Here is a 230,686-nt window from a genome sequence, read left to right as displayed (position 1 = left end):
GGTGGCGGCGCTCGGGAGCTGGCTGCGCGACCCGCCCCGGGTCGGGCACACCTACCTGCCCGGTGACGTGTGGCGGAACATCGAGGGCGCCCCGGACTTCGTACGGCTGTGGGCCCGTTGGCGGCAGGCCGAACCCGACCGGCTCCTCGTCCTCAACGTGCCGATGCTGGAAGGCACCGAGGCACACGTCCCCGACGCCGAGGTGCGCCGCCGGCTGCGGCTCGGGGCGGGCGGTGCGTACGACGTCCACTTCCGTGCGCTGGCCCGCCGGCTGGTCTCGGTGGGCGCGCCGGACACCGTCGTCGTGCTCGGCTGGGAGATGAACGGGGACACCTACACCCACCGCTGCGGCCCGGACCCCGCCGCCTGGCGGGCGTACTGGCGGCGGATCGTGACGGCCATGCGGTCGGTGCCGGGCGCCCGGTTCCGGTTCGATTTCGCGCCCAACCGGGGCCGGGACGCCGTCCCCTGGACCAGGTGCTACCCGGGGGACGGGTACGTGGACGTGCTGGGGATGGACGCGTACGACGCCCCGCGCGGGATGTCGTTCCAGGAGCAGGTCGCCGAGCCGTACGGGCTGCGGGCCCAGGCCGACTTCGCCCGGACCCACGGCAAACCGGTCTCCTACCCCGAGTGGGGGCTGTACGAGAACGGCGACGATCCGGCGTACCTGCGCGGCATGCTGGACTGGTTCGCCACCAACCGCCCGCTCTACCAGACGATCACCGACTACTGCCCGCACGGTGTCTGGGGCTGCCGGAGCAACCCCAGGTCCTCGGCCGTGTACCGGTCCCTGCTGCGGAGCTGAGCGCTCCGCCGGAACTGCCGTGTCATGTCGTCGAGCGTCCGCGGCGCTTCGGGGCGCTGCCGAACCGCAGCGGACTTCGCCGGGCCCGCTCAGGAGTTCGCGCTCGACGGGCCGAAGAACTCGATCTCGGCGATGGCGACCTGGGTACGGGTCGACGTCTGGTACGACGAGTCGATCGTGAAGCGGACGGAGACGACGTCCGCGGCCCGCAGGTCGCGGGTCTGGCCGCCGGCCGCCTGGTCGAGGGTCAGTTCGCGGGTCTCGGTCTTGCCGTCGGAGGTCTTGATGGTCGCCGTCAGGCGGTGCGGCAGGGCCGACTTGTTCAGCTGCTCGTTGTGGGTCGACTCGCCGGAGGTGATGACGACGTTCAGGAGCCGGACCGGTTCGTCGAAGTGCGCCTCGACCCACTCGCCCTCGCCGGCCCCGGCGATGCCCGGACCCCACCACGTGTTGTTCAGCTTGTCGAAGAGCAGTTCCGGCTTGTGGCCGGCGTAGGCGCGGGAGGCGCGGTAGCTGTCCGGGGAGACCGGGGCGCGCTTGGCGAAGTGGTCGCGGGTGGCGCTCACCGCCTTCGGCGTGTTGATCGCCAGGACCGTGACGCCGGTGAGGACGACGGCGGCGACGATCCAGGTGAGGACGCGGTCGAAGGTGCGGCGGAGGCGGGGGCGGTCGCCTGCCCACGGGGTCTCTCTGTGGCGGAAGTCGAAGATGCGGCGCCACCAGGGGCGGCGGGCCGCGGGGCCGGTGTCGGGGTGGCCGGCCATGGGCATGGCGCAGCGGGTGCAGAAGTGGCGGTCGGGGCGGTTGGGGGTGGCGCACCAGGGGCAGGGGGTGCCGCCGTGGGCGCCGAGGTCCTCGCCGGGGGCGCGGACGGCGGCGGGGCGTTGGGGGGTGGGGCGGCCGGGGAGGACCGGGGCGATGGGTTGGGGGGCCGGGGTGGGGGTGGGTTCACTCACCGGGATGAGGAGGCGGCGGGCACGCTCCTGCTCGGGGGTGGGTGCGGGGCCGCCGGCTTCGGGCTGCGGGTGGGGGGTGGGGAGGGAGGTGGGGAGGGGGGTAGTTTCGGCTGTGGGGGACGTGGCGGTGGGTGGGGGCTGGTCGCGCAGTTCCCCGCGCCCCTGAAGGGGCGCTGTCGTGGGCGGTGCTGACGGGTCGCCGTGGCCCTGAAGGGGCGCTGCGGTGGGCGGTGTTGACGGGTCGCCGTGGCCCTGAAGGGGTGCTGGGGCGGGCGGTGTTGACGGGTCGCCGTGGCCCTGAAGGGGCGCTGGGGCGGGCGGTTCTGCCGGGGCGGTGGCTGTCGTTGTCCGGGCGTCTCGTTGGGGGAGGCCGGTGCCGCCGTCTCTGCGGGTGAAGGCGTCCCAGGCGGGGGCTGCGGAACCGGCGTCGGCGGGGGGCTGCTGTGCGGGTTGCTCGTTGGTGCCGGTCCAGCTGAGGACCGCGCCGCAGGCGTCGCAGAAGGACTGGCCCGGTTCGGCGACCGTGCCGCACTCCGTGCAGTTCCGGTTGGTCGTCATGGCTGCGGGGTCCTTTCGGCGGACGCGGTCACCTGGACCGTGTAGGGCATGTGAGCGGGGCGGGCGGCGGCCACGAGGTGTTCCAGGCGGACCTCGTCGGCCGGGGTGGGGGAGGGCAGCGTGAGGTGGACGTGGAGACCGGGACGGGGAGTGCCGGGGAAGGCGCCCAGCGGGCGGGCGTTCCAGTCGGCACCGCCGCTCTCCGTGATCTCCGGTGCCACGCCGAAGGCCAGCCGGACCGTCTCGGACAGGCCCCAGCGGGTGCCCCGGATGCGGTGCAGGTAGGCGGCGGCGGCCACGGCCGCGCGCAGCAGGGGCTCCGACTCCGTGCCGTCGGTCTCGGCGCCGACCCAGGTGCCGAGCCACTCCGCGAAGTCCAGCGGGGCCAGCGCCGGGTCGAAGTAGCTGGGCAGGCAGTCGAGGGCGTTCGGGATCGGGGCGATCACGTCGTCCAGGCCCGCGACGAAGCGCAGCGCGAGGTCGTCGTCGGCGAAGACCGCGGGGAGCATCGCGCTGATCGGGACGGAGGAGCCGAGCCCGTCGATGGACCCTCTCAACGGAGGCCTCCGGTCGGGTTGTTGCCGGTCATTCGCCGATCACCCTCACCCGGTGGTCGTAGGAGAAGACCAGGGACGGGGCGTCCAGGTCGATGCGGTCCGTCGGGTCGCCGCGCTTGCCGGTGAGCGGGTCGGCGGGGTGCAGGACGACGTCGTCGACGAGTTCGATGCCGGGGACGCGCTGCAGCACCGCGAAGATCTCGCCGGACTGCACCGGCCGCCCGAACGGCCAGCCCTTGCCGTCCGCGCCGCCGGTCAGCGGGTCCAGGTGGCGGTAGAGGGCGTCGTGGGCCTGGCGGCGGACCCGGTCGACGTCCACGCCGCGGAAGGCGTGCACGGTGGCGACGACCGTGACGCCCTGGTAGAACGGCGGGCCGACCGCGAGCCGGGTGCCGATCAGCCGGCGTTCGTCCAGGTAGCGGGTGATGCGGTCCAGCAGGGCGTCACCGGGCACGAGTTGCTCGAAGCGGAGCCGGCCGCCCGGGTCGGAGACCGCCTGGGGTACCACCAGGACCCGTACCGCGTACGAGCCGTGCTCGCTCTCCTCGCCCTCCAGGCAGGTGATCCGGGCCGTCTCGGGTGCGGCGCGGCGGGCCAGCTCCTCGTAGTCGCGCAGGGTCACCGCCCGCTCCTGGGCGCGCAGCGTGATCGGCGCGCGGACCTTCGCCTCGGCGACCGTCTCGCCGTCCACTCCGCCGCGCGCGGCCTCCCGGTTGACGACCTCCGCGACGTACGGGATGGAGGAGCGCAGGATCTGGACGGCCCCCCGGGCCACGTTGCCCTCCCGGCCGCCGCCGGTGCGGTAGCGGCGGGCCCGGATGACCGCGCCCTTCGGGGCCACCGCGCCGTACTGGCGCAGCGAGCCGTCCGGTTCGCGGACCGCGGGGCCGAAGGCGATCTCGCCGGTGGTCGCGTCGAGGGTGAGGTGCCGGTCGTCCGGTCCCGAGGCCGCGAAGTGCGGGACGACCTGCCAGTCCACCCAGCCGCCCTCGCCGTCGTGCTCGGCGGTCTGCAGGAGGAGCGGCGGGTTGTCGCCGACGACGGGGGCATGGGCGAGCCGGAGGCGCTGGCCGGGCAGGCCGGTGGACTCGCCGAGCGCCTCGTCCTCGACGGTCTCCGCGTGCACGGCGGCCGTGGTGCCGCCCACCGTGCAGGCCTCGACGAACCGGACCGTCGGGGAGGTGGTGTAGAACGGCTGGTCGGCGTGCGGTTCGGTGACCCGGCAGCGCAGCCAGCTGGCCTCCAGGCCGCCGTTGCGGGAGAGGACGTGGCCGCCGGGGACGTGCAGGACGACCTCGCCGGGCCGGTTCAGGCCGCCGGTGCCGTCCCGGTCGACCTCGCACTCCCGCCAGCCGTCCTCCGTCCACGCCTCCCACACCAGCGGGGGCTGCCGCGGGTCCACGCCGACACCGTCGACCCGGCTGTCCAGGTCGAGGGCGACCGCGCAGTGCGGGACGGCCGCGGACAGGCCGAGCAGCATGCAGTCACCGGGGTTCGGGGACTCGGTGAAGCACAGCAGGTCCTTGCCCTCGGCGAGCTCGTGGGTGAGGTCGACGACGGCCGCGCCGTTCTGCTGGCGCAGCAGGTGCCGCAACTCGCTCGGCACGATGGTCAGTTCGCGCTCGGTCGCGAAGACCACCGCCTCCTGCGTCTCGGTGCGCCGGGTCGCCACCTCGGTGCCGACCGGCACCGGGACCGTCTCCTCCTGGGCCGCCGACAGCCAGAACGTCATGTCCGTACGGGCGGCGGACGGCGGGAACAGGGTGATGCCGACCAGGTCCAGGAAGGCGAGGTGGTTCTTCTCCGGGACCCGGTTGAGGCGGTACACGATCTGGTCGGCCATGTGCGCGACCGTCTCCACCAGCGTGATGCCGGGGTCGGAGACGTTGTGGTCGGTCCACTCCGGGGCGCGCTGCTGGATATAGCGCTTGGCGTCGTCGACGAACTGCTGGAAGCGGCGGTCGTCGAGGTTCGGGGAGGGCAGGGCCATCGGGATCAGCGGTCGCTTTCGGAGGAGTCCGGGGAGGCGGGAGGCAGGTCCGGCTCGTCGTGGGAGGGGATGACGTAGAAGGGGAAGACCAGGCTGCGCGGGTTGTTGGTGCCGCGGATCGAGTAGCGGACGTCGATCATCAGCACGCTCGGGTCGGCGCCGGTGCTGACCTCGACGTCCTCGACCTCGATCCGCGGCTCCCAGCGGTCGAGGCTGGCGTGCACCTCGTGCTGGATACGGCCGGCGGTCTGCTCGTTGACGGGGGCGAAGACCAGGTCGTGGATGGCGCAGCCGAACTCCGGCCGCATCGGGCGTTCGCCCGGGGCCGTGGAGAGGATGAGCCGGATGGCCTCCTCCACCTCCTTCTCGCCGCTGACCAGGGCGATGCCTCCGGTGGGCCCGATCCGCAGCGGGAACGACCAGCCGGAGCCGACGAACTGCTCTGCCATCAGCCCCGCACCCGCCCCTCCGGGAAGCCCTGCCGGCCGCTCGCGTCGGGATCGCCGTGCCTGCTCGCGCCGGGATCGCCGTGCCCGCTCGCGCCGGAACCACCGTGCCCGCTCATGCCGGAACCACCGTGCCCGCTCGCGCCGGGATCGCCGTGCCCGCTCGCGCCGGGATCGCCGTGCCCGCTCATGCCGGAACCACCGTGCCCGCTCATGCCGGGATCACCATCACCGTCAGGCCGCCCATCATCAGGTTGCCGAGGACCGGCACCTCGGGGGCCTGGATCGCCACCGTGGCCAGGGAGCTGATCGCGACGGCGGCGTTGCCGCGCAGCGACAGGGCCGCGTTCGCCATCAGGCTCACCGCGGCGGCGTTCACGGACACCGCGCCCGCGGGCGCCTTGATGTCGACGAGTTCCGCGCTCTGCAGGGACAGCGGTCCCCCGCTCCTGATGCTGAGCGCGCCGCCCGCCTTCAGGGACAGGTTGGCGCCGGCCTCGACCGACACCGACCTGCTGCCCTTGATGGAGACGCTGCCCTTGCTGTCCACGGTGATCTCGGTCTGCTGCCGGTCCAGGAAGACGGTGAGTTTGTCGTCGCCGCTGGCCAGCCGGACGCCCTGTTTGCGGCCCCGCTGGTCGAGCAGGTCCATGCGGTTGCCGACCCGGTCGGAGATCGTGTGCCGGGTGGCCCGGCCGCGCATGCCGTCGTGCAGCGGCACGTCCTTGACCCGGGTCGGCTTGTCCTTGCCGTTGTAGAGGCCGCCGATGACGTACGCGTGGTCGAGGGCGCCCCGGTCGAAGGCGACCAGCACCTCGTCGCCGACGTCCATCGGGAAGACCCCGCCGCCGCGGACACCGCCCCACTGCATGGTCCGGGTCCAGTCGCTGACGTAGGTGTCGTCCAGCCACGGGAACTTGAGCTTCACCCGCCCCTGCTGGAGCGGGTCCTGCACGTCGGTGACGAGGGCCTGGGCCACGCTGGGCTGCCGGTCGCCGCCGGCGTCCCCGCCGCCGCCGGAGGCGACGCCGTAGAGCGAGCGCCACTGGCGGCCGCTGACGGTCACCCAGGTCTCGTAGTGCTTGGCGTCGCCGAAGACGTGCCGGACCGAGGTGACCGTGTACTTCCCCTCGAAGGGGTCCCCGACGTCCGCGAGCGCCACCGGGACCCCCGGCCGCAGCTTCGGGTTGCCCCGCACGACCACCTCGACCTCGGCGAACGTCGACGTGACGTCGTCGGCGAGGGCGTCGGCCGCGTACTTCACCTCGGTCTGCTTGTCGTACGGCGTGCGCGTCTCGACCAGCTTCGACGTCTTGAACTCGCCGGCCGCCGCGGCCGGGGTGGTGCCGATGCTGTAGCCGGTGTTGGAGGCGGGGGTCGCGGTCGCCGTGAGCGTCTTCTTCGTCCGTACGTCCCAGCCGCGCGACTCGACCTTGTTCACCTGGTCGGAGGCGGTGACGGCGGTGCGCAGCCGCAGGATGTCGTGCCGGGCCTCCAGCACGAACGGGCTCTTGTCGCCGTCGGTCTGCGGCGAGGGCGCCCCGGAGGCGCTCTTCTGCTTCACGAACTGGAACTTGCCGTCGGCGTCCACCGACATGACCATCTCGTTCTCGTCGGCGAGCCGGGCCAGGAAGTCCCAGTCGGTGACGTTCGACTGGCTGATGAACTCGTAGACGGTCTTGGTGGCCTGGATCCGCCCGATCGGCACGCCGTCCTGCGCGGCCAGCTTGCGGGCGATGTCGGAGGCGGTCTGGTTGCGGTAGGCGACGACGCGGCGCTGCCGCATCAGGCGGAACCCGTAGTCGTAGCCGCGGACCACGGCATAGCTGCCGGTGCCGTCGTACTCGGCCTCCATGCCGGTGACCTCGCCGGTGAGCAGCGGGTCGCCGGTGCCCTGCCCGTCGGAGACCGGTGTGATCACCACCGGGGTGCCGAACTGCACACCCAGCTTGCCCAGCAGTCTGCGGGACGGGTCGCGGAAGGTCAGCTGGAAGGCGGCCGGCACCCCGACGCCCTGGTCCACATGGGCGTCGACGAGATACCGCCCGTACTCCGAGGTCGCGGTCAGCTCCTTGCCGCCGATGACGACCTTGATGACGTTCGAGAAGGCATGCTTCACCATCAGGACCGCACCTCCTCGGCGGCGGGCAGCACCAGTTCCGTCCCCGCGGGCAGCCACCCCGGGTCGTCGATGTCGTTCGCGTCCGCGATCGCCCGCCAGGCGGCCGCGTTGCCGTACTCCCGCCAGGCCAGCGACTGCAGCGAGTCGCCGGCGACCACCCGGTGCACGCGCTGCGCGGTGAGCGCGCCGGACGTCGGGTTCTGTCCCGCGGTCTTGCTCGGGATCTCGTGCAGCTGGAGCCGGCAGCTGGCCCGGATCGGCATCCCGCTCGTCCCGAACAGGGAGTAGGAGACGTCGGCGGAGGCCACGTACGCCGTGAAGTTCGCCGTCGAGAACGAACCCCACTGGAAGACCACCCACGGCGGCGACGGCTGCTTGGCGGCGATGCTCTTGCTGGTGACCTCGCAGCAGGCCAGCAGCGACTCCACCTTCTTCATCACGTCGTTGCTGTCCGGGTCGTCGGAGCGGTCCAGGAAGATCTCCACGCTCATCTCACGCGGGTGGGTGCCGAGGAACTCCGGCAGCGCACCGTCCCGTTCGATCGGCGCCGCCGAGGACTTCCAGTCCGCCCGGCGGGCGATCGACAGCTGCGCCGGGTTGAACTCGAACCCGAACGTCTTGATGATGCCGCCCGGACTGGTGCTGGTGCCCACGGGCGGCTCGTGAATCGCGAGGGTGGCCCGCACGAGGCTCTTGCCGGCGCCCCGGCTGCTCCTGGCCATGATCTTCTCTGCCTCTCAGTCCGTGAATCCGTGGTGGGCGATCTCCAGGACCTCCGTGGCCACGGACGGGCTGCCCGCGTCCAGGGAAGGCCCCTGCCAGCTCACCGGCAGCACGTCGAGGAGTCCCCACCGGGCCACCTCCGAGCCGTCCGCGCGCAGCGCCGTGATCTGACCGGTGGGCCGCTCGATCCCCGTCTGCACGGACGAGATCCACTTCGCGACCTTCGAGGTGTCCGGGGTGAGCGGGCGGGTCAGCCGGATGTGGGAGAAGGTGACCCGGGTCGGCAGCTGCCACACGAACCCGTTGTTCCCGCCCTCCTGCCGCTGCTCGATCTCCACCTGCGACGACAGTCCCTCGCACCCGTTGAAGTAACCGAGGTCCTCGCCGTCGATGGAGAGGCTGAACCAGACTGTGGTTCCCGGGTCCTGGCGATCCATCGGGAGGCCTTTCTGTGGGGTCGTGCGCGGTCGGTCGTGATCAGGGGCGGTCAGGGCCGGTGGGCCGGTCTGGGGTCGTCAGTGCCGGTCAGTGGTCGTCAGTGCCGGAAGTCGCGGAGCTTGCCCACGCGTTCGCGGTCGCGGCGGAGTTCGGTGCGGACGTGCCGGGTGATCCGGTCGATGATCCGGTGCACGAGGGCGTCCACCTGGAACTCGGTGAGGGCCCGCGGGTCGAACCCGCCGGCCTCGACCTCCGTGTAACCGGGCGGCGGATCGTCGGCGCCCGAGGCGGTGGCGGAGTACCCGGGCGGCGGGTCGTCGGGGGGCGGGGGCTGCCTGGACGTCTGGGTCCGGGGCGCCACGGCGTGCGTGGTGTGGGTGGCCGGCGCCTTTTTCAGCGAGGTCGCGGGGTGGTGGCCGGTGCCGAGAGCTTCCCGCTGGACGGTGACGCGGCCGAGGGGGGCGACGGGGAGGGGGGCGGTGCCGGAGATCGGCGCGGTCGGGCGCAGCGGGACCGGTTGCGCGGGCGTGGCCGGGGTGGTGGTGGCCGGCTTGACCGGCAGCGCGGCGGCCGGAGTCGCGGCCCGCTGCACGAAGAGGGGCAGGGGGGCCGCCGGTGCGGCGGGGGGCTGGGTGGTCATGGGGAACGGCGACCGGGCCTGACGCTGCACGGCCGCCGGGCGGCCTCCGGGGCCCGGCGCGATGGGCGGGGCGGAAGAGGCGGGGCCGACGGTCCGCTGGACGAAGGGGGGAAAGGGAGAAGGGAGGGGAGAGTGGGGAGGGGCAGAAGTCGGTGCGGCTGTGGCGGCGGAGCCCGGAAGAGTTGATGGGGGCGGCGTCGCGGAGCCGGAGGAGACGGGCCCGGCAGGCTGGGCACGCCCGCCCGCCGTCGTGGGCAGGCCCGGTGCCGAGGCTCGCTGTACCGGCCGCGGAGCTGCCGTCACCGGACCGGAAAAGGCGGCCGACTGGTCAACCGGAGAACCACTCGCGGACGCGCTCGAAGAACCGGACGAGAAACCGGACGAGGAACCGGGCAAGGAACCAGCCGCGGGACCAGTCGAAGAGCCAGTCGGCGAACCGCTCGACGAACCGCTCGACGCCGGTTGCCGCTGCACGGACGGCACCGACGGCACCGACGGCACAGCCGAGCGGCGACCGACGGCCCTCGCAGCAGCCGCGCTCACGACCGGGCCCGCGACGGGGGCGCCGAGGCCGAGGCGAGGCGCGCGGGGAGGCGTCGTACCGGCAGCACGCTGCACGGAGGCGGAAGCGGAAGCAGAGGCGGCAGGGGAAGGGGAGGCGGGAGCCGCTGCCGGAGCGGGCCGGGACGCCGGGGTCGGGCCGCCGGACGGCGGGGCGGATCCCTGTGCGGGCGGACCGGGCGGGGTCTGCGCATCCGGCACGGCGGCGGAGAAGGAAGAAGCCTGCGGACTCTCCGTCGCCCGTCGCTGTACGGGCAGCTCACGGCCGCCGCTCCCGGCCGCGGTCGGAAGCGGAGCGCCGAGGCCGGGGCGCGGGGCGTCCGCGGTCGTCGCCGTGCGCTGCACGGGAGTTGGTGCGGCAGCGGGCGCTGGAGTCGGCGTGGCCGCCGCAGTCGAGGTACCGGCCGTGGTGTCTTGCGCGGGCGAGTCCGATGACATCGGCACGGCAGCCGGTGCGGCTCCCCTCCCGGCCGGACGGGGCGTTTCCCGTACGGCATCGGCTGCGCCCGCGCCCTCCCTCGCCCTTCGCTGCACGGACGCCTCGCGGCCACCGCTCGCGGCCGGGGACGCCGGGGGCCGCGCGCTCGGCGGGACGGCCGAGGCACGTGGGGCGGGTGGCGTTGCCGCCGCCGTGGGTGAGGCAGCCGTGGCGGATTCGGTGCCGGTGGCCGCCGGGCCGGTCCCGGAGGTCGGTGCCGAACGCGCCGCCGGAGCACCAGCGCCGCTGTCCGGCGACGGCGGCGTGGGGCGGACGGCCGGGCCCGTGAGGCTCTTGCGCTGTACGGCGGGCACACCGGGGCCGCGGGGCGAGGGCTCCGGGACCGCCGCCGACTCGCCGGGCACGGTCGGAGGGACCGGGGTACGGCCGCCGCTCACCGCCTGCCGTTGCACCGGGGTCGGGGTCGGCGCCCCGGCGCCGGACACGCCGGAAGGCCCCCCGTTACCCGGGGGTGTTGCGGATGCCGCGGGTGACGCAGGGGTGGCAGCAGGGACGGAAGGGGGTGTCGGTGTGGCCGACGTGGGGGCCGTACGAGCCGTGACCCCAGGCGGCACGGGTGACGATGCGGCCGTACCACCGCCACCGCCACCGTTACCGCCGGAGGACGCCCTGGCCGGACCAGGAGCCGATGCCGGAGCCGTCGTGCTCGGCCGGGCGGTCACCGGTCCGGCGCCGGACGCGGACCGCTGTACGGGGGCCGGTGCCGGTGCCCGTCCGGGGGCAGCGGCCCGAGGCGCGCGCGGGGCGCTGCCGGAGGAGGCACGGCCGTCACCGCGCGGGCGCGACCAGCCCCCGCTCACCCGCACCGGATCCCCGCCGCCGCCCTCGGCCGCCCGCTGTACGGAGACCCCGTCCGCCGCCGTTCCACCGGCGGCTCGGTCACCCTCACCCGGCGTCGGCACCGCGCCCTCGGCGGCCGTCACCCGCGGCGCCGACGGCAGCGTGCGCCGCTGCACAGCCGTCACCGACGGGCTCGCCTGCGCCGTCGTCAGCGCGCTGCGGCGCGGCGGGACGGGAGGGGCCGGGGCGACGCGCGGACCGGTGGCCGGAGCCGGTGCGACCGGAGCCGACTGCGGCGCCCACGCCACCGGCACCGCCGCCGAAGCGGCAGCAGAAGCCGTGGAGGGCATGCCAGCCGAGGCGGCGCCCGCCGACGTGACCGACCGATGGACGGCAGGCGTGGCCCGCTGCCCCGCCCCCGCCGCCGAGGGCGCCGAAGCCGCCGGGCCCGGCGCGCTGTTGCCGTTCCGTACGGGTCCCGGTGTCGCCCCGGTCCGCTGCACGGCCGCACCACCACCGCGCGGCCCCGCCAACGGCACCCGCTGCACCGCCGGCGCCGCCGAACCGGCGGAACCGGCCGAGCCGGAAGCCCTGGCCGAACCAGCAGACCCCGAAGCCCCCGCGGCCCCCGCCGAACCGCCGCCCACCGCCCGCAACGGCACCACCGGAACCGACGTCCTCCGGCCGGCCGCCGTGGGCCCCGGCTGTCCCGCCGCTGCCGTCGGCCCCGCCAACGGCAGTGACTGCACCGGACGTTCGAGGCCGGAGACGGCCCCCGCGCCCGAGGTTCCGGTGCGGCCGCCACCGGCGAGACCCGCGCTCTGCGCACCGTCCAGGACCGCGTGCGAGCGCGTGCCCATGAACGACGGGTTCTGCCAGGTCGGCAGCCGGCCGCCGAACCCGGCGTCCGCGACCGGCCCGCCCGGCCCCAGCGCACGCTGGATCGGCGGCAGCCCGGACCAGGCCGCCGCCACCACGGGACGAGGCGGCGCCTCCGCGGACACGTCAGGCAGGTTCCCGGACTCGCCGGACTCGCCTGTTGCGGACCCGCGTCCGCGCCCCCGTACCCGATCCCACAGCCCCACCTGTCAGCCCTCCGCGCCTGCGGAGGCCGTCGCCCTGGTCACCAGAGACGCGATCTCCGCCGTGTAGCGGCGGCGGTCGGCGTGCTCCAGGTCCAGGATGTCCTCCAGGTTCCAGTGGAAGTGGTAGGCGACGTACGCGATCTCCTCGTGCAGCCGGTCGGTCGCGTACGTCACGATTCCCCCAGGCGGCTCCCGCCGAGTTCCACTTCGAAGGGCTCCGAGCAGTGCGGGCAGTTGACCGCGGCCCGGGTGTGCCCCTCGGCGTTGATCTGGCGGTAGAAGTCCTGGAGGAACGCCAGGTCGGAGGCGAACATGTTCTCCACGATCCCGTCGTGGACGAGCGGGAGCGTGCCGAGGCGGGTGATGACCCGGCCCAGCAGCACCACCGACAGGAACGCGGGGTTCTCCTGGACGCGGACGTCGCGCAGCGGGATCAGCTCGTCGCGCGCCGTCGACAGGCGCATCACGCCGTCGCGGTGGACGGTGCCCTGCTCGTCGACGTACCCGCGCGGGAGCTGGAACGGGAACTCCGTGCGCAGCACCTCGACGGGCGTCTCCGGTTGCGCGGGCGCCTGGGGGGCCTGGGGCGCCGCCGCCTCCGGTGCGAGCGGCGCCCCCACACCCCCGGCCCTGACAGCCGAACGCCTCATTACTCGATGACCAGTTCTTCGAACGTGATGGTCACCGTCTCGGTCAGCGCGGCCGCCTCGCCGGCCTTCACCGTGCTGGTGTCGATCTTGCTGCACCAGGCGTTGCGCAGGTTGTAGCGCTTCACCGGGTTGTTCTCGAAGTCCATCATGATGATGGAGGCGTTCTTGCGGGCCGTGGCCATCTGGCCGTTGATCGACTCGTTGATCCACTGGGTGAACGACGAGGACTGGGTCATACCGCGGACGACCGTGCAGGTGCCGTTCTTCTTCACGCCCGGCAGGTTGCGGACGTGGTTCTTCCCGTCCGGCGTGTTCTGCTGGTAGGTGATGACGTCCTGCTCCATCGTCATGCCGCTGACCTCGGCGAGGTACTCGACCATCACGCCGTCGATCTGCAGGCCGAAATTGTGCGATGTGAGGGCGTCACCCGGCTGGAGACTCATGTGTTACTGCCCGTTCTTCTCAAGATGCCTGTAAGACAAGGGGGTTGGGACCCGAGGGTCCGCTACTCCTGGAGCTCGCCGCTGCCGCTGGAGAACTGGGCCAGCCGGAAGATCACGAACTCGGCGGGCTTGACCGGGGCGATGCCGATCTCGCAGATCACGCGGCCGACGTCGACCGACTCCGGCGGGTTGGTCTCCTCGTCGCACTTGACGTAGTACGCCTCCTCGGGCCGCTGCCCGAACAGGGCGCCGCTGCGCCACTCGTTGACCAGGAACGCGGAGATGTTGCGCCGGATGCGGGCCCAGAGGTTGTGGTCGTTGGGCTCGAAGACCACCCACTGGGTGCCGATCAGGATCGACTCCTCCAGGTAGTTGAAGTACCGGCGGATGTTCAGGTAGCGCCAGGCCGGGTCGGAGGAGAGGGTGCGCGCGCCCCAGATGCGGATGCCGCGGCCGGGGAAGGCGCGGATGCAGTTCACGCCGATCGGGTTGAGCAGGTCCTGCTCGCCGCGGGTGATCTGGAGCTCCAGGTCGACCGCGCCGCGGATGACCTCGTTGGCCGGGGCCTTGTGGACGCCGCGCTCGGCGTCGTTGCGGGCCCAGACGCCGGACACGTGGCCGGACGGCGGGATCAGCCGGGACTGGCCCGAGGACGGGTCGAAGGTCTTGATCCAGGGGTAGTACAGGGCCGCGTACTTGGAGTCGTAGCCGGCCGTCTCCTGGCGCCAGACCCGGATCTGGCGGGCGTTGAGGCCCGGCGGCGGGTCGATGACGGCGACCCGGTCGCCCATCAGCTCGCAGTGCGCGATCAGGCCGAGCTGGACGGCCTTCACGGCCTCCAGGTCGATCGCGCCGCGCTGGTAGGCGGCCATCAGGTCGGGGACGGCGACCATGGACACCTCGTCGACGGCCTCCAGGCCGCCGAAGCCGGTGCGGTCGGCCGAGTCGCCGAGGTAGTCGGCGGGGCCGGGGTGGGAGCCGGCGCCCGCGACGGGGGACGCGGACGCCGGCGTCTGGGTCGGGGCCACGAGGGCCACCGTCTGGTTCTCCGGACGGGCCAGCTGCGCGGCGGGCGCGGCCTCGGTCACGGTGATGAGCTTGGAGCGCTCCTTGACCTGGGTGACCACGTAGTTGCGGCCGCCCTTCTTCGCGGTCACGTCGAAGGTCTCGGCGGCCTTGCCGCCGTCCTTGACGACCAGCTTGAAGCGTTCGGCGGGGCCCTCGCCCTCCGGGTCGGCGACCTCGACGCTCAGGTCGCCGGAGGCGATGGCGCTGACGGTGAAGGTGCCGAGCTGCTTGGCCTCGCCGGGCGGCAGGGCGGCCGGGGCGGCCGAACTCCCGACGGCGGCGGGCGCGTTGGCGGCGCCGCCTTCGGCGTCTTCCCTGCTGCCGCCGACACGGACCACGTAGGCCGCCGTGCCGCCGTTGTTGAAGAAGCCGTAGACGGAGTGCGCGAGGTAGTACCCGTCGGTGAACTCACCGAAGGACGCGACGTACTGCGTCCAGTTGGTCACCAGCGTCGGCTCGTTCAGCGGACCGGTCGGGGCCAGGCCCACGAAGGCCGCCACCGACGTGCCCACCCCCTCGATGGGGCGCGAGCCGCTGGCCACCTCCTCGACGTAGACGCCGGGCGACAGGTAGGACGGCATGCTCTGCTCTCCTCGGGGTACGAGACAGGAACGCTTCCCACCCTCACGCGCGAAGCGCGCTTCGGAAACGTCCGTGAGGCTCAGAGCGGGGGCACCGATATTGCCCCGGACAGTGCCCGTTGGGGCATCCTGGGCCGGAAGGCGGCCGGGCGGCCGCCGCGGCACTCCCGGTACGCCGGGTGTCGCGGGCACCAACGGTGCGGCACGGGTCGTCGACGTTTACCACACCCGGCGGCGGACACGCCCGCCGATCGGCACAAGATCCACGGCCGGCGGGGGCAGCAGGGGCCGCTGCCCTCAAGACTGCCCCGACGGACCTTGTCCGCCCGGCGCCACTGCCGTAGGGATGGATCGAGTTGCCGTCGCCGGAGGGTGGTCCTGGTCCATGTACACGCAGGAGGAGCCCGGCAAGGCCGAGCGGTCCGGGGCGGTCCGCGCCCCGAAGGCTCCGGGCGTACCGACGGGCGCGGGCCCGGCGCCCGTGCCCACCACCGCCGCCGGACTGCCGGTCCTGCAGCGGCTGGCGGGCAACGCGGCGGTGTCGGCGACGATCGCCGCGCAGCGCCACCGGCACGACGCGGGCTGCGGCCATCTGCCGGTACAGCGGGAGGCCGCCCAGGACCGGCACGAGCACGACCCGGGCTGCGGCCACCTGCCGGTGCAGCGCCGGGCGCTGGTCCACGACGTGGTCAAGACACCCGGCGAGGGCATGGAACCCGGGCTGCGCACCGAGATGGAGGGCCGCTTCGGCGGCGCGGACTTCAGCGGCGTACGGGTCCACAAGGGCCCGGCGGCCAGGGCGGCGGCGCAGGAGCTGGGCGCCAGGGCGCTCACCACCGGCCGGAACATCGTCGTCGGCGAGTCCATGACGAAGAAGGACTGGGCGCACGAACTCACCCACGTCGAGGACCAGATGGCGGGCCCGGTACCCGGTACCGCCATCGGCGGCGACGTGAGCCTGTCCAGCAAGGGCGACTCCGGCGAGCGGCACGCCGAGCAGAAGGCCGACCGGGTGATGAGCGGGCCCGCGCCGTCCCCGGTCCAGCGGACGCAGGACGGCACCCGGCCCGGTCCGGCTCCGGAACCGGCCGCCGACGGGTCCGCCCCGATCCAGCGGCTGGTCGGCTTCGAGGCGGAACTGAGCGTGCCCAGCTACGAGGTGAAGCAGTCCACTGCCGGCCTCAGGCAGATCGACGGACGCCAGCCGCACGCCGCCCTGGCGTCGTTCTTCTACGGCGGCGCCGGGTACGCCAGTGACATCGCGTCCGGCAAGCGCATGAACGTCGTCACGGACCACAACGTCCTCCAGCACCGCGGACGGGACATCCACGAGGCGCTGAGCGATCTCACGATGCCCGACGGACGTTCTCCGGTGCCCGACGACGCCGACTACGACCCCATCGGCAACCTCGAGTACGTCACCGAGGCAGTGGACGAGCTGGCGCCGGGCTCCGACCGCACGGTCCTGGAGATGGCGCAGGAGATCGACGACCACGTGGCCGGCATGTTCGCCCACGACCCGCGGTCCTTCGCCTCGTTCATCCCCGGCTCGGGCGGCGAGTTCGCCACCGGCTTCCCGCTGGCGGAACTCGAGACGTGGCTGGGTCCCGAGCTGTTCAAGGACCCCGAGCTGCAGAAGGCGATCGCCGCCTACCAGAAGGAGGCCAAGCACAGCCTGTACCTCCAGGCCACCGCGGGCATCCTGCCGTCCGGGCTGCCGCACCTCTACGAGGCCCAGCAGAAGGTCGAGTACCCGCCGGCCCCCAAGGGCAAGGAGCACACGCGCGCGGCCCAGCTGCACGCGACCGGGGCCGTGGTACAGGCCTCGCACAAGGTGCGGTCGTTCCTCGCCGCGAAGATGCCGCAGCTGGGCGAGCTGGACCGGGAGGCGCTGACCGGTGTGCTGACCCTGACCGCGTCCTACGCGATCGGCAGCGCGATGGTGATGACGGACGCGATCGGCGAGACCTCCACGGAGAAGAACGCCGTCTCGCACCTGGCCAAGCTCGGGGACCTGGCGCAGGTCAAGACACGGGCGACCACGGACACGATCCGGAACCTCAACTTCGACCGCGAGGACCTGATGCTCCTCACCAAGTGGCTGCACGAGGAGGTCGCGGAGACCAACGTCGGGTTCTGGCTGGCCTTCCTCAAGCCGTTCGGCAGGGGTGCCAACGCCCAGCGGACCCCGGCCTACGGTCCGCCCGAGGAAGCGGGCGGCCCGGCCTCCCCGGACCAGAACCCGCTGGAGGCCACCTACATGCTGTTGAACAAGGTCCTCAACGGCGACAACGCGGAGCTGTACGTCCTGTCGTCCGGGAAGCCGTTCAAGAAGCCCGACCCCGCGTCGCCGCACCTGTCCCGGGAGCACACGGGCGGGCAGCAGGGCGTCCAGATGGAGTTCCGCTGGCTGCCGAAGCGGATCACCGAGGCGGGGCATCTCGCGGGCGCGTTCGCGTCGGTGGTCGAGGAGGTGCGCACGGCCAACCTCAAGGGTGCGCCCAGGGAGGTCGCCGACCGGATCCGGCAGGCCGCCGCCTCGGGACAGGCCGCCCCTGTCACCTCCTCCGGCGCCGCCGACCGGATGGATGTGGACTGACCAGGCCGGGCCGGCGGCGCCGGAGGCAGGTCACCCTGTCCGTACGGTCCCGCCGGCCCGTCCCCGAGGGCAGCGGCACCGCCCTCGGCACCGTCAACTCTGCCCCGGAGTCCGGTGATATGCCGGTCCCCGGCCCACTAGCGTCTTGACGTGAGCCTCTGGACTTCCCTCGAACCCGCCTCCGCGACCGTGGACCCGGGCGCTTCGACCCGTGTACGCCTGCGGCTTCGCAACACCGGTGACGTCGTCGACGAGTACCGCTTCGAACCGGTAGGCCCCGTCGCGCCCTGGACGACCGTCGAGCCCGCCACACTCCGGCTGTACCCGGGGACCACGGGCACGGTGGAGCTGACCTTCGCCCCGCCCCGTACCCCCGACGCGACGGCCGGCCCGAACCCCTACGCGGTCCGCATCACACCCACCGAGCACCCCGAGGCCGTCACCGTCCCCGAGGGCAACCTCACCATCACGCCCTTCACCGAGTTGCGCGCGGAACTGGTCCCGCCGACGGTCAAGGGCCGGTTCCGGGGCCGTCCGAAGCTGGCGATCGACAACCTCGGCAACACCAAGCTGACCGCCTCCGTCAGCGGCAACGACAACGGCGACCAGCTCGTCTACGACCTGCACCCCAGCAACGTCCAGATCGAGCCGGGCCGCGCCGCCTTCGTGAACGCCACGCTGAAGCCCCGGCGGATCATCTGGTTCGGGCCCAAGGAGCAGCGGCCCTACCGGCTCACCGTGCAGCGGTCGGGGGTGCAGCCGGAGCCCGTCGACGGGACGTACATCCAGCGCGGCTTCCTGCCCCGCTGGCTCGCCACCCTCTTCGGCACCCTGCTCGCCCTCGCCGTCACGTTCGCGCTGATCTGGTTCAACTACAAACCCCACGTGCAGAGCCTGGCCCAGGAACAGCCCGTGGAAGCCGCGGTGAGCAGCATCGCCCCGAGCCCGTCCGTCACCCCGACCCCGCCCCCGGCCCCCACCGAGACGCCGTCGTCGGCGCCCGCGGCGGACACCGGCAACGGCGACGGCGGCGGGAGCGGAGGAGGGGGCGGGGGCGGCGGGGGCGCGACGGCCACCGTGACCGCCAAGCCCAAGCAGGACACCGCGGCGACCGCCGTCAACCGCCTCGCCGCCGACGACCCGGCCGGGCGGCACATCTGCTACCGCTCCTACGTCCAGGGCACCGGCTGGCAGAAGCCGGTCTGCGACGGCACCATGTCCGGCACCGTCGGCAAGAACCTGCCGATCAAGGCCATCAACCTCGCGGTGTACGGCGTCCAGGGCTCCGCCGCCAACTGGTTCCACTACGACCCCCAGTCCACCAGCGGCCAGGGCACGTGGAACCCGAACTGGACGGCGATCATCGCCGACGGCAAGGACAACTACATCGGCAGCACCAAGGCGGCCGACCCCTACATCGAGGGCTTCGCCTTCAACGTCGGCAGCGGCAAGGGCTGCAACTACGCGAAGGTCCGGGACCACGACTGGGGCGACCAGTGGTGCCAGGGCTCCCGCAGCGACAACAACGCACTCGATTTCGTCGGCACCCTCGACAACACGCTCTGGCTCGAAGCCTTCAAGCTGACGGTGACCCCATGACGCTGTGGACCTCCCTCGAACCCGCCTCCGCGACCGTGGACCCGGGCGCTTCGACCCGGGTACGCCTGCGGCTTCGCAACACCGGTGACGTCGTCGACGAGTACCGCTTCGAACCGGTCGGCCCCGTCGCGCCCTGGACGACCGTCGAGCCCGCCACACTCCGGCTCTACCCGGGGACCACGGGCACGGTCGAGCTGACCTTCGCCCCGCCCCGCACCCCCGACGCGACCGCGGGACCCAACCCGTACGCGGTCCGCATCACACCCACCGAGCACCCCGAGGCCGTCACCGTCCCCGAGGGCAACCTCACCATCACCCCCTTCACCGAGGTCCGGGCCGAACTCGTGCCACCCACGGTCAAGGGCCGGTTCCGGGGCCGCCCCCAGCTCGCCATCGACAACCTCGGCAACACCAAGCTCACCGCCTCCGTCAGCGGCAGCGACAACGGCGACCAGCTCGTCTACGACCTGCACCCCAGCAACGTGCAGATCGAGCCGGGCCGCGCCGCCTTCGTCAAGGCCACCCTCAAGCCCCGGCGGATCATCTGGTTCGGGCCGAAGGAACAGCGGCCGTACGCCCTCACCGTCCAGCGGTCGGGCGTCAGTCCACAGCCTGTGGACGGCACCTACATCCAGCGCGGCTTCCTGCCCCGCTGGCTCGCCACCCTCTTCGGCACCCTGCTCGCCCTCGCCCTCGCCTTCGCCATGATCTGGTTCAACTACAAGCCGAAGGTCGGCACCCTCGCCCAGGAAAAGGTCCAGGAGGCCGGGGTGAGCAGCATCGCCCCCAGCCCCACGGCCAGCGCACCCCTGGCGGCCGCGCCGGCGCCCTCGCCGACCCCGGTGGAACAGCAGCCGGCGAACGGCGGCGACGGCTCGTCCGACACCCAGGCGGGCGGCGGCCAGTCCCAGCCGGCCCCGCAGGCCACGAAGAAGAAGACCCCGAAGCCGGTCGTCCCGGCGACGAACATCCTGCTCCGCAACACGACCACCAAGAAGTGCGCCGACATCCCCGGCTACGGCAACGGCACCAGCAACGGCCCGGTACGCGAGTACACCTGCGACGAGACCACCAACGACAACCAGCTCTGGAACCTTGAGGTGCGGTACGCGAAGGACGGCCCCGGCTCGTCCGCGCTCTTCCAGATCCGCAACGCCAAGGACCAGTTGTGCATGGACCTGCCCGACTACGGCTCGGCCAGGCTGTCCGCGCCGATCACCGAGTACAAGTGCGACGGGACCAAGGCCGACAACCAGCTGTGGTGGATCGACAAACAGCCCAGCGGCGCCTACTGGATCCGCAACTTCGCCAGCAACAACCTCTGCCTGGACGTCGCGGGCTACAGCACCGGCGTCAACGACACCAACCTGACCCTGTACTACTGCTCGAACACGGACGACCAGGAGTGGCAGATCGTGCACCCGTCCGGGGACTGATCCGGCACCGGTGACAGGCTAGGGGCTGTCCGGCCCCGGCTGCCCGGCCTCCGGCTCCGGCTCCGCGGGAATGCTGACGACCGCCTGAAGGCCGCCGGCGGGGCCGCGTCCGAGGCGGAGTGTGCCGTGGTGCAGCCGGGCCTGCTGCTCGACTAGGGCGAGCCCGAGGCCGGAGCCGGGGGCGCGGGTGCGAGCCGGTAGGTGACGGAGGGGTGCCGCCGCGCGGCGGGCCGGACGGCTTCGGCGAGCAGCGCGGTCAGGTCGAACGGACGGCCGGAACCGGTCACCAGGTCCCCGGCACCAGCCGGCCCGCCTTGCGGTACTCGCGGCGGGCGCCCTCCAGGAGGTCGGCCGCGGTGAGGGGCCGGTCGGCGGCGGCGGCGAGGTAGGCGGCGGTGACGACCGCGCTGCGGATCGCGCCGCCGGCCAGCTCGAAGTCCCGGGCCAGCGCGCCCAGTTCGATGTCCGCCTCGCTGGGCACGTGCACCAGGCCGTGCCGCCACAGCGCCAGCCGCTGCTCCTCGTCCGGGAACGGGAAGTCGATCACCAGGTCCAGGCGGCGGGTGAAGGCCTCGTCGATGTTGGCGCGCAGGTTGGTGGTGAGCAGCGCGATGCCGTCGAAGGCCTCCAGGCGCTGCAGGAGGTAGGCCGACTCCAGGTTGGCGTACCGGTCGTGGGCGTCCTTGACCTCGGAGCGCTTGCCGAAGACGGCGTCGGCCTCGTCGAAGAGCAGCACGGCGTCGGTGCGGTCGGCCTCGGTGAAGATCCGTTCGAGGTTCTTCTCGGTCTCGCCGACGTACTTGTCGACGACGGACGACAACTGGACCACGTACAGGTCCAGTCCCAGCTCGGCAGCGACCACCTCCGCCGACAGGGTCTTGCCGGTGCCGGACTCGCCCGCGAAGAGGCCGAGCACGCCGCGTCCCCGGCCGCCGCCCGCGCTCAGCCGCCAGTCGCCGAGGACCCGGTCGCGGTGGCGGGCGCGCAGGGCGAGTTCCCGCAGTTCGGTGAGCGGCCGGTCGGGCAGCACCAGGTCGCGCCAGTCGACGGCGGGCCGGATCCGACGGGCGTGCTGCTCCAGGCCGGAGGCGGACTGCTGGCGGGCGCCGAGCCGCAGGTGGGCGGCGGTCAGCGGGGTGCCGTCGAAGGCGGCGAGGTCCTGCGCGGCGCGGGCCGCCCTGGTGAGGCGCTCGCCGCCGAGGTGGTACGGGGCGACGGTGGCGGCGAGGTCGAAGCCGGGGTCGCCGGGCAGTACGGCCGCCCAGGCGTCCAGGGCGGCGGCGCGCCGGGAGGGCACGTCGAGGACGAGCGGGTCGCGGTGGTCGCACCACTGGGGGTCGTAGGGGCGGGCGGTCGTGACCAGCACGGTGACGTCCGTGGCGGCGCCGACGCTCGACGCCCGCAGGAAGGTGCCCGGCTGGTCGGTGTCGACCAGGATCGCCCGGCCGCTCAGGCGGGCCTCCCGCAGCAGCTCCGGGATCCGCTCCTCGGGCCCGGTGTAGTGCAGCGCGGGCCGGCCGGCGAGCCGCAGCGCGGCCGTCGCACAGCCGAGGCCCTCGCCCTCCCGGCGTTCCCGCAGGAAGGCGAAGAGCGGTCCGGCGGCGATCCGCGCGGCCACCCGGCGGACGAACTCCGCGTCGGCGGGCTCGCTGCCGGACGACGGCTCCCGCAGGTGTCCGGTCAGTGCCGCGTCCGGGGTGTCGTCGCCGAGGAGGTGCGCCAGGACCCGGTCGGGGACGCGCAACGAGCGGCTGAGGAAGGGCCGTTCGGGTTCCTCGACGGTGAGCAGGCCGAGCGCGGCGAGCGGGGCGGTGGGATGGAAGCGGGCGCGGGCCGCCGCGAGGTGTGCGGGGGCGCCGTACAGGTCGAGGGCGAGGCCGACGGTGGCGCGGCGGCGGCCGACGTCGTCGTTGAGGTAGCCGTACAGCTGCTCGAAGGTGCGGTCGAGGTCGGGGGCGAGGGCGATGAGGAGGAGGGTGGTGTCGAGGGGGGCGAGGCGCAGCCGGGCCGCGAGGGCGGCGAGCGGGTCGGCGAAACCGTCGGCCAGGGAGGGCAGTTCGGCCGGTTCCGGCTCGGGGCGCAGCAGGTGCCGTACCGCTTCCTCGGAGAGATAGAGGCCGCGCAGCGGGTCGTCGGCCGTCGGGTCGTCGGCCGAGCGGTGGGCGACGAGGGCGGCGACCCGGTCGCGCAGCGCGGACAGCCGGGTCAGCAGTGCGGCGGCCGGCTCCAGGGAGACGTCCAGGGTCACGCCCGGCCCCTCCGGGCGGCCGCGGCCTCGGCGACCTGGCCGGGCCGGTGGGCCCGCTCCTCCAGGACCGGCGCGGTGTCGTCGACCCCGGCGCGCACGCGCACGGCGGCACCCTCGGTGACCGGCGGTCCGGCGTCGTACTCGGGGTAGGCCGGGAAGGGGGCCGTGATCACGACGTCCAGGGACGGCTTGAGCTCGCCGCCGAGCGCCGACCAGATCTCGGCGAGGGAGCGCGCCTCGGTCTGGATACCGGCGCAGGACAACGGGATCGTCAGGCCCAGCGCGCCCAGCGAGCCGGGCAGTTCGGACGGGTGGATCAGCTCCCGCGGGATCAGTGTCGCGAGCACCGCGCTGATCAGCCGGTGCTCGTCCTCGGGCCGCTTCGTCCACGCCGTCACCAGGTACGACAGCCGGAACCAGCGGGGCGGCTGGCGGCGCTTGACCACGACGTCCCGGTCGTCACGGACGTCGACGTGGCCGCGCTGACGCCGGTGCACGTCCTCCCGGATGTCGTACAGGTAGCTGTTGATCACGGGGCCGTTGCGGCGGGCCGACCAGTCGCGGGTCGGCGCGTCGAAGGAGACCTCGATGCCGGAACCCTCCAGCGCTCCGCCGGTCAGCAGGTTCCGCAGCACCTGGTCCACCTCGTGGATCACGCCGTACTCACCACCCCATGGACCCGCGCGGCCCGCTCGGCATACACGCCCATCCTGCCCTCCGTCCCGGCCGCGCCCGCAGGCGCGCCGGGGCAGACCGGCCTGCCCCGGAACCGGTGTCCGCTGCCCGATCGGTCAGATGTAGCCTTCCCGGAGGGCATGGGCGACGGCGTGGGCCCGGTTGCGCAGGTGCAGCCGGGTGGTCAGCCCGTGCATCACGTTCTTGACGGTGCGCTCGGAGTAGGACAGCTTGCTGGCGATCTCACCGGTGTCGAGGCCCTCGGCGACCAGCCGCAGGACGTCCACCTCGCGGGCGGACAGCCCGGCTGCCGGGGCACCCGGACGGCCGGCGGCGCTGCGGTGCAGGGTACCGACCTGGTTGATGAGCCGGCCCAGCAGGTCGGCGGGCAGGTCCCCGTCACCCCGGGCGGCCGCGAGCACGGCCTGCACGAGCCGGAGTTCGGTGGCCTCGTGGCGCCATACGATGGCCCCGACCCCGCACTCGATCACATCGAGCAGCTCGGTCTCGCGCAGCGCCCCGACCACGAGTACGGCCCGCGCGCCCTCGCTGCGCACCACCCGGCGCAGCCGGGTCAGTTCGGGTTCGTCGAGGCCGTCGCTGATGAGCAGCGCCACCGTGCCGGGCCCGGTCTCGGACTCCTCGCGTATCTCGACCTCCGGGTGGCGCCGCAGCTGGCTGAGCGCGCCCTCGCGGGAGATCGGGTCCGGCGCGTACACCGCCACGGGCGTGCGGCCGACCGACGCGAATGAGCTGTTGCTGACCAACCGCTTCCCCTATGTCCACGTGCCCGTCGTCTCCGAGGGAACAGTGACGGGCGGTAATACCCAGCCTGCTGTGGCCAAAGGGGCAACGACAATCGTGGAGGACCACGAGAAGGACCACGAGATGTTCGGGGTGACTGAGGTTGTGGGCGGCTGCCGGCCGGTGGGGGTTGTTCGCGCAGTTCCCCGCGCCCCTTTGAGGTGGGACCAGTCGACCCACCATCTTGGGGGCGCGGGGCTGCATTGCACATGCGGCTACCGCCGCGCGGGCGCGACCAGCCCCCACGTACCCGCACCCGGGAACGGACCGGCGCCCGACCAGATCCACAGCCCCGTCTCAAATGTGACGCCCCTGCAACAAACCCACCGACCACCCCCCGCACCCCACAACCTCTCCCGCTCCCACCACCTCTAACCCCCCGAACCCACCCACCAGCGCACCGCGAGGAGCCAGGCATGACCCAGCCGTCCCCTGAACTCGCCGCCGCCATGCACCTGCTGGCCGAGGAAGCCGAGCGCACGCTGGCCGGCAGCGGCCGCCTCGTGCTTCTCCGGGGCGCCACCGGAACCGGACGCACCACCGTCCTGGAGGCCGCCGCCGAGCAGGCGAGCGCCCTCGGCCTGAAGGTGCTCCGCGCCCGCTGCTCACCCGGCGACACCCCCATCTCCTTTGCGACCGTCCTCCAACTGCTCGGCCCGGTACCGGAGTTCGCCGAACTCGCGGTGGACGGGGACGAGCGGTCCACCGCCGCCGGCCTGTGGCGGGTGCTGCGCGCCTACGCCGACGACTCGCCGCTCCTCGTCGCCGTGGACGACGTCCACCTCGCCGACGCCCCCTCGCACCGCTGGCTCGTGGAGTCGGCACGGCACATAGACCGCTTACCGATCCTCCTCGTCGTCAGCGAACGCAGCCAGTACGACCTCGATCCGCCCGCCCCCGGCTTCACCCACACCCTGCCGCCGGCACTGGTCCGCACCCACACCCTCGCGCCCCTCGCCCCGGCGGCCGCCGCCGCCCGGGTGCGCGCCAAGTACCCGGACGCGTCCCGGTTCTGGGTCGACGCCTGTGTCCGGGCCGCGGCCGGCAGCCCCCTGCTGCTGGGCGCCCTCCTCGACGACCTGGACGAGAGCCGGCACCGGGACGTGCCCGAGACGACGGCCGCCCTCTACCCGGGCGCGTACCCGGCCGCCGTCCAATGGTGGCTGGACAGTGCGGGACCGGCCACCACCGAGGTCGCCCGCGCCCTCGCCGTCCTGGAGGAGGACCCCGGCACCGGCCTGCCGGAGAGCGAGATCACCCCACTCCTCGCCGAACTGGCCGACGCCGACCCGGTCCGGGTGGCCGGCTGGCTCACCGCCATGACCAACCTCGGCCTGCTCACCCTGGGCGCCGACGGCCGCCCGCACTTCCCGCATCCCCTGCTGCGCGACGCGGTCCTCGCCGGTGTCCCCGCCGCCCGCCGCCGCACCGCCCACCGGGCGATCGCCGAGGCGATGCTGCACCAGGACGCGCCCGCCGAGGCGGTGGCCCGCCAACTGCTCGCCACCGGACCGGTGGACGCCCCCTGGGCACCGGCCCTGCTCCGGGACGCGGCCGCCGTCGCCCTCTACGAGGACCGCGCCGAGGACGCCGTCGCCTACCTGCGCCGCGCCCTGGAGGAACCCCTCCCCGACGACCGCCGGCAGCGGCTGCTGACCGAGCTGGGCTCACTGGAGTACGCGGCGCCCCGCTCCTCCGCCGCGATACCCCGGCTGGCCGAGGCGGTCCGGCTGCCCGCGGCCCCGCAGGACCGGGTGCGCGCGGCCGTCGCCCTCGGCACCGCGCTGACCGGCCGGGGCCGTACCCGCAAGGCCGTCGAGCTGCTGCGGTCCGTGAACGGCGAACTGGACGGCCACCCCGACCTGGTCCGCACCCTGCACACCGCCTCCGTCGCCCTGTCCGACCAGGACCAGGAGGTACGGCAGGAGGTCTACCGGCGGCTGTCCGAGACCGCCGGCCACTCCCCGGAGCTGGTCGGCACGGCCGGCCAGGCCCTGCTGGTGCGGCACGCGGCCTCCGCGGGCCTCACCTCGGCCCGGGACGCCATGCGGCAGCTGCGCACCCTGCTCGCCGAACCCGCCGACCCGCTCACCGAGCCGTTCCTGGTCGGCACCGCGGCCACCGTCGCCCAGTGGGCCGACGAACTCGACGAGGCCGACCGGCTGGTGGACCGCGGTCTGGCCGGGCAGCGCCCCGACCTGCTGCACCCCATGCACCATGCGCTGCTCAACAGCCGTACGGACATCGCTGCGGCCCGCGCCGACCACACCGGCCCGGCCGCCGTCCCCGACGCGGTCACACCGTCCAACGCCCACGCGCACGCGCTGATCGCGCTCGTGGAGACCGGCCGCGGCGCACAGGCCGCGCGGCTGGTCGCCGGGATCGACCTCAGGGAGGCGCCGGACTCCTGGGAGCTGAACCGGTTCCTGTACGCGCGGGGTGTGGTGCGGGCGGCCGCCGGTGATGCGGCCGCCGCGCTGCACGACTTCCTGGAGTGCGGGCGCCGCCAGACGGCCCGGGACGTGATCAGCCCGGTGGTCACCCCGTGGCGTACCGCCGCCGCCGAGTGCCGGCTGGCCCTGGACCGCCCGCTGGAGGCCATCGCGCTGGCCGAGGAGGAGCTGCGGCTGGCCCGGGTCTGGGGCACCCCGCGCACGGTCGGCCGGGCGCTGCGCGTCCTCGGTACGGCGACCGGGGGCCGCCGTGGTCTGGAGCTCACCGAGGAAGCGGTGCGGCTGCTGCGGGACGGCGGCCCGGCCGGTACCGAGCCGGCGCTCGCCCTGATCGCGCTGGGCCGCCAGCTCATGGCCGCCGGGGAGGGGGCCCGTGCCCGCGACTGCCTGCGGGAGGCCGCCGAGCACGCCGAACGGCAGGGCGCGGTACGGCTGTCGGAGCTGACCGAGGAGATCCTGCGCAAGGGCGGCGCCCGCTCCCCGAGACGCCGTACCGGCGCCGCCTCCCTCACCGGCAGCGAGCGGCGGATCGCCGAACTCGCCGCCGAGGGACGCACGAACGGGGAGATCGCGGCCGCCCTCCATCTGGCCCGCCGCACCGTGGAGACCCATCTCACGCACACCTACCGCAAGCTGGGCATCCGCCGCCGGGCGGACCTGCGCCCGGCCCTGGACCAGGCCGCTCCCCGTCCCTAGCGGACCGGACCGGGCGTCAGGGGGCGAGCCAGTGGGCCGCCGCCGCGAGGAGCGCGCGGACACCCGTCCCGATCGTCGGGTCGGGGACGGGCGCGAAGTGCGGGGAGTGGTTGGAGGGGATCTGCGGGGGGATCCCGTCGCGGATCAGGGCCTCCAGGTCGACGCCCTCGTAGAGCTTGTGGTCGGCGCCGCCGACGAACCAGAAGACCGAGGGCACCCCCAGGGTGGTGCCGAAGGCCCCGAAGTCCTCGCTGTTGGGCACCGGTGAGGTCAGCTCGAAGGTGAGGCCCGGGAACTCCCCGGCCAGCGCGGCCTGCACGGCCTCGGTCGCGGCCGGGTCGTTGTGGGTGACCGGGAAGGAGTCGATGGGGACGATCTCCGGCTCCCTGGACACGTCGGAGGCGGCGGCCTCGGCCCGTATGACCCGCTCGACCGCGGCGAGCACCCGCTCCCGGACGGCCGCCGTCGCGGTCCGTACGTTGATCTTCAGCTCGACGCTGTCCGGGATGATGTTCTCCTTGGTCCCGCCGTGGATCGAGCCGACCGTGACGACGGCCTGCTGGTTCGCACCGACCTCCCGGGACACGACGGTCTGCAGCCGCATCACGACCGCGGCGGCCAGCACCACCGGGTCGACGGTGGCCTCCGGCGTGGACCCGTGCCCGCCCCGCCCGAACAGCGTGACCCGCATGCTGTCCGCGCCCGCCATCAGCGCCCCGGCCCGGGTCCCGACCAGCCCGGCGGGCGCCGCGGCCACGTGCTGGGCCAGGCACACGTCCGGCCGCGGGAACCGCTCGGCGAACCCGTCCGCGAGCATCTTCGGCGCCCCGCCGACCTCCTCGGCCGGCTGGAAGACGGCGACCACCGTCCCGTGCCAGCCGCCCCGTCCGGCGGCCAGCTGCCCGGTGGCCCCCAGCAGACAGGCGACGTGCAGGTCGTGCCCGCACGCGTGCATCACCCCGTCGGTCTTCGAGGCGTACGGCAGCCCGGTCTCCTCCTGCACCGGCAGCGCGTCCATGTCGGCCCGCAGCAGCACCACCGGCCCGTCCCCGTTGGCCAGCACCCCGACCACCCCGGTGCCGCCGACCCCCTCGGTGACCTCCCAGCCCTGCTCCCGCAGCCGGCCCGCGACGACGGCCGCGGTCCGCTCCTCGGCGAACGACAGTTCCGGGTGCGCGTGCAGGTCCTCGTAGAGCGCCCTCAGCTCGGGGAGCCGGTCGCTCAGGCCGGTCAGGAGGGGGCTGGTGCTCATGTCGTCGTCTCCCGGGGTGTGTGCGTCGGATGCCTGCCGAGTCAAGGATCAGCATCAGCCTCGGGACCGGACTTCGCGCGGAAACGCAGGAAAACGACGTGAACGGCGTGGGTCTGCCGGATTCCGGCACCGCCGCCGGCCGCCGTTCGGCTGCAGCACCGTCGTGGCCGCTCGCGCAGTTCCCCGCGCCCCTGCGGGGGCGCGCTGTGCATCGGTCGTACACGGCGCCGTCGTGGCCGCTCGCGCAGTTCCCCGCGCCCCTGCGGGGGCGCGCTGTGCATCGGTCGTCCGCGGCGCCGTCGTGGCCGCTCGCGCAGTTCCCCGCGCCCCTGCGGGGGCGCGCTGTGCATCGGTCGTCCGCGGCAGCGTCCTGGCTGGTCGCGCAGTTCCTCCCCCGGTCTTCGGCTGGGGGTACCCCCAGCGCCCCTTTCGGGGCGCGTTGCGCCGTCGGATGCCTCGGGCGCCGTCTTGTGGCCGGTCGCTGACGCCGGGACGATTTCCTCATGTTCGAGGGAATCGGCGGGATCGACGGGCTCAAGAACCTGGCGGACAAGGCGAAGGACGTCGCCGAGGAACACGGTGACGCGATCGGGGCCGGACTGGAGAAGGCGGGTGACCTGGTCGACGAACGGACCGACGGCAAGTACACCGAGCAGATCGACACCGGGGTCTCCAAGGCGCAGCAGCTGGTGGAGCGCCTGGGCGAGCAGGGCTCCGGGAAGTAGCCCCTACCCGTCGCTGGTCGGGCGGGTCCGGCCCGGCTCCGGCAACTCGCCCAGTTTCAGCCGGGCGTGCAGGACGTCGCCGATGAACAGGTCGTAGACCAGGACCCCGATCACGCCGCCGACCAGCGGACCGACGATCGGGATCCACCAGTACCCGCTGAACGTCGCCCCGTTCCCCGGGAACGCGTAACTCTTCCACCCGGCCAGCCAGGTGAGCACCCGGGGACCGAAGTCACGGGCCGGGTTGATGGCGTAGCCGGCGTTCGCGCCGTAGGACATGCCGATGGCGGCGACGGCCAGGCCGATGACGAACGGGCCGAGGTTGGACCCGACGGCCGTGTTGCGCAGGTCGACGACGGCGACGACGAACATGACGAGGAAGGCCGTACCGACGATCTGGTCGATCAGCGGCCCCCAGATCCCGCCGTGGAAGTAAGGCGCCGGGAAGGTGGCGAAGATGGAGAAGGTGGCCTCGGTGTGCCCGCCCACCTTCGGCGGCTTCGACACGGCGTCGAACGCGTTGATCGCGTCGTGGTACACGAGGAAGACCAGCGCGGCCCCGGCGAAGGCACCCAGTACCTGCGACGCCCAGTACGGCACCACCTTCGCCCACGGGAACTTGCGGCGCACGGCGAACGCGAGCGTGACCGCCGGGTTCAGATGGGCCCCGCTGACCCCGCCGGCCACGTAGATGGCGAAGGTCACGGCCAGGCCCCAGCCCCAGGAGATCAGGAGCCAGTCACCGGCGGCGAGGAAGATCGTCGTGGGGCTCTCCGCCCGCCCCGACCCGGGCAGTGCGGCCACCGCCATCGCCACCACGCCGGCGCCGAACGCGAGGATGACGAAGGTCCCGAGAAACTCTGCCAGGCACTCGCCGAACAGGCCGCCGCGGCTTCTGAGCCGGGAGGGCTTGAGGAGCGGGGGGATTTCCACAGCCATCGCTGACTCCCTGAGAGGATCAATCGGGCCGAACACCATATTGACCCATAAATGATGTTCGCGCAGATCGGTCCCCGCCGCCCGACCGGACCTCCCCTCCCCGGACCCGGAGCTATCCGTCGAGGTCGTCGGCGTAGTGCCGGAACCCGTGCCGGTCGCGGTGCATCCCCCACAGGGTGTCGGCGAGGACGGCGGGATCCTTGCGGGCGTGCCCGACCACGATGGCCCCCGGGATGACCAGCTGGGCCACGTGGACGCCCTCCCCGGCGAGCCGGTCGTGCAGCAGATGCCCGTACGCGCTCTCGGCGGCGAAGGCGATGGACGTCCCGGCCCGGTCGGGGTGCGGGATGACGGCCGTACCGCCGTTGACGAGCAGGATCGTCCCGCGGCCCAGCTCCCGCATCCCCGGCAGCACCTGCTGGACGGCGGCGACGGGCCCGTACACCGAGAACTCGACGGGTCCCACCAGGTCGGCGTGGGTGGTCTCCAGGACGGGCCGCATGAAGTCCCGCTGCGGTACCGGGCTGTACTGCAGGACCTCGATCGTCCCGAGTTCCCCGGCGGCCCGCGCCAGCGCCTCCGCGAGGGCGAGCGGATCCCGGACGTCGACGGCGAACCCGCGGGCCCGGACGCCCTCCCGGGCCAGCTCCCCGGCCAGCGCCCCGAGGCGGTCCCCGTCCCGCGCCAGCAGCGCCACCGCGAACCCCTCCCGCCCGAACCGCCGGGCGACGGCGGCCCCGAGGCCGGGTCCGGCCCCCACGATGGCAACACTGCTCACGACGACTCCCGACGACCGACACGGCTGACACGGCTGACACGGCACGCTTGCACCTACGTCCGTACCGCGCGCCCCACGACTTCACACGTGCGAGCCGTCTCCGTCCTTGGCAGGATGGCGGCATGGAACGTGTGCTTGGAATCGGCGGGTACTTCCTGCGGTCCGCCGACCCGGCGGCCCAGAAGGCGTGGTACCGCGACTGCCTGGGCCTGGACCTCGACGACCACGGCCTGTGGCAGCAGCCGGCCGGGCCGACGGTGTTCGCGGCCTTCGAGTCCGGGACCGACTACTTCGGCTCCCCCGCCCAGCAGACCATGCTCAACTTCCGGGTCCGCGACCTGGACGCGATGCTCGCCCAGCTGCGGGCCAAGGGCGCGGACGTCGACGCGGAGACCCAGGACATGGACGGCGTGGGCCGCTTCGGCTGGGTCACCGACCCGGAGGGCAACCGCATCGAACTGTGGCAGCCGGCCTGACGGCGCGCTACGGCACACTGTGGGCATGCGAACAGCGGTCGGGTTGCTGGTGCTGGTCTCCGTGCTCGGGCTGGTCTCCGCCGTCGTGCAGGCGCGCAGGGGCCGGTGGCTGAAGGCCGCGGAGGCGTTTCTTCCCATACTCGGCGTGGACCTGCTGCTGCTCGGCGGCGTGGCGGGGAAGGTCACGGCCTTCTTCTGGCTGGGCGGCCTGCTGATCCTGGCCGGCTTCGCCGCGGAGGGCCTGTCCTGCTGGCGGACCCGGGCGGCGGAACGGCGGCAGCAGCAGCCGGCCGGCTGACCCCACCGCCCGTCACTCCTCCGGCGGCCGCCCCTCGATCAGCCGTTCCGCGATGTCGTCGGCCCAGGTCTGGGCCCAGTGGCGGAGGGCGGCGATCTCCTCGGCGTCGGCGCCGTGTTCCGCGAACTCCCGGTCGTCGATCCAGTCCGTGCCGGTCAGCCGGGACTGGAGGTCGGCGAGGTCGAAGGTGTCACGGGCGTGCTTGCGGCCCAGGTCCTCCAGATCCGGGAGGGTCCAGCGGTCGGCGGCGGCACGTACGACCAGCAGGTCGCGGGGCAGGCCGCGGTCGGCCAGCGCCCAGACCCGCATGCCGACCACGTCCTCGATGGCGAGGGTCAGGCCGAGTTCCGTCCGGACCGGCGGATGCCAGAGGGCCTCCTTGAGGAGGTCGACCTCACCCTCCTCCTCCGCGACCGCTTCGGTGACGACGAGCTGTGCGGAGAGCGGGTCCGTCTCACGGACGTCGACACGCCAGCCGCGCTCGCGGAGGCCGCCGGCGACCGTCCCGGCGATCGTCCGCATGGGCTCCGGGCTCTGCGTGGCCGCGTCCACCGTCCGGCCGGGACGGTCGAACAGGCCATGCGCCTGGGCCGCGTAGTCACCGGTCAGCGCCAGGGGGTACCCGGCACCGACCGCCAGCAGATCGGGCAGCAGGCGGCGGTGCAGGTGGGTGACGTTCACGCGGCGGCCGGTGCCCCATGACGGAGTTCGGCGAATGCCTCTTCCCGGACCTCGCGAAGATCCCTGCTCGTCAGCGAGCGAAGCGCCGGCCACATGCTGATGAGCAGCTGCCGGTTGAGATACCGGGTCAGGTCCTCGCGCTGTCCCTCAGCCAGGACGATGCGATAGCAACTCATGCGCAGGCGAGGCCGATCCAGGTCGAACTCCGTCAGACCGGACCAGGCCACGTGCAGCGGCAACCGCACCGTGCCGTGCGAGGGGCCGCCGAGCTCTGCCGGCTCCCCCGGCAGCCGGCGGGCGAATTTCGCGCGGCGGACTTCGGAGACCGAGTCTGGTGCCATGGCTCGATTATGGCCGGTCGGCCCCGGCCGTGGCGGCTGTCCGCGCCGGGCGAACCATGCCTGGATCCCCCGCCCCCGGCGGTCCCGCGGCCCCGCGCCCCGGCGTCACAGGTGCCTGCGGCACACTCCGCTCATGGAGTCCACCCAGCCGCCGCCGTCCGCCTGCTGCGCGCCCGCGGCCCCCGCGCAGCTGCCGGCACGGCCGCTGCCCGCCCCAGGCGGCACCGCGTCCGGGCACACCGGCATGGTCGCGCTGCCCGGCGGTGAGTTCCTGATGGGTGCCGAGGACACCGACGGGTTCCCGGCGGACGGCGAGGGGCCGGTGCGGGCCGTACGGGTGGCGCCGTTCCTCGTCGACGCGTGTGCCGTGAGCAACGACGAGTACGCCTCGTTCGTCGCCGACACCGGCTACGTCACCGACGCCGAACGGCTCGGCTGGTCCTACGTCTTCGCCGGGTTCCTGCCCGCGGCGCTGCGCCGGGGTGCGCCCCGGCCGCCGGAGACGCCCTGGTGGTGTGCGGTCGCGGGGGCCGCCTGGCACGAGCCGGCCGGGCCGGGCAGCGGTCTCGAGGGCCTCGGCCGCCATCCCGTCGTGCACGTCTCCTGGTACGACGCCGCCGCCTACGCCTCCTGGGCCGGCAAGCGGCTGCCCACCGAGGCGGAGTGGGAGTACGCGGCCCGGGGCGGTCTGGAACAGGCCCGTTACCCGTGGGGGGACGAGCTGGACCCGGACGGGGAGTACCGGTGCAACATCTGGCGCGGCACCTTCCCGGCCCAAAACACCGCCGCCGACGGGTACCGCGGGACCGCGCCCGTCGACGCCTTCGCACCCAACGGGTACGGCCTGCACAACACCTCGGGCAACGTGTGGGAGTGGTGTGCCGACTGGTGGACGACCGAGCACGGCCGCCCCGCGGAGACCGGCACCGCCCGTGTCATCCGCGGCGGCTCCCACCTCTGCCACGCCTCCTACTGCAACCGCTACCGGGTCGCGGCCCGCACCGCCAACACCCCCGACAGCTCCACCGGCCACACCGGCTTCCGCTGCGCCCGCGACGCGGGGTGAACCAGAGGGCCCCTGGTCACTCGCCGACGGGACCGATGAACGAGCCCGGGTGGGTGGCGCCGTCCTGCAGCACCACGGCACCGCCGTGCCAGGGCAGGTCGAACGACGTGCGCTGGTTCGGCGCCGTGACGACGACCGTGGTCGGCGTGAAGTCACTGGAGTCGCCCTGTCCCGGCACCAGGAAGGTGATCGCGAAGTTGGTGGCGGCACCGTTCGCCAGGGTGACCCGCTTCGGGGTGGTGTTCGTGCGCGGGAGCGACCACTTCTGACCGCTGTTGACGAGGTCGACGCCCGCGAAGCCGTACATCGTGCAGGAGTGGCCGCTCTTGTTGGTGAGCGCCACGACCGCGTGCTTCTGCTGGCCGGTGCCGCTGCCCGGGTCGGCCCAGGAGTAGCCGAGCTGGGAGGCCTGGCAGGCGGGCACCGAGCCGGTGGCCGAGGAACCGCCGGAGGACGACGTACCGCCACCGGACGTCGACGAGCCCGAGGTGCTGCCGCTGCTGCCCGTACCGGAGGAACCGCTGCTGGAGGAACCGTTGCCCGAGGAGCCGCTGCCGGAGCCGCCCGTCGAGCCGGTGGCCGTCGAGGAGTCGCCGGCCGCCGGGGCCGCCGAACCGCCGTCGGCGCTGACGGAACCGCTCGCGGTGCCGTTGCACGCGGTCAGCAGGGCCAGCAGCGCGGCGGCACCGGTCATGGCGACGGCGGTCCTGCGGGCGTTGGTGCGGCGGGCGTCGGTGCGGCGGTTGCGAAGCTTCGACATGGGATCCCCCAGCGGCGGTGTCCTTCCCGGCTCTCTGCCGGACACCTCTTTCGATGCGGGCCCTGGAGAGGAAGTTCGGAGATCGCCGTCACGGGCCCGTCGTGGTCGTGTCACGCCGGCTGTTACAGACGCGCCCGCTCACGCCATCCAGAAGAACACCGCCGTCATCCGCTTCTCCTCCAGCGTCTTCCCGGCGTAACCGGTCGCGCTGTGCACGAGGTTGGCGTTGTAGAGGAGCAGCCGGTTGTACCTGTGCGGGACGCGGACGTCCTCCTCGAAGTGGTCGCCGGGCACGAACCGGGTGCCGAGCGCCTCGACGAGGTTGTTGTGCGGGGCCTGCACGATGTTGCCGCCGAGCCGGCCGCCGGGCAGCGACTGGCGGTAGAACGCGGTGCCGCAGTCCTTGGCCACCCCGGGGTTGAGGTACAGCACCGCCGCGTACCGGCACAGCGCCCGTGAGTCGGTGTGCGGGCGCGGCTCGCTCTCGCCCTCGCCGACCACCTGGACGCAGTTGTGGTTGAGGGTGCCGCCGCCGGGCGCCTGCTGCACCCACAGCTTCCCGGCGCCGGTCGCCTTGCGCACCAGCCCTTCCACGACCGCGAGTTCGGCGGGCTCCAGGCCCGGCATGGTGCGCAGGCCGGGCCAGGTCTCCGAGGTGTACGGGTATCCCTGGACCCAGTCGTCCTTGGCCAGGCACCGCTCCCGTACGGCGTCCACGTCGGGGAGGACGTCGTCGAAGACCCAGTAGTCGCGGCCCCTGGTGGGCTTGCGGTAGGGCAGGACGGGCAGGGCGGGGCGTGCGGCGGGGCCCCGGCCTGCCGATCCGTTGGGCAGGCGGGGGATGCGGGGGGATGACTGTGGGGGCATGCGGCGAAGCCTGCCCGCGACTTTGTCATGACCACTCCCACCTGGGGAAAGCATCACCTTCCCATGGCCAGGACATGGCAAGACGACACCCCAGGCGGGGCCGGTCCTCACAACTTCTTTGCCAAACCAAAAGGTTTCCGGCGCTCGGGCATCCGTATTCATCGACGACCGACCCCCGCCCCTGCGCGGGAACCCTCACCGGCAGGAGGCACCAGTGCGCTTTTCGCGAAACGCGACGGGAACGCTCTTCGTGGGCGGAGCCCTCAGCTTGACCCTCGCCGCACTCGCCTACCCGAGCATGCTGGGCCTGAACACCGTGTCCAGCGACACGACCCGGGTGATCGCCAACACCCAGTGGGGACCGCTGACGGAGGGCGACCGGGACTTCGTGGTGAAGGTGCGTGCGGCCGGGCTGTGGGAGTACCCCGTGGGCCAGCTGGGCCTGAAGAAGGGCCAGTCCCAGGCGGTCCTCACCGCGAGCAAGCACCTGATCGACGGCCACGCGGCGCTCGACGCCAGCTGCCGAAAGATCGCACCCATGCTCAACATCACCATCCCGAACCTCCCCTCTCCCCAGCAGCAGGGGTTCATCAACACCCTGACCGCCGACACCGGCAAGAAGTTCGACACGGACTTCGCCAACATCCTTCGCGTGACGCACGGTTCGATCTTCAACACGATCGCGAAGATCCGGTCCACGACCCAGAACACCCTCGTGCGGACGCTGGCCGACCAGGCCAACGACACGGTCCTCGACCACATCACGGTGATGGAGCAGACCGGCCTGGTCGACTTCCCGTCGGTGCTCTTCCAAGAGACCACCGCGCCGAAACTGCCCGCGGTCGACCTGACCCCGCCGCCGCCCGTCGCGGGCCAGCCGGAGGTCGTCCTCACCCCGCCGGTCAACAGCACGACCAGCCCGCCGGCCCTCCCGGGCGAGAGCGGCTTCACCGGCAGCGGTGCCGGTGTCGGCACCGGCAACGCCGACGGCAACGCGGTGAACGTGACCCCGGGGGCCACGCCCACCGCCGGCTGACTCACCTCAGGCGCCCAGCCACACCGTGGTGTCGGGCGGCAGCGTGCCGTCATGCGGCAACGGCACGCTCGCCAGCAGTACTTCGCCCGGCGGCAGCGGCACCGGCGCGTCCGACACGTTCGTGACGCACCGCCAGCCCTCCGTCCGGGCGAAGTGCAGCACGCCCGCGGGCGCCTCGGCCCAGCTCAGCGTCTCGCCGTCGAGCAGCTTGCGGCGCAGCCTGAGCGCGGTGCGGTAGAGCTCCAGGGTGGAGCCCGCCGTACCGGCCTGCGCCTCGACGGCGTACGACCCGAACCACGCCGGCTGCGGCAGCCAGGCACCGCCGGACCCGAAGCCGTACGAGGGGCCGTCGGCCGTCCACGGCAGCGGCACCCGGCAGCCGTCGCGGCCCTTGCGGGTGTGGCCGGTCTGCTCCCAGATCGGGTCCTGGAGGACGGTGAGGGGCAGGTCGGCGACCTCGGGCAGGCCCAGTTCCTCGCCCTGGTAGACGTACGACGAGCCGGGCAGCGCGAGCATGAGAAGGGTGGCGGCGCGGGCGCGCCGGAGGCCGTGGGAGACATCGACGTGCGGTGTACGGCCGCCGGACAGCAGCCAGGCGTTCTCGTCCGTGCCCGGCGGCAGCGCCAGCCGGGAGGCGTGCCGTACCACGTCGTGGTTGGAGAGCACCCAGGTGGCCGAGGCGCCGGCCGCGCGGGCGGTGGCGAGCGAGCCGGTGATGACCTCACGGAGCGCCTCGGCGTCCCACGGGGTCTGCAGGTACTCGAAGTTGAAGGCCTGGCCGAGTTCGTCCGGGCGGGCGTACAGCGCCCGGCGCGCGTCCGGCACCCAGGCCTCGGCGACGGCCGTGCGGGGCGGACTGTAGGTGTCGAAGATCTTGCGCCAGTCGCGGTAGATCTCGTGCACCTCGTCGCGGTCCCAGTACGGGTGGGTGCCGGGCGGGACCCGCTCCAGCGCCTCCTCGCCGGTCGGGCCGAACTCGGCGACGTCCCGCAGCGGTTCGGCGAGGTCCTTCACCAGGGCGTGGGCCACGTCGACGCGGAAGCCGTCCACCCCCCGGTCGGACCAGAAACGCAGGGTGGTGCGGAAGTCGGCGCGTACCTCGTCGTGCGCCCAGTTCAGGTCGGGCTGCTCGGGGGCGAACAGGTGCAGGTACCACTCGCCGTCCGGGACCCGGCGCCAGGCGCTGCCGCCGAACACCGACTGCCAGTCGGAGGGCGGGAGTTCGCCGTGCGCGCCGCGGCCGGGCCGGAAGACGTAGCGTTCCCGGGCCGCGGAGCCGGGGCCGGACAGCAGGGCCTCGCGGAACCAGGGGTGCAGGTGCGAGGTGTGGTTCGGGACCAGGTCGACGATCACCTTCAGGCCCAGCCGGTGCGCCTCGGCGGTCATCGCGTCGAAGTCGTCGAGGGTGCCGAGGCGCGGGTCGACGTCCCGGTGGTCGGCCACGTCGTAGCCGCCGTCGGCGAGTTCGGACGGGTAGAACGGGCTGAGCCACAGGGCGTCCACGCCGAGCGCGCCCAGATGGGAGAGCCGCTCGGTGACGCCCCTGAGGTCACCGAGCCCGTCGCCGTCCGCGTCGGCGAAGCTGCGCGGATACACCTGGTAGATCACGGCCTGACGCCACCAGTCGGGGTTCCTGGAGGAGAGGTCGACCACGCGCGTTCCTTTCGGGCGGAGGGAGCACCGGCGGGGGGAGCACCGACAGGAAGTCTGTCCAGATTGCCGAGAAAGCGAAACTTCACACCGGCCGGAGCGGATCGTTCCCTGTGTGAGGGACTTGTGATGGTGCCCGAACAGCCCTTGATTCAAGGCAGGTTGACAGGGTTCGGCAGGGCCAACCACCATGGGCCGCACACTGTGGCGCATGTGACCAATGGGCCCGGTGTTTCTTCGCTTCCCGCTGCCCCTCCGCCGCCCGTCCGTTTGCCCGCCCGCTCCGCGCGACGGGCTGCGCCGGGCCGGCGAGAGATGAGCACCCCACGGATGGGATTTCCATGTCCATAGCCAGACATGTCACCGCGCGCCGCCTGCTGGGGACGGGCGTCGCCTCTTTCGCCCTGTGTGCCGCCTCCGTCGCCGGCGCGTCCGGCGCCTGGGCGCACGGCACCCCCGGCGGTGACGGCTGGAAGTCCGGCGGCCACTACAGCCCCGGCACCGGCGCCGGCACGGAGACCGGTACCGACAAGTGCCAGTTCTCGATCGACGGCTCGAACTTCTTCGACTCGGTGAAGGTCGACGACCAGAACCTGAAGGTCACCGACGACGGCAAGGTCCACCTCAAGGTGCGCGCCGCCGCCGACGCCGCCTCCTGCACCGCCTCGCTCGCCTCCTACATCGCCCACGGCCCCTCCTTCGCCACCTCGGGCCGGCAGATCTTCGTCGACTTCGACTCGGTCACGGTCAAGCAGGGCCAGACCGACTCCCTCGACATCGCGGTCCCGGACGCCGGCTGCTTCGCGCAGATCGACCTCTACCGGGGCGCGACGAAGTTCGACGGCAACAAGGACGCCAACGACGGCTTCGAGCACGGCGACCTGCCGGCCGGCCCGGACCACGCGGTCATCAAGGACAAGCTGATCGCGTCCTGGAACGGCGGTACGAAGGACTGCTCGACGACCCAGTCGTCCTCGCCGTCCCCGTCCGCCCCCGCGTCCTCGACGCCCTCCGCCTCGGCCCCGGAGTCCACCCCGCCGGCCGCGCAGACCCCCGTGCCGACCCCCTCGGAGACCTCGGCGACCGGCACCGCCTCCGCGTCCCCCTCCCCGTCCGAGTCGGCGACCACCCCGGCACCGGCCCCGAGCACGAACTCCGGCGGTGGCGGCGACCTGGCCCACACCGGCGCCAGCTCCAGCACCGGTTACATCGCCGGCGGCGCGGCCCTGCTGCTGGCCGGCGGCGGCGCGATCGTCGTCGCGACCCGGCGCCGCAGGGCGACCCGCGCCTGATCCTTCGGTACTGATCCCATCGGGTACGTCCGTACGCCCCGGCCGTCGGTGACGGCCGGGGCGTACGCGTCCGTGCCCCGGGCCGGGGCCCGGCTCACTTGCCGAAGTACGCGTCGTACACGGTGACCGCCGACGCGTTGCCCTTCTTGTCGGTGATCCGGTACCTGAAGGACACCGCCTTGTCCTTGGCCGGGTTCCGGCAGGTGACGTGGCCGTGGGTGACGGTGAGCCTCGTCCAGTGCCCGCCGCCGTCGAAGGAGGCCCACACGGCGAGGGACTTGAGGTTCCGGCCCGCCGCCGAACCCTGGACGGTCACCGGCACGGTGACCCTGCGGCCGGCCGGGGCGTGACCGCTGAGGTCGGTCTGCGCGGCGATCCGCAGGACGGAGGCCGGCAGGGCGGTCGGCCCGGAGGTTTTCTTCGAGGTGAACGTCCAGGTGGCGTCGATGCGCGAGGAGGTCCGCGCCACCGCCGCGGAGCGCCGCACGGAGGTGGAGAGCCGGTAGGACGCCTGACCGGACGGCACCTTGAACACGTCGAGGCCGAACAGCGGGTCGCTGTTGCTGCCGACCTCGGTGCCGTTCCGGAAGAGAGTCGTGCGTACCGACGAGAAGTCGGAGGAACCGGCGTGCCCGGCGCCGTCGGAGAACAGCGGGATCTCGCCGGAGATCTCGTTGCCGTTGCGGTCCAGACCGTAGTCGGCGGTGAGCAGCGGGGCGATCACGGCGGTGTTGAACGTGCTGGTGTAGGTCCGGCCGCCCTGGTAGGTCCGGCCGGTGCCGGAGGTGTAGTGGGCCGTGCTGACCGGATAGCCGTACTCGTCGGGTTCGGCCGCGTACTGGTCGAAGCTCGCCGTCCAGAAGACGCCGCCGCCCGCGGACAGGTGCAGGGTGTGGGTGCCCGGCAGCCGCTGGGTGACCGGCCGGGTGAGGCCGGTGCCGCCCGCGGTCTCCGCGAACAGGGTGAGCGCGCCGGTGCGGCCCGGCACGGAGCTGCCGAGGCGGGCCTTGACGGTGGCCAGCCCGCTCGCCGGGTAGTGCTTGGTGAGCGCCTTGAACGTGGTCGGTTCGCCGGTGGTGAAGATGTCGTACTCGCTGCTCGCGCCCCGCGTCCACTGTCCGGTCCAGCGCTCGGTGAGGTTCCGGACGGCCGGGCCGAGGTGCGCGACGCGCAGGCCGGCGAAGGAGGTGGTGTGCACGGAGAAGTCGGCGACCGCGTCGGCGTACTGGTAGCCGATGCCCGCGTCCGACGGCCTGGCGGCGGCGTCCGGGACGGTGATGTCCGAGGCCCTGGTCCGGTTCAGGTCCAGGGTGACGCGGGTGTCCCCGGTGACGTTCAGCACGGGCCGCGACAGCCAGTCGATCCCGCCCGCGTCCGAGGTGAGGCTCTTCATGCTGACGGAGTCGAGGACGTACCTGCCCTTGGGCACCCGCAGGGTCACGGTGTCGTCCGTGCTCTGCGAGCTGTAGTCCAGTCCCTCGCCGATCCCGGAGTAGCCGGTCAGGGTGGTGAGGTGGACCGGGGACCGACCGGGCCGGTTCACGAACCTCAGCGTCACGTCGTACGACTGCACCTCGCGCTGCACGCCCACGGTGGTCCGGACGGTCCGGCCGCCGCCGGTCGCGACCACGTACCCCGAATAGGCGCCGTCGGCCGTGCCCGCCCTGGTGTTCACGGTGACGCCGACCGAGGCGGTGCCGCCCGCCGGGACGGTCACCGAGGTGGCGCCGAGCGTCAGGAAGCCGGCCGGTGCCCGGCCGCCGTCGGGGCCGAGGGCCGTCGGGGTGAGCTTCAGGGTGACGGCCGCGGTGCCGGTGTTGCGGTAGGCCAGCCGCTTGGTGACCGGGGTGTCGTCGGTGTGCGGCCACCGCTGGATGCCGTAGGACAGCGAAGGCTGCTCGGCGAACACGGTCTGCGTGATGGCCTTGTCGACCTGGATCCGCCCGGTGCCCTGCTGGTACGGCGTGTAGGCACCCGCCTTGGCCGAGCCCATCAGCACCGCCTTGAGCTGCGCGTACCCCCAGTCCGGGTGCTCCTGCTTGAGGATGGCGGCGGCGCCCGCGACGTGCGGGGTCGCCATCGACGTGCCCGAGATGGTCAGGTAGCCGGGCGGGTTCTCCCCCTCCTCCTTGTCGATGGCGCTGCCCGGGGCCGCGGCGCCGGTGATGTCGACGCCGGGCGCGGTGACGTCCGGCTTCACGGAGCCGTCGGGGACCGGTCCGGTGGAGGAGAAGCCGGCGAGCTTGTCCTTGCCGTCGACGGCCCCGACGGAGAGCGCGTCGGCGGCGCTGGACGGCGAGTCGACGGTGCCCGCGCCCAGCTCCCCCTCGTTGCCGGCGGCTATGGCGAACAGGATGCCCTTCTCCTCGGACAGCTTGTTCACCTCGGCCTCCAGCGGGTCGGTGCCGGGGGTGTCGGTGCCGCCCAGGCTCATGTTGACGATGTCGGCGCCCTGGTCGGCGGCCCACTCCATGCCGGCGATGATCGCGGAGTCGTCGCCGCTGCCGTCGTCGTTCATCACCTTGCCGGCGAGCAGCTTCGCGCCCGGCGCGACCCCGGTGTACCTGCCCCCTGATCCGGCGCCGGTGCCGGCCGCGATGGACGCGACGTGGGTGCCGTGGCCCTGGTGGTCGTCGGTGTCGGGGGAGAGGGAGAAGTTCTTCGCCGCGACCACCTGGCCCTTGAGGTCGGGGTGGTCGGCGTCGATACCGGTGTCCAGCACCGCGATCTTCACGCCCTTGCCGGTGTAGCCGGCCTTCCAGGCGGTGGGCGCGCCGATCTGCGGCCCCGACCTGTCGTCGCTGACCTCGCGGACGGCGTCCAGCCAGATGTGGGCGACCCCCGGCGCGGCCTCGGCGCCGTTCGTCACCGCGTCCCAGAGCCGGCCCGGGTCCTGCTTCGGGGCCCGGACCGCCTGCGCGTCCAGGGACGTGAGGGTACGGCGCACGGTGGCCGCGTCCCCGACCTCGGCGCGGGCGGCCGTCGCCGTGCCCCGGTAGCCGACGATGACCTTGAGGCCGTTCCGCTGGTCCGCCCGCTCGCTCCCCTTGTTCAACTCGGTGATGTCGAACAGGCGTCGGTCCAGTTTCCCGGCGGCGATCAGGGCCGCCGCGTCGGTGGGCACGACCAGGGTGTGGCCGCCGACGGTACGGGTCCGGACGGGCACGTGCTCCCGTCCCTCGGCGTGCTGCACGCCGAGGACCCGGCCCCTGGCGTCGACGGTGACCCGGTCACCGGTGATGAGGGTGAGGGTGTGGGCCCCGGCCGCGAAGGAGCCGGGGGGTGCGGTGGGCGCGGTGTCTGCGGTGTCTGCGGTGGCGGTCTGGGCGAGGGCCAGACCCGTCATGGCCGTCGTGGTCGTCAGCGCCAGGCAGGCGCGTATCGCGTTCCGCGTTCGCTTTCTCGTGCTCGTGCTCGTGCTCGTGCTCGGCATGGTTCCCCCCGGGGCGTGGCGCCGGTCCGTCTCTCGCCCACGATGAGGTGCACCGTCCCGCCCGGGTTCCCCAACTCCTCCTCGGTTACGAACAGTTGACGTTCGGGATCAGCCCGCGACAAAGCCGGTGCCGGCGACGGTCTCCAGGTACAGCTTCACGTACCGGTCCACGTCGACGTCCAACGCCACGTCCACCAGGGCCTGTTCGCGGGCGCCGCCGTGGATCTCGGCCTCGCCGGGGCGGGGGCGGCGGTCGACGACGGTCTGGCCCCGGGTCGGTCCGGGGGCGAGGGAGACCTCGACCGGGAGGAGCCGGGTGGTCAGACCGGCCGGGTCGGCCACGGCACAGACCGCGCCGGCGTCCCCGAGGCCGCCGGCCGGGTCGTCGCCGTCGGGGGCGTCACCGACCGGGTCGGGGGCGGCCGGCCGGTGCGCGAGCAGGTCCCCGGCGAGCCGGGCCCCCGGTTCGGTGCTCGCGCGCAGCCGTCGTACCTCCGTGCCCGGCACCACGACCCGCTGGAAGACGTCCAGGCCGTACATGGTGATCGGCACCCCGGCGGTGAGCAGGACGGCGGCCGCCTCGGGGTCGTGCCAGACGTTGAACTCGGCCACCGGAGTGGCGTTCCCGGTGGCGACCGCGCCGCCCATGAACACGATCCGCTCGATGTTCCGGGTCACCTCCGGGTGGGTGCGCAGCAGCAGCGCGATGTTGGTGAGCGGCGCGGTGGGGATCAGGGTGACCGGGCGGGGCGAGCCGAGGATCTCGCGGCGCAGCAGGGTGACGGCGTCGACGTCGGCGGGGCGCCGGGTGGGCGCGGGCAGCCCGAGATCGCCCATCCCGTCCGCCCCGTGCACGTGCCGAGCCGACCGCGCCGCCTCGATCAGCGGCCGCTCGGCACCCCGGGCGACCGGAACGTCCCCGGCCCCGGCCCGCTCCAGCACGGTCAGGGTGTTGCGGACCACCCCGTCCACGTCCGTGTTCCCTGCGACACAGCTCACCGCCCGCAGCTCAAGCCCCGGGTGGCGCACGGCGAACAGCAGGGCGAGGGCGTCGTCGACACCGGTGTCGCAGTCGATGATCACGGGGATGGGCTGACCGGTCACAGGGGGGCTCCTTTCGCCGGGCCCGACTCTAGGCCCCCTGATCCCGTCTACTCCCCTTCGAAGTAGTGCCCCTGGTCGAGGTCCGCCACCACTCCCGGCTCCGCCGGCTGCCACCCCAGCAGCTCGCGGGTCCGCCCGCTCCGCACGGGCACGTCCAGCGACACGAACGCCCCGAAGAACCCGAAGTGCTCGGCGCGCCGGTCCTCCGGAACGCTCTCCACCGGGATCCCCAGCCGCCGCCCGATCGCCTCGGCGATGTCCCGTACCGCGACCCCCTCCTCGGCCGCCGCGTGCAGCTCGGCGCCCGCCGGGGCCTTCTCCAGCGCCAGCCGGTAGAGCCGGGCGAGGTCCAGCGTGTGCACGGCGGACCACCGGTTGGAACCGTCCCCGGCGTAGCCGGAGACGCCCGTGGCCCGCGCGATCCGGATCAGCGTCGGCAGGAACCCGCCTCGGTCCCGCGTGCTGTGCACGACCGGCGGAATCCCGACGAGCACGGCACGCACCCCCTGTCCGACGAACTCGCCGAAGAGCCGCCCGGTGGGGATCCGCGGATTGGCGCTGTACGCCGCGGCGAGGTGCTCGTTGCCGTCGCCGTGGCCCATGCCGATGCCCAGGAGGGCCTTGCCGGTGCCGGCGAGCGCCTCGCCGAACGCCTCGACCACGGTCCGGTCGGCGGCCGCGGCCCCGGCCATGTCCCCGGCGGCCATCGCCGCGTGGTCGAAGGCGAGATGGACGACGGCGTCGGCGTCGGCCGCGGCCGCCCGCAGGCCGTCCAGGTCCGCCAGGTCACCGCGGCGCACCTCGGCACCCAGGGCCTTCACGGCCGCCGCGGACTCCTCGGACCGGGCGAGGCCGACGACCTCGTGCCCGGCGCCGAGCAGTTCGGGAATGACGGCGGAGGCGATATGACCGCTCGCGCCGGTGACGAAAACACGCATGACAGCACTCTCCCCAGAACGGAGGACAAGGTGATGTGACTCGGTACCGTCACCATACTCCCGTGACGGTACCGAGTCACATCACTTAGGCTGTCCCCATGGCCCGATGGGAACCGAACGCACGACTGCGCCTCGTGCAAGCCGCGATCGACCTGTTCGGCGAGCAGGGGTACGACAGCACCACCGTCGCCCAGATCGCCGAACGGGCCGGGCTGACCAAGACGACGTTCTTCCGGCACTTCCCGGACAAGCGCGAGGTGCTGTTCGCGGGGCAGGAGGAGCACGGGCGCCTGCTGGCCGAGGGAGCCGCGGCCGCGCCGGACACGGCGACCCCGCTGGAGGTGGTGGCCACCGCCCTGGACGCCCTGGCCGGCTCCTTCACCCCGGAGCAGCGCGCGTTCGGCCCACAGCTGATGCGGGTCATCGGCAGCCACAGCGAGCTGCGCGAACGCGCCGCGTTCAAGAGCCTCACCCTCGCCACGACCCTGGCCACGGCCCTCCACGACCGCGGCGTACCCGACCCCACCGCCTCCCTCGCCGCCCACCTGGGCGCCCAGGCCTTCTCCACCGCCTTCGCCCACTGGATCACCCCGGCGAACGAACGCCCCCTCCCCGACCTGGCCCGCACCACCCTGACCGAACTCCGCGAGGCGAGCGCGGCTCTCACGTAGCGGAGCACTCGCGTGGCGGAGGGCTCGCGTGCGGGGGCGGACCACTTCTCCCGGCGAACCGGTCTCCCGGCGGTCCGCGCACCAGCGGTCCCGGGGCACTCCGCCGGGAGTCACCCGGACGGACCGGAGCGGTGGTGGGCCGGGGCGGGAAATGGTGGCGTGGGAACACGCGCTGCGCTGCGCCCGTGCTCCGCCGCGTCTGAATCCCGGTCCCGGTCCTGGAGAGGCCCCCGCATGAAAGCCATCGCCTCCGGTCTCGCCGTCGTCGGCCTCCTGGCCGGCTCCGCCGTCTCCGCCTGCACCGCCGCCGCGCCGCCGGAGGCATCCGCCCCGGTCTCCGCCCCGTCCGCCAACGCGACCGCGGCCGAGCGGGCCGCCCCGACCAGTCCGGCCGCCTCGTCCGGCACCCCGGCGCTCACCATCGAGCAGGCGCAGGCCGCGCTGATCGACGAGAGCGACCTGGGCGTGCCGTGGACGGCGACCGACGGCACCGCCACCTGGCACGACGGCCTGCTCAAGGCGGCCACCGGCCAGGCCGACTGCCAGCGCCTCCTGGAGGCCCTGTACACCGACGAACTGCTCGGCGCCCCGGCCGGTCCGCAGGCCGCCACCGCCCTCGACGACGGCGACGACGCGGCACAGCTCCGCTACCAGGTCGACGCGAGCCGCTCCGCCGACGTCGAGCGCACCCTGGCCTGGCTGCGGACCCTGCCCCGCACCTGCGGGCAGTTCACCGCGCAGACGACCGCGGCCGGGACCGCGGCGGTCCAGATCACCGACGCCGGGCTGCCGCACGACCTCGGCGACGCGCGCCAGGGACTCCGGATGACCCTCACCGCGCAGCCCTCCGCCGCCGACGATCCCACCACCCTCACCCTCGACATCGCCGTCGTCCGCGTCGGCGACGACGCGATCGTCCTCACCGCCGGCGCCCTCGGCACCCTCCCCGACGACACCACCCAGCAGGCCCTCGACATCGGCGTCCAGCGCCTCGCCCAGGTACGGGAGAAGGGGCGGGCGCAGGCCTGACCGGCTAGCTCCGGGTCTCGTAGGGGTCCGACGGCTGCCTCACCGTCCGCGCCGACGTCGCGTCCAGCGCGGGCGGCCACGCCGCGTCCGAGCCCAGCCTGCCCCTGGGGTGCCAGGTGCCGGTGACGGTGACCCAGGTGTCGGTGGGCGGCGCGTCCGCGCCCCGGATCTCGACCTTGCTGGTGGTCGCGTCGGCGGCGCAGCACGTGACCATCAGGCGGGTCAGGTACCAGGTGCCGCCGGAGCCCCGCGTCACGAAGCCCGTCATCCGGACGGTACGGCCGGTCAGCGAGCGCCCGCTGTCGTAGATCGCCCGCGAGCTGAACCCGGCGAGGGTCAGCTCCACCGGGTTCCCGGCCGGCAGCGCCGGGAACCTCCCCACCCCCTGCGCCGCCCGCTGCGCCGCCTCCCGCCCCGCGCTGTACGAACCGAGGGCCGGGGGAGGGAAGAGGAGCAGGGCGAGCGCCGGGAGGGTGAGCAGCCAGGCGATGCGGGGGCCGACGGCACCGTGATGGCCGTGGCCGTGGCTGTGGCCGTGGTCGAGACCGTCGTCGTCGATGACCTGCTCCTCGACGTCCTGCTCGTCGACGTCCTGCTCGTCGACGTCCTGCTCGTCGATGACCTGCTCGTCATCGTCCGGTGTACGGCCTCCCTGGCTTCGCAGGAGCGCCGTCGTCACGCCCAGCAGGATCAGGGCGATGCCGGAGGCGATCAGGTAGGGGCGCAGCGCCGCCTGCACGTACCTGAGATACAGGTCGCTGAGCAGGGTGATCCGCAGGACCGCCGCGCCGACCAGGCAGAGCAGGACGGGTCCGCCGTAGCGCCTCACAGCAGCCACCACCCCACCAGGGCACTGGACGACAACGCCACCAGCCAGGTCGCCGAGGAGAACCGGAGCGCGAAGCCCCGGCCGAAGGTGCCCGCCTGGAGGGCGACCAGCTTCAGGTCGACCATCGGGCCCACCACCATGAAGGCCAACCGGGCCGTCGCCGGGAACGCGCTGAGCGAGGCGGCGACGAAGGCGTCGGCCTCGCTGCACACGCACAGCACGACGGCGAGCACCGCGAGGAGGGGTACGGCGGTCCACGCGGAGCCGGTGAAGACGTCGAGGACCGATCTGGGCACCGCGATGTTGAAGGTCGCCGCGGCCGCCGCGCCCAGCACGAGGAAGCCGCCGGCGTGCAGGAAGTCGTGCTGGAGGCCGGTGACGAAGGCGCGGGGGCCGGAGGTCCGGGGGCCGTGGGCGGGGCGGGGCGGGCGCAGCCACTCGTCGCGGCCGAACCGCGCCCACAGCCAGCCCATCACCACCGCCGTGCCGAGGGAGGCGAGCAGCCGGGCCAGCACCATCGTCGGCTGACCGGGGAACGCGATCGACGTCGCCACCAGCACGACCGGGTTGATCGCGGGGGCCGAGAGGAGGAAGGCGAGGGCGGCGGCCGGGGCCACCCCGCGCCGCATCAGGCTGTCGGCCACGGGCACGGACGCGCACTCGCAGCCGGGGAGGACGACGCCCGCGGCCCCCGCCACGGGCACGGCGAGGGCCTGGTTGCGGGGGAGGAGGCGGGTGAACACCCGTTCCGGGACGAAGGCGGCGATCGCCGCGGAGACGACGGTGCCGAGGAGCAGGAAGGGGACGCCCTGGACGGCGACCGCCGTGAACACGGTCCACCAGGCGGCGACGGGTGGGGTGTAGAGGTCGAGGGCGAGGGTCGGGCCCAGGAAGGAGACGACGGTCGCTGTCGCGAGGAGGGCGGTGCCACCGAGGACCACGTGGACGACGGCCCTTGTCAGGAGACGCAGGCCGTCGGCTACTGTCCGTTGGTTGTGCACGCGGGGGACGCTAGTGAACGGGACTGTTACCCGGCACAGAGACTGCTGTGTGCCGGGTACGGGCCGATGGGGGGCCGCGCCCACGCGGCGGAGCCGCACATCGGACACAGCCCCGCGCCCCCGAAGGGGCGCTGCGCCTCACGGGGTGACGCAGGAACCGCCGATGACCGTCTGCGTCGGCTTCAGGTCCCGCAGCTCCTCGCCGGAGGCGTTCGCCGGGTCGCGGTCCCAGAGCGTGAAGTCCGCCCAGCGGCCCGGGGTCAGGGTGCCGCGGAGGTGGGACTCGCCGGTGAGTCGGGCCGCCTGGGTGGTGTGGAGGGTCAGGGCCTCGTCGTACGAGATCGCGTGTTCGGGGCCCTTCACGCCGATGACCGTCTGCCGCGTCGTCATGCCCCACACCGAGCGCATCGCGCCGAATTGGCCGACCGGGAAGTCGGAACCCGCGCTGACCTGGGCGCCCAGGTCGATCCAGCCGCGGGCCGGGAAGAGGCGGGCGACCCGTTCCGGGCCCCAGAAGCCCTCCTCGACCTCGGCGGTGTCGTGCAGCAGCGGCTGCTGGATGGTGACGGGGATGCCGAGGGAGACGGCGCGGGCGCGCTGCTCGGCGCCGGCCAGGCCCCCGTGCTCCATGACCAGGGTGCCGGCGGGCAGCCCGGGGTTGCGGTCCAGGACATGCTCGTAGACGTCGAGGAGGGTGCGGACCGCGCGGTCGCCGTAGGCGTGGGTGCCGACCCGCCAGCCGCGCCGGACCACCGCCTCGACCGCCTCGGCCAGCGCGTCCGGCTCCCAGATCAGCATCCCGGAGAAGGAGTGGTCGCAGGCGTACGGCTCCTCGGTGGCGCCGGCCTCCAGGCCGCCGTCGAGGCCGAACTTCACGCCCCACACCGACAGGTGCGGGTCGGAGGTGCCGCGCCACTGCTCCATGGTGTCGAGCAGGTCCTCCACCTGGGCCGCGCTCGTCATGCCGAGTGCCGAGATCAGCGCGCGCACCCTGGTGTGCAGGGCGCCGGCCTCGCGGGCGGCCCGGAACACCCGGTAGTCCTCGGGGGTCACCGCGCAGTCCCGGACGGTGCCGATGCCGGTGGCGGCGTAGTCGCGGGAGGCGATGCGCAGGCCCTCGATGCGCTCGGCGCGGTCGGGGGCCGGGACCAGGCGCTCGACCAGGTGCAGGGCGTTGTCGACGAGCCGGCCGTCCAGCCTGCCGTCGGCGTCGCGGCCGATGCTGCCGCCGGGCGGCACGGGGGTGTCCTCGGTGATGCCCGCGAGGCGCAGCGCACGGCTGTTGACGACGTCGTTGTGGCCGCCGCGCTTGACCAGGACCGGGTGCCGGTCGGTGGCCGTGTCGAGTTCGGCCGCGGTGGGCATGCGGCGCTCGGCCAGGTTCAGCTCCTGCCAGTTGGTGGTGGTGCGGATCCACTCGCCCTCGGGGGTGACCGCGGCCCGCTGCCGGATCAGGTCGAGGAACTCGGGGATGGTGCGGGCCTGGTGGACGGGGACGTCCTGGGCGCCGAGCGCGGCGAAGACCAGGTGGGTGTGGGTGTCGTCGAAGGCGGGCAGCACGGTGGCGCCGGGCAGGTCACGGACCTCGGTCCCGGCGGTCACCAGGTGGTCGAGGCCGTGCGGGTCGGCGGACACGGCCGCGATCCGGTCGCCGCGCACCGCCAGGGCCCGCTGCGGGGCCTGGCCGGGCACCAGGGTGTGCACCGCGCCGGCGCGGATCAGCAGGTCGGCTCCGTGGTCGGTCGTCGTCATCGTCTTCTTCTCCCTCAGCCCGCAGCTTTTCGAAGGTGTCGCGTGTCGCTGACGAGACTGTTCTAGAAGCCGGTCGCCGGTTCACCGCCATGTCGAGGGGCTGGGTGTAGGAAGCACGCCACTGCTGCCGCCCGTCGCGCAGATCATGCGACAGGCGGCGCAGCGGAAAAGGGGCCGACGCGGGACCCCGGCCCCTCTACAGCGGGGGCTGTGCCGGTGCCGGTCCCAGGGTCGTGGTGCCCGGGGCCGTACGGTGGCCGAGGCCGGTGCGGTAGGCGTCCAGGGCCGCCTCCACCCGGCCGGTGCGGCGCAGCAGGTCGCCGAGCAGGCGGCACAGGTCCGCCAGGTCACCGGCCGCGCCCGCCCGCTCCAGCAGGCTCAGCGCCCGTACGTAGTGCTCCTCGGCCGCCTCCGTGTCCCGGGCGTCCTCGGCGATGATGCCGAGGAGGCGGTGCGCGGCGGCCGAGTGGACCGCGCCGCGCTCGGAGGAGAAGTCGCCGAGCACGTCGTGGAGGAGTTCGGCGGCCTCGTCCGACTTGCCCCGGCGGTGCAGGACGTCGGCCAGCTCGACCGCCGCCTGGCTGCGGTAGAGGGCCGCCCGGGTCTCCGAGAGCATCGCGAGGGCCTCGCGCAACTCGCCCTCCGCACGCTCCAGTTCGCCGTTCTGGGCGTAGACGTAGCCGCGCATCCAGTGGCAGTTGGCGAGTTCGGTGCGGAGCTGGAGCTGGCGGTACAGCTCGGCGGCCTTGGCCAGGGAGGCGTCGGCTTCGGCGACCCGGCCCTCGGCGAGCAGGGTGCGGGCGACGGAGCGGTGCATCCGGGCGATCAGCGCGGGGTCGCCGGCCTGCGGGGCGAGGGCGAGGGCGAGTTCGGCGGCCTGGGCGGCGCGGGCGTGGGCGCCCATGTCCATGTACGGGCCGATGGCGGAGGCGTAGAGGAGCAGCAGCGCGTCGGGGTCGTGCAGGCCGCTGCGGTTGAGCTCGTCGAGGGTGGTCTCCAGGAGGTAGACGGCGTAGCGGAGTTCACCGGCGAGGTAGTGGCTGACGGCCCGGCCGCGGATCGCCGGGACGCGCACCGGCAGCGGCTCGTCGGCCGTCCACAGCTCGGCCCGCTCGAAGAACTCCCGGGCCTGCCCCAGTTCGCCGGTGTCCAGGGCGCACTCGCCGAGACCGAGCAGCGCGGTGGCCTGCTCCACGGCGAGCCCGTGCGCCTCGGCCTCCTCGAACAGCGCCGTGTACTGGGCGGCGGCCTCCTCTGCGGCGCCGGTCGCGAGGGTGCGCTGGGCCTCGGTGAGCCGTAGCCTCAGGTCGGTGGCGAGGTGGGCGGGGCGCCCGCTGGCCAGCTCCTCGTAGCCGACGCCGAGCCGCCCGGCGATGTGCCGCAGCGCCTCGTCGGAGGCCCGCACCCGGCCCGCCTCCAGCGTGGAGATGTAGGCGGGTGTGTAGGCCGGTTCGGCCAGCTGCCGCTGGGTCAGTCCCCGTTCGGTGCGCAGCTGCTGCACGCGCCGCCCTATGGTCTCCGGGTCGTCCCTTTCCTGCATTTCGCCACTCCCCCCAACTCCCCCTGTACCTCTTGCCGTTGAGCTCTGACTACCCCTAGGTTAAACCGCGAATTAAACGTGCTTAACCCGCCCCTGTCGTTGCGAGGTCGCCGTGCTCGGACGCACATCCGCACGCCCCACCGCACGTTACTTCCGCAGCGTCGCCGCCGCCGTCGCCGCCGTGGCCGCGCTCATCACCGCGGCGAACGCCGGCCCGGCCAGAGCGACGGACGGCTCCCCAGGCTCCCCCGCTCCGGCCACGGCTCAGCGCACTGTCGACCGCTAGGGCCTGGCAGGCGGATCAGGCCCTGGCCGTTCGGGGGCGAGCACCAGGTGACAGCCGGTTCACTTGCCGGCAGGCAGTTTCGCGGTGATGGACCGGGCCGTCCGGACCACCTTGTCGTCCGACGCGGTGGCCGGCGTGGTCGGGGTGTCCGCCGTCGCCGCGAAGGTCAGCACCCAGGTGCGGGCTCCGGAGTCCCACACGACGAAGGTGAGCTGCTGCCCCGCCTGTGTCTGATAGGCGGTTTCCCGGAACGCCGTCCGGCCCAGGCCGCTCACCGTCTCGACCCGCACGTCGCGCATCCCGGCCGAGGCCGGGTTCGTGCGCAGGGCGTGGGCGGCGGACAGTTCGCCGGCGTAGGTGCGGGTGGCCGGGGTGAGGGACACCGTCGCCTTTCCGTCGGCGGCGGCGTAGTCGCAGACGTCGAGGGCGTCACCCTTGTCGGGGCCGACCTGGGCCGTGAACCGGGCGTCGGCGACGAGCCGTTCGGCGACGTCCTTGGTGAGTACGGTGCACAGGCGGGACGCGGGCAGCGTCTTCATTTTCACCGCACCGGGGACGGCCGTGCCGGCAGCCGAGGGCGTCGAGTCGGCTGTGGCGCCGCAGGCGCTCAGCACGGCACAGGCGATCACCGCGACCGAACCGGCGGCGGCACGGGAGAAGCGGCGCACCATCATGGGATCAAATCCTGTTCGCCAGATCACTGAGGATCACTTCGGGTCGATGAGGGAGCTGTTGCGCGAGGCACCCCGTCGGCGGTCGGGGTGCCTCAGCGGACCGGTCAGGACCGGACGCGGTCAGGGCCCGGCAGGGTCACCAGACGTGGTACGTCCCGTAGTCGCTGACAGCCACGTTGGTGGTCCAGCTGCCCCAGCGCTCGTTGGGGTACCAGACGTACTCGTGCGGCCTGGCGTTGATGTCGCTCGTGGTCGGCAGGCAGGACTTGCCGGTGGAGTGGTAGATGCCCTGGTAGACGCCCTGCGTCCAGCGGCGCTCCACGACCTGGATCGGCGCGGCCTTCTGCCCCGGCTTCATGGTGATCTGCCAGGTGAACGCGGTGGTGGTGGAGCCGTTGCGCTCGTACGACGGAGTGAGCGCGGCAAGCTCGCTGACCGCCTTGCCGAGGACACTCGGGACCTTGACGTTGAGACCGACCGACCACTTCCAGCCCGTCGTCTTCGACTGCGACCAGGCGTAGGTGCAGCTGGGAACGTTCCAGGGGCACTGGTACGTGAGGTGGTTCAGGTCACCCCGCCAGACCCAGTCCTGCCAGGTGTTGCGGGCCTGCTGCACGGTCACCGACCGCGTCTGGTGCTGGGTCGACCAGTTGCCCGCGATGTCCGCGTTCGCCGGGGTGGACGAGTTCCCCAGGCATTCCTGGCTGCTCGCCGAGGCGACGCCGGGGGAGGCCAGCACCACCAGCGGAGCCAGCGCGAACGTCAGCAGCCCGGCCCACCTCTTCCCGGCGGAACCCTTCTTGCGGCCGGTCGCGGAACCCCCGCTACGGCGCGCGCCGCGGTTGATCTTCACCTTTGTCTCCTCTGCGTCTTCGGCGCCGTGTGAGCCCGGCGTCCGACAGCGAGACTCGCCGCCGAGGAGTTGTTCGGGCACCCGTCCCCGGGAGCCGATCAATTACCCGACCCCCACCTGGGGCCCCGTTCACCCGCCCGACACCGCGGCGTCGCACACCCGCCGGTACGGCGCGTCCGGCACGTACGTCCGCCACTGCGCCCGGGTCAGGCCCACGCCGCCGGCCCGGGCGCAGACCAGCGCCTGAGCCCGCGCCGGATCGACGACGTACCGCTGGAGCGGCACGTGCGCGCTGCTCGCGTACACCGTCGTGCCGTCGGAGCTGAAGGCGAGCGAGTCGATCTCCTCGCCGGGGGTGGTGAGCGGACCGCCGAGGGGCTGCTGGGTGGCCACGTCCCACATCTGGAGGCTGCCCGCGTCACCGGCCACGGCGAGGGTGCGGCCGTCGGAGCTGAGGGCGAGGGCGCTCACCCCCTCGGGGGTCGTGCCGAGCGGGACGGTGAAGACGCTGCGCAGGAGGCCCTCGCGGCGGCGCAGGTCCCCGTCCCACAGGGCCACCCGGCCCGTCTGGTCGCCGGCCGCCAGCAGGGAGCCGTCGGCGGCGAAGGACAGCGCGCCGATCTGCTCGCCCTGGACGAGGTCGGGGGCGCTGGTCGGGCCCGAGGGCAGGCGGGCCGCCCTGCCGTCGCCGACCAGCAGACCGCCGTCGGGGCGGACGCCGAGGTGGCTTGCGGTCACGCCGGTCAGGACCGAGGTGCGGCGTCCGCGGGCGACGCTCCACACCTCGTCGGCGATGGCGCCGGCGGACGTGTCGCGGGCCGCGAACAGGGTGCGTCCGGCCGGGCCGAGGGCGATCTCCAGCACCGGGTCGCCGGGCAGGTCCACCGAGGTCACGGGCCGTCCGCGGGGCACGTCCCAGATCGTGACCGGCTGTGCCACCGCCTCCCGGCCGGGCGCCGAGACGCCGTACGCGAGTCGGGTGCCGTCGGCGCTGAACGCGAGCAGGGCGAGGGTGTCCTGGGGGACGACGGGCAGGGTGGGGTCGGCCGAGACGGGGACCCGCACCGCCGGGAGGGTGCGCAGGACGCGGCCGTCGGCGGTGGCGTTGAGGCGGAAGGTGTACTGGCCGCCGGTGCGCTCGGCGGTGGCGTAGGTGGTGCCGTCGGGGCTCAGGCGTACGCCGTCCAGCGCGGTCGGACGCCAGGCGGGGGTGACGGCCGGGCCGAGGTCGAGGGTGTGGACGGTGCCGCCCTCCAGGTAGCGCAGGGTGCGGCCGCCGGCGTCCCAGAACAGGCCGCCGTAGAGGTACTGGTTGTCGAGGGAGTGCCGGAAGACGGGGGCCCCGGTGTCGGTGAGCCGCCAGACGCGGACCTCCCCGGAGTCGGCCGTGGCCAGGAAGCCGCCGTCGGGGCTGAAGGAGGCGTACCGCACCCCGGCGTCGTCGACGTCGGCGATCCGTCTGCCCGTGCCGGTGTCCCAGACACCGAATCCGGTGTCGGTGGCGGCGGCCAGGCGGTCGCCGGCGAGCGTGAGGAACGCGGTGTCCCCGTCGCAGACGCGGTCCTGCTGCCAGGCGCCGGGCAGAGCACGGCCGGTGACGGTGTCCCAGAGCTGCGGGGTGCCTCCCGAAGAGCAGACGGCCACGAGCCGGCCGTCGGCGTCCAGTGCGGTGAGCGCCGTGTCCGAGGCCCCGGTGCCGAACAGCACGCGGCCGTCCGCGACCGAGCGCAGCCGCACCTGGTCGCCCTCGACGGCCAGCAGGGCACGGCCGTCGCCGGTGAAGCGGAGGTCGGTGGCGTCGGGCAGCGCGGTGGGGCCCCCGGTCCAGTGGCCGGTGGCCGTGTCCCACAGCCGTACCGTCTGGTCGGCCATCGTGACGCCGAGCACCCGCCCACCCGGGCCGATGGCGGTCACCGTGCCCGACGGCACCCGGCCCGAGCCGAGGGCGCGGTGCGTGGTCACGTCCCAGGTGTGCCAGGAGCGGCCGTCGGCGCCGAACAGGGTGCGGCCGCCGTCGGTGAGAGCACGCCGGGGGCCGTCGCCCGGGGCGGGGTCGGTGAAGGTGTCCGTCTCGGTCTGACCGAGGGAGCCGAGCAGGGCGCGGCGGGTCTCGGGGAGTTCGGCGACGCGCCAGGCGGCGGCGCCGAGGAGCAGGGCGGTGCGGGGGTCGGTGGTGCGCAGGGCGTCGGCGACGTCGGCGGCGCGGCGGGCGGCGTTCTGGGTCCGCTGGACCTGGTTGTCGTCGTACTCGCGCCAGACCCCGAAGCCCGTCAGCAGCGCGACGGCCAGGACCGCCGACAGGGACACGGTGAGGATGCGGTGGCGGCGGCTGATCCGGGCGGCGGCCCGGCGCTCGGCCTCGCGGGCGTCCAGCGCGGCGGTGAGGAAGGAGCGCTCCGGCACGGTGAGGGCGGGGTCCTCCGGGTGGTCCGGGAACAGTTCCTCGGCGCGGGCCAGCCGGGTGCCCCGGTACAGGGTGCCGGGGTCACGGTCGTGCTCAAGCCAGGCGCGGGCCGCGTCGGCGAGCATCCGGTGGTGGCGCAGGCGTTCGCGGTCCTCCTCGATCCAGTCGTGCAGGCGGGGCCAGGAGGTGATGAGGGACTCGTGGGCGAGGTGGACGCCGTCCTCGTCTGCGGTGAGCAGGCGGGCGCGGGTCAGCTGTTCGACCACGGCCGGCACGTCCGGGTCGGCCCACTGGGCCAGTTCGGCGCGGGTGAGGGGCCGGCGGGTGTCGGGGGTGCCCTGGCCGGGGACGACCATGCGCTGCAGGAGATGGCGGGCGGCGCGGGCCTGCGGCGGGGTCAGGGCGCCGTACGCCTCCTCGGCCGTGGCCGCGATCGCGCCGCGCACCGCGCCGGCGGCCTCGTACCCGGCGAGGGTGAGCATCCGACCCCGGCGGCGGCGCCAGGTCTCCAGCAGGACGTGCGAGAGCATCGGCAGCCCGCCGGGCTCGTCGAGGACCTCCTCCACCAGCCGGGCGGTCAGCGTCCGCTCGACGATGAGGCCCGCCTCCTGAGCCGGTCCGACCACCGCCTCCCGCAGCTCCTGCGCCGTCATCGGGCCGAGCAGCAGCCCGGCGCCGCGCAGGGCGTCCGCCAGATCGCGGTGCTCGGCGCAGCGGGCGTAGAAGTCGGCGCGCACCGCGACCAGCACGCGCAGCCTGCTGCCCGGGGCGCGGGAGGCGAGCAGCAGGTCGAGGAAGCGGTGCCGCTCCCGGGCGTCGCGGCAGAGGGTGAAGACCTCCTCGAACTGGTCCACGACCACCCAGCTCTCCGGCTCCCCCTCCGCCGGAACGAGGAGGTGACCGAAGGTCTCGGCGGGCGTCGGGCCCGGCGTGAGGATGCTCAGCCTCGCCGAGCCGCCGCGCGCCGCGATCTCCTCCTTGATGCGCGGGATCAGCCCGGCTCGCAGCAGCGAGGACTTGCCGCTGCCGGAGGGCCCGAACAGCACCGCGAACCGGTGTTCGCACACCAGCTCGTTCACGTCCGCGACCACCCGGTCCCGGCCGAAGAAGAGGTGCCGGTCGCCCGGCTCGAACCGGGCCAGCCCGCGGTACGGCGCCGCGGCGTCCTCCGCCTCCTCGGCGGGCGCCCTGCCCGCCTCCGCGTCGGCCTCCTTCCACCTGCGCTCCCACTCCGCCGGGTCGCCGCCGCATGCGCGCGCGTACCCCTGCACCACGGCGAGGGACGGCAACCGCTCACCGGCCGCGGCCTGCGACAGCGTTGTCGCGGAGAACCCGGCCACCTTCGACATGGTCCGGTACGCCGGCCCGCCGGCCGCCTGCCGCAGCTCGCGCAGCCCGTGCGCGAGCCGCTGGACGGGACCCGCCGCCGGATCCACCGGTCTCTCGGGACGCCCCATGCGCGTACCTCCGTACCTGGCGAAAGCGACATCGGGAGCGACGACCATACGGTGCGCGCGGAAACGGGCGAATGGAATCCGGGTGACAGACGGGTGACGTGGCGCGTGTCACCTGCCCGTGGCGGTGGGGGTCGCCCGCGCGCCCGCCACGGAATTGATTGCCCCGGCGAGACGGGCCTGCCAATCAACTTCCCGGTTGCGAACGTCGGTCGTGACATCGCCGGCACCCGGCGACCCGACGCACCGGAGAAGAGTCCATGTCTCACTCAGCAACCCCCACGAGAATCCTTCGCCGAGCCGGTCTGACGGGGGCCTGCGCGGCCCTGGTCGCGGGCGCCGTTCTCGTCACGGGCCTGACCGACGGCACAGCCCCGGCCACCCACGCCGCAGGCGTCCGCCTCGACCGGAACAGCGTGACGACGGTCGCCAACCAGACCCCGGTCTTCTGGTGGAACGGCAGCCGCTTCGACTACTTCGGGTTCCTCAACACGATCCGCAGCCAGATCAACGCGCACAGCAACGCCGTCGCCGGCTCCTCCAACGTCGTGAGCCACACCGACCCCTGGGACCCGGCCGCCATCGACGTCGTGATCGGCGACCGCAACAACCACCAGGTCCGGCTCCGGCTGCGTCGCGCCGACCTGTACCTGGTCGGCTGGTTCGACTCGAACGACACCTACAACTACGTCGGACCGGCGAACCAGGCCGAGATCCCGCCCTCGCACACCCAGGCGGCGCGCAACGGGGTGCGGGGCGGCAACCGGCAGCTGCTCCCGTCGGCGTCCTACGACCAGATCGAGCGGCTGGCGAACCGCGGCAACCCCGGGTCCTCGATCACCCGTACCTCCCTCCACTTCAGCGAGGACGCGGTCAGCGCGGCCGCCGGCAACCTCTGGCACGCCGACCAGGCACACCAGGAGCTCCTGGGCCAGAGCGTCCTCTTCTTCACCCAGTTCATCTCCGAGGCGGCGCGCTTCCGCGGTATCTCGGACACGATCGGCTGGCAGGGCTTCGCCGGCACCTCCCGGGACAACTGGCAGTTCCGCACCACCCTCAACCCGACCCTGGTCGGCCAGGAGACCCAGTGGGGCACCCTGAGCGCACGCTTCAACACCCTGCAGGCCGAGAACCGCCAGGACGACAACGGCAACCAGCTCGAGGGCTGGTGGCGGACGAGCAGCGGCGCCATCAACGGACAGCGGCTGCGGAACCTGGCCGAGTTCGCGCTGGTCCTCAACACGGTCAAGGGCTTCGCCAGCCGCCTCAAATGACCCCCTCCCACCCGAGCCGCCCCCGGCGGGGCTTCCCCCCTGCCCCGCCGGGGGCTTCCCGTGTCCCGCCGGGGGCTCAGGCCGTTCCGGCCGGAGCTCCAACCTGTGAACGCCCGCACTTCGGTTCGACGAAAAGCCGTCCCCCGTTTTACGGAAAGCCCTTTCCCGCGCACGGCCCGATCCGCCAGTCTCTCCCCCGACCGGATGTCATGTCCGGAACCAATCGCGTGGACCGTCGACTGGAGCCCCCCGATGTCCCGACCCAGGACCCGTCACCTCGGCCGAGCCGCCGCCGTCATGGGCAGCGCCGCCGCCCTGACCGTCGCCCTGCCGTTCAGCGCCTTCGCCGGCGTGCTGCAGAACCTGCCGGAGAACGCGACCACGTACGAGAAGAACTTCGAGCCGCTGTACGACTACGACACGGACAGCTGCTACCCGGCCGCCGCCATCGACCCGGACGGCAACCTCAACGGCGGTCTCAAGCCGACCGGTTCGGTCACCGGCAGCTGCCGCTCCGGCCACCTCGACCACGCCAACACCTACTCGCGGACCAAGTGCAACAACGGCTGGTGCGGGACCATCTACGCCAGCTACTTCGAGAAGGACGAGGCCTCCCCCGGCATCGGCCACCGCCACGACTGGGAGTGCATCGTCGTCTGGGTCAAGCAGGGCGACTCCACCCCGTCGTACCTGTCCGCCTCCCAGCACGGCGACTTCGAGACCGAGGCCGTCGCCGACGTGCCGATGAGCAGCCAGCGCGTGCAGGTCGTGTACCACAAGGACGGCCTGAGCACCCACGACTTCCGGTTCGCCAAGTGGGGCGAGACCCCGGAGAACGACGACGGCGCCTGGCACCAGGAGAACCTGCTCACCTGGGAGAACATGGCGTCCAACCTGCGCGACATCCTGAACGCCTCCGACTGGGGCGACGCCAACTTCCCGCTCCAGGACGCCAAGTTCGACGACCACCTCAACAAGGCCAAGCCGAGCGCGATCACGTTCGACCCGTACGCCTGACGAGATCCCGCCCCCGCCCCCGAATCCCGGATGCCTGTTGTCAGTGGCATGACCTAGTCTTCAGCACATCCGCCACACGCGGCCCACAGCAAACGTACACACTTGTGGGCCGCGTTCCGTGGCGTCCATTTCATTCGATCCGGGGGGTTCGAATCAGCGTGCGTATCCGCACCGTCACGGCCGCCACCACCCTGGCGGTCCTCTTCAGCTCCGCGGCCCTGGCCGCCGCTCCGGCCTACGCCGACACCACCGCCCTGCTGCCGATCAAGTCGTCCGGTGACATCGTCGTCGACGGCGCCCACCAGCAGGTCTTCATCAGCGACCCGACCAACGGCAAGATCGTCGTCACCGACTACGCGGGCAACGTGCTCAAGCAGCTGACGACCGACCTGTCCGGGGTCACCGGCCTCGAACTGTCCGCCGACTCGGGCACGCTCTACGCGGCCGTGCGGGACCTGGACGCCGTCGCCGTCATCGACACCGCGACCGACACCGAGACCACCCGGTACCCGGTCGGCGACAAGCCGCGGAGCATCGCCCTCGCGGGCGGGAAGCTCTGGTTCGGCTACGGCGGTGCCGCCGAGGGCAACATCGGCTCCGTCGACCTGGCCGGCGACCAGCACACGGTCACCCTCAACCAGGACAACAGCTGGTACTCCGCGCCGATCCTGGACGCGGCACCGGGCACCGGCATCCTCGTCGCGGGCGACCAGGACATCAGCCCCGCCTCGCTGACCTCCTACGACGTCTCCACGGGCAGCGCGGCCCAGCTGGCCCACATCCGCACCGACGGCAGCGACGTCAGCGACCTCCAGGTCACGCCCGACGGCAAGGACGTCGTGGTGGCGAGCGGAGCGCCGTACTACCACCAGGTCTACAAGACGTCCGACCTCAACGAGGACGGCAAGTACACCACCACCGCCTACCCGAACTCCGTCGCCATCGCACCCGACGGCACGGTCGCGGCCGGCAGCTTCGCCTGGTACGACCCGGACCTCTACATCTTCCACCCGGGCAGCAGCGAGGCCGTCCGCTCGTACGACTTCCCCAACACCGGCCACTCCAGCGGCGCCGACACCCTCGCCCCCGGCGGGCTGGCCTGGGCGCCGGACGGCTCCCGGCTGTTCGCCGTGACGGCCAACGACGCGGACGTGTACTCCCTGCGCGAGTACGACACCCCGGGCCGGGCGGCCACCACCCTCACGGTGGACGCCCCGGCCTCGGCGACCCGCGCCAAGCAGCTCACCGTCCGCGGCACGCTCTCCTCGACGGCCGCGCTGCCCGCCGGCACCCAGGTCACCGTCGTCCGCACCGACCTGGACTCCCCGGCCGGGAAGGCGCTGCCCGCCGTCACGGTCAAGGCCGACGGCACCTACTCCTTCACCGACACCCCGCCGGCCGGCGGCAAGGTGACGTACCAGGTCTCCTACGCGGGCGACGGCGAGCACACGGCCGCCTCCGCCAAGGACACCGTGGACGTCTCCCGTACCAAGCCGGCGCTGACGCTGAACAACAACGGCAAGGTGTACGCGTACGGGAAGGACGTGAAGTTCACGGCCCATCTCGGCACGACGTACAAGAACCGCACGGTGGAGCTCTGGGCGGACCCCGCCGGCTCGGACAAGCCCAACAAGCTGGTGAAGTCCGGGAAGGTCGACTCGCACGGCAACCTGTCCGTGGTCGTCGACCTGAAGCGGGACACCAGGGTCACCGCCAAGTTCGCGGGCGACGCCCGCTGGCAGCCGCGGTCGGTGTCCAGCTGGGCGGGCGCGAAGGTCAGCATCTCCATGGCCGTCAGCCGCCAGTACAAGTCGAAGAAGGCCTGGGGCCAGACCTACTACTACTTCCACAAGGCCAAGAACCCGCTGTTCACGACCAGGATGCCGTACTACGGCGGCCGTGCCCAGCGGTTCGACTTCCAGGTCTACTACCAGGGCAGGTGGTACGCGGACACCTCGAAGTACTTCGCGCTGGCCACCAGCGGGGTCTCGCAGGTCGAGTTCGCCGGCAGCCACAAGGGGGACGTCGGCTGGCGCTTCCGCGTCCGCTCCGACTACATCGACGGGGGGTCCGGCGACACGGTCAACTCCACGACGTACGGCGCCTGGAAGTACTTCACGTTCACGAGCTGACCCCTGTCACTGGGTCTGCAACTGCCGCAGGTGCTGCTGTACGTGGTCCAGGGCACCCTCCCGGCGGCCCGGCACCCTGAGTCTCAACTCCGCGAGCGCGGGCCCGAGTTCACGGGCCCGCGCCGTGTCCTTGATGGCGCCCCACTGGTGGTGGGCCCGGTCCACGGCCGCCTCGACGGCCGGTGCGTCGGCCGGCTGCCCGGCGCCCAGGCGGGCGCCGGCGACGGCCAGCCAGGTGCGGCAGCTCCGCGCCGCGTCCCCCGCGAACATCGCGAGGTCGGCCCGTACCTCGGACCAGTGCAGGGCGTCCTCGGAGGCCGGCCCGTGCGCCCGCGCGGCCGCCTGCTGCCAGCGGGCGGCGAGCTCGTCCGCCTCGGCGTACCGCCCGTCCCGTACGGCCGCGCTGATGGCGTCGTGCGGATCCCCGCTGTCCGGGGTGTGCGTGCTGAACAGGAGGCCGGCGGCGACCTCCGCCCCGAGCCGGGCGAGCACCTGCCGGTGCAGCTCCGCCAACGGCGGCCGGTACCCGCTCCGCAGCACGGTCGCCACGGCCTTCATGTACGACGGTGCGGCGACCTCCCGCCGGGCCGGCGGCGGCGCGATCCGCCCGTGCACGGCGTTGTTGCGCCCGCAGTCGAACGGCACCGTGTGCAACTGCTCCCAGACCTCGTGATCCGCGTGCAGATCGAGCACCAGCGTCGTCGCTCCGGACGGCCGCAGCCGCAGTTCCTCGCGGACCCAGTGCCAGGGCAGGCCGGTGTAGCGGACGGTGGCGGGCGTGGTGCGGGCCAGCGCGAGATGCGGCAGCCGCTGCTTGCGGTCCAGGTGGAGCTGGCCCGTGACGAACACGGTGAGCGGGCCGGGGGCGGCCGCGGCGGCCCGCAGCCTGGTCAGCACGGCCTGCGGCTCCACGGGGTCGGCGAGTTCGACGACGTTCGCGGTCTCGGTGCCGGAGAGTATCGCCGGGGGCACGGCCGCGAGCACGGGGAGCACGGAGGCCGCGTCCACCATGCGCGCCTTGCCTGTCGGCGAGGCCGCGATCAGCAGCACCGTTCCGGGCATCGGGCCCTCCCCCTTTGTTCCCCTGTACCACTTACGTCAGCACGGTAACCGCTGCGCTTGCAAAGCGGGGGCCACGGGAGAGCTTTGGGCCGGGTAACGCCCGGTACGCCGGTCCCGGGGACCCCCGGGACCGGCCTTCGGCCCGGGGTACCCCGGCGCCCCTGGCGGGGCGCTGCAGGCGTGCGTGTCTACGGGGGTGGGGTGCGGCGTACCGCGAAGACGGTGGTGTCGTCGGCGAGGTGGCCGTGGCTGTGGCGCAGGACGCCGTCGCGGATGTGGGCGACGAGGGGGATCGGGTCGGGGGCCGGTGTCAGGCCCAGGGCCTCGGCGAGGTCGAAGAACGTGCCGTCCGGGCCGCGCGCCTCCGTGACGCCGTCCGTGGTGATGAGGAGGGTCTCGTCGGGGGCGAGGGTGACGGTGAGGGTGGGGGGCGGGCCGGTCGATGTCGTGAGGTCGGCCATGCCCAGCGGGAGTCCGTTGCCCGCCGGCAGGGGCCGCACCCCCGTCGGTCCCACCGCCAGCGGCGGCTCGTGGCCGAAGTTGACGAGTTCCACGACGTCCGGGGCGTCCGGCGGGAAGCCCAGCAGGACCGCCGTGGCGAAGCGGTCGCCGTCGTCCCGGCCCAGTGCCGCCGCATGGCGCCGGTGCCGGACCATCCGGGTCTCCAGCCGGTCGGCCACCGTCGCCAGGTCCGGTTCGTGGTACCCCGCCTCACGGAACGTCCCCAGCAGCGCCGCCGCCGTCTCCACCGCCCCCAGCCCCTTGCCCTGCACGTCCCCGACCAGCACCCGGGTGCCGTACCGCCCCGGCTGGATGTCGTAGAAGTCGCCGCCCACCCGGGCCTGGCTGTCCGCGGCGAGATACACCGCCGCGTGCTCCAGCCCGGCCCACCCCTGCGGCAGCGGCCGCAGCACGGTACGCAGGGTGGTCTCGGCGATGTCCCGCATGTGCAGCATCCGCCGTTCGCCGTTCCTGCGGACCGCACAGGCGAGGATGGCCAGCAGCCCCGCGAAGGCGACCAGGATGAAGTCGGGCAGCCCGGCCTGGTACTGGTGGGGCCAGGCGCTGTCCACGGCGACGTAGTCGAGGACCGACAGCACCGCGAAGACCCCCGTCGTCCACACCCCGCAGATCGCCGCCGCGATACCGGGGACCAGGACGATCCAGGAGACGATCCGGAACCGCTCGGTGGTGTTGAGGTCGACCGCCGTGATCCCGGCGAGCAGCAGGAGCGGCGCCGCCCAGGCGACGCTCCGGCCCCTGGCCCACAGCAGCTCCTTGCGCCGCCGCAGGGCCTGGTGGTCGGTCACGAGAGTCAGGGAAACACGGGCGGGGAGGCGCCGCACGTCGTGGGCGGCGGCACGGGAAACGTCGTACGGGGTGTGCCGACCGACTTGCCAGGGGGTACTCGCAGGTGTGCTCTGGAAGGTGGGGGCGAGGAGAGAGGAGCACGCTCATGGCTCAAGCGGCACCCACGTCCGGCCGGATGCCCCGGAGCGGCCGGACGCCCGACGTGTTCAGCACCCGGATGCACGCCAGGGCCCGGGTGGCCATACCGGTCGTGACCGGGCTGATCTACGGCTACTGGGCCGCGGCGAACCGGCGCATGGGCGGGCCCATCACGGGCTGGAACCTGCTGTTCGGCTTCCTGACCGCGCTCGTCTTCGCGGTGGTGCTGTTCGGCGTGCTGACCGTCGCCCCACGGCTGCGGCGGGAGGTGCACGCCGTCCTGTGGACCGCGTTCATGGGCATCGCCTTCGGCTTCCTGTACAGCCAGAGCGGCGACTCGATCCTCCGGTCCGTCGCGATGTCGCTCGCGGTCGCCGCGGTGACGTTCATCGTGATGTTCTACCGGTTCTACACGCACGAGGACGCGGCCGGACACCGCATCCGGTAGCCGCGCGCCCGGCGGCGCCGTGAGGTGTGCGCGCGGGCCCCGGCCGTGGACCCCGGCCCCCACGGCCGGGGTCCACGTGTTTCCCCTGTTTCCCCTCACCAGTCGCCGAGGCGGTGCAGGCGCTCGGCGACGTTCCCAAACCAGGAAACACCCGTTCGGGTCAACCCTCCACCGGAGCGCGGCGCCCCAAGGGTTTCCGGGGCGGCCGCGGGGGCAGCGGGGGGCGGCACCGCCGTACCTCCCCCCCGTTCGGCTCGACCTGCGCCCCGCGATGCCCCCGAATGCAGTCGCCCCGCTCGCCTGACCGGTCCTCAGGGGCTTGCCTTGAAGCGTGCCCTCAGTGCCCTCAGTGCCCCCGGGGTCCCTCCGGCCCGCGCCGCCCTCAGGTCTCCGGCGCGCCCTGTCGGCCCTGCTGATCGCGCTGGGCTGCCTGCTGCTGCCGTTCGGCGCGCTCGCGGCCTGGGCGGCGTACGGGCTGGCGGACACCGGACAGTACGTCAGCACGATGGCACCGCTGGCCGACGACCCGGACGTCCGGGACGCGGTCGCGGACACCGTCGGCGACGGCATCATGCGCGAGGTGGACGTCGGCCGGCCGATGCGGGGCACGGTGGCGCCGTTCGTGCGCGAGGCGGTCCGGTCCTTCACCCAGACGGAGGCGTTCCGGCTGGCCTGGGACGCCGGCAACCGGGCCACCCACGACGCCGTGCTGCGCGCGCTCCAGGGCGAGCGCGAGGAGCCCGTCACCGTCGACCTCGCGCCGGTCACCGCCCAGGTCAAGGACCGGCTCACCCAGGACCATGTGCCGCTCGCGGCCCGTATCCCCGTCCAGCACACGGCCGTCGCGGTACTCCCGGCGGCGGAACTGGACCGGCTCCGGAAGGGGTTCCACGTGCTCGAGGTCGCCGGTTTCTGGCTGCCCGTCGCGGCCGTCGTCTTCGCGGTCGGCGGCATCGCCCTCGCCGTCCACCGCCGCCGTGCCGTCACGGCGACCGCGCTGGGCACCGCCCTGGGCGGCGCCCTGCTCGGCCTCGCCCTCGTCATCGGGCGCCGGCTCACCCTGGCCGACCTGCCGCCGGACGTCCCGCACCCGGCCGCGGCCGCCGTCTACGACGCCCTGACGTCCACCCTGCGCACGGTCTCCTGGCTGCTCCTGGCCCTCGGCCTGACCGTCGCCGCGCTGGCCTGGATCGGCGGACGCCTGCGCCGGTCGGGGCCCGAGGAGACGCGGCAGCCGGCCGCCGGCACAGCCGACTCCCCGTCCCTCAGGGCCGATTCACAGTCTCCTGACCAGAACATGCCAGTCATGTAACCGGCTGCTTCGCCGGGAGTCACCCGCCGGGCGCCCCGGTCGACCAACGTGACGAGGCGACGGCCACCGGTACGGAACACCGGCAGCCGACGCCGACGTGACCCGAGGAGCCCCCACCCGATGAACCGTCGCACCGCGCGCCGTGCCGCCGTCACCGTGACAGCCGGCCTCGCCCTGTCGTTCGCCGCCGCCCTGCCCGCGCAGGCCGCCGACTCGACCGTCACCGAGGCCCAGTGGCTGTCCGACGTCGCCGCCGTCACCGGCCCCGCACAGACCTACATCGACGGCCGCGCCGCCGCCGACACCTCCGGCGCCCGGCAGGCGATCGTCCTCGACATCGACAACACCTCGCTGGAGACCTACTTCGAGGGCGGCATCACCATCCCCGCCACCCCGCCGGTGCTCGCCCTCGCCCAGGACGCGCACGCCAAGGGCATCAGCGTGTTCTTCGTCAGCGCCCGCAGCGACCTGTACAACGTGGTGACCAAGGCCAACCTGAAGTCGGTCGGCTACCCGGTCGACGGCCTCTACGCGCGGACCGTCGCCCAGCTGCTCACCGAGTCCGTCGCGGACTTCAAGACCTCACAGCGCAAGGCCATCGAGGCGAACGGCTACGACATCATCGCCAACATCGGCAACAACACGACGGACCTGACCGGCGGGTACGCCGACACCACCTACAAGCTGCCGGACTACGACGGCCTGCTGGACTGACCGTCCGCCGGGGGGTGCCGCCGGCCGCCCGCCGCGAGGGCGGCCAGCGTCCGCAGCGCCCCCGCCAGCTCGGGCTCCGCGGCCGACGCGAGCCCGAGCCGTACCGCGTCCGGCGTCCGCTTCGGGTCGACGCGGAAGGCGGTGCCGGGCGTGACCGCGATCCCGAGCGCGGCCGCGGCCGCCGTGAAACCGTCCGCCCGCCACGGCTCGGGCAGCTCCCACCAGGCGAAGTACCCGTGCGGGTCGGCCCGTACGGCGAACCCGGCCAGCGCCTCGCGGACCAGCCGCTGCCGACGTGCGGCCTGCTCCCGCTTGGCCGCCACCAGCCGCGCCACGGTCCCGTCCCCGATCCACCGCACCGCCGCCTCCAGCGCGAACGCCCCCGCGCTCCACCCCCCGGACCGCACGGCCGCCGCCACCGCGTCCACCCGGTCCTCCGGTACCACGGCGAACCCCGCGGTGAGGCCCGGTGCGACCCGCTTGGAGAGTCCGTCGACGACATGGACGAGCCGCGGCGCGAGGGCGGCGAGCGGCGGGGGCTCCGGGTCGCGGCGCAGGAACGACCAGATCCGGTCCTCCACGACCGGCAGCCCCAGGTCCTCCACCAGCCGCGCCAGCCGGAGTCGGCGCTCGGCCGGGACGGTCACCGACGTCGGGTTGTGCAGGGTCGGCTGGAGATAGAGCGCGGAGAGCGGCGCGGACCGGTGCACGGCGAGCACGGACTCGGCGACGGGCCCGTCCTGGTCCGCCCGGACCGGGACGAGCGTGATGCCGAGCCGCCCGGCGATCTCCTTGACCAGCGGATACGTCAACGGTTCCACGCCGACCCGGCCGCCCGGCCGTACCAGGGACCCCAGGGTCGCGGCGATCGCCTGCCGGGCGTTGCCGGTGAAGAGGACGCGGCCGGGGTCGGGCCGCCAGTCCCCGGTGGCGAGCAGCGCGGCGGCGGCCTCCCTGGCGTGCGGTGTGCCGTCGGCAGCGGCCGGCCGCAGGGCGTCGGTGAGCGCGTCGGGCCGCAGCAACGGGGCGAGAGCCGGGGCCAGCAGCTCCGACTGCCCGGGAACGGAGGGGTAGTTGAGTTCCAGGTTGACGCGGGCGGCACCGTTCTCGACCAGCGCCCGCCCCTGCGGAGCGGCCTGCGCGGCCCGCACGAACGTCCCCCGCCCGACCTCGCCCACCACCAGCCCGCGCCGCACGAGTTCGGCGTACACCCGCCCGGCGGTCGAGGCGGCGATCCCGTGCCGCCGCGCGAACGCCCGCTGCGGAGGCAGCCGTTGACCGGCCCGCAGCCGCCCCCGCGCGATGTCCAGCGCGATCCGGTCGGCGATCCCCCGGAAGTCGTCCATGGTCCCCCCACTCCCATTGCACCGAGAGCAAAGATTTTATTGCACCGAGGAGTTACGGGTCCCTAGGGTCGTCCACATGCCCCCCTTCCTCGCATACGACGACAATGACCCGCATACCGCACGAACCCCTCTCCTCCTCGTCCACGGCCACCCCTTCGACCGCACGATGTGGCACCCCCAGCGGACCGCCTTCGCCGCCACCCGCCGGGTCGTCGCCCCCGACCTGCGCGGCTACGGCACCTCCCCGGTCACCCCCGGCCGCACCCCGCTCTCCCGCTTCGCGGCGGACCTCGGGGAACTCCTCGACGCACTGGGCGTACCGACCTGCGTGGTCGCCGGCCTGTCGATGGGCGGCCAGATCGCGATGGAGTGCTACGACCGCCTCGGTCCCGAACGCGTCCGCGGCCTGGTCCTGGCCGACACCTTCCCCGACCCGGAGACCCCGGAGGGCAGACGGGCGAGGAACACCATGGCCGACCGGCTCCTGCGCGAGGGCATGCGCGGCTACGCCGACGAGGTCCTGGAGAAGATGGTCGCCCCGGACGCCCGCCCCGACGTGAAGGCCCACGTCCACCGCATGATGACCGCCACCCACCCCGAGGGCGCCGCGGCAGCCCTGCGCGGCCGCGCCGAACGCCCCGACTACCGCCCGCTGCTGGCCGGTGCGACGGTCCCGACCCTGATCCTGGTGGGCGCGGACGACACCTACACCCCCGTCTCCGACGCCGAGGCGATGCACGCCCTCCTCCCCCACTCCACACTCCGGATCATCGACGGCGCGGCCCACCTGCCCAACCTGGAACGCCCGGAGGACTTCAACCGGGCGTTGGGGGAGTTCCTGGCACAACTCGACGAAGAACCGTGACCCCGAAAGCCGAACAGCACCCCGCCCCGCCCGCCCGAAACCCGAGCCCGGCAGCCGGACAGCACCCGATCCCGGCCCGCCCGAAACCCAAGCCGGGAAGCCGGACAGCACCCCGCCCCGCCCGCCCGAAACCCGAGCCCGGCAGCCGGACAGCACCCGATCCCGGCCCGCCCGAAAATCGGCACAGCACCCCATCCCAGCCCGCCCGAAACCCAAGCCGGGAAGCCGGACAGCGCCCCGCCCCAGCCCGCCCGAAGACCGGACAGCACCCCATCACAGCCCGTCCGGCGTTTGAGGACGAGGCCGTTCAGGCCGATGCGGGGGTCCGGGGGCGGCAGCCCCCGAAGCGGTGCCTGCACACGCACTGCCGCCGCCGACACCGGCCAGCGGCCACCGGCCACCGGCCACCGGCCACCGGACCTTCGCCGTGGGCAGCACAATCCACCGGCACAAGCGCTGATAATGGGCACATGTCCCGCGAGTTCCCCATCGGCCTCACCCCTCCCGACTGGCTGGTAAGGAACCTCCGGCCCCAGCAGGCCGCCCCCCTCAACTGGGCCGCCCTCGCCCGCGCCGCGCTCGCCATGAGCCTCCCGCTCGCCGTCGGGCTGGCGGCCGGGCAGCCCGCGTACGGGGCGCTGGCCTCGATGGGTGCCCTGTCCGGGGTGATCGGCGACACCGCCGACGCCTACCGGATGCGGATCCTCAACATCGCGGTCCCGCAGCTCTTCGGCGCCGTCGGCGTCACCGCCGGCTCGCTGGTCTACGGCCAGGGCTGGCTCACGGTCGCCGTGATCACCGGCATCGCGCTGCTCTCCGGGATGATCTCGACGATCGGCGCGGTGTCCTCCGTCTCCGGCCTGCTGCTCCTGCTCAACTCCGTGATCGGCGCGGGCCTCCCGCTGCCCGGCGCCTGGTGGCTCACGCCGGTGCTGATGACCGGCGGCGGCCTGCTCGTCCTGCTCCTCGCCCTGCTGGCCTGGCCGCTGCGCTCCGGCGTACCGGAACGCGCGGCGGTCGCCGCCAGTTACCGCACGGTCGCCGACCTGCTCGCCGTGAGCGACTCGGGCGACGGCGAGGAGTACGACCGCGCCCGGCACACCGTGACCCAGTCGCTGAACCAGTCGTACGACCTGATCCTGGCCCGGCGCGCCCGCTACCGGGGCCAGAGCCGCGAACTCACCCGCATGCTCGCCCAGTTGAACGCGATCACCCCGGTGGTGGAGGCCGCCCCCGCCGTCCGGCTCGCCGGGAAGCCGATGCCGCCCGAGATCCCGGCGGCGGTACTGCACATCGCCGACGCCATCGAGACCGGCTACACCGGTCCGATAGGGCTGGACCTGCCCGAGCCGAACAGCGAGACCGGGCGGGCCGTCGACCACGCCCTGCGGCACGTCGCCGAGGTCGCCACCTCTCCGGACGTCGACCCGCGGGGCATCGACGACCGCCTCGGCCGCCCCGCCGCCCTGGGTATCCGCACCGCCCGCGCCGCCCGCAACGTCGTCCTGTCCGCCAACTCCTGGCGCTACGGCATCCGCCTCGCCCTGTGCATCGGCATCGCGCAGGCCCTGGTCTCCCTGGTGCCCGTCCCGCGTTCCTACTGGGTCGCCCTCACCATCACCTTCGTCCTCAAGCCGGACTTCGGCTCGGTCTTCTCCCGCGCCCTGCTGCGCGCGCTGGGCACGGTGGCCGGCCTGGTGCTGGCGGCGACGGTCCTCACCCTCGTCCCGCGCGGCTGGTGGGACGTACCGGTGATGACGGTCCTGGCGCCCCTGGTACCGGCCCTGACCCCCCGGGGCTACGGCTTCCAGACCGCCGCCGTCACCCCGGTCATCCTGCTCCTCTCCGACAACCTGAACCACCAGGGCACCGGCCTGCTCCTGCCCCGCCTCCTCGACTCCCTGATGGGCTGCGGGATCGCGCTGGTCGCCGGGTACCTGCTGTGGCCGGAGAGCTGGCGCACCCGGGTCGGCGACCGGCTGGCCGACGCGGTGGCGGACACGGCGGCCTACGTCGAGCTGGCCTTCCGGGCGGGGGCGGAACCCGCCGCCCGCGCCCGGCTGCGCCGCCGCCTCTACCGCGACCTGTCCGTGGTCCGCACCGAGTTCCAGCGCGCCCTGACCGAGCCGCCGCCCACCGGCCGCCGGGCGGCGGCCTGGTGGCCCCTGGTCGTCGCCGTGGAACGCATCGTCGACGCGACGACGGCGGCCCGGGTCCGGGTCCGGCACGGAGCGCCGCCCCCGGCGCGGGCCGAGGTCGACCAGGTGACCCGGCAACTGCGCGAACTGGCGGAGGGCGTCCGCCGGTCGGAGACCCTGGTCGCGGTCCGCACGGATCTCACCGGCCCGCCGGACAGCGTCCTGGAACCGCTGCGCCAGGAGGTGGCGGCGGCCAGAGCCATCGCCTCCCCCCACTGACCGCTTCTGTCTCACACGCCGATGTCGCAGCCGTCCTTGCGCCAGACGGCGACGACGGCGGGCCGCACGATCTTCCCGGGCCCGTCGGGCCAGCTGCTCGCGGGGCTCTCCACGCTCGCGCCGGTGATCTCGCCGGGGTGCTGCACGGCGACCAGCACCCGCCGGTCCTGAACCAGCGGACCGCAGGTCTCGGCACCGGTCGGCACGGTCAGGAACTGCTTGAGCTCACCGCGCCGGGCGCCCTTCGTGGCCACGCCGAACAGGCCGTCGTGCGAGCCGAGCTGGTTGCCGTCGGTGGAGATCCACAGGTTGCCGTGCGGGTCGAAGGCCACGTTGTCCGGGCAGGAGATCGGGCTGACCTCGTCCTTCGGGAATCCGGCGAAGTAGGTCGCGGGGTCGTCCGGGTCACCGGCGACCAGGAACAGCGTCCAGGCGAACGACGTGCTCTCGGCGCGGTTCCAGCGCTCGGTCAGCTCCAGGACGTGCCCGTGCTTGTTGGCGTTGCGCGGGTTGGCCTCGTCGGCGGGGGCGTTCGCACCGACACCCCGGTTGGTGTTGTTGGTGAGCGCGACGTACACCTTGCCGGTGGCGGGGCTGGGCTCGATGTCCTCGGGCCGGTCCATCTTGGTCGCGCCGACCTTGTCACCGGCGAGCCGGGTGAAGACGTAGACCTCCTCGGCGGTCATCCCCTCGACATGCGAGACGGCGCCCTTCGCGGTGGCGGTGGCCAGCGGGATCCACTCCCCGCTGCCGTCGAACTCGCCGTCGGCCGGGAGCCTGCCCGTGCCGTCGATCTCCGTCGTCGGGGAGTCCCCGGTGAGCCGGGCGACGTACAGCGTCCCCTCGTCGAGCAGCGTGCCGTTGTGCTCCCGCACGGCCCGCCCGCCACCCCGCTTCATGCGCTTGCTGCCGACGAACTTGTAGAAGTAGTCGAACCGCTCGTCGTCCCCGGAGTACACGACCGGCCGCCCGTCGTCCGTCAGCCGGACGGTGGCCCCTTCGTGCTTGAACCGCCCGAGCGCGGTCCGCTTGCGCGGGGTCGAGTCGGGGTCGTACGGGTCCAGCTCCACCACGTACCCGAACCGGTGCGACTCGTTGGGCTCCTGGGCGACGTCGAACCGCGGGTCGAACCGCTCCCACTTCCGCTCCGTGGCCCCGGTCCCCAGCCCGTACCGCTTGTCGGTCGCCCGGGTCCCGTTCGCGAAGTACTGGTTGAAGTTCTCCTCGCCGTGCAGCGTGGTGCCCCACGGGGTGGTGCCGCCGGAGCAGTTGTTGAGCGTGCCGAGGACCTTGCGCCCGCTCGGGTCGGCGGAGGTCCTGAGCAGCGCGGACCCGGCGGCGGGGCCGGTCAGCCGGAACTCGGTCGTGGCGGTGACCCGCCGGTTGAGCGGGTGCCGGGGCACGGCGGTCAGTGCCCCCGTCCGCCGGTCCTCCTCGACCACGACGACACCGAGCCCGTGCGCGGCCCAGGCCACCTCCACCTGCTGCCGGGTGGGGTTGGCCGCGTCGTACCCGCGGAACATCAGCACTTCATCGGTGTACTCGTGGTTGGCGACGAGGATCTGCCGGCGGTGCTCGCCGGGCAGCGGCAGCAGCGCCAGGAAGTCGTTGTTGTAGCCGAACTGCCCGGCCTGCGCGGCGGCGGTCTGGTTCTCCGGGTCGAAGGCCGGCGCGCCCCGCAGGATGGGCTCGCCCCACCGGACCACGACGTTCTGGCCGTAGCCGTCGGGGACGGTCACGGCGTCGGCGGTGTTGGGCGCGACGGAGGCGAACCGCAGCCCACGGGCACCGCCGCCGGGTTTCGCCGTCCCCGTGGCCTGTGCGGCGGCCGCGGGCCGCGCCGCACCGACACTCACCCCACCCGCGACCACGGCCACCACAGCCGCTGCCCGCACCACGCTACGACGGCTCACGGCATCGGCGATGACATCACCGACGTAGGCGTTGGAGCTGGTGTTGGGCACCTCGTGGAAGCAGGCGTCACCGCATCGGAACCGACAGGTGAGGGAGGACCGCCCACCCGGATGCGACTGGGCGGGTGTCGTGACGATCGGCAGCAGTTTCCGCACTTTACTCTCCCCTTGCGATCTCTTGGTGTGAGCGTGACGTTAGGGGTGTGGTTGCGCACAAGAGGAGCCGCCGAATGAACGAATGATGAACTGAAGGGAACCGAGGGGGAGTTGGGAGCGGGCCGGAACTCGACCGCCGTACGCCCGACAGGAGTCATCGACCCTCCCCAAGATCGCAACCTGGGGCCGCTAACCTTACGTGTCCGTCCTGGCCAGCGGTTGACGGGTATCAACTCACGCGAAGGGTTGCGCACATGGGCATTCTCACTCTCCTGCGGAACGCATTCGGCCGGTCGCGAAAGCCGCGCCCCGCCGAGGCAGAGGGTGCAGACCAGCTCCCCTCGCAGCCGCAGCAGGAAGCGCCGGCTCCGACCCCGGAGACCCCCACAGTGGTCCCGGAACCCCGCCCGGCGACAAGCGAAGAGAACGACGAGAACGAGCACGAACTCGTCTCGGCCGCCTTCGACAACGTCACCGTGCCGAAGCAGGCCACCCGCACCATCGAACCCGACCTCGAGGTCAGGCCGGAGCCGACGACTCCGCCGACCGAGGCCGAGACTGAGCCGGCGGCTGAGATCGAGGCCCAAGCTGAGGTCGTCGAGGTCGAGGTTGAGGTCGAGCCGGTGGCCGAGGTCGAGGTGACGGCTGAAGCCGATGAAGCCAAGACCGAGACCGAGGTCGTGGCCGAGGCGGAAGTCGAGGCTGAGGCCGTGGCCCAGGCCGAGCCGGAAGCCGAGGCTGAGGCTGAGGCCGTGGCCCAAGCCGAGCCGGAAGCCGAAGCGGCCGCCGAGCCGGAAGCCGAGGCCGAGGCTGAGGCCGAGGCGGTCGTCGAGTCGGAAGCCGAGGCCGAGGTTGAGGCCGAGGCGGTCGTCGAGCCGGCGGCCGAGCCGGAGACCAAGGCCGAGGCGGAGCAGGAGGCCGTGGCCGAGGCGACTACGGAGCCCGAGGCCGAGCAGGAGGCCGAGCCCGAGCCGGCTGCGGAGGCTGTTGCAGAGCTGACCGTCGAAACCGAAGCCGAGACCGAAACCGAGGCCGAGGCCGAGCCGGAGCCGGAGGCCGACCCCGAGCCGGTCGTGGTGGCGGAGTCCACCCCCGCTGTCGAGCCGGAGGCCGACACCGCACCGGAACCGACGGCCGAAGCCGAGCCGACGGCCGAAGCCGAAACCGAAGCCGAGCCGGCGTCCGAGACCACTCCCGAGCCGGTCGAGGCGGCAGCCGAGACCGACGCCCCGGAGCTGGAGCCTGTTGCCGCGGCCGCCGACGGCGAGTCCGCCCCGCAGGGGCCACCCGCACCCGACAACGAAACCGTCACGGGTGGTGCGGGTGGGAACGACCCGGCCGAAGGCGAAGCCGAGGCCGCGGTCGGCAACGACGCCGCCGCCACCGCCCTCGCCAAGGCCGGCCTCGCCTCCGCCCGCGCCACCACCTACCTCGTCCTCGACCGCTCCGCGAGCATGCGCCCGTACTACAAGGACGGCTCCGCGCAGGCCCTCGCCGACCAGACCCTCGCCCTCGCCACCCACCTCACCCCGGCCGGCGAGACCCCCTCCGTGCACGTCGTCTTCTTCTCCACCGAGATGGACGGCACCACCGACCTCACCCCCGCCTCCGCCGAGAACGCGATCGACGAGGCACACGCCGGCCTCGGCCGCATGGGCCGTACCAGCTACCACGCCGCCGTCGAGGCCGTACTCGCCCACTACGACAAGCACCACGACAAGGACGCGACCCCGGCCGCCCCCGCCCTGGTCGTCTTCCAGACCGACGGCGCCCCGGACGCGAAGACCCCCGCCACCCAGTCCCTCACGGACGCCGCGAAGTCCCACCCCTCGGTCTTCTTCTCCTTCGTCGCGTTCGGCGAGCACGAGAACAAGGCCTTCGACTACCTCCGCAAGCTGAAGACCGACAACGCGGCCTTCTTCCACGCGGGCCCGACCCCCCTGGAGCTCACGGACGCGGAGCTCTACGACGGCCTCCTGATCGACTGGCGCCCGTAAGCCCCACCGGCCCACCGGCCCACCCCATGCCGCCCGCTTCTCACCCAATAAAACGGGAAGCGGGCGGCATACACATGTCGGCTACGATTTCAAGGTTCGCAATAACAGCAACAGACCGACCTGGGAGCAGCCCCCGATGGCTCGACACCTCATCACCAGCGCCCTTCCGTACATCAACGGGATCAAGCACCTGGGCAACATGGTGGGGTCCATGCTCCCGGCGGACGTGTACTCCCGGTACCTCCGCCAGCGCGGCCACGACGTCCTGTACATCTGCGCGACCGACGAGCACGGCACCCCCGCCGAGCTCGCCGCGAAGGAGCAGGGCATCCCCGTAGCGGACTTCTGCGCGCAGGCGCACGACGCGCAGAAGGCGGTCTACGACGGCTTCGCACTCGCGTTCGACTACTTCGGCCGGAGCTCCTCCCCCGAGAACCGCGAGATCACCCAGCACTTCGCCCGCCGCCTGAACGAGAACGGCTTCATCGAGGAGCGGTCGATCCGCCAGGTGTACTCCCCGGTCGACGGCCGCTTCCTCCCGGACCGCTACGTGGAGGGCACCTGCCCGCACTGCGGCTACGACAAGGCCCGCGGCGACCAGTGCGAGAACTGCACCCGCGTCCTGGACCCGACCGACCTGATCAACCCGCGCTCGGCGATCTCCGGCTCCACCGACCTGGAGATCCGCGAGACCAAGCACCTCTTCCTGCTCCAGTCCAAGCTGGAGAACGAGGTCCGCGAGTGGGTCGCGAAGCACGACAAGGACTGGCCGCAGCTGGCCTCCTCGATCGCCCACAAGTGGCTGACCGAGGGCCTGCACGACCGCGCCATCACCCGCGACCTGGACTGGGGCGTGCCCGTCCCGGCCGACACCTGGCCGGAGCTGGCGGCCGAGGGCAAGGTCTTCTACGTCTGGTTCGACGCCCCGATCGAGTACATCGGCGCGACGAAGGAGTGGGCCGACCAGGACCCGGCGAACCGGGACTGGAAGTCCTGGTGGTACGACGTCGACACCGACGTCCGCTACACGGAGTTCATGGCGAAGGACAACGTCCCCTTCCACACGGTGATGTTCCCGGCCACCGAGCTCGGCGTCCGCGAGCCGTGGAAGAAGGTCGACTTCGTCAAGGCCTTCAACTGGCTGACGTACTACGGCGGCAAGTTCTCCACCTCGCAGAAGCGCGGCGTCTTCACCGACCAGGCCCTCGACATCCTTCCCGCCGACTACTGGCGCTACTTCCTCATCGCCAACGCCCCCGAGTCGGACGACTCGTCCTTCACCTGGGAGCACTTCACGGCGACGGTGAACAAGGACCTGGCCGACACCCTCGGCAACTTCGTCAACCGCGTCCTGTCCTTCTCGAAGAAGCGCTTCGGCGACGACGTCCCGGCCGGCGGCACCCCGGGCGCGGCGGAGGCGAAGCTCGGCGAGGAGATCGCCGCGCTCCTCGCCGAGTACGAGTCCCACATGGAGTCCCTCCAGTTCCGCAAGGCCGCCGCGGCCCTGCGTGCCCTGTGGTCGGCCGGCAACTCCTACCTGGAGGAGAAGGCCCCCTGGCTGGAGATCAAGACGGACAAGGACGGCGCGGCCCTGACCCTGCGCACGGCGATGAACCTGATCCACCTCTACGCGGTGGTCTCGGAGCCGTTCATCCCGGCGACGGCGAAGACGATGCGCGAGGCGTTCGCCCTCGCCGAGGACACCGCGGCCTGGGTCACCGCCGACGAGGCGAAGGCACTGACCGCCGTCCCGGCCGGCACCCCCTTCACCGTTCCCCCGGTCCTGTTCGCGAAGCTCACGGACGAGGACCTGGAGACGTACAAGACCCGCTTCGGCGGCGAGAGCGCCGCATAGCCGCATAGCCCCACGCCGCACCCCGAAGGAGCGGCGGGAGGACCCCCTCCCGCCGGTCCGGGGCCGCCCAGGAGCGGCCTCCCTCGCTCAGCTCGCGGTCAGCACCGCCGCCCCCGCCGTCTTCGCCAGCTCCGTCGGCAGGCCCTTGGCGCTGCTCTCCAGCCCGGCCGTCAGGGTCGGCGTCCAGTTCACGGTCGTCTTGATCTTCTTGGAGTTCGCGGCGTTGTAGGCGGCGACGAGGTCGGTCGTCGTGCCGTTGACGAGGTTGCCGCTGCCGGCGACCGAGCCGGTGCCGTCGCCGCTCAGGAGCTTGCCGACCTTGATGGAGGAGGGCACGGTCCAGTAGTTGTTCTGGGCCACGACCTGGGCCTTGGCACGCGAGTTGATGCTGTACTGCAGGTTGTAGCCGTTGAGCGGCGTGACGTCGTAGACGTTGTTGTAGAGGTGCACCTGGCCGACGCGGGTCAGCGGGGCGCGCTGGACGACGCCCTTCCAGAGGTTGTGGTGGAGGGTGACGCGCAGCTTGCCGCTCGGCTCGCTGTCGCTGCTGCCGATCAGCATCGTCTTGTCGTGGCTGGTGAACTGGCTGTGCTCGACGGTCACCAGGTCCGAGCTCTTGGTGATGTCGAGTTCGCCGTCGTGGACCTGGTACTCGCGGCCGTAGTACTTCGGGTTGGCGCTGTCGAAGTGGCCGGCGTCGGTGAACGTGTTGTGGTCGGCCCAGACGTGCGTGGCCCCGCGCAGCGTCACCGCGTCGTACTCGGAGTTCCAGTTGCCGTCGTCGCCGTCGGTCGGGTCCCACTGCGGGAAGCAGTCCTCGGTGTCGGAGAACGTCAGGTTGCGGACGATGACGTTGTCGACCTTCTGGATCTGGAGCATGCCGCCGGTGATCCCGGCCTTGGTGCCGGGGACGCCGACGATCGTGGTGTTGGCGGGGACCTTGAAGACGATGTTCGCGGCCTGCTTCTTCTGCGCGGCGGCGCGGGCCGACTCCTGGGTGCCGGAGGGCAGCTTGGCACGGCCGTACGTCGACGGGTCGAAGGCCTTCAGGTACGAGGTGAGCGAGTAGCCCGTGCCCGCCGCGTAGTCCGCGCAGCTCAGCTTCCTGCCGCTGTCGTCGGTGTTGGCGTCGATGGTGCCCTTGACCTTGATGATGCGCGGGGTGGTGTCGCTCGCCGAGCCCAGCGCCTTCACCAGCTGGGCGCGGGTGGCGACGGTGAAGGTGTGCGCGGAGTCGGCCTTCGCCCCGCCGGTCGTGCCGGCACCGGACGACGCCCAGCCGTCCTTGGCGGCGAGGGTCTGGTGGTACAGGTCCACGGCCGACGTGGCGTTCGCGCTCAGCACGAGCGCACCGGCACCGACGCCTGCGGCCGCCACGGCGGCGGAGACGACGAGGGCACGGCGCTTGCGGAGGGACCGGCGATGAGAGGCAGAGGCCACGGGGGAGTCCTTACGTACGTCCGAAGTGCTGGGGACGGCCCGCCGGGGCGGGCTTCACTCCTCTGTGGTTGTGGAGATCGAAAAGGTTGCCGTGAATGTTTCCGCGATGTGGTGCCCATCCCGGAAGAGAGCGGCGAAAGTTGACCCGGGCAGCCGTTCCTCGATGCCCCGACAACCGCATGTCCACAACACATCCGTATGGTTTCGCCATGGCAATCCCAGATCTCATCCCGATCGCCTACGAGCCCCATGGCCGTACCGAGGCCATCGGTCACTACACCGGCGGGCAGTTCCTGGCGTCGGTCACCTACGCGTTCCCCGAGGGGTTCCGGCTCGACGAGGGCTGGGAGGAGCGGAAACGGCTCTACTCGGTGCTGCATCTCTTCGACGCCGAGGGCAACTACCGCGACTCGCAGATCTGGTGCGCGGGCAGCTGGGCCGAGCAGCAGCTCGAGCCGGACGGCGCCGACTCCGTGCTGGCGCGGGCCCGCGCCCACCTGGCGGGCATGCTGCGCAGCCTGCCGAGGCGGACGTACACCGACATCGCGATACGCCCGTTCCAGCTCGGGGTGGACGGCGTGTTCTTCGGGCTGGTGGCGAAGGACGACGAGGACGGAGGGTGGGCCGAGCTCTACCCGGACCACCTGGGCTTCGGCGAGCCCTGGGACGGCCGGTACGACACCTGACACCGCGCGGACAGGTCCGCCGGCCGTCCCTGGGACCGCCCTGCTCCTACGTGCTCGGCGGGGGCGGTCTCACCGGTGCCCCACCGGTGTCAGCCGTTGCTGGTCTCGTCCGGTTCGACGCCCAGGGTCAGGTGGGCGCGGACGCCCCGGGCGATGTGGTGGCGGTGGTAGCTGAGGTGGAGCAGGCCGCCGGCGTGGCCGTTGTCCGGGTAGATGCTGTCCTCGTCGAGGGTGGTGCGGGTGGTGGTGTTGCTCGCGTACGGCTCCACGGCGGCCGACAGCAGGACCGACTTCTCGTCGAAGAACAGCTGGCCGGTGTGGCAGGTGTGGCCGCCCTCGTATCCGGCGTCCGTCCACTCGCCGTCCACGTGCACCTTGACGTGGATGTGGACGCACCGGCCCTGGTACCAGCCGGGGAAGACGGTCCTGAAGGCGACCTGCCCGTGCCGGTCCGTGTGCCAGGTGCCGCGCAGGTAGCGGGTGTCGTCGGTGGGCTCCTGGTGGCCGCCGCCCCCGCCGGGCGGGGGTCCGGTGGGGGTGCCGGTCGGTGCGCCGGTGGGTGCGCCGGTCGGCGGGGTACCGCCGCCGCCACCGCCACCGCCGCCGCTGCCCACGGCCTGGTACCCGGAGTAGACGCCGGACGCGTTGCAGTGCCAGATGTCCACGGCCGCGTTCCTGAGCGGCCTGCAGGTCTCCGCATCGATCACCTTGAGGGTGAGGTGCAGGGGGATGCCCTCCTGGTCCTCGGTGACGTCCTGGCGGAGCTTGTCGGCGTCGATGTAGTAGGGGCCCTCGACGAGTTCGGAGGTGAGCGTGTAGCAGGCGCCCTCCGAGGCCGAGGGCGAGGGCGAGGCCTCGGTTCCGGCGCCGGTCGCCGGGGCGGTGGTGCCGTCGGTCGCCGCGAAGGCGCTGCCGACGCCCACCGCGGTCACGGCCACGCTGCTCGCCGCCAGGACCGTACGACGGGCCAACCTGCGTCTTTCCTCGGGGGATTGAGCGTCTGTGGGGGTGTGGGTGTCTGTCATGGTCAGGGACCGTAGACAAGGCCGAGCGGGCGCGAACATCGGAGAGAGCTGTGAATGAGCGCTGCGCAGACGAAAGGCTCGAAACCGACGCCGGTTTCGAGCCTTTCCTTCAGCTGTGCTGTTTCTGCGTGCCCTACTTCGGCTGCGGCTTCCGGACGGAGAGGTGCAGTTCGCGCAGGCGGGTCTCCTCCAGCTCGGTCGGTGCGCCCATCATCAGGTCCTGGGCGTTGCCGTTGAGCGGGAAGGCGATGGTCTCGCGGATGTTGGGCTCGTCGGCGAGGAGCATCACGATGCGGTCGACGCCCGGGGCGATGCCGCCGTGCGGAGGGGCGCCGAAGCGGAACGCGCGGAGCATGCCGGCGAACTCGCGCTCGACGGTCTCCTCGTCGTAGCCCGCGATGCCGAAGGCCTTGAGCATGATGTCGGGCTCGTGGTTCCGGATGGCGCCGGAGGACAGCTCGACGCCGTTGCAGACGATGTCGTACTGCCAGGCGAGGATGTCCAGCGGGTCCTGGGTCTCCAGGGCCGCCATGCCGCCCTGGGGCATGGAGAACGGGTTGTGCGAGAAGTCGATCCTCCCGGTGTCCTCGTCCTTCTCGAACATCGGGAAGTCGACGATCCAGCAGAACCGGAAGACGTTCTCCTCGAAGTGCCCGGCGCGACGGGCCGCCTCGACCCGGACCGCGCCCATGATCTTGGAGACCTCGTCGAACTCGCCCGCGCCGAAGAAGACCGCGTGCCCGGCGGCCAGCTGGAGCCGCTTGGTGAGCTCGGCGACGTTGTCCTCGGTGAGGAACTTGGCGATCGGGCCGGTCAGCGAGCCGTCCTCGCCGACGCGGACCCAGGCCAGGCCCTTGGCGCCCTGCGAGACGGCGTAGTCGCCGAGCTGGTCGAAGAACTTGCGGGGCTGGTCCTGGACCGCCGGGACCGGCAGCGCGCGCACGTGCTTGCCGGCGAAGGCCTTGAACTCCGAGCCCTCGAAGATGTCGGTGATGTCGACGAGCTCCAGCTGGGCGCGGAGGTCCGGCTTGTCGGAGCCGTACTTCAGCATCGCCTCGCGGAACGGAATCCGCGGGAAGGGGGAGGTGACGTGGCGGCCGTTGCCGAACTCCTCGAACAGCTCGGTCATGAGCTGCTCGATGGGCCGGAAGACGTCCTCCTGCTCGACGAAGCTCATCTCGACGTCGAGCTGGTAGAACTCGCCGGGCGAGCGGTCGGCGCGGGCGTCCTCGTCGCGGAAGCAGGGCGCGATCTGGAAGTAGCGGTCGAAGCCGGAGATCATCAACAGCTGCTTGAACTGCTGCGGGGCCTGCGGCAGGGCGTAGAACTTGCCCGGGTTCAGGCGGGAGGGGACCACGAAGTCACGGGCGCCCTCGGGGGAGGTCGCGGTGAGGATCGGGGTGGCCATCTCGTTGAAGCCGAGGGCGACCATCTTGTGGCGGATGGCGGAGATCACGGCCGTACGCAGCATGATGTTGCGGTGCATGCGCTCGCGGCGAAGGTCCAGGAAGCGGTACTCCAGGCGCCGCTCCTCGTTGACCCCGTCCTCGGTGTTGATCGTGAACGGCAGCGGGGCGGCCGCGCCGAGCAGCTCGACCTCGCCGACCTCGACCTCGACCTCGCCGGTGGGCAGGTCGGCGTTGATGTTCTCGGTTCCACGTGAAACAACGCGGCCGTCGACGCGGACCGTGGACTCCTTGGAGAGCCTGTCCAGGGCCTCGTACGCGGGGGTGCCGGGGCGGGCGACGAGCTGCGTGATGCCGTAGTGGTCGCGCAGATCGATGAAGAGGATGCCGCCCAGGTCGCGCCGATTGTGCAGCCAGCCACTCAGCCGGACGTCGGTGCCGACGTCAGAGGCGCGGAGCTGGCCGCAGGTGTGGGACCTGTACCGATGCATCGTCGGGTGTTCCTCTTCTTCGTCTTCGTGGTCCGCCGAGGTGCTCCCCTCGACCGGGACGGGCACGGGGCCCGGACCCATCAAGGGTACCGGGCACCCAAAGATCGGCTCCCCACCATTAATGCGGCTCTGAAACAGTGGCACTCTGCGATCTCATCTTCTTAAAGTGGGGCAATGCGAACTGGCGAGCCCCTGCCCGCCGTGGAGGACGTCCTCGCCGCCCTCGCGACCGGGCTGTGGCACTGGGACACCGCCACCGGGCTGGTCACCGCGGACGCGGAGGCGGCCCGGCTCATCGGGCTGCCGGCCGAGCCGTCCGTCCTGTCGGAGGCACTGGTCCGGTCACGTTTCCACCCCGTGGACTGGAACGAGAACACCAGCATCACCCGGCTGGCCGCGGTCGAGGGCACCCTCGGGGAGGTCCGGCTGCGGGTCATGGACGAGCAGGGCCGGCTGATCCGCACCGTACGCAGTCGTTTCCGGCCGGTGTACGACTCCGAGGAGCGCGTGTACCGGGTGACCGGCACCATCCAGGAGGTCTCCGAGCCGTCCCCCGGCACCGCCGTGCAGCATCCGGTCACCGGCGACTGGCGGCGCTCCCGGGAGGCGTTCCTGCTGGACGCGGGCCGGGCGCTGGCCGAGGCGCGGTCCACGGAGGAGGTGCTGCGGGTCGCCGCGGGCCTGTCGATGCCCGGGTTCTCCCCGGACGGGCTGGTCGTCTTCGGGGTCAAGGGCGACCGGCTGATGATGATCGGCCACCACGGCCAGCAGATCGACGAGGACAGCCCCTTCAGCAGCATGCCGCTGGACACGGACTACCCGGCGGCCGAGGTGGCCCGGACCGGCCGGGCCGTCTACCTCTCCTCCGCCGACCAGTACAAGGCCCGCTACCCGGTGACCTGGCCGCTGGCCGAGCGCTTCGGCCGGCAGTCCTGGGCGTTCCTGCCGCTGACGGTGGCCGGGCGGACCATGGGCGCCTGGATGGCGGGCTTCACCTACCAGGTGTCCTTCACCCCGGACGAGCGGTCCGTGCTCACCACGGTGGCCCGGATGCTGGCGCAGGCCCTGTCCCGGGCCGGCATCGCCGACTCGGAGCGGGAGCTGACGGACGGCCTGCAGCGCTCCATGCTGCCGACGCTGGGCCCCGAGATACCCGGCATGGACACGGCCGCCCGCTACATACCGACCGGCGGCGGGCTCCAGGTGGGCGGCGACTGGTACGACATGATCCCGCTGCCGTCCGGGCGGCACGCCCTGGTCATCGGGGACGTCCAGGGCCATGACGTACGGGCCGCGGGCCTGATGGGTCAGCTGCGGATCGCGCTGCGCGCCTACGCCTCCGAGGGCCACCGCCCGGATGCGGTGCTCTCCCGGGCCTCCCGTTTCCTGCACGGGATCACCTATGCCGAGGACGATGCCGACCTGCGCTTCGCGACCTGCCTGTACGTCGAGGTGGATCCGGCGACCGGGGTGCTGGAGATCGCCCGTGCGGGCCATCTCGACCCGGCGATCCGGATGGCCGACGGCACGGTGCTGCGGCGGCCGACGGCGGGCGGGCTGCCGCTCGGCATCGACCCGGACGCCGACTATCCGACGACGCGGTTCGCCCTCGAACCCGGCGAGACCATGATGATCTGCACCGACGGGCTGATCGAGACCGGCGGCCACGACATGGAGAGCGGCTGGCAGCGGATCCGGGCGATCATGGAGGAGCACGGCGACGCCGACCTGGAGAAGCTGGCCGACGGCCTGGTCCAGGCCGTGCACGGGCCCTCCTCGCACCACACCACCGGGCCGCTGGCCGACCGCCGCGAGGACGACATAGCGGTCCTGCTGCTGTCCCGGCCGGGCACCTGCCGCGGCGACGCGGCACTCGCGGTACGGCCACGGGTCCGGCGCACCCTGCTGTCGGTGGCCCAGGACGAGCCCGAGCGGGTCGCCGAGGCCCGCCAGCATGTCCGCGAGCTGCTGCACGACTGGGGTTCGCCCGACCAGGTCGACTCGGCGGTGCTGCTGGTCTCCGAGATGCTCACGAACGTCCTCGTCCACACCGACACGGACGCGCTGCTGCTCGCCGAGGTCTCCGGCGAGGCCCCCGAACGGCGGCTGCGGGTCGAGGTCACGGACGCCGGCGACGACCTCCCGCACAAGCGCCGCCCCGGCGAACTGGCCTCCTCCGGCCGCGGCCTGGTCCTGACCGAGATCCTGGCGGACGCCTGGGGCGTCGACCCGCGCGGGCAGGGCAAGAGCATCTGGTTCGAGCTGTACGAGGCCGGCACGCCGTAGCGGGCGACGTCGTCCGGCCGGTGACCTCTAGCCGGTGGCGTACCGGGCGCGCAGTTCGTGTACGACCCCGAAGGCGGCCGCGGTGAGCGGTACGGCCAGCAGCATGCCGAGGATCCCGGCGACGGAGGCTCCGGCCGTGATCGTCAGCATCACCACCGCCGGGTGCATCTGCACGGTCCGGCTCTGGATCATGGGCTGCAGCACGTGCCCCTCCAGGACCTGCACGGCGAGTACGACGCCCAGCGCCCACAGCGCGATGACGAAGCCGCGGTCCGCGAGGGCGACCAGGACGGCGACGGCGCCGGAGATGAAGGCGCCGAGGTAGGGGATGTAGGCGCCGACGAGGACGAGCGCGCCGAGCCCGACGGCCCCCGGTACGCGCAGGACCAGCAGGCCGACGGTGATGCAGACGGCGTCGATGAACGCGATGACGGTGGTGCCGCGCATGAACCCCTCGATGCCCTCGAAGGCTCGGCGGGCCATGGCCTCGACCACGTCGGCGCTGGAACCCGGTGCGACGGCCCTGATGGTGCCGACGACCCGGTCCGAGTCGCGCAGGAAGAAGAAGACGAGGAGCAGCGCGAGGACGGCCATGGCGATGCCCTCGCCGACCACGCTGACACCGCTGATGACGTTGGAGGCGGCGGTGCCGCCGAACTTGGCGAGCAGGTCCCTGGCGCTGCCGGCCAGGTCGCCGACCGAGGCTCCGGCGGCGCCGAAGTGCTTGGCGAGGGACTTCGCGGCCTGTTTGAGGGAGGCGACGATCTGGTCGCCGGTGTCGACGAGGGCCGCGACCACGATGTAGACGGCACCGCCGGCGACGGCGACGACCGCGACGCAGGTGAGCCCGGCGGCGAGGGAGCGGTGCACGCCGACCCGTACCAGCCGCCGGTACAGCGGGCCGAGCAGGGCGGTGCCGAGCAGGGCGAGCAGGACCGGGGTCACCGCGGTGCGGAACTCGGCGCAGAGCCGGATGCCGACGTAGCCGACCCCGGCGGCCAGCAGCAGCACGGCACACCACGCGGCGAAACGGCGCACGGGCTCGGGCAACAGCTGCACGAGTCCTAGCGGACCATGCGAGGCCGATGCATGCCCCGCCGTACACCCCCTGCCGGGTGAACGCCCCCTCACCCGCCGTACCAAGGGGCTCCGCCCCCTGGACCCCCAGGACCTCCACCCACCCACCACCCGACTCGGCCGATGAAGAGGCGAGGTCGAAAAGAGAGGGCGGAGACGACTCGGCCGATCAAGACGCGAGGTCGAAAGGCGGGCGGAGGTGGCTCGGGCGGTGAAGGCGCGAAGCCGAAAGCAGAGGGCGAAGGCGACTCGGCCGATCAAGACGCGAAGCCGAAAGCAGAGAGCGAAGACGACCCGGCCGATCAAGACGCGAAGCCGAAAGCAGAGAGCGAAGACGACCCGGCCGATCAAGACGCGAAGCCGAAAGGAGGGGGTGGAGGTGGCTCGGGCGGTGGAGACGCGAGGGGAACAGGGGGCGAGGGGGTGGAGGTGGTTCGGGGGTGGGAGGTGGGAGGCCTGGCGCTTGGGGGCGTCAGGCCTCTCGGGCGGCTTGTCTGCTTACGCCTGGGGGCCGGTCTCCGTCATGCCGTGTACCGCCGGGATCGTGCCCAGGCGGCCCTTCTGGAAGTCCTCGAAGGCCTGCATGAGCTCGTCCTTGGTGTTCATGACGAACGGGCCGTAGTGGGCCATCGGCTCGCGGATCGGCTGTCCGCCGAGCAGCACGACCTCCAGGTCCGGCGTGTGCGAGTCCTGCTTCTCGTCCGCGCGGACGGTGAGGGAGGAACCCGCGCCGAAGACGGCGGTCTGGCCGAGGTGGATCGGGCGGCGCTCGGCGCCCACCGAGCCCTTGCCCGCCAGCACGTAGGCCAGGCCGTTGAAGTCCTCGCGCCAGGGCAGCGTGACCTCGGCGCCGGGGGCGACGGTCGCGTGGATCATCGTGATCGGGGTGTGGGTGATGCCGGGTCCGGCGTGGCCGTCCAGCTCGCCCGCGATGACGCGCAGCAGTGCACCGCCGTCGCGGGTCGTCAGCAGCTGCACCTGGCCGCCGCGGATGTCCTGGTACCTCGGCGCCATCATCTTGTCCTTGGCGGGGAGGTTCACCCACAGCTGGAGGCCGTGGAAGAGACCGCCGGACATGACCAGCGACTCCGGCGGCGCCTCGATGTGGAGGAGGCCCGAGCCGGCTGTCATCCACTGGGTGTCGCCGTTGGTGATGGTGCCGCCGCCGCCCTGGCTGTCCTGGTGGTCGAAGATGCCGTCGATGATGTAGGTGACGGTCTCGAAGCCGCGGTGCGGGTGCCAGGGGGTGCCCTTGGGCTCGCCCGGCGCGTACTCCACCTCACCCATCTGGTCCATCATGATGAACGGGTCGAGGTGGCGGTAGTTGATCCCCGCGAACGCCCGGCGCACCGGGAAACCCTCGCCCTCGAAACCGCTCGGCGCGGTCGTGACGGCGAGCACGGGACGGGCCACGGCGTCGGCCGGTGCGGCCACCCGAGGCAGAGTGAGCGGGTTCTCGACAGTCACTGCAGGCATGTTGGCTCCTCCTTGTGCGCCCAGTTTAGTTGAGCGTTGAACTTTCCGCCACCGTCAACGGAGAAGGCCCGGAGGACATTCCCTCCGGGCCCGGTCATTCCCCGATCGGTGGATCAGTTGCTGAAGTAGAGGTAGTTCCACGCGCCGTAGGTCGTGGAGTTCACGGTGTCGCCGGACGAGCCGTTGACGTACACCGACCGCATCCGCGCCCGGATGCCGGACTCGCCGGGGGCGTCGAACTGCACGGACGTCTTGCCGCTCGTGCCGAGCCTGAAGTACTCGGAGTCCGTCTGGTACCACTTCCCCTGGTAGTAGATCTCCAGGTCCAGGCGGTGCTCACGGCCCGGGTAGTAGGTCATGGTCGTGTTGAACACCGGGCCGGTGTTCTTGTGGAACCAGCGGTACGACGTCGAACCGATCTTCGCCGTCTTGTAGTACTTGGAGAGCGAGGTGGAGATCTTGACCCGTGCGTACGCCGTGGCCTTCACGGTCTTCGGCGCGTAGCGGCCGTCCCCGTCGAAGACCGCGGAGACGGACGTGTCGCGGGTCATGTCCACCCAGGCGGTGAGGTTCCCGTGGGAGTCCACCTTGCCGGACCTGATCAGCTTCTTGCCCTTGTCGGCGCCGAAGGGGTCGGCGTAGATCTTGACCGAGCGGTTCTTGTACGTCGTCCCCAGGTGCGCGGTGAACTTCACGTCGGCGCCGTAGTTGTACAGCTTGCCGTTGTTGTTCAGGCTCAGGCTGGTGCCCGCGCGCGAGACCGCGACCTTGTCCGAGGCGGTGGCCGCGGTGTGGCCGGCGTCACCCGCGTAGGCCACCTTGTAGGTGACCGTGCCGCCGGCCGGCGGGGTGTCCGCGAAGGAGTACGTGCCGTCCGCCTTGACGGTGACGGCGGCGAGCGCCTTCCCGCTGGGGCTCTCGACGTCGGTACGGGTCACGGAGAGCCTGGCGCCGGCGGGCAGCGGGACCGTCGCCGAGAGCTTGCCGGTGACGGTGAGCTTCTTCGCGCGGGGCGCCGAGCTCGGGGCGTTGACCGTGAGCGTCGGCACGTTGAGCGTCGGCTGGGTCAGGGCCCTGAGCGTGAAGCTGGTGCCGCCGTTCGGCACCAGCGCGAAGATCCGCGAGGCGTCCGGCGCCCAGCGCAGGTTTCCGGCGGCGTAGTCGGTGGTGCCTGCGGAGTAGGTGCGCAGCGGCGTGGTGGCGTCGGGCCGGTAGACCGCGACCTTGCCGGCGTTGAACTGGGCGACCAGCCCGTTCGGCCCGATGTCGGCGCTCCACGCGCCGGGGTAGGAGCCGGCCTTGCTGAACTTGCCGTCCGCCCACGCGTCCCGGTCGGTGCCGTTGACCAGCACCTGGTCGGCGCCGGGGACGAGGTCGATGTCCCCGATGCCGTTGTTCAGGGTGTAGTCGCCGAAGTACCAGGCGGTGGCCTTGGGGGCGCCGTCCGACACGTCGAGGACGGCCATGGAGTCGGTGGAGATGCCGGTCTGGCCGACGGCCAGCACGCCCGGCCGGCTCGGGTCGGTGTCCAGCAGCGCCTGGCCCCACAGGCCGACGGAGGTGCCGTCGGTCGGGAACTGCGCCATCGCCACCGGGTCGGTCCCGCCCGCCGGGTCCACCGACGGGTCGATGGAACCGATGTCGCCGTCCCACTGGTCGCCGTACGAGAACCACGCCTTGCCGCCGGTGAAGGCCAGGTGGCGGGGGCCGGTGTCGGTCGGGATGCTGTACGTGGTCTTCACGTCCAGCGTGGCCGGGTCCAGGGCGAGGATCTGGTGGGTGTTGGGCACGGCCGCGTACAGGGTGCTGCCGTCGTCCGACAGGGCCAGGTCGCTGACGCTGCCCAGGCCGGCGTTCGAGTCGACGAGGGTGCCGTTGTAGTCGGAGGCGAGGATCCGGCCGTTCGCCGCGTCGCCGACGAACACCCGCTGGAGCGGGCCGTCCACGACGAACCCGCCGATGTTGGTGACGCTGGTGGCGGCCGCCGAGGCGGTCCCCGCCGCCACGACGCTCAGCGCCGCCGAGCTGAAGACGACCGCGAGCGCCGTCGCGACCGAAGTGCTGCGCATGCGCACAGTGATGAAACCCCCAGTGAGAACCCGGGTTCGCCGGGTGGATGAGAGCGCCGCGCGACATCCGTGCACGACCGCGGAAGAGCGGTTGCGCGCGGGGCGCGGCTGCCAGGGGCCAGCCTATGGCATGGCTGTGACAAACAGGGCCCGAGTTTTCAGAGGGCAGAAGGACAGCGCCCCACAAGGGGCGCGAGGAACTGCGCGACCAGCCACGACGGGGCCGCGGTCAGCACACGACCCGACTGCACATCTCGGCGCCCCCGACGGAGTCAGCCGTACATCCGCCGCATCGCGAAGTCCACCATCTGCTCGACCGCCTTGGCGTCGAAGACCATCCGGTGCTCGCCCTCCATGTCCAGGACGAAGCCGTAGCCGGTCGGAAGGAGGTCGATCACCTCCGCGCCGGTGATCACGAAGTACTTGGACTCCTTGCCCGCGTACCGGCGCAGTTCCTTCAGCGAGGTGAACATCGGGATCACCGGCTGCTGGGTGTTGTGCAGGGCCAGGAACCCGGGGTTGTCGCCGCGCGGGCAGTACACCTTGGACGTGGCGAAGACCTGCTGGAAGTCCTCGGCGGTCACCTGACCGGTGGTGAAGGCGCGCACCGCGTCCGCGAGCGAGGGCGGGGACGGCTCGGGGTACAGCGGCGCCTGCTGGCCGTACCCGCCGAGGCCGCCGGCCATCTGCTGCTGCGACGAGGCGTACTGCTGCTGCGCGGCCCCACCGTCCATGGGCTGGCCGTATCCATACATGCGCGCAAGCCTACCGAGACACGCGGCGTCCGCGAGAAGGTAGACCCTTCTCACACTTCACCCGATGGGGGTTGCGTCTTATTACCGACGGGTAGCATCATCGGAGCTACTCGTTGGTATGTGAAAGCTTGCGCGAGGATTCAGTGCCTCGCCGATCCGGATACGGAGCCGTCACCATGGGGCACTACAAGTCCAACCTCCGCGACATCGAATTCAACCTGTTCGAAGTGCTCGGGCGCGACAAGCTGTACGGCACCGGCCCGTTCGCCGAGATGGACACCGACACCGCGAAGAGCGTCCTGGAGGAGCTGACCCGGCTCGCCGAGAACGAGCTCGCGGAGTCCTTCGCCGACGCCGACCGCAACCCCCCGGTCTTCGACCCGGAGACCAACACCGCCCCGGTCCCGGCCTCCTTCAAGAAGAGCTACAAGGCCTTCATGGACTCCGAGTACTGGCGCCTCGGCCTGCCGGAGGAGATCGGCGGCACGACCGCTCCCCCGTCGCTGATCTGGTCGTACGCGGAGCTGGTCCTCGGCGCCAACCCGGCCGTGTGGATGTACTCCTCCGGCCCGGCGTTCGCCCGCATCCTCTTCGAGGAGGGCACCGAGGAGCAGCAGAAGTGGGCCCAGATCGCCGTGGACCGCACCTGGGGTTCGACCATGGTGCTCACCGAGCCCGACGCGGGTTCGGACGTCGGCGCCGGCCGCACCAAGGCGGTCCGGCAGGAGGACGGCTCCTGGCACATCGAGGGCGTGAAGCGCTTCATCACCTCGGGTGAGCACGACATGGAGGAGAACATCCTCCACTACGTCCTCGCCCGTCCCGAGGGTGCCGGTCCCGGCACCAAGGGCCTGTCCCTCTTCCTCGTCCCGAAGTACCTGTTCGACTTCGAGACCGGCGAGCTGGGCGAGCGCAACGGCGTCTACGCCACGAACGTCGAGCACAAGATGGGCCTGAAGGCCTCCAACACCTGCGAGATGACCTTCGGCGACCGCCACCCGGCCAAGGGCTGGCTGATCGGCGACAAGCACGAGGGCATCCGCCAGATGTTCCGGATCATCGAGTTCGCCCGGATGATGGTCGGCACGAAGGCCATCTCCACGCTGTCGACGGGCTACCTGAACGCCCTGGAGTACGCCAAGGAGCGCGTCCAGGGTCCGGACCTGGCGAACTTCCTGGACAAGAGCGCGCCCAAGGTCACCGTCACCCACCACCCCGACGTCCGCCGCTCGCTGATGACGCAGAAGGCGTACGCCGAGGGCATGCGCGCCCTCGTCCTCTACACCGCCTCGGTCCAGGACGCGATCGCGGTCAAGGAGGCGAACGGCGAGGACCCGAAGTCCGAGCACGCGCTCAACGACCTGCTCCTGCCGATCGTCAAGGGCTACGGCTCCGAGAAGGGCTACGAGCAGCTCGCCCAGTCGCTGCAGACCTTCGGCGGCTCCGGGTTCCTCCAGGAGTACCCGATCGAGCAGTACATCCGCGACGCCAAGATCGACACGCTGTACGAGGGCACCACCGCCATCCAGGGCCAGGACTTCTTCTTCCGGAAGATCGTCCGCAACCAGGGCGCGGCGCTGAACTCCCTCGCCGAGGACATCAAGAAGTTCCTCGCGCTGGGCACCGGCGGCGAGGAGCTGGCGGGCGCCCGCGAGCACCTCGCGAAGGCCGCCGTCGAGCTGGAGGCGATCGTCGGCCTGATGCTGACCGACCTCGCGGCCACCGAGCAGGACGTCAAGAACATCTACAAGGTGGGCCTCAACACCACCCGCCTGCTGCTCGCCTCCGGCGACGTGATCGTCGGCTACCTGCTGCTCAAGGGCGCGGCGGTCGCCGCGGAGAAGCTGCAGACGGCGTCGAACAAGGACAAGGCGTTCTACACCGGCAAGATCGCGGCGGCGAAGTTCTTCGCGGCCAACGTGCTGCCGGGCGTCACCCTGGCCCGCAAGATCGCGGCCGACGTCGACCTCGACCTGATGGAGCTGGACGAGGACGCTTTCTGACCGTCCCGGCCGACCGAGTCCGCCGCGGTGGCCCGCTCCCTGTCCGGGGGAGCGGGCCACCGTACGTCGTTAAGGTGAAGCACATGAGCGAACCCTCCCGCTTCGATCGCGGCCACACCGACGACCTGATGTCCTTCCTCGCGGCCGGCCCCACCCCGTACCACGCCGTGGCGAACGCCGGTGCACGGCTGGAGAAGGCCGGTTTCCGGCAGGTCGCCGAGACGGACGCCTGGGACGGCACCGCAGGTGGCAAGTTCGTGCTGCGCGGCGGCGCGATCATCGCCTGGTACGTCCCGGAGGGCGCGGCGCCCCACACGCCGTTCCGGATCGTCGGCGCCCACACCGACTCCCCCAACCTGCGGGTGAAGCCCCGCCCGGACACCGGGGCGCACGGCTTCCGGCAGGTCGCCGTGGAGATCTACGGCGGACCGCTCATGAACTCCTGGCTCGACCGGGACCTGGGCCTGGCCGGCCGGCTCAGCCTGCGCGACGGCTCCACCCGCCTCGTCGACGTGGACCGGCCGCTGCTGCGGGTCCCCCAACTCGCCATCCACCTCGACCGTTCGGTCAGCAGCGAGGGTCTCAAGCTCGACAAGCAGCGCCACCTCCAGCCCATCTGGGGCCTCGGTGACGACGTCCGCGACGGCGACCTGATCGCCTTCCTGGAGCAGGAGTCGGGCCTGCCGGCCGGCTCGGTCACCGGCTGGGACCTGATGACCTACCCCGTCGAACCGCCCGCCTACCTGGGCCGCGACCAGGAGCTGATGGCCGGCCCCCGGCTGGACAACCTGCTCTCCGTGCACGCCGGTACGGCGGCGCTGGCGGCCGTGGCGGCGGGCGGCGCCGGGCTGCCCTGCATCCCCGTCCTCGCCGCCTTCGACCACGAGGAGACCGGCTCCCAGTCCGACACCGGCGCGGACGGTCCGCTGCTCGGCAGCGTGCTGGAGCGCTCGGTGCTGGCGCGCGGCGGGTCGTACGAGGACCGGGCGAGAGCTCTGGCGGGCACCGTCTGTCTCTCCTCCGACATGGGCCACGCCGTCCACCCCAACTACGCCGAGCGCCACGACCCGACGCACCACCCCCGCGCCAACGGCGGCCCGATCCTCAAGGTCAACGTCAACAACCGCTACGCCACGGACGGTTCGGGCCGGTCGGTCTTCGCCGCCGCCTGCGAGAAGGCCGGGGTCCCGTTCCAGACCTTCGTCTCCAACAACTCGATGCCCTGCGGTACCACGATCGGCCCGATCACCGCGGCCCGGCACGGCATCCGGACCGTCGACATCGGCGCGGCCATCCTCTCCATGCACAGCGCCCGCGAACTGTGCGGCGCCGACGACCCGTTCCTGCTGGCGAACGCGCTGGTGGCGTTCCTGGAAGGCTAGTTGCACATGGCCCGCCCGCCCCTGGGTACCCGGAGTGGACCGGAACCACCACCGAACCTGAAGGGGAGGAAACGCTCATGGGGCTCGGCGGGTGCATCATCCTCATCGCCGTGGGGGCCATCCTCACGTTCGCGACCGACTGGCACATGAACGGCGTCAACCTCGACGTCGTCGGCCTGATCCTGATGGCCGTCGGCATCATCGGCGTCGCCACGTTCAGCAGCATCGCAAGCCGCCGGCGCGTCATGGTGCCGCCGACGACAGTGGTCGAGGAGGAACGGCACCATCACCACCGTGACGGATACGGCGACGGGTACGGCGTGTAACGGACACCACCGGACCCACAGGGTCATCACAGGCAACCGTGAGCAATCCGTTACAGCGTTCAACTACCGGAGTTGTACAGATTTCGTGAAGACTTCGATCACCGACGGGTCCGGAAGATCGGCTTCCGGACCCACCGAGGTCTTCACGACAGGGGGTACCGAGCCGTGCGCCGTCACGCCACGCGCCGTGCCCACGCCGCGCCCGAGGAACCGGGCGACAGACCCAGACTCGCCGTCCTGATCCCGGCCCACAACGAGCAGGAACGTATCTCCGCCGCGATCGACGGCCTCTGGGAACAGACCCGGCGCCCCGACCTGATCGTCGTCGTCACCGACAACTGCACCGACGACACGGCCGGCGTCGCCGCCGCCCACGGTGCCCAGGTCTTCCCCACCCAGGGCAACACCCACAAGAAGGCCGGTGCCCTCAACCAGGCCATCGCCTGGGTGCTGCCGCACCTGGACGACCGGGACCTGCTGCTCGTCCAGGACGCCGACACCGTCCTCAACCCCTGGTTCGTCGAGACCGCGCTCGCCACCTTCAACCGCAAGGTCGGCGCGGTCGGCGGCGTCTTCTACGGCGAGGACGGCGGCGGCTTCCTCGGCCTGCTGCAGCGCATGGAGTTCCACCGCTACGCCTGGGAGCTGGAGCGCACCGGCGGCAGGGCGCAGGTCCTCACCGGCACCGGCACGATGTTCCGCGCCCGCGTGCTGCGCGAGGTCCGCGCGGCCCGCCGCGCCGGCGAACTCGGCGGCGGCACCGGCTACTACAGCCTCGCCTCGCTCACCGAGGACGACGAGATGACCAAGGCGGTCAAGACACTCGGCTACCGGGCCATGTCCCCGGCGGGCTGCGCGGTCACCACCGAGGTCATGCCGACGCTCCCCAAACTCTGGCACCAGCGGCTCCGCTGGCAGCGCGGCGCGCTGGAGAACCTCCGCGACTACGGCTGGACCCGCGTCACCGCCCGCTACTTCATGCAGCAGTTCCTGATGGGGTTCGGCGCGCTGTCCTTCCTGGTCTACCTGACCTACATGGCCGCCTACACCTCGCTGTACGGCTGGCCGGGCCTGTCGCCGTTCTGGACGGCGATCGGCCTGGTCTTCGTCGTCGAGAAGACCGTCTCCGTACGGCGGGCCGGGCCGAAGGCCGTCCTGGTCGCCGCGCTGATGGTCCCGGAGATGGTCTACGACCTCTTCCAGCACGCCGTCTACTTCTCCTCGCTGTGGGGGCTGGTGCGCCGCAGCGAGGAGAAGTGGGTGGCGACGTGAGCCCGTTGCCGGGCACCCTCACCGACCCCGCCCCCCACATGGCACCCCTCAGAGGAGAAGCACGATGTACGGACGAGTGATCGGCGCGGGCACGGCCGGTGCGGGCGGGGCGACCCTGGCCGCCACCGGGCTCTGGATCAACAGCATGGCGATGGTGGTGGCGGCCACGACGCTGGTGGCGGCCGGGGTCGCGGTGTTCAAGCTGGTGCCGCGGAGGCGGTAGCCGGTCGCTTTTCGGGCACGGGTGCGTGGGGGCTGGTCGCGCCCCGCGGCGGTAGCCGCATATGCGATACAGCCCCGCGCCCCTTACGGGGCGTTGTTCTCAGGCGTCCTGATCCATCCCGGCCAGGACCAGGGGAAGCCGGTTCGCCCCGCTCTCCGTGATCCGCACCGGAACTCCCCAGTCCTGCTGGTGCACATGGCAGGCCGGATATTCGTTGGCCTCGTCGTCGTCGCAGCTGGCGGCCATCGCCGAGACGTGCAGGACGCCCTCGGTGATCGCCGGGTTCAGGTCCAGCTCTCTCGACAGGTCGGTGTCGGCGCCCTCGCCCTTGAGAAGGAGCTCCGGCGGGGTCGAGGAGACCAGGAGCCGGGTCGACGGGCCGTAGCGGGTGTCCAGCTTCTGGCCCGCCGGGGCCTGGAAGACCACGTCCAGCCGGAGGCTGCCCGGGGCGACCTCGGTCGCGGCGCGCTGGGTGCGGTGGGCGACCGACTCCACCCGGACCGCCTCCTCGGGCAGCCGCAGCCGGGTCAGCCGGTGCCGGGCGGACTCGACCACCACGATGTCGTCGCCGGCCAGCACCGCGTCACTGGGCTCCCGCAGGTCCGTCGCCAGGGTGGTGACCTCGCCGGTCGCCGGGTCGTAACGGCGCAGCGCGTGGTTGTAGGTGTCGGAGACCGCGACCGAGCCGTCGGGCAGGGCCGTGACGCCCAGCGGGTGCTGGAGGAGGGCCTGCCCGGCCGCGCCGTCCCGGTGGCCGAAGTCGAAGAGTCCGGTGCCGACGGCCGTGTGGACGTGCCCGTCCGGGTCGACCCAGCGCAGGGCGCTGGTCTCGGAGTCGGCGAGCCAGAGGCGGTCCGCGGTGGCCGCGAGGCCGGACGGCTGCGCGAACCAGGCCTCGGCGGCCGGGCCGTCCACCAGCCCCTCGTTGGTGGTGCCGGCGGCGACGGCGACCGTCTCGCTCCGCGGGTCGTACGTCCACAGCTGGTGCACGCCCGCCATGGCGATCCACACCCGGCCGCCGAAGACCGCCACGTCCCAGGGGGAGGACAGGTCGATCCCGCGGGCCGGACCGGAGGTCGGGGAGCCCTGCCACCACTGCCGGCCGGTGCCGGCGAGCGTGCTCACCTCACCGGTGGCCGGGTCGAGCCGGCGTAGCGCGTGGTTGACGGTGTCGGCGACGACCACCGAGCCGTCGTCGAGGAGTGCGAGGCCCTGCGGCTCGTTGAAGGCGGCGGTGTCCGCCGTGCCGTCGGTGAAACCGCGGGTGCCGGAACCGATCCGCCGTACGACCGTCTCCGCGTCCTCGGCCAGCTCCACCAGCTGGTGCCGGGTGGTGTCGCTGACCAGGAAGTTCCCCGAGGGCAGCAGCAGGGCCTTGCCGGGGAAGCGCAGGGCGGTCGGCTCGGGCTCCGGCGCCACGTACGGGCCGTCGCCGCGGCGCAGGGTGCCTTTCGCCTCGTGCTCCGCCTCCAGCTCCTCGACCAGCCGCGCGATGGCGTGCGCGTGCCCCTCGCCGGCGTGCTGGGCGACGACGTACCCCTCCGGGTCGATCACGACCAGCGTCGGCCAGGCCCGGACCGCGTACTGCTTCCAGGTCGCGAGCTCCGGGTCGTCCAGCACCGGGTGCTCCACGCCGTACCGCTCCACGGCGTCGACGACCGCCCGGTGCTCCGCCTCGTGCACGAACTTCGGCGAGTGCACCCCGACGATCACCACCGTGTCCCGGTGCTGCTCCTCCAGCTCGCGCAGCTCGTCGAGGACGTGCAGGCAGTTGATACAGCAGAAGGTCCAGAAGTCCAGGATGACGATGCGTCCTCGCAGGTCCGCGAGGGTGTACTGCTTGTCGCCCGTGTTCAGCCAGCCGCCCTTGCCGATCAGCTCGGGGGCACGGACACGTACGCGTCGGGGTGCGGAGTGGGTCATGGCTCCAAGGGTGTCACCTGTCTCCGACAGCCGCTCAGACGCCTGTGGACAACCTCCCAGGCGCCTGTGGACAAGCCTGCCAGGCGCCTGTGACGGCCGGTCTCAGTCCTGGTGGATCACGTCCGTGCCGGGGCCGCCGGACAGGGTGTCCCGGCCGGCTCCGCCGTACAGCCTGTCGTTGCCGCTGTTGCCGTACAGCCTGTCGTTGCCGCTGTTGCCGTACAGCACGTCGTTGCCCGTGCCGCCGTACAGGGTGTCGTTCGCGGTACCGCCGGTGATCGTGTCGTTGCCGGCGTCGCCGGACAGGTACTGGGCCCCGCTGCCGCCGTGCAGCTTGTCGTCGCCCTTGCCTCCCTGGACGATGTTGTCGCCGCCGCTCGCGTTGATCGTGTCGTTGCCGTCGCCGCCCCAGGCCAGGCCCTCCGCGCCGACGGTGACGGTGTCGTTGCCCGCGTCGCCCGAGACGTAGGCACCGTCGAGGCGGCCGGAGTCGGTGGCCTTGTCGTTGCCCGCGCCGAGTGAGATCTGGGCGTAGAAGTAGATCTGGCCGGTGGCGTTCTTGTAGGCGAGCGTGTCGTTCCGGTCGCCGAGGCTCACGATCAGTGCGGCGTACGGGTCCTGACTGTCCACGAGGGTGACCCTGCAGGAGACCTTGGTGTGGTCCGTGCTGTCGGGGTAGGAGCAGTCGTGGCCCGCACTGATCGGGACGACGTCGTCGATCACGTAGACGATGCCCGTGCGGTCCGCCGTGAGCGATGCGGTGACGGTGGCCTTGTTGGCCTGCCCGGCGGCAGCCTTGTAGGTGAGCTGCCAGTCGTACTGGTTGACCGCGGCGGTGGCGGAGGGCGTGGCCGCGGCGGCGGTGCCGGCCAGGGCGAACGGCGCGGCCAGGACCGTGCCGAGGGCGAGGGCCGCAACGGCCGTACGCACATGAGACATACGGGTCATACGAGGTACCTCCATGAGGAACGGGAACGCACGGGTCGTCAGTGACGGCTTGCGTACCGTTCGACACGGAACCCTCGCCCCGGGTTGGGCGACATTCGTGCCAATACGGGAAGTTCACCTGCGGGACACCTGTCCGCCCGGCGGATTTCGGCCCGGTGCAGGCCGGTCGGACTTCGGGACACCGGGCAGGGCCGGTGGCGACGAGCGCCCGGCGGTTCGGCCGACCGAACGGTGATGTCCGGCGCCCGGCGGGGAACGGTAGCGGTATGAGATTCCTGGTACGCGACCGGCTCCTCGGCTTCGGCGAGGACTACTGGATCGAGGACGAGCGCGGTGACAAGGTCTTCCTCGTCGACGGCAAGGCCATGCGGGTGCGCGACACGTTCGAGCTGAAGGACCGGCACGGGCGCGTGCTCGTCGACTTCCACCAGAAGATGTTCGCCCTGCGCGACACCATGGTGATCGAACGCGAGGGCGAGCCCTTGGCGACCATCAGGCGCAAGCGGCTGTCGCTGCTGCGCAACCACTACCGGGTGCGCCTGGCCGAGGGCACCGAACTCGACGTCAGCGGCAAGATCCTCGACCGGGAGTTCGCCGTCGAGTACGACGGCGAACTGCTGGCCGTGATCTCCCGGCGCTGGCTGCACGTGCGGGAGACCTACGGCGTCGACGTCGTACGGGACGACGCGGACCCGGCGCTGCTGATCGCGGTGGCGGTGTGCGTGATCCACCTCGCCGACAAGGAACGGGAGGGGGACTAGGGGACCAGGGGGTTAAGGGACCAGGGGCTGGGGGGCTAGCGCCGGCGCGGCGGAGCCAGGCCGAGGAGGCGGTCCTTGAGGGCCGGGAACTGTTCGCGGGTCGCGGCGACCCTCGCAGGGTCGAGGTCGACGGTGAGGATCTCCTCGCCGGCGCCCGCCTCGGCCAGCACCTCGCCCCACGGATCGACCACGATCGAGTGACCGGCCTGCGGAACTCCGGCGTGCGTCCCGGCCGTTCCACACGCGAGCACGAACGCCTGGTTCTCGACCGCCCGCGCCTGGGCCAGCAGCGTCCAGTGCGCGCGTCGCCGCTCGGGCCAGCCCGCCGAGACCACGAGCGTCTCGGCACCGGCGTCGACGAGTCCGCGGAAGAGTTCGGGGAAACGGAGGTCGTAGCAGGTGGCCACGCCGAGTGTGGTCCCGGGCAGCCGGACCGTCACCAGCTCCTGTCCCGCGCCCATCAGCACCGCCTCGCCCTTGTCGAAGCCGAAGCGGTGGATCTTGCGGTAGGCCGCGGCCAGCTCACCGGAGGGGGAGAAGACGAGAGCCGTGTTGTAGAGGGGGCCCTCCCCCGCGGCGGAGCCGCTGTCGGCCGGAGCCCGCTCGGGGATCGAGCCGGCGTGCAGCCACACGCCCGCGTCGCTCGCCGCCTTCGCCATCGCTTCGTACGTCGGGCCTTCGAGCGGCTCCGCCTCCGTGGCGAACTCCTCGTAGGCGAACGCGCCCGTCGTCCACAGCTCGGGCAGTACGACGAGATCGGCGTCCGTCTGCTCGCGCACCAGTGCGGTCACGCGCTGCCGACGAGATTCGACCGACTCACCCTCGTTTACGTCGATTTGAAGGAGCGAGGCGCGCACACTACCACCGTCCTGGCATTCGAGCCGTCCACACGGGCCTACGATCGTCACACGAAAGCACTGCCGGGGTGCCTCACAGCAGCGTAACTTAGCGTCTCAAGACACCCGCCGACAGCAGCCACCTCCCACTGGCAGCGCCGCCACAACCTGCCCGAGTACCGACCGCCGAGGGGTCCCGTTCCGTGAGTCTGCATCCCACCCTCCAGCCCTACGCCGACGCTTGGACCCACTCCATCGAAGCGATATCCGAGCTGGTGACGCCGCTCGTCGAGGGCGAGTGGAACCGGCGGACCCCGTGCCCGGGCTGGTCGGTACGGGACGTGGTCTCCCACGTCATCGGCCTGGACTGCGAGATGCTCGGCGACCCGCGCCCCATCCACACCCTGCCGCGCGACCTCTTCCACGTCACCAACGACCAGCAGCGCTACATGGAGATGCAGGTCGACGTCCGCCGCCACCACACCGCGCCGGAGATGACCTCCGAGCTGGAGTACGTGATCATCCGCCGCAACCGCCAGCTGCGGAACGAGTCGCGGGACCCGGGCGCCAAGGTCCGCGCCCCGCTCGGCAGCGAGCTCACCCTCGAAGAGTCGATGCGCGGCCACGCGTTCAACGTGTGGGTGCACGAGCAGGATCTGCGGGCCGCCCTCGGACGCCCCGGCAACCTCGACTCCCCCGGCGCCCACATCGCCCGCGACGTGCTGCTCGCCGAGCTGCCGGCCGTCGTCGCCGAGAAGGCGAACGCCCCGCGCAGCTCGGCGGTCGTCCTGGACGTGCACGGCCCCGTCGAGTTCATGCGCACCATCCGCGTCGACATCCAGGGCCGCGGCACCCTCGAATCGGCTCCCGCCCTCGGACCCGCCGCCACCTTCACCCTCGACTGGGAGACCTACGTCCGCCTCGCCTGCGGCCGCACCACCCCGGACGCGGTCGCGGACCGGGTGAAGGCGGAGGGCGAACCGGAGCTGACGGCGGCGATCCTGCGCAACTTCACGGTCACGCAGTAGGACACGCAGCAGCACACGCAGCAGCACACGCAGTAAGAATCGGGAAAGAAGCGGGAGCGGGGTGCGCCGGTAATTCGGTGCCCTGCGACGGTCGTCACGACCTATCTTTCCCGGCATGACCTCAGCCACCGCACCCCAGGGCGACCTCCCGCCCCGTCTCACCCGGCTCACCTTCCACGGCCCGCTCTCCGAGGCACGTGCGACCGCGATGGTACGGCGCCTCGCGGGCACGCGGCCCGGCAGCGTGCTGGACATCGGCTGCGGCTGGGGCGAGTTGATGCTCCGGCTGCTGGCAGCCGTGCCGCAGGCGCACGGCGTCGGAGTGGACGTGAACGCGGGGGACCTGGAGCGGGGCCGGCGGGCCGCCGGGGCGAGGGGGCTGACCGGCCGGGTGGAGTTCGCCGAGGAGTCGGCGGTGGGCACCGGCCGGGGCCCGGCCGACGTGGTGCTGTGCCTCGGGGCGAGCCAGGCGCTGGGCGACGATCTCGGGCCGGCCCTGCGGGAGCTGCGGCGGCTGGTGGCCGACGGCGGGCGGGTCCTGCTCGGCGAGGGTTTCTGGCAGCGCACGCCGACCGAGGCGGAGCTGGCCGGGATGTGGCCGGGCGCCTCGGCCACCGACCACCACGACCTGGCCGCCCTGGTCGACCTCGCGGTGGCCGCCGGCTTCCGCCCGGAGTGGATCGAGACGGCGAGCCTTGCGGAGTGGGAGGAGTTCGAGTCGGCCTACCAGGCGGACACGGAGGTATGGCTGGCGGCCAACCCCGCCCACCCCCTGGCGACGGAGACCCAGGCCCGCCTGGACGCCCACCGCGCGGCCTGGCTGACGTACCGCGGCGTACTGGGGCTGGCCTACCTGACCCTCGTACCGACGGCGACCTGATCCCGCACGGGGAAAGCCGGGCGAGAAAAGCGGCACAGCGGCACAGCGGCATACGGAAAGCCACCGACGGCGACCGTCCCCACAGGTCGCCGAGCCTCTCCGTCGACGGTGCACGGGCGGTGCGCGGGTGGGAGCGCACCGCACCCGACCACGCACGGAAAGCCGCCGACGGCGAAGTCACGCAGGTACGTGCACCGTCTCCACCCGGCTCGCCACCAGCCGTTCCCGCTCCCGCCGGACCGCCCGCCCCCGCAACCGCAGGATCTGGCTCACCCCCAGCGCCTGCAGCACGAACACGCACGAGAAGGCCACCGAGTAGTTGTCACCGGTGGCGTCCAGCAGCACCCCCACCGCGAACAGCGTCGTCATCGAAGCCGTGAAACCACCCATGTTGGTGATCCCGGACGCGGTCCCCTGCCGCTCGGGCGGGTTGGCGGGCCGCGCGAAGTCGAAGCCGATCATCGACGCCGGTCCGCACGCGCCCAGCACCGCGCACAGCACCACCAGCAGCCACATCGGCGCATGGTCCGCCGGATACACCAGCGTCGCCGCCCACACCACGGCCGTCGCCCCGACCGTGCCCAGCACCAGCGGCAGCCGCGCCGCGTGGTGGCGGGCGAGGATCTGGCCGTAGACGAGGCCGATCACCATGTTGGAGAGGACGACCAGGGTCAGCAGTTCACCGGCGGTGGCGCGGGACAGCCCCTGCGCCTGGACCAGGAACGGCAGCCCCCACAGCAGCAGGAACACCATCGCCGGGAACTGGGTGGTGAAGTGCACCCACAGCCCCAGCCGGGTCCCCGGCTCCCGCCAGGACGCGGCGATCTGCTTGCGTATGTACCCCGCCCCCTGGTGCGGGAAGGGCTCCGGCTCGTACCCCTCGGGGTGGTCCTTGAGGAGGCACAGGACGAGGACCAGCACGACCGCACCCGCGAACGCGCTGCCCGCGAACGCGGGGGTCCAGCCGATGCCGTGCAGCAGCCGGGCCAGGACCAGCGTGGAGACGAGGTTGCCCGCCATGCCGACGAGACCGGCGAGCTGGGCGACGAGCGGGCCGCGCCGGGCCGGGAACCAACGGGTGCCGAGCCGCAGCACGCTGATGAACGTCATCGCGTCACCGCAGCCGAGCAGCGCGCGCGAGGCGAGCGCGGTGCCGTAGGACGGGGAGAAGGCGAAGCCCAGCTGCCCGGCGGTGAACAGCACGGCGCCGATGGACAGGACCTTCTTCGTGCCGAGGCGGTCGACCAGCAGGCCGACGGGTATCTGCATGCCGGCGTAGACCAGCAGCTGGAGTATCGAGAACGTGGACAGCGCCGAGGCGCCCACGTGGAAGCGGTCGGCCGCGTCGAGGCCGGCGACCCCGAGGGAGGTACGGAAGATGACGGCGACGAAGTAGACCGAGACGCCTGTGCTCCAGACCACCACGGCCCGGCGGCCGCCGGGCGGGTCTCCGGGCAGCGACACGCTGTCGCGGCTCATCGGACCTCACCCCGCGCCAGGTGCGCGAACCAGTCGACGTGCCGGTGCACGAGGCCGACCGCGCGCTCGGCGTCCCCGGCTCGCAGCGCGTCCAGGATCTCCTCGTGCTCGGTCAGCGACTTGGCGATGCGGTCGGGGTGCGCGTGCATGATCGCGACGCCCATCCGCAACTGGCGGTCGCGCAGCTGGTCGTAGAGGCGGGAGAGGATCTCGTTGCCGCCGTCGCGGACGATCGCGGCGTGGAAGCAGCGGTCGGTGACGGCCGCGGCGGCCAGATCGCCCGCGGCGGCCTCGGCCTTCTGCCGGTCGAGCAGTTCCTGGAGCCGGGCCACCAGCCCCGCCGAGGCCGGTACGGCCTTGCGCACGGCGTGCTCCTCGACCAGCATCCGGGTCTCCACCACGTCCGCGATCTCCTGTGCGGAGACCGGCAGCACCATGGCGCCCTTCTTCGGGTAGAGCTTGATCAGGCCCTCGACCTCGAGCCGCAGCAGCGCTTCCCGTACCGGGGTGCGGGAGACTCCCACGGCCTCGGCCAGCTCGCCCTCGGTGAGGAGCGTGCCGCCTTCGTAGTGGCGGTCAAGGACGCCTTGCTTGACGTGGGAGTAGACGCGGTCGGCGGCGGGGGGCTGCTTGACGGCCAGGCTCATGCCCACAGCTTAGATACAACACGTACGCAAGCGGCACGCTCGTCCACCATCCGGACGTGATGTAAATCGCTCTCAGCAGCTGCACAACCATCTGTGCTACTTACATGTCACACACGTGCGGCCCCATTCGCTTCGGCACCCCCAACTCGGCCGCACGCCAGGGGCATTACGACTCGACTCGACTCGGGGTATTTCAGTTGATTACCGGTATTAAGGGCACTCGCCTCCGCAAGGCCGCCGCCGTCGCCGTCACGTCCGGCGCGCTGCTGGCGACCGGGGCCCTCACCGCGGCGCCCGCGCAGGCCGTCACCGCGCCCAGCATCACCGCCAAGGGCGGATTCCTGATGAACAGCGCGACGGGCAAGACCCTCTTCGCCAAGGCTGCCGACACGAAGCGGCTTACGGCCTCCACCACGAAGGTCATGACCGCGAAGGTCGTCCTCTCGCAGTCGAATCTGAACCTGGACACCAAGGTCACGGTCAAGCAGGCGGTCAGCGACTACATCGTCTCCACGGGTGCGTCGTCGGCCGGCTTGATCGTCGGCGACAAGGTCAAGGTCCGCGACCTGCTCTACGGGATGATGCTGCCGTCCGGCTGCGACGCCGCGATGGTGCTGGCCGACAAGTTCGGCTCTGGCTCGACGGTCTCGGCCCGCACCAAGAACTTCATCTCCAAGATGAACACCATGGCCAAGAGCCTGGGGATGACGAACACTCACTTCGACTCGTTCGACGGGATCAGCAACGGCTCCAACTACTCGACGCCGCGCGACCTGACGAAGGTCGCGCGGAGCGTGATGAAGAACTCCACGTTCAAGACCGTCGTGAAGACCAAGTCGTACACGGCGAAGACGATCACGAAGACCGGCTCCACCCGCACGATGAAGACCTGGACGAACACCAACACGCTGCTCGGTTGGAACGGCACGCTCGGCATCAAGACAGGTTCCGGCACCGAGGCCAAGTACTGCCTCGTCTTTGCCGCCACGAAGAACGGCGAGTCGGTGATGGGAGCCGTCATGACCGCCTCCTCGGCAGCCAACCGCACCACTGACGTGAAGAAGCTCATCAACTACGGCTACGCCAAGATCAGCTGACGCACCGTATGCACAGCCGCTGGGCCCGCCGCCGCTGCGGCGGGCCTTCGCCTTTTTCGGCCTCCTCCATCACCCAGCGCGCGACGGACGCCACGAAGCTCGTCAACGGCCCGGGGCTAAAGTCCTGGGCTTGCACAACGGGCGCCACTGGGTGTGGTGCTGCGTTTGCGTCCTGTCCCACGGCCCGGTTCGGGAAGTGGGGCTGGGGCGGTTGACTGCGCCCCGCGTCGCCACAACTCCCACGCTCTGGCGCGGATGTTGCGGGAGCCGTTGCGGTCTGCATGATCAACGAATCCGCAGGACCGGCACGCGAACCAGGCCTGGGAGACCCGGTTCGCCTTGTCTGTGTGTCCGCACTCGGCGCAGGTGCGGGAGGTGTACGCCGGATCGACGTATACCACGGGCACCCCCGCCTTGCGGGCCTTGTACGCGATGAACTGCCCCAGCTGGGAGAAGGCCCAGCTGGAGTGGGTGGCCCGTTGGGGCTTGCGAAGCCGTACCCGTTCACGGATGCCCGTCAGGTCCTCCAGGGCGATCCCGCGACCGGTGCGTTCTGCCTCGGCCACCACATACTTCGCGATCTTGTGGTTGATGTCCTTCGCCCGCCGCGCTTCCTTGCGCCGCCGCTTCATCAGCCGGCGCCTGGCGGACGGGGTGTTCTTCTTCTGCAGCTTGGCACGGAGTGTGCGCTCCCGGCTGCGGATGCGGTTGAGCTCCCGTCCGGCCATGATCTCACCGTCGCTGGTCGTGGCGATGTTGACGATGCCCAGGTCGATACCGAGGAAGTCCACCGGGCTGGTGTTCGGATCGGCTTCGGGGACCTCGCAGGTAGCGTTCAGGAACCACATGCCGTCCCGCCACAGCAGGTCGGACTCGCCCCTGCGGTACAGGGCCAGCGTGGCCAGCTGTTCCGGTGAGGCGGTGAACGCCACGTCCTTGACCCGCCCGGCGGTCGTCCAGACCGAGATCCGGCGCCAGTCGATCTGCCAGGACAGCATCCGGTCGTCGTAGGGCTGCGCGCCATCCGGACGGAAGGCGACCGGCTTGCCTGTCGCCCGGCGGTAGCGCTTCGAGCCCGGCCTGCCCAGGTTCCCGGCCTTCAGGTTGGCCTTCAGCGTGGCATACGCGTCGCAGGTCTTCTTGATGACGTGCTGGGCGGCCTGCGCACCCAGCCCCCAGCGGGCCTTGATCTCACCGTACGTGTGCTCGCGCAGCACGAAGTTGCTCTTCACATCCTTCTCGAACGCCACACCGCTGGCCCAGGTCGCCGCTTCGTTGCAGGCACGTAGCGTCGCCTCCAGCGCCGCCGCCTGCACGGGCGTCGGAAGCAATTTGACCTGCACCATCAGCTTCACGATCACAGAACCTACACACCCGTTTGACTGCCCGCCGTACGTTCACCATGCGTCACCCGACAGAGTGAACCCGTCATCATCAGCGACTTCGTGTACGCGGCGACCGGAGCGCGCGTACGACGGCTGACCATGCCGGAAGGCACTCATTGGTTTCCGGCGGTGGATGTCTGCAACCGGTTGAGACACACCAACCCGCAGAAGGCACTCTCCGACCATGTCCCAGAAGACCATCGAGAGATTCTTGAGACCCTAACTGGAGGTTACGGTCTCAGCATTCCCGCAGGTAGGGAGTGGCGCCGAGACCTGAATGTCATCTCTCTGCAGGGTCTCATCCTTCTCGTCAACGCCTGCACCAACCCCGCCTGCATTCACTCGCGGGGCGGGACGGAGGAGGGGGCACCGGTCTACGTGCTCAACCAGCTCTAAAGGGAGTGGGCGGTCGCAATCCATAGGTGCGGCCGTCCTCCGTCAGCCTATTCCCCCAGGCCGAGAGTGTCCGCGAGACCGTAAGGAGAACTGACACTCTCAGCGTTTACGCAGGTCAAAGAAGGGCGAGACCGTGACTGGAAGTCACGGTCTCGCCCTTCTCTCACGTCTCCCCGGGGTTCACCCCCAGGTGATCAGCCTCTTCGGCTGTTCCAGGATCGCCGCGATGTCCGCCAGGACCTTGGAGCCCAGCTCCCCGTCCACAAGCCGGTGATCGAAACTCAGCGCCAGTGTCGTGACCTGACGCGGCTTCACCTTGCCCTTGTGGACCCACGGCTGGAGCTTGATCGCGCCAACCGCCAGGATCGCCGCCTCGCCCGGGTTGAGGATCGGCGTGCCCGTGTCGATGCCGAAGACGCCGACGTTGGTGATGGTCACCGTGCCGCCCTGCATCGCGGCGGGTGACGTCTTGCCGTCCCTGGCCGTCCCGACCAGCTCACCGAGCGCCTCCGCCAGTTGCGGGAGCGTCTTCGCGTGGGCGTCCTTGATGTTCGGCACGATCAGGCCGCGCGGGGTGGCCGCGGCGATGCCCAGGTTGACGTAGTGCTTGAGCACGATCTCCTGGTTGGCCTCGTCCCAGGACGCGTTGATGTCCGGGTTGCGCTTGATGGCGACCAGCAACGCCTTCGCGATGAGGAGGAGGGGGTTGACCCGGAGGCCCTGCAGGTCCTTGTCCTGCTTAAGCTCCTCCACCAGCCTCATCGTGCGGGTCACGTCCACCGTCACGAACTCCGTGACGTGCGGGGCCGTGAACGCCGAGCCCACCATCGCCGCCGCCGTCGCCTTGCGGACCCCCTTGATGGGGATGCGGGTCTCGCGGGCGTCGCCGGGAGAGGCGGCCGCCGGGGTCACGGCGGTCTCAGGGGCCGGCGGCTGCGGCACACCCGCCGGTACGGCCGTCGGCGCCGTCACCGCCGCGTGCACGTCGTCGCGCGTGATGACGCCGTCCGGGCCGGACGGGGTCACCGTGGCCAGGTCGACGCCCAGGTCCTTCGCCAGCTTGCGCACCGGCGGCTTGGCCAGCGGGCGCGGGCGCTCCTCCGCCACGGCCGGGGCGGGGACCGGTGCGGCCACGGCCGGAGCGGGGACCGGCGCCGGGCCGTGGCCGTTCAGCTCCTGCTGGACCGCCGCCTGGACCGTCGCCTCGGCGGCCGTGCTCCCGGGGTCCTTGCGCGGGCGGCGCTTGGTCGAGGAGGCCGCCACGCCGTAGCCGACGAGGACCGGCTGACGGCCCTCCGGCTTCTTCTCGGGCTCCGGCGCCGTGGCCGGGGCCGGGGCCGGGGCCGGGGCGGGCTCCACGGCCGGCGCCCCGCCCGACACGTCCACCGCGATGATCGCGGTGCCCACGTCCACCGTGGTGCCCTCGGCGAAGCGCAGCTCGCGGACCACGCCGTCATAGGGGATGGGGAGTTCGACGGCCGCCTTCGCGGTCTCGACCTCGCACACCACCTGGCCGTCGGTGACCGTGTCGCCGGGCTGGACGTACCACTTGAGGATCTCCGCCTCGGTGAGCCCCTCGCCCACGTCCGGCATCTTGAACTCGCGTACGGACGCTTCCGTCATCGTCGTCACGACCCTCTCCTCAGTACGCCAGGGCACGGTCGACGGCGTCGAGCACCCGGTCAAGGCCCGGAAGGTACTCCTCCTCCAGGCGGGCCGGCGGGTAGGGCGCGTGGTAGCCGCCGACCCTGAGGACCGGGGCCTCCAGGTGGTAGAAGCAGCGCTCGGTGATGCGGGCGGCGATCTCCGCGCCCGATCCGAAGAACACCGGTGCCTCGTGGACCACGACCAGGCGGCGGGTCTTCTCGACCGAGGCCTGGATCGAGTCGAAGTCCAGCGGGGAGACGGACCGCAGGTCCAGGACCTCCAGGGACTTGCCCTCCTCGGCGGCCGCGTCGGCGGCCTCCTGGCAGAGCTTCACCATCGGGCCGTAGGCGGCGAGGGTGAGGTCGGTGCCCTCGCGGACCACGCGGGCCTTGTGCAGCGGGCCCGGGATGGCCTCCGTGTTGACCTCGCCCTTGTCCCAGTAGCGGCGCTTGGGCTCGAAGAAGATCACCGGGTCGTCGCTCTGGATGGCCTGCTGCATCATCCAGTAGGCGTCCGAGGAGTTGGACGGGGAGACGATCTTGAGTCCGGCCACGTGCGCGAAGAGCGCCTCGGGGGACTCGGAGTGGTGCTCGACCGCGCCGATGCCGCCGCCGTAGGGGATGCGGACGACGACCGGCATCTTGACCTTGCCGAGCGACCGGGCGTGCATCTTCGCGAGCTGGGTGACGATCTGGTCGTACGCCGGGAAGACGAAGCCGTCGAACTGGATCTCCACCACCGGGCGGTAGCCGCGCAGGGCGAGGCCGATCGCGGTGCCGACGATGCCGGACTCGGCGAGGGGGGTGTCGATGACGCGGCTGTCGCCGAAGTCCTTCTGCAGGCCGTCGGTGACCCGGAAGACACCGCCGAGCTTGCCGACGTCCTCGCCCATGACGAGGACCTTGGGGTCCGATTCCAGGGCGCGGCGCAGCGACTCGTTGATCGCCTTGGCCAGAGCCATCTTTTCCGCTGCCATGGTCAGACCCCCTCTACGTCCGCGAACGACGCCTGGTAGGCGGCGAACTGGGCTCGCTCCTCGTCGACGAGCGCATGCCCGTCGGCGTACACGTTCTCGAAGATGGCGAAGTTGTCCGGGTCCGGCATGGCCCGTACCGCTTCGCGCACTCGCCTGCCCAACGCCTCGGACTCGGTCTCGAGTTCCGCGAAGAATCCGTCGTCCGCGTGGTTTGCGGCCTCCAGGAACCGGCGCAGGCGCAGGATCGGGTCCTTGGCCTCCCAGGCCTCGCGCTCCTCGTCGGCCCGGTACTTGGTCGGGTCGTCGGAGGTGGTGTGGGCGCCCATCCGGTAGGTGTACGCCTCGACGAGCGTCGGGCCCTCGCCGCTGCGGGCCCGCTCCAGCGCCCACTTGGTGACCGCGAGGCAGGCCAGCACGTCGTTGCCGTCGACCCGGACGCCGGGGAAGCCGAAGCCCTGGGCGCGCTGGTAGAGCGGGACGCGCGTCTGCTTCTCGGTCGGCTCGGAGATCGCCCACTGGTTGTTCTGGCAGAAGAACACCACCGGGGCGTTGTAGACCGCGGCGAAGGTGAACGATTCGGCGACGTCGCCCTGGCTGGAGGCGCCGTCGCCGAAGTAGGCGACGACCGCCGAGTCCGCGCCGTCCTTGGCGACGCCCATCGCGTAGCCGGTGGCGTGCAGCGTCTGGGAGCCGATGACGATCGTGTAGAGGTGGAAGTTGTTGCTGTTGGGGTCCCAGCCGCCGTGGTTGACGCCGCGGAACATGCCCAGCAGGTTGGTCGGGTCGACCCCGCGGCACCAGGCGACACCGTGCTCGCGGTAGGTCGGGAAGACGTAGTCGTCCTCGCGGGTGGCCCGCCCGGAGCCGATCTGGGCGGCCTCCTGGCCGAGCAGGGACGCCCACAGGCCCAGTTCGCCCTGCCGCTGCAGGGCGGTGGCCTCGGCGTCGAAGCGACGGGTGAGCACCATGTCGCGGTACAGACCGCGCAGCTCCTCGGGGGTGATCCCGGCGACGTACGCGTCGTACTCGGCGTTCTTGACCCGCTTGCCCTCGGGGGTCAGCAGCTGCACGAGCTCGGGTTCCGTGCTCTTCTTCGCGGTGCGGCTGGTGGTGGTACGAGTGGTGCGCTTGGTGCCGGTCTTGCTGCCGGTGGTACCGGCTTTGCCTGCGGCGCTGCGTCGCGGTTCGCTCGCGGCACTGCTGTCCACGGTCACGTGTGCTCCTCCGTCGGTCCGGCCCCCGGGGTTGCCGGGTGAACCAGTGCGGCTCACCTGCTTCCGACACCCGTGGCACGGGGTGTGTGCCACTCGGCCGGGAACAGGCGTGACAGGTGCCCCGGCGAGCGCCCTGCAAGATGCACGTTACCCAGTGCCCCACATTTCTGTGAAACCCCTCCTGACCTGCGTTTTTGCTTGGAAATCCAAGTATTTTTTGCTTGGGTTTCCTAGTAGGTCGACGCGGGTCGGAAGGTTGCTGGTCAGAGCCTTGCAGGAGGCCGGAGCTACGGCACGTTATCCCGCCGGCCGGGGCCACGGGAAGACATCGAGGTTCCCGGTCTGCTCACCGACGGCCGGGCGCGCGCCGAGTGCGGCGCCGTGACCCTACGCCCCGCACCACGCTTCCGGGGACCGTATTTCGCACTTGTATTCGCCGCGGCCCATCGCATGACCGAAAGCGACCATCGGCGACTGCCTGTGACAACGCCCAGCTCACAGCGCTGGCGCTTGCCCTAGCATCTGCCGCGTGCCGCGCTCATCTGTACCACCCCTCGTTCCTCACGCGCCCCCTCTGGGCGCCCTGCTCCGGCGGTACGCCGCCGGCTCCGCGCTCGCCTGCGAACCGGTCGAACAGGGTCTGCTCAACCGCGGCTACCGCCTCCGCACCACCCGTGGCCGCTACTTCCTGAAGCACCACTTCGACCCCGACACCGCCGACCCGGCCGCCATCGAGCGGCGTCATCTGGCCACCCAGCGGCTGGCCGCCCTGGGCGTCCCGGTCGCCCCGCCTCTCGCCGACCGCGACGGCCGCACGGTGGCCGTCGTCGGCGGCCACGCCTACGCCCTGCACCCCTGGATCGACGGCCGGCACCGGCACGGCGGACAGCTCACGCACGGGGAGTGCACGCGGCTCGGCGCGCTCCTCGGCGCCGTGCACGCCTGCCTGGAGCGCGTGATGCCGCCGAAGGGGCGCACTCGCCCGGCCACCAGCCCGCACCCCGTCGAGAGCGCCGACCCCGCCGACACCTTCGCGCTCATCGACGACCTGCTCGCCCACGTCAGCCGGCACCGCCCCGCCGACGCCTTCGACGAACTCGCCCGCCACCGGCTCCTCGAACGCCGCGCCCTCCTGGAGCAGCACGCCGCCCGGCGCCCGCCGCGCGGCGCCTCGGTGGGCTGGGTGCACGGCGACTTCCACCCGTTCAACCTGCTCTACAAGGACGACGCGCCCGCCGCGATCGTCGACTGGGACCGGCTCGGCGTGCAGCCCCGCGCGGAGGAGGCCGTACGCGCCGCCGCGATCTTCTTCGTGCGCCCGGCGGGAGCGCTCGACCTGCGGAAGGTGCGGGCGTACGCGCGCGCGTACCGGCGCGCGGCCGGGGCCAGGCCCTCGGAGCTCGCGGCGGCCGTGCACCGCGTGTGGTGGGAGCGGCTCAACGACTTCTGGATGCTGCGCTGGCACTACGAGCGGGGCGACACCCGCGCCGACCCCCAGTTCCCGGCCGCCTCGGCGCTCGCCGTGTGGTGGACCGGGGAGTACGACGCGGTGTGCGACGCGTTCGTGCGGTAGCCGCCGCCGGTGACCGGCTGCGGCCGGTCAGCCGAAGGGTGTCGGTGTCCTTCAACCGCCGCCGACACCGGTGCCGGCGATCGAGTTGCCGCCGTCGTCCCCGCCGTTGTCGCCCGTGCCCGTCGTGTCGGAGGGCTGGGTGTCCGGCGAGCTCTCGGTGTCCGTGGGCTGCGAGGCGCTCGCCGTGTCGCTCGGCTCATCGCTCGGCTCGCTGCTCTGGGTCTGGGACTGGGTGTACGACGGGGTCTGCGACGGCGTGTAGTCGGAGTTGTCGTTGTTGCCCGAGCCGCTGTCGTCGGTCGCCGTGTCCGTGGCCGTGTCGCTGACCTCGTCCGACGGGCTGGAGCTGGGCGTCTCGTCCTTGGTGGTCTGCGAGGCGGTCGGGGACTGCGACGTACCCGTGCCGCCGCCGTCGCCGCCACCGCCCTTGTTGAGCGCCAGGGCGACACCCGCCGCGATGGCGATCACCGCGAGGACGGCCAGGATCCACAGCTTGCCGCGGCCGCTGCCCGTGTTGCCGTGCCCCTCGAAACCGCCGTCGTCACCGGCCCCGTAGCCGCCCGGCAGGATCGGCTGCGGAATCTGCGTGGTCCCCGCGCCGGTCGCCGGGTGCGGCATCGCGGTCGTACCGGCGAAACCGGCCGCCGGGGTCTGCCGGCCGTCGTGCACCGTGACCGGGCCGGTGTTCCAGGTGCCGGTGTGGGAACCCTGGTCGTAGAGCATCTGCAGGCCGTACTGGACCAGGCCGCGCATCTCCTCGGCGGTCTGGAAGCGGTCGTCGGGCTCCTTGGCGAGCGAGCGCATGACCAGCCCGTCCAGCTCCGGCGGGGCCGCGCCCTCGGAGGTCCGGGAGGGCGGCATCGGAATGTCCTGGACGTGCTGGTAGACCACCGCCAGCGGGGTCTCGCCGATGAACGGGGGCCGCAGGGCGAGGAGTTCGTAGAGCAGGCAGCCGGTGGCGTACAGGTCGGAGCGGTGGTCGACGGCCTTGCCGAGCGCCTGCTCCGGGGAGAGGTACTGCGGCGTGCCCATGACCATGCCGGTCTGCGTCATCGTGGTGGAGGCGCCGTGCAGGGCGCGGGCGATGCCGAAGTCCATCACCTTGACGGCGCCGTTGTGCGTGATGATCACGTTGGCGGGCTTGATGTCGCGGTGCACGATGCCGTGCTGGTGCGAGTAGGCCAGCGCGTCGAGGACACCGGAGACGATGATCAGGGCCTGCTCGGGACCCGGCGCCTCGGCGTTGATCAGCAGGTCGCGGATGGTGCGGCCCTCGACCAGCTCCATCACGATGTACGGCACGGACTGGCCGCCGACCACGTCCTCGCCGGAGTCGTACACCGCCACGATCGCATGGTGGTTGAGCCCGGCGACCGACTGCGCCTCGCGCGTGAAGCGGGCCTTGGAGACCGGATCCTCGGCGAGGTCGGCCCGGAGCAGCTTCACGGCCACGGTACGGCCGAGCCGTACGTCCTCGGCCGCGAACACCTCGGCCATGCCGCCCCGCCCGAGCCGGTGGGTGAGCCGGTACCGGCCGTCGCCGACCAGGCCCTGGTTGCCCCACATCTCCGGCGCGTCTGACATGCCGCCGCCAGTCGCCTCGGGGTCGGACGGGCCCTGGGCGCTGTGCGTCTGTGCCATCGGTCCTCGCCGTCGTTTCTGCCCGCGGTGCGCGCGGTGTTGTCACGGTCTCCGTCGGCCACGCTACAGCCTCCGCGCAACCCGTCGGTCCGGGATCCGGCCCGTGGACGGACCGGCCATCAAACCCGTACCACTCGTCGTCGTGCAAATTCTGTGTACCGGACGTAGGGCCCCTGTAACGCTTCCGCGGCTGTTCTTTCGCGTACGGTCACGGAACGGGCACCGCGCTTGACGTGCCGGTGCCCTCCGGCAGACTTGGCCGGGAATGGGACATTAGATCAACAAGGGTGCCCGAGTGCCGGGCGGGGGACGGGGAAAATGACCCAGGACGGCGCATACGGCCGTTACGCGGGGCGGGCTCTGGCCGGTGGCCGCTACCAGCTGCGCGACCTGCTCGGCGAGGGCGGCATGGCCTCCGTGCACCTGGCGTACGACTCGGTCCTGGACCGGCAGGTCGCGATCAAGACCCTGCACACCGAGCTCGGCCGGGAACAGGCCTTCCGCGAGCGCTTCCGCCGCGAGGCCCAGGCAGTGGCCAAGCTCACGCACACCAACATCGTCTCCGTCTTCGACACCGGCGAGGACGCGCTCGACGGCATGACGATGCCGTACATCGTCATGGAGTACGTCGAGGGCCGCCCGCTCGGTTCGGTCCTGGACGAGGACGTACGGCAGTACGGCGCGATGCCCGCCGACAAGGCACTGAAGATCACCGCCGACGTGCTGGCCGCGCTGGAGATCAGCCACGAGATGGGGCTGGTCCACCGCGACATCAAGCCCGGCAACGTGATGACGACCAAGCGCGGCGTCGTCAAGGTGATGGACTTCGGCATCGCCCGCGCCATGCAGTCCGGCGTCACCTCGATGACCCAGACCGGCATGGTCGTCGGCACCCCGCAGTACCTCTCCCCCGAGCAGGCGCTGGGCCGGGGCGTGGACGCGCGCTCCGATCTCTACTCGGTCGGCATCATGCTGTTCCAGCTGGTCACGGGGCGGCTGCCGTTCGACGCGGACTCGCCGCTGGCGATCGCCTACGCGCACGTCCAGGAGGAGCCGGTCGCGCCCTCCTCGGTCAACCGTGCCCTGCCCCCGGCCGTGGACGCGCTGGTCGCCCGCGCGCTGAAGAAGAACCCGAACGAGCGCTTCCCGACCGCCGAGTCCATGCGCGACGAGTGCCTGCGGGTCGCGGCCTCGCTGCAGCCGGCCGCGCCCAGCATCGTCCCGGGCATCCCGCCGACGCAGAGCGGCGCCGGGGTCGGCTCCGCGGTGTTCCCGCCGGTCGGCCAGGCGACGCCGGCGCCTCCCGGTCCGGTGCAGACGCCGTACCAGCCGGCCCCGGCCCCGAATCCCTACGGGGCCGGAGGTCCCGCACCCGCCTACGGCTATCCGCAGCAGGCGGGCTACCCGACCCCGGCCGGGTACGCCCAGCCGGCGCCGTCGACCCCGCCGCCGTACAACATCACGCCCCAGGGGCCGTCCGCCGCCGGTGGCGGTGGCGTTGGTGGCGGTGGCGGTGGCGGTGGCGGTGGCGATGGCGGGAAGAGCAACCGGCCGGTGGTCATCGGGTCGATCGCGGTGTCACTCGTCGCGGTGATCGGCCTGGTCGTCGCCCTGGCGCTGAACACCGGCGGCGGCGATGACAACACCGGCGGCAGCGGTGGCGGCGGGGGCAGCAGCGCGAGTGCGGCGGCCTCGCACGCCTCGGGCTACCGCGGGCCCGACACCTCGAAGACCGTCGAGACGACCGAGTGCACCGAACCGCAGGAGTCCTACGACGACCCGGACAAGATCCAGGTCCCGGACTTCAAGTTCAAGTACATCAAGTCGGTCAAGGAGTGCTTCCAGGCCGCCGGCTGGCGGATGAAGATCGTCTCCGTGGACGAGAACACCTACGGCGACGGCGCGGTCATGGAACAGTTCCCGTCCGCCGGCACCGACGTCGACCCGCAGGACATGCCGACCGTCGAGCTCAAGGTGTCGACGGGCAACCCGGCAACGGGCTGACACGGGGCGCTCTGGGGTGGGGCGCCGGCGCGAGGCGCAGTAGAAAGGGCCCGGCGGCTGTCCGCCGGGCCCTTCGCCGTCTCGGGGGTGTCTGGGGGCTTAGAGGTACGGCCCGCCGGAGCGGCCGGCCGGCCCGTGTTCCTCGCCCTCGTGGCCGACGCCCGGGGGCAGCGCGCGCCGCATCGACTCCAGCTGGGCGCGGGCGGCCATCTGCTGGGCGAACAGGGTGGTCTGGATCCCGTGGAACAGCCCCTCCAGCCAGCCCACCAACTGAGCCTGCGCGATGCGCAGTTCCGCGTCCGAAGGGGTCGCGTTCTCGTTGAACGGCAGGGAGAGGCGCTCCAGCTCCTCCACCAGCTCCGGCGCCAGACCGTCCTCCAGCTCCTTCACCGAGCTGGCGTGGATCTCCTTGAGCCTGGCCCGGCTGGCCTCGTCGAGGGGAGCGGCGCGCACCTCCTCGAGGAGCTGCTTGATCATGCTGCCGATCCGCATGACCTTGGCGGGCTGCTCCACCATCTCCGTCACCGGGATCTCGCGGGAGTCCTCGTCCCCGTTGCCGCCACCGAGTGCCATCCCGTCCTGGCCCACGACCAGGATCTGCGGATTCTCGGGCGACCGTTCGTTCCTCGGCATCTCCATGCCGCCATTCTCTCGCACCCCTGCACCTCACCACCGTGGTGCCCCCCATGAGCGCTGATCCACCTTCCAGAACCGCCCCGGACCGGCCGTAGCCCCTTCGGACGCATCAGAAATGCCGGGTTTGTCATCGAATGTGAGGCTGGTGACCGTCGGCCCTGACGACGACTGTGCTCCAGGAGGTCACCGACGTGACTCCAAGGCTGCGTTTCCCCCGCGCCGGTGACCGGCCGCTCGGTCGGGTACGGCCTGCGCTGGTCCGTCCGCTGCTCGTCCGGCTGCTGCTCGCCCTCGCGGCGGTCCTGCTGCCGTGCGGTACGGCGGTCGGGGTGGGCCCGGGGCCGGTGCCCTCGGACTCCGCCCGCGCCTCGGCCACCCCCGAGCCGTCGCTGGCCGGCACCGTGGCGGGCGAGGGACGGTTGCGCCCGGGGCGGCCCCAGGGACCGGGGACGAAGGTCGAGGACCAGGACCCCGACGACCCCGACGACCCCGACGACCCCGACGAGGCCGACGCCCCGGACGACTCCGGCAGCCCGGAGGACCAGGGTGGCGCGGACGACCAGGCCGGTGCGGACGACCAGGGCGGTCCCGGCGAGGGCACGGCGACGGAGTCCGCGGGGAACGGCGCCGGGAGCCCGGCGGCCACCCCCTCCCAGCCGCCCAGGGAGGCCGTCCTGGCGCCCGCCTCGCCCCAGCCGCACCCGACGACGGGCCAGGCGATGGGCCAGGGCCAGGACGACGACACCGAGCCCGTGCTGCAGGTCCTCCCGCTCGGCAGCGGCCTGGTCCTGATCGGCCTCGGGCTCGGCCTCGCCTTCGTCGGCCTGCGGGTACGGCGGGGCTGAGCCGTTACGGGGCGACCAGCACGACCTTGCCGATGTGTTCGCTGGCCTCGACCACCCGATGGGCCTGCGCCGCCTCCGCCATCGGCAGCTCCCGGTCGACGACCGGGCGGACATGGCCCTGGGCGATCAACGGCCACACGTGCTCCCGCACCGCCGCTGCGATGGCCGCCTTCTCGGCAAGCGGACGGGCGCGCAGCGAGGTCGCACTGATCGCGGCCCGCTTGCCGAGCAGCGCGCCGATGTTCAGCTCGCCCTTGACACCGCCCTGCATACCGATGATCGCGAGCCGTCCGTTGACCGCGAGCGCCTGGACGTTGCGGTCCAGGTACTTGGCGCCCATGTTGTCCAGGATGACGTCGGCGCCCGCCCCGTCGGTGGCCTGCTTCACCTCGGCGACGAAGTCCTGCTCGCGGTAGTTGACGAGGATGTCCGCGCCAAGCTCGGCGCAGAAGTCCAGCTTCTCCTTCGTGCCGGCGGTGACCGCGACCTTGGCGCCGACCGCCTTGCCCAGCTGGATCGCCATGGTTCCGATGCCGCTGCTGCCGCCGTGCACGAGCAGGGTCTCGCCGGGGCGCAGGTGGGCGATCATGAAGACGTTCGACCAGACCGTGCAGGCCACCTCGGGCAGCGCCGCGGCCTGCTTCAGGTCCAGGCCCTCGGGCACCGGCATGAGCTGTCCGGCCGGCACCGCGACCTTCTGGGCGTAGCCGCCGCCCGCGAGCAGCGCGCACACCTCGTCGCCGACCGACCAGCCGGAGACACCGGGACCGAGCGCGACGATCCGCCCGGAGCACTCCAGCCCGGGGTACGGGGAGGCACCCGGCGGCGGGTCGTAGTAGCCCTGTCGCTGCATGATGTCGGCGCGGTTGACGGCGCTCGCCACCACCTCGACCAGCGCCTCGCCCTCGCCGGGCACGGGATCGGGGACCTCGTTCCACACCAGCGCCTCGGGCCCACCAGGTTCGGGAATCGTGATCGCATACATGCGGCCGACGCTACCCCCCGTCCGTCCGGCCCCCGCCGGTGACGTCACCGGTGGCTCGCCCGGTCAGGCGCGGGGCAGCGGTCGTACGTCCGGGGCCGTCCGGCTGCCCGGCGAGGCCCGCACGATGGTGATCAGCCGGTCCGTCGCCTCGATGGTGCCGACGGCCGGGTCGTCGTACCCGAGCACCCGGTGTCCGCGTACGACGCTCACCACCAGGTCGGCCGTCTCGCGCGGCGTCCTGCCGACCTCGGCCTTGACCGCCGGGCGTTCCACGAGGTCCAGCCCGCTGCCCTGCTGGATGAGGTCCTCCATGACCATGCCGGCCGCCGGGCTGAGCACGGACAGCCCGAGCAGCCGGCCGGCCGCGCTGGCGCTGGTGATGACGGCGTCGGCGCCGGACTGCTTGAGCAGCGGCGCGTTCTCCTCCTCGCGGACCGCCGCCACGATCTTCGCGGCCTTGTTGAGCTGCCGGGCCGTCAGGGTCACCAGCACGGCCGTGTCGTCACGCTGGGTCGCGATGATGATCTGCCGTGCCCGCTGCACCTCGGCCCGCTTCAGCACCTCGCTGCGGGTCGCATCGCCCATGACCCCCGCGTATCCGTCGGCGGTGGCCGCCTCGATCACCTTGGAGCTCGGGTCGACCACGACCACCTGCTCCTTCTTCAGCCCGGTCGTGCAGACGGTCTGGATCGCCGACCGCCCCTTCGTCCCGAACCCGACGACGACGGTGTGGTCTCGCAAGGCCGACCTCCAGCGGTTCAGGCGCCATTCCTCCCGGGTGCGCTCGGTGAGGACTTCGAGCGTGGTGCCGACCAGGATGATCAGGAACAGCACCCGCAGGGGGGTGATGACGAAGATGTTGGTGAGCCGGGCACCGTCGCTGACCGGGGTGATGTCGCCGTAGCCCGTGGTGGAGAGCGTGACGGTCGCGTAGTAGAAGGCGTCGAGGAGGTCGACCGAGCGGTCGGAGTTGTCGGTGTAGCCGTCGCGGTCGGCGTAGACGATCAACGCGGTGGCGACCAGCACCAGCAGGGCCATGGAGAGCCGCTTGGCGACCTGGCGGACCGGGCGCTCCACCACCTTCGTCGGGAGCTTCACCCGATGGGTCACCAGGTGTTCGTCCGCCTGGCGGGCGATGGCGTCATGGCCGGGAAGTTTCACGTGAAACAGACTCCGATGCCCGCAGCCGCCCACGGCAGGTCGAGGAGTTCCGTCTCCGCGCCCTGCTGTGCTCCGCCCGGTGCCACCACCGCGAGCGCGTCGGCGGCGGCGATGCCGCGGAGCATGGCCGGGCCGTTGTAGTGCAGCGGGACCGCGGTGTCGCCCCGCAGGACGACCGGGATGAGCCGGGTGTCGTACGGATGCCCGTGTGTCGCCTCCGCCAGGGGCACGGTGTACGGCTCCGGGGCCGGGTGGGCGGCGAGGGTGCGCAGCAGGGGTTCGGCGAGGGTGAGCAGGCCGGAGACGGCCGCCAGGGGGTTGCCGGGGAGGCCGACGAGGTGCTGGTTCTCCTTGGTGCGGGCCAGCAGCATGGGGTGGCCGGGGCGCACCTTGACGCCGTCGACGAGGAGTTCGGCGCCGATGCGCTCCAGGGTGGGGTGGATGTGGTCGACCGGGCCGGAGGCGGTGCCGCCCGTGGTGACGACGAGATCGGCCGTCGACGCGGTGATCGCCTTGCGCAGGGCCTTGGCGTCGTCGCCGAGCCGCCGGACGGCGGTGACCTCGGCGCCGAGCGCGCGCAGCCAGGGCGGCAGCATCGGGCCGAGCGCGTCCCGGATGAGGCCGTCGTGCGGCAGTCCTTCGGTGAGCAACTCGTCGCCCAGGATCAGGACTTCGGCACGGGGGCGGGGGACGGCGGTGACGGTGTCGTATCCGGCGGCCGCGGCGAGGCCGAGGACGGCCGGGGTGACCAGGGTGCCGACGGGCAGCAACTGGTCGCCGCTGCGGCACTCCTGGCCGCGCGGGCGGATGTCCTGGCCGTGGATCACCTCGCGGGTGGGGTGCAGCCGGCCCTGGGCGTCGAGACGGCCGTGCTCGCTGCGCAGCACCGCGGTGGTGTCCGCCGGGATCCGGGCGCCGGTGGCGATACGCACCGCCTCGCCGTCGGTGAGCGGCTCGGGCTGCGCGTGCCCGGCCAGTACGCCTTCCTCGCGGACGTCCCAGGGTCCGGGGCCGGCGACCGCCCAGCCGTCCATCGCGGAGGTGTCGAAGGAGGGCAGGTCGGTGAGCGCGTCCAGCGGGACGGCGAGGGTCAGGCCGAGGGCGCCGGCCAGCGGTACCGAGACGGGGGCGCGGCGGGCTCCGGACCGGACGGCGGACCGGGCGGCGCGGGCGGCGGTCTCGCGGGCCTGGGGCCAGGGGGTGGCGCGGTGGCGGTGGGCCGAGTGGCCGCCGTGGGCGTGCGAGCCGTGTTCGCCGTGGCGGGTGGCGGCTGCGGTCGTGTCCTGCCGGGGCTCTCTGGGCTCTCTCACGAGGGCGAGTGCCTCCTCGACGTCGAGATCGTCGTCGGTGTCCGCGGCGGCGGGGGTGCCGGACCGGGTGCCGGGGGCGGTCACCGGCCGGGTCCGGGGGCTGGGTTGCCGGGGCCCGGCCCGTCGGTGCCGGCATCGGCCTCTTCTGCCCAGCGCAGGGCCAGCGCGGCGGCCTTGCGGGCCGCCTCGGCGACCGCCTCGGGACCGCCCTTGCCCTGTGCGGCCGCGTAGCCGACGAGGAAGGTGGTCAGCGGGGCGGCAGGGCGGTCCACGCCGTGCGCGGCGTCCCTGGCCAGGTCGAGCAGAAGGCGGATGTCGACGTCCAGGTCGATGCCCAGTTCGTCCTTGACTGCGGAGATCCATTCATCCAACACGTGCCCATGCTCCCTGATGCGTGCCCTGGCGTCGGCGATGTCGTCCCAGGTGTCGCAGTCGAAGGACGCGAGGGGGTCCGGGACGCGGGTGAGGTTCAGTGCGGCGGTCAGGCGCCGCAGGGGGAGGCCGGTGAGGCCGCGGTCGTCTGCGGCGAGGGCCGACAGCGCGTGGCGCAGCGCCGCTGTCCGGTAGGCCGCCACGAGGGGCTGGTCCCTGCCGTCGGCATCGGTGAGCAGCGCGGCGTCCGCGCCGGTCGTGTGCAGGGCCGACAACAGGCGCCCCACGGTTGCCTCTTGGAGGAACGGGAGGTCGGCGGAGAGGACGAGTGCGCAGTCGGCGGCGGTGTGGCGCAGGCCGGCGTCGAGGGCGGCGACCGGGCCGCCGCCCGGGGGGTCCTCGCGGGTCCAGCGGACCGGGCGGAAGGTGGGGCGGGGGGCTGCCACGACGACGGTCCGGCGGGCGCCGGTGCAGGCCGCGAGGACGCGGTCGAGGAGCGGGCGGCCGCCCACCCGGACGGCGGGTTTGTCGGCTCCGCCGAGGCGCTTTGCGGCGCCGCCGGCCAGCACGATCGCGTCGTAGGGGGGTGGGTCGGTGGCGGTCACCTTTCGAGTATGGGGGGCGTTCTGATCACGGGGAACCGGTGGGAGGCGTGGGATGTGCAGGGTGTGGTTGCGTGCGCGGCGCCCGCGGGGCGGGGGTGTGGCCGACGTGCGCGCGTGCGGGCCCGGTGGGGGCTTCTCGCGCAGTTCCTCCCCCAGCCTTCGGCCGGGGGTACCCCCAGCGCCCCTGGGGGGCGCGCCGCGGTCAGAGTGTCCTGAGAAGTACCGTCGGCTGTTCCACGCAGTCGGCCACGTACCGCAGGAAGCCGCCTGCCGTGCCGCCGTCGCAGACCCTGTGGTCGAAGGTCAGGGACAGCTGGACGACCTGACGGACCGCCAGCTCGCCCTCGTGGACCCAGGGTTTCGGGACGATGCGGCCCACGCCGAGCATGGCTGCCTCGGGGTGGTTGATGATCGGGGTGGAGCCGTCGACGCCGAACACCCCGTAGTTGTTGAGGGTGAAGGTGCCGCCGGTGAGGTCCGTGGGGGTGAGCGTGCCGGCGTGGGCCGACTCGGTCAGGCGGGCGAGCTCCGCGGTCAGGGACTCGGCGTCGCGGGCCTGGGCGTCACGGACGACGGGGACGACGAGGCCGCGGTCGGTCTGGGCGGCGAAGCCCAGGTGGACGTGGTCGAGTCGGACGATCTCGCGGGCCTCGACGTCGACGTAGGAGTTCAGTTCGGGGTGGCGGGCCAGGGCGGCGGTGCAGATCCGGGCCAGGAGCGCGAGGAGGGAGATCCTCGGGCCCGCCGCCGCGTTCATCGCGGTGCGGGCGCGCATCAGCTCGGTCGCGTCGGCGTCCACCCAGCAGGTCGCGTCGGGGATCTCCCGGCGGCTGCGGGAGAGCTTGTCGGCGACCGCGCCCCGGATGCCCTTGAGGGGGATACGGGTGCCCGCGGGGGCGCTGGAGGTGGTGGCCGGGGTCTTGGGGGCGGGGGCGGCGGCGCGGGCCGCGCTGACCCGCAGGGCGTCCTCGACGTCGGCGCGCAGGATCAGGCCGTCGGGGCCCGAGCCGGACAGCCTGCGCAGGTCCAGGTCGTTGTCCCGGGCGAGGCGGCGGACCAGGGGGGAGATCACCGGGACGGGGCCCTCGGTGAGCGGAGTGGGTGGTGCGGGCGGTGCGGGCACCTGGGCGTGGGGGGCCGTCTTCGCTTCGGCGAGGGCGGTGTGGGGCGCCGGTTCCCGGGTGCTGCCCGGGTCGGCCGTGCCGTTGGCCCGCTCCGGGACGGTGGTGCGGACCCTTCGGCGGCGCGCCGGAGGCGTCCCGGTGCCGTATCCCACCAGGACGTTGCCTGAGCCCTCCGCCTCGGGGACGGTGGTCGCCTCGCCGACGGCGACCGTCAGGAGCGGGGCGCCGACGGGCAGTTCGGAGCCCTCCTCGCCGAAGCGGGCGGTGACCACACCGCCGTAGGGGCAGGGGACCTCGACCATCGCCTTGGCCGTCTCGACCTCGACGACCGGCTGGTCGATCGCGACGACCTCGCCGACCTGGACCAGCCAGGTCACGATCACCGCCTCGGTGAGCCCCTCCCCGAGGTCGGGCAGTTTGAACTCCAGCACCTGTGCCATCAGCCCTCGGCCTCCCATTGCAGACGCGCCACCGCGTCCAGGATGCGGTCCACGCCGGGCAGGTGGTGGCGCTCCAGCATCGGCGGCGGGTAGGGAATGTCGAACCCGGCCACGCGCAGCACCGGCGCCTCCAGGTGGTGGAAGCAGCGCTCGGTCACGCGTGCCGCGATCTCCCCTCCCGGTCCGCCGAACCCGCCCGACTCGTGTACGACGACCGCTCGCCCGGTGCGCCGTACGGAGGCGCAGACCGTCTCGTCGTCGAACGGCACCAGGGAGCGCAGGTCGACGACTTCCAGGTCCCAGCCCTCCGCCTGGGCGGCCTCGGCGGCTTCGAGGCAGACCGGTACGGACGGGCCGTAGGTGATGAGCGTGGCGCTGCGCCCGGTTCGGCGCACCACCGCGCGGCCGATGGGTTCAACGTCCGTCGGCTGCTCGGGGTTCCAGGTGTCCTTGGACCAGTACAGCCGCTTGGGTTCGAGGAAGACGACCGGGTCGTCGGAGGCGATGGACCGGCGCAGCAGGCCGTAGGCGTCGGCGACGGTGGCGGGGGTGACGACGTGCAGCCCGGGGGTGGCCATGTAGTAGGCCTCGGAGGAGTCGCTGTGGTGCTCGACGCCGCCGATGCCGCCGCCGTAGGGGATGCGGACGGTGATCGGGAGGGGCATCCGGCCGCGGGTGCGGTTGCGCATCCGGGAGACGTGGCTGATGAGCTGCTCGAAGGCGGGGTAGGCGAAGGCGTCGAACTGCATCTCCACGATCGGGCGCAGCCCGTACATGGCCATGCCGACGGCGGTGCCGAGGATGCCGGCCTCCGCGAGGGGGGTGTCGGTGCAGCGGGCGTCACCGAACTCCTTGGCGAGGCCGTCGGTGACCCGGAAGACCCCGCCGAGGGTGCCGACGTCCTCGCCCATGACGTGCACGGCGGGGTCGGCGGCCATGGCGTCCCGCAGCGCGCGGGTGAGCGCCTGCGCCATGGTGGCGGGCTTGACGGCGACGGTCGTCATCGCGGCCCGCCTTCCTGGTCCTGCTGCTCGGCCTCCAGCTCGGCGCGGAGCAGGGCCCGTTGTTCGCGCAGCTGTGTGGTGGTCTCGGCGTACACCTGGTCGAAGAGGTGCATGGGGTCGAGTCCGGGGTCGCGGTTCATGCGCTCACGCAGGTCGGCGGCCATGGTCTCGGCGTCCTCACGGGTGCGGCCGGCGAAGTCCTCGTCGAGCAGTCCGCGGTCGGTGAGCTCGCGCTCCAGGAGCAGGATCGGGTCGTGGTCGCGCCAGGCCTCGGCCTCGGCGTCGCCGCGGTAGCGGGTGGCGTCGTCGGCGTTGGTGTGGGCGTCGATGCGGTAGGTGACCGCCTCGACCAGGGTCGGGCCGCCGCCCTCGCGCGCGTGCCGTACGGCGTCGGCGAGGACCTCGTGCACGGCGACCGCGTCGTTGCCGTCGACCAGGCGGCCCGGCATGCCGTATCCGACGGCCTTGTGGGCCAGGGAGGGCGCGGCGGTCTGCTTGGCGAGCGGGACGGAGATGGCGAAGCCGTTGTTCTGGACCAGGAAGACGACCGGGGCCTGCCAGACGGCGGCGAAGTTCAGGGCCTCGTGGAAGTCGCCCTCGCTGGTGCCGCCGTCGCCGACCATGGCGAGCGCGACCACGTCGTCGCCCTTGAGGCGGGCCGCGTGGGCGAGGCCGACGGCGTGCGGGAGCTGGGTGGCGAGGGGGGTGGAGAGGGGGGCCACGCGGTGGGCGTAGGGGTCGTAACCGGTGTGCCAGTCGCCGCGCAGCAGGGTGAGCGCCTCGACGGGGTCCACGCCCCTGGCGATCACCGCGAGGGTGTCGCGGTAGCTGGGGAAGAGCCAGTCGCGCTCCTGAAGGGCGAGCGCGGCGGCGACCTCGCAGGCCTCCTGGCCGGTGCTGGAGGGGTAGACGGCGAGGCGGCCCTGTTTGGTGAGGGCGGTCGCCTGGGCGTTGTACCTGCGGCCGCGCACGAGCTGGGTGTACAGCTGGCGCAGCAGCTCCGGGTCGGCCTTGGCGGCCGCCTCCGTCCCGAGGACGCGGTACGGGCGCTCGTCGGGCAGCAGCGGCGCGGGGTCCGTCCGGGGCTGCCAGGCGGGCGGCGGCGCCGGGCGGTATGCGCCGCGCTGCTCCATGACCGTCATGACGGCACCTCCTTGTGGGGGTGGCTACGGGAGACGGGTCGCCTGTGACCCGTCCCACCTACCGATTGTTCGGTCGTCGGCACATTTTGGCTACAGGCACCTCCAGGCTGTGGACAAACGGTTCTCCACAACCTGGAATGAACGCAGTACGTCCATGGTAGGGAGGTGGGGGGACATGGCACCTGAACAAATGGCCGAGGGCCCGCGGGACCGCGCGGCGCTGCCGCCCGCGCGCCCGCTGGACGCCATTGATCAGGACATCCTGCAGATCCTGCAGGCGGACGGCCGGGCGTCGATACGGTCGGTCGCCGAACGCGTCCATGTCTCGCGCGCCAACGCCTACGCGCGTATCAACCGGCTCGTCGAGGACGGGGTGATCCGCGGTTTCGGCGCCCGGGTGGACCACGAGCGGGCCGGCCAGGGCACCTCGGCGTACATCACGCTGAAGATCGTCCAGAACAGCTGGCGGACCGTGCGCGAGCAGCTGCGGCAGCTGCCCGGCGCCTCCCACATCGCCCTGGTGGGCGGGGACTTCGACGTCCTGCTCCTGGTGCACACGCCCGACAACCGGGCGCTGCGCGAGCTGGTGCTGACCCGGCTCCAGGCCATCCCCGAGGTGCTCAGCACCCGCACCCTGCTGGTGTTCGAGGAGGAGGACCTGGAGCCGGAGGACAGCTGAGGACGGCCGGCATCAGTGCGCGCGCAGGCCGGAGAAGACCAGCCGGGCGACCGCGTCGGAGACCTCACGCTCGCTCGCGCCGCGCCCGTCCGGGCGGTACCACTCGACGATCGAGTTGACCATGCCGAAGACCAGCCGGGTCGCGAGGCGTACCTCGACGTCACCGCGTATGTCGCCCTCGGCGGCGGCCGCCTTGAGCAGGTCGGCCACCTGGTGGTCGAAGTCCCGGCGCCGCTCCAGCGCCCACCGCTCGGTGTCGGTGTTGCCGCGCACCCGCAGCAGCAGCGTCACGTACGGCAGTTCGGTGATCAGCACCTCGACCATGCGCCGCACGACGTGCTCCAGGCGGTCGGCGGCGGGGCCCACGCGCGCGTGCTCCTCGTCGAGAATCGCGAACAGACCGTCCAGGGCCCGGCTGACCGCGCGGCGCAGCAGCTCCTCCTTGCCGGCGACGTGGTGGTAGATCGACGACTTGGAGATGCCGGCCGCCTTGGAGAGGTGCTCCATGGAGGTGCCGTCGTAGCCGCGCTCGTTGAAGACCTGGACGGCCACCGAGAGCAGGGTCTCGGGGGTGTAGGTGTCGCGCTTGGCGGTGGTCATGAGGCGCCCTCCCGCTTCTCGGTGGCGTAGGCGTGCCGGTAGAGCGCGAGGGAGGGCGCGTAGCGGCCGCTCGGGTCGCGCAGGTGGAGGTCGTCGAGGAGGTCGTAGGCGAAGTCGCGGCCGAGACGGCGGCTCCACTCGAAGGGGCCGAGCGGGTAGTTGACGCCCAGGCGCATCGCGGTGTCGATGTCCTCCTCGGTGGCGACGCCCTTGGCGACGGCGTCGTGCGCGAGGTCGACGATCCGGGCGACCGTGCGGGCGACGATCATGCCGGGTACGTCGCCGATGACGCTGACCTGCTTGCCGAGCTCCTGGAAGAGACCGATCGCCTCACTCAGGGTCTGGGGCAGGGTGTCGTGGCCGGCGGACAGGGCGATGCGGGTGGCACGACGGTAGTCGAGGGCGAGGTCGAAGTAGACGACGTCCCGGAACTCCACCGAGGTCTGGCCGTCGGCGAGGACCAGCTGGCCGCCGCTGGGCAGCACCAGGCGGGTGCCGTGGTCCTCGTCCTCCTCGCGGACCTGGACGCCGGCCTCGCGGATCATCGCGAGCAGCTCGGCCGCGGGGCCCAGGGTGCCCTCGGCGACGACGTAGGCGGGCCGGTCGGCGGGCTCGGCGGTGTGCGGTTCGGCGGGCTCGGCGTCGTCCGCGTAGTCGTACCAGCCGTGCCCGGTCTTGCGGCCGAGGCGGCCGGACTCGACCAGCCGGCGCTGGGCCAGGGAGGGCGCGAAGCGGACGTCCTGGAAGAACGCCTGCCACACGGAGTGCGTGACGGATTCGTTGACGTCCTGGCCGATCAGGTCGGTCAGTTCGAAGGCGCCCATCCGGAAGCCGCCGCACTCGCGCAGCACCGCGTCGATGGTGGCCGGGTCGGCGGCCTGCGCCTCGTAGACCGCGAAGGCCTCGGCGTAGAAGGGCCGGGCGATGCGGTTGACGATGAAGCCCGGGGTGTCCGCGCAGGCCACCGGCGTCTTGCCCCAGGAGCGGGCGGTCTCGTACGCGCACGTGGCGGACGTGACGTCGGTGGCGAACCCGGAGACGACCTCGACCAGCGGCAGCAGCGGGGCCGGGTTGAAGAAGTGCAGGCCGACCAGGCGGGAGGCGTTGCGCAGGGCGCCGCCGATGGCGGTCACCGACAGCGAGGAGGTGTTGGTGGCGAGCAGACAGTCCTCGCCGACGATGTCCTCCAGGGCCCGGAACAGCTCCTGTTTGGCCTCCAGCCGCTCCGCGACGGCCTCCAGGACCAGCGTGCAGTCGGCGAACTCGGTCAGCTCACCGGCGGGCAGCAGCCGGGCGCGGGCGGCGTCCCGGGCGGCGGCCGTCATCCGGTCCTTCTCGACGAGCCGGTCGAGGCGGGCGACGATCGCCGCGGCCGCCTCCCCGGCCCGCCCGGGGACGGTGTCGTACAGGCGGACGGGATGGCCCGCGACGAGTGCGACCTGGGCGATGCCCTGGCCCATGGTGCCGGTGCCGACGACTCCCACGGTGCTGCTGAGGCCGAGTGCTGTCATGTGCGCGATCCTCCCGCACGGGGTTTTCCACAGATGCGGCAGGCCCCCTTGTCCCGACCGATCGTTCGGTTACTCTAACTCTGTCCGGCCGTTTCCGCCCAGGTCATGAGCTTCAAGGGGAAGCTCATCAGACGAGGAGTTGGTCCCGCATGACCGCCGAACTCACCGCACACGAGCTGATCGCCAAGCACCGGCCCACGCTTGACCAGGCGCTTGAGGCGATCCGCACGCGCGCGTACTGGTCCCCCCACCCCGAGCACCCCAAGGCCTACGGCGAGCACGGCAGCCTGGACGCGGCGGCGGGCAAGGCCGCCTTCGACGCCCTCCTCGGCACCCGCCTCGACCTCGGCCAGCCCGGCACCGACGACTGGACCGGCGGCGAGGTCTCCCCGTACGGCATCGAGCTGGGCGTGACCTACCCGCATGCCGACGTCGACACACTGCTGCCGGCCATGCGGGCGGGGCAGCGCGCGTGGCGCGACGCGGGCGCGGAGGCGCGCGCGGTGGTGTGTCTGGAGATCCTCAAGCGGATCAGCGACCGGACGCACGAGTTCGCGCACGCGGTCATGCACACCAGCGGCCAGGCCTTCATGATGGCGTTCCAGGCCGGCGGCCCGCACGCCCAGGACCGCGGTCTGGAGGCGGTGGCCTACGCCTACGCGGAGCAGGTCCGCACCCCCGGCACGGCCGAGTGGACCAAGCCGCAGGGCAAGCGCGACCCGCTCGCCCTGACGAAGACGTTCACTCCGGTCCCGCGCGGCATCGCGCTGGTCATCGGCTGCAACACGTTCCCGACGTGGAACGGCTACCCGGGCCTGTTCGCCTCCCTCGCCACCGGCAACGCGGTCCTGGTGAAGCCGCACCCGCGCGCGGTGCTGCCGCTCGCCCTGACCGTCCAGGTCGCCCGCCAGGTCCTCACAGAGGCCGGCTTCGACCCGAACCTGGTGGCCCTGACCACGGAACACCCCGGCGAGGGCATCGCCAAGACGCTCGCCACCCGCCCGGAGATCCGGATCATCGACTACACCGGCTCGACCGCCTTCGGCGACTGGCTGGAGGCCAACGCGCGGCAGGCCGAGGTGTACACCGAGAAGGCCGGCGTCAACGCGGTCCTGGTCGAGTCGACCGACGACTACAAGGGCATGCTCTCCAACCTGGCCTTCTCGCTCTCCCTCTACAGCGGCCAGATGTGCACCACCCCGCAGAACCTGCTGATCCCCCGCGACGGCATCCGCACCGACGAGGGCCCGAAGACCTACGACGAGGTGGTCGCCGACATCGCCCGCGCGGTCGACGGCCTGCTCGGCGACGACGCCCGTGCCAACGCGCTGCTCGGCGCCATCGTCAACCCCGACGTCAAGGCCCGCCTGGAGGCCGCCGCCGGACTCGGTGAGGTCGCCCTCGCCTCCCGCGAGATCGCCAACCCGGAGTTCCCGGGCGCGGTCGTGCGCACGCCGGTGATCGTGAAGCTGGACGGCGCCAAGCCGGACGACGAGGCCGCCTACATGAGCGAGTGCTTCGGCCCGGTGTCCTTCGCCGTCGCCGTCGACTCGGCCACCGACGGGGTCGAACTGCTGCGGCGGACGATCCGGGACAAGGGCGCCATGACCGTCGGTGCGTACACGGTGGACGCCGACGTGGAGCGCGCGGTGGAGGAGGTCTGCCTGGAAGAGGCGGCCCAGCTGTCGCTGAACCTGGTGGGCGGCGTGTACGTCAACCAGACCGCCGCCTTCTCCGACTTCCACGGCTCGGGCGGCAACCCGGCGGCGAACGCCGCACTGTGCGACGGGGCGTTCGTGGCGAACCGGTTCCGGGTGATCGAGGTGCGCAGGGAGGCGTAGCGCGGCGCGGGGCGCGCGACCGGCCGGCGTCCGGGCAGGCGTCGGTTCCTGTCCTGGCCGTCGCCGATGGCCGGTCGCGCAGTTCCTCCCCCAGCGCCCCTGTCGGGGCGCTCAAGTCGCCGTCTCCTACAAAGCGCTCCAGTGGTACAAGGTCATCGCCACGCTCGTCGCCAGGTTGTAGCTGCTCACCTGAGGGCGCATCGGCAGCCGCAGCAGGTGGTCGGCTCGCGCGCGGAGGTCGGCCGAGAGTCCCGTCCGCTCGGAGCCGAAGGCGAGGATCGCGTCGTCAGGGAGTTTCAGGCCCCTGATGTCCTCGCCCTCCGGATCGAGTGCGTACAGCGGGCCCTCCGGCAGCTCGGGCACCGTCAGGCGTTCCACCGCCGTGGCGAAGTGGAGGCCCGCGCCGCCCCGGACGACCGTCGGGTGCCAGGGGTCGAGGGTGCCGGTCGTGATCACGCCGGTCGCCCCGAAGCCCGCCGCGAGGCGGATCACCGCGCCCGCGTTGCCGAGGTTGCGCGGCTCGTCGAGGACCACGACGGGGGCCGTGCGCGGGACGCGGGCCAGCTCGCGCAGGTTGGCCTCGCGGGACGGCCGTACCGCCAGGGCGGCCACGGCCGTGGGGTGCGGGCGCGGGACGAGGGAGGCGTACGTCTGCGCGGGCACCTCCGTCAGCAGCGCGGCCAGCGCCTCCCGCACGTCCGGCGCCAACTCGCCCGCCAGGGCCAGCGTCGCCGCCCGGTCCGCGGTGACCGCCACCGGCACCTCCGCGCCGAAGCGCAGCGCGTGCTTGAGGGCGTGGAAGCCGTCGAGGAGGACCGCGGAACCGGCCAGCCGCGCCCAGTCGTCCAGGGGGTCGGTCATGCCCCGAAGCCTACGCGGGGCTGCTCGTCGGGCTCCGGTGAGCGCTGCGCGGGCAGCTCCGGGGCGGTCCTGCGCAGGACGCGGTCACGCGCGCGTGCCGCCCAGCCGCCGACCCGGTGCAGGAAGGACGTCGGCAGGAAGACGGAGTCCGCCGTGATCATGGCCAGCGAGAAGAAGGGCAGGCCGAGCACGACCGCGATCACCGCGTGCTCGGTCATCATCGCGGCCAGCAGCACGTTCTTGACCCGGCGGTTGAACAGCGTGAACGGGAAGGCGACCTGCACGATGACCGTCCCGTAGGTCACCAGCATCACCATCGTGCCGTGCGCGGACAGCAGGTCGGCGAGGGCCGGCCAGGGCGAGAAGTAGTCCAGGTGGAGCGGGTAGTAGACGGCGGTGCCGTCCTGCCAGCGGGAGCCCTGGATCTTGTACCAGCCGGCGGTGGCGTAGATCAGGCAGGCCTCGGCCATGATCACGAACACGGCGCCGTTGTGCAGGATGTTGGCGATGACGTCGAGCAGGATGCGGGGCTCGGAGGTGCGCCCCCAGCGGTCGGCCGCCCACCACAGGGCGGTGCCCGCCCAGGTCGCCCACAGCATGGCCGGGACCAGCCAGCCGCCCCCGGTACGGCCGGTGAGGGCCGCCGTGAGCAGGACGAGACCCGACATCGCCCACAGGGCGGGGCCCACCAGGTCGGGGGCCACGCGTTCGCCACGCGCGCGTGCCGCGTCCGCGCGGGCCGCCCGGCGCGCGTCCAGGGACCACACCTGGCCGCAGCGCGTGAACACCAGGTAGAAGGACATGAGGTGCAGCACGTTGTCGCCGCCGTCGCCCACGAAGACGCTGCGGTTCTGCAGGGACAGCACACCGATCATGAAGAACAGGGACGTGGCCCGGGTCCGCCAGCCCACCAGCAGCAGCGCGCCGGCGACGACGGCGAGGAAGTAGAAGACCTCGAAGTAGGAGTTGCTGTCGGAGGCCAGCAGCGCCGTGAAGGCGTGGTTGTCGGCGGTCAGCTGCTGGGCGAGGTCGAAGCTCCAGGTGGCGTGGGGGCCGTACAGCTCCTGGCGGTGCGGGTACTCGCGCAGCAGGAACAGCAGCCAGGTGGCGGCGAAGCCGATGCGGACGACGGCCGTCTGGTACGGGCCGAGCGCCGCCCCGGTGACCCGGGCGATGGCGCGGGACAGGCACAGGGCGAGACGGTTCACCGCACACCGCCGTTCGCTTCGTCCGCGGTGACCGTCCACCAGGGCAGCACCCGGTAGACAGGCGTGTCGGAGACCTTCTCGCCGCTCCAGTCCGGCGGGGTCACGTTGGTGGTGCTGGACCGTACCTGCACGCGCTCGATGGTGCCCTTCTCGCTCGTGGCGTCTCCCTTGTACATGCGCATCACGACGATCCGCCGCAGGTACTGCTCGGACAGGGAGCCGCGCAGGCCGATCGGGCGGTTGTCGGTGCCGTGCGTGGAGGTGAAGAAGTCCCAGGCCCGGCGCAGTTCGTTCTGCACGGTGTGGCTGGGCACCAGGCTGCCGTCGATGGCCCGGCCGTCCTGTGCGGACAGGTCGTTCCAGCCGGTGGTGGTCGTGGTGCCGTCCGGCATCTGCACGTCGGCGCGCACCTGGACGGAGATGTTCTGCTGCAGCGGGTTCGGCGCGAAGAGCTTCCAGTTCTGCTCGAACTCCGGGTACACCCAGTCCTCGATCGCCTTGCCGTGCTGCTTGGTCACCGTGTTCGCCGGTGCCACGCTCAGGAACACCATCCCGAGGTGTACGCAGGCGGTGACCGCGACCAGGGCGAGGGCGAGGGCCGCGCCGATCTGGTAGCGGGGGGACAGGGCGGCGACGCCGGTACGGGGGACGCCGACGGACTCCGGCGGGAGCGGTGGACCGGAGGGCCGCTGTTCCGGCCGTTCCGGCTGTTCCGCCGGTGCCGGTGGGGCGGGCTCCGGCTCCGCACGCGTCCCGCTCGGGGCGTCCGGCCCGTGCCGGGCGTCCACGCCCTCGTCGTACGCGTCGTCCATACCGCCCCGTTCCCCGATTCCGCCGCGCCGTCCGGGCGGCCGCGATCCGGCGCCGCCCGGTGTGCCGCTGCCCGGCACTCGCACGGAACGGTACTCAGCAGCGGCCACCGGGCGCAGCCCCGGGGAGGAGGCCGACGGCGTGGCCATCACCACTCCGGGCACGGCCGTCGGCCCTTCCGGTCCGGGGCACCGGAGCCCCCGACCCGGGATCAGCCCAGGTCATACGGCTTCCGGCCCCGTACAGCGACCGTGCTTGCGCGAGTTTTCCACAAGCCGCGGTGGAGGTTTTCCACAGGGGTTGATCGTCGGCACGGGCCCGGCGACCATGGGTTTGGCCGGAACCGAACGATCGGACGGGACCCCGGCCGGGCTGCCCCGCCCGGGGTCAGGCGTTCGCGACCCGGGCGCGGAGCATGCGGCGGACGGCGTCCGAGCGTTCCAGGAGGGTGCTGCGGACCACGGGGGCAGCCTCCCGGGCCGCCTGACCGGCCCGCTCGATGTACACGGCGTCGACGGCATGCGGCGGGAAGAGGTGGGAGGTGTAGGTCATCGCCGGGATCATGCCGCCCTGGTGCAGGCCGGGGACCACCGCCAGGTAGTGCTCGGTGTAGGGGGCGAGCCAGGCGTCCTGGCCGGGGCGCCAGAAGGCGGCCGCCACCGCGGAGACCGCCGCGACGGGGACCTCGCGGTCCACGGCCAGCCGTTGCCAGACCTCGGCCTTCGCGGCCGGGTCGGGGAGGGCGGCCCGGACGGTGAGGGCGCGGACCCAGGCGTCGGGGTCGGTGTCGCGTGCGAGCAGGGCGGCGGACTCGGCGGTGACGTCGCCGCCGAGTTCGGCCTCGCGGACGAGGGCGCGCCAGCGCAGGTCGACGTCGTCGCCGGCCTGCTCGCGGAGCCAGGCCAGGTCCTCGGCGCCGGTCGCGGTGCGGGCGAGGCCGCGCAGGGCGACCCGGCGGCGGCCCGGGTCGGCGGCGAGTTGCCGGCAGGCCGCGGCCACGGCCTCGGTCAGTGCGGGGCGTTCGGCGGGCGGCGCCCAGAGTTCGGCGATGTTGGTGACGAGCGTGAGGTAGGGCTCGATCACGGCGTCGGACGTCTCGGCCGCGAGGACCGCGGTGAGGCAGCGGCCTGCCTCGGCCGCCGTGGCCTCGCCGGCCGTGAGCATGTCCCAGACGGTGGCGGCGGCCACGCCCCGTGAGATGGCCGTGGGCAGCCGGCCCGCCGCGCGGAAGAGGGTGTCCCGGGCGCTGGGGTCCGGGCGCGTGGTGGCGAAGGTGAGGTCGTCGTCGTTGACCAGGAGGAGGTCGGACGTGGCGGGAAGGCCGGTGACCGGGGTGCGGGCCCCGGTGACCTCGACGCGGACCAGCGCGGTGCGTTCCAGGGCGTCGCCGTCGCGGTCGTACGCACCGACCGCGAGGACCTGGGGGCGCGGGCTGCCGTCGGCGAGCAGGGTGACGGTGTCGCCGTCGCGCTCCAGGGTGAAGCGGTCGGTGCCCGCGGTCTCCAGCCAGGCCTTGCGCCAGCCGGTCAGGTCGCGGCCGCCGGCCTCTGCGAGGGCGTCGATCAGGTCCTGGAGGGTGGTGGTGCCCCAGGCGTGACGGGCGAAGTAGGCGGCCATGCCGGTGCGGAAGCGGTCCTCGCCGACGTAGGTCATCAGCTGCAGGAGGACGGAGGCGCCCTTGGGGTAGGTGATGTTGTCGAAGATCGACGCGGCCTGGGCGACGTCGTGGATGGGCTGGTGGATCGGGTGCGAGACCGGGCCCTGGTCGGAGAGGTACGCCCTGACCTTGCCGCCGAGGAGGTGGCCCGCCCAGACGTCGGTGTGGCGGGTGGCGCCCTCGGCGGCCCAGTGGCAGGCGAACTCGGCGAAGGCCTCGTTCAGCCAGAGGTCGTCCCACCAGCGCATGGTGACGATGTTGCCGAACCACATGTGCGCCATCTCGTGCAGCAGCACCACCGCGAGCACCTCGCGCTCGGCGGGGGTCGGCTCGGTCCGCCACAGGAAGGCGTCCGACCAGGTGACACAGCCGTAGTTCTCCATCGCGCCGCCGAACTCGGGCATGAACACCTGGTCGTACCTGCGCTGCGGGAAGGGCATCGCGAAGGCCTCCGCGTAGAAGGCGAGGCCCTGCCGGGTGAGGGTGAGGATGTCGTCGGCGTCGCGTTCCAGGACCTCGGCGAGCGAGCGGCGCGCGTAGATGCCGAGGTCGTGGCCGTCGGCCTCGCGACGGATCCCGTGGAAGGGGCCGGCGTTGACGACGGTGTTGTACACGGACAGCGGCGGGGTGTCCGGGAAGCTCCAGCGGCGGGCCGCGCCCTGCTCCTCGATCCGCGGGTCACCGGAGTTGCTGAGGACGGTCCAGGCGGCCGGGGCCGTGACGGTGAAGGCGTGCGGGGCCTTCAGGTCGGGCTGGTCGAAGCAGGCCCAGACGAACCGCGCCTCGTCGGGCTCGAAGCTCGTCCACACGTACACCTCGCCGTCGGCGGGGTCGATGGCCTTGTGCACGCCTTCGCCGGTGGCGGTGTCGGCCTGGACGCTCTCGACGCGCAGCACGTTGTGCGCGGCCAGGCCGGGCAGCGGGATCCGCCCGTCGCCGGAGGGGGTGAGGGGGCTGCCGTTCAGGGTGGCGGCGCGGACCTCGGCCGCGCAGTCGACGAAGGTCTCCGCGCCCGGCTCGGAGCAGCTGAAGGTGACCGTGGAGACGCAGCGGATCTCCGGCCCGTCGGGCAGGGCGGTGAGGTCGATGTCGATGTCGTACCGCTCGACCGTGACCAGTGCCGCGCGGTGCTCGGCCTCGGTGCGGGTCAGGCTGCGGATCCCCATGTGTCCTCCCTCGTGTGTCCGTCCCCCGTCGGCGGAGAGCGGCCGTCAGCCTACGACGGGAGGAGCAGGTGATCGCAGGGATTTTGGGTTCCCTTCTTCTAGAACCTGTTCTATCTTGACGGACCGTCAGATCAGCGGTGACCCGCCGGGAGGACAGGACCGTGGACTTCACCTTCACCGAGGAGCAGTTGGCGGCGGCCGAGGCGGCGCGCGGGGTGTTCGCCGGGGTGGCGCCGGACGCGGTGCCGAGCCCGGCGCTGACCACCGGCGCCGTCGCCGAGGCCTTCGACCGCGAGCTGTGGGACCGGCTGGCGGGCGCGGATCTGCTGAGCCTGCTGCTGGGCGAGGAGTACGGCGGCGCGGGGCTGGACGCCATCGCGCTCTGCCTGGTGCTGCGGGAGTCGGCGAAGGTGCTGGCCAGGGTGCCGTTGCTGGAGCACAGCGCGGCCCTGGCGACCGTGCAGAGGTACGGATCGGAGGAGTTGCGGGACCGGCTGGCGGCGCGGGCGGGGCGGGGCGAGCCGGTGCTGACCGTCGCCGCGAGCGGACGCACCGGGCACGATCCGGCCGAGCTGGCCGTGACCGCGCGGCGGGACGGTGACACGTGGGTGCTGGACGGCGTGCAGACGGCAGTGCCGTGGGCGTACGACGCCGGTCTCGTCGTCGTACCGGCGCGCACCGAGACGGACCGGAGCGTGCTGGCGCTGGTGGCGCCGGGCGGCGCGGGGGCCACGGCCGGGGGCTCGGGCCCGGCCGGGATCGCCCTCGCCGAGCAGGTGTCGACCAGCGGGGAACGGCTCGGGGAGCTGCGGCTGGAGTCGGCGCGGGTCGTCGCGCGGGACGTGGTGGCGGCGGACGGGGCCTGGCCGTGGCTGCGGGAGCTGCTGGTCACCGGGACGTGCGCGCTGGCCCTCGGGTTGGGTGAGCGGGTGCTGCGGATGACCGGCGAGTACGCCGGCAAGCGGGAGCAGTTCGGGCGTCCCATCGCCACCTTCCAGGCGGTGGCCGTGCAGGCCGCCGACCGGTACATCGACCTGCGGGCCATGGAGGCGACCCTGTGGCAGGCGGCGTGGCGGATCGCCTCGGGGGCGGCCGGGGCCCTGCCGGCGGCCGGGGACGTGGCGGTGGCGAAGATCTGGGCGGCCGAAGGGGTGCGACGGGTGGTGCAGACCGCGCAGCATCTGCACGGGGGGTTCGGGGCCGACACGGAGTACGTGCTGCACCGGTATCACGCGTGGGCGAAGCAGATCGAGCTGGCGCTCGGAGGGGCCGGGGTTCATGAAGAGGCGCTGGGGGATCTGCTGGCCGCGCATCCACTGGGGTAGGTCCACTGGGGTAGGAGCGGGCGACGAGGAGCAGAGGGCGCTCGGTCGTGTGTGATCTGCGGGTCGGTGGGGGCTGGTCGCGTTCCTCCCCCGGCCTTCGGCCGGGGGCACCCCAGCGCTCCTGACCGAGCGCTCCACGGCAGGGTCGCCTCAGACGACGAAGCCCGGTTCTCCCCCGTCCGTGACGACCTCGCGGCCCGCCGCCTGCCACACCTGCATGCCGCCGTCGACGTTCACGGCGTCGATGCCCTGCTGGACCAGGTACATCGTGACCTGGGCCGAGCGGCCGCCGGAACGGCAGATGACGTGGACACGGGCGTCCTGGGGAGCCGCCTCGGTGAGCTCGCCGTAGCGGGCCACGAACTCGCTGATCGGGATGTGCAGGGCACCGGCCGCGTGACCCGCCTGCCACTCGTCGTCCTCGCGGACGTCCAGCAGGAAGTCGCCGTCCTTGAGGTCCGCGACCTCGACCGTGGGCACACGCGCTGCGAAGTTCATGTCCCCGACGCTACCCGACCGGAACGGAGGGCTACTCCTGGGTCAGCAGGGCCGCCAGTTCCGCCTCGCGTTCGGTCACGTCCTTGCGGAGCCGCTCGGCGATCTCGTCGAGGAGGGCGTCGGGGTCGTCGGGGGCCAGCCGGAGCAGGCCGGCGATGGGGCCGTTCTCCAGCTCCTTGGCGACCAGGCCGAGCAGTTCCTTGCGCTGGGAGAGCCACTCCAGGCGGGCGTACAGCTCCTCGGCCCGGCTCGGCCTGCGCTCCGGCGGGACCGGGCCGGCCGCCCACTCCTCGGCCAGCTCGCGCAGCAGGGCCTCGTCGCCGCGGGCGTAAGCCGCGTTGACCCGGCTGAGGAACTCCTCGCGCCGCTCCTGCTCGGCCTCGTCCTGCACCAGGTCGGGGTGGGCCTTGCGGGCGAGCTCGCGGTAGAGCCGGCGCGCCTCCTCGCTGGGGCGGACCCGCTGCGGCGGCCGGACCTCCTGCTCGGTGAGCATCGCGACGGCCTCCGGGAACAGGCCGTCGCCGTCCATCCAGCCGTGCAGCAGCTCCTCGACACCGGGGATGGGCAGGACCCGGGCGCGGGCCTCCTCGGCGGCACGAATGTCCTCGGGGTCGCCGGTGCGGGCGGCCTTGGCCTCGGCGATCCGCGCGTCCAGCTCCTCGATGCGGAGGTAGAGGGGGCCGAGTTTCTGTTCGTGCAGGCGGGAGAAATTCTCCACCTCGACGCGGAAGGTCTCGACCGCGATCTCGTACTCGATCAACGCCTGCTCGGCAGCCCGTACGGCCTGCTCCAGCCGTTCCTCGGGCCGCGGTGCCTGGGACTGCTCAGCTTCCGGGGTCGTCACCCGACCAGCCTAGGGCCTGTCGTCGCCTTCGGTGGCCGGGACCCACTCGGCGACCAGATCGGTGCAGGCCACGACGAGGGTGCCGGGCCGGCAGGCCAGCTCGTGGGTGCAGCCGTCGGGGTGCGGGAGGATCTCGTCGAGGATCACCTCGCCGAGCGAGGCGAGGTCGCAGGAGCCCAGGATGTCCGTCTGGAAGCGGGAGACGCCCGAGTAGCGGACGATCAGGTCCTCGTCGTGCTTGTGGCAGTTGTGCCGGAAGCGGATCTCCATGCCGGCGGGGGCCGTGCGGCGCATGTCCAGCGGGCGCAGGTCCTTCACGCAGCGGCGGCCGCCGAACTCGTAGTGGCACGGGTCGGTGGCGAAGGCGCGGGCGCCGGGCGGCAGGCCGTCGGCGAGTTCCGGCAGCCGCGCCAGGTAGGGGCCGGGGTCGATGGAGACCGCGGCCGCGCCCTCGCTTATTTCGACGTACTTCACATCAGCACCTCTCGGGACACCGGAGGCCGTCTGCCGTGGACCACGCGGATCACGCGGATCACACCCCGAGCTCCGCCGCTATCCGCCCCGCCCGTACCGCGGTCACCAGCTCCTCGTGGTCCGCCTCCGTGCGGTCGGCGTAGGCCACCGCGAACGCGGCGATCGCCTCGTCCAGCTCCTCGTTCTTGCCGCAGTAGCCGGCGATCAGGCGCGGGTCGGCGCTGTGCGAGTGGGCGCGGGCCAGCAGGGCGCCGGTCATCCTGCCGTAGTCGTCGATCTGGTCGGGGGACAGGGCGGCGGGGTCGACGCTGCCCTTGCGGTTGCGGAACTGGCGGACCTGGAAGGGACGCCCCTCCACCGTGGTCCAGCCGAGCAGGATGTCGCTGACCACCTGCATCCGCTTCTGGCCGAGGACCACCCGGCGGCCCTCGTGGTCGACGGCCGGTGTCTCGAAGCCGGCCGTCGCGAGATGGGGGACGAGCGCGGACGGGCGGGCCTCCTTGACCTGGAGGATCAGCGGCTCGCCTCGGTGGTCGAGGAGGAGGACGACGTAGGAGCGGGTGCCGACGCTGCCGGTGCCGACGATGCGGAAGGCGACGTCGTGCGGGGTGTGCCGGGCGAGCAGCGGGTGGCGGTCCTCGGAGAGCGTGGTGACGTAGTGCTCCAAGGCGGCGGTGACCGCCTCCGCCTCCGCGTCGGGGACCCGGCGCAGCACCGGCACGGCGTCCACGAAGCGGCGGCCGCCGTCCTCGGTGGGCTCGGTGGAGCGGGCCGCGAACCGGCCGCTGGTGTTGGCGCGGGCCTTCTCCGAGACCCGGCGCAGGGTGCCGACCATGTCGTGGGCGTCGGAGTGGGAGACCAGCTCCTCGTCCGCGATCGCGTTCCACGCGTCCAGCACCGGGAGCTTGGCCAGCAGGCGCATGGTGCGGCGGTAGGCACCGGCCGCGTCGCCCGCCGCCTTGCGGCACATGTCCTCGTCGGCGCCCGCCTCCCGGCCGGCCAGCACCAGGGAGGCGGCGAGCCGCTTGAGGTCCCACTCCCAGGGACCGAGCACCGTCTCGTCGAAGTCGTTCAGGTCGATGACGAGGTCGCCGCGCGGGTCGCCGTACAGGCCGAAGTTGGCCGCGTGGGCGTCGCCGCAGATCTGGGTGGCGATCCTGGTCATCGGGGTGCGGGCCAGGTCGTGCGCCATCAGGCCGGCCGAGCCGCGCAGGAACGCGAACGGGCTCGCCGCCATCCTGCCGACCCTTATCGGGACCAGTTCCGGGATGCGGTCCCGGTTGGACTCCTCGACCGCGCGGACCGCGTCGGGACGGGAGCCGTCCAGGTCCAGGGCGTCATGGCCGCGGCGCGGCACCGCCGAACGCAGCGCCCTGCCCTCCTCCTTGGGGGAGCCCTGCGAAGGCCACTGCGCAAACCCCTTCGGCGCAGGCAGCTTGCGCCCGCCGGCCGCCGTCGGCTCTTCCACTCCGGTCACGTCGACCGCCTCCCCCGTACTCCACGCACGCACCCGCACGAACATCAACTCGTGGAGACGGTACAGGCGGAGGCCGAGAGCCGTCAGACCCTGTGGACAACTTCGGGACGGTTTGCGGAGGGTGGGGCGCCGTCGTCGTATATCTGGCGCCCGGTGAGGTTTGTTCACGCAGCCGAAGACAGCACGGAACGCTCCCAGAACAAGGCCACAGCCCCTGAAACAGCCCCTGAAGCGGCTTCAGTGGCTGAACAACCCGGGGTTCCTGCGGACGAAATCGCCTACTCCCGCGGCGGGGCGCCCGGTGACCTCTGTCATGCCGGCCGCCTGGCGGTCGTAGCGGCCGGCCGCGTGCAGCCGAGCCATGGTGGAGACGTGCTGGAAGACGTGGTCCGGCAGTCCCAGCGCTTTGAGGTCGTCGTCGAGCCATTCCTGCAACGGGACCTCGGTGCAGTCGACCGTGCGGTGCAGGGCACCGGAGATCTCCGCGGCCAGAGCGGCGGCGTCCTGGGACCGGGGACCGGTCAGCTCGTAGGTCCGGCCGATGTGCCGGGCCGGATCGGCCAGGATCTCCTCGACCACCGCGGCAACGTCTGCGGCGGCGATCGGAGAGGTCTTCGCCTTGCCGAAGGGCCACCTGAGGCTGCCGTCCTCGACGGCCGACGAAAGCACGGTCAGGAAGACCGGGTTCTCCATGAAGACGGTGGGCCTGACCTCGACCACGGGCAGTCCCGACCAGTCGAGGACCTGCTCGACCAGCCACTGCTGACGATGCTGACGCGAATCCGAGCCGCTGGTGGCGTCCATCTCGGAGATGGTCAGCTGCGACATGTTCACGAACACCTCCAGCCCTCCGTAGGCGCGCGCGACCGTGGCCGTGGTCACCGCGGCCAGCAGGTACTCCGTCGAGACGGCCATGCCGAAATACATCCGCCCGCAGCCGTCGAGGGCGTCGGCGACATCACGGGCCCGCGTCAGATCCCCGACCACGACCTCGGCACCCGTCGCACGCAGCGCCTGGGCACGGTCGTCTTCCCGGTGCACCAGAGCACGGACCTGGAGGCCCCGGCGCCGCAGCCCCTGGACGACCGTCCTGCCGACGGCCCCGACGCTGCCCGCCGCACCGGTCACCAGAACGGGCCGCCCGCCCGCCTCCGCGCTGTAGTCCATGGGGGCAGCCTGCGACCGGCCCGGCCAGGTCGCAACCGGGGTGCGGTCCGGCCCCGGGTCCGCCCGTGAGATAGCTCACGGGCGGGCCCCCGCATACCCCGGCAAGGCCGTGCGATGCCTCACAGCCGACGCACCGCCACCCGGCGACCACCGGACAACGAGAAACGGGCCCCCGCGGTGACTTCCGTCACCGGCGGAGACCCGTCCCATCGGTATCTCTCTGTGCGCGAGGGGGGAGTTGAACCCCCACGCCCTTGCGGGCACTGGAACCTGAATCCAGCGCGTCTGCCTATTCCGCCACCCGCGCATTGGGTGTGTCTTCCGGCTTCTGCCCCGTTGTTTCCTTCGGGTTGGCGCCTTCCGACATCGAGAACACTAGCACGTGGGGCAGGGTGGGTTCACATCCCTTGTCCCGGGGCAGCGCTCACCTGAGTGATCACGTACCGAGCAGTCTGCGGCCACGTATCAACCTCGTACCGGTCCAGCCCATCTGTCCAGGAGACGGATCGGGTCCACAGTCGGGTGCGGGACACTGGACGTGGGCCACCTCTACGATCCATGGCAGAACGAGCGCCGATCCCGGGCAGGAGAAGCACGGGGAAGAGTTCGAAGGGGGGCCGCTGGGGGAACCGGCTGATTGCCGGGCGCGTAGATACGATCAGTGAGCGGTAACGGCAACGGCAGGCAGTACGGGCAAGGCGACAGAGGAGGTGCCCTGTGGGAGTCCTGAAGAAGTTCGAGCAGCGTCTCGAAGGTCTGGTCAACGGCACCTTCGCGAAGGTGTTCAAGTCCGAGGTCCAGCCCGTGGAGATCGCCGGCGCGCTGCAGCGCGAGTGCGACAACAACGCGACCATCTGGAACCGGGACCGGACCGTCGTACCCAACGACTTCATCGTGGAGCTGAGCGCGCCGGACTTCGAGCGGCTCAGCCCCTACTCCGGGCAGCTCGGCGACGAGCTCGCCGGGATGGTCCGCGACTACGCCAAGCAGCAGCGCTACACCTTCATGGGGCCGATCAAGGTCAACCTGGAGAAGGCGGACGACCTCGACACCGGCCTGTACCGGGTGCGCAGCCGCACGCTCGCCTCCTCCAGCAACCAGCAGGCCTCCGAGCGCGCCCCCGCGGGCGGCGCCCCGCAGCGCCCCGGCGGCTACGGCTACCCGCAGCAGAGCGCCGCCGCCCCGCCGATGCCGAGCGCCCCGCCGCCCGGCACCCGCCCCGGCGGCTACGGATACCCGCAGCCGACCCAGGCGGCCGGCCAGCGGCCGCCCTCGGGTCCCGTCGGCGCCCCGGCGGCCGGCGCCCGCACCCGCTACTGGATCGAGATCAACGGCACCCGCCACCAGATCTCCCGCGCGACGCTCGTGCTGGGCCGCAGCACCGAGGCCGACGTGCGGATCGACGACCCCGGCGTCTCCCGCCGGCACTGCGAGATCCGGACCGGTTCGCCCTCGACGATCCAGGATCTCGGGTCCACCAACGGCATCGTGGTGGACGGGCAGCACACCACCCGCGCTACGCTCCGCGACGGCTCGCGGATCGTCGTGGGCAGCACCACCATCATTTACCGGCAAGCCGAAGGGTGAAGCGGGGGCAATGTCAGAGCTGACCCTCACGGTCATGCGGCTGGGTTTCCTGGCCGTACTGTGGCTGTTCGTGATCGTGGCCGTGCAGGTCATCCGCAGCGACCTGTTCGGTACGCGCGTCACCCAGCGCGGATCGCGTAGGGAAGAAGGACGGCGGCAGCAGCCCGCCGCCCGGCAGCAGGCCGCGCCACCGCAGCAGCGCGGCCAGCAGCCCGCAGCCGGCGGCCGGCAGCGCCGCAACGCCCCCACCAAGCTGGTCGTCTCCGAGGGCACCCTCACCGGTACGACGGTCGCGCTCCAGGGCCAGACCATCACCCTCGGCCGCGCCCACGACTCGACGATCGTGCTGGACGACGACTACGCCTCCAGCCGTCATGCCAGGATCTACCCGGACCGCGACGGCCAGTGGATCGTCGAGGACCTCGGCTCGACCAACGGCACCTACCTGGACCGGTCCCGGCTGACGACCCCCACGCCGATCCCGCTGGGCGCGCCGATCCGCATCGGCAAAACCGTCATCGAGCTGCGGAAGTAGTGCTACATCATGGATAGGCGCGAGCGGAGCGAGCACGCAGCGGCGGACCGGACGCCGGTCCCCGGCGCGCTCCCGACCGGAGGGTGGGCACCGTGCGGATGTACCCGGAGCCGACGGGCGAGGTGCGCATGAGTCTGTCACTGCGCTTCGCCGCCGGATCGCACAAAGGCATGATCCGGGAGGGCAACGAGGACTCCGGTTACGCCGGTCCCCGCCTGCTCGCCATCGCCGACGGCATGGGCGGCCAGGCCGCGGGCGAGGTCGCCTCCTCCGAGGTGATCTCCACCCTGGTCACGCTCGACGACGACGTGCCCGGCTCCGACATCCTCACCTCCCTCGGCCACGCCGTGCAGCGCGCCAACGACCAGCTGCGCGCCATGGTCGAGGAGGACCCGCAGCTGGAGGGCATGGGGACCACCCTCACCGCCCTGCTGTGGACCGGGCAGCGGCTCGGCCTCGTGCACGTCGGGGACTCCCGCGCGTACCTGCTCCGTGACGGCGTGCTCACGCAGATCACCCAGGACCACACCTGGGTGCAGCGCCTCGTCGACGAGGGCCGGATCACCGAGGAAGAGGCCACCACCCACCCGCAGCGCTCGCTGCTGATGCGCGCTCTCGGCAGCGGCGACCACGTCGAGCCGGACCTCTCCATCCGCGAGGTGCGCGCGGGTGACCGTTATCTCATCTGCTCCGACGGGCTCTCCGGGGTCGTCTCCCACCAGACCCTGGAGGAGACCCTCGCCAGCTACCAGGGCCCGCAGGAGACCGTGCAGGAGCTGATCCAGCTCGCGCTGCGCGGCGGCGGCCCGGACAACATCACCGTCATCATCGCGGACGTCCTCGACCTGGACACCGGCGACACCCTCGCGGGCCAGCTCTCCGACACCCCGGTGGTGGTCGGCGCGGTCGCCGAGAACCAGCACCACCTGCACGACAACGGCTACATGCAGACCCCGGCCGGCCGCGCCGCCAACCTCGGCCGGCAGGCCCACGGCGGGGGCGGCGAGTTCGGCCCGCCCGGCTCGGGCGACACCACCGGCTACGTCCCCACCGACAGCTTCGGCGGCTACACCGACGACGACTTCGTCAAGCCCCGCAAGGGCCGCAGGTGGCTGAAGAGATCCTTCTTCGGCATCCTCGCCCTCGCCGTGATCGGCGGGGGCCTGTACGGCGGCTACCGCTGGACGCAGACGCAGTACTACGTCGGCGCCAACGGCGAGCACGTCGCGCTGTACCAGGGCATCAGCCAGGACCTGGCCTGGGTCTCGCTGTCGAAGGTGGAGACGGACCACCCCGAGATCGAACTCAAGTACCTGCCGCCCTACCAGCAGAAGCAGGTCAAGGCGACCATCGCCGAGGGCGGCCTCAAGGACGCCCAGTCGAAGGTCCAGGAGCTGGCCGTGCAGGCCTCCGCCTGCAAGAAGGAGTCGGAGCGCACCACCGCCGAGTCCAAGACCGGCTCCAAGACCGGCCAGGGCGAGGCCGGCGGCACCACGGGAACCACCAAGACCTCTCTCACGTCCAAGGCCTCGCCAAGCCCTTCGCACTCGACGTCCTCCACGGCGTCACAGTCCCCGTCCCCCTCAGCGACCCCCAGCCCCGGCCCCACCCTCTCGGAGGATGAGCAGAAGGTCGTCTCGCTGTGCGGTAAGCAGTAGGCAAGCCGTGAGAGGCCCTGTCACACGATGAGTAGTTCCACCAACAGCTCGACCCATCACACGTCCACGATCGGTGCCATCGGCGCACCCAGCCGACGCAACACCGAGCTGGCGCTCCTGGTGTTCGCCGTAGTCATCCCGGTGTTCGCCTACGCCAACGTGGGCCTGGCCATCAACGACAAGGTGCCGGCCGGCCTGCTCAGCTACGGTCTCGGCCTCGGGCTGCTGGCCGGCGTCGCCCACCTCGCCGTGCGCCGGTTCGCGCCGTACGCGGACCCGCTGCTGCTGCCGCTGGCCACGCTCCTCAACGGCCTCGGGCTCGTCGTCATCTGGCGGCTCGACCAGTCCAAGCTGCTGCAGTCCATCAAGCAGGCGGGCACGGCGGCACCCCGGCAGCTGATGTACACCGCGATGGGCATCGCCCTGTTCATCGTGGTGCTGATCTTCCTCAAGGACCACCGCGTCCTGCAGCGCTACACGTACATCTCCATGGTCGGCGCGCTGACCCTGCTGCTGCTGCCGCTGGTGCCGGGCCTCGGCGCCAACATCTACGGCGCGAAGATCTGGATCTCGGTCGCCGGGTTCTCCATCCAGCCCGGTGAGTTCGCGAAGATCGTCCTGGCGATCTTCTTCGCCGGCTACCTGATGGTGAAGCGCGACGCGCTCGCCCTCGCCAGCCGCCGCTTCATCGGCCTCTACCTGCCCCGCGGCCGCGACCTCGGCCCGATCCTGGTCGTCTGGTTCATCTCGATCCTGATCCTGGTCTTCGAGACCGACCTCGGCACCTCGCTGCTGTTCTTCGGAATGTTCGTCATCATGCTGTACGTCGCCACCGAGCGGACCAGCTGGATCGTCTTCGGTCTGCTGATGTCCGCGGCCGGCGCCGTCGGTGTCGCGAGCTTCGAACCGCACGTCCAGCAGCGTGTCCAGGCCTGGCTCAACCCGCTGAAGGAGTACAAGCTCAGCCAGCAGGGCGTGGCCGGCCACTCCGAGCAGTCGATGCAGGCGCTGTGGGCGTTCGGCTCCGGCGGCACCCTCGGCACCGGCCTCGGCCAGGGCCACTCGGACCTGATCCGGTTCGCCGCCAACTCCGACTTCGTGCTCGCCACCTTCGGCGAGGAGCTCGGCCTGGCCGGCATCATGGCGATCCTGCTGATCTACGGCCTGATCGTGGAGCGCGGTGTGCGCACCGCCCTCGCCGCCCGCGACCCCTTCGGCAAGCTGCTGGCCGTCGGCCTCTCCGGCGCGATGGCCCTCCAGGTCTTCGTCGTCGCGGGCGGTGTGATGGGCCTGATCCCGCTGACCGGTATGACGATGCCGTTCCTGGCGTACGGCGGTTCGTCCGTGATCGCCAACTGGGCGCTCATCGGCATCCTCATCAGAATCAGCGACACCGCACGGCGCCCGGCGCCCGCCCCCGTCAGCAACCCCGATGCCGAGATGACCCAGGTGGTCCGCCCGTCATGAACAAGCCCCTGCGCCGAATCGCGCTCTTCTGCGGCCTCCTCGTCCTCACCCTGCTGCTGCGCGACAACTGGCTCCAGTACGTCAAGGCCGACACCCTCCGCGAGGACACCCTCAACCGCCGCGTCACCATCGCCCGGTACTCGACCCCGCGCGGCGACATCATCGTCGACGGCAACCCGATCACCGGCTCCACGGCGACCAACTCCTCCGGTCTCAACGACCTGAAGTACAAGCGCACGTACAAGGACGGCCCCATGTGGTCGCCGGTCACCGGCTTCGCCTCCCAGGCCTTCGGTGCCAACCTGATGGAGTCCGTGGAGGACGGCATCCTCACCGGCAACGACGACCGGCTCTTCTTCCGCAACACCCTCGACATGATCACGGGCAAGCAGAAGCAGGGCGGCAACGTCGTCACCACCCTCAGCGCGGCCGCGCAGAAGGCCGCGTACAACGGTCTGAAGGCACAGGGCGGCAAGGGCGCGGTGGTCGCGCTTGAGCCCTCCACGGGCAAGATCCTGGCCCTCGCCTCCTACCCGTCCTACGACCCCTCCAGCTTCGCCGGCACCTCGGACACCGACGCCGAGGCCTGGAAGAAGCTGCAGAAGAAATACAACCCGAACGACCCGATGCTGAACCGGGCGCTGCGCGAGACCTACCCGCCGGGCTCCACCTTCAAGGTGGTCACCGCCGCCGCCGCGCTGCAGAACGGGCTGTACACCTCCGCGGACGAGGCCACGAAGTCGCCGCTGCCCTACGTCATGCCGGGCACCACGACCGAGCTGAAGAACGAGGGCAGCATCCCCTGCAAGAACGCGACCATGCGGATCGCGCTCCGATACTCCTGCAACACCGTCTTCGGCAAGATCGGCGCCGACCTCGGCAACGACAAGATGCTCGCCGAGGCCAAGAAGTTCGGCTTCGACGCCGAGCAGTTCACCCCGACCCGCTCCAGCGCCTCGGTCTTCTCCGACGGCATGAACCAGTCGCAGACCGCGCTGTCCTCGATCGGCCAGTACAACACCGCCGCGACCCCGCTGCAGATGGCCATGGTCGCCTCCGCGGTCGCCAACGACGGCAAGCTGATGAAGCCGTACATGGTCGACAAGCTGCAGTCGTCGAACCTCGACACGGTCGCCCAGACCGATCCCGAGGAGATGAGCCAGCCGCTGTCGTCCGGCAACGCCCAGATCCTCCAGTCGATGATGGAGACGGTCGTCAAGGACGGCACCGGCAAGAACGCGCAGATCAACGGCATCACCGTGGGCGGCAAGACCGGTACCGCCCAGCACGGCGTGGAGAACAGCGAGAACCCCTACGCCTGGTTCATCTCGTACGCCAAGCTCCCCGACGGCAGCAAGCCCGTCGCCGTCGCCGTGGTGATCGAGGACGACCAGGCCAACCGTGACGACATCTCCGGCGGCGGCCTGGCGGCCCCGATCGCGAAGAGCGTGATGGAGGCAGTCATCAACAGCAAGAAGTGACCCCGCTCACGTCCCCTTCACATCGGTGCACGTTGACATACCGGTCCTGTATCGGGTTACGGGCTTGGCCAGGTCACACAAACACAGCCGGGTACGGTAGGCCCGGACGGCAGCCTCCGACCGCACACCCGTGCCGGTCGGGACCGACGGAGAGGGCTGGTAGGGAACTATGGAAGAGCCGCGTCGCCTCGGCGGCCGGTACGAGCTGGGCCACGTGCTCGGCCGTGGTGGCATGGCGGAGGTCTACCTCGCCCATGACACGCGGCTCGGCCGCACGGTGGCGGTGAAGACGCTGCGCGCGGACCTCGCGCGCGACCCGTCCTTCCAGGCCCGGTTCCGCCGGGAGGCCCAGTCGGCCGCCTCGCTCAACCATCCCGCGATCGTCGCGGTCTACGACACGGGCGAGGACTACATCGACGGGGTCTCGATCCCGTACATCGTCATGGAGTACGTGGACGGCTCGACGCTGCGGGAGCTCCTGCACTCCGGCCGCAAGCTGCTGCCGGAGCGCGCGATGGAGATGACCATCGGCATCCTCCAGGGCCTGGAGTACGCGCACCGCAGCGGCATCGTCCACCGTGACATCAAGCCGGCGAACGTCATGCTGACGCGCAACGGCCAGGTCAAGGTCATGGACTTCGGCATCGCCCGCGCCATGGGCGACTCCGGCATGACCATGACCCAGACGGCGGCCGTCATCGGCACCGCCCAGTACCTCTCCCCGGAGCAGGCCAAGGGCGAGCAGGTCGACGCCCGCTCGGACCTCTACTCGACGGGTTGCCTCCTCTACGAGCTGCTGACGGTACGGCCGCCCTTCGTGGGCGACAGCCCGGTCGCGGTCGCCTACCAGCACGTCCGCGAGGAACCCCAGCCGCCGTCGGTCTTCGACCCCGAGATCACGCCCGAGATGGACGCCATCGTCCTGAAGGCCCTGGTCAAGGACCCGAACTACCGGTACCAGTCCGCCGACGAGATGCGCGCCGACATCGAGGCCTGCCTCGACGGCCAGCCGGTCGCGGCCACCGCGGCCATGGGCTCCGTCGGCTACGGCGGCTACCCGGACGACATGCCGACCACGGCCATGCGCTCCGACGCCGGCGCCACCACCATGCTCCCCCCGATGAACCCGGACGACGGCGGCTACGGCTACGACGAGCGCCCGGACCGCCGCCGCCAGCAGAAGAAGAAGAGCAACACGTCCACGATCCTGCTCGTGGTCGCGGGCATCCTCGTGCTGGTGGGCTCGATCCTGATCGGGAAATGGGTGGTCAGCGGGGGCGGCACGGACAAACCCTTCGCCGCCCCGAACTTCGTCGGCCAGACCTACGCGGACGCGCAGAAGATGGCCGACAACTCCGGCCTGAAGCTGGGCACCCCGACCCGGAAGGCCTGCGACAACGCGCCGAAGGGCAGCGTCTGCTCCCAGGACCCGACGGCCGGCTCGGACGTGAACAAGGGCGACACGGTCAACCTCGTGGTCTCCACGGGCGCCCCGAAGGTCGCGGTGCCGGACGTCCAGGGCCTGACCTTCGACAAGGCGGAGGAGCAGCTCACGGCCAAGGGCTTCAAGGTCGAGAAGAAGACCCAGGTCTCCGAGCAGACGGCGGGCGTCGTCATCGGCCAGGACCCCTCGGGCGACACGGAGCTCCAGAAGGGCTCCACGATCACCCTCACCGTTGCCAAGGCCGAGGAGAAGTCCACGGTCCCGGACGTCACCGGGCAGACCTGCGACGCGGCCAAGGCGCAGATGACGGCCAACAACCTGACCGGCAACTGCACCGAGGTGGACACCACCGACGCCAACCAGGTCGGCAAGGTCATCTCGACCGACCCGCAGGCCGGCAGCCAGGTCAAGAAGAACTCGTCGGTGAACATCCAGATCGGCAAGGCCCAGCAGCAGACCGCTGTGCCGAGCGTCCTGGGCCAGACCGTGAAGCAGGCCAAGCAGACCCTGCAGGCGGCCGGCTTCACCAACATCCAGTTCAACGGCGACTCGAGCGACAACGCCCTCGTCACCAACCAGGACCCGCAGGCCAACACCGGCGTCACCGACCCCGGCAGCACGACGATCACCCTCACCACGGTGAGCACCGGCAACGGCAACAACAACGGCGGTACCAACTTCTTCGGCGGTACCTTCGGCTGACGTTCCGCGTGTGACAACGGACGGGCCCCTGCCGGGGAATCACCGGCAGGGGCCCGCTCGTACTCCGCGGCCCTGGACCACGCGATGCTCCCGCGCGACAGCGAACCGGCACGTCAGGTGCGTGGTACCTCCGGGCATGGAGTCCCCGGCCCGGACACAGCCTTTCGTCGGCGCCGCACGAGCGGGTCCGTCAGCGCAGTTCCTTCGGCGGCGTCCGCTCGCTGTCCACCTTCTGCACCCGCACCAGCTCGCCCCACACCACGTACCGGTAGCGGCTCGTGTAGACCGGCGTGCAGGTCGTCAGGGTGATGTAGTGGCCCGGCTTGGTCTTGCCGGACTCCTCGGGGATCTGCGAGAGGACCTTGACGTTGTACTTCGAGGTCTCGGGGAGGATGTCGTAGACCTTGTAGACGTACCAGTTGTCGCGGGTCTCGAAGACGACCGGGTCGCCGACCTTCACCTTGTCGATGTTGTGGAACTTGGCGCCGTGGCCGTCGCGGTGGGCGGCGAGGGTGAAGTTGCCGGTCTTGCCGGTGGTGGGGAGCGCGGCCTTGGCCGGGTCCGTGTAGTAGCCGGCCACACCGTTGTTCAGGACGTCCGTCGACGTGCCCTTCTCGACCAGGACCTCGCCGTTCCTCATCGACGGCACGTGCAGGAAGCCGATGCCGTTCTTCGTGTTCAGCGCGCCGGGACCGGTGTCCTGCTGAGCCCAGGTCTCCCGGACCTTGTCGCCCGCCCGGTCGGCCTTGCGGTCCGCTATCACGTTCGTCCACCACAGCGAGTAGACGACGAACAGGCCGAGCACCAGGCCCGCCGTGATGAGGAGTTCACCGAAGACGCTGACCGCCATGGCGATCCGGCCCATCGGCCGACGGCCTGCGGCGGGCGCCGTGTCCGGCGCGTCGGTCTTGTCTTCGGTGTCGTCGGTGGTCGCTGCCACAGTTCCTCTGCCTCTGCCCTTACTCGACGAGCGCGTCCGGCTTGCCCTTGCTGCGCGGGCGTTCCTCGACCATCTTGCCCCACACGATCAACCGGTACTTGCTCGTGAACTCCGGCGTGCAGGTGGTGAGCGTGATGTACCGGCCCGGCTGGGTGAAACCCGAACCCTTCGGCACCGGGTCCAGCACGCTCACGTTGCTCGGCGACGTCACCGGCAGCATCGACGTCACCTTGTACACGTAGTACTCGTCCTGCGTCTCGACGACGACCGCGTCGCCGGCCACCAGCTTGTTGATGTACCGGAACGGCTCACCGTGCGTGTTGCGGTGCGCGGCCAGACCGAAGTTGCCGGTCTTGTCCTGCGGCATCGCGGTCTTCAGCGTGCCCTCGCCGTAGTGCCCGACCATCCCCTTGTCGAGGACCTTCTTGTTGCTGACGCCCTCGGCGATCGGCGCCACCACGTCCAGCTTGGGGATGTGCAGGATGGCGAAGCCCTGGCCGGGCGCGAAGACACCGGGGGCGCGCTTGCCGCTCGCCCAGTCCTTCTGGAGACTGCTGGCCTCGCTGCCGGCCTGGGCGTGGGCGCGGACGTTCGTCCACCACAGCTGGTACGTGACGAACAGCAGCATCAGCACGCCGGTGGTGATGAACACCTCGCCTATCGCCCGGCTCGCCATGACGGCCGGGCTGGGCTTGCGCAACCGCTGCTGCCGACGGGCCTCGACCCGGGACAGCGGCCGCCCCGGTGCGGCGCTCGGCGCGATGCCCGGTGCGGTGTTCTCCGGCAGCGCCGTCTCCGGTGCGCCACCGTGCCGCCCGCCACGCCGCTTGGCGGCCTTTCTGCGGGCCGCTCGGCCCCCTCCTGGGGTTCCGGTGCCGGAAGAGGCTGCTGTGCCCACAGAGGCCGATATGGGCGGCGGATCGGGGATCCGCAGCGCGACGGTCTCCTCGTCGATCGGCGGGAGCGGCGGCAGAAACGCCGTCTCCCCGAGCGCACCTGACCCCTCGTACGGCTGATCCCCGTACGAGGCACCGGTCTCGCGCTCGGGGCGCAGCGCGGTCACGCCGTGGCCCTGCCCACCACCGGGGCGAGCCCCGCCGACCTGGCCACGGCCCCCTGGTCACCGCACTCCACCAGCCAGTTGGCCAGCATCAGGTGCCCGTGCTCGGTCAGCACCGACTCGGGGTGGAACTGCACGCCCTCCACCGGGAGTTCACGGTGCCTGAGGCCCATGATGATCCCGTCGTGGGTGCGGGCGGTCACCTCCAGCTCGGCCGGCACCGTGGCCGGCTCGGCGGCCAGCGAGTGGTAGCGGGTCGCGGTGAAGGGCGAGGGCAGGCCCGCGAAGACGCCCTTGCCGCCGTGCTCGACCAGCGAGGTCTTGCCGTGCAGCAGCTCGGGCGCCCGGTCCACCACACCGCCGTACGCCACCTGCATCGACTGCATGCCGAGGCAGACGCCGAAGACCGGGACGCCGGTCGCGGCGCAGTGCCGGACCATGTCCACGCAGACGCCCGCCTCTTCCGGCGTGCCGGGACCGGGCGAGAGCAGCACCCCGTCGAACCCGTCCTGGGCGTGCGCCGTCGACACCTCGTCGTTGCGCAGCACCTCGCACTCGGCGCCCAGCTGGTACAGGTACTGGACCAGGTTGAAGACGAAGCTGTCGTAGTTGTCGACGACGAGAATCCGCGCGCTCACTGGTTGTCCACCGTCACATCGTTGAAGGGCAGCAGCGGTTCGGCCCAGGGGAAGACGTACTGGAAGAGGACGTAGATGACGGCCAGGACGAGCAGGAGTGAGATCAGCGCCCTCACCCACGCGTTGCCCGGCAGATGCCGCCAGATCCAGCCGTACATGCCGTCCCTTCCGTTCCACCACGGCACCAGAAACCCGCCGTACTGCACCAGACTAACGGCGCAGCGCCTTGGGTCTGCCTGACTCCACGGGCTGTGTGGAGTCCAAGTGCGCCCAGACGATCAGCCGATGGCTGTGCCCCCATTCCGGATCGCACGTGGTCAGCGTGAGATAGCGCCCCGGACGCGTATACCCCGACTTACGTGGCACAGGGTCGATCACTTCAACGTCCGTCGGAACTGTTTTGTAAGGGCCTTTGTCGATCCGATACGTGAACCAGGTCGTCCCGTCCGTCAGGACGATCGCATCGCCCTCGCGCAGCTTCGGGAAGTCGAGGAACGGGTCGCCGTAGGTGCGCCGGTGGCCGGCGACCGCGAAGTTGCCCACCTGGCCCAGCCCGGCGGTCCGGGCGTAGTGGGCGAGGCCCTTCTTCAGCACGTCGGTGCCGGTGCCCTCCAGAACCGGCTTGTTCCACGTGAAACCGAACCGGGGGATGTACATGATCGCGAAGGGCCTGCCGTAGTGGTAGGCGGCCGGTGTCGCGGGTGCGGCGCTCGCCGTCGCCGTGGGGTTCACCGTGGCCTTCGCCGACCACTGCCGCTGTAACTGGTCGATCTGGTCGTGCATCACGCTGTCGGCCTTCACGCCGGTCCAGAACAGCACGTACGCGACGAAGAGCACGATGAGCGTGCCGACGGTGATGCAGAGCTCGCTGACGGTCCTGACGATCACGCGCACCGGCGGCTCCAGAAAGTGACGAGCTGCTTACTCCACGGGCTTCGCGTAGTGCAGATCCACTGTGCCCGAGTAGCCCGGAAGAGTCACCGTCCCGTCCTCGGTCACTTTCCAGCCGAGGCCGTACACGTTCACGTACACCATGTAGTTCTGGATCGCCTCGGAGTCCGCGAGCGACTTCTGCATCTTCGCCGGGTCACCGATCGCCTGGATCTTGTACGGCGGTGAGTAGACCCGGCCCTGGAGGATCAGCGTGTTGCCGACGCAGCGCACGGCGCTGGTGGAGATCAGCCGCTGGTCCATGACCTTGATGCCCTGGGCGCCGCCCTGCCACAGGGCGTTCACCACGGCCTGCAGGTCCTGCTGGTGGATGACCAGGTAGTCGGGCTGCGGTTCGGGGTAGCCCGGCAGCTTGGCGGTGGCGTTCGGCGGGGCGTCGTTGAGCGTGACGGTGATCGCCTTGCCGGTCAGCTTCTGGGTGCCGGCGTCCTTCTCCAGGCCGGCGAGCTGGTCGTCCTGCGCCTTGGTGGAGCCGTCGTCGCGCTTGGCGAGCTTCTCGTTCTGGTCACGGGTGCTCGCGTTGGACTCGTCCAGCTCCTTGTTCTTGCGGCTGTGCTCCTGGATCAGGTCGGAGAGCTTGAGCAGGTTGTCGTCCGAGCGGATGTCGGTGCCCTTGGCCGTGTTGAAGCTGGTGAAGAAGAGCAGACCGGCCAGGGCGAAGACGCCCACGGTGAGGATCCGCACCGGACGGAGGCGCGGCCGGGGGCCGGGCCGGGAACCGCCCTCATCGGCCGGGCCGGAACCCGTTGATCCGGTCGCGTTGGAGTCGGCAGAATTGCTCAACGTACCCTTATCTCCTTCAGCGCCACGGAAGCACTACGCTAACGGACGCCCGGGGGAGCGCTCAGTCTGCCCTTACTGTCCCCTTGTACGCTGCCCCGAGCCCGACCCAGTTACCTGCGCGGCCACGCAGCGCATCGACAGGAGAGACCCTCGTGCCGAAGTCACGTATCCGCAAGAAGGCCGACTACACGCCGCCCCCGGCGAAGCAGGCGACCGCCATCAAGCTCAACAATCGCGCCTGGGTCGCGCCGGTGATGCTGGCCATGTTCCTCATCGGGCTGGCCTGGATCGTCGTCTTCTACGTGACCGACGGTTCACTGCCGATCGACAGCCTCGACAACTGGAACATCGTCGTGGGCTTCGGCTTCATCGCGGCCGGCTTCGGCGTCTCCACCCAGTGGAAGTAGTGCCGCGGTAGCTCTGCCCAGGGCTATCCGCTGAGTTATCCACAGGCCTGACCTGCTGTCCACACCCTCCTGGGGAAAAGACGACGATCTGTGGATAACCCGTCGAGTGTTGACGCCGGTACGACTACCACAACACTCGCCGTAAAACCGCTCGCCCCCTCCCTGACCTGCGGTAACGCAGGTGAGTGGGAGGGGGCGCAGTTGTGCACGCACGTTGTGCACAAGATCGGCCACCGACTGTGGACAACGGTTCGGTATCGGTGCGGTGAGCCGCCGTGATCGGGGAGCAGGCTCAGGCTCGGGCTCAGGTGAGCTGCGCGGTCCGGACGACCGTGATCACCACGGCCACGACCAGCACCAGCGCACACGTGCCGTACTGGATCAGGTTCCGCCGCTCGCGCGGGGCGTGCACCATCGCGTAGCCGGTGACGACACCGGCGACCAGGCCGCCGATGTGGGCCTGCCAGGCGATGCCGCCGCTGAACGTGAAGATGAGGTTGATCACCAGCAGGGCGATGATCGGCCGCATGTCGTAGTTGAGCCGGCGGATGAGCACCGCGGTGGCGCCGAAGAGGCCGAAGATCGCGCCGGAGGCGCCGAGCGAGGGCTGGTTCTGGGCGGCCAGCAGATACGTGAGGGCGCTGCCGGCCAGGCCGGAGACGAAGTAGAGCGTGATGTAGCGGGCGCGGCCGAGGGCGGCTTCCAGGGGGCCGCCGATCCACCAGAGGCTGAGCATGTTGAACACGATGTGCATGGGGTTCGTCGGGTCGTGCAGGAACATCGCGGTCAGCATGCGGTAGTACTCGCCCTGGGCCACCCCCTCCAGCGGGCTGAACTGGGAGTACTGAGCCTGGCCGATCATCTCGAAGTGATTGGTGAAACTGTCCCCGACGGACTTCTGGACCAGGAAGACGGCAATGTTGATGCCGATCAGGATCTTGGTGAGCAGCCGCGGGTCGGCGGTCATCGTGCCGCCGGCGAGGGTGCGGGGCTGCGAGGCGGCCGGGGGCGGGCCGCTCTGGCCTGCGGTGGTGCCGCGGACGCAGTCGGGGCACTGGAAGCCCACGGAGGCGCTGACCATGCACTCGGGGCAGATGGGGCGCTCGCAGCGGGTGCAGCGCACGCCGGTCTCCCGGTCCGGGTGCCGGTAGCACTTGGGCAGGCTGTGGGCGTCGCGCGCGCTGCCTGCCGCCTGGTCCTCCATGGGGTCCCCTCGCTCGTCGTGGGCAGTGTTCCGCCCCGCCCATCCTTACGGACGAGCGGGGCGTTTGGTTCCCTCCGGGTGCTTCCCTTTCGGACCGGGTCAGCCGGCGCGCTTCGCGACGACCACCGTCTCGATGACGACGTTGTTCACCGGCCGCTTGTTGGGTCCGCTGACGGGGACGGCGGCGATGCTGTCCACGACCTTCTGGCCGGCCGGGTCGACGACCTCGCCGAAGATGGTGTGCTTGCGGTTGAGGTGGGGCGCGGGATTGACCGTGATGAAGAACTGGGAGCCGTTGGTGCGGGGGCCGGCGTTGGCCATGGCGAGCAGGTAGGGGCGGTCGAAGCGCAGGTCGGGGTGGAACTCGTCCTCGAACTTGTAGCCGGGGCCGCCGATGCCGGTGCCGAGGGGGTCGCCGCCCTGGATCATGAAGCCGCTGATGACCCGGTGGAAGACGGTGCCGTCGTAGAGCGGATCGGTGGACACGGCGCCGGTGGCCGGGTGGGTCCACTCACGCTCACCCTGCGCCAGTTCGACGAAGTTCCTGACCGTCTTGGGCGCATGGTTGGGGAAGAGCCGGACCTCGATGTCGCCGAGGCTGGTCTTCACGGTGGCGTAGAGCTGCTCGGCCACGGTCCGCCTTCCGTTGTGCTCGGATTCAGTGCCCCCGATCCTCGCACGGTACGGCGGGTCCGATGCCCGCCCGGGGCTTCCGGACGCGGATCCTCACGAATCACTTGCGGAACCCCTTCTGCCATGCGGGGGCGCACGGCCTCGATCCGTGGCATTGTCGTCGACAAGCCCCTCTTAGCTCTGGTTGCACCCGTATGCCCGTCCTCGCGCGCCGCCCGGCCCGCGGACAGGCATGATCCGTAAAAGGGTGGAAAGTCGAAATACCGTACGCCACCGAGGAGGAGGAAACCCGTGACCCGCAAAGACAGCGTGCGCGCCGCGACCAGTTCGGCGAAGGACAGCGTGCGGCACGCCGCGGAAGCGGTGGCGCCCTACGCCGACACGGCCAAGGAGCGTGCCGCGTACTACGCACAAGAGGCACGGGTACGGCTCGCGCCCGTGGTGTCGCAGGCAGCTGAGCAGGCCCGCGTCCAGTACGACGCCCGTCTCGTGCCGCGCCTGGAGCAGGCCCGCACCCATGTCCCGCCGAAGATGGACCAGGCCGCGCACGACGCCGCCGACCTGACGCGCAAGGCGGCCCGGCAGGCCGCCGACTACTCGCGTCCGAGGATCGAGCAGGCGGTGGCGGCGGCCGGTCCGGTCCGTGAGGAGGCGACCGCGCGGGGTGCCGCCGCGCTGGCCGCGTTGCGCGGCAACGTGTCGGCCGAGGAGATCGAGAAGCTGGCCCGCCGGAACCAGCGGCGCTCGTCGTGCGGCCGTGCGTTCAAGGCGTTCGCGGTGTTCGGCGTGCTGGCCGGTGCGGCCTTCGCCGCCTGGAAGTGGTGGGACAAGCAGGCCAACCCCGACTGGCTGGTCGAGCCTCCGGCCGCCACGGAGGTCCCGGATGCGGGCCGTCTCAGCTCGGTGGACGGCAGCTCTCCCCTCGACCCCGAGGTGCAGGCGAAGGAGGCCGAGGAGCACGGGTCCCGGTCCCGGGACGACAAGAACCGCTGAGTCCTGAGTCCGGTCGGCCGCGCTTGGGTCGCACGCCGTTTCACGTGAAACCAGACGGCTGACCGCACGGACGGAGCACGTAACCCCCTGACCGCGTTTACGCAGGTCAGGGGGTTTGCTGTGGAGCCCGGCGGGGCCGAACCCGAAATCGATGTCCCCCGGGACGGGCGTGGGGCAGAGTGACTCCACCATGTACGGCGACATGACTCAACAGATCAGAGAACTGCTGGACCGCGGCTTTTCGGCCGCGACCGCACTCGGTGAGGAGATCCGGCATCGGGTTTCGTCCGGGGACTTCGAGTGGACGACGCTCCTCGGCGCGGAGCTCGCCCGGCGGGCCGCCCGTGACGGCGGGGATTCACCCGAACACGTCTTCCTGCTCGACCGGTTGCAGACAGCTCTGGCCACGACGGCGGGGCAGCAGAGCCTGCGCGCGTTGATGTGCCTGCCGATCAGCCTGCAGGCCGGAGAGCCGGCACGGACCGAGGCCGTGCGGAGCCTGGCCTACCTGGTGGCCCGGGGGCACCGGCCTGCTGACATCGTCCCGGCCGTCTACGGCGGGCAGCTCGGCACCGCGGCACCGCACGAGTTCAGGGCCTGCCTGCTGCACGAGCTGGTACTCCGAGGCGTCGCGGTCCCGGAGTACCCCGTTCTGCGGTCCTTCGGCGAGGCGCTCGTGGCGGAGGGGCATCCGCTCGCGCCCCTGCCGCTGCACCTGCTGCCGGCGGAGCGTGCGCTGCTCAGGCCGCCGCACGCCCCGGACGACTGGACGTGGGGCTTGCCCCCGGCAGCGGTGGAGAACCACAGCGACCAGCCCGAACTCCGTGTCTCACCGCAGATGCGCCGGCGCAGCGCCGCGACCGATCCGGCGGAGACCACCGTTGCGGAGTCGGCCGAGGCCATGAGCGCCGCGGTGCGGCACTGGGTGGAGGAGTCCAACGGCACGGTCGCCGCGCAGGAGTTCTGGTCCGCGTCCCCTGTCTCTCCGGACGACTTCGCAGCCGTCTTCGAACGGCTGCCGCTCACCGCGTGGCGCACGGGAGAGACCGGGGCCCGGCTGCACCCGGCCACCTCCGGCCGGGTGCTGCGGGTACTGCTCAGCGTGGCGGTGCGCAGTCCTGCCTACGGCAGCGGCATGTTCGGTGCGTACGGGCGGCTCGCTGCCTGGCGCTCCCTCGGCGGCCTGGTCGGCGCCGCTCCGGACGCACCGATCGACCACACGGCCAAGCTGGTCGAACAGGCACACTGGTTCATCGCCGACCCGTCGTCGGACTGGTTCCGCCACGTGGCCTGGGACCTCGCCGTGGCCGCCCTGCGCACGGGCGGGCAGGAGATCGCCGTCCTCACTGCCACGGACACCGACTGATTCCGGCAGCCGCGGCACGACCATGCGGCTACGGCGCCACGGACAGGAGAGCAGAAGCCCGCCAAGGGCGGGCAACCGCCGTAGTACGGCGAGGAGTTCCGCTTCGCCAGTTTCCGCGTGCCCGAGTCGAGTCCTTATGCCCTGCCTTTTCGGCGGCGAGACGTGGCCGAGCGGGGCGGTGTCGAACGCATGTGGTCGCGCACCGGCGCCAGCAGGTCCGCGAGAGCCTTGACGTCGTCGCGCGAAAGCGGCTCGAACAGGAGGCCGCTGACCACCTCGATATGCCCCGGCAGCACCTTCCCGAGCAGCGCACGCCCGGCATCGGTGATGGTGACGGCGATGCTCCGCTCGTCGTCCGGCGAGGGAGCGCGGACGACCAGACCCGCCTTCTGGAGCAGATCCACCTGATACGTCAGGCCGCTGCGGCTGTAGACGACGCCGTCGGCCAGGTCGGTCATGCGGTGGCTGCCCGTCGGGGAGTCGCCGAGGCGGGCCAGTAGCTGGAACTGCACATAGCTGAGATCGCCTGTCTCGCGCAGCTGCTGCTCGACCGCATGCCGAAGCAGGCTGGTCACCTCGATGAGGCTGAAGTAGGCGCCGAGCTGCGCGGGGTCGAGCGTTGGCGGCGAATCAGGCATGACCAGAGTCTACTGCTTCGAATTCGAAGGGTGTGAGGTGTCGCCCCGGCAGTGAGCCACGACACTTGCTTCGAATTCGAAGTAGAGGTACCGTCGTCCACGGTTGCTTCGAATTCGAAGCACATTCGATCGCAGTGAAGGCGAGCACCGAAATGAAGGCAGTGCGTTTCCACGAGTACGGCGACCCCGGCGTCCTGCGCTACGAGGACGTGGAGCTTCCCGCCCCCGGAACCGGTGAGGTGCGGATCCGCGTCGCCGCGACCTCGTTCAACCCCGTCGACGGCAACATCCGCGCCGGCTTCATGCGCGGCCCCATCCCTGTGCAGCTGCCGCACACCCCCGGCATCGACGTCGCCGGCACGGTCGACGCGCTGGGCGAGGGCGTGGGCGGCATCGCGGTCGGCGACGACGTCATCGGCTTCCTGCCGATGGACGGGAGCGGCGCCGCGGCGCAGTACGTCCTCGCGCCGGCCGAGGTTCTGACGCCGGCGCCCAAGAGCGTCCCGCTGCCCGACGCCGCCGCACTGCCCGTCGTGGGCCTCACCGCGTGGCAGGCGCTGTTCGACCACGGCAAGCTGACGGCCGGACAGCGCGTGCTGATCAACGGCGCCGGCGGAGCGGTCGGCGGCTACGCCGTGCAGCTGGCCAAGGGAGCCGGGGCCCACGTGATCGCCACGGCCGGCCCGCGCAGCAGCGCCGCGGTCACCTCGGCAGGCGCCGACGAGGTCATCGACCACACCACCACCGGGGTGACCACGGCGGTCGCCGAGCCGGTCGACGTCGTGCTCAACCTCGCGCCGGTCGACCCGGCCGAGCTGGCCGCGCTCGTCACGCTGGTCCGTTCGGGCGGGGTCGTGGTGAACACGACGGTCTGGATGCCCGCGCCTGCCGACGAGGAGCGCGGCGTGCGCGGCATCGACCTGTTCGTCCGCAGCGACGCCGAACAGCTGTCGCGGCTGGTGGCGCTGATCGACGGCGGACAGCTGCGCGTCGATGTCACCGAGCGGGTGCCGCTGGCCGAACTTCCGGCGCTCCATGGCCGGGCCGCCGAAGGCGCGGTACACGGCAAGGTCATCGTCGTCCCGCCCACCGCCTGACGCCGGCTCCCACCGAAAGGAGAGGGCCTGCGGTCGGCGATGGCCGCAGGATGCCTCGTGAGCGGCATGGGACAGGTCGTGACGTTGCCGCCCGGACATGGTGGTGCCTCTCGGACCGGGGGTGCAGATCCGGAGAGCGGCCGTGCCGGTGTTCAGCGGGGCGGGCCGAGGATGACCCGGCCGCGGTGGCAGCGGGTCGGCCCTGCGCGGCGGCGGGTCCGGCCGGTGTCGACGCCGGCGTCCGCCGCCACGCCTGCGCAGGGCGGGAGAACCCCTGGGTTCAGTCGTCCAGGCCCGGCTTGACGACGGTGTCGACGAAGTCGCCGATGGCCGCAAGGGTCGCCGGGAGCTGTTCGATCTGCGGGAAGTGCGCGGCCTCGGGGATGGGCACGAAGCGGCTGTTGGGGAAGGAGTCGGCGTAGCCGCGGCCGTAGGTGGCGTTGGCGATGCCGTCCTCCTCGCCCCAGGCCACCAGCACCGGGAGGGTGATGCGGTGCAGCCGGCCGCGGAGCTTGGGGTCGTAGGTGAAGCCGGGACCGCCGTAGACGGCCAGGGTCTGCTGGTTGGCCGCGGCGGCGGCGCGCTGCTGGTCGGTGAAGGTGGAGAAGTCGGGGCGGAAGGCCGCGTTGGCGAAGGAGAGCTTGGTGACCGCCTGAGGCGGCAGGGTGCGGGGGTCGATGACCTGGTTGGCCGGCATGTTGGCGTGGATGCCGACGGCGTTGAGGAGGGTGAGGGCGCCGATGCGGCCCTTCGTGTCGCGCAGGGCCATCTCGGCGGCGATCCAGCCGCCGATCGAGTTGCCGATCACCATCACACCGGTCAGGTTCAGGCTGTCCAGCAGATCGAGGTAGGCCACCGCCAGGTCCGCGACGGAGTCGCACCAATCAGGACGCGGCGTGCCGTCGAAGCCGGGGTGGGTCGGGGCGACGGCGTAGACGTGCTCCGAGAGGGCGGCGGCCAGGCCGGTCATCGTGCGGGGGCCCGCGCCGCCGTGCAGGAGCAGGACACCGGTGCCCTCGGTGTCGGCGCCGTACTCGCCGATGGTGATGGACAGGCCGCCGGCGAGATCGACGGTGCGTGTGGTGGAGGTGGAGGTGGCGGTTACCGGAGTGCTCACAGCGATGATCCCCATTCATGAGAGCTAACTCTCATGAAACTAGATGAGTCTGGGGGTTTGTGCAAGTGAACTCTCATTAAGAGAGCTTCCACTCATCTAGTGGACGTCGCGGGGCCTCGTGAACGACGTCGCCGACGCCTTCCAGGATGCGGATGCGGGCCGGGCCCAGGTCGATGACCTCGCCGCCCTCCGGCCCGACAACCGGGACCTCGTGCACCGGACCGACTCCTTTCATGAGAGCATGCTCTCGCGAAGGGAGGGCGCCCCCGCCTCGTGGGGCGCAATCCTTCCCGCACCAAGGGGATCAACCAGCCCAAGCCGCGGACGACGAGAGGTGGACCGGTGGGAACCCAGAGCACGACGGGCCGTGCCAACCAGAAACTGCGCACCCGGGCCGCGATCGTGCAGGCAGCGGCCGAGCTCAGCCGCACCGGCCGCGAAGTGACCATGCCCGAGGTGGCCAAGGCGGCCTCGGTCTCCGAGGCCACCGCCTACCGCTACTTCCCCGACCTGCTCAGCCTGTTGCGCGAGGCCACCGCCGGGCAGCTGCCCACAGCCGCCGAGGCGCTGCGGCCGGTCGCCGGCTCCACCGACCCGGTGGCGCGCGTGGCCGCCGTGACCGAGTCCCTGCTGCGCCACATACTGAGCCGCCAGGGCGTGGTCCGCGCCATGATCGCGGCCACCATCGTGCGGCCCGCGGAAGCCGCCGCACGCCCCGGACTGCGCTTCGGACTGATCGACCACGCGCTGGCGCCGACCGCCGAAAGCGGCACCGTCGAACCGGCGGCGCTGGATCAGCTCAGGCGTGACCTCTCGGTCGTCGTCAGTGCCGAGGCGTTCTTCAGCCTGACCGATCTGAACGGACTGGACCCCGAACAGGCCATCACCAGCCTCGTGCACACCGCGACGACCCTCACCCGGGCCGCGCTGCGGGGCGACTGACGCGTCGAAGACCGCGCCGCGCCAGGTCCGGCGTGTCGAAGGACGCGAGCTCGCGCGCCTGCTCGACCGCACGGAACAGGGCAGCCACCCGCACCGAGGCGGGCCGGATCCTCCTGCCCCAAGCGCAGGCGCTCCCGCGCTCCGCCCGGCAGGCCGTTGCGACGGCGGGCGCAGGGGCGGGACCGGGGTTCTGGATCACGCACAAGGGGTCTGTCTCGGATCGATAACGAAGACCCGAGGGGTGTGTGCCGGGCGGGGGCTGCGGCGTGGGGGTGGTGAGGCGGCACCGGGCTCGACGCCCGCGTTGCGTGCCGCCGCCATCGTGCCGTACCGACCAATGAAGGATCGACTATGCAGCACCGCATGATCGGATTCGCCGCCCTCGGCGTGGCCGCCACGGCCCTGTGTGCCGTGTTCGCCTCGACGGCGCTGGCCTCGACCGGAGCCACCGCCAAGCCGCAGGCCACCAAGCAGGAGCAGCCCACCGCCCAGAAGGGCGTGAAGACGCAGGCGTCCGCCGGTAAGGCTTCCAAGGCCGAGGGCAAGGCCAAGGACAAGGCTGCGGACAAGGCCAAGTACAAGGCCGAGGAGAAGGCCAAGTACGCCGACGAGAACAAGCTCATCCTGCAGCTTCAGTACACGGTGAAGACGACCGCCACCGGCCCGACCGCCGCCCAGATCGCCAAGGAGAACCAACTGGTCGAACAGTTGAAGGCGAAGGGCGAGGCCACCGCCGACCAGCTTGCCTGGCTCGCGCTGTCCCCTGCCCAGAAGCGCATGGAAATGGTCCAGGTGCCCCCCACCAAGTAAGTGGACCAGGACAGAGAGGGTGACCGAGGAGAGTCGACCGGCTCGATGGACTTCGAGGAGTTCTACCAGTCGTCGTACCCGCGACTGGTCGGCCAGCTGTTCTCGGTCACCGGCAGTCTTGAACAGGCCGAGGACGTCGTGCAGGAGGCCTTCATCCGGGCCTTGGACCGCTGGCCCCGGATCCAGGCCTACGACGTGCCCGAATTATGGGTGCGCCGGGTCGCGATCAACCTCGCGGTCAGTGAGATCCGCAGGCTGCGCCGCCGCGCCGCGGCCCTGCTGCGCCTCGGCGCCCAACGCCCCCAGCCTCAGCTCACGGCGCAGACGGCCGGCGTCGCCGAGATGTTGCGCCGCGTACCGGTGAACCAGCGCCCGGTGCTGTTGCTGCACGACGTGCTCGACCTGCCGATCGAGCAGGTCGCCGAGGAGTTGGGACTGCCGGTGAGCACCGTGCGGGGCAGGCTCGCCCGAGCCCGCGCGAACCTGGCCCGCCACCTGGCCGCCGATCCGGAAGGAGCTCTGTCCCGCCATGGCCGACCCTGAGAGCAGTCTTCGCCGCCTCGTCGAGGAGGGCACCCGGGCCGCCCGGCGACCACCGGTCGGCCAGTTGCGGCAACGTGCCCGGCGCCGTCGCACCGCACGGCAGGCCGTGGCGGCAGCCGCCCTGACCGTCACCGCGCTGGCGATTCTCCCGCTGGCCCTCGGTTCCGAGGGGTCCGGATCCAGCACCCCCGGTCGGACGGCGCCCGGCACTCCCCGTCCCACCACCGACGCACCGTCTCTGCGTGCCTCGCCCTCCCGGAGCGTGCCCGGCGGCACGGTCACACTCCGCGGCACAGGCTGCGCTCCGGGCGCCCCGGTCTCCCTCGGCATCCGCTGGGAGCGGGGCGCGAAACTGACCCTTTCGATGGAGGGGGAGAAGTCCGGAGGACAGCCGCAGACGACCGCGACGGCAGGCACGAACCGCGAGTTGTCCTCCCTCGACGCACTCGCCACCGGCTCCTTCGAGGCAACGGTCACCATCCCGACCGGCCCCGTGGCCGGCGCACCCAGGCTGTGGGCACGCTGCCGGACTGCGGACCCCGCCGCCCACCAACTCACCCAGTACACCTCGATCACCGTCCACAGCGACTGACGGGGACCCGGTAACCCCACCCGGACCTGGCGGGGCGAGCAAGTGCCTCAGCGTGCGGCAACCGCTTCGTTGCCATGCACGACGGACGCAGGATCTTCCGTGCCGGACTCCGTAACGGGTTCCGGATCTGCTGTGCCGTCCGCGACCACCTCCGGGGTGAGCCGGGAGAGGTCGTCGACGGTCGGCTGCGGGTCGGGAAACCCACTCACGCCCCTCACTGTGAGCGCCACGTCCGACACCCTCCGTGTGCAACCCCCTCCGACCTCGACCTCGCCGGTCCTCGTGCGGTGCGGGAAGCACGTCCGCGACCACTGCCCCGACGCCACCTTCGGCATCTTCGGCACCGGCCTCCGCAACGGGGGACGGACAGGGGATCAGCAAAAATGCCCTCTGAACCGCGTTTCCGCAGTTCAGAGGGCATTTATCTGTGGAGCCTAGGGGAGTCGAACCCCTGACATCCGCCATGCAAAGACGGCGCTCTACCAACTGAGCTAAGGCCCCGTACGGGAAGCGACCGGCCGGCGGAAGGTCCGCGAGGTCGGTGCCGCAGACCAGAGTACCGGGTCACCCCCCGTACCTCGCAAAAAGATTGGGGGTCCCCGCAGATGACCACTCTCCGTAAGATGCTCGACGGGGTTCGCTGTAGCGAACCGTGGTTTTTTTGGGGAAGCGATGGGGAGACGCAATGGACGCCGCACAGCAGGAAGCCACCGCCAGAGCGCGGGAGCTGCAGCGGAACTGGTACGGAGAGCCGCTGGGGGCGCTCTTCCGTAAGCTCATCGACGACCTGGGGCTCAACCAGGCACGTCTCGCGGCGGTCCTCGGACTGTCCGCACCCATGCTGTCGCAGCTGATGAGCGGGCAGCGGGCGAAGATCGGCAACCCGGCCGTGGTCCAGCGGGTGCAGCTGCTCCAGGACCTCTCGGCCCAGGTCGCGGACGGCAGCGTGAGCGCGGCCGAGGCGACCGAGCGCATGGACGAGATCAAGAAGTCCCAGGGGGGCTCGGTGCTCAGCAACACCACGCAGACGACCAGCGGTTCGGGGGCGCCGACGGTCAAGCGGGTGGTGCGCGAGATCCAGTCGCTGCTGCGCTCGGTCGCCGCCGCCGGTGACATCATCGACGCGGCCGACACCCTCGCTCCGTCCCACCCGGAGCTCGCGGAGTTCCTCCGGGTGTACGGGGCCGGCCGCACTTCGGACGCGGTCACGCACTACCAGTCGCACCAGAGCTGAGCCACGGCCCGGTGCACCGGAGGGGGTCCGGTGAACCGGGCGGGGCCAGGTCCTGGCAACGGGGGCACGCGAGAGGGGTCGTATCGCTCATCCGGGGGAAGCAAGGGGGGTAACAGGCAAGGGGGGTGGCAGGGGAAGCCGAGGGGGAGGGGTACGCGCAGTCATGGGTGAGGTCTTCGCGGGCCGGTACGAACTGGCCGACCCGATCGGTCATGGCGGAGTGGGCGCCGTCTGGCGCGCCTGGGACCACCGGCGCAAGCGCTATGTGGCGGCCAAGGTGCTCCAGCAGAGCGACGCCCACGCGCTCCTGCGCTTCGTGCGGGAGCAGGCGCTGCGCATCGACCACCCCCATGTCCTGGCTCCGGCCAGCTGGGCCGCCGACGACGACAAGGTCCTGTTCACGATGGACCTGGTCGCCGGCGGCTCGCTGCTCCACCTCGTCGGGGACTACGGTCCCCTGCCTCCGCTGTTCGTCTGCACCCTCCTCGACCAACTCCTCGCCGGACTCGCCGCGGTGCACGCCGAGGGTGTGGTCCACCGGGACGTCAAGCCCGCGAACATCCTGCTGGAAGCGACCGGCACCGCACGTCCCCGGCTGCGCCTGTCCGACTTCGGCATCGCCATGCGGTTCGGCGAGGCCCGGCTGACCGAGACCAACCTCGTGGTCGGTACGCCGGGTTACATCGCCCCCGAGCAACTCCTCGGCGCCGAACCAGACTTCACGGCCGACCTGTTCGCCGTCGGCCTGGTCGCCCTGTACCTCCTGGAGGGCGCCAAACCCGACGCCAAGGCGCTCGTCCAGTACTTCGCCGAACACGGCACACCGGGAGCGCCCAAGGGCATCCCGGACCCGCTCTGGCAGGTCGTCGCCAGTCTTCTCCAGCCGGACCCACGGGCCCGCTTCCGTACGGCCACCGGAGCCCGCAAGGCCCTCGCCGAGGCCCGCGAGCTCCTCCCGGAGACGGACGCCGACGACGAGTCGATCGAGATCTTCGACCAACTGGGGCCGCTCCCCCCGGGGTTCGGGCCGGCCGGGCCGATGCGCCGGGCTTCGGGGGTCGACACCGCCCAGGAGCTGTCGGGGACTTCGACGGGGCCCCGTGCACCGGGAGCCGTGCCGAATCCCGACGCGACGAACCCCGACGCGGCGACCGCGACCGGGCAACGGCCGACCGGGGCCGCCCCGGGCCGCGAGCAGCCCGGGGAACCGGCCGGAGCGGCAGGGACGGGGATGCAGGCGGGCGCGAGTACGGGCGCGGGCGCGAGTCCGGCTCCCGCGACGCCCGGCACTGAGACCGGCACCGAGGCCGGGACCGGTCCCGCCGAAGGGTCCACGGCGGGCGGCACCGCCAGCACCGCCAGCACCGCCAGCACCGCCAGCACCGGATCCCCTTCGCTGCCCGCCTCCATGTCCGACACCGGCAGTTTCCGGCTCCCCCCGCCCCCGCCCCCGCCCCGGACACCGGTCCCCCCGGCCCCCGCTGCCGTGCGGCCCGAGCCGACACCGCCGTACCCGCCGTACGCCCAGCAGGCGGCCGCCCCGGTCCCGCAGCCCCACACGCCCTGGCCTCCCGCCCAGCCGCTCCCCCCGGCCCAGCCGCACGCGGACACCCCCACCCCCACGGCCACCTACACCACGCGGGATCCGCAGACCTCGCCGCCGTCGGTCCGTACCCATGGCCGGCGTCGGCGGCGGGCGCCCCGGCCCGGTCCGCCCGCCAGGGCGGCCGTGCCGATCCTGCTCCTCGCGCTGGCCTGTTACGCCGTCGGTTTCTGGGCGCTGGCCCGGCTCTGAGCGCGCCGGGCGGTCAGGGTCCACAGGCCGAGGACGAGCAGCAGGGCGGTGCCCGTGCCGATGCCGCCGGCCGCGAGCGCCCGCAGCGTCGTGTCGTCGCCGTCGGCCGGGGTCAGCAGGCCCCCCTGGTTCCAGGAGACACCGAAGATGCCCTTCGGGACCGGCGAACCGGCGTACGCGGGGTCGGAGTTCGGGGTGCCGTCGACGCGGACCCGGAGGGTGACGCCGTACGGCCCTGTCCCGAAGGTGTCCGCGGTCTGTCCGGTGAGGTGGACGACGAGGTAGTAGGCGCCTGCGAAGCGGACGGCGTTCTCCGTGCCGGAGGCGGCGTACCGGTTGGCGTAGGCGACGGGCGGCAGAGGGTCGAGGGAGGACGACTTCTGGGTGCCGTCGTAGCCGAGGGAGACGTCGTCGACGTAGCCGCGGACCGGGTTGTAGAGGGAGAGGTTGAGCGCGGCGCTGACATAGCCGTGGGTGTCGCCGCCGGTGCTGCCGAGGTCGACGGTGGCGTGGAGCTGCTGGCCCCAGTCGACCGGGACGGCGTAGTAGAGGGTCTGGCCGGGCGTGATACCGGTCTGCCAGACGCCCTGGTCCAGGGTGCGGGCCGTGGTGAAGCCGGCGCCCCCGGTGCGGCGGCGGGGGTCCGAGGTGAGCGGCTCGGGTGACGCGGAGTTCCAGGTTCCGGGGGCGGTGGTGGCGCCGGACTTGGCCAGGGCCGGTTCGGTGACGGGGGCGATCTCCAGGTCCCAGCTGCCCGGGGTGGTGGTCGTCGAGCCGGACACGGCCCGCTCGACGACCACGTAGTAGGTGCCGGCGCCCCGGCACAGCGCCTTGCCCGCGTCCCGCCGCCCCACCGCGGTGACCGGCCGCGGACTGAGCCCGGCGCCGAAGCGGGCGCTGTCGTAGTCGCAGGCGGTGCCGTTGGCGTCCTCGATCGAGACGTCGATGCCGTCGCTGGCGGAGACGGTGGCGGAGGAGGGCGGCACGGCGGTGACGGGGACGTAGGCCGTGGCGCCGGCCGTGAGTTCGAGGCGGAAGTACAGCTCGCCCTTGTCGGGGAGGGTGCTGCGGTAGGCCGTGCCGGGCTCCAGCGGTACGGCGTCCGTGGTGCTCGCCGCTCCGGTGACGGTGCGGGCGCCGGGAGCGAAGGCGTATCCGCTGCCGCTGCCGTCCTCTGCCGCGGCGGAAACGGCCGGGAGCAGTGCCGTCACTGCGAGGGCGGCCGCCACGCAGATACCCCGCCGTGCCGCCGTACGCCACCGCCGTGTCACGCGCGCCCCCAGTCGTCGTCCGCCGGCCGGGGAAGTCACGGCCCGGCCGGGCCTCATACTGCCCCGCGCGCGCCCGCGCCACCCGGCGATCCGAGCGACCGTCCGAAACGCTCCGCTCGAAACGCCCGCCGGCAACCCCCGCACCGCGCCGGTCGGCCGTCCGGAGACGCAAAAACCCCGACCGCACCGGCGGCCGGGGTCTCAGTGTCGTCTGTTGTCGGTACTCACGAACCCGTGGGCACGGAGTCAGTCGCCTCCGTCCACAGATCCTGCTCGGCGCGATCCGCCTGGATCTGGCGGTACACGAGGAGCCCGCCGATGGCGGCCAGTGCGACCAGGAGAAGCTTCTTCACCGCGCGACCTCGTCTCTTCCTTGACGTAGGGGACCTCTGGCGCCCGACTATACACACCGACCGATATCGATCGGTGACCTGGCATCCGACCCCCAACTCCGGTCCGCCGCAAGGCGTTGCGCGAGGTCGGACCGCTCCGATCGGAGGGTGATCACACCTCCACGGACGGTTACTTTGCTCCCTCTCGACTCCCTTCATGGGCCTTTCTTGGGATTTTTCCCACGCCATGCACCCATCCGTGTGGTGTTCATCAGAACATCGACGCGCCACAAGCCGACGTCCCCCACTTCGCGAGCCCTATACACATCATGAGGAAAGTACGCAAATCGCCCAACCCGAAAGTGAGGGGCCATGGCCCGGAACTCCAAGGTCATGAAGCTGTGGACCGCCATCGTCACCGCCTTCCTCGCGCTGTGCACGGCGCTCGGATTCGTCTCCGCCACCACCGCCGCCGCGGTACCGCAGACCGAGACCCCGCGCAACAGCACCGGCGAGGACCACGTCACGGACCGGGTGACGATCCCGGCACAGACCCACTGGCTCTGGTCCCAGGCAAGGTCCCTCCCGCCCACGATGAAGCAGCGGATCCGGGCCGAGGCCCACGGCAAGACCCCCAGCTGCCGGCAGCGCCCCCTGGACACCACCGAGTCGGAGACCACGGCCGAACCCCCCGCGGCACCGCTCGACTGCTGATCTCGCAGGCACAGAAGTCACGGACGTAACAGAAGCAATAGAAGTAATAGGTAACAGAAGTAGCAGAAGCAGCAGAGATACCAGAGATAGCAGAGATAACAGACAGCTCGGACGCAACGGCGCAGGGCGACTTGCGTACGTACCAGCGCCTACTGCGACACAGACCCGCGACGGGACCGCCCCGGCCGCGGGTCTCCGCACGCCCGGACACCCCGTATCCGCGGCCGGAACGGCTCGACTCATCAACTCCTCTTGAGGAGTCGTAGGCTGATCATGTGCCCAAGGCGTACGAGGAGATCGCCGACGACCTCCGCCGCTCCATCAGGCAGGGCGAGCGCGAGCCCGGCGCCCGGCTGCCCTCCGAGGCGGAGCTGGCCCGGTACTACGGGCGCAGCGTCCCGACGATCCAGAACGCGCTGCGACTGCTCAGCGCGGAGGGACTGATCGACAAGCGGCACGGCAGCGGCACCTTCGTACGCCGCCCACGCACCCGCGCGGTCCGCGACAACGAACGGCACCAGTGGGAGAAGGACCGCGCCCTGATGCCGGAGGCCACCAGGGCCGAGACCGGCGCGACCGAGCGCGACACCGGCCTGGTCATCGACGACCTGGTCTTCTACGCCCGCTACCGCGAGCTGACCGCGCCCGGCAACCTCGCCGACGCGTTCAGGGTGCCGGCGGGCACCGTGCTCCTGGAGCGCACCTACCGGACCAGGCACGCCTCCGAGAGCGCCCCCTTCAGCCTGGTGACCTCCTACCTCGTCCGAGACCTGGTCGCGGCCAACCCGGCCCTCCTGGACGAGGCCAACGAACCCTGGCCCGGCGGCACCCAGAACCAGCTGCACACCGTCGGCATCGAGGTCGACCGCGTCGAGGAACGCTTCACCGCCCGGCCGCCTACGCCGGAGGAGGCCCGGGAGCTGGACCTGCCGGACGGCACCTCGGTGATCCTGCTGCGCAAGACGTCGTACGACATCCACGACCGCATCGTCGACATCACCGCCGTCACGCTCCCCGGCGACCGCACCGAACTGCTCTTCACCACACACCTGGAAAGGTGGTGAGCGCTGCCGTGACCCGGCGCATCACCGTCGTCACCGCGGTCCACGCGCCGTCGGCCCGCTTTCTGCCCGAGGCCTACAGGTCGCTGTCCGGGCAGCGGCTGCCGGACGGCTGGGAGTGGGAGTGGCTGATCCAGGAGGACGGACACGGCGAAGAGGTCCACGGCTACGTCCCCGACGACGCGCGGGTGTCGTTCCGGCAGGGCCGCGCAGGCGGCCCCGGGGTCGCACGCACCATGGCGCTGGCCCGGGCACAGGGGCCGTACGTCAAGGTCCTCGACGCCGACGACCAGCTGCCGCCGGGTGCGCTGGGCCGTGACCTGGCCGCGCTGGAGGCCCGCCCGGACCTCGGCTGGGCCACCTCACGTGCTCTGGACCTGCTGCCGGACGGCTCCACGGCCGGTTTCCCGGGCGATCCGCAGGAGGGTCCGATCGAGCGCGGGACGGTGCTCGGCCACTGGACGGCGAACGGCTTCCGCGCCCAGGTCCACCCGGCCACCCTCTTCGTCCGCCGCGAGCTGCTGCTGGCCCTCGGCGGCTGGATGGCGCTGCCCGCCTCCGAGGACACCGGGCTGCTGCTCGCCCTCGACGCCGTCAGCCGGGGCTGGTTCTCGGCGGAGGTCGGGCTGCTCTACCGCAAGTGGGAGGGCCAGGTCACCGGCGGCCCCGCCCATACCGACCCGGTGGAGCGGGAGGCCCGCATGACGGTCGTGGCGGCACGGGCCCGGGCGCTGGCGGAGCTCGGGTGGCGGTGCGGGTGACGGTGCGGGTGGCGGTGCGGGTGGCGGTGCGGCCGGCGGTGCGGGTGGCGGTGCGGCCGGCGTACGCGGTACGACCGCGCCACCGCGTCGCTCACAGGGTCGCCGCGTCCACCCGTGAGAACACCAGGTCGCTCTCCTCGGTCACCGGGCGGTCCCAGCGGACCGGGACCACCGGTTCGCCGTAAAGGGCGCGGGGGTAGCTGTCGGCCGCGTAGCTGTTGGCGAGCCGGTAGACGTGGTACCCGGCGTCGGTCATGGTGCGCAGCAGATCGTCCGCGGAGTCGCCCAGCTGGGCCATCCGGCCGGGGGTGACCTCGACGGTGATCTCGGCGTCCGGGCGGAGCTTCGCCAGCAGCGGGGCGAGCCCGCGCACCACCGCGCCCTCCGCGCCCTCCACGTCGATCTTGACGACCCGCGCGGCCTCGATCTCCTCCGGCCGGAGGAGTTCCGGCAGCGGCACGGCCTCGATGTCGAAGCTGGACTCGGCCGGGCCGTCCCACGGGACGATGCTGTTGGCGCCCATGTTGCGGGAGCTGGCGAGCACGAAGGTCAGGGTGCGGTGGGCGTCGGAGACGGCGGCGTTGACGGCGCGGATGTTCCGGCAGCCGTTGAGCGCGCTCTGCTGTTCGAGGCGGCGGTGGAAGGCGGGGGAGGCCTCGACGGCCACCACCCGGCCCCGCTCCCCGACCAGCCGCGAGGCGAGGACGCTGAAGACGCCGATGTTGGCGCCGACGTCGACGAAGCAGTCCCCCGGCGCCAGCCGGCCGCGCAGCCAGCGGGTCATGTGCGGTTCCCACACCCCGAAGAGGTACAGGTAGCGCTGGATGAGGTCCTGGGTGTCGACCGCGAACCGGTCGCCGGAGAGCGTCTCCACGACGCGCTGCCGGGGATGGTCTCGCAGGTAGGGGTTGAGCGCACGGGCCGCGAGGGTCTTGCCCCACGGGCCCGGGAAGTCGCGGACGTAGCGGCGGCCGAGGGTGGCCAGGAGTTCGGTGAGTTCCGTGCCGGTGCTGCGCATCCGCTAGTCAGTGACCTTCTTGCCGTCGATCCGGATCGCCTGCGACGGGCAGCGCTCGGCGATGTCCCGGATCAGCTCGTCGTCGTCCCCGGGCTCTCCGGGCTCCCCGTACTCCTCGCGTCCGGGCAGGACGAAACCGTACCCGTCCTCGAAACCGAACACAGCGGGTGCCCGGAAGGCACACTCACCCGACCCATAACAGACGTCGGCGTCGACGGAGACCTTCATGGAAGGTCCCCTGCCCAGCCGGGGACCCGCTGAACCGGCGCCGCACCGGCTAGGTGAACGGCAGCTCCAGCATCCGGATGGCGTTGCCGCGCAGCAGCTTGTAGGCGATCTCGGGGGCCAGGCCGCCCACGTGCTCCTGGGCCACCCGCTTGGTCTCCGGCCAGGTCGAGTCGACGTGCGGGTAGTCCGTCTCGAAGGTGGCGTTGTCCACGCCGATCGTCTCGATCGCCTCGATGCCGTGCCGGTCCCGGAAGAAGCAGCAGAAGATCTGCCGGTAGTAGTACGTCGAGGGCGGTTCGGGGATCAGGTCCTTCACCCCGCCCCAGGCCCGGTGCTCCTCCCAGACGTCGTCGGCGCGCTCCAGGGCGTACGGGATCCAGCCCATCTGGCCCTCGCTGTACGCGAGTTTCAGCCGGGGGAACTTCACCAGGACCCCGGAGAAGAGGAAGTCCATCATCGAGGCCATGGCGTTGTTGAAGCTGAGCGAGGCCTGGACGGCGGGCGGCGCGTCGGGTGAGGCGGCCGGCATCTGCGAGCTGCTGCCGATGTGCATGTTGACGACCGTCCCGGTCTCCTCGCAGGCCGCGAAGAACGGGTCCCAGTAGCCGGAGTGGATGGACGGCAGGCCCAGGTAGGTGGGGATCTCGCTGAAGGTGACCGCCCGGACGCCGCGCTCGGCGTTGCGCCGGATCTCGGCGACGGCCAGGTCGATGTCCCACAGCGGGATCAGGCAGAGCGGGATCAGCCGGCCGCCGCTGTCCCCGCACCACTCCTCGACCATCCAGTCGTTGTAGGCGCGGACACAGGCCAGCGCGACCTCCTTGTCGTCGGCCTCGGCGAAGGTCTGCCCGCAGAAGCGGGGGAAGGTGGGGAAGCAGAGGGAGGCCTCGACATGGTTCATGTCCATGTCCTTGAGGCGTTCCTTCGGGTCCCAGCAGCCGGGCCGCATCTGCTCCCGGGTGATGCCGTCGAGCGTCATCTCGTCCCGCGAGAAGCCGACGGCCGCGATGATCCGCTTGTACGGGAAGAGCAGGCCCTCGTACTCCCACCAGTCGGTGGTCTGGCCCGCGGGGTCGGTGGTGAAGCGGTACTTGCCGCCGACGTAGGCGAGTTCGCCGATGCCGGCGGTGAAGGGCTTGGGCCCCTTGTCGCGGTACTTGCCCGGCAGCCACCGCTCGAAGAGGTGGGCGGGCTCGATCACGTGGTCGTCCACGCTGATCACCCTGGGCAGATCCTGGGTGCCGGTCGCGTTCTCTGCCATGCCTACCCCCTGCTGCCTGCGGAGTTCCGAAGTTATCTGACGGTCCATCAGATTAGCCGTCGGCATTCAGGCTAGGCCCAGGAGCCCGCACCAGCAAGGCCCACCACGCCCGGCCGGCCGCGCCCCCGCCCGCGGCACCCTGACCACGGCCCCCTGCCCGCCGCCCGCCGCCCGGAGTTCGTCCCGCCCTCCCTCTTGCGACGTACGCCGCCTTCCGCTGAACTGACAGACCGTCAGATAGTTGCCCATGGGGTTCCGGGGAGGGTGCGGGATGCGATCAGCCTTGCTGAACGGTGCCGAATGGTTCGCGGTGCTCCGCATCGGACTCGGCCTGTGGTGGCTGGAGAGCTGGCGGCACAAGGACAAGAAGCAGTGGTTCGGCGGCGGCGGCATCCGGTGGGCGGCCGGTGTGGCGGAGAAACACCGCTGGCCGGTGGTCCGGCGGGGCTTCGACACCGTCGTCGCGCCACGCCCGCGGCTGATGGCCTACGTCGTGGCCTACGCGGAGCTCGCCCTGGGCCTCGGACTGGTCGCCGGCTTCCTCACCCCGATCGCGCTGGTGGCCGGGCTCCTGCTCAACCTGGTCTACCTGGTCCTCATGATCCACGACTGGGCGGAACAGGGGCAGAACCTGATGATGGCCCTGATCTCCCTGGTCGGCCTGTTCGCGATGAGCTGGCAGAGCTGGTCGGTGGACTCGGCACTGGGGCTGTTCGGCTAGCCGGGAGCCCCTTCACCGGGAGCCCCCTCGCCGGGCGCTCCTTCGCGAGACGCCCCAAAGGGGTGCTGGGAGGGGGAGGAACTGCGCGACCAGCCCCCGCACACCCGCAGCGACCCACCGCCCACATCACGGCACTCCCAACGAGGAGGTACAGATGACGACCGACCACTCGACATCCCCCTCGGCGGAAACCCTGAGAACGCTGCACGCGGCCCGCGCCCACAGCGCGTACGAGCGTGCGGTGGCCGCCTGCCGCCACGCGGGAATCGCCCCCGACGCCGCGCAGACCGTACCGACGAGTCCCGTCGGCCGAGCCGCGAACGCACTCCGGCTGTCGGCCCAGTCGCTCGGCGCCCTGGCCGGCACCGCACCCGACCCGGCGGCGGACGCCCGCTGCGCCCGCAACGCCGCCGCCACCGCGGCTCTGTCCGCACAGGTGGCCGCTTCCCTGGACAACCGTACGGAGACGGCCTCGGCCCTGCGCGCGGCCCTCACCGCGTCCCAGGCGGCCGCGACGGCGGCCGGCGGCACCGCGGCCGGACAGGACCCGGATCTGAACGCGAGGGCCGACGACGCGGAGGAAGGGGCGGTCGCGGCGGCACGCACCGCGGGCTGGATGTGATCCCGTGCCGTTCGGCACCGGTCCCTCCCCACGTGGGGACCGGTGCCGAACGGCGCGGGAGGTGCAGGGCCGCCATCTGAGGCCGGAGGCCGGCTCAGTGGGCCAAAGCAGCTCGCGTCGTACGGCCGCTCCGGCGGAAGGCCGTCGGCCGAAGGTGACCGAGAACGTGCGGTGCCGTGAGCTGTCTCTGCCAATGCTGAGCTGGTCGGCCGGTCAGGGCGACCTCCGATCACCGCGTTGCTGAGGCGAAATCCTGCCAGCCGAGGGGGCCGTATGAGGAGGGCAGGACGTCCGGTCCAGGGCTTCGCCGCAGGTCAGCCATATAAAGTGGGTTTTCCGGTCCGGATGGCGAGCAGCGGGGAAAGTGGGGAGTGGAGAGCCTTGGGTCCCGACGCAGGGGCACGCACAGCCTTCGCGGAACGTCTCGCGTTGCTGTACAGGGAGGCCGGTAATCCTCCGCTCAAGCGCGTCGCCGAGGCGGTCGACCGGCTGCATCGCGTCGACGAGCGGGGCCGGTCCGTGCGGGTCTCCGCCCAGCGGATCAGCGACTGGCGGCGGGCGAAGAACGTGCCCGCGCAGTTCGTCGCCCTCTCCGCGGTCCTACAGGTCCTGATCCCGCAGGCCCGTCGCGCCCAGCCGACACCGGTGTCCGGCGGGCTCTACGACATGGCCCAGTGGCAGAAGCTGTGGGAGCGTGCCGTGGCCGATCCGGTCGGCGAACTGCCCGCACCGGAGGCCGAGGAGGGGGAACAGCTACCGCCGGTCGACAGCGTCTGCCCGTACCGGGGTCTGGCCTCCTACCGCCGTGAGGACGCCCGCTGGTTCTTCGGACGGGAGCGCAGTACCGACGCGCTGGTCGTCCAGCTCCGTTCCGCGGAGTCGGGCGGTGGCGGCCTGGTGATGCTGGTCGGTGCCTCGGGCGCGGGAAAGTCCTCGCTGCTGAGCGCCGGTCTGGTCACCGCGGTCCAGAGCGGCGCCCTGACCGGCGACGGAGACCTCGACCGCCCGCGGCGCATACTTCAGCTCGTCCCGGGTGCGGCCCCCGTGAAGGAGCTGACCCGCCGTATACCCGAGCTGGCCGAACCGCTCGACCTGCACGATCCGGACGCCGTGCGAAAGGCCGTCACGGCCTGGGCCCGCCGGGAAACAGCGGCCGGCCACACGGCAGCCGGGTCGACGGCGACCGCTCGAACCACGACCGCGGCCGAGCAGCCGGCGGCCGGACCGACCGCAGCTGGATCAACCAGCGATGTTTCACGTGAAACACGACCACCCGTGCAGCCCCCTCCGGCCCTTCCCGCCCTGCCCACTCCTCCGGCCCGTCCGGTCCTGATCGTCGACCAGTTCGAGGAGACCTTCACCCTCTGCACCGACGAGGCGGACCGGCGCTCCTTCGTCCAGCTCCTGCACGCGGCGAGCACCCCCGCCGCCCCCGGAGAACCGGCGCCCGCCCTCGTCGTCCTGGGCATCCGTGCCGACTTCTACGAGCAGTGCCTCGGCTATCCGGAACTGGCCGACGCCCTCCAGCACCGGCACATGGTCCTCGGCCCGCTGACCACCGCCGAACTGCGCGAGGCCGTGACCGCTCCGGCCAAGGCCGTGGGCCTGGAGCTGGAACCCGGTCTCGCCGAGCTGATCGTCCGCGAGGTGAGCGCGGACGGCCCACGCGGGGCCCATGACGCCGGTGTCCTCCCCCTCCTCTCCCATGCCCTGCTGGCCACCTGGCAGCGCCGCAAGGCGGGCCGGCTGACGCTGGCCGGTTACCGGGCGGCCGGCGGTATCCAGGGCGCCGTCGCGGCGACCGCCGAACGCGCCTGGTCGAGCCTGGACCCGGCCGCCCGCAGCGCCGCCCGGCTGCTCCTGCTCCGGCTTGTCCGGCTCGGCGAGGACACCCAGGCGACCCGCAGGCGCGGCACCCGGCGCCAGCTGGCCGCGGAATCCACCGACCCGGACAAGACGGAGGAGTCGCTCGAAGCCCTGGTCCGGGCCCGGCTGGTGACCCTCGACGCCGACACCGTGGAGATCACCCACGAGGCGCTGCTGCACGCCTGGCCCCGGCTGCGCGAGTGGCTCGACGAGGACCGCAACGGCAATCTGCTGCGCCAGCGCCTGGAGGAGGACGGCCGGGCCTGGGACGAGTCGTCGCAGGACTCCGCGCTGCTCTACCGGGGCTCCCGTCTGGAACAGGCGCACACCTGGGCGAAGTCGACCGGTGACACCTTCCTGACCCGCAGCGCGGTGGAGTTCCTGGCCGCCTCGGTACGGCTGCGCCGGCGCACGGTGTGGATCAGCCGGGCCGCCGTGTCGGCGCTGGTCGTGCTCGCGGTGCTGGCAGCCGGTTCCGCCGTGATCGCCCGGCAGCAGCGGGACGACGCGGTGTTCGAGCGGGTGGTCGCGGAGGCCGACCGTTTCCAGTACTCGGACCCGTCGCTCTCCGCCCAGCTCGACCTGGTCGCCCACGACCTGCGCCAGGACGACGAGGGCGCCAACAACCGCCTGATATCCATCGTCAACGCCCCGCTGGCCACCCCGCTGCTCGGCCACACCGGCGCCGTCTACCTCACCACCTTCAGCCCGGACGGCAAGGTCCTGGCCACCGCCGCCTACGACCGCACGGTCCGGCTGTGGGACGTGAGCGACCCGACCCGGCCGAAGGCCCTGGGCAAGCCGCTGCTCGGCCACACGAGCTGGGTCTCCAGCGCGGTCTTCAGCCCGGACGGCAGGACCCTGGCCAGCGCAGGCGACGACGGCACCGTACGCCTGTGGGACGTCTCCGATCCGCGGCACCCCACTTCCCTGGGCGCACCGCTGGCCGGGCACGACGGCACCGTCTACCTCGTCGCCTTCAGCCCGGACGGCAAGACCCTGGCCGCCGCGGACGAGGACCACACCGTCCGCCTGTGGGACGTGCACGACCCTCGCCGGCCCGCCTCGCTGGGCACCCTGACCGGCCACACCGAGGCCGTGCGCTCCATCGCGTTCAGCCCCGACGGCCGCACCCTCGCGGCCGGCAGCGACGACAACTCGATCCTCCTGTACGACCTCTCCGACCCCCGCCGCCCCGAACGCGTCGGCGCTCCGCTCACGGGACACACCGCGACCGTGCACTCGGTGGCCTTCAGCCCGGACGGCCGGACCCTCGCCAGCGGGAGCAAGGACGACACCGTACGGCTGTGGGACGTCAGCGACCGGGCCCACGCCAAGGCCCTCGGCGCGCCGCTCACCGGCCACACCGGGCCCGTCTGGTCGGTGGCCTTCAGCCCCGACGGCTCCATGCTCGCCGCGGGCAGCGCGGACTCCACGGCCAGCCTGTGGAACGTCGGCAACCCGGCCTTCCCCTCCCAGGTGGGCGAGCCGCTCGCGGGCAGCAGCGGCGAGATGTACGCCGTCGGCTGGAGCCCCGACGGTCACACCCTCGCGACCGGCAGCGGTGACGGCAAGGTGCGGCTGTGGTCGATCCCGGGTTCGGACATGACCGGTGCGGCGGGGGCGTTCAGCCCGGACGGGCGAGTCCTGGCCACCGGCGGCGGCGACAGCAGGATGCGGCTGTGGAACATCACGGATCCGGCCCGGCCCACGGCGCTCGGCAAGCCGTTCTCGACCGGGTCGCGGGACCTGCGGTCGATGGTGTTCACCCGGGACGGCCGCACGCTGATCATCCTGACCAGCGAGGACAACCTCAGCTGGGTGCAGCTGTGGAACATCTCCGACCCCGCCCACCCCGCGCAGTACGGTGCGCCGGTCCGGCTGAACACGCGGTACGCGGGGGCCGAGGCACTGGCACTGAGCCCCGACGGACGGACCGTGGCCGCCGACTACGACGACCGCACGGTGCAGCTCCTGGACATCAGCGACCCCGCCCGCCCCACGCGGCTCGGGGAGCCCCTCAAGGGCCACACCGGGTACGTCAACGCGCTCGTCTTCAGTCCGGACGGCAGGACCCTGGCCAGCGGCAGCGCGGACGGCACCGTACGCCTCTGGAACGTCTCGGACCGGACCCGGGCCAGGCCCCTGGGCGGCCCCCTGAAGGGCCACCTGGGCCCCGTCAACACCCTCGCCTACAGTCCGAACGGCCGCACCCTGGCCAGCGGCAGCGACGACGACACGGTCCGCCTGTGGAACGTCTCCGACCCGGCCCACGCGGCCCGGCTCGGCTCCGCCCTCACCGGTCACACCGAGGCGGTGGTCTCCCTGACCTTCAGCCGCGACGGCAGGACCCTGGCCAGCGGCGGGAACGACAACACGGTCCGCCTGTGGAACGTGTCGTCCCCGTCCGCGGCACACTCCATAGGCCAGTCCATGAGCCCCAACGCCAAGACGGGCAACTTCCTCTCCTTCAGCCCGCGGAGCAACATGCTGGGCGTCTCCAGCGGCGCCGACACGGTCCGGCTGTGGAGCCTCGACGTCGACCAGGCGGTCAACCGCATCTGCGCGGTCACCCGAAACGTCCTGACCCCCGCCAAATGGCGCGAGTACCTCCCCCGACTCGCCTACGACCCGCCCTGCGACGCCTGATCCACCGCCACCCCTGACCACACTTGAGTGATCCCGATCACAACTGCTCACGACGGCCGAGAAGTTGACTCCCGCCGCACAGGCCACCTTGTTAGGCTGGCCGCAACCCGGTCGCTGGTGCATCCCCCGTCGCCAGCGACCGGGCCTTTTCATACCCGGACCCGCCCCTCACGAACACCAAAGCAAAGACCCCCGGTCCATTCGGACCGGGGGTCTTTTCGCTGGTGGGGCTAACAGGATTTGAACCTGTGGCCTCATCCTTATCAGGGATGCGCTCTAACCAACTGAGCTATAGCCCCGCCGCGCTCTGCGGTGTATGTCCCGCGCGCTGACTCCTGAAGATTAGCGCACGACCGGGGCAGTCCCAAAATCGGTTGTCGGGGGACCTTCAGCAGAGGTTTGGACCGGCGTTACTCGTCCTCGGCCAAGGTCAGCTCGATGCCGCCGACGAAGCCCGCGGAGAGGTTGTAGATGAACGCGCCGAGGGTCGCCAGCGCCGTCGCGAGGACGACGTCGATGACCGCGATGATCGCCGTGAACGTCAGGACGTGCGGGAGGGAGAGGAACGCCTGGAGGTCGAAGCCGTTCGACTCGTTCGAACCGGTCGCCTCCGAGATGGTGCCGCCGACCGTCGAGAACACGCCCATCGCGTCCAGGACCATCCACAGCACCGCCGCCGCCACGATCGAGCAGATGCCCAGGGCGATGGAGAGCAGGAAGCTGACCTTCATCACCGACCAGGGATCGGCCTTGGCGACCCGCAGCCGGGCCTTGCGGGTGCGCGGGGCGGTGCGGGCCGGGGCGCCCGTACGTGGCCGTCGTACGCCCGCCGCGGGCGCCGGCTGCGTGGCCTGCGCCGCCGGGTAGGCCTGCGGCGGGTGGTAGGGCACTGCGGGCTGCTCTGCATGCCGTTCCCCGGGCAGCGGGGAGGCCCCCTGCTGCTGCGGCTGCGCGGGCGCCGGCCGGTCACCCGGCGCGGCCGGCCCTCGGGTGTCGGTCACGGTTCCCCCCTGCGCTCCCGGTGCGTCGGACGCGGGCGCCTTCGCAGGCGCCTTGATCGCCTTCAGCTGGGTCGTGTGCGTGTCCGCCTGCTGCGGTGCACCGCCCCCGTCGGACGCGGCGGAGCCACGGCCGCCGCCGTCCGCATCCGTACCCGTCGAGGTACCGGCCGATCCGGCGCCCGTGGCTCCGCTCACGATGACTCACTCCTCGTGCCTACTCGGCCGAGGGCGCCTCACCCTCGTCCGTGCCGCTGGTCGCGACACCCTCGGCGGTCTCGTCCACGGCGTCCTCGCCGTCGACTTCCTCCGCCTCGCTGCCGGCCTCGGCGTTACGTGCGATACCCACGACGGCATCGCGCTTGCCCAGGTTGATCAGTTGGACGCCCATGGTGTCACGGCCCGTCTCCCTGACCCCGCTGACTCGCGTGCGAATCACACCGCCGGACAGGGTGATGGCGAGGATCTCGTCGTTCTCCTCGACGATCAGCGCGCCGACCAGCGAACCGCGGTCCTCCACGATCTTGGCGGCCTTGATACCGAGGCCGCCGCGGCCCTGGACGCGGTACTCGTCGACACGGGTCCGCTTCGCGTACCCCCCGTCGGTGGCAGTGAACACGAACGTACCGGGTCGAACAACATTCATCGACAGAAGTTCATCCCCCTCACGGAAACTCATGCCCTTGACACCGGAGGTGGCCCGGCCCATGGGTCGCAGAGTGTCGTCGGAGGCGGTGAACCTGATCGACTGCGCCTTCTTGCTGATCAGAAGCAGATCGTCTTCCGCCGAAACCAGCTCGGCACCGATCAGTTCGTCATCGGAACTGTCCTCGCGCTCCCGCAGGTTGATCGCGATGACACCGCCGGAGCGGGGCGAATCGTAATCCTTCAGAGGCGTCTTCTTGACCAGACCGGCCTTGGTGGCGAGCACCAGGTAGTCCGCCGCGTCGTAGTCGCGGATCGCGAGGATCTCGGCGATCGCCTCGTCCGGCTGGAAGGCCAGCAGGTTCGCCACGTGCTGACCGCGCGCGTCCCGGCCGGCGTCCGGCAGCTCGTAGGCCTTCGCCCGGTACACCCGGCCCTTGTTCGTGAAGAACAGCAGCCAGTGGTGCGTGGTGGAGACGAAGAAGTGGTCGACGATGTCGTCTTCCTTCAGCTTCGTCCCGCGCACGCCCTTGCCGCCGCGCTTCTGCGCCCGGTAGTCGACGGTCTTGGTCCGCTTGACGTACCCGCCACGCGAGACCGTGACGACGATGTCCTCCTCGGCGATCAGGTCCTCGATGGACATGTCACCGTCGTAGGGCACCAGCATGGTCTTGCGGTCGTCGCCGAACTTCTCCACGATCGCGGCGAGCTCGGCGCTGACGATCCCGCGCTGGCGCTCCGGCGAGGCCAGGATCGCGTTGTACTCGGTGATCTTCGCCTGGAGCTCGTCGTGCTCCTGGATGATCTTCTGGCGCTCCAGGGCGGCCAGCCGGCGCAGCTGCATCTCCAGGATGGCATTGGCCTGGATCTCGTCGATCTCCAGGAGCCCCATCAGGCCCGTGCGCGCGATCTCGACCGTGTCACTGGCCCGGATCAGCGCGATGACCTCGTCGATCGCGTCCAGCGCCTTCAGCAGACCACGCAGGATGTGCGCCCGCTCCTCGGCCTTGCGCAGCCGGAAGCGCGTACGGCGGACGATGACCTCGATCTGGTGCGTCACCCAGTGCCGGATGAACGCATCGAGCGAGAGCGTGCGCGGCACGCCGTCGACCAGCGCCAGCATGTTGGCGCCGAAATTGGTCTGCAGGTCGGTGTGCTTGTAGAGGTTGTTCAGGACGACCTTGGCGACCGCGTCCCGCTTCAGCACGATGACCAGGCGCTGACCGGTGCGCGAGGAGGTCTCGTCGCGGACGTCCGCGATGCCGCCGACCTTGCCGTCCTTCACCAGGTCGGCGATCTTCTGCGCGAGGTTGTCGGGGTTGGTCTGGTACGGCAGCTCGGTGACCACCAGGCACTGGCGGTTCTGGATCTCCTCGACCTCGACGACCGCGCGCATGGTGATCGAGCCACGGCCCGTGCGGTAGGCCTCCTCGATGCCCTTGCGGCCGACGACCAGCGCGCCGGTCGGGAAGTCCGGGCCCTTGATCCGCTCGATCAGCGCGTCCAGGAGCTCCTCGTGCGAGGCCTCCGGGTTCTCCAGGCACCACTGGGCGCCGGCCGCGACCTCGCGCAGGTTGTGCGGCGGGATGTTGGTCGCCATGCCGACCGCGATACCGGCGGAGCCGTTGATCAGCAGGTTCGGGAAGCGGGCGGGCAGAACGGTCGGCTCCTGGGAGCGGCCGTCGTAGTTGTCCGTGAAGTCGACGGTCTCCTCGTCGATGTCGCGGACCATCTCCATCGACAGCGGCGCGAGCTTGCACTCGGTGTACCGCATGGCGGCCGCCGGGTCGTTGCCCGGGGAGCCGAAGTTGCCGTTGGAGTCGACGAGCGGCATGCGCATCGACCAGGGCTGGGCGAGGCGGACCAGGGCGTCGTAGATCGAGCTGTCGCCGTGCGGGTGGTAGTTGCCCATGACGTCGCCGACCACACGCGCGCACTTGTAGAAGCCGCGCTCGGGGCGGTAGCCGCCGTCGTACATGGCGTACAGCACCCGGCGGTGGACGGGCTTGAGACCGTCCCGGACGTCCGGCAGCGCACGGGACACGATGACGGACATCGCGTAGTCCAGGTACGAGCGCTGCATCTCCGTCTCGAGCCCCACGGGCTCGACACGCATCGCGAGTTCGCCGCCCTCTTCAGGGGTGACGGGAGTGTTCTCGTCGGCCATTGCTGGTGAAGATCCTTCCCTGTGCGGTCAGCTGAGACCGACTCAGATGTCGAGGAAGCGGACGTCCTTGGCGTTGCGCTGGATGAACGCGCGGCGGGCCTCGACGTCCTCGCCCATCAGGACCGAGAACAGGTCGTCGGCCTGGGCGGCGTCGTCGAGCGTGACCTGGCCCAGGACGCGGTGCTCCTGGTCCATGGTCGTGATGCGCAGCTCCTCGGCGTTCATCTCGCCGAGACCCTTGAAGCGCTGGATCGAGTCCTCGCGGACCCGCTTGCCGCGCTGGCGGCCCATCTCCAGGAGCGCGTCGCGCTCACGGTCGGAGTACGCGTACTCGGTGTCGTCCCGGCCCCACTTGATCTTGTACAGCGGCGGCCGTGAGAGGTACACGTGCCCGGCCTCGACCAGCGGCCGCATGAAGCGGAACAGGAAGGTCAGCAGCAGCGTGCTGATGTGCTGGCCGTCGACGTCGGCGTCCGCCATCAGGATGATCTTGTGATAGCGGAGCTTCTCGATGTCGAAGTCCTCGTGCACACCGGTGCCGAACGCGGAGATCAGCGCCTGGATCTCCTGGTTCTGCAGGATCTTGTCGATCCGCGCCTTCTCGACGTTGAGGATCTTGCCCCGGATCGGGAGGATCGCCTGGTACTGCGGGTTGCGGCCGGACTTGGCCGAGCCGCCGGCGGAGTCACCCTCGACGATGAAGATCTCGCACTTGGTGGGGTCGTTCGACTGGCAGTCGGAGAGCTTGCCCGGCAGGGACGCCGACTCCAGGAGGCCCTTGCGGCGGGTGAGGTCGCGGGCCTTGCGGGCCGCCACGCGTGCGGTGGCCGCCTGGATGCCCTTGCGGATGATGTCCGCCGCCTCCACCGGGTTGCGGTCCAGCCAGTCGTTCAGGTGCTCGTAGACCGCCTTCTGCACGAAGGTCTTGGCCTCCGTGTTGCCCAGCTTGGTCTTCGTCTGGCCCTCGAACTGCGGCTCGCTCAGCTTGACCGAGATGATCGCGGTCAGACCCTCGCGGATGTCGTCACCGGTGAGGTTGTCGTCCTTCTCCCGGAGCAGCTTCTTGTCGCGCGCATACTTGTTGATCAGCGAGGTCAGCGCCGCGCGGAAGCCCTCCTCGTGGGTGCCGCCCTCATGCGTGTGGATGATGTTGGCGAACGAGTACACACCCTCGCTGTAGCCGCTGTTCCACTGCATCGCGACCTCGAGGGACAGGCTCTTGTCCTTGTCCTCGGCCTCCAGGTCGATCACCGTCGGGTGCACCACGTCGCCCTTGCGGGAGTTGAGGTACTTCACGAAGTCGACGATGCCGCCCTCGTAGTGGTACGTGACGGTCTTGACCTCGGCCTTCTCGTCCGCGCCCGCCTCGTCGGCGCCGGCCACGGCCTTCGCCGACTCGCGCTCGTCGGTGAGCCGGATCGTCAGGCCCTTGTTGAGGAAGGCCATCTCCTGGAAGCGCCGAGAGAGCGTCTCGAAGGAGTACTCGGTGGTCTCGAAGATGTCCGGGTCCGCCCAGAACGTGACCGAGGTGCCGGTCTCGCCCGTCTCCTCGTGCTGCACCAGCGGAGCCGTCGGGACGCCCAGCTTGTAGTCCTGCGTCCAGCGGTGGCCGTCCGTCTTGATCTCGACGGACACCTTGGACGACAGCGCGTTCACGACGGAGACACCCACACCGTGCAGACCGCCGGAGACGGCGTAACCGCCGCCGCCGAACTTGCCACCCGCGTGCAGCACGGTCAGCACGACCTCGACGGCCGGCTTGCCCTCGGACGCCACGATGCCGACCGGGATGCCGCGGCCGTTGTCGACGACACGCACACCGCCGTCGGCCAGGATCGTCACGTCGATGGTGTCCGCATGGCCGGCCAGCGCCTCGTCGACGGAGTTGTCCACGACCTCGTACACCAGGTGGTGCAGACCGCGCTCGCCGGTCGAACCGATGTACATACCGGGTCGCTTGCGGACCGCGTCCAGCCCTTCGAGCACGGTGATGGCACTCGCGTCGTACGAGGCGGTGACCTCACCGTTCGTGCCGATGTCGGTGGACGGGATGTTCTCGTTGGGGTTGCCGGAATCGGCCACGAAGCGCCCTTTCTGGCACAGCACGAGCCAGGCTCGTCGGCAGGTTGCCGGAGCGGCTGCGGCATGTTGCGTTGGTAAGCCTTGATCAGCGTTGCTCAGCTTTTCCCGGGCGGTCCCCACGTTCGGGGCGGGATTGTCTTCCAGTCTACCGGTAGCGCCGACAGTGATGGGGGTTTGCCGGTACCTGAGTCCGCATGTGCCGCCCTGAACCCGCCTCCGCCGACTCCCGATATACGGATGGGGGCTCCAAGAGGCTCACGGAGGCACTCAGCGCTTCCGACTGTCAACCCTTGGCTACTCCGGCGTCAGGTCGCGATTCGCAACCGCGTGCGGTCGTACGACGACCGGCCGGGGCGGCCGTGGAACGGCACCGCACCCGGCTGCGATCGTGACGTAAGTCACCCGTAGGTATCCCCGGGACCCGTGCTCCCAGGGGCGCGCAACGGGCCGTAGCGCCGGGCCGGACCACCGGGATTGAGCACCTTGATCAGGCGTACGGTGCCGTGCCCCAGGTCCTCGTTCAGGCGGGCGACGAGCGCGGGCGCGAGGTGGCGCAGCTGGGTCGCCCAGGCCGTGGAGTCGCACTGGACGACCAGCACCCGCTCGTCCTCGTCGTACCGCTGCGGCACGCAGTGCTTGGCCAGGTCCTCACCGACGATCTCCGGCCAGCGGCCCATCACCCCGCCCACCGCGGCCGGCGTCTCCCAGCCGCGCTCGGTGATCAGCCGGTTGATCGCGGAACCCAGCGCCATCGGGTCGCGGCCGTCGGCGCGCGCGCCGGAGCGCAGGCCACCGCGCCGCGCCTGCTTCTTCTGCTGCGCCGCGTCGCCACGCGCGCGTGCCGCCTCCTTCGCCGCCTTGAGCGCCACGCGCGCGAGGTCGACACCGGAGGGTTCGTTCTTGGGCGCCGGTCCGTCGGTCGTCATGCGCGCTCCACCGTCCCGTCGGCCACCGCGTACCGCGTACCGGCGAGGACGTGCGGTACGTCGTCGTCCACGGCGGCGGTGACCAGCACCTGCTCGCCGGGAGCGACCAGCTCCGCCAGTCGCTCCCGGCGCCGGGCGTCCAGCTCGGCGAACACGTCGTCGAGCACCAGCACCGGCTCGTTCCCCTCGGCCCGCAGCAGGTCGTACGACGCCAGGCGCAGCGCCAGCGCGTACGACCAGGACTCGCCGTGCGAGGCGTAGCCCTTGGCGGGCAGCTGGCCGAGCTTGAGGACCAGGTCGTCGCGGTGCGGGCCGACCAGGGTCACGCCCCGCTCGATCTCCTGTTTGCGAGCGTCCGCCAGCGCCGCCATCAGCTGGCCGTACAGATCCTCGCGCGTGTGCGCCTCACCGGGCGCCGACGGCCTGTAATCCAGCGCGACGGGGCCGCCACCGGGCGCCAGCTGCTCGTACGCCTTGTCCGCGAGGGGCTGGATCGTGGCGACCAGGTCGAGCCGCTGGGCAAGCAGCTCGGCGCCGGCCCGCGCCAGGTGCTGGTCCCACACGTCGAGCGTGGACAGATCCATGGAACGGCCGCCGTGCCGCCGGGCGAGGGCGGCGGATTTCAACAGGGTGTTCCGCTGCTTGAGCACCCGCTCGTAGTCGGACCGCACACCAGCCATCCGCGGCGACCGCGCGGTGACCAGCTCGTCCAGGAAACGGCGCCGCTCCCCGGGGTCCCCCTTCACCAGCGCGAGGTCCTCGGGCGCGAACAGCACGGTCCGTACGATCCCCAGCACGTCACGCGGCCTGACCTGCGAGGACCTGTTGATGCGGGCGCGGTTGGCCTTGCCGGGGTTCAGCTCCAGCTCGACCAGCTGCTGCCTCTCGCCCTGCCGGACCTGCGCCCGGATGATCGCCCGGTCGGCGCCCATCCGGACCAGGGGAGCGTCGGAGGCGACCCGGTGGCTGCCGAGGGTGGCGAGATAGCCGACGGCCTCGACGAGGTTGGTCTTGCCCTGGCCGTTGGGGCCGACGAAGGCGGTGACGCCCGGGTCGAGCGGGACCTCGACCCGGGCATAGGAGCGGAAGTCGGCCAGCGACAGATGCGTGACGTGCATAGGTGTTTCGCCGACCTCCCCGCGACCTGCTGTTTCGTCGTGCTTGTTGCTCTTGCTCTGCTACTTCGCCTCTACGGCGTGGCCGCCGAACTGGTTGCGCAGCGCGGCGATCATCTTCATCTGCGGCGAGTCGTCCTGCCGGGAGGCGAACCGCGCGAACAGCGAGGCGGTGATCGCGGGCAGCGGCACCGCGTTGTCTATGGCGGCTTCCACAGTCCACCGGCCCTCGCCGGAGTCCTGTGCAAAACCCTTCAGCCTGTCCAGGTGCTCGTCCTCGTCGAGGGCGTTCACCGCGAGGTCGAGCAGCCAGGAACGGATGACCGTCCCTTCCTGCCAGGAGCGGAAGACCTCGCGCACGTCCGTGACCGAGTCGACCTTCTCCAGGAGCTCCCAGCCCTCGGCGTAGGCCTGCATCATCGCGTACTCGATGCCGTTGTGGACCATCTTCGCGAAGTGGCCCGCACCGACCTTGCCGGCGTGCACCGAACCGAAGTCGCCCTCGGGCTTCAGCGCGTCGAAGACCGGCCGGACCTTCCCGACGTGCTCGGCGTCGCCGCCGTACATCAGGGCGTAGCCGTTCTCCAGGCCCCAGACACCGCCGGAGACGCCGCAGTCGACGAACCCGATGCCCTTGGCCGCCAGCTCCTCGGCGTGCCTCTCGTCGTCCGTCCAGCGGGAGTTACCGCCGTCGACGACCACGTCACCGGGCTCCAGGAGCTCGGCCAGCTCGTCGATGGTGGACTGGGTCGGCGCCCCGGCCGGGACCATCACCCACACCACGCGCGGCCCGCTGAGCTTGCCCACAAGCTCTTCCAGGCTGTGGACATCGGCGAGGTCCGGGTTGCGGTCGTATCCGACGACGGTGTGGCCCGCGCGGCGGATCCGCTCGCGCATGTTGCCGCCCATCTTGCCGAGGCCGACGAGACCGAGCTCCATCAGTTGGTTCCTTAGGTTGCGGTGTGGCAGGAGAGGCACGTTCGTGCCTGCGTCCGAGCCTAATCCCGGCCCTTTGCGCACAGTTGTGGGCATAGCCGCTCACCTGGGGAAACCCACCGGACGCCGGTGCCGGATACCCACAGGGGACACCCGGCACCGTGCACAGCTGTGGACAACTCGGCCGCTGATCAGCCGCTGAGCCGCACCGGCATGATCAGGTACTTGTACGCGTCGTCCGACTCGGCGTCGAGCGCGGGCTTTCCGCTCAGCAGCGCCGGCTTCGTGGACGTCGTGAACGACAGCTGGGCCACCGGCGAGTCGATCGCGCTCAGACCGTCGAGCAGGAAGGTCGGGTTGAAGGCGATGGAGACGTCGTCCCCCTCCAGCTGCGCGTCGACCCGCTCCACAGCCTGTGCGTCGTCGCTGGAACCGGCCTCCAGGATCAGCACGCCCTGCTCGAAGCTGAGCCGTACCGGGGTGTTCCGCTCGGCGACCAGGGCGACACGCTTGACGGCCTCCACGAAGGGGGCGGTCTCGATCACGGCCACGGAGTTGAACTCGGTCGGGAACAGCGACCGGTACTTCGGCAGGTCGCCTTCGAGCAGCCGCGTGGTGGTACGCCGGCCCGCGCCCTCGAAACCGATGAGCCCCTCGCCCGCGCCCGAGCCGGAGAGCGCCAGGATGACGCTGTCGCCGCTCGTGAGGGCCTTGGCGGTGTCCAGGAGCGTCTTGGCGGGCACCAGGGCGACCGCGGACGCCTCCGGGTTCTCCGGCTTCCACAGGAACTCGCGGACCGCGAAACGGTAGCGGTCGGTGGAGGCCAGGGTGACCGTGTCGCCCTCGATCTCGATGCGCACACCGGTGAGCACCGGCAGCGTGTCGTCACGCCCGGCGGCGATGGCCACCTGGGAGACCGCGGAGGCGAAGACCTCGCCGGGGACCGTGCCCGTCGCGTTCGGCATCTGCGGCAGGGACGGGTACTCCTCCACCGGCAGCGTGTGCAGCGTGAACCGGGACGATCCACAGACCACCGTGGCTCGTACACCGTCTGTGGAAATCTCCACCGGCCGGTTGGGGAGCGCGCGGCAGATGTCGGCGAGCAGTCGGCCGGAGACGAGGACCGTGCCCTCCTCCTCGACCTCGGTCTCGACGCTGACCCGCGCGGAGACCTCGTAGTCGAAGCTGGACAGGCTCAGCTGGCCGTCCTCGGCCTTCAGCAGCAGGCCGGCGAGGACCGGCGCCGGCGGACGGGCCGGGAGGCTGCGTGCCGCCCACGCCACTGCCTCCGCGAGTACGTCGCGTTCCACCCGGATCTTCACCGTAAGCCCGCCTCCTGCTGTCGCCGGGGCTTCTCGCCCTGCTGCGTCTTCGTCGTCTGTCCCGGTGTCGTCGGCCCCGGGGAGGGGAAGAACACCGGGGACCAGTCTGACGCACCGCACTGACAGCTGGTGCCTCTCGGGGTCAAGTCGTGACGAGGCGCGGTCAGAGGCCGGAGAGCGAGTTGTGCACAGGGCCCTCTTCGAAACGGATTCCCAGCTCTCTCTAGTTGTCAGTAGTAGTAGGGGCTGTGGATACCGTGGATAACCTCGTTTGCCCAGCTCAGGGCGGAGATTTTGTCCACTGCCCCTGTGGGCGGACCCGGTGGAAAACTGGGTGTCGCTGTGGAGAACAGAAAGTTCTGCACACGCCATGCACAGCCCGGGGGGACTTCTCCCCAACGCCGTCCCCAGCTTTACCCACCTTTCCCACAGCCCAACCCGGCACCTTCGTGTGACGCCTTTCACTCGACCCGGTGAGGAGGCGCGTCGCGTTGCCGAACAGTGGACAGCGGTGTGGAGAAGCCGGGGGTCGCTGGGGACAACCGCCCCTCACCCTGTGGGCGACCGGTGGACAACTTCGTGCACAGCCTGTGGATCTTTTCCTCGTCCACAGTCTGTGGAGATCCGTTGTCCACGATTCCACAGCCACCTGAGCTGCCCTGATGCGGTTTCAACCCCCAGCCTGTGGACGACGTTCGGGACAACTTCACAGTCCCCAGGGTGTGGACGCAAGAAAGTCGGCAAATCTGTGGAGGACGCCCGTAACCAGGCAGGTAATCGAACAGCGGACCTCGCTGCAGCGCCCTCTTGGGGGCGCGGGGAACTGCGCGACCAGCCCCCACCGACCGGCACGGGACCCCTCCGAACCGCTCCAGGACGCCGAAAGGGCGCCCCGGGATGTCTCCCAAGGGCGCCCTGAACGCCGTGGAACCGTCGGCCGAACCCCGCCGCTACCCGTTCTTGATCCGGTTCGTCAGCTCCGTCACCTGGTTGTAGATCGACCGCCGCTCCGCCATCAGTGCCCGGATCTTCCGGTCCGCGTGCATCACGGTCGTGTGGTCCCGGTTCCCGAACTGCGCCCCGATCTTCGGCAGCGACAGATCCGTCAGCTCCCGGCACAGGTACATGGCGATCTGCCGGGCCGTGACCAGCTGCCGCCCGCGCGAGCTCCCGCACAGGTCCTCGACGGTGAGCCCGAAGTAGTCCGCGGTCGCCGCCATGATCGCCGTCGCGCTGATCTCCGGCGTGGAGTCCTGCCCTCCGGGGATCAGGTCCTTCAGCACGATCTCGGTCAGCCCGAGATCGACCGGCTGCCGGTTGAGCGACGCGAACGCCGTCACCCGGATCAGCGCGCCTTCCAGCTCACGGATGTTGCGCGAGATGCGGGAGGCGATGAACTCCAGCACCTCCGGGGGCGCGTTGAGCTGTTCCTGCACCGCCTTCTTGCGCAGGATCGCGATGCGGGTCTCCAGCTCCGGCGGCTGGACGTCGGTGATCAGGCCCCACTCGAAACGGTTCCGCAGCCGGTCCTCCAGGGTGACCAGCTGCTTGGGCGGCCGGTCGCTGGAGAGCACGATCTGCTTGTTCGCGTTGTGCAGCGTGTTGAAGGTGTGGAAGAACTCCTCTTGCGTCGACTCCTTGTCCGCGAGGAACTGGATGTCGTCGACGAGCAGGATGTCCATCTCGCGGTAGCGCTTGCGGAAGCTGTCGCCCTTGCCGTCGCGGATCGAGTTGATGAACTCGTTGGTGAACTCCTCCGAGCTCACGTACCGCACGCGCGTGCCCGGGTACAGGCTCCGCGCGTAGTGCCCGATCGCGTGCAGCAGGTGCGTCTTGCCGAGTCCCGACTCCCCGTAGATGAAGAGGGGGTTGTACGCCTTCGCGGGCGCCTCGGCGACGGCGACCGCGGCCGCGTGTGCGAAGCGGTTGGACGCGCCGATGACGAACGTGTCGAAGAGGTACTTGGGGTTCAGGCGGGCCGTCGGCTCGCCGGGGCCGCCGGCCGGCGCGGGCTTCGCGCCCAGCGGCCCGGGCCCGCCGGCGCTCGGCATGTCCGGTCGTCCGGGCCCACCCCGGTGCCCCTGGCCCGGCCCGCCCGAGGGCTCGGGCAGCTCACGGCGCCCGGAGTCCCGGTCGTAGTCGGACCGGTCATGGGGGGGCCGGTCATGGTTGGGCCGCTCGTACTCGGAGCGGTCGTAGTCGGGCCGGTCGTAGTCGGGGCGCGGCGGTTCGTACTCCGCGCGCTGCTGCTCGTACGGGGACCGGTCCAGCGGCTGCTGCGGGCGGTACTCCTGGGCGTACGCGTCCTGGCCGCCGTACCCGTCCGAGCGGTACGCGTCCTGGGACGGCGAGGCATAGGGGTCGCGCTCCGGGAAGCCCAGCCGCGGCTGCTGCCAGCTGTACTCGTCCTGCCCGGGGCGCGGCCACGCGCCCGGCTCGGGGCGCTGGTACTCGGAGGGGTAGGCGGGGCGGGCGGTGGGCAGCTGGTCGCGGCCGCCCTGGTCCGGCAGCTGATCCGCGCGGTGCCGGCCGTACCCGCCGTCGTACTGCGGCGACGGGTGCTCGGGTTCGTCGTAGCGATGTTTCTGCACGGGGGGCGCCGGCGGGGCCGGGGGCTCGCCGGCGGACTCGTCCACGGTGATCGCGATCCGGATCGGGCGCCCGCACTCGCGGCTCAGGGTCTCGCTGACGATCGGTGCGAGACGGCCCTCCAGTACGTTCTTCGCGAATTCGTTCGGTACGGCGAGCAGAGCGGTGTCCGCCACCAGCGCGAGCGGCTGGCAGCGCCTGATCCAGTGCTCGTCCTTCGCCTCCACACCCTGACCGCGGCCCTCACCGAGGAGCTGCTCCAGTACTCGTGGCCACACTGCGGCAAGATCGGCAGGTACGTCAGCCACAGGGCACGCTCTCTCACAGGTCCCACGAACGTGTGGTTCGAGGACGGGTCGGGATGAATATCGGGTCGGGCGGGGATAAAGGAACGAATCGGAGTTCAGCCACGGTAGTCAGCGTGGCGGGTGCGGTTCAAGTTGTTGTCCCCAGCCTGTGGATAGTGTCTCTCCGTCACTGCTGGTTTGACCGAATGGCGTAGCCCCGCGTACCGTAACCAGGTCGAGTTGTCGATGGCTGCTGCCGCCTGCCTCCGATGGGCACAGATCGCTGAAGGTGATCGGGAAGCGGTGCACTCGGGCGTGATGCGAGCTACTCGTGGGCGCACGGTGACAGCCAGGACGGCACCCGCCACCACCGATTTGATTTCTGGAGCCCCCGAGTGAGCAAGCGCACCTTCCAGCCGAACAACCGTCGTCGCGCCAAGACCCACGGCTTCCGCCTGCGGATGCGCACCCGTGCCGGCCGCGCGATTCTCGCGAACCGTCGTGCCAAGGGTCGCGCCAGCCTGTCCGCCTGATCCCGATTCAGGTCATGACGTCGTGCTGCCTACCGAGCATCGGCTGAGGCGGCGCGAGGACTTCGCGACCGCGGTACGACGGGGGCGCCGGGCCGGCCGCCCGTCCCTCGTCGTCCACCTTCGAAGCGGTGCCACGGACCCGCACGCGCCTGGGGAGAGCGCTCCCCCGACGCGTGCGGGTTTCGTCGTGAGCAAGGCCGTGGGTGGTGCGGTTGTGCGCAACACAGTGAAGCGCAGACTGCGTCATCTGATGCGTGAGCGAGTCGCCCTGTTCCCCCCCGGTAGCCTGGTAGTCGTACGAGCGCTGCCCGGAGCGGGCGACGCCGACCATGCACAGCTGGCCCGAGACCTGGACGCCGCCATCGAGCGGCTGCTGGGAGGGGGCGCGCGATGAAGTACCCGCTGCTGGCTCTGATCAAGCTGTACCAGTGGACGATCAGTCCGCTGCTGGGCCCGGTGTGCAAGTACTACCCGTCGTGCTCCCACTACGGCTACACGGCCATCGACCGGCACGGTGCGATCAAGGGCACGGCACTCACGGCCTGGCGCATCCTGCGGTGCAATCCGTGGTCGCTCGGCGGTGTGGACCATGTTCCGCCGCGCAAGCGCCCGCGGTGGCACGAAATGCTGCGTGACGCCTGGCGTGCACGCAGGGGCGGGCCCTCCGCCGCCGAACCGGCCACCGAGGAGAAGCCTCCCTCCGAGCTTCCTTCGAGCCCGGCCGCAGAGACTTCGTCCCATGCCCAAGGAGCATGATTAGTGGACACGATTGCCAGCCTCTTCAGCTTCATCACGACACCCGTCTCATGGGTCATCGTCCAGTTCCACTCCGTGTACGGGAAGATCTTCGGTCCCGACACGGGCTGGGCCTGGGGCTTGTCCATCGTGTCCCTGGTGATCCTGATCCGCATCTGCCTGATCCCGCTCTTCGTGAAGCAGATCAAGGCGACCCGGGCCATGCAGACGCTCCAGCCCGAGATGAAGAAGATCCAGGAGCGCTACAAGAACGACAAGCAGCGTCAGTCCGAAGAGATGATGAAGCTGTACAAGGAGTCGGGCACCAACCCGCTCTCCTCGTGCCTTCCCATCCTGGCGCAGTCTCCGTTCTTCTTCGCCCTGTACCACGTGCTCAACGGCATCGCGACGGGCTCGACGATCGGTGTCATCAACGAGTCGCTGCTCGCCAGTGCCCGTAAGGCCCACATCTTCGGGGCCCCGCTCGCCGCGAAGTTCACGGACGGCTCCTCGAAGGTGGAGGCGCTCGGCGCCTCCCTCACGGACGTCCGGGTCGTCACCGCGGTCATGATCGTCCTGATGTCGGCGTCGCAGTTCTACACGCAGCGCCAGCTGATGACGAAGAACGTCGACACCACGGTGAAGACGCCGTTCATGCAGCAGCAGAAGATGCTGATGTACGTCTTCCCGGTCATGTTCGCCGTCTTCGGTATCAACTTCCCGGTCGGTGTCCTCGTCTACTGGCTGACCACCAACGTGTGGACCATGGGCCAGCAGATGTACGTCATCCGCAACAACCCGACCCCGGGTTCCAAGGCCCAGGCCGCCTACCTGGAGCGCCTCACCAAGCACGTCACGCACCACGGCAAGACCCGTCGGCGCAGCGAGAAGACCATCGTCAAGGCGATCGTCGCCAAGGGCCGGGACCGCAACGAGTTCGAGCGCTCGTTCATCAACGCGCTGACCAAGGCCGGTCTCGTGGCCCAGGCCGACGGCACCGTGGCGAAGGGTGAGGCCCAGGCCGTCGCACAGACCGAGGACGGCGTCACGACCACCGGCGCCGCCAGGCGTCAGCAGCCCAAGCGCCAGAGCAAGGCCCAGCGGCAGTCCGGCGCAACGAAGGCGGCCGGCGACACCACCTCGGCCTCCGCAGACGCTTCGGCTTCCTCGGACGTTTCGGCCTCGGAGGGCAAGACGACCTCGCTGGAGAAGTCCGACGAGCCGCAGGACGCCAAGCCGGCCGCCCAGCAGGCCCCGAAGGGCGGCTCCAACGGCCGCAGCAGGGCCCAGTCCGGCCAGCGCAAGGGCGGTCAGCAGCGCCCCAAGTCCCCGTCCAAGAAGTAAGAAGGAGCCCATCCCGTGACGGAAGGCACCACCTCCGCCGCTGCCGAGGGTGTAGACACCCTGACCCGCCTGGAGCAGGAGGGCGAGATCGCGGCGGACTATCTCGAAGGTCTGCTGGACATCGCCGACCTCGACGGCGACATCGACATGGATGTCGAGGCCGACCGTGCCTCCGTGTCGATCATCAGCGACTCGGCCGGCCGCGACCTGCAGAAGCTGGTCGGCCGCGACGGCGAGGTGCTGGAGGCGCTCCAGGAGCTGACCCGCCTGGCCGTGCACCGGGAGACCGGTGACCGCAGCCGGCTGATGCTCGACATCGCGGGCTACCGCGCCAAGAAGCGCGCCGAGCTCTCCGAGCTCGGCGCCAAGGCCGCCGCCGAGGTGAAGAGCACCGGCGAGCCCGTGAAGCTCAAGCCGATGACCCCGTTCGAGCGCAAGGTCGTGCACGACGCGGTCAAGACCGCCGGGCTGCGTAGCGAGTCCGAGGGCGAGGAGCCGCAGCGGTTCGTCGTCGTGCTGCCTGCCTGAGCGGTTCCCCGCATGACCGGCCCCGTCTGTTGAGCAGGCGGGGCCGAACTTTGTCAGCCTGATAGTTCTGGTGGCCGGTGCGCGGAGCGCCGGCGCGGTACGGAAGGACGGTCCCCGTGACGGAGGCTGCAGAGCTCCCCCCGGCGCCCGAACAGGCGCGGGAAGTGTTCGGCGAGCGCTTCGCCGATGCGGTCCGCTACGCGGAGCTGCTCGCCGAGGCAGGCGTGCAGCGTGGTCTGATCGGCCCACGGGAAGTGCCCCGTCTGTGGGAGCGGCACCTGCTGAACTGCGCGGTGCTCTCGGAGGCCGTCCCCGAGGGGGTGACGGTGTGCGACGTGGGTTCCGGAGCCGGTCTGCCGGGCATTCCGCTGGCGCTGGTCCGGGAGGACCTCAACATCACCCTGCTGGAGCCGCTGCTGCGGCGGACCAACTTCCTGACCGAGGTCGTCGAGCTGCTCGGCCTGGACCACGTGACCGTGGTGCGTGGCCGCGCCGAAGAGGTCATGGGCACGCTGCCCCCGGTGCACGTGGTGACGGCCCGTGCCGTGGCCCCGCTGGACCGGCTGGCCACCTGGGGCGTCCCGCTGCTGCGTCCCTACGGTGAGATGCTCGCCCTCAAGGGGGACACGGCGGAGGAGGAGCTGAAGGCCGCGGCCACCGCGCTGACCAAGCTCGGTGCGGTCTCCACGTCCATCCTGCATGTGGGTGAGGGCGTGGTGGATCCGCTGTCCACGGTCGTCCGTGTGGAGGTCGGGGAGAGTCCGGGCGGTGTCCGCTTCGCGGCCAAGCGGGCCAAGGCGGCCCGGACGGGGAGGACACGTAGGCGCCGCTGATCCGTCCTGACGACCAGACGTACTCCACACAAGCTGCCAAACCTACGCATGACGGAGTGTCGCGGCTTTTCGGTACCGCTAGCTGTGCATCGTGTTTCACGTGAAACGTCGCTCACTGCTACACGGCATCATCGGCCGGGGCCGCGCCGCGGCCGAACCGCGCGACCGAAAGCCCCTTGGATCCCTCAGAGAGGGGGCCTCTGGTGACGCTCCGTCCTCCCTGCGGGGCACGGAGTTGTCCACAGAGGTGGATTTCTCCACAGAACACCAGGCCTCACTGGTTCACGACCCCGAAGACATGGGAGGCTCTGTTCATTGCGAGCCTGAAGTCGAGGAGAGTGAATCCTTGCGGTCCGACGCCAACATCGCGGGACCGATGACCGATCCGGTCCCCGGTCCCCGTACCGAGTCGATGGGGGCGGATGTTTCACGTGAAACACCGCCTCCGATGGACGACACTCCCATCGGTCGTGCTGCCCAACTTGCGGTGGAAGCCCTGGGCCGCGCCGGCGAAGGACTGCCACGTCCGGAGCAGACCAGAGTCATGGTGGTCGCCAACCAGAAGGGCGGTGTAGGCAAGACGACGACCACCGTCAACCTTGCTGCGTCGCTGGCTCTTCATGGCGCCCGTGTCCTGGTGATCGACCTCGACCCACAGGGCAATGCGTCCACTGCGCTGGGGATCGACCATCACGCGGAAGTCCCCTCCATCTATGACGTGTTGGTCGAGAGCAAGCCGCTGGCCGAGGTCGTCCAACCGGTGGTGGACGTCGAAGGTCTCTTCTGTGCCCCCGCCACGATCGATCTCGCCGGTGCGGAGATCGAGCTGGTGTCCCTGGTGGCGCGGGAGAGCCGGCTCCAGCGGGCGATCCAGGCGTATGAGCAGCCCCTGGACTACATCCTCATCGACTGCCCGCCCTCGCTCGGCCTGCTGACGGTCAACGCGCTCGTCGCGGGCGCCGAGGTGCTCATCCCGATCCAGTGCGAGTACTACGCGCTGGAGGGCCTGGGCCAGCTCCTGCGCAACGTCGACCTGGTGCGGGGGCACCTCAACCCCAACCTGCACGTGTCGACCATCCTGCTCACCATGTACGACGGCCGGACGCGTCTCGCGTCCCAGGTCGCGGACGAGGTGCGCAGCCACTTCGGCGACGAGGTGCTGCGGACGAGCATTCCCCGCTCGGTCCGTATCTCCGAGGCGCCGAGCTACGGGCAGACGGTACTGACTTACGATCCTGGATCGAGCGGTGCCCTCTCGTACCTTGAGGCGGCCCGAGAAATCGCGCTGAAGGGCATCGGGGTCAGCTACGACCCGACGCAGGCCCATATCGGCGCTCAGACCAACCCGAACATGGTGGAGGGGATCCAGTGAGCGAGCGACGGAGGGGGCTGGGTCGTGGTCTCGGTGCACTGATCCCAGCTGCCCCGACCGAGCAGACCCCGGCCCAGACGGCTGTGGGGGGAACGGTAGTTCCGTCCCCCGCCGCGGCTCCGGTGCTGACGACCGACCGTGGCGTCGCCGCGGCCAAGGTGACGACGCTGCCGGCTGTTTCACATGAAACCGAGGAGCCCTCGGTGTTCGGGGTCGGGGGAGGAAGTGCGGAGACGCCTGCTCCTCCGATGGGCGCCCATTTCGCGGAGATCCCCCTCGACGACATCGCGCCGAACCCGCGTCAGCCGCGTGAGGTCTTCGACGAGGACGCTCTGCAGGAGCTGGTCACCTCCATCCAGGAGGTCGGCCTTCTCCAGCCCGTCGTCGTACGGCAGCTGGGCCCCTCCCGCTACGAGCTCATCATGGGCGAGCGGCGCTGGCGGGCCTGCCGTGAGGCCGGCCTGGAGGCGATCCCGGCGATTGTCCGGGCGACGGACGACGAGAAGCTTCTCCTGGACGCCCTGCTGGAGAACCTGCACCGCGCTCAGCTGAACCCGCTGGAAGAGGCCGCCGCCTACGACCAGCTGCTGAAGGACTTCAACTGCACGCACGACCAGCTGGCCGACCGTATCGGTCGCTCCCGCCCGCAGGTCTCCAACACCCTGCGTCTGCTGAAGCTCTCCCCAGCGGTCCAGCGCCGGGTGGCCGCCGGAGTCCTGTCGGCCGGGCACGCTCGGGCGCTGCTCTCCGTCGACGACTCGGAGGAGCAGGACCGGCTGGCCCACCGGATCGTCGCCGAGGGACTGTCGGTACGTGCCGTCGAGGAGATCGTGACCCTCATGGGCTCGCGGCCCCAGACGACGACACGCGCCAAGGGACCGCGAGCCGGCGCCCGGGTCTCCCCGGCCCTGACCGACCTCGCGACCCGGCTTTCGGACCGCTTCGAGACGCGGGTGAAGGTCGACCTGGGCCAGAAGAAGGGCAAGATCACCGTCGAGTTCGCCTCCATGGAAGACCTTGAGCGAATCCTCGGCACCCTCGCCCCGGGCGAGGGACCGGTTCTGCACCAAGGCCTCCACGACGGCGATTCCTCGGACGCCCCGGCCTCCGAGGAGTCCGCGGAGGACGAAGACTGACCGTTCCGGGTGTTTCCCACCCGGTCGGCGCCTTGTCGCTCAGAGAGCGGACCATGTCCGGTACGTACCGGAACACGGTCCGCTCTTTGCTTTCAGGCGGTATCGATGGAAACGCTGTGTGGATACGATGCGTTCGGTATGGCGCATCCACCGGACAGCTGGCAGCACCTCTGAGAGAGGCGGGGGCCATGCGATCGATGAGCCGCACCGGACTGGTGAGCGCGGGTCTGGGACTGGGCGCGACCGTCGGATTCTTCGGCAGTCTGCTCAGAGAACGCAGCGCTCTGACAGCCGCTCGCGACGCCGCGGGCGAAGGAAGCGAGGAACAGCCTTCATGGGGCGTCGGCTCGTACCGCTCACGCTGGACAACCTTCAGGACCTTCCCCAGCGCTGTCGCTCGTGTGTCTTCTGGGAGCTGGATCCCGTCAGCAGCGAAGCAGCGGTGAGAGCGGGTACAGCCACGCTGGAGAAGGAATCCTGGATCTCCGCCGTCCTGCTCGACTGGGGATCGTGCGGCCGAGTGGTCTATGTCGACGACGTACCGGTGGGCTTTGTGCTCTACGCTCCGCCCGCCTACGTCCCCCGCTCCACGGCGTTTCCCACGAGCCCGGTGTCATCGGACGCCGTGCAGCTCATGACCGGCTTCATCATGCCCGGCTATCAGGGACAGGGGCTCGGACGGGTGATGGTGCAGACGGTCGCCAAGGATGTGCTGCGGCGGGGCTTCAAGGCGATCGAGGCGTTCGGCGACGCCCGCTACAAGGAGATGGCCTGTCTGCTCCCTGCTGACCACCTGCTGGCTGTGGGTTTCAAGACGGTCCGGCAGCACCCCTCGCACCCCCGACTACGGCTGGAGCTGCGGACGACGCTCTCCTGGAAGGAAGACGTGGAGCTGGCGCTCGACAGGCTTCTGGGGGCCGTACAGAAGGAACCGGCGCTGCGGCCGCTCTGAGCGCCTCAAAGCGAATGGGCCAACCCCGAGGGGTTGGCCCATTCGTGTTTCACGTGAAACATCACTCGGCGATGAAGTCCTCGAGGTCGCGGACGAGCGCGGCCTTCGGCTTGGCGCCGACGATGGTCTTGGCGACCTCGCCACCCTGGTAGACGTTCAGGGTCGGGATCGACATGACGCCGTACTTGGCCGCCGTGTTCGGGTTCTCGTCGATGTTCAGCTTGACGATCTCGATCTTCTCGCCGTGTTCGGCGGCGATCGCCTCGAGGGACGGGGCGATCTGGCGGCAGGGACCGCACCACTCGGCCCAGAAGTCCACCAGGACGGGCTTGTCGCTCTTGAGGACGACCTCTTCGAAGTTGTCGTCGGTCACATGCTTCAGGGTGCCGGCCACGGCGGGCTCCTTTACTTGATGGTGCGGTGGTGGGGCGGAAGGGGAAAGGTCAGACGGAGGTCTTCTCGCGCTCGGCCTTCTCCTCGTCCGCGAGGGCGGCGAGGAAACGCTCGGCGTCGAGAGCGGCGGAGCAGCCGGTACCCGCCGCGGTGATGGCCTGGCGGTAGGTGTGGTCCACCACGTCACCGGCGGCGAACACACCCGTCACGTTGGTGTGCGTCGAGGGGGAGGCGACCTTGAGGTAGCCCTCCTCGTCGAGGTCCAGCTGGCCCTTGAAGAGCTCGGTGCGCGGGTCGTGGCCGATCGCGATGAACAGACCGGTCACCGGCAGGTCGGAGAGCTCACTGGTCTTGACGTTGCGCAGCTTCAGACCGGCCAGCTTCTGCTCGCCCTGCACCTCGGCGATCTCGCTGTCCCAGGCGAACTTGATCTTCGGGTCGGCGAAGGCCCGCTCCTGCATCGCCTTGGAGGCGCGCAGGGTGTCCCGGCGGTGGACGATCGTCACGGACTTGGCGAACCGGGAGAGGAAGGTGGCCTCCTCCATCGCGGTGTCGCCACCACCGATCACGGCGATGTCCTGGCCCTTGAAGAAGAACCCGTCGCACGTGGCACACCACGAGACGCCACGTCCGGAGAGGGCGTCCTCGTTCGGCAGACCGAGCTTGCGGTGCTGGGAGCCGGTGGTGACGATGACGGCCTTCGCCTTGTGGACCGTGCCGGCGGTGTCGGTGACGGTCTTGATCTCACCGGTCAGGTCGACGGAGACGACGTCGTCCGGGATCAGCTCGGCGCCGAAGCGCTCGGCCTGCGCCCGCATGTTGTCCATGAGCTCGGGGCCCATGATGCCGTCGCGGAAGCCCGGGAAGTTCTCCACGTCGGTGGTGTTCATGAGCGCACCGCCCGCGGTGACGGCCCCCTCGAACACCAGGGGCTTCAGCGACGCGCGCGCGGTGTAGAGCGCCGCCGTGTAGCCGGCGGGCCCGGAGCCGATGATGATCACGTTACGGACGTCGCTCACGGCTTGATTCCTCATCTCTGGTCTACGTCAATCCGACCGGTGGGAACTCCTCAGAAGCTCTCACCCCACCCAACGGATCCTAAGGGGCGCGCATTCCCGGTGTGTCCGGGCACACGGGCATCCCATACCGTACGGATTTCCGCGCCGGAACAAGAGATGCGTCCTCCGCCTGAGAGCCGGTCCGGCGGACGCTCAGGGACGCGTCAGGGACTCCGTCAACAGGACCTTGCCGGGAGACGTGAAGGCCTTGCTGTCACAGGTGGCGTCGACGACGAAGGCCGTCACCCGGGAGGCGTCGGAGGGGTCGGGGAGAACGACGAGGAAGGCGTCCTTCCCTTCGTAGGTCCCCTGCTTCGCGCCGATGACATCCCCGGTCTGGCTGATGCCCGAGCGGACACACGTCGGAACCGGCACCGAGGGCTGGATCCGGGTGGTGTACGGGGTTTCCGTGGAGCCGCTTCCCGAGGGCTGTGACTCGATACCGAAGGGCTTCTGAGAGCCGCGCTGGGTGTTCGTCTTCGTGCCGAGTAGGTCCTGCACCTGGCTCTGGAGAGTGCCCTTGGAGAAGGTCCCGGCGGTGCTGGTCGGCTTGCCCTGCGCGGTCGTCGTTCCGTCGCCTCCAAGCGACTGGAGGAAGAACGAGCCGGCGCCCAGGAGGGCGGCAGTGAGGACAGTGCCCAGGACGATGCTCCGCCGGCGTCGGCCACGGTCACGTCCGCGGTCCTTGCGGCCGGGGCCTGCGGAGGCGCTCGGCCGCCCGGCGGGGCGGTCTCCCGGAGGCGACATCTCCCGGGGCGCTGTTTCTCGAAGCGACGTTTCCCGGGGCGATGTTTCACGTGAAACATGAGCCACAGGTGCCGCTGCGTCGAGCAGAGCCTCGGCGGCGAGGGCGGCATCGATCCGGCCCGCAACGTCGGCCGGCATGTACGGAGGATCCGGCAGTGCGCCCAGCAGACCCCGGATCTCCTCCAGTGAGGCGTGGACGTCGGTGCAGAGCTCGCACCCGTCCAGGTGCTGTCGTACCTCCTCCGTCCGGGCAGGTGGCAGCAGACCTTCGGTGAGGTCGGAGATCTCAGCGACGTCCGGGTGCCCGGTCGTGTCTGTCGTCGACGTCACGCTCGCCCACCTCCGCCCTTCACTGCGGCTGAATCACTCGGCCCGGTGTCCTGAGGGTCCTCGTTCCGAGGGCCCGCTGCGGGTGGGACGGATGTCCCCTCCGCCCGGTTCCGTGCCGGGGGCGTGTCGTTCTCGTCGGCGCTGTTATCCGGCCGTAGATGGGTGAGCAACGGCAGGAGTCTGGCTCTGCCGCGAGCGCAGCGGCTCTTCACCGTCCCGGTGGGGACATCGAGGATCCGGGCCGCCTCGGCGACCGGATAGCCCTGCATGTCGACCAGGACGAGGGCGGCACGCTGATCGTGTGGCAGGGTGCCGAGGGCTTCGAGGAGCTGGCGGTGCAGATCGTTCCGCTCGGCCGGAGCGGAGGCCGATTCATGCGGTTCCAGCAGCTGCTCCAGCCGCTCGGTGTCGTCGACGGGGGAGGTCTTGCGGGTGGCCGCCTTGCGGGCGCGGTCGAGGCAGGCGTTGACCGTGATCCGATGCAGCCACGTTGTGACGGCCGACTGGCCCCGGAAGGTGTGAGCGGCCCGGTAGGCGGACACGAGGGCGTCCTGGACGGCGTCAGCGGCCTCCTCGCGGTCCCCCAGGGTCCGCAGGGCGACCGCCCAGAGCCGGTCCCGGTGCCGTCGCACGATCTCACCGAAGGCATCGGGGTCGCCTTCCACATGGCGGGCGAGCAGATCCTGGTCGCTCACTCCGCCGTATCCGGCGCCTTCCGCCATCTGCCCCCTCCGCCTTCGGTGCCGCCGGTGAGACGTCAGCCGGTGAACTTCACCTCGGTGACGGCCTGCTTGTAGCCGGCCTGTGCGTACGCGTCGGGATCCGCGCCCGAATTCGGCACTGCGGTGATCCACATGAGCACGTACTGGCTCTTCACCTTCTTGCTGACCTTCACCGTGGCGGTGTTCCCGGTGGTGGTGACGCTGCCGATCTTCGTCATCGAACTGATCGACCCCGGGTTCAGCGAGTCGGCGGCGTACAGCACAACCGTCGTGTGATCGCCAGAGTAGCGAAGGGAGATGGTTCCCGTGGTGACTTCCTTGGCGGAGCCCAGGTCGTAGACGATTCCCACACCTGGCTTGTACGGAGCCAGCTCCGGGCCGCTCACGAAGGTGTTCGTCCTCCAGTACGTCGAGGTGCTGCCGTCGTACGTCTTACCGACGTCGTTCGGATGCTGGGCATCGCCCTTGGCGACGTACTCCTGCGCGTCCTGGATCTTTATCGCGGCGGCAGGCGCGGGGCTGGCGCTGTTCTTGTCGCCGTCGTCCGTCGTCTGGGTGTTGCCGGTGTCTCCGCCGGACTTGTCGCCCTGGCCCATCAGGGCGTCCGCGAGCTGCCAGCTGCCCAGGCCCAGGGCGGCGATGAGAAGGGCCGAGACGGCCCACTTCAGCGCCTTGCCGGTGCGGCTCTGGAGCGGCGGTGGCGGGGCCTGGAGCGGCTGTGCCACGCCGGGCGGCGTGGGACGGCCGTAGGTGCCCTGCTGGTATGTGGTGCGCTGGTACTCGGGCGGTGCGGTGAACGCCGGCTCCGGCGGGCGGATGCGGGGCATCTCGCCGATCGCCTTCACCAGCTCCTCCGGCGTGGTGCACGCGGACTCGTGGCGGGAGGCGGTGGCGCCGTCGTTGACGAGGGCCCGCATGGCGAGCTCGGACAGGCCGCGGTGGACTCCGGCACGCACCTGGTCGGGTGCGATCAGACCGACGTCCTTGGGCAGCCCGGCCAGCCCGTAGGCGTCGCTCTCGTACGGCCAGCGCTGGGTCAGCGCGGCGTACAGCAGGGCGCCGATCGCCTCGGTGTCGGTGCGCTGGGGGGTGTCGGAACTGATACCGCGCAGCGCCGCGTTCACCGCGAGGCCGCGGATACGCCACTGCCCGGTGGAGGTGCGCAGCACCGCGTTCGGGTTCAGGCGCAGATGGGCCAGTCCCTCGCGGTGTGCGGCCGCCATGGCGGAGGCGATCTGACTGACCATCTGGTAGGCGTCGTGCGGCTCCAGCGGTCCGGCCGCGAGCAGCGCGGTCAGTTCCGTGGCGTCCGGCAGCCACTCGTGGACGACGTAGACGAGGTCGTTCTCCTCGACGGCGTCCAGGACCTGCACGAAGCGCGGGTCGCCGAGCAGCGCGGCGGACCGGGCGGCGGCCAGCACCGCACGGGTCCGCGGATGGTCGGAGGGCAGGATGTGCACGCCGACGGCACGGCGAAGTTTCTCGTCGACCGCACGCCAACTGCTGAATCCGTCCAGACGGGTGACGCACTCCTCAAGACGGTAGCGTCTGGCGAGCTTGTGCCCGCTGTGCAGTTCAGGGGGTGCGGCCTGCTTCTCAGCACCCGCGGCCATGCCGTTTCCCTGTGCTTCGTCGCTGTCCGTGTCCCGCTCCGGGTTCTTGGCCACCCCGTCGGCCGTGGACTGGTCCGCCTTGGCGGTCAGCGGCTTGTCACCGCTGTTGTCTGCCACGTCGACGGCAGCCGTGCTCCGTTCCGCCACCGTCGTTCCTGCCTCCCCATCCGTTGCACGCTGTCCGACGCCGAAACCAATTGTGCCCACAGTCCCCCGCTATGCACGACACGCGGCGGCGAACGATGGTTGTGCGCTTACCCCCGCCTCAGCGACCCAGACGCCCGCGCACCATACCCACGAGGGAGTTGAGCTCCTCGATGCGCATGCGGCGCGCGGCGACGTAGAAGACGCCGAGCAGGACCGCCCCGCCGGCCAGCAGCGCGGCGAAGGAACCGATCACACCCTGCCCCAGAGTGTGGCCGATGCCGTAGCAGGCCGCACCACTGAGCAGCGCGGCCGGTACGGACGCGATGCAGAGCCTGGCATAGGTGCGGGTGACCCGGGAACCGTCCAGGTCGCCGCCGAGCCGCTTGCGCAGCCGCCGCCAGGCCACCCCGACACCGATCGCGTAGGCCACACCGTAGGAGGCGGCCATGCCGGCCACCGCCCAGCGGGCCGGGAGCAGCAGGTAACAGGCGACCGAGGCACCCGCGTTGACGGCCGCGACGATGACCGTGTTGTAGAAGGGGGTGCGGGTGTCTTCGTAGGCGTAGAAGGCGCGCAGGACGACGTACTGCACCGAGTAGGGGATCAGGCCGAGGGCGAAGGCCATCAGCATGAATCCCATGTTGGTGGCCTCGCTGATGCCCGAGGAACCGAAGATCAGGGTGCACATCGGGATGCCGAGGGCCAGGAAGCCGAAGGAGATGGGGACGATCGCCACGGCGGTCGTCCTGAGGCCCTGGGAGATGTCGTCGCGGACCGCGCCCGTGTCGTTCTCGGCGGCCGAGCGGGAGATCCGCGGCAGCAGGGCGGCCATCAGGGAGACCGTGATGATGGCCTGCGGCAGGCCCCAGATCAGCTGGGCGTTGGCGTAGGCGGCGAAGCCGGTGCCGTCGACCGGGGAGCTCTTGCCGGCCGAGGTCGACAGCTGGGAGACGACGAGCGCGCCCGCCTGGTTGGCGAGGACGAACAGCACGGTCCACTTGGCGAGGGTCGCGGCCTTGCCGAGGCCGTGGCCCCGCCAGTCGAAGCGCAGCCGCAGCCGGAACCCGGTCTCGCGCAGATAGGGGATCATCGCCAGGGCCTGGACCACGAGGCCGAGCAGCACGCCGAGGCCGAGCAGTCGCTGGCCCTCCGGCGGGATGGTCGTGACCTTCATGCCGGAGTGTGCGGCGGTGCCGTAGACCCAGATGAACAGGCCGAGGGTGACGATGATGACGATGTTGTTGAGGACGGGGGTCCACATCATCGCGCCGAACTTGCCGCGTGCGTTGAGGACCTGACCCATCACCACGTGGATGCCCATGAAGAAGATCGAGGGCAGGAAGTAGCGGACGAAGGTGATGCCGACCTGGTTGGCCGCCGGGTCGCTGGCGACCGAGTCGGACAGCAGGCGGATGAGAAGGGGCGCGGCCGCGATGGTGGCCGCGGTGAGCAGGCCCAGCGCCACCATGACGAGGGTCAGCAGGCGGTTGGCGAAGGCCTCGCCGCCGTCGTCGTCCTCCTTCATGGCCCGCACCAGTTGCGGCACGAAGACGGAGTTGAGGCCGCCGCCGACGGTCAGGATGTAGATCATCGTCGGCAGCTGGTAGGCGACCTGGAAGGTGTCGCCGAGCAGGCCGACGCCCAGGGCGGAGACGATCAGCGCGGAGCGGACGAAGCCGGTGAGGCGGGAGACCATCGTGCCCGCCGCCATCACGGCGCTCGACTTGAGCAGGCCCGCGGCCTTCCCGCCCTTCTTCGTGGGGGCGGGCGGCGGGGCCGCGGCGGGTACGGCACCGAGGTTCAGGGTTTGGTCTACCGCGGCCGTCGGGGCAGCCGGCGGGGCCGGTGCCTGGTACGGCGGCACCTGCGCGGGCCCTCCCGGGGCGGCCGTCGGCCCCGGTACTGCCGCAGGCTCCGGCGGCCGCTGACCGCCGCCCTGCTGCGGATCGAGGTAGCCGCTCTGCTGCTGGTCGCGGAAGAGGTGCGCGAAGGCGTCCGGCTCGTGACGCTCCTCACCGGAGTGCGAGACCAGGTCGTCCACGCCCACGAACTGGGTCGTGCGCGGGTTGTCGCCGTACGGCAGGTACTGGCTCGGGCCGTCCGGCTCCGGCGCCGGGGTCTGGGCCCACACGTGCGGGTCGGGGGCGTACGGCGACTGGACGGGCTGTCCGTACAGCGGCTGCTGCGGGTAGCTGCCCGGAGCCGGCGGGGGGTGCGCGGCACGGTCGTAGAGCGCCTCGGCGACGGGGTCCTGGGCGGAGAGGTCGCGTGCCCGGTAGGGGTCCTGGTCGTAGGCGTCCTGGAGGTACATGTCAGCCGCCTGCTGCGGCGGGACCTGGCCGGGCTCCGGCGGCGGCTCGGGGTAGCCCGAACCGGCCGCGCCCTGGCCGCTTTCACCGTCGTACGGCGCGTTCATGGTTACCCCTGCCTCATCGTCCCGGGCCCACCGGCCACGACATCGCTCAACGGTCCACTCTCTCACCCGTCTCGGACGGGTCGGCGCTTTCCGGTGCGGTGTCCGGTGTCGGGTCACTCGGCTGCTCCGGGTCGTCTTCCCGGGACCGGGCGGCGGATTCCTCCCGGGGACGATCCTCACGGTCAGCGGGGTTCCCCGGTCCGTCGGCGTCCTCGGTGTCCCCCGGGCTCTTGGCCTCCGGGGTCCCGGGAGCCTCCGGGGCGTCGGGAGTCTCCGGAGTGCCCTCGGCCTCCTCGTCGGGGCCACCGTCCTCTTCGGCCCGCCGGGCGGCCGCCCGCTTGCGCTGGGTGTACATCCGGAAGCCGGCGAGCACCAGCAGCAGCACGCCGCCGCCGATGACCAGCATCACCGTCGGAGTGACCTCGGTGACCTTCACGTCGAACCTGACGGGCGCGCCGTACTCCTGCCCGTCCTCGGTGTAGAGCTGGGCGGTGACCTCGACCCGGCCGTTGGCGTTGGCCGAGGTGGAGAACTTCACGGACTGGCTGTGGCCGCCGGAGACCTCGACCGGCTGCTCGTAGTAGGGCTTGCCGCCGATCTCCAGCCGGGTCGGCATGGTCGAGGTGAGCCGCAGCACGAGGTGGTCGACGCCCTGGACCAGGTTGTTCTGGACGGTCACCGGGATGGTGGCGCTGCGGCCGGAGAGCTTCGTCTCGGACTTGTCGATCAGCTTGACCTGGCTGGTGAGGTCGTCGAGCCAGGACTCCACGCTCGTGCGGAAGCTGTCCGCCTCACTGCCGCGGCCACGCCACGACGTGGACATCTCGCGGTTTATGGCCCGCCCGAAGGGGGTCACCACCCGGGACTCGTCGGTGAGGATCACCTGGAAGTTGTCGAGCTTGTCCTGGGTGCGGGCGATCTGTTCGAAGGCCGTCCGGGGCAGCTCCTGCTTGCGCAGTGCGGAGGGGTACGCGGACGAAGAGGGGATCTTCGTGGTCGCGCCGGGATCGGGCTTGGCCTTGGCGGCCGCCTCCAGGTCCTGGGACTGTGACCAGTTGCTGTCCTGCAGTGCGGTGATCGCCGTCGCCATCGCCTCGGCCTGGCTGCTCGACGGCATCCGCTGCGGGGCGACGACGATACTGCGCTGCTTTCCGGTCTGGGTGTTCAGCGCCAGGCTCTGGGCGAGGAACTGCTGCACCGCGAGCGTCGACGAGTCGGCATCCGTCAGATCGCCCTGGAACGCCGTGGACAGCCGTGCATCGGCGACCACGGCCGTCGTGCCGCCGCCGATCGGACGCGCCGCCGAGGGCGTGTAGGTGAGTCCGCCGGTCTCCTGGAGACTGTCGCTGCGGGCGATCACCTTGTCGGCACCCGCCGAAGTGGCGACCTTGATGATCGAGGGGTCGACGGCGCCGTCCACGGGCCAGGCGAAGTCGGTGCTCGGTGTGACATGGAGCACGGTCTTCACGGTGGTGGCGGCGACGTCGGTGGCGTCCTTGAGGTGGCTCAGCGAGCCGGTCACGCTGGTGCCGTTGTGGGCGAGGGAGGCCAGGTCCGGGTCGGCGAAGGGGAGGGCCACCACCTCCTTGTCCGTCACCGCGTCCTGCAGGTCGGCCAGGAACTGCTTGGCGACCGCCTGATGGGTGCCGGCCGTGCTGGTGTCGCCGGCGCCCTGGATCCGGTAGTTGCGCGTCATCGCGTCCACGGAGGCCAGCAGATCCGGGTCGATCACCCAGGTGACGTCGAGATCCTTGCCGAGCGCCAGCATCTGGGCCAGGCGGCCGCCGGGCGCGATCTCCTTGGCGAGGTCGTCGTTCTGGAAGACGGGCGTCTGCAGTTCGCCGGCTCCCGTCTTCGCCGTCACGTGGACGGTGGAGATCAGCGGCCAGAGATACGTCGTCTTCGTCTTCGTGTCGGCCTCGGAGGACTGCCACGGCAGGAACGTCCGCTGGATGCCGAGGACCTGGTCCCACTGCTGCGCGGAGGTCTTGCCGGACAGCGAGACGCCGAACTGGTACACGCCGTCCTGGCCGAGGTCCAGCTTGTCGACCGGCACGGAGATGCTGAAGTGCTCGGCGACCCCTGGCGGGAGCGAGGCGAAGTCCTCGGTGGACTTGCCGCCGACTTCGGTGCCCAGGGCCGACTGGAGGTCGTCGGAGTGCCGGGCGGCCGTGTCGATCTCCGAGCGCGTGCTGAGCAGGGCGCCCGCCCGCAGGTCCACGTGGGCGTCCGTGACGGCCTGCTTGCCGTTGTTGGTCACCGTGCCGGAGACCGTCAGCGTGTCCCCGTCGGTGGGGGCGCTCGGGCTCAGTGAGTCCAGGGCGACGGACACGGTGTTCGAGTCGGCCGCCTGTGCCGGTACCGCCGCGGGCAACTGCATCAGTCCGGCCAGCAGGGGCGCACCCGCGAGCAGTGCCCCGGTCCGCCGCAGCCAGCGACGGGCAGGTGAGGGCGTCCCCTGGAAGTCTGCCGCCTCGGCCACGCGCTCGTCCGTCCCTCGTCGTCGTCAGTGGTCGTCGGAATGTGCGTCCACGCATGGTAACGAGGTGCGCTGAACGGAAGTGCCGCGGTCCGCCTCACAAGATCGGGAAAGGAGAGCGGTCCGTCCCCTATATCCAGTATCGTCGGGAGACTCGTTTAAGCGGCGAAAGCTGTGCTTGTGCGGGTACGGAGTGAGGTGTCCCACTCTCCGCACAGGGGGGCTTTACATGGGGCGCTGCCGGAATATGGCGGCGCTTCGGACCGTGTGGGGCACGTACCCTGTTCTGTTGTGCCGAACGCCAATGAAGACACTCCCACTGTCCTGAGCCAGGCGCAGCAGCGCGCGGTGAGCGAACTGCTGCGGGTGGCGCCGGTCGCCGATGACCTCGCCCGCCGATTCGAGGAGGCCGGGTTCTCCCTTGCCCTGGTCGGCGGCTCGGTGCGGGACGCGTTGCTGGGCAGGCTCGGCAACGATCTGGACTTCACGACCGACGCCCGTCCCGAGGACGTACTGAAGATCGTCCGGCCCTGGGCGGACGCCGTCTGGGAGGTCGGGATCGCCTTCGGCACGGTCGGCGCGCAGAAGCAGGGCTACCAGATCGAGGTCACCACCTACCGCTCCGAGGCCTACGACCGCACCTCGCGCAAGCCCGAGGTGTCGTACGGGGACTCCATCGAGCAGGACCTCGTCCGCCGTGACTTCACGGTCAACGCGATGGCTGTGGCGCTGCCGCAGAAGGAGTTCATCGACCCTCACGGCGGTCTGGAAGACCTCGCACTGCGCGTGCTGCGGACCCCCGGGACGCCCGAGGAGTCCTTCTCGGACGACCCGCTGCGGATGATGCGGGCCGCCCGCTTCGCCGCGCAGCTCGACTTCGAGGTGGCCCCTGAGGTCGTCGCGGCGATGAAGGACATGGCCGGCCGTCTGGAGATCGTCTCGGCCGAGCGGGTCAGGGACGAGCTGAACAAGCTGATCCTCTCGGCCCACCCCCGCAAGGGGCTGACCCTGCTGGTGGACACCGGTCTCGCCGACCATGTCCTGCCCGAGCTGCCCGCCCTGCGGCTGGAGAGCGACGAGCACCACCGGCACAAGGACGTCTACGACCACACGCTGATCGTCCTGGAGCAGGCCATGGCGCTGGAGGAGAACGGCCCGGACCTCACCCTCCGGCTAGCCGCCCTGATGCACGACATCGGCAAGCCGCGCACGCGTCGCTTCGAGAGTGACGGCAGGGTCTCGTTCCACCATCACGAGGTGGTCGGAGCGAAGATGACCAAGAAGCGCATGACGGCGCTGAAGTACTCCAACGAACTGGTGAAGGACGTCTCGCAGCTGGTCGAACTCCATCTGCGCTTCCACGGCTACGGCACTGGGGAGTGGACGGACTCGGCGGTCCGCCGCTATGTCCGCGACGCGGGCCCGCTGCTGGACCGTCTGCACAAGCTCACCCGGTCCGACTGCACCACCCGCAACAAGCGGAGGGCCGCGGCACTCTCCCGCGCGTACGACGGCCTGGAGCAGCGCATCGCCGAACTCCAGGAGAGGGAGGAGCTCGACGCGATCCGCCCGGACCTCGACGGCAACCAGATCATGGAGATCCTGGGGATCCGCCCCGGCCCGGAGGTCGGCAAGGCGTACAAGCACATGCTGGAGCTTCGGCTGGAGAACGGACCGATGGGGCCCGACGCAGCGGTGACCGCCCTCAAGGAGTGGTGGGCCGAGCAAGACTGAGGGTGCACGACGGGGTCATGTTTCACGTGAAACATGACCCCGTCGTGACGTAACGAAGGGCGATGTTTCACGTGAAACATCGCCCCTCTTCACTCTTCACTGCGGGGTCGCGGGATCCGGCTGTGGCCGGCGGCGGTGCTCGAAGCGGGTCATGGCCGCAGTAACCGCCGCGTAGACGAGGGCGACCGTGATGACGAGGGTCGCGGAGCGGCCGTCCGGCGGAAGCATCAGCGCGGCTACCGCGGCTGCGCCGACAAAGGCGACGTTGAAGAGCACGTCGTAGACGGAGAAGATTCGACCGCGGAAGCCGTCCTCCACGGACGACTGGACGAGGGTGTCCGTGGCGATCTTCGCGCCCTGGGTGATGAGCCCCAGGACGAAGGCGGCGACGAGCATGGGGACGGTCGTGAACGGGAGGCCCAGTGCGGGCTCCAGCACGGCGGCCGACGCGGCGCACACGACGATCCAGCGGCCGGGGCCGAGCCGCCCCGCGGCCCATGGCGTCACCACGGCGGCGGCGAAGAAGCCCGCGCCGGAGATGCCCAGGGCCAGTCCCAGCAATCCGAGTCCGTCGTCCGGGTCGGAGGAGAGGGCGTACCGGCAGAGCATCAGCACCAGGACGAGCAGCGCGCCGTAGCAGAAGCGCATCGCCGTCATGCTGACCAGTGCCCAGACCGCCTCGCGGCGGCGTGGTGCGGCGAGATGCCGAATCGCCTCCAGCAGGTCGCGTGCCGTGGTGATCACGGCCGTGCCCAGGCTCGGCTGGGTCGGATGCCGGTCCGGGCCGAGGAGGTCGGGGGCCATGGCCAGGGAGGCGAGCGCCGCGCCCAGGTACAGCGTGGCGCCCAGCATCACCACCGCGGCATCGGAATCAGAGGCCACCAGCCGTACGGCGAAGGCGAGGCCGCCGCCGGCGGTCGCGGCCAGGGTGCCGGCGGTCGGGGAGAGGGAGTTCGCGAGCACGAGCCGGTCGGTGTCGACCACCCGCGGCAGCGCGGCGGACAGACCGGAGAGGACGAAGCGGTTGACGGCCGTGACGCACAGGGCGGAGGCGTAGAAGAGCCAGTCCGGGACGTGGCTGACCATGAGGACGGCGGTGGCCGCGGCCAGCAGGGCGCGCAGCAGATTGCCGTAGAGGAAGATCTGACGGCGGCGCCAGCGGTCCAGCAGGACGCCGGCGAAGGGGCCCACGAGGGAGTACGGGAGGAGCAGGACGGCCATGGCCGAGGCGATCGCGGCCGGCGAGGTCTGCTTCTCCGGGGAGAAGACGACGTAGGCGGCGAGGGCGACCTGGTAGACGCCGTCGGCCCCCTGGGAGAGCAGGCGTATGACGAGGAGACGGCGGAAGTTCCGCAGGCGCAGCAGGACACGCAGGTCGCGGACGACGGGCATGGGGCACAGCCTCACATATGGGGCCGAGCACAGGAGAAGGGTCCCCGGATCGGATGACCCGGGGACCCTTCTGAGCCCTGGCAGGAGCGTTTTTTGCGAGCTTGAGCTGTGGAGCTTCAGCGCCCGGCGGTGTGCCGGGTCAGCGCTCGACGTCGCCGCGGATGAACTTCTCGACGTTCTCGCGGGCCTCGTCGTCGAAGTACTGGACCGGCGGGGACTTCATGAAGTAGCTGGACGCGGAGAGGATCGGGCCGCCGATGCCGCGGTCCTTGGCGATCTTCGCGGCGCGCAGGGCGTCGATGATGACACCGGCGGAGTTCGGGGAGTCCCAGACCTCGAGCTTGTACTCGAGGTTCAGCGGGACGTCACCGAAGGCGCGGCCCTCCAGGCGGACGTACGCCCACTTGCGGTCGTCGAGCCAGGCGACGTAGTCGGACGGGCCGATGTGCACGTTCTTCTCGCCGAGGTCCCGGTCGGGGATCTGGGAGGTGACGGCCTGCGTCTTGGAGATCTTCTTGGACTCCAGGCGCTCGCGCTCGAGCATGTTCTTGAAGTCCATGTTGCCGCCGACGTTCAGCTGCATCGTGCGGTCCAGGATGACGCCCCGGTCCTCGAACAGCTTCGCCATGACGCGGTGCGTGATGGTCGCGCCGACCTGCGACTTGATGTCGTCACCGACGATCGGCACACCGGCCTCGGTGAACTTGTCCGCCCACTCCTTGGTGCCGGCGATGAAGACCGGGAGGGCGTTGACGAAGGCGACCTTGGCGTCGATGGCGCACTGGGCATAGAACTTCGCCGCGGCCTCGGAACCGACGGGCAGGTAGCAGACGAGGACGTCGACCTGCTTGTCCTTGAGGATCTGGACGACATCGACCGGCTCGGCCTCGGACTCCTCGATGGTCTGGCGGTAGTACTTGCCGAGACCGTCGAGGGTGTGGCCGCGCTGGACGGTGACACCGGTGTTGGGCACGTCGCAGATCTTGATGGTGTTGTTCTCGGAGGCGCCGATGGCGTCCGCCAGGTCGAGGCCGACCTTCTTGGCGTCCACGTCGAACGCGGCGACGAACTCCACGTCCTTGACGTGGTAGTCGCCGAACTGCACGTGCATCAGGCCGGGGACCTTGGACGCCGGGTCGGCGTCCTTGTAGTACTCGACGCCCTGCACCAGCGATGCGGCGCAGTTGCCCACGCCGACGATGGCTACGCGAACCGAACCCATTCCGGTTGCTCCCTGTGTGTACGAGTGAGGCCCTGAACGGGTCTCACGTGGCGGTGTCGTCGGACGCATCCGGCCCGAGGGAACCCCCGGGCCGGGGCAGGGCGCCCGGCGCTCCATTGGTGGTGTTCTGCTGAGCGGACCCCCCGGAGGCGGAACCCTTGAGGTCCCGCCCGGCCCGCTCGCTCTCGATGAGCTCGTTCAGCCAGCGCACTTCGCGCTCCACGGACTCCATTCCGTGGCGCTGGAGCTCAAGCGTGTAGTCGTCGAGGCGCTCCCGGGTCCGCGCCAGCGAGGCGCGCATCTTCTCCAGGCGCTCCTCCAGCCGGCTGCGGCGGCCCTCCAGCACGCGCATGCGCACATCGCGGGAGGTCTGCCCGAAGAAGGCGAACCGTGCCGCGAAGTGCTCGTCCTCGTACGCGTCGGGGCCGGTCTGGGACAGGAGCTCCTCGAAGTGCTCCTTACCTTCGGCCGTCAACCGGTAGACGATCTTGGCGCGGCGGCCGGCGAGCGGTGCGGCGAGAGCATCCTCGGCGGTACTCCCCGGTTCCTCGATCAACCAGCCGTTGGCGACCAGCGTCTTGAGGCAGGGGTAGAGCGTTCCGTAGCTGAACGCACGGAACACGCCGAGTGATGTGTTGAGCCGTTTCCGCAGCTCATAGCCGTGCATCGGGGACTCGCGGAGCAGGCCGAGGACGGCGAACTCAAGGATGCCGGAGCGCCGGCTCATGGTCGCCTCCTCTCGTCCGCGGCTCGCTTATCTCGCTCTGATGTATCGACTCGATACATCACGACGATAGATCGGCTTTCCCTGTGCGACAAGGGGAACGACGGTGAACGGGATCACATCACCGATTCGTTGGAGGCAACTTGCCTGATTTGGGGTGAACTTCGGGGCTCGGCGGGTTTTGGTGGTGCGTAGTCTGTGCGGCATGCACACCACCGGGAACCATGAGACGCCTGGGGGGCGTCCACGTCCTCGGTGCCGTACGGGTGAATGCAGGACCGACCACATCCGTATTTCGGGGGGACCGGAAATCAGCCGCCGTTCCAGGCGCCCACGGGTGCGCCTGCCCGAGGAGTAATCGTTCGATGAGCGAGCACCGTCGCAAACCGCCGCCGCCGCAGGGAGGCGGACGTGCCGCGGCCCGACGCGGCCAGTCCGGACCGTCCTCCGGCCGCCGTGCGGCACCGCGAGGCGCCACCGGGTCTCCTTCCGACTCCTATGGGTCCAGTTCCTATGGGTCGGACTCGGGACCGGGAGGTGAGGAGCGCCTGTACGGCAGCCGTGCCGAGGCACGCCGGGCGGCGCAGAGAAGCACGGGAAACAGTCGCCGCAGAGGGCCCGACAACGAAGGCCGTGGTCCGGGTGGTCCCGCCGGGCCAGGGCGTGGCAGAGGACGGGCGTCGACGGCGCCCGGCAAGAAGCGCCTGATCGACTACCCCAGGGCGAACAGATTCGGGTGGCGCCGTTGGGTCCCCTCCTGGAAGCTCGTCTCCGGGCTGGGCATCACCTTCTTCGGCAGCCTGGTCGCGCTGGTCGGCGTGAGCTATGCCATGGTGTCCATCCCCAGCGAGAACGACGCCGCCAGGTCGCAGAACAACGTCTACTACTGGTCCAACGGCGACCAGATGGTGGCCACAGGCACGGGCGCGAACCGGCAGAACGTCACGATCGACCAGATCCCCGAGGCCATGCAGAACGCGGTGATCTCGGCGGAGAACAAGAGCTTCTACTCGGACTCGGGCGTCGACCCCATGGGTATCGCCCGCGCTCTGGTCAACATGGCCCGGGGCGGTGAGACGCAGGGTGGTTCGACGATCACCCAGCAGTTCGTCAAGAACACCTACCTCAGCCAGGACCAGACGGTCTCGCGGAAGTTCAAGGAGATGTTCATCTCCATCAAGGTGGGCACCAAGCTCACCAAGCAGCAGATCCTCCAGGGCTACCTGAACACGTCGTACTTCGGCCGTGGTGCCTACGGCATCCAGGCCGCCGCGCAGACCTACTACGGCGTGGACGCGAAGGACCTCCAGCCGAGCCAGTGCGCGGTCCTCGCGGCCCTGCTCAAGGGCGCGACGTACTACGACCCCGCGGGCAACCCGGACATCGATCCCGCGGCGACCAAGGACGCCAACTACAAGCGTTCGCACGAGCGCTGGGCCTGGATCCTCGAAGAGATGCACAAGGACCAGCACCTCACCGACGCCGAGTATCAGACGGCCATCAAGAAGTACCCGTTGCCCCAGGGCCGCAAGGCGATCAAGGGCATGACCGGGCAGATCAGCTACCTCGCCGACACGGCCAAGAAGTACGTCCTCGCGCACTCCAACATCACGGAGACGCAGTTCGACCAGGGCGGCTTCCAGATCTACACGACCTTCCAGAAGGACAAGGTCAACGCGCTGAGCGCGGCCGTGCAGAAGGTCCAGAAGGCGCGTCTGGACCCGAAGAACCGTGACAAGGACAAGTACGTCCAGTTCGGTGCCGCGTCGGTGGTGCCCAACGACGGCGCGATCGTCGCGCTGTACGGCGGCGCCGGCTACGAGAACAACCACTTCACCAACAACGCCGACACCTCCGGTGTCCCCGTCGGTTCGACGTGGAAGCCGTTCGTGCTGGCGGCGGCAATGGAGTACGGGACGTACAAGACCGACGGGGTCGGGGTGTCGCCGCTGAGCAAGTACAACGGCGACGACAACCTCAAGGTGCGCAGGCCGGACGGTTCGTTCTACCTGAACAAGGACAACTCGATCTTCCGGCAGCGGAACGAGAGCGCGTACCCCTGGGGCTACATCACCTTGCGCAAGGCGATGGAGCAGTCGATCAACACGCCGTTCGTGCAACTCGGTGTGGACGTCGGTATGACCAAGGTGCGGGACGTGGCGCAGGCCTCCGGAATCCTGCCCGACAGCATGTCGCAGGACCTGAACCCGTCGTTCGCCATCGGTACGTCCACCCCGAGCGCGATCCGCATGGCCGACGCCTACGCGACCTTCGCGGCCTCCGGCGAGCACGTGGACCCGTACTCGGTGACCGCGGTCAAGCAGGACGGGCAGCCGTTGACCGGCTTCGGCAAGCCGAAGACGAGCAGGGCCATGGACGAGAACATCGCGAACAACGTCACGGACGTCCTGCAGAACGTCATCCAGAACGGTACGGGTACCAACGCCAAGGCCCTGGGCCGTACGGCGGCGGGCAAGACCGGTACCACCGACAGCAACAAGTCGGCCTGGTTCGTCGGCTACACCAAGCAGCTGTCGACCTCGGTGGCGATGTTCCGTGAGAACCCGAAGGACGCCGAGCTGCTCTCCATGAACGGCACCGCCGGCGTGGCGTCCATCCACGGTGGTGACATCCCGACCTCGGTGTGGACCGAGTACATGAAGGCCGCGCTGGAGGGCAAGAACGACCTGGGCTTCCCCGAGGCGACCAAGATCGGTCAGGTCGCCGACGAGGCCGGGGCTCCTTCCCCGACGCCGACTCCCAGCATCACGCCGAGCGAGACGCCCAGCGAGACGCCGAGTGCCACTCCGAGCGAGACGTTCACCTCCCCGTCGCCCACGGTGACGGAGACCTGCCGGTTCGCCTGGAACTGCTCGACCGACGGCGGCGACACCGGCGGCAGCACGTCCGGTACGACCTCCTCGCCGACGGCTACGGAGACGACCGGCGAAGGCGACACGAGAGGCAATGCCAACGGCGGAGGGAACCTCTTCGGCGGATCAACCGGCTAGCCGCGCGGTCTGACCGGCTGGTGACCATTTCGCCCGCCGAAGTCTGTTTCACGTGAAACATGGGCCGCCGCACCCGGTGAGGTGCGGCGGCCCTCGGCGTATTCCTAGAGAGGTGCGGCAGGATGGGCCCCATGCCCAGTGCAGAGACGACGCCCGCGGGCGTGCGCGAGCCGGAGCCGGTGCGGCCGACCAGGGACGACGAGGTCGCCGCAGCCGGAAGTGAGCTGATCGGCGGCCCCATCGGGCGACGTGCCCTGCTCGGCACGTCCTGGTGGACGCCGCTACGGGTGGTCGTCATCGTGGCGGTCGGGATGTTCGCCCTCGGCATGGTGCAGAAGTTGCCCTGCTACGACAGCGGCTGGTTCTTCGGCGCGAGTTCCCAGTACACCCACGCCTGCTACTCGGACATTCCGCACCTCTACCAGGGGCGCGGTTTCGCCGACGGTCTGGTGCCGTACTTCGACAAGCTCCCGGGCGACATGGACTACCTCGAATACCCGGTGCTGACCGGTGTCTTCATGGAGGTGGCCGCATGGCTCACGCCCGGCAGCGGCAGCATCATGCTCCAGGAGCAGGTGTACTGGTTCGTCAACGCCGGGATGCTGATGCTGTGCGCCGCGGTCATCGCGGTGTGCGTGGTCCGTACGCACCGCCGGCGCCCCTGGGACGGCCTGCTGGTCGCCCTGGCGCCTGCCTTCGCTCTGACCGCCACCATCAACTGGGACCTCCTGGCGGTCGCCCTGACGGCCGCGGCGATGCTGATGTGGTCCCGGAGCCGTCCCCTCGCCTTCGGTGTCCTCCTGGGGCTGGCTACGGCCGCCAAGCTGTACCCCGTCTTCCTGCTGGGGCCGCTGTTCCTGCTGTGCTGGCGCGCGGGCAAATGGCGGGAGTTCTTCGTCGCCACGGGCGGTGCGGTGGTCGCCTGGCTCGTCGTGAACCTGCCGGTGATGGTCTTCGCCTTCGACGGCTGGTCGAAGTTCTACACGTTCAGCCAGGAGCGGGGCGTCGACTTCGGTTCCTTCTGGCTGATCTGGGCGCAGAACACGACCACCCCGCCGAGCACCGACTTCGTGAACACCGCGGCCACGGTCCTGGTGCTGCTCTGCTTCCTGGGTATCGCTGCCCTGGCCCTCACCGCCCCGCGGCGGCCGCGCTTCGCCCAGCTGGCCTTCCTGGTGGTGGCGGCCTTCATCCTCACCAACAAGGTCTACTCCCCGCAGTACGTGCTGTGGCTGGTGCCGCTGGCCGTCCTCGCCCGGCCCAAGTGGCGGGACTTCCTGATCTGGCAGGCGTGCGAGGTGGCGTACTTCCTGGGGATCTGGATGTACCTCGCGTACACGACCAGCGGAGACGCCCATAAGGGTCTGCCGACCGACGGCTACCACTGGGCCATCGCCGTGCACCTGCTGGGCACGCTCTACCTGTGCGGCATGGTCGTGCGCGACATCCTCATGCCCGAGCGGGACGTCGTGCGCCGCGGCGGGGAGGACGATCCCTCCGGCGGGGTGCTGGACGATGCGGAGGACGTCTTCGTGCTCGGCGCAGCGGCCCGTCCCCCGCGCCACGCGGCCCACTTCGAGGGGCCGCAGGTGGAATGGGGAAGTCGATCCTCCGAGGATGGTTCGCTCTGAGCGAACACCTCAGGTCCTGAACGGAAATGGGCCGCACACGGAGTCCGTGTGCGGCCCTTTGCGTGTCCTGGCGCCTGTCCTGTGGACGGTCAGGTGGTGTGCTTCCTCGTCCTGTGGACGTTCAGCGGTCCACGATCCGGTCGAACTGGGTCGTGGTGTGCCGCAGATGGGCCACCAGTTCCTCGCCCACCTTGGGCTCCGGGGCGTCTGTGGGCACGAAGAGGATCGATACCTGCATGTGCGGCGGCTCCGCGAACCAGCGCTGCTTGCCGCCCCAGACGAACGGAGAAAGGTTCCGGTTCACCGTGGCCAGGCCGGCCCGTGCGACGCCCTTGGCGCGCGGCATGACGCCGTGCAGGGCCTTCGGGGCCTCCAGGCCCACTCCGTGCGACGTACCGCCCGCCACGACCACCAGATAGCCGTCGGAGGCCGCCTTCTGCTGCCGGTAGCCGAACCGGTCGCCCTTGGCGACGCGGGTGACGTCCAGGACCGCCCCGCGGTACTCGGTGGCGTCATGGTCCCCCAGCCACAGCCGGGTGCCGATCCGGGCCCGGAACCGGGTCTGCGGGAACTGCTGCTGCAGCCGGGCGAGTTCGTCGGCCTTGAGGTGGCTGACGAACATCGTGTGCAGCGGCAGCCGGGCCGCGCGCAGCCGGTCCATCCAGCCGATGACCTCCTCGACGGCGTCCGAGCCGTCGGTGCGGTCCAGGGGCAGGTGGATGGCGAAGCCCTCCAGCCGGACGTTCTCTATGGCCGAGTGCAGCTGCGGCAGATCCTGCTCGCTGATGCCGTGCCGCTTCATCGTGGACATCACCTCGATGACCACGCGGGCACCCACCAGGCCGTACACGCCGTCGATGGACGACACCGAGCGGATGACCCGGTCGGGCAGCGGCACGGGCTCCTCGCCCCGCCGGTACGGGGTCAGTACCAGCAGGTCGCCGCCGAACCAGTCCTTTATGCGCGCGGCCTCGTACGTCGTGCCGACGGCGAGGATGTCCGAGCCGAGCCGCGTGGCCTCCTCCGCCAGCCGCTCGTGCCCGAAGCCGTAGCCGTTGCCCTTGCAGACCGGGACCAGACCCGGGAACTGCTCCTGCACGTGCTTGTGGTGCGCCCGCCAGCGCGCGGTGTCGACGTAGAGCGTGAGCGCCATGGCCGGACCTGGAACCTTCCTGAGTGGCTGGCGACTGCCAGAGAACTGCGGTGTGTCAGGGCTATAGAAGCACGGAGCGTGACGTCAGCGGCGCGACATGTAGATGTCGAGCGCCTTGTGGAGCAGCTTGTTCAGCGGGAAGTCCCACTCGCCGAGATACTCCGCGGCCTGGCCGCCGGTGCCCACCTTGAACTGGATCAGGCCGAAGAGGTGGTCCGTCTCGTCCAGCGAGTCGGAGATGCCGCGCAGGTCGTAGACGGTGGCGCCGAGCGCGTAGGCGTCGCGCAGCATCCGCCACTGCATGGCGTTCGACGGCCGCACCTCACGGCCGATGTTGTCGGAGGCGCCGTAGGAGTACCAGACGTGCCCGCCGACGATCAGCATCGTCGCCGCGGACAGGTTCACCCCGTTGTGCCGGGCGAAGTACAGCCGCATCCGGTTGGGGTCCTCGGTGTTGAGGGCCGTCCACATGCGCTGGAAGTACGACAGCGGGCGCGGCCGGAAGTGGTCGCGCACGGCCGTGATCTCGTACAGTCGCTGCCACTCCGCCAGGTCCTGGTAGCCGCCCTGGACGACCTCGACGCCGGCCTTCTCGGCCTTCTTGATGTTGCGTCGCCACAGCTGGTTGAAGTTCTTGTGGACGTCTTCCAGGGAGCGGTTCGCCAGCGGCACCTGGTAGACGTAGCGCGGCTGGACGTCGCCGAAGCCGGCGCCGCCGTCCTCGCCCTGCTGCCAGCCCATCCGGCGCAGCTTGTCGGCCACTTCGAAGGCGCGCGGCTCGATGAAGTCGGCCTCGATGTCGCGCAGCCGCTTCACGTCGGGGTTCTGGATGCCGGCCTTGATGGAGTTGGCCTCCCAGCGCCGGATGATCACCGGCGGGCCCATCTTCACCGAGAACGCGCCCTGCTGCTTGAGGTGGGCCAGCATCGGCTGGAGCCACTCGTCGAGATTCGGCGCGAACCAGTTGATGACCGGGCCCTCGGGGAGGTAGGCGAGGTAGCGCTTGATCTTGGGCAGCTGGCGGTACAGCACCAGGCCTGCGCCGACCATCTCGCCGGTGCGCTCGTCGAACCAGCCGAGGCTCTCCGAACGCCACTCCGCCTTGACATCGGCCCAGGCCGGGACCTGCATGTGGCTAGCCGCCGGCAGGCTCTGGATGTACGCCAGATGCTGTTCGCGGCTGATGGTCCTCAGGGTCAGGCTCATGTAGGGGCGCTCCTCGGGCTGGTGTGTCCCCATGGGTACAGGGGCTCCGGCTCTCGCGCCGAAGCCTACTGCGCCTCGCCCGCGGCCCGACTGGCCGTACGGCACCTACGCCCCGGCTGCTGCCCGGCCGGGGCGTTCGACGGTTGTGCGAGGTGCCGGCTCAGCCGAACAGGCCGCCGTGCGCCATGCCGATGAAGAAGCCGATGCCCGAGGCACCGAGACCCAGGATCAGGCCGAAACGCTCGCGTGTGGTGATCGAGACCCACTGCCCGTACAGACCGACGAGGAGGCCGATCAGGCCGGTCCAGGAGCTGAGCAGGTGCAGGCTGTGGAAGAACGACGTGATGAAGGCGATCAGCCCGAGCGCCAGCGTCACTGCCATCAGCGAGTCCTGGAGCGGATGGGTCTTGCCGTCGGTGGCGAACAGGGATCCGGCGGTGTTGGGTCGCAATGCCTGTGCCATGGGGCACCTCCTGCGGAAGGTGGCGCATCGTAGCGCCGTTCACACCCGATGTGTACAGATTGTGGGCCCTGGCCGCCGGATTTCAACCGGAAGCGGGTGTGCGGGTAGTCTGTAGCGTCTGCGGCGGTGTCTGCCCATGCCCTGCCCGGGATCCCAGCGGGACCCCCGGATGTCAGTGGCTGCAGCTACCGTTGCGTACGCATCACAACCCTCCTGCCACGGAACGACCGTGGCCGCTGAGTCCAAAGGAGGTGGGTTCCACATGCGTCACTACGAGGTGATGGTCATCCTCGACCCCGATCTGGAGGAGCGCGCTGTCGCCCCCCTGATCGAGAACTTCCTCTCCGTCGTCCGTGAGGGCAACGGAAAGGTCGAGAAGGTCGACACCTGGGGCCGTCGTCGTCTCTCGTACGAGATCAAGAAGAAGCCCGAGGGCATCTACTCGGTCATCGACCTGCAGGCCGAGCCTGTGGTCGTCAAGGAGCTCGACCGCCAGATGAACCTGAACGAGTCGGTCCTCCGGACCAAGGTCCTCCGCCCCGAGACCCACTGAGCTTTCCGCTCAGCCGATCTCGGGATTTCGAGTAGCAGCACAAGCAGCCAGCAGCAAACCCGCCGAGAGGTTCCCCCATGGCAGGCGAGACCGTCATCACGGTCGTCGGCAATCTTGTCGATGACCCCGAGCTGCGCTTCACCCCCTCCGGTGCGGCGGTCGCGAAGTTCCGTGTCGCGTCCACCCCCCGCACCTTCGACCGGCAGACCAACGAGTGGAAGGACGGCGAGAGCCTGTTCCTGACCTGCTCGGTCTGGCGTCAGGCGGCGGAGAACGTCGCGGAGTCGCTCCAGCGAGGCATGCGCGTCATCGTGCAGGGCCGGCTGAAGCAGCGGTCCTACGAGGACCGTGAGGGTGTCAAGCGCACGGTCTACGAGCTGGACGTCGAGGAAGTCGGCGCCAGCCTGCGGAGTGCCACGGCCAAGGTCACCAAGACCGCCGGTGGTGGCGGCCGCAGTGGCCAGGGCGGTTACGGCGGCGGTGGCGGCCAGGGTCAGGGTGGCGGCGGCTGGGGCGGTGGCTCCGGCGGCGGCAACCAGGGCGGCGCCCCCAACGACGACCCCTGGGCTTCCGGCGCTCCCGCCGGTGGCGGCAACCAGAGCGGTGGCGGCGGCTGGGGCGGCAACTCCGGCTCCGGCGGCGGTGGCGGCTACTCGGACGAGCCCCCTTTCTAGAGGGCTCGCATCCCCACTTCTTGATCACACAGGAGAAACACCATGGCGAAGCCGCCTGTGCGCAAGCCTAAGAAGAAGGTCTGCGCTTTCTGCAAGGACAAGGTCACGTACGTGGACTACAAGGACACGAACATGCTGCGGAAGTTCATTTCCGACCGCGGCAAGATCCGTGCCCGCCGCGTGACCGGCAACTGCACGCAGCACCAGCGTGACGTCGCCACGGCTGTCAAGAACAGCCGTGAGATGGCGCTGCTGCCCTACACCTCCACCGCGCGCTAAGGGAAGGGTGACCGACTCATGAAGATCATCCTGACCCACGAGGTCTCTGGCCTCGGCGCCGCCGGCGACGTTGTCGACGTCAAGGACGGCTACGCACGCAACTACCTGATCCCGCGGAAGTTCGCGATCCGCTGGACCAAGGGTGGCGAGAAGGACGTCGAGCAGATCCGTCGTGCTCGCAAGATCCACGAGATCCAGACCATCGAGCAGGCCAACCAGGTGAAGGCCCAGCTCGAGGGCGTCAAGGTCCGTCTGGCCGTCCGTGCCGGCGACGCCGGCCGCCTCTTCGGTTCCGTCACCCAGGCCGACATCGCTTCGGCGATCAAGGCTGCCGGTGGCCCCGAGGTCGACAAGCGCCGCATCGAGGTCGGTTCGGCGATCAAGACCCTGGGCGCCCACGAGACCTCCGTGCGTCTGCACCCCGAGGTTGCCGCCAAGGTCAACATCGAGGTCGTCGCGGGCTGACGCTGCGCTCGGCTTGAGCGGTAGCTGAACAGGGGCCGCACCCGTGAAGGGTGCGGCCCCTGTTTTTGGGTCGGCTCTCCGTAGCGGCCGCGGCGTGGAGCCGTGGGTGTTTCACGTGAAACGTGACAGCACGCGATGTTTCACGTGAAACCGTCGGCAGTGCACATCGGTCAGCGCGTCGCGCCGGTCACGAGCCACCGGCCCGAGCGGGCGCGCAGCCAGAGGGTGAGCATCCGTACGGTCATCATCAGCGTCATGGCTCCCCAGAGCGCTGTCAGCCCACCGCCGAGGGCGGGGACGAGCAGCGCCACCGGAGTGAAGACCGCGAGCGTGATGACCATGGCGCCGGCGAGATACGGCCCGTCTCCGGCGCCCATCAGTACGCCGTCGAGGACGAAGACCACGCCGGAGATCGGCTGGGAGAGCGCCACGATGAGCAGTGCGGGCAGCGCGGTGTTCCGCACGGCGGGGTCGCCGGTGAACAACGGGAGGAAGAGCGGCCGGGCGGCGATCACAAGCAGGCCCAGGATCACCCCGGTGGCGATGCCCCACTGCACCATCCGCCGACAGGCCTCGCGTGCGCCGACAGGGTCGTCCGCCCCGAGATAGCGTCCGATGACGGCCTGCCCTGCGATCGCTATCGCGTCCAAGGCGAACGCCAGCAGGCTCCACAGGGACAGCACGATCTGATGGGCGGCGATGTCGGCATCGCCCAGTCGGGCCGCCACAGCGGTCGCGATCATCAGGACGGCTCGCAGCGAGATCGTCCGGACGAGCAGGGGTACGCCGGCCTGTGCCGAGGCCCGTATCCCGGCGGCGTCGGGGCGCAGCGACGCCCCGTGCCTGCGGGCGCCGCGGACAACGACGGCCAGGTAGACCGCCGCCATGCCGCACTGGGCGATGACCGTGCCCCAGGCGGAGCCGGCGATGCCGAGTCCGGCGCCGTAGACGAGTGCCGCGTTGAGCCCGGCGTTGGCGATGAACCCCGCTACAGCGACGTACAGCGGTGTCCGGGTGTCCTGGAGGCCACGCAGGACGCCGGTGGCGGCGAGCACGACCAGCATGGCCGGGATGCCGAGGGAGGAGATCCTCAGGTAGATGGTCGCGTAGGGAGCGGCGGTGGCCGAGGCGCCGAAGACGTCCACGACACCGGGGGCGAAGGGCAGGACGACGGCGATGACTGCGGCGCCGAGCAGCAGTGCCAGCCAGATGCCGTCCATGCCTTGGCGGACGGCCGCCTGGAGATCGCCGGCGCCGACCCGGCGGGCGACGGCGGACGTGGTGGCGTAGGCGAGGAAGACGAAGATGCTCACGGCGGTGGTGAGGAGGGCCGAGGCGATCCCGAGACCGGCTAGTTGTGCGGTGCCGAGATGGCCGACGATCGCGCTGTCGGCCATGACGAAAAGCGGTTCGGCGACGAGCGCGCCGAAGGCCGGGACGGCCAGTGCGATGATCTCTCGGTCGTGCCCCCGTCGGGTGGCCTCGGAGGTCGCGGGAGCCTGTGACATGGGCGCTAATCTAATCGTCCACAGGTAAGTGATGCAAATACCTATTGACCCTTACCTCTGGTTGCGTGGTCCGCGTCGTCGCGCGTTGTTCGAAGCGATCTTGATCCGACTGGGAAAGTTTTTCTTCTGCACAGCCGGTGGATGGGAAAAGAGCAGCTCAGAGCCTGTCGCGGACAGGGATCGAGGGCTTGTTCACAGGGCTGTCCACCGCGTCGTGCACAGGTTTTGGCGGGTTCTCCACAGCATACGGGCGGTCGTCCACATGGCCTGTGGATAACCAGATTGGCTGACGGTGCCCGCGGGCCTAACGTGGTCCGGCACCCGCTCCTTGTCACGGCCTCGGAAACCTCACAAAACCGACGCGTCCAGAACCGGAATGGGGCGTCTCAGTTGTCAGTGCCGTGCCGTACAAAAGAGGACACGGCGAGGTCCGCGGTGCGGACGGGGAGGAGGTGGCTCGGTGAGCATTTCCGAGCCCTTGGACGATCCGTGGGCCGACGCCGGTCCCGGTGATCGTCTGCCCGCCTCCCGCCGGCGGGACGAGGGCGGCCGCGGCCGGGGCGACCGGCACGACCGGGGTCGGGACAGCGGGGACTGGGACGGCGGGGGCGCCACCTTCGAGCGGGTCCCCCCGCAGGACCTGGACGCCGAGCAGTCCGTGCTCGGCGGCATGCTGCTCTCGAAGGACGCCATCGCCGACGTCGTCGAGATCCTCAAGGGCCACGACTTCTACAAGCCCGCGCACGAGACGATCTACCAGGCGATCCTCGACGTCTATGCGAAGGGCGAGCCGGCCGACCCCATCACCATCGCCGCCGAGCTGACCAAGCGCGGTGAGATCAACAAGGTCGGCGGCGCCTCCTATCTGCACACCCTCGTCCAGACGGTGCCGACGGCGGCGAATGCCGAGTACTACGCGGAGATCGTCCACGAGCGGGCGGTACTGCGCCGCCTGGTCGAGGCGGGCACCCGCATCACACAAATGGGATACGCGGCCGACGGCGACATCGACGAGATCGTCAACAGCGCCCAGGCCGAGATCTACGCCGTCACCGAGCAGCGGACCAGCGAGGACTACCTGCCGCTCGGCGACATCATGGAGGGCGCCCTCGACGAGATCGAGGCGATCGGCTCCCGTACTGGCGAGATGACCGGCGTGCCCACCGGCTTCACCGACCTGGACTCGCTCACCAACGGCCTGCACCCCGGCCAGATGATCGTCATCGCCGCGCGTCCCGCCATGGGCAAGTCCACCCTCGCGCTGGACTTCGCGCGGGCCGCGTCGATCAAGCACAACCTGCCCAGCGTCATCTTCTCCCTCGAAATGGGCCGCAACGAGATCGCGATGCGCCTGCTGTCCGCCGAGGCCCGGGTCGCCCTGCACCACATGCGCTCCGGCACGATGACCGACGACGACTGGACCCGGCTGGCCCGCCGGATGCCGGACGTCTCGGCCGCACCGCTCTACATCGACGACTCCCCGAACCTGTCGATGATGGAGATCCGTGCCAAGTGCCGTCGCCTGAAACAGCGCAACGACATCAAGCTCGTGATCATCGACTATCTCCAGCTGATGCAGTCCGGCGGCAAGCGGTCCGAGAGCCGCCAGCAGGAGGTGTCGGACATGTCGCGAAACCTCAAGCTGCTCGCCAAGGAGCTGGAGGTTCCGGTGATCGCGCTCTCACAGCTCAACCGTGGCCCCGAGCAGCGCACGGACAAGAAGCCGATGGTGTCCGACCTGCGTGAGTCCGGCTCCATCGAGCAGGACGCCGACATGGTCATCCTGCTCCACCGCGAGGACGCGTACGAGAAGGAGTCGCCCCGCGCGGGCGAGGCGGACATCATCGTCGGCAAGCACCGAAACGGCCCGACGGCGACGATCACCGTGGCCTTCCAGGGTCACTACTCACGCTTCGTCGACATGGCGCAGACGTGAGTGGGCGGGTAGCGCAGACCTGATCCGAGCCGGGACGGCGCCGACGTGGTCCGTGTCGGCGAAATGGACTCGACGCCGGTCCGCCCACCAGGTGGACTGGGCGCATGACGACATTCCAGGAAGAGCTGCTCCCCGCCACCCGGCGGGCGCTGCTGCATCGGATCGCCGTGGCCCAGTCCGAAGGCCGGGCGCCGTCACTGGTGGCGGCGGTCGTGCGAGGCGGGCGGGCTGTCTGGCACGGGTCGCGGACCTCGGTGGACGGGCATGGGCCGGACGAGAACGTGCAGTACCGGATCGGCTCGATCACCAAGACGTTCACGGCCGTTCTGGTGCTCAGGCTGCGCGACGAAGGGCTGCTCGACCTCGGCGACCCGTTGGAGAAACATCTGCCGGGCACCGGCGCGGGGGAGGCGACCATCGCCGAACTCCTCGCGCACACCGGCGGCTTGGCGGCCGAGTCCCCGGCACCCTGGTGGGAGCGCACCCCGGGCTCACTACGCCCCGAGCTCACCGACGTGCTCGGTGAGCAGCCCCTCCTGCATCCCGTCGGCCGCCGCCACCACTACTCCAACCCTGGCTACACCCTGCTCGGCGCGCTGGTCGAGGAACTTCGCGGTGCCCCCTGGGAGGAGGTACTGCGGCGAGAGGTACTCGAACCACTGGGCCTCGACCGCACAACCGCCCAGCCGCAGGCGCCGCACGCGGGCGGCTGGGCGGTCCACCCCTGGGCCGACGCCCTGCTCCCGGAGCCGCTGGAGGATCTCGGGCGGATGGCGCCGGCCGGGCAGCTCTGGTCGACCACCGGCGACCTGGCCCGTTTCGCGGTGTTCCTGGCGGGCGGGGACGACCGGGTGCTGAGCGTCGAGTCGGTGCGGGAGATGCGCACTCCGGCGGCTCCCGCCGAGTCCGCCGACGTACTGGACGGCGCCACCTACGGTCTTGGGATGCAGATCCAGCGCCGTGACGGGAGGCTGTTGGCCGGGCACTCCGGCTCGCTGCCCGGCTTCCTGGCCAACCTCACGATCTGCGTGGACGACGACGTGGCGGCCGTGGTGCTGGCGAACTGCACCTCCGGCCCACTGGTGTCCGCCACCGGTGCCGACCTCGTCCGTATCGTCGCGGACGCCGAGCCGCGCATCCCCGAGCCATGGCGCCCGCTGACCCAGGTCGCGCCGTCCGTCCTGGAGCTGGCAGGCCCGTGGTACTGGGGCACCCATGCCTTCGTGCTCCGGGTGGCGGCGGACGGGCTTGTCTCACTGGCGCCACTGACCGGCGTCGGCCGCCGAGCCCGTTTCCGTTCCAACGGCGACGGCACCTGGACCGGCCTGGAGGGCTACTACGCCGGAGAGTTGCTACGGCCTGTACGGCGCCCGGACGGCACCGTGAGTCACCTGGACCTCGGTTCGTTCGTGTTCACACGCCAGCCGTACGACGAGACGGCTTCTGTGCCCGGTGGGGTCGACCCCGAGGGGTGGCGGGGGATCGGCTAGCGGACGGGTGGGCGGGGGGGGGGGGTGGCCGGGAAAACACCCCCCCCCCCCCCCCCCCCCCCCCCCGGGGGCCCGCGGGGGGGCGATACACATCGTTTAGCCCCGGTGGGTGGCCGGGTTACCC

194 protein-coding genes, 3 tRNA genes and 1 pseudogene (1 of these 198 only partly in view) are annotated in these 230,686 nt (G+C 71.3%); 83 read left to right on the top strand and 115 right to left on the bottom strand.

From position 1 onward, the window contains the following. On the top strand, positions 1-808 hold the 3' portion of the coding sequence (locus tag ACIQVL_RS17495; RefSeq protein ID WP_403475703.1) for a glycoside hydrolase family 26 protein. 140 nt of this gene lie to the left of the window's left edge; only the last 808 of its 948 coding nucleotides appear in the window; its start codon lies beyond the left edge, outside the window; its stop codon occupies positions 806-808. A gap of 89 nt (positions 809-897) precedes the next feature. Here the strand turns inward: ACIQVL_RS17495 and ACIQVL_RS17490 are convergent, their stop codons facing one another. The 9 genes from ACIQVL_RS17490 to ACIQVL_RS17450 form a co-directional block, all read right to left on the bottom strand. Then, entirely contained in the window at positions 898-2,322 is a 1,425-nt protein-coding gene (locus ACIQVL_RS17490) for an NADase-type glycan-binding domain-containing protein (protein ID WP_403475702.1), read from the bottom strand. Then, positions 2,319-2,831 carry a phage tail protein gene (locus tag ACIQVL_RS17485; protein ID WP_403429076.1) on the bottom strand — a complete coding sequence of 171 codons (513 nt, stop codon included), beginning with the start codon at positions 2,829-2,831 and terminating at the stop codon, positions 2,319-2,321. The genes ACIQVL_RS17490 and ACIQVL_RS17485 overlap by 4 nt, the downstream gene beginning before the upstream one ends. Positions 2,832-2,907: 76 nt before the next feature. Continuing rightward, entirely contained in the window at positions 2,908-4,869 is a 1,962-nt protein-coding gene (locus ACIQVL_RS17480; RefSeq protein WP_403475701.1) for a putative baseplate assembly protein, read from the bottom strand. 5 nt (positions 4,870-4,874) lie between these two features. After that, a complete protein-coding gene (locus ACIQVL_RS17475) occupies positions 4,875-5,318 on the bottom strand; it encodes a GPW/gp25 family protein (RefSeq protein ID WP_403428799.1) in 444 nt (147 codons plus the stop codon). Next, positions 5,318-5,530 (bottom strand): hypothetical protein, encoded by a 213-nt coding sequence (locus ACIQVL_RS17470; RefSeq protein ID WP_403475700.1) that lies wholly within the window; start codon positions 5,528-5,530, stop codon positions 5,318-5,320. Before ACIQVL_RS17470 ends, ACIQVL_RS17475 begins: the two co-directional genes overlap by 1 nt. Then, entirely contained in the window at positions 5,527-7,437 is a 1,911-nt protein-coding gene (locus ACIQVL_RS17465) for a VgrG-related protein (RefSeq protein ID WP_403428794.1), read from the bottom strand. Before ACIQVL_RS17465 ends, ACIQVL_RS17470 begins: the two co-directional genes overlap by 4 nt. Continuing rightward, positions 7,437-8,159 (bottom strand): LysM peptidoglycan-binding domain-containing protein, encoded by a 723-nt coding sequence (locus ACIQVL_RS17460; RefSeq protein ID WP_093500597.1) that lies wholly within the window; start codon positions 8,157-8,159, stop codon positions 7,437-7,439. The genes ACIQVL_RS17465 and ACIQVL_RS17460 overlap by 1 nt, the downstream gene beginning before the upstream one ends. A gap of 15 nt (positions 8,160-8,174) precedes the next feature. Continuing rightward, positions 8,175-8,597, bottom strand: a complete 423-nt coding sequence (locus tag ACIQVL_RS17455; protein WP_089100302.1) for a phage tail protein — start codon at positions 8,595-8,597, stop codon at positions 8,175-8,177. A 98-nt stretch (positions 8,598-8,695) separates the two neighbouring features. Next, complete coding sequence (locus ACIQVL_RS17450) at positions 8,696-9,238, bottom strand: hypothetical protein (protein ID WP_403475699.1); 543 nt, start codon at positions 9,236-9,238, stop codon at positions 8,696-8,698. 1,570 nt (positions 9,239-10,808) lie between these two features. Between ACIQVL_RS17450 and ACIQVL_RS17445 the strand changes: the two genes are divergently transcribed. Then, positions 10,809-12,230, top strand: a complete 1,422-nt coding sequence (locus tag ACIQVL_RS17445; protein WP_403475698.1) for a hypothetical protein — start codon at positions 10,809-10,811, stop codon at positions 12,228-12,230. Here the strand turns inward: ACIQVL_RS17445 and ACIQVL_RS17440 are convergent. The 4 genes from ACIQVL_RS17440 to ACIQVL_RS17425 all read right to left on the bottom strand — a co-directional run bounded on the left by ACIQVL_RS17440 (position 12,167) and on the right by ACIQVL_RS17425 (position 14,905). Further along, positions 12,167-12,337, bottom strand: coding sequence for a DUF6760 family protein (locus ACIQVL_RS17440; protein WP_181808453.1), 171 nt, complete (start codon positions 12,335-12,337; stop codon positions 12,167-12,169). The two genes, ACIQVL_RS17445 and ACIQVL_RS17440, sit on opposite strands and share 64 nt — an antisense overlap. Beyond that, positions 12,334-12,813, bottom strand: coding sequence for a hypothetical protein (locus ACIQVL_RS17435; RefSeq protein ID WP_403428783.1), 480 nt, complete (start codon positions 12,811-12,813; stop codon positions 12,334-12,336). Before ACIQVL_RS17435 ends, ACIQVL_RS17440 begins: the two co-directional genes overlap by 4 nt. Continuing rightward, a complete protein-coding gene (locus ACIQVL_RS17430; protein ID WP_189262970.1) occupies positions 12,813-13,256 on the bottom strand; it encodes a phage tail protein in 444 nt (147 codons plus the stop codon). Before ACIQVL_RS17430 ends, ACIQVL_RS17435 begins: the two co-directional genes overlap by 1 nt. A 62-nt stretch (positions 13,257-13,318) precedes the next feature. After that, positions 13,319-14,905 (bottom strand): phage tail sheath subtilisin-like domain-containing protein, encoded by a 1,587-nt coding sequence (locus ACIQVL_RS17425; RefSeq protein WP_403428781.1) that lies wholly within the window; start codon positions 14,903-14,905, stop codon positions 13,319-13,321. Between the two features lie 385 nt (positions 14,906-15,290). Between ACIQVL_RS17425 and ACIQVL_RS17420 the strand changes: the two genes are divergently transcribed. From ACIQVL_RS17420 to ACIQVL_RS17410, 3 genes are all read left to right on the top strand, one after another. After that, positions 15,291-17,504, top strand: a complete 2,214-nt coding sequence (locus tag ACIQVL_RS17420) for a DUF4157 domain-containing protein (RefSeq protein WP_403428778.1) — start codon at positions 15,291-15,293, stop codon at positions 17,502-17,504. Positions 17,505-17,654: 150 nt separating this feature from the next. Beyond that, positions 17,655-19,103, top strand: coding sequence for a hydrolase (locus ACIQVL_RS17415; RefSeq protein ID WP_403428776.1), 1,449 nt, complete (start codon positions 17,655-17,657; stop codon positions 19,101-19,103). Further along, on the top strand, positions 19,100-20,539 hold the full coding sequence (locus ACIQVL_RS17410; protein WP_403475697.1) for an RICIN domain-containing protein: 1,440 nt from the start codon (positions 19,100-19,102) through the stop codon (positions 20,537-20,539). Before ACIQVL_RS17415 ends, ACIQVL_RS17410 begins: the two co-directional genes overlap by 4 nt. Positions 20,540-20,691: 152 nt before the next feature. Here ACIQVL_RS17410 and ACIQVL_RS17405 read toward each other — a convergent pair whose 3' ends face one another. The 4 genes from ACIQVL_RS17405 to ACIQVL_RS17390 all read right to left on the bottom strand — a co-directional run bounded on the left by ACIQVL_RS17405 (position 20,692) and on the right by ACIQVL_RS17390 (position 24,229). Next, positions 20,692-20,826, bottom strand: a complete 135-nt coding sequence (locus ACIQVL_RS17405) for a hypothetical protein (protein ID WP_403475696.1) — start codon at positions 20,824-20,826, stop codon at positions 20,692-20,694. Then, complete coding sequence (locus tag ACIQVL_RS17400; protein WP_403428771.1) at positions 20,823-22,787, bottom strand: ATP-binding protein; 1,965 nt, start codon at positions 22,785-22,787, stop codon at positions 20,823-20,825. The genes ACIQVL_RS17405 and ACIQVL_RS17400 overlap by 4 nt, the downstream gene beginning before the upstream one ends. After that, complete coding sequence (locus tag ACIQVL_RS17395) at positions 22,784-23,443, bottom strand: DUF4255 domain-containing protein (RefSeq protein ID WP_403428768.1); 660 nt, start codon at positions 23,441-23,443, stop codon at positions 22,784-22,786. The genes ACIQVL_RS17400 and ACIQVL_RS17395 overlap by 4 nt, the downstream gene beginning before the upstream one ends. Positions 23,444-23,578: 135 nt before the next feature. Further along, the gene (locus tag ACIQVL_RS17390; protein ID WP_352356733.1) at positions 23,579-24,229 is read right to left on the bottom strand and encodes a response regulator transcription factor; all 651 of its coding nucleotides are present in this window, start codon (positions 24,227-24,229) and stop codon (positions 23,579-23,581) included. A 453-nt stretch (positions 24,230-24,682) separates the two neighbouring features. Here ACIQVL_RS17390 and ACIQVL_RS17385 point away from each other — a divergent pair, with 453 nt between their 5' ends. Further along, positions 24,683-27,415: a LuxR C-terminal-related transcriptional regulator gene (locus tag ACIQVL_RS17385; RefSeq protein WP_403475695.1), complete on the top strand. Its 2,733-nt coding sequence runs from the start codon at positions 24,683-24,685 to the stop codon at positions 27,413-27,415. A 16-nt stretch (positions 27,416-27,431) separates the two neighbouring features. Here the strand turns inward: ACIQVL_RS17385 and ACIQVL_RS17380 are convergent, their stop codons facing one another. Continuing rightward, the gene (locus ACIQVL_RS17380) at positions 27,432-28,667 is read right to left on the bottom strand and encodes an amidohydrolase (protein WP_403475694.1); all 1,236 of its coding nucleotides are present in this window, start codon (positions 28,665-28,667) and stop codon (positions 27,432-27,434) included. Between the two features lie 503 nt (positions 28,668-29,170). Between ACIQVL_RS17380 and ACIQVL_RS17375 the strand changes: the two genes are divergently transcribed. Beyond that, a complete protein-coding gene (locus ACIQVL_RS17375) occupies positions 29,171-29,392 on the top strand; it encodes an antitoxin (protein ID WP_403428763.1) in 222 nt (73 codons plus the stop codon). Between the two features lie 3 nt (positions 29,393-29,395). Here the strand turns inward: ACIQVL_RS17375 and ACIQVL_RS17370 are convergent, their stop codons facing one another. Both ACIQVL_RS17370 and ACIQVL_RS17365 read right to left on the bottom strand, forming a co-directional pair. Next, entirely contained in the window at positions 29,396-30,331 is a 936-nt protein-coding gene (locus tag ACIQVL_RS17370) for an MIP/aquaporin family protein (RefSeq protein WP_403428761.1), read from the bottom strand. A gap of 112 nt (positions 30,332-30,443) precedes the next feature. Then, positions 30,444-31,109, bottom strand: a complete 666-nt coding sequence (locus ACIQVL_RS17365) for an SDR family NAD(P)-dependent oxidoreductase (RefSeq protein WP_403428759.1) — start codon at positions 31,107-31,109, stop codon at positions 30,444-30,446. Between the two features lie 122 nt (positions 31,110-31,231). On the opposite strand from ACIQVL_RS17365, the gene ACIQVL_RS17360 reads away from it, so the two are divergent. Beyond that, positions 31,232-31,585: a VOC family protein gene (locus ACIQVL_RS17360; RefSeq protein ID WP_403428757.1), complete on the top strand. Its 354-nt coding sequence runs from the start codon at positions 31,232-31,234 to the stop codon at positions 31,583-31,585. Between the two features lie 25 nt (positions 31,586-31,610). After that, positions 31,611-31,883 carry a hypothetical protein gene (locus ACIQVL_RS17355; RefSeq protein ID WP_403475693.1) on the top strand — a complete coding sequence of 91 codons (273 nt, stop codon included), beginning with the start codon at positions 31,611-31,613 and terminating at the stop codon, positions 31,881-31,883. A gap of 12 nt (positions 31,884-31,895) precedes the next feature. On the opposite strand, the gene ACIQVL_RS17350 is transcribed toward ACIQVL_RS17355, so the two are convergent. Both ACIQVL_RS17350 and ACIQVL_RS17345 read right to left on the bottom strand, forming a co-directional pair. Next, entirely contained in the window at positions 31,896-32,564 is a 669-nt protein-coding gene (locus tag ACIQVL_RS17350; RefSeq protein ID WP_403475692.1) for a hypothetical protein, read from the bottom strand. Next, positions 32,561-32,905: a transcriptional regulator gene (locus ACIQVL_RS17345; RefSeq protein ID WP_403475691.1), complete on the bottom strand. Its 345-nt coding sequence runs from the start codon at positions 32,903-32,905 to the stop codon at positions 32,561-32,563. The genes ACIQVL_RS17350 and ACIQVL_RS17345 overlap by 4 nt, the downstream gene beginning before the upstream one ends. A 133-nt stretch (positions 32,906-33,038) precedes the next feature. On the opposite strand from ACIQVL_RS17345, the gene ACIQVL_RS17340 reads away from it, so the two are divergent. Next, on the top strand, positions 33,039-33,971 hold the full coding sequence (locus tag ACIQVL_RS17340; RefSeq protein WP_403475690.1) for a formylglycine-generating enzyme family protein: 933 nt from the start codon (positions 33,039-33,041) through the stop codon (positions 33,969-33,971). Between the two features lie 16 nt (positions 33,972-33,987). Here the strand turns inward: ACIQVL_RS17340 and ACIQVL_RS17335 are convergent, their stop codons facing one another. Then, positions 33,988-34,731 (bottom strand): DUF4232 domain-containing protein, encoded by a 744-nt coding sequence (locus tag ACIQVL_RS17335; RefSeq protein ID WP_403475689.1) that lies wholly within the window; start codon positions 34,729-34,731, stop codon positions 33,988-33,990. A gap of 138 nt (positions 34,732-34,869) precedes the next feature. Next, positions 34,870-35,598 carry a DUF6445 family protein gene (locus tag ACIQVL_RS17330; protein WP_403475688.1) on the bottom strand — a complete coding sequence of 243 codons (729 nt, stop codon included), beginning with the start codon at positions 35,596-35,598 and terminating at the stop codon, positions 34,870-34,872. Between the two features lie 250 nt (positions 35,599-35,848). Between ACIQVL_RS17330 and ACIQVL_RS17325 the strand changes: the two genes are divergently transcribed. Then, the gene (locus ACIQVL_RS17325; protein WP_403429074.1) at positions 35,849-36,634 is read left to right on the top strand and encodes a DUF4142 domain-containing protein; all 786 of its coding nucleotides are present in this window, start codon (positions 35,849-35,851) and stop codon (positions 36,632-36,634) included. 6 nt (positions 36,635-36,640) lie between these two features. Here the strand turns inward: ACIQVL_RS17325 and ACIQVL_RS17320 are convergent, their stop codons facing one another. Then, complete coding sequence (locus ACIQVL_RS17320) at positions 36,641-38,287, bottom strand: glycoside hydrolase family 13 protein (RefSeq protein ID WP_403475687.1); 1,647 nt, start codon at positions 38,285-38,287, stop codon at positions 36,641-36,643. A gap of 338 nt (positions 38,288-38,625) precedes the next feature. Here ACIQVL_RS17320 and ACIQVL_RS17315 point away from each other — a divergent pair, with 338 nt between their 5' ends. Beyond that, positions 38,626-39,576, top strand: a complete 951-nt coding sequence (locus ACIQVL_RS17315; RefSeq protein WP_403475686.1) for an LAETG motif-containing sortase-dependent surface protein — start codon at positions 38,626-38,628, stop codon at positions 39,574-39,576. A 94-nt stretch (positions 39,577-39,670) separates the two neighbouring features. Here ACIQVL_RS17315 and ACIQVL_RS17310 read toward each other — a convergent pair whose 3' ends face one another. From ACIQVL_RS17310 to ACIQVL_RS17300, 3 genes are all read right to left on the bottom strand, one after another. Next, complete coding sequence (locus ACIQVL_RS17310) at positions 39,671-42,922, bottom strand: S8 family peptidase (protein ID WP_403475685.1); 3,252 nt, start codon at positions 42,920-42,922, stop codon at positions 39,671-39,673. Between the two features lie 195 nt (positions 42,923-43,117). Next, positions 43,118-44,113, bottom strand: coding sequence for a nucleoside hydrolase (locus tag ACIQVL_RS17305; protein WP_403475684.1), 996 nt, complete (start codon positions 44,111-44,113; stop codon positions 43,118-43,120). A 47-nt stretch (positions 44,114-44,160) separates the two neighbouring features. Further along, complete coding sequence (locus ACIQVL_RS17300) at positions 44,161-45,051, bottom strand: SDR family oxidoreductase (RefSeq protein WP_403428731.1); 891 nt, start codon at positions 45,049-45,051, stop codon at positions 44,161-44,163. A 98-nt stretch (positions 45,052-45,149) separates the two neighbouring features. Between ACIQVL_RS17300 and ACIQVL_RS17295 the strand changes: the two genes are divergently transcribed. Together ACIQVL_RS17295 and ACIQVL_RS17290 are read left to right on the top strand one after the other, a co-directional pair. Continuing rightward, complete coding sequence (locus ACIQVL_RS17295; protein ID WP_403475683.1) at positions 45,150-45,722, top strand: TetR/AcrR family transcriptional regulator; 573 nt, start codon at positions 45,150-45,152, stop codon at positions 45,720-45,722. 234 nt (positions 45,723-45,956) lie between these two features. Further along, a complete protein-coding gene (locus tag ACIQVL_RS17290; RefSeq protein ID WP_403475682.1) occupies positions 45,957-46,751 on the top strand; it encodes a hypothetical protein in 795 nt (264 codons plus the stop codon). 4 nt (positions 46,752-46,755) lie between these two features. On the opposite strand, the gene ACIQVL_RS17285 is transcribed toward ACIQVL_RS17290, so the two are convergent. The 7 genes from ACIQVL_RS17285 to ACIQVL_RS17255 form a co-directional block, all read right to left on the bottom strand. Further along, complete coding sequence (locus ACIQVL_RS17285) at positions 46,756-47,580, bottom strand: TIGR03943 family putative permease subunit (RefSeq protein WP_403475914.1); 825 nt, start codon at positions 47,578-47,580, stop codon at positions 46,756-46,758. After that, positions 47,577-48,581 (bottom strand): permease, encoded by a 1,005-nt coding sequence (locus ACIQVL_RS17280; RefSeq protein ID WP_403428723.1) that lies wholly within the window; start codon positions 48,579-48,581, stop codon positions 47,577-47,579. The genes ACIQVL_RS17285 and ACIQVL_RS17280 overlap by 4 nt, the downstream gene beginning before the upstream one ends. Positions 48,582-48,719: 138 nt before the next feature. Then, the gene (locus ACIQVL_RS17275; protein WP_403475681.1) at positions 48,720-50,333 is read right to left on the bottom strand and encodes an amidohydrolase; all 1,614 of its coding nucleotides are present in this window, start codon (positions 50,331-50,333) and stop codon (positions 48,720-48,722) included. 196 nt (positions 50,334-50,529) lie between these two features. Then, positions 50,530-51,873, bottom strand: a complete 1,344-nt coding sequence (locus tag ACIQVL_RS17270) for a tetratricopeptide repeat protein (protein WP_403428720.1) — start codon at positions 51,871-51,873, stop codon at positions 50,530-50,532. 345 nt (positions 51,874-52,218) lie between these two features. Continuing rightward, entirely contained in the window at positions 52,219-52,833 is a 615-nt protein-coding gene (locus tag ACIQVL_RS17265; protein WP_403475680.1) for a hypothetical protein, read from the bottom strand. Positions 52,834-52,969: 136 nt separating this feature from the next. After that, a complete protein-coding gene (locus ACIQVL_RS17260) occupies positions 52,970-53,686 on the bottom strand; it encodes a hypothetical protein (protein ID WP_403428717.1) in 717 nt (238 codons plus the stop codon). 129 nt (positions 53,687-53,815) lie between these two features. Next, on the bottom strand, positions 53,816-57,547 hold the full coding sequence (locus ACIQVL_RS17255; protein ID WP_403475679.1) for a hypothetical protein: 3,732 nt from the start codon (positions 57,545-57,547) through the stop codon (positions 53,816-53,818). 257 nt (positions 57,548-57,804) lie between these two features. On the opposite strand from ACIQVL_RS17255, the gene ACIQVL_RS17250 reads away from it, so the two are divergent. The 3 genes from ACIQVL_RS17250 (at position 57,805) to ACIQVL_RS17240 (ending at position 61,967) form a co-directional block, all read left to right on the top strand. Further along, complete coding sequence (locus tag ACIQVL_RS17250) at positions 57,805-58,818, top strand: ribosome-inactivating family protein (protein ID WP_403475678.1); 1,014 nt, start codon at positions 57,805-57,807, stop codon at positions 58,816-58,818. Between the two features lie 252 nt (positions 58,819-59,070). Further along, complete coding sequence (locus ACIQVL_RS17245) at positions 59,071-59,835, top strand: NPP1 family protein (protein ID WP_403428710.1); 765 nt, start codon at positions 59,071-59,073, stop codon at positions 59,833-59,835. Between the two features lie 158 nt (positions 59,836-59,993). Continuing rightward, positions 59,994-61,967: an Ig-like domain repeat protein gene (locus ACIQVL_RS17240; RefSeq protein WP_403475677.1), complete on the top strand. Its 1,974-nt coding sequence runs from the start codon at positions 59,994-59,996 to the stop codon at positions 61,965-61,967. Positions 61,968-61,973: 6 nt separating this feature from the next. Here the strand turns inward: ACIQVL_RS17240 and ACIQVL_RS17235 are convergent, their stop codons facing one another. Beyond that, complete coding sequence (locus tag ACIQVL_RS17235; RefSeq protein ID WP_403428705.1) at positions 61,974-63,029, bottom strand: hypothetical protein; 1,056 nt, start codon at positions 63,027-63,029, stop codon at positions 61,974-61,976. Between the two features lie 188 nt (positions 63,030-63,217). Continuing rightward, positions 63,218-64,339 carry a PP2C family protein-serine/threonine phosphatase gene (locus ACIQVL_RS17230; protein ID WP_403428702.1) on the bottom strand — a complete coding sequence of 374 codons (1,122 nt, stop codon included), beginning with the start codon at positions 64,337-64,339 and terminating at the stop codon, positions 63,218-63,220. A gap of 146 nt (positions 64,340-64,485) precedes the next feature. Here ACIQVL_RS17230 and ACIQVL_RS17225 point away from each other — a divergent pair, with 146 nt between their 5' ends. From ACIQVL_RS17225 to ACIQVL_RS17215, 3 genes are all read left to right on the top strand, one after another. Then, complete coding sequence (locus tag ACIQVL_RS17225; RefSeq protein ID WP_403428699.1) at positions 64,486-64,926, top strand: hypothetical protein; 441 nt, start codon at positions 64,486-64,488, stop codon at positions 64,924-64,926. Positions 64,927-65,266: 340 nt separating this feature from the next. Further along, complete coding sequence (locus ACIQVL_RS17220) at positions 65,267-66,238, top strand: hypothetical protein (RefSeq protein ID WP_403475676.1); 972 nt, start codon at positions 65,267-65,269, stop codon at positions 66,236-66,238. Positions 66,239-66,358: 120 nt separating this feature from the next. After that, a complete protein-coding gene (locus ACIQVL_RS17215; RefSeq protein WP_403428695.1) occupies positions 66,359-66,952 on the top strand; it encodes an HAD family acid phosphatase in 594 nt (197 codons plus the stop codon). Here the strand turns inward: ACIQVL_RS17215 and ACIQVL_RS17210 are convergent. After that, on the bottom strand, positions 66,931-68,298 hold the full coding sequence (locus tag ACIQVL_RS17210) for a PLP-dependent aminotransferase family protein (RefSeq protein WP_403475675.1): 1,368 nt from the start codon (positions 68,296-68,298) through the stop codon (positions 66,931-66,933). The two genes, ACIQVL_RS17215 and ACIQVL_RS17210, sit on opposite strands and share 22 nt — an antisense overlap. Positions 68,299-68,374: 76 nt before the next feature. Between ACIQVL_RS17210 and ACIQVL_RS17205 the strand changes: the two genes are divergently transcribed. Together ACIQVL_RS17205 and ACIQVL_RS17200 are read left to right on the top strand one after the other, a co-directional pair. Beyond that, the gene (locus ACIQVL_RS17205; RefSeq protein ID WP_403475674.1) at positions 68,375-69,163 is read left to right on the top strand and encodes an alpha/beta fold hydrolase; all 789 of its coding nucleotides are present in this window, start codon (positions 68,375-68,377) and stop codon (positions 69,161-69,163) included. A 470-nt stretch (positions 69,164-69,633) separates the two neighbouring features. Beyond that, positions 69,634-71,580 carry an FUSC family protein gene (locus tag ACIQVL_RS17200; protein WP_403475673.1) on the top strand — a complete coding sequence of 649 codons (1,947 nt, stop codon included), beginning with the start codon at positions 69,634-69,636 and terminating at the stop codon, positions 71,578-71,580. Between the two features lie 11 nt (positions 71,581-71,591). Here ACIQVL_RS17200 and ACIQVL_RS17195 read toward each other — a convergent pair whose 3' ends face one another. Then, a complete protein-coding gene (locus ACIQVL_RS17195; protein ID WP_403475672.1) occupies positions 71,592-73,649 on the bottom strand; it encodes a PhoX family protein in 2,058 nt (685 codons plus the stop codon). 254 nt (positions 73,650-73,903) lie between these two features. On the opposite strand from ACIQVL_RS17195, the gene ACIQVL_RS17190 reads away from it, so the two are divergent. Together ACIQVL_RS17190 and metG are read left to right on the top strand one after the other, a co-directional pair. Continuing rightward, a complete protein-coding gene (locus tag ACIQVL_RS17190) occupies positions 73,904-75,646 on the top strand; it encodes a VWA domain-containing protein (RefSeq protein ID WP_403475671.1) in 1,743 nt (580 codons plus the stop codon). A 136-nt stretch (positions 75,647-75,782) separates the two neighbouring features. Beyond that, complete coding sequence (metG, locus tag ACIQVL_RS17185; RefSeq protein ID WP_403475670.1) at positions 75,783-77,501, top strand: methionine--tRNA ligase; 1,719 nt, start codon at positions 75,783-75,785, stop codon at positions 77,499-77,501. Between the two features lie 87 nt (positions 77,502-77,588). Here the strand turns inward: metG and ACIQVL_RS17180 are convergent, their stop codons facing one another. Then, positions 77,589-78,941 carry a polysaccharide lyase family 1 protein gene (locus ACIQVL_RS17180; protein ID WP_403475669.1) on the bottom strand — a complete coding sequence of 451 codons (1,353 nt, stop codon included), beginning with the start codon at positions 78,939-78,941 and terminating at the stop codon, positions 77,589-77,591. 209 nt (positions 78,942-79,150) lie between these two features. Here ACIQVL_RS17180 and ACIQVL_RS17175 point away from each other — a divergent pair, with 209 nt between their 5' ends. After that, positions 79,151-79,627 carry a hypothetical protein gene (locus tag ACIQVL_RS17175; protein WP_403475668.1) on the top strand — a complete coding sequence of 159 codons (477 nt, stop codon included), beginning with the start codon at positions 79,151-79,153 and terminating at the stop codon, positions 79,625-79,627. Positions 79,628-79,716: 89 nt separating this feature from the next. On the opposite strand, the gene ACIQVL_RS17170 is transcribed toward ACIQVL_RS17175, so the two are convergent. Together ACIQVL_RS17170 and aspS are read right to left on the bottom strand one after the other, a co-directional pair. Next, entirely contained in the window at positions 79,717-80,652 is a 936-nt protein-coding gene (locus ACIQVL_RS17170) for an intradiol ring-cleavage dioxygenase (RefSeq protein WP_403475667.1), read from the bottom strand. Positions 80,653-80,785: 133 nt separating this feature from the next. Next, positions 80,786-82,549, bottom strand: a complete 1,764-nt coding sequence (aspS, locus tag ACIQVL_RS17165) for an aspartate--tRNA ligase (protein ID WP_403475666.1) — start codon at positions 82,547-82,549, stop codon at positions 80,786-80,788. 174 nt (positions 82,550-82,723) lie between these two features. On the opposite strand from aspS, the gene ACIQVL_RS17160 reads away from it, so the two are divergent. After that, a complete protein-coding gene (locus tag ACIQVL_RS17160) occupies positions 82,724-84,835 on the top strand; it encodes a SpoIIE family protein phosphatase (protein ID WP_403428674.1) in 2,112 nt (703 codons plus the stop codon). Positions 84,836-84,862: 27 nt separating this feature from the next. Here ACIQVL_RS17160 and ACIQVL_RS17155 read toward each other — a convergent pair whose 3' ends face one another. The 4 genes from ACIQVL_RS17155 to ACIQVL_RS17140 form a co-directional block, all read right to left on the bottom strand. Beyond that, a complete protein-coding gene (locus tag ACIQVL_RS17155; protein ID WP_403475665.1) occupies positions 84,863-85,894 on the bottom strand; it encodes an AI-2E family transporter in 1,032 nt (343 codons plus the stop codon). A gap of 516 nt (positions 85,895-86,410) precedes the next feature. Continuing rightward, positions 86,411-87,388 carry a pirin family protein gene (locus ACIQVL_RS17150; RefSeq protein ID WP_403475664.1) on the bottom strand — a complete coding sequence of 326 codons (978 nt, stop codon included), beginning with the start codon at positions 87,386-87,388 and terminating at the stop codon, positions 86,411-86,413. 113 nt (positions 87,389-87,501) lie between these two features. Further along, complete coding sequence (locus tag ACIQVL_RS17145) at positions 87,502-89,457, bottom strand: Ig-like domain repeat protein (RefSeq protein WP_403428667.1); 1,956 nt, start codon at positions 89,455-89,457, stop codon at positions 87,502-87,504. Between the two features lie 272 nt (positions 89,458-89,729). Continuing rightward, entirely contained in the window at positions 89,730-90,212 is a 483-nt protein-coding gene (locus ACIQVL_RS17140) for an SseB family protein (RefSeq protein ID WP_181805049.1), read from the bottom strand. 176 nt (positions 90,213-90,388) lie between these two features. Here ACIQVL_RS17140 and ACIQVL_RS17135 point away from each other — a divergent pair, with 176 nt between their 5' ends. The 5 genes from ACIQVL_RS17135 (at position 90,389) to ACIQVL_RS17115 (ending at position 95,418) form a co-directional block, all read left to right on the top strand. Further along, positions 90,389-92,215 (top strand): acyl-CoA dehydrogenase, encoded by a 1,827-nt coding sequence (locus tag ACIQVL_RS17135; protein ID WP_403428665.1) that lies wholly within the window; start codon positions 90,389-90,391, stop codon positions 92,213-92,215. An 83-nt stretch (positions 92,216-92,298) separates the two neighbouring features. Further along, positions 92,299-93,597, top strand: a complete 1,299-nt coding sequence (locus ACIQVL_RS17130; protein WP_403428663.1) for a M18 family aminopeptidase — start codon at positions 92,299-92,301, stop codon at positions 93,595-93,597. Between the two features lie 77 nt (positions 93,598-93,674). Beyond that, complete coding sequence (locus tag ACIQVL_RS17125; protein ID WP_352355642.1) at positions 93,675-93,923, top strand: DUF6458 family protein; 249 nt, start codon at positions 93,675-93,677, stop codon at positions 93,921-93,923. A gap of 165 nt (positions 93,924-94,088) precedes the next feature. Then, positions 94,089-95,195, top strand: coding sequence for a glycosyltransferase (locus ACIQVL_RS17120; RefSeq protein ID WP_403475663.1), 1,107 nt, complete (start codon positions 94,089-94,091; stop codon positions 95,193-95,195). A gap of 64 nt (positions 95,196-95,259) precedes the next feature. Next, positions 95,260-95,418, top strand: a complete 159-nt coding sequence (locus ACIQVL_RS17115; protein ID WP_294008171.1) for a hypothetical protein — start codon at positions 95,260-95,262, stop codon at positions 95,416-95,418. A gap of 99 nt (positions 95,419-95,517) precedes the next feature. Here ACIQVL_RS17115 and ACIQVL_RS17110 read toward each other — a convergent pair whose 3' ends face one another. Then, positions 95,518-97,341, bottom strand: coding sequence for an NHL domain-containing thioredoxin family protein (locus ACIQVL_RS17110; RefSeq protein WP_403428657.1), 1,824 nt, complete (start codon positions 97,339-97,341; stop codon positions 95,518-95,520). Between the two features lie 102 nt (positions 97,342-97,443). Further along, positions 97,444-98,289 (bottom strand): calcium-binding protein, encoded by an 846-nt coding sequence (locus tag ACIQVL_RS17105; RefSeq protein ID WP_403475662.1) that lies wholly within the window; start codon positions 98,287-98,289, stop codon positions 97,444-97,446. Between the two features lie 266 nt (positions 98,290-98,555). Between ACIQVL_RS17105 and ACIQVL_RS17100 the strand changes: the two genes are divergently transcribed. Further along, a complete protein-coding gene (locus ACIQVL_RS17100; protein ID WP_403428652.1) occupies positions 98,556-99,050 on the top strand; it encodes an LURP-one-related/scramblase family protein in 495 nt (164 codons plus the stop codon). A gap of 35 nt (positions 99,051-99,085) precedes the next feature. On the opposite strand, the gene ACIQVL_RS17095 is transcribed toward ACIQVL_RS17100, so the two are convergent. Further along, positions 99,086-99,907: a carbon-nitrogen family hydrolase gene (locus ACIQVL_RS17095; protein ID WP_403475661.1), complete on the bottom strand. Its 822-nt coding sequence runs from the start codon at positions 99,905-99,907 to the stop codon at positions 99,086-99,088. A gap of 182 nt (positions 99,908-100,089) precedes the next feature. Between ACIQVL_RS17095 and ACIQVL_RS17090 the strand changes: the two genes are divergently transcribed. Next, positions 100,090-100,914 carry a maleylpyruvate isomerase family mycothiol-dependent enzyme gene (locus tag ACIQVL_RS17090; protein WP_403428648.1) on the top strand — a complete coding sequence of 275 codons (825 nt, stop codon included), beginning with the start codon at positions 100,090-100,092 and terminating at the stop codon, positions 100,912-100,914. 115 nt (positions 100,915-101,029) lie between these two features. After that, the gene (locus ACIQVL_RS17085) at positions 101,030-101,794 is read left to right on the top strand and encodes an SAM-dependent methyltransferase (protein WP_403475660.1); all 765 of its coding nucleotides are present in this window, start codon (positions 101,030-101,032) and stop codon (positions 101,792-101,794) included. A gap of 177 nt (positions 101,795-101,971) precedes the next feature. On the opposite strand, the gene ACIQVL_RS17080 is transcribed toward ACIQVL_RS17085, so the two are convergent. Both ACIQVL_RS17080 and ACIQVL_RS17075 read right to left on the bottom strand, forming a co-directional pair. Continuing rightward, the gene (locus tag ACIQVL_RS17080; protein WP_403475659.1) at positions 101,972-103,273 is read right to left on the bottom strand and encodes a nitrate/nitrite transporter; all 1,302 of its coding nucleotides are present in this window, start codon (positions 103,271-103,273) and stop codon (positions 101,972-101,974) included. Beyond that, the gene (locus tag ACIQVL_RS17075; RefSeq protein ID WP_382725302.1) at positions 103,270-103,920 is read right to left on the bottom strand and encodes a GntR family transcriptional regulator; all 651 of its coding nucleotides are present in this window, start codon (positions 103,918-103,920) and stop codon (positions 103,270-103,272) included. Before ACIQVL_RS17075 ends, ACIQVL_RS17080 begins: the two co-directional genes overlap by 4 nt. Positions 103,921-104,117: 197 nt before the next feature. Between ACIQVL_RS17075 and ACIQVL_RS17070 the strand changes: the two genes are divergently transcribed. Beyond that, complete coding sequence (locus ACIQVL_RS17070; RefSeq protein WP_403475658.1) at positions 104,118-105,017, top strand: D-alanyl-D-alanine carboxypeptidase family protein; 900 nt, start codon at positions 104,118-104,120, stop codon at positions 105,015-105,017. A 116-nt stretch (positions 105,018-105,133) separates the two neighbouring features. Here ACIQVL_RS17070 and ACIQVL_RS17065 read toward each other — a convergent pair whose 3' ends face one another. Beyond that, positions 105,134-106,372, bottom strand: a complete 1,239-nt coding sequence (locus tag ACIQVL_RS17065; RefSeq protein WP_403428640.1) for an RNA-guided endonuclease InsQ/TnpB family protein — start codon at positions 106,370-106,372, stop codon at positions 105,134-105,136. A gap of 129 nt (positions 106,373-106,501) precedes the next feature. Here ACIQVL_RS17065 and ACIQVL_RS17060 point away from each other — a divergent pair. After that, positions 106,502-106,738 (top strand): annotated as a pseudogene (locus ACIQVL_RS17060) (Bro-N domain-containing protein); the annotation flags it as partial. A 240-nt stretch (positions 106,739-106,978) separates the two neighbouring features. Here ACIQVL_RS17060 and ACIQVL_RS17055 read toward each other — a convergent pair. Genes ACIQVL_RS17055 through pdhA (ACIQVL_RS17045) form a run of 3 tightly spaced genes read right to left on the bottom strand, consistent with a single transcriptional unit; the run spans position 106,979 to position 110,635 of the window. Next, complete coding sequence (locus ACIQVL_RS17055; protein WP_403475657.1) at positions 106,979-108,430, bottom strand: dihydrolipoamide acetyltransferase family protein; 1,452 nt, start codon at positions 108,428-108,430, stop codon at positions 106,979-106,981. A 10-nt stretch (positions 108,431-108,440) separates the two neighbouring features. Further along, on the bottom strand, positions 108,441-109,421 hold the full coding sequence (locus ACIQVL_RS17050) for an alpha-ketoacid dehydrogenase subunit beta (RefSeq protein ID WP_403475656.1): 981 nt from the start codon (positions 109,419-109,421) through the stop codon (positions 108,441-108,443). A 2-nt stretch (positions 109,422-109,423) separates the two neighbouring features. Beyond that, complete coding sequence (gene pdhA / locus ACIQVL_RS17045) at positions 109,424-110,635, bottom strand: pyruvate dehydrogenase (acetyl-transferring) E1 component subunit alpha (protein WP_403428632.1); 1,212 nt, start codon at positions 110,633-110,635, stop codon at positions 109,424-109,426. Between the two features lie 529 nt (positions 110,636-111,164). Here pdhA (ACIQVL_RS17045) and ACIQVL_RS17040 point away from each other — a divergent pair. Continuing rightward, the gene (locus ACIQVL_RS17040) at positions 111,165-112,208 is read left to right on the top strand and encodes a phosphotransferase (RefSeq protein ID WP_403475655.1); all 1,044 of its coding nucleotides are present in this window, start codon (positions 111,165-111,167) and stop codon (positions 112,206-112,208) included. 51 nt (positions 112,209-112,259) lie between these two features. Here ACIQVL_RS17040 and ACIQVL_RS17035 read toward each other — a convergent pair whose 3' ends face one another. Beyond that, a complete protein-coding gene (locus tag ACIQVL_RS17035) occupies positions 112,260-113,849 on the bottom strand; it encodes a protein kinase (protein ID WP_403428628.1) in 1,590 nt (529 codons plus the stop codon). Positions 113,850-114,167: 318 nt separating this feature from the next. Here ACIQVL_RS17035 and ACIQVL_RS17030 point away from each other — a divergent pair, with 318 nt between their 5' ends. Next, on the top strand, positions 114,168-115,853 hold the full coding sequence (locus tag ACIQVL_RS17030; RefSeq protein WP_403475654.1) for a protein kinase: 1,686 nt from the start codon (positions 114,168-114,170) through the stop codon (positions 115,851-115,853). Positions 115,854-115,952: 99 nt separating this feature from the next. On the opposite strand, the gene ACIQVL_RS17025 is transcribed toward ACIQVL_RS17030, so the two are convergent. Further along, positions 115,953-116,492, bottom strand: a complete 540-nt coding sequence (locus ACIQVL_RS17025; protein WP_351486401.1) for a bacterial proteasome activator family protein — start codon at positions 116,490-116,492, stop codon at positions 115,953-115,955. A gap of 188 nt (positions 116,493-116,680) precedes the next feature. Here ACIQVL_RS17025 and ACIQVL_RS17020 point away from each other — a divergent pair, with 188 nt between their 5' ends. After that, the gene (locus ACIQVL_RS17020) at positions 116,681-117,334 is read left to right on the top strand and encodes a hypothetical protein (RefSeq protein WP_403475653.1); all 654 of its coding nucleotides are present in this window, start codon (positions 116,681-116,683) and stop codon (positions 117,332-117,334) included. A 4-nt stretch (positions 117,335-117,338) separates the two neighbouring features. Here the strand turns inward: ACIQVL_RS17020 and ACIQVL_RS17015 are convergent, their stop codons facing one another. The 7 genes from ACIQVL_RS17015 to pdhA (ACIQVL_RS16985) form a co-directional block, all read right to left on the bottom strand. Beyond that, on the bottom strand, positions 117,339-118,319 hold the full coding sequence (locus tag ACIQVL_RS17015; RefSeq protein ID WP_403428623.1) for an NAD(P)H-quinone oxidoreductase: 981 nt from the start codon (positions 118,317-118,319) through the stop codon (positions 117,339-117,341). 63 nt (positions 118,320-118,382) lie between these two features. Continuing rightward, entirely contained in the window at positions 118,383-119,480 is a 1,098-nt protein-coding gene (locus ACIQVL_RS17010) for a potassium channel family protein (protein ID WP_403428621.1), read from the bottom strand. After that, positions 119,477-120,874, bottom strand: a complete 1,398-nt coding sequence (locus tag ACIQVL_RS17005) for a molybdopterin molybdotransferase MoeA (RefSeq protein ID WP_403428619.1) — start codon at positions 120,872-120,874, stop codon at positions 119,477-119,479. The genes ACIQVL_RS17010 and ACIQVL_RS17005 overlap by 4 nt, the downstream gene beginning before the upstream one ends. Continuing rightward, positions 120,871-121,767 (bottom strand): NTP transferase domain-containing protein, encoded by an 897-nt coding sequence (locus tag ACIQVL_RS17000; protein ID WP_403475652.1) that lies wholly within the window; start codon positions 121,765-121,767, stop codon positions 120,871-120,873. Before ACIQVL_RS17000 ends, ACIQVL_RS17005 begins: the two co-directional genes overlap by 4 nt. 202 nt (positions 121,768-121,969) lie before the next feature. Then, positions 121,970-123,331, bottom strand: a complete 1,362-nt coding sequence (locus ACIQVL_RS16995) for a dihydrolipoamide acetyltransferase family protein (protein ID WP_403475651.1) — start codon at positions 123,329-123,331, stop codon at positions 121,970-121,972. Continuing rightward, complete coding sequence (locus tag ACIQVL_RS16990) at positions 123,331-124,335, bottom strand: alpha-ketoacid dehydrogenase subunit beta (protein ID WP_403475650.1); 1,005 nt, start codon at positions 124,333-124,335, stop codon at positions 123,331-123,333. The genes ACIQVL_RS16995 and ACIQVL_RS16990 overlap by 1 nt, the downstream gene beginning before the upstream one ends. Next, complete coding sequence (gene pdhA / locus ACIQVL_RS16985; protein ID WP_403475649.1) at positions 124,332-125,477, bottom strand: pyruvate dehydrogenase (acetyl-transferring) E1 component subunit alpha; 1,146 nt, start codon at positions 125,475-125,477, stop codon at positions 124,332-124,334. Before pdhA (ACIQVL_RS16985) ends, ACIQVL_RS16990 begins: the two co-directional genes overlap by 4 nt. 175 nt (positions 125,478-125,652) lie before the next feature. On the opposite strand from pdhA (ACIQVL_RS16985), the gene ACIQVL_RS16980 reads away from it, so the two are divergent. Beyond that, positions 125,653-126,156, top strand: coding sequence for an Lrp/AsnC family transcriptional regulator (locus tag ACIQVL_RS16980; RefSeq protein WP_403428609.1), 504 nt, complete (start codon positions 125,653-125,655; stop codon positions 126,154-126,156). 12 nt (positions 126,157-126,168) lie between these two features. Here the strand turns inward: ACIQVL_RS16980 and ACIQVL_RS16975 are convergent, their stop codons facing one another. Next, the gene (locus ACIQVL_RS16975) at positions 126,169-126,756 is read right to left on the bottom strand and encodes a TetR/AcrR family transcriptional regulator (protein ID WP_403428606.1); all 588 of its coding nucleotides are present in this window, start codon (positions 126,754-126,756) and stop codon (positions 126,169-126,171) included. Next, the gene (locus ACIQVL_RS16970) at positions 126,753-128,267 is read right to left on the bottom strand and encodes a 3-hydroxyacyl-CoA dehydrogenase (protein ID WP_403475648.1); all 1,515 of its coding nucleotides are present in this window, start codon (positions 128,265-128,267) and stop codon (positions 126,753-126,755) included. The genes ACIQVL_RS16975 and ACIQVL_RS16970 overlap by 4 nt, the downstream gene beginning before the upstream one ends. A gap of 149 nt (positions 128,268-128,416) precedes the next feature. On the opposite strand from ACIQVL_RS16970, the gene paaN reads away from it, so the two are divergent. Next, positions 128,417-130,108 carry a phenylacetic acid degradation protein PaaN gene (gene paaN, locus ACIQVL_RS16965; RefSeq protein ID WP_403475647.1) on the top strand — a complete coding sequence of 564 codons (1,692 nt, stop codon included), beginning with the start codon at positions 128,417-128,419 and terminating at the stop codon, positions 130,106-130,108. 126 nt (positions 130,109-130,234) lie between these two features. Here the strand turns inward: paaN and ACIQVL_RS16960 are convergent, their stop codons facing one another. The 4 genes from ACIQVL_RS16960 to pepN form a co-directional block, all read right to left on the bottom strand. Further along, complete coding sequence (locus ACIQVL_RS16960) at positions 130,235-130,969, bottom strand: TrmH family RNA methyltransferase (protein ID WP_403428600.1); 735 nt, start codon at positions 130,967-130,969, stop codon at positions 130,235-130,237. After that, positions 130,966-132,177, bottom strand: a complete 1,212-nt coding sequence (locus ACIQVL_RS16955) for an HTTM domain-containing protein (protein WP_403475646.1) — start codon at positions 132,175-132,177, stop codon at positions 130,966-130,968. Before ACIQVL_RS16955 ends, ACIQVL_RS16960 begins: the two co-directional genes overlap by 4 nt. Beyond that, positions 132,174-132,989, bottom strand: coding sequence for a DUF5819 family protein (locus ACIQVL_RS16950; RefSeq protein ID WP_403475645.1), 816 nt, complete (start codon positions 132,987-132,989; stop codon positions 132,174-132,176). The genes ACIQVL_RS16955 and ACIQVL_RS16950 overlap by 4 nt, the downstream gene beginning before the upstream one ends. 385 nt (positions 132,990-133,374) lie before the next feature. Further along, on the bottom strand, positions 133,375-135,810 hold the full coding sequence (gene pepN / locus ACIQVL_RS16945; RefSeq protein WP_403428594.1) for an aminopeptidase N: 2,436 nt from the start codon (positions 135,808-135,810) through the stop codon (positions 133,375-133,377). A 161-nt stretch (positions 135,811-135,971) separates the two neighbouring features. Here pepN and ACIQVL_RS16940 point away from each other — a divergent pair, with 161 nt between their 5' ends. Beyond that, the gene (locus ACIQVL_RS16940) at positions 135,972-137,135 is read left to right on the top strand and encodes an acyl-CoA dehydrogenase family protein (protein ID WP_403475644.1); all 1,164 of its coding nucleotides are present in this window, start codon (positions 135,972-135,974) and stop codon (positions 137,133-137,135) included. Positions 137,136-137,285: 150 nt separating this feature from the next. Here ACIQVL_RS16940 and ACIQVL_RS16935 read toward each other — a convergent pair whose 3' ends face one another. The 6 genes from ACIQVL_RS16935 to ACIQVL_RS16910 all read right to left on the bottom strand — a co-directional run bounded on the left by ACIQVL_RS16935 (position 137,286) and on the right by ACIQVL_RS16910 (position 141,902). Continuing rightward, entirely contained in the window at positions 137,286-137,615 is a 330-nt protein-coding gene (locus tag ACIQVL_RS16935) for a rhodanese-like domain-containing protein (protein ID WP_351486505.1), read from the bottom strand. A 49-nt stretch (positions 137,616-137,664) separates the two neighbouring features. Beyond that, the gene (locus tag ACIQVL_RS16930) at positions 137,665-138,477 is read right to left on the bottom strand and encodes a hypothetical protein (protein ID WP_352355702.1); all 813 of its coding nucleotides are present in this window, start codon (positions 138,475-138,477) and stop codon (positions 137,665-137,667) included. Between the two features lie 9 nt (positions 138,478-138,486). Beyond that, on the bottom strand, positions 138,487-138,951 hold the full coding sequence (locus ACIQVL_RS16925; protein ID WP_403428592.1) for a hypothetical protein: 465 nt from the start codon (positions 138,949-138,951) through the stop codon (positions 138,487-138,489). Between the two features lie 58 nt (positions 138,952-139,009). Next, entirely contained in the window at positions 139,010-140,473 is a 1,464-nt protein-coding gene (locus ACIQVL_RS16920; RefSeq protein WP_403428591.1) for a DUF2252 domain-containing protein, read from the bottom strand. Between the two features lie 192 nt (positions 140,474-140,665). Continuing rightward, a complete protein-coding gene (locus tag ACIQVL_RS16915) occupies positions 140,666-141,595 on the bottom strand; it encodes an NAD(P)H-binding protein (protein WP_403475643.1) in 930 nt (309 codons plus the stop codon). Positions 141,596-141,818: 223 nt separating this feature from the next. Then, positions 141,819-141,902, bottom strand: a tRNA-Leu gene (locus ACIQVL_RS16910). A gap of 410 nt (positions 141,903-142,312) precedes the next feature. Here ACIQVL_RS16910 and ACIQVL_RS16905 point away from each other — a divergent pair. The 6 genes from ACIQVL_RS16905 (at position 142,313) to pknB (ending at position 150,469) form a co-directional block, all read left to right on the top strand. Continuing rightward, complete coding sequence (locus ACIQVL_RS16905) at positions 142,313-143,182, top strand: FhaA domain-containing protein (RefSeq protein ID WP_403475642.1); 870 nt, start codon at positions 142,313-142,315, stop codon at positions 143,180-143,182. 10 nt (positions 143,183-143,192) lie between these two features. Next, on the top strand, positions 143,193-143,717 hold the full coding sequence (locus ACIQVL_RS16900) for an FHA domain-containing protein (RefSeq protein ID WP_093500760.1): 525 nt from the start codon (positions 143,193-143,195) through the stop codon (positions 143,715-143,717). A 98-nt stretch (positions 143,718-143,815) separates the two neighbouring features. Continuing rightward, on the top strand, positions 143,816-145,375 hold the full coding sequence (locus tag ACIQVL_RS16895; protein WP_403429071.1) for a Stp1/IreP family PP2C-type Ser/Thr phosphatase: 1,560 nt from the start codon (positions 143,816-143,818) through the stop codon (positions 145,373-145,375). Between the two features lie 27 nt (positions 145,376-145,402). Continuing rightward, the gene (locus tag ACIQVL_RS16890) at positions 145,403-146,842 is read left to right on the top strand and encodes an FtsW/RodA/SpoVE family cell cycle protein (RefSeq protein WP_403428586.1); all 1,440 of its coding nucleotides are present in this window, start codon (positions 145,403-145,405) and stop codon (positions 146,840-146,842) included. Continuing rightward, entirely contained in the window at positions 146,839-148,323 is a 1,485-nt protein-coding gene (locus ACIQVL_RS16885) for a peptidoglycan D,D-transpeptidase FtsI family protein (protein WP_403428585.1), read from the top strand. The genes ACIQVL_RS16890 and ACIQVL_RS16885 overlap by 4 nt, the downstream gene beginning before the upstream one ends. Positions 148,324-148,492: 169 nt before the next feature. Beyond that, on the top strand, positions 148,493-150,469 hold the full coding sequence (gene pknB / locus ACIQVL_RS16880) for a Stk1 family PASTA domain-containing Ser/Thr kinase (protein ID WP_403428583.1): 1,977 nt from the start codon (positions 148,493-148,495) through the stop codon (positions 150,467-150,469). Between the two features lie 190 nt (positions 150,470-150,659). Here pknB and ACIQVL_RS16875 read toward each other — a convergent pair whose 3' ends face one another. From ACIQVL_RS16875 to ACIQVL_RS16850, 6 genes are read right to left on the bottom strand one after another with little or no spacing between them, the layout of a single operon-like run. Further along, the gene (locus tag ACIQVL_RS16875; protein ID WP_403475641.1) at positions 150,660-151,409 is read right to left on the bottom strand and encodes a class E sortase; all 750 of its coding nucleotides are present in this window, start codon (positions 151,407-151,409) and stop codon (positions 150,660-150,662) included. A gap of 19 nt (positions 151,410-151,428) precedes the next feature. Continuing rightward, complete coding sequence (locus tag ACIQVL_RS16870) at positions 151,429-152,472, bottom strand: class E sortase (RefSeq protein ID WP_403428579.1); 1,044 nt, start codon at positions 152,470-152,472, stop codon at positions 151,429-151,431. Beyond that, positions 152,469-153,107 carry an aminodeoxychorismate/anthranilate synthase component II gene (locus ACIQVL_RS16865; protein ID WP_403475640.1) on the bottom strand — a complete coding sequence of 213 codons (639 nt, stop codon included), beginning with the start codon at positions 153,105-153,107 and terminating at the stop codon, positions 152,469-152,471. The genes ACIQVL_RS16870 and ACIQVL_RS16865 overlap by 4 nt, the downstream gene beginning before the upstream one ends. Beyond that, positions 153,104-153,265, bottom strand: coding sequence for a hypothetical protein (locus ACIQVL_RS16860; protein ID WP_393810847.1), 162 nt, complete (start codon positions 153,263-153,265; stop codon positions 153,104-153,106). Before ACIQVL_RS16860 ends, ACIQVL_RS16865 begins: the two co-directional genes overlap by 4 nt. Positions 153,266-153,317: 52 nt before the next feature. Beyond that, the gene (locus ACIQVL_RS16855; RefSeq protein WP_403428576.1) at positions 153,318-154,001 is read right to left on the bottom strand and encodes a class E sortase; all 684 of its coding nucleotides are present in this window, start codon (positions 153,999-154,001) and stop codon (positions 153,318-153,320) included. 27 nt (positions 154,002-154,028) lie between these two features. Continuing rightward, positions 154,029-154,841, bottom strand: coding sequence for a DUF881 domain-containing protein (locus ACIQVL_RS16850; RefSeq protein ID WP_403428574.1), 813 nt, complete (start codon positions 154,839-154,841; stop codon positions 154,029-154,031). Between the two features lie 152 nt (positions 154,842-154,993). Here ACIQVL_RS16850 and crgA point away from each other — a divergent pair, with 152 nt between their 5' ends. Continuing rightward, positions 154,994-155,248: a cell division protein CrgA gene (gene crgA / locus ACIQVL_RS16845; RefSeq protein ID WP_351956796.1), complete on the top strand. Its 255-nt coding sequence runs from the start codon at positions 154,994-154,996 to the stop codon at positions 155,246-155,248. 304 nt (positions 155,249-155,552) lie between these two features. On the opposite strand, the gene ACIQVL_RS16840 is transcribed toward crgA, so the two are convergent. Both ACIQVL_RS16840 and ACIQVL_RS16835 read right to left on the bottom strand, forming a co-directional pair. Continuing rightward, positions 155,553-156,452 (bottom strand): rhomboid family intramembrane serine protease, encoded by a 900-nt coding sequence (locus tag ACIQVL_RS16840; protein WP_403428572.1) that lies wholly within the window; start codon positions 156,450-156,452, stop codon positions 155,553-155,555. 99 nt (positions 156,453-156,551) lie between these two features. Next, a complete protein-coding gene (locus tag ACIQVL_RS16835; protein ID WP_403475639.1) occupies positions 156,552-157,085 on the bottom strand; it encodes a peptidylprolyl isomerase in 534 nt (177 codons plus the stop codon). A gap of 291 nt (positions 157,086-157,376) precedes the next feature. Here ACIQVL_RS16835 and ACIQVL_RS16830 point away from each other — a divergent pair, with 291 nt between their 5' ends. Beyond that, positions 157,377-158,078, top strand: coding sequence for a DUF5324 family protein (locus ACIQVL_RS16830; RefSeq protein WP_403428568.1), 702 nt, complete (start codon positions 157,377-157,379; stop codon positions 158,076-158,078). 202 nt (positions 158,079-158,280) lie between these two features. Further along, positions 158,281-159,444 (top strand): DUF6183 family protein, encoded by a 1,164-nt coding sequence (locus ACIQVL_RS16825; RefSeq protein WP_403428565.1) that lies wholly within the window; start codon positions 158,281-158,283, stop codon positions 159,442-159,444. Between the two features lie 134 nt (positions 159,445-159,578). Here ACIQVL_RS16825 and ACIQVL_RS16820 read toward each other — a convergent pair whose 3' ends face one another. Continuing rightward, complete coding sequence (locus ACIQVL_RS16820; RefSeq protein WP_403428562.1) at positions 159,579-160,082, bottom strand: MarR family winged helix-turn-helix transcriptional regulator; 504 nt, start codon at positions 160,080-160,082, stop codon at positions 159,579-159,581. Positions 160,083-160,234: 152 nt separating this feature from the next. Between ACIQVL_RS16820 and ACIQVL_RS16815 the strand changes: the two genes are divergently transcribed. Further along, positions 160,235-161,179 (top strand): NADP-dependent oxidoreductase, encoded by a 945-nt coding sequence (locus ACIQVL_RS16815; RefSeq protein ID WP_403475638.1) that lies wholly within the window; start codon positions 160,235-160,237, stop codon positions 161,177-161,179. A 280-nt stretch (positions 161,180-161,459) separates the two neighbouring features. Here the strand turns inward: ACIQVL_RS16815 and ACIQVL_RS16810 are convergent, their stop codons facing one another. Continuing rightward, positions 161,460-162,296: an alpha/beta fold hydrolase gene (locus tag ACIQVL_RS16810; protein WP_403475637.1), complete on the bottom strand. Its 837-nt coding sequence runs from the start codon at positions 162,294-162,296 to the stop codon at positions 161,460-161,462. Between the two features lie 342 nt (positions 162,297-162,638). Here ACIQVL_RS16810 and ACIQVL_RS16805 point away from each other — a divergent pair, with 342 nt between their 5' ends. From ACIQVL_RS16805 to ACIQVL_RS16790, 4 genes are all read left to right on the top strand, one after another. Continuing rightward, complete coding sequence (locus ACIQVL_RS16805) at positions 162,639-163,238, top strand: TetR/AcrR family transcriptional regulator (RefSeq protein WP_403428554.1); 600 nt, start codon at positions 162,639-162,641, stop codon at positions 163,236-163,238. 351 nt (positions 163,239-163,589) lie between these two features. Then, positions 163,590-164,048 carry a hypothetical protein gene (locus tag ACIQVL_RS16800; RefSeq protein WP_403475636.1) on the top strand — a complete coding sequence of 153 codons (459 nt, stop codon included), beginning with the start codon at positions 163,590-163,592 and terminating at the stop codon, positions 164,046-164,048. A gap of 45 nt (positions 164,049-164,093) precedes the next feature. Beyond that, on the top strand, positions 164,094-164,591 hold the full coding sequence (locus tag ACIQVL_RS16795) for a sigma-70 family RNA polymerase sigma factor (protein WP_403428551.1): 498 nt from the start codon (positions 164,094-164,096) through the stop codon (positions 164,589-164,591). Further along, positions 164,578-165,183, top strand: coding sequence for a hypothetical protein (locus ACIQVL_RS16790; RefSeq protein WP_403428549.1), 606 nt, complete (start codon positions 164,578-164,580; stop codon positions 165,181-165,183). The genes ACIQVL_RS16795 and ACIQVL_RS16790 overlap by 14 nt, the downstream gene beginning before the upstream one ends. Positions 165,184-165,611: 428 nt before the next feature. On the opposite strand, the gene ACIQVL_RS16785 is transcribed toward ACIQVL_RS16790, so the two are convergent. Further along, positions 165,612-165,684, bottom strand: a tRNA-Ala gene (locus ACIQVL_RS16785). Positions 165,685-165,868: 184 nt separating this feature from the next. Between ACIQVL_RS16785 and ACIQVL_RS16780 the strand changes: the two genes are divergently transcribed. Together ACIQVL_RS16780 and ACIQVL_RS16775 are read left to right on the top strand one after the other, a co-directional pair. Next, positions 165,869-166,417 (top strand): DNA-binding protein, encoded by a 549-nt coding sequence (locus ACIQVL_RS16780; protein WP_093500792.1) that lies wholly within the window; start codon positions 165,869-165,871, stop codon positions 166,415-166,417. A gap of 163 nt (positions 166,418-166,580) precedes the next feature. Next, positions 166,581-168,212: a protein kinase gene (locus ACIQVL_RS16775; RefSeq protein WP_403475635.1), complete on the top strand. Its 1,632-nt coding sequence runs from the start codon at positions 166,581-166,583 to the stop codon at positions 168,210-168,212. Here ACIQVL_RS16775 and ACIQVL_RS16770 read toward each other — a convergent pair. Both ACIQVL_RS16770 and ACIQVL_RS16765 read right to left on the bottom strand, forming a co-directional pair. Next, the gene (locus ACIQVL_RS16770) at positions 168,176-169,441 is read right to left on the bottom strand and encodes a hypothetical protein (RefSeq protein WP_403475634.1); all 1,266 of its coding nucleotides are present in this window, start codon (positions 169,439-169,441) and stop codon (positions 168,176-168,178) included. The two genes, ACIQVL_RS16775 and ACIQVL_RS16770, sit on opposite strands and share 37 nt — an antisense overlap. 266 nt (positions 169,442-169,707) lie before the next feature. Next, a complete protein-coding gene (locus ACIQVL_RS16765; RefSeq protein ID WP_003999697.1) occupies positions 169,708-169,836 on the bottom strand; it encodes a DLW-39 family protein in 129 nt (42 codons plus the stop codon). Between the two features lie 351 nt (positions 169,837-170,187). Here ACIQVL_RS16765 and ACIQVL_RS16760 point away from each other — a divergent pair, with 351 nt between their 5' ends. From ACIQVL_RS16760 to ACIQVL_RS16750, 3 genes are all read left to right on the top strand, one after another. Next, positions 170,188-170,529, top strand: coding sequence for a DUF6344 domain-containing protein (locus tag ACIQVL_RS16760; protein ID WP_403428541.1), 342 nt, complete (start codon positions 170,188-170,190; stop codon positions 170,527-170,529). Positions 170,530-170,804: 275 nt separating this feature from the next. Further along, entirely contained in the window at positions 170,805-171,593 is a 789-nt protein-coding gene (locus ACIQVL_RS16755; RefSeq protein WP_403428539.1) for a GntR family transcriptional regulator, read from the top strand. After that, positions 171,590-172,351, top strand: a complete 762-nt coding sequence (locus tag ACIQVL_RS16750; protein WP_403475633.1) for a glycosyltransferase family 2 protein — start codon at positions 171,590-171,592, stop codon at positions 172,349-172,351. Before ACIQVL_RS16755 ends, ACIQVL_RS16750 begins: the two co-directional genes overlap by 4 nt. Before the next feature lie 91 nt (positions 172,352-172,442). Here ACIQVL_RS16750 and ACIQVL_RS16745 read toward each other — a convergent pair whose 3' ends face one another. From ACIQVL_RS16745 to ACIQVL_RS16735, 3 genes are read right to left on the bottom strand one after another with little or no spacing between them, the layout of a single operon-like run. Continuing rightward, entirely contained in the window at positions 172,443-173,369 is a 927-nt protein-coding gene (locus ACIQVL_RS16745) for an FkbM family methyltransferase (RefSeq protein ID WP_403428535.1), read from the bottom strand. A 3-nt stretch (positions 173,370-173,372) separates the two neighbouring features. Beyond that, positions 173,373-173,597: a ferredoxin gene (locus ACIQVL_RS16740; protein ID WP_403428532.1), complete on the bottom strand. Its 225-nt coding sequence runs from the start codon at positions 173,595-173,597 to the stop codon at positions 173,373-173,375. Positions 173,598-173,646: 49 nt separating this feature from the next. Beyond that, positions 173,647-174,858: an amidohydrolase family protein gene (locus ACIQVL_RS16735; protein ID WP_403428530.1), complete on the bottom strand. Its 1,212-nt coding sequence runs from the start codon at positions 174,856-174,858 to the stop codon at positions 173,647-173,649. 271 nt (positions 174,859-175,129) lie between these two features. Between ACIQVL_RS16735 and ACIQVL_RS16730 the strand changes: the two genes are divergently transcribed. The 3 genes from ACIQVL_RS16730 to ACIQVL_RS16720 all read left to right on the top strand — a co-directional run bounded on the left by ACIQVL_RS16730 (position 175,130) and on the right by ACIQVL_RS16720 (position 180,716). Beyond that, entirely contained in the window at positions 175,130-175,579 is a 450-nt protein-coding gene (locus ACIQVL_RS16730) for a DoxX family protein (protein ID WP_403428528.1), read from the top strand. Positions 175,580-175,733: 154 nt separating this feature from the next. Further along, positions 175,734-176,201: a hypothetical protein gene (locus ACIQVL_RS16725; protein ID WP_403475632.1), complete on the top strand. Its 468-nt coding sequence runs from the start codon at positions 175,734-175,736 to the stop codon at positions 176,199-176,201. 345 nt (positions 176,202-176,546) lie between these two features. Next, positions 176,547-180,716, top strand: a complete 4,170-nt coding sequence (locus ACIQVL_RS16720) for an AAA family ATPase (RefSeq protein ID WP_403475913.1) — start codon at positions 176,547-176,549, stop codon at positions 180,714-180,716. A 222-nt stretch (positions 180,717-180,938) separates the two neighbouring features. On the opposite strand, the gene ACIQVL_RS16715 is transcribed toward ACIQVL_RS16720, so the two are convergent. The 9 genes from ACIQVL_RS16715 to dnaA form a co-directional block, all read right to left on the bottom strand. Further along, a tRNA-Ile gene (locus ACIQVL_RS16715) sits at positions 180,939-181,015 on the bottom strand. A 111-nt stretch (positions 181,016-181,126) separates the two neighbouring features. After that, positions 181,127-181,912: a DUF3566 domain-containing protein gene (locus ACIQVL_RS16710; RefSeq protein WP_403475631.1), complete on the bottom strand. Its 786-nt coding sequence runs from the start codon at positions 181,910-181,912 to the stop codon at positions 181,127-181,129. Between the two features lie 19 nt (positions 181,913-181,931). Continuing rightward, the gene (gene gyrA, locus ACIQVL_RS16705; RefSeq protein ID WP_403428522.1) at positions 181,932-184,526 is read right to left on the bottom strand and encodes a DNA gyrase subunit A; all 2,595 of its coding nucleotides are present in this window, start codon (positions 184,524-184,526) and stop codon (positions 181,932-181,934) included. A gap of 42 nt (positions 184,527-184,568) precedes the next feature. Then, positions 184,569-186,632: a DNA topoisomerase (ATP-hydrolyzing) subunit B gene (gene gyrB / locus ACIQVL_RS16700; protein ID WP_403475630.1), complete on the bottom strand. Its 2,064-nt coding sequence runs from the start codon at positions 186,630-186,632 to the stop codon at positions 184,569-184,571. Positions 186,633-187,006: 374 nt separating this feature from the next. Then, entirely contained in the window at positions 187,007-187,534 is a 528-nt protein-coding gene (locus tag ACIQVL_RS16695; RefSeq protein WP_403428519.1) for a DUF721 domain-containing protein, read from the bottom strand. Further along, the gene (gene recF, locus ACIQVL_RS16690; RefSeq protein ID WP_403428516.1) at positions 187,531-188,652 is read right to left on the bottom strand and encodes a DNA replication/repair protein RecF; all 1,122 of its coding nucleotides are present in this window, start codon (positions 188,650-188,652) and stop codon (positions 187,531-187,533) included. Before recF ends, ACIQVL_RS16695 begins: the two co-directional genes overlap by 4 nt. A 60-nt stretch (positions 188,653-188,712) precedes the next feature. After that, complete coding sequence (gene gnd, locus ACIQVL_RS16685; protein WP_403428514.1) at positions 188,713-189,588, bottom strand: phosphogluconate dehydrogenase (NAD(+)-dependent, decarboxylating); 876 nt, start codon at positions 189,586-189,588, stop codon at positions 188,713-188,715. 188 nt (positions 189,589-189,776) lie between these two features. Continuing rightward, a complete protein-coding gene (gene dnaN / locus ACIQVL_RS16680; protein ID WP_365695064.1) occupies positions 189,777-190,907 on the bottom strand; it encodes a DNA polymerase III subunit beta in 1,131 nt (376 codons plus the stop codon). 950 nt (positions 190,908-191,857) lie between these two features. Beyond that, a complete protein-coding gene (dnaA, locus tag ACIQVL_RS16675) occupies positions 191,858-193,804 on the bottom strand; it encodes a chromosomal replication initiator protein DnaA (protein WP_403475629.1) in 1,947 nt (648 codons plus the stop codon). A 374-nt stretch (positions 193,805-194,178) separates the two neighbouring features. Here dnaA and rpmH point away from each other — a divergent pair, with 374 nt between their 5' ends. The 9 genes from rpmH to ACIQVL_RS16630 all read left to right on the top strand — a co-directional run bounded on the left by rpmH (position 194,179) and on the right by ACIQVL_RS16630 (position 201,216). After that, the gene (rpmH, locus tag ACIQVL_RS16670) at positions 194,179-194,316 is read left to right on the top strand and encodes a 50S ribosomal protein L34 (protein WP_015659252.1); all 138 of its coding nucleotides are present in this window, start codon (positions 194,179-194,181) and stop codon (positions 194,314-194,316) included. Between the two features lie 22 nt (positions 194,317-194,338). Then, positions 194,339-194,710 (top strand): ribonuclease P protein component, encoded by a 372-nt coding sequence (gene rnpA / locus ACIQVL_RS16665; protein WP_089100455.1) that lies wholly within the window; start codon positions 194,339-194,341, stop codon positions 194,708-194,710. Continuing rightward, positions 194,707-195,072 carry a membrane protein insertion efficiency factor YidD gene (gene yidD / locus ACIQVL_RS16660; RefSeq protein ID WP_093500828.1) on the top strand — a complete coding sequence of 122 codons (366 nt, stop codon included), beginning with the start codon at positions 194,707-194,709 and terminating at the stop codon, positions 195,070-195,072. Before rnpA ends, yidD begins: the two co-directional genes overlap by 4 nt. A 3-nt stretch (positions 195,073-195,075) precedes the next feature. After that, positions 195,076-196,395 carry a membrane protein insertase YidC gene (yidC, locus tag ACIQVL_RS16655; protein ID WP_403475628.1) on the top strand — a complete coding sequence of 440 codons (1,320 nt, stop codon included), beginning with the start codon at positions 195,076-195,078 and terminating at the stop codon, positions 196,393-196,395. Between the two features lie 15 nt (positions 196,396-196,410). Then, the gene (locus ACIQVL_RS16650) at positions 196,411-196,923 is read left to right on the top strand and encodes a protein jag (RefSeq protein ID WP_403428508.1); all 513 of its coding nucleotides are present in this window, start codon (positions 196,411-196,413) and stop codon (positions 196,921-196,923) included. Positions 196,924-197,039: 116 nt separating this feature from the next. After that, the gene (gene rsmG, locus ACIQVL_RS16645) at positions 197,040-197,756 is read left to right on the top strand and encodes a 16S rRNA (guanine(527)-N(7))-methyltransferase RsmG (protein ID WP_403428506.1); all 717 of its coding nucleotides are present in this window, start codon (positions 197,040-197,042) and stop codon (positions 197,754-197,756) included. A gap of 298 nt (positions 197,757-198,054) precedes the next feature. Beyond that, the gene (locus tag ACIQVL_RS16640) at positions 198,055-199,128 is read left to right on the top strand and encodes a ParA family protein (protein ID WP_403429067.1); all 1,074 of its coding nucleotides are present in this window, start codon (positions 198,055-198,057) and stop codon (positions 199,126-199,128) included. Continuing rightward, positions 199,125-200,264 carry a ParB/RepB/Spo0J family partition protein gene (locus ACIQVL_RS16635; RefSeq protein ID WP_403475627.1) on the top strand — a complete coding sequence of 380 codons (1,140 nt, stop codon included), beginning with the start codon at positions 199,125-199,127 and terminating at the stop codon, positions 200,262-200,264. The genes ACIQVL_RS16640 and ACIQVL_RS16635 overlap by 4 nt, the downstream gene beginning before the upstream one ends. 334 nt (positions 200,265-200,598) lie before the next feature. Continuing rightward, the gene (locus tag ACIQVL_RS16630) at positions 200,599-201,216 is read left to right on the top strand and encodes a GNAT family N-acetyltransferase (protein ID WP_403428502.1); all 618 of its coding nucleotides are present in this window, start codon (positions 200,599-200,601) and stop codon (positions 201,214-201,216) included. A gap of 61 nt (positions 201,217-201,277) precedes the next feature. Here ACIQVL_RS16630 and trxA read toward each other — a convergent pair whose 3' ends face one another. From trxA to ACIQVL_RS16615, 3 genes are all read right to left on the bottom strand, one after another. Continuing rightward, positions 201,278-201,610 (bottom strand): thioredoxin, encoded by a 333-nt coding sequence (gene trxA / locus ACIQVL_RS16625; protein ID WP_403428500.1) that lies wholly within the window; start codon positions 201,608-201,610, stop codon positions 201,278-201,280. Positions 201,611-201,659: 49 nt separating this feature from the next. Further along, the gene (gene trxB, locus ACIQVL_RS16620) at positions 201,660-202,628 is read right to left on the bottom strand and encodes a thioredoxin-disulfide reductase (RefSeq protein WP_403475626.1); all 969 of its coding nucleotides are present in this window, start codon (positions 202,626-202,628) and stop codon (positions 201,660-201,662) included. A gap of 192 nt (positions 202,629-202,820) precedes the next feature. Continuing rightward, positions 202,821-203,414, bottom strand: coding sequence for a hypothetical protein (locus tag ACIQVL_RS16615; protein WP_403475625.1), 594 nt, complete (start codon positions 203,412-203,414; stop codon positions 202,821-202,823). Between the two features lie 57 nt (positions 203,415-203,471). Here ACIQVL_RS16615 and ACIQVL_RS16610 point away from each other — a divergent pair, with 57 nt between their 5' ends. Next, positions 203,472-203,603, top strand: coding sequence for a hypothetical protein (locus ACIQVL_RS16610; RefSeq protein WP_403475624.1), 132 nt, complete (start codon positions 203,472-203,474; stop codon positions 203,601-203,603). A gap of 137 nt (positions 203,604-203,740) precedes the next feature. Here the strand turns inward: ACIQVL_RS16610 and sigM are convergent, their stop codons facing one another. From sigM to ACIQVL_RS16590, 4 genes are all read right to left on the bottom strand, one after another. Beyond that, positions 203,741-204,466, bottom strand: coding sequence for an RNA polymerase sigma factor SigM (gene sigM, locus ACIQVL_RS16605; RefSeq protein ID WP_403475623.1), 726 nt, complete (start codon positions 204,464-204,466; stop codon positions 203,741-203,743). Between the two features lie 35 nt (positions 204,467-204,501). Beyond that, positions 204,502-206,226 carry a protein kinase family protein gene (locus ACIQVL_RS16600; protein ID WP_403475622.1) on the bottom strand — a complete coding sequence of 575 codons (1,725 nt, stop codon included), beginning with the start codon at positions 206,224-206,226 and terminating at the stop codon, positions 204,502-204,504. Between the two features lie 118 nt (positions 206,227-206,344). After that, positions 206,345-208,642, bottom strand: a complete 2,298-nt coding sequence (murJ, locus tag ACIQVL_RS16595) for a murein biosynthesis integral membrane protein MurJ (protein WP_403475621.1) — start codon at positions 208,640-208,642, stop codon at positions 206,345-206,347. A 46-nt stretch (positions 208,643-208,688) separates the two neighbouring features. After that, the gene (locus ACIQVL_RS16590; RefSeq protein WP_403475620.1) at positions 208,689-211,124 is read right to left on the bottom strand and encodes a DUF6049 family protein; all 2,436 of its coding nucleotides are present in this window, start codon (positions 211,122-211,124) and stop codon (positions 208,689-208,691) included. Between the two features lie 288 nt (positions 211,125-211,412). Here ACIQVL_RS16590 and ACIQVL_RS16585 point away from each other — a divergent pair, with 288 nt between their 5' ends. Further along, positions 211,413-212,855 (top strand): CCA tRNA nucleotidyltransferase, encoded by a 1,443-nt coding sequence (locus ACIQVL_RS16585; protein ID WP_403428482.1) that lies wholly within the window; start codon positions 211,413-211,415, stop codon positions 212,853-212,855. Between the two features lie 96 nt (positions 212,856-212,951). Here ACIQVL_RS16585 and ACIQVL_RS16580 read toward each other — a convergent pair whose 3' ends face one another. From ACIQVL_RS16580 to ACIQVL_RS16570, 3 genes are all read right to left on the bottom strand, one after another. Next, complete coding sequence (locus ACIQVL_RS16580; protein ID WP_403475619.1) at positions 212,952-214,247, bottom strand: MFS transporter; 1,296 nt, start codon at positions 214,245-214,247, stop codon at positions 212,952-212,954. A 139-nt stretch (positions 214,248-214,386) separates the two neighbouring features. Then, on the bottom strand, positions 214,387-215,469 hold the full coding sequence (locus ACIQVL_RS16575) for an inositol-3-phosphate synthase (protein WP_393810801.1): 1,083 nt from the start codon (positions 215,467-215,469) through the stop codon (positions 214,387-214,389). Between the two features lie 43 nt (positions 215,470-215,512). Then, complete coding sequence (locus ACIQVL_RS16570) at positions 215,513-216,196, bottom strand: PadR family transcriptional regulator (RefSeq protein ID WP_403428478.1); 684 nt, start codon at positions 216,194-216,196, stop codon at positions 215,513-215,515. A 362-nt stretch (positions 216,197-216,558) separates the two neighbouring features. On the opposite strand from ACIQVL_RS16570, the gene ACIQVL_RS16565 reads away from it, so the two are divergent. After that, positions 216,559-219,204 (top strand): transglycosylase domain-containing protein, encoded by a 2,646-nt coding sequence (locus ACIQVL_RS16565; protein WP_403428476.1) that lies wholly within the window; start codon positions 216,559-216,561, stop codon positions 219,202-219,204. A gap of 131 nt (positions 219,205-219,335) precedes the next feature. Next, a complete protein-coding gene (locus ACIQVL_RS16560; protein ID WP_403428474.1) occupies positions 219,336-220,835 on the top strand; it encodes a glycosyltransferase family 87 protein in 1,500 nt (499 codons plus the stop codon). A gap of 121 nt (positions 220,836-220,956) precedes the next feature. Here the strand turns inward: ACIQVL_RS16560 and ACIQVL_RS16555 are convergent, their stop codons facing one another. The 3 genes from ACIQVL_RS16555 to ACIQVL_RS16545 all read right to left on the bottom strand — a co-directional run bounded on the left by ACIQVL_RS16555 (position 220,957) and on the right by ACIQVL_RS16545 (position 223,657). Further along, entirely contained in the window at positions 220,957-221,988 is a 1,032-nt protein-coding gene (locus ACIQVL_RS16555; RefSeq protein ID WP_362580675.1) for an alanine racemase, read from the bottom strand. Positions 221,989-222,072: 84 nt separating this feature from the next. Then, positions 222,073-223,194 carry a peptidoglycan bridge formation glycyltransferase FemX gene (gene femX / locus ACIQVL_RS16550; protein ID WP_362648248.1) on the bottom strand — a complete coding sequence of 374 codons (1,122 nt, stop codon included), beginning with the start codon at positions 223,192-223,194 and terminating at the stop codon, positions 222,073-222,075. A gap of 160 nt (positions 223,195-223,354) precedes the next feature. Next, a complete protein-coding gene (locus ACIQVL_RS16545; protein ID WP_403428469.1) occupies positions 223,355-223,657 on the bottom strand; it encodes a hypothetical protein in 303 nt (100 codons plus the stop codon). A gap of 262 nt (positions 223,658-223,919) precedes the next feature. On the opposite strand from ACIQVL_RS16545, the gene rpsF reads away from it, so the two are divergent. The 4 genes from rpsF (at position 223,920) to rplI (ending at position 225,628) form a co-directional block, all read left to right on the top strand. After that, on the top strand, positions 223,920-224,210 hold the full coding sequence (gene rpsF / locus ACIQVL_RS16540; RefSeq protein WP_093500872.1) for a 30S ribosomal protein S6: 291 nt from the start codon (positions 223,920-223,922) through the stop codon (positions 224,208-224,210). A gap of 77 nt (positions 224,211-224,287) precedes the next feature. After that, entirely contained in the window at positions 224,288-224,884 is a 597-nt protein-coding gene (locus ACIQVL_RS16535) for a single-stranded DNA-binding protein (RefSeq protein WP_403428467.1), read from the top strand. A gap of 42 nt (positions 224,885-224,926) precedes the next feature. Beyond that, positions 224,927-225,163, top strand: a complete 237-nt coding sequence (rpsR, locus tag ACIQVL_RS16530) for a 30S ribosomal protein S18 (RefSeq protein WP_003949403.1) — start codon at positions 224,927-224,929, stop codon at positions 225,161-225,163. An 18-nt stretch (positions 225,164-225,181) separates the two neighbouring features. Continuing rightward, complete coding sequence (rplI, locus tag ACIQVL_RS16525) at positions 225,182-225,628, top strand: 50S ribosomal protein L9 (protein WP_093500876.1); 447 nt, start codon at positions 225,182-225,184, stop codon at positions 225,626-225,628. Positions 225,629-225,798: 170 nt separating this feature from the next. Here rplI and ACIQVL_RS16520 read toward each other — a convergent pair whose 3' ends face one another. Continuing rightward, positions 225,799-227,136: an MATE family efflux transporter gene (locus tag ACIQVL_RS16520; protein ID WP_403428465.1), complete on the bottom strand. Its 1,338-nt coding sequence runs from the start codon at positions 227,134-227,136 to the stop codon at positions 225,799-225,801. A gap of 460 nt (positions 227,137-227,596) precedes the next feature. Between ACIQVL_RS16520 and dnaB the strand changes: the two genes are divergently transcribed. Further along, complete coding sequence (gene dnaB, locus ACIQVL_RS16515; RefSeq protein ID WP_403428463.1) at positions 227,597-229,072, top strand: replicative DNA helicase; 1,476 nt, start codon at positions 227,597-227,599, stop codon at positions 229,070-229,072. 104 nt (positions 229,073-229,176) lie between these two features. Continuing rightward, positions 229,177-230,562: a serine hydrolase domain-containing protein gene (locus ACIQVL_RS16510; RefSeq protein ID WP_403475618.1), complete on the top strand. Its 1,386-nt coding sequence runs from the start codon at positions 229,177-229,179 to the stop codon at positions 230,560-230,562. The last annotated feature ends 124 nt before the right edge of the window (positions 230,563-230,686 follow it).

The organism is Streptomyces sp. NPDC090499 (genome assembly GCF_044769305.1).
Classification (GTDB): domain Bacteria; phylum Actinomycetota; class Actinomycetes; order Streptomycetales; family Streptomycetaceae; genus Streptomyces.
The sequence above is the reverse complement of the archived record's forward strand: the minus strand, read 5'-3'. Positions and strand labels throughout refer to the sequence as shown.

Coding starts and splice junctions, on each gene's coding strand:
- gnd (WP_403428514.1), bottom strand. CDS start 189,588: ATGGAGCTCGGTCTCGTCGGCCTCGGCAAGATGGGCGGCAACATGCGC.
- ACIQVL_RS17205 (WP_403475674.1), top strand. CDS start 68,375: ATGCCCCCCTTCCTCGCATACGACGACAATGACCCGCATACCGCACGA.
- ACIQVL_RS16900 (WP_093500760.1), top strand. CDS start 143,193: ATGTCAGAGCTGACCCTCACGGTCATGCGGCTGGGTTTCCTGGCCGTA.
- ACIQVL_RS17435 (WP_403428783.1), bottom strand. CDS start 12,813: ATGAGGCGTTCGGCTGTCAGGGCCGGGGGTGTGGGGGCGCCGCTCGCA.
- ACIQVL_RS17295 (WP_403475683.1), top strand. CDS start 45,150: ATGGCCCGATGGGAACCGAACGCACGACTGCGCCTCGTGCAAGCCGCG.
- ACIQVL_RS16825 (WP_403428565.1), top strand. CDS start 158,281: ATGACTCAACAGATCAGAGAACTGCTGGACCGCGGCTTTTCGGCCGCG.
- ACIQVL_RS17465 (WP_403428794.1), bottom strand. CDS start 7,437: ATGGTGAAGCATGCCTTCTCGAACGTCATCAAGGTCGTCATCGGCGGC.
- ACIQVL_RS16795 (WP_403428551.1), top strand. CDS start 164,094: ATGGACTTCGAGGAGTTCTACCAGTCGTCGTACCCGCGACTGGTCGGC.
- femX (WP_362648248.1), bottom strand. CDS start 223,194: ATGAGCCTGACCCTGAGGACCATCAGCCGCGAACAGCATCTGGCGTAC.
- paaN (WP_403475647.1), top strand. CDS start 128,417: ATGACCGCCGAACTCACCGCACACGAGCTGATCGCCAAGCACCGGCCC.
- ACIQVL_RS16980 (WP_403428609.1), top strand. CDS start 125,653: ATGGCACCTGAACAAATGGCCGAGGGCCCGCGGGACCGCGCGGCGCTG.
- gyrA (WP_403428522.1), bottom strand. CDS start 184,526: ATGGCCGACGAGAACACTCCCGTCACCCCTGAAGAGGGCGGCGAACTC.
- ACIQVL_RS17235 (WP_403428705.1), bottom strand. CDS start 63,029: ATGCCCGGAACGGTGCTGCTGATCGCGGCCTCGCCGACAGGCAAGGCG.
- ACIQVL_RS16630 (WP_403428502.1), top strand. CDS start 200,599: ATGGGGCGTCGGCTCGTACCGCTCACGCTGGACAACCTTCAGGACCTT.
- yidD (WP_093500828.1), top strand. CDS start 194,707: ATGAAGTACCCGCTGCTGGCTCTGATCAAGCTGTACCAGTGGACGATC.
- rpsF (WP_093500872.1), top strand. CDS start 223,920: ATGCGTCACTACGAGGTGATGGTCATCCTCGACCCCGATCTGGAGGAG.
- ACIQVL_RS16800 (WP_403475636.1), top strand. CDS start 163,590: ATGCAGCACCGCATGATCGGATTCGCCGCCCTCGGCGTGGCCGCCACG.
- ACIQVL_RS16615 (WP_403475625.1), bottom strand. CDS start 203,414: ATGTCGCCTCCGGGAGACCGCCCCGCCGGGCGGCCGAGCGCCTCCGCA.
- ACIQVL_RS17075 (WP_382725302.1), bottom strand. CDS start 103,920: ATGAGCCTGGCCGTCAAGCAGCCCCCCGCCGCCGACCGCGTCTACTCC.
- ACIQVL_RS16780 (WP_093500792.1), top strand. CDS start 165,869: ATGGACGCCGCACAGCAGGAAGCCACCGCCAGAGCGCGGGAGCTGCAG.
- ACIQVL_RS17315 (WP_403475686.1), top strand. CDS start 38,626: ATGTCCATAGCCAGACATGTCACCGCGCGCCGCCTGCTGGGGACGGGC.
- ACIQVL_RS17210 (WP_403475675.1), bottom strand. CDS start 68,298: ATGGACGACTTCCGGGGGATCGCCGACCGGATCGCGCTGGACATCGCG.
- ACIQVL_RS17430 (WP_189262970.1), bottom strand. CDS start 13,256: ATGAGTCTCCAGCCGGGTGACGCCCTCACATCGCACAATTTCGGCCTG.
- ACIQVL_RS17270 (WP_403428720.1), bottom strand. CDS start 51,873: ATGCAGGAAAGGGACGACCCGGAGACCATAGGGCGGCGCGTGCAGCAG.
- ACIQVL_RS16555 (WP_362580675.1), bottom strand. CDS start 221,988: ATGGCGCTCACGCTCTACGTCGACACCGCGCGCTGGCGGGCGCACCAC.
- ACIQVL_RS16775 (WP_403475635.1), top strand. CDS start 166,581: ATGGGTGAGGTCTTCGCGGGCCGGTACGAACTGGCCGACCCGATCGGT.
- ACIQVL_RS16895 (WP_403429071.1), top strand. CDS start 143,816: ATGTACCCGGAGCCGACGGGCGAGGTGCGCATGAGTCTGTCACTGCGC.
- ACIQVL_RS17190 (WP_403475671.1), top strand. CDS start 73,904: ATGGGCATTCTCACTCTCCTGCGGAACGCATTCGGCCGGTCGCGAAAG.
- ACIQVL_RS16975 (WP_403428606.1), bottom strand. CDS start 126,756: ATGACCACCGCCAAGCGCGACACCTACACCCCCGAGACCCTGCTCTCG.
- recF (WP_403428516.1), bottom strand. CDS start 188,652: ATGCACGTCACGCATCTGTCGCTGGCCGACTTCCGCTCCTATGCCCGG.
- ACIQVL_RS17105 (WP_403475662.1), bottom strand. CDS start 98,289: ATGACCCGTATGTCTCATGTGCGTACGGCCGTTGCGGCCCTCGCCCTC.
- ACIQVL_RS17170 (WP_403475667.1), bottom strand. CDS start 80,652: ATGACAGACACCCACACCCCCACAGACGCTCAATCCCCCGAGGAAAGA.
- ACIQVL_RS16760 (WP_403428541.1), top strand. CDS start 170,188: ATGGCCCGGAACTCCAAGGTCATGAAGCTGTGGACCGCCATCGTCACC.
- metG (WP_403475670.1), top strand. CDS start 75,783: ATGGCTCGACACCTCATCACCAGCGCCCTTCCGTACATCAACGGGATC.
- ACIQVL_RS17265 (WP_403475680.1), bottom strand. CDS start 52,833: ATGATGGTGCGCCGCTTCTCCCGTGCCGCCGCCGGTTCGGTCGCGGTG.
- ACIQVL_RS17115 (WP_294008171.1), top strand. CDS start 95,260: ATGTACGGACGAGTGATCGGCGCGGGCACGGCCGGTGCGGGCGGGGCG.
- ACIQVL_RS17130 (WP_403428663.1), top strand. CDS start 92,299: ATGAGCGAACCCTCCCGCTTCGATCGCGGCCACACCGACGACCTGATG.
- ACIQVL_RS16730 (WP_403428528.1), top strand. CDS start 175,130: ATGCGATCAGCCTTGCTGAACGGTGCCGAATGGTTCGCGGTGCTCCGC.
- ACIQVL_RS17410 (WP_403475697.1), top strand. CDS start 19,100: ATGACGCTGTGGACCTCCCTCGAACCCGCCTCCGCGACCGTGGACCCG.
- ACIQVL_RS17160 (WP_403428674.1), top strand. CDS start 82,724: ATGCGAACTGGCGAGCCCCTGCCCGCCGTGGAGGACGTCCTCGCCGCC.
- ACIQVL_RS16735 (WP_403428530.1), bottom strand. CDS start 174,858: ATGGCAGAGAACGCGACCGGCACCCAGGATCTGCCCAGGGTGATCAGC.
- ACIQVL_RS17250 (WP_403475678.1), top strand. CDS start 57,805: ATGTCTCACTCAGCAACCCCCACGAGAATCCTTCGCCGAGCCGGTCTG.
- ACIQVL_RS17135 (WP_403428665.1), top strand. CDS start 90,389: ATGGGGCACTACAAGTCCAACCTCCGCGACATCGAATTCAACCTGTTC.
- ACIQVL_RS17330 (WP_403475688.1), bottom strand. CDS start 35,598: ATGCCCCCACAGTCATCCCCCCGCATCCCCCGCCTGCCCAACGGATCG.
- ACIQVL_RS17385 (WP_403475695.1), top strand. CDS start 24,683: ATGACCCAGCCGTCCCCTGAACTCGCCGCCGCCATGCACCTGCTGGCC.
- ACIQVL_RS17455 (WP_089100302.1), bottom strand. CDS start 8,597: ATGGATCGCCAGGACCCGGGAACCACAGTCTGGTTCAGCCTCTCCATC.
- ACIQVL_RS17110 (WP_403428657.1), bottom strand. CDS start 97,341: ATGACCCACTCCGCACCCCGACGCGTACGTGTCCGTGCCCCCGAGCTG.
- ACIQVL_RS16520 (WP_403428465.1), bottom strand. CDS start 227,136: ATGTCACAGGCTCCCGCGACCTCCGAGGCCACCCGACGGGGGCACGAC.
- murJ (WP_403475621.1), bottom strand. CDS start 208,642: ATGAACGCGCCGTACGACGGTGAAAGCGGCCAGGGCGCGGCCGGTTCG.
- ACIQVL_RS17245 (WP_403428710.1), top strand. CDS start 59,071: ATGTCCCGACCCAGGACCCGTCACCTCGGCCGAGCCGCCGCCGTCATG.
- ACIQVL_RS17420 (WP_403428778.1), top strand. CDS start 15,291: ATGTACACGCAGGAGGAGCCCGGCAAGGCCGAGCGGTCCGGGGCGGTC.
- ACIQVL_RS16995 (WP_403475651.1), bottom strand. CDS start 123,331: ATGGCACAGGTGCTGGAGTTCAAACTGCCCGACCTCGGGGAGGGGCTC.
- ACIQVL_RS17425 (WP_403428781.1), bottom strand. CDS start 14,905: ATGCCGTCCTACCTGTCGCCCGGCGTCTACGTCGAGGAGGTGGCCAGC.
- ACIQVL_RS17480 (WP_403475701.1), bottom strand. CDS start 4,869: ATGGCCCTGCCCTCCCCGAACCTCGACGACCGCCGCTTCCAGCAGTTC.
- ACIQVL_RS17025 (WP_351486401.1), bottom strand. CDS start 116,492: ATGGAGATGCCGAGGAACGAACGGTCGCCCGAGAATCCGCAGATCCTG.
- ACIQVL_RS16815 (WP_403475638.1), top strand. CDS start 160,235: ATGAAGGCAGTGCGTTTCCACGAGTACGGCGACCCCGGCGTCCTGCGC.
- ACIQVL_RS17450 (WP_403475699.1), bottom strand. CDS start 9,238: ATGACCACCCAGCCCCCCGCCGCACCGGCGGCCCCCCTGCCCCTCTTC.
- ACIQVL_RS17050 (WP_403475656.1), bottom strand. CDS start 109,421: ATGGCAGCGGAAAAGATGGCTCTGGCCAAGGCGATCAACGAGTCGCTG.
- ACIQVL_RS16790 (WP_403428549.1), top strand. CDS start 164,578: ATGGCCGACCCTGAGAGCAGTCTTCGCCGCCTCGTCGAGGAGGGCACC.
- ACIQVL_RS17490 (WP_403475702.1), bottom strand. CDS start 2,322: ATGACGACCAACCGGAACTGCACGGAGTGCGGCACGGTCGCCGAACCG.
- ACIQVL_RS16510 (WP_403475618.1), top strand. CDS start 229,177: ATGACGACATTCCAGGAAGAGCTGCTCCCCGCCACCCGGCGGGCGCTG.
- ACIQVL_RS17175 (WP_403475668.1), top strand. CDS start 79,151: ATGGCAATCCCAGATCTCATCCCGATCGCCTACGAGCCCCATGGCCGT.
- aspS (WP_403475666.1), bottom strand. CDS start 82,549: ATGCATCGGTACAGGTCCCACACCTGCGGCCAGCTCCGCGCCTCTGAC.
- ACIQVL_RS17035 (WP_403428628.1), bottom strand. CDS start 113,849: ATGGCACAGACGCACAGCGCCCAGGGCCCGTCCGACCCCGAGGCGACT.
- ACIQVL_RS16570 (WP_403428478.1), bottom strand. CDS start 216,196: ATGAGCCGGCGCTCCGGCATCCTTGAGTTCGCCGTCCTCGGCCTGCTC.
- ACIQVL_RS17335 (WP_403475689.1), bottom strand. CDS start 34,731: ATGTCGAAGCTTCGCAACCGCCGCACCGACGCCCGCCGCACCAACGCC.
- ACIQVL_RS17460 (WP_093500597.1), bottom strand. CDS start 8,159: ATGGCCAGGAGCAGCCGGGGCGCCGGCAAGAGCCTCGTGCGGGCCACC.
- ACIQVL_RS16725 (WP_403475632.1), top strand. CDS start 175,734: ATGACGACCGACCACTCGACATCCCCCTCGGCGGAAACCCTGAGAACG.
- ACIQVL_RS16545 (WP_403428469.1), bottom strand. CDS start 223,657: ATGGCACAGGCATTGCGACCCAACACCGCCGGATCCCTGTTCGCCACC.
- ACIQVL_RS16990 (WP_403475650.1), bottom strand. CDS start 124,335: ATGACGACCGTCGCCGTCAAGCCCGCCACCATGGCGCAGGCGCTCACC.
- ACIQVL_RS16535 (WP_403428467.1), top strand. CDS start 224,288: ATGGCAGGCGAGACCGTCATCACGGTCGTCGGCAATCTTGTCGATGAC.
- ACIQVL_RS16720 (WP_403475913.1), top strand. CDS start 176,547: ATGGCGAGCAGCGGGGAAAGTGGGGAGTGGAGAGCCTTGGGTCCCGAC.
- ACIQVL_RS17015 (WP_403428623.1), bottom strand. CDS start 118,319: ATGTATGCGATCACGATTCCCGAACCTGGTGGGCCCGAGGCGCTGGTG.
- ACIQVL_RS17485 (WP_403429076.1), bottom strand. CDS start 2,831: ATGCTCCCCGCGGTCTTCGCCGACGACGACCTCGCGCTGCGCTTCGTC.
- ACIQVL_RS16575 (WP_393810801.1), bottom strand. CDS start 215,469: ATGGGTTCGGTTCGCGTAGCCATCGTCGGCGTGGGCAACTGCGCCGCA.
- ACIQVL_RS16745 (WP_403428535.1), bottom strand. CDS start 173,369: ATGCGCAGCACCGGCACGGAACTCACCGAACTCCTGGCCACCCTCGGC.
- pepN (WP_403428594.1), bottom strand. CDS start 135,810: ATGGGGATCCGCAGCCTGACCCGCACCGAGGCCGAGCACCGCGCGGCA.
- ACIQVL_RS17345 (WP_403475691.1), bottom strand. CDS start 32,905: ATGGCACCAGACTCGGTCTCCGAAGTCCGCCGCGCGAAATTCGCCCGC.
- ACIQVL_RS16640 (WP_403429067.1), top strand. CDS start 198,055: ATGGGAGGCTCTGTTCATTGCGAGCCTGAAGTCGAGGAGAGTGAATCC.
- pknB (WP_403428583.1), top strand. CDS start 148,493: ATGGAAGAGCCGCGTCGCCTCGGCGGCCGGTACGAGCTGGGCCACGTG.
- ACIQVL_RS16950 (WP_403475645.1), bottom strand. CDS start 132,989: ATGGACGACGCGTACGACGAGGGCGTGGACGCCCGGCACGGGCCGGAC.
- ACIQVL_RS17370 (WP_403428761.1), bottom strand. CDS start 30,331: ATGGCTGTGGAAATCCCCCCGCTCCTCAAGCCCTCCCGGCTCAGAAGC.
- ACIQVL_RS17085 (WP_403475660.1), top strand. CDS start 101,030: ATGACCTCAGCCACCGCACCCCAGGGCGACCTCCCGCCCCGTCTCACC.
- ACIQVL_RS17355 (WP_403475693.1), top strand. CDS start 31,611: ATGCGAACAGCGGTCGGGTTGCTGGTGCTGGTCTCCGTGCTCGGGCTG.
- ACIQVL_RS17100 (WP_403428652.1), top strand. CDS start 98,556: ATGAGATTCCTGGTACGCGACCGGCTCCTCGGCTTCGGCGAGGACTAC.
- ACIQVL_RS17310 (WP_403475685.1), bottom strand. CDS start 42,922: ATGACGGGTCTGGCCCTCGCCCAGACCGCCACCGCAGACACCGCAGAC.
- ACIQVL_RS16920 (WP_403428591.1), bottom strand. CDS start 140,473: ATGTTCGTGCGGGTGCGTGCGTGGAGTACGGGGGAGGCGGTCGACGTG.
- ACIQVL_RS16610 (WP_403475624.1), top strand. CDS start 203,472: ATGAGCCACAGGTGCCGCTGCGTCGAGCAGAGCCTCGGCGGCGAGGGC.
- ACIQVL_RS17380 (WP_403475694.1), bottom strand. CDS start 28,667: ATGAGCACCAGCCCCCTCCTGACCGGCCTGAGCGACCGGCTCCCCGAG.
- ACIQVL_RS17470 (WP_403475700.1), bottom strand. CDS start 5,530: ATGAGCGGGCACGGTGGTTCCGGCATGAGCGGGCACGGCGATCCCGGC.
- ACIQVL_RS16560 (WP_403428474.1), top strand. CDS start 219,336: ATGCCCAGTGCAGAGACGACGCCCGCGGGCGTGCGCGAGCCGGAGCCG.
- ACIQVL_RS17080 (WP_403475659.1), bottom strand. CDS start 103,273: ATGAGCCGCGACAGCGTGTCGCTGCCCGGAGACCCGCCCGGCGGCCGC.
- ACIQVL_RS16970 (WP_403475648.1), bottom strand. CDS start 128,267: ATGACAGCACTCGGCCTCAGCAGCACCGTGGGAGTCGTCGGCACCGGC.
- ACIQVL_RS16580 (WP_403475619.1), bottom strand. CDS start 214,247: ATGCCCGTCGTCCGCGACCTGCGTGTCCTGCTGCGCCTGCGGAACTTC.
- ACIQVL_RS17300 (WP_403428731.1), bottom strand. CDS start 45,051: ATGCGTGTTTTCGTCACCGGCGCGAGCGGTCATATCGCCTCCGCCGTC.
- ACIQVL_RS17225 (WP_403428699.1), top strand. CDS start 64,486: ATGGCTCAAGCGGCACCCACGTCCGGCCGGATGCCCCGGAGCGGCCGG.
- ACIQVL_RS17290 (WP_403475682.1), top strand. CDS start 45,957: ATGAAAGCCATCGCCTCCGGTCTCGCCGTCGTCGGCCTCCTGGCCGGC.
- ACIQVL_RS16960 (WP_403428600.1), bottom strand. CDS start 130,969: ATGACCGACCCCCTGGACGACTGGGCGCGGCTGGCCGGTTCCGCGGTC.
- ACIQVL_RS17375 (WP_403428763.1), top strand. CDS start 29,171: ATGTTCGAGGGAATCGGCGGGATCGACGGGCTCAAGAACCTGGCGGAC.
- ACIQVL_RS17030 (WP_403475654.1), top strand. CDS start 114,168: ATGACCCAGGACGGCGCATACGGCCGTTACGCGGGGCGGGCTCTGGCC.
- rplI (WP_093500876.1), top strand. CDS start 225,182: ATGAAGATCATCCTGACCCACGAGGTCTCTGGCCTCGGCGCCGCCGGC.
- sigM (WP_403475623.1), bottom strand. CDS start 204,466: ATGGCGGAAGGCGCCGGATACGGCGGAGTGAGCGACCAGGATCTGCTC.
- ACIQVL_RS17255 (WP_403475679.1), bottom strand. CDS start 57,547: ATGGGGCGTCCCGAGAGACCGGTGGATCCGGCGGCGGGTCCCGTCCAG.
- pdhA (WP_403475649.1), bottom strand. CDS start 125,477: ATGACGGTCATGGAGCAGCGCGGCGCATACCGCCCGGCGCCGCCGCCC.
- ACIQVL_RS17125 (WP_352355642.1), top strand. CDS start 93,675: ATGGGGCTCGGCGGGTGCATCATCCTCATCGCCGTGGGGGCCATCCTC.
- ACIQVL_RS17150 (WP_403475664.1), bottom strand. CDS start 87,388: ATGCCTGCAGTGACTGTCGAGAACCCGCTCACTCTGCCTCGGGTGGCC.
- ACIQVL_RS17475 (WP_403428799.1), bottom strand. CDS start 5,318: ATGGCAGAGCAGTTCGTCGGCTCCGGCTGGTCGTTCCCGCTGCGGATC.
- ACIQVL_RS17200 (WP_403475673.1), top strand. CDS start 69,634: ATGTCCCGCGAGTTCCCCATCGGCCTCACCCCTCCCGACTGGCTGGTA.
- ACIQVL_RS17140 (WP_181805049.1), bottom strand. CDS start 90,212: ATGTATGGATACGGCCAGCCCATGGACGGTGGGGCCGCGCAGCAGCAG.
- ACIQVL_RS17215 (WP_403428695.1), top strand. CDS start 66,359: ATGAACCGTCGCACCGCGCGCCGTGCCGCCGTCACCGTGACAGCCGGC.
- ACIQVL_RS16695 (WP_403428519.1), bottom strand. CDS start 187,534: ATGACGACCGACGGACCGGCGCCCAAGAACGAACCCTCCGGTGTCGAC.
- ACIQVL_RS17275 (WP_403475681.1), bottom strand. CDS start 50,333: ATGACGACGACCGACCACGGAGCCGACCTGCTGATCCGCGCCGGCGCG.
- ACIQVL_RS17145 (WP_403428667.1), bottom strand. CDS start 89,457: ATGCGCAGCACTTCGGTCGCGACGGCGCTCGCGGTCGTCTTCAGCTCG.
- ACIQVL_RS17360 (WP_403428757.1), top strand. CDS start 31,232: ATGGAACGTGTGCTTGGAATCGGCGGGTACTTCCTGCGGTCCGCCGAC.
- ACIQVL_RS16565 (WP_403428476.1), top strand. CDS start 216,559: ATGAGCGAGCACCGTCGCAAACCGCCGCCGCCGCAGGGAGGCGGACGT.
- ACIQVL_RS16890 (WP_403428586.1), top strand. CDS start 145,403: ATGAGTAGTTCCACCAACAGCTCGACCCATCACACGTCCACGATCGGT.
- ACIQVL_RS16885 (WP_403428585.1), top strand. CDS start 146,839: ATGAACAAGCCCCTGCGCCGAATCGCGCTCTTCTGCGGCCTCCTCGTC.
- ACIQVL_RS16860 (WP_393810847.1), bottom strand. CDS start 153,265: ATGTACGGCTGGATCTGGCGGCATCTGCCGGGCAACGCGTGGGTGAGG.
- ACIQVL_RS17340 (WP_403475690.1), top strand. CDS start 33,039: ATGGAGTCCACCCAGCCGCCGCCGTCCGCCTGCTGCGCGCCCGCGGCC.
- ACIQVL_RS16915 (WP_403475643.1), bottom strand. CDS start 141,595: ATGGACTACAGCGCGGAGGCGGGCGGGCGGCCCGTTCTGGTGACCGGT.
- ACIQVL_RS16840 (WP_403428572.1), bottom strand. CDS start 156,452: ATGGAGGACCAGGCGGCAGGCAGCGCGCGCGACGCCCACAGCCTGCCC.
- ACIQVL_RS16740 (WP_403428532.1), bottom strand. CDS start 173,597: ATGAAGGTCTCCGTCGACGCCGACGTCTGTTATGGGTCGGGTGAGTGT.
- ACIQVL_RS16820 (WP_403428562.1), bottom strand. CDS start 160,082: ATGCCTGATTCGCCGCCAACGCTCGACCCCGCGCAGCTCGGCGCCTAC.
- rpsR (WP_003949403.1), top strand. CDS start 224,927: ATGGCGAAGCCGCCTGTGCGCAAGCCTAAGAAGAAGGTCTGCGCTTTC.